The 227333-nt window shown below is 41.5% G+C and carries 228 protein-coding genes, 17 tRNA genes, 3 rRNA genes, 4 pseudogenes and 3 riboswitches (2 of these 255 cut by a window edge); of the genes and pseudogenes, 176 read left to right on the forward strand and 76 right to left on the reverse strand.

Annotation, left to right across the window (positions count from 1 at the left end):
- From ACXAD1_RS03785 to motB, 5 genes are all read left to right on the forward strand, one after another.
- Positions 1–99: the end of a DnaJ family domain-containing protein gene (locus ACXAD1_RS03785; RefSeq protein ID WP_206842238.1), read on the forward strand. Its footprint begins 276 nt before the window's first position; the window shows 99 of its 375 coding nt (coding positions 277–375); its start codon lies off the left edge, out of view; it ends in the stop codon at positions 97–99.
- Positions 100–129: 30 nt separating this feature from the next.
- Positions 130–591 (forward strand): STAS domain-containing protein, encoded by a 462-nt coding sequence (locus tag ACXAD1_RS03790; protein ID WP_474909509.1) that lies wholly within the window; start codon positions 130–132, stop codon positions 589–591.
- Between the two features lie 140 nt (positions 592–731).
- Entirely contained in the window at positions 732–1127 is a 396-nt protein-coding gene (locus tag ACXAD1_RS03795) for a hypothetical protein (protein ID WP_474909510.1), read from the forward strand.
- 136 nt (positions 1128–1263) lie between these two features.
- Entirely contained in the window at positions 1264–2058 is a 795-nt protein-coding gene (gene motA, locus ACXAD1_RS03800) for a flagellar motor stator protein MotA (RefSeq protein ID WP_474909511.1), read from the forward strand.
- A complete protein-coding gene (gene motB / locus ACXAD1_RS03805; protein ID WP_474909512.1) occupies positions 2051–2848 on the forward strand; it encodes a flagellar motor protein MotB in 798 nt (265 codons plus the stop codon). The genes motA and motB overlap by 8 nt, the downstream gene beginning before the upstream one ends.
- 307 nt (positions 2849–3155) lie before the next feature.
- On the opposite strand, the gene ACXAD1_RS03810 is transcribed toward motB, so the two are convergent.
- Entirely contained in the window at positions 3156–4352 is a 1197-nt protein-coding gene (locus ACXAD1_RS03810; RefSeq protein WP_474909513.1) for an MFS transporter, read from the reverse strand.
- A gap of 54 nt (positions 4353–4406) precedes the next feature.
- Entirely contained in the window at positions 4407–4835 is a 429-nt protein-coding gene (locus ACXAD1_RS03815; protein ID WP_206842282.1) for a MarR family winged helix-turn-helix transcriptional regulator, read from the reverse strand.
- Positions 4836–4995: 160 nt separating this feature from the next.
- Between ACXAD1_RS03815 and ACXAD1_RS03820 the strand changes: the two genes are divergently transcribed.
- The 3 genes from ACXAD1_RS03820 (at position 4996) to ACXAD1_RS03830 (ending at position 8536) form a co-directional block, all read left to right on the forward strand.
- The gene (locus ACXAD1_RS03820; protein WP_370222915.1) at positions 4996–6381 is read left to right on the forward strand and encodes an alanine/glycine:cation symporter family protein; all 1386 of its coding nucleotides are present in this window, start codon (positions 4996–4998) and stop codon (positions 6379–6381) included.
- 131 nt (positions 6382–6512) lie between these two features.
- Positions 6513–7610: a carbohydrate kinase gene (locus ACXAD1_RS03825; protein WP_206842287.1), complete on the forward strand. Its 1098-nt coding sequence runs from the start codon at positions 6513–6515 to the stop codon at positions 7608–7610.
- Between the two features lie 14 nt (positions 7611–7624).
- Positions 7625–8536, forward strand: coding sequence for a pseudouridine-5'-phosphate glycosidase (locus ACXAD1_RS03830; protein ID WP_474909514.1), 912 nt, complete (start codon positions 7625–7627; stop codon positions 8534–8536).
- 141 nt (positions 8537–8677) lie between these two features.
- Here the strand turns inward: ACXAD1_RS03830 and ACXAD1_RS03835 are convergent, their stop codons facing one another.
- The 4 genes from ACXAD1_RS03835 to ACXAD1_RS03850 form a co-directional block, all read right to left on the reverse strand.
- Positions 8678–10036: an IS1182 family transposase gene (locus ACXAD1_RS03835; RefSeq protein ID WP_474911283.1), complete on the reverse strand. Its 1359-nt coding sequence runs from the start codon at positions 10034–10036 to the stop codon at positions 8678–8680.
- Between the two features lie 349 nt (positions 10037–10385).
- Complete coding sequence (locus ACXAD1_RS03840; protein WP_474909515.1) at positions 10386–11579, reverse strand: hypothetical protein; 1194 nt, start codon at positions 11577–11579, stop codon at positions 10386–10388.
- Positions 11580–11771: 192 nt separating this feature from the next.
- Entirely contained in the window at positions 11772–12383 is a 612-nt protein-coding gene (locus tag ACXAD1_RS03845) for a class D sortase (protein ID WP_474909516.1), read from the reverse strand.
- Positions 12384–12725: a helix-turn-helix domain-containing protein gene (locus ACXAD1_RS03850; RefSeq protein WP_474909517.1), complete on the reverse strand. Its 342-nt coding sequence runs from the start codon at positions 12723–12725 to the stop codon at positions 12384–12386. It lies immediately after the preceding gene.
- Between the two features lie 266 nt (positions 12726–12991).
- Between ACXAD1_RS03850 and sipW the strand changes: the two genes are divergently transcribed.
- The 6 genes from sipW (at position 12992) to ACXAD1_RS03880 (ending at position 16257) form a co-directional block, all read left to right on the forward strand.
- Positions 12992–13582: a signal peptidase I SipW gene (gene sipW / locus ACXAD1_RS03855; protein ID WP_474909518.1), complete on the forward strand. Its 591-nt coding sequence runs from the start codon at positions 12992–12994 to the stop codon at positions 13580–13582.
- Positions 13583–13664: 82 nt separating this feature from the next.
- Positions 13665–14282, forward strand: a complete 618-nt coding sequence (locus ACXAD1_RS03860; RefSeq protein ID WP_474909519.1) for a TasA family protein — start codon at positions 13665–13667, stop codon at positions 14280–14282.
- 67 nt (positions 14283–14349) lie between these two features.
- A complete protein-coding gene (locus tag ACXAD1_RS03865; protein WP_474909520.1) occupies positions 14350–15153 on the forward strand; it encodes an LPXTG cell wall anchor domain-containing protein in 804 nt (267 codons plus the stop codon).
- A gap of 86 nt (positions 15154–15239) precedes the next feature.
- Positions 15240–15545: a DUF5658 family protein gene (locus ACXAD1_RS03870; protein ID WP_474909521.1), complete on the forward strand. Its 306-nt coding sequence runs from the start codon at positions 15240–15242 to the stop codon at positions 15543–15545.
- A 51-nt stretch (positions 15546–15596) separates the two neighbouring features.
- Positions 15597–15848 carry a hypothetical protein gene (locus tag ACXAD1_RS03875; RefSeq protein WP_474909522.1) on the forward strand — a complete coding sequence of 84 codons (252 nt, stop codon included), beginning with the start codon at positions 15597–15599 and terminating at the stop codon, positions 15846–15848.
- Between the two features lie 142 nt (positions 15849–15990).
- Positions 15991–16080: riboswitch (cyclic di-GMP riboswitch) on the forward strand.
- Between the two features lie 27 nt (positions 16081–16107).
- Positions 16108–16257 carry an anti-repressor SinI family protein gene (locus ACXAD1_RS03880; protein ID WP_179289014.1) on the forward strand — a complete coding sequence of 50 codons (150 nt, stop codon included), beginning with the start codon at positions 16108–16110 and terminating at the stop codon, positions 16255–16257.
- Positions 16258–16356: 99 nt separating this feature from the next.
- On the opposite strand, the gene ACXAD1_RS03885 is transcribed toward ACXAD1_RS03880, so the two are convergent.
- Both ACXAD1_RS03885 and mnmH read right to left on the reverse strand, forming a co-directional pair.
- Entirely contained in the window at positions 16357–16680 is a 324-nt protein-coding gene (locus ACXAD1_RS03885; RefSeq protein ID WP_048010430.1) for a helix-turn-helix domain-containing protein, read from the reverse strand.
- 180 nt (positions 16681–16860) lie between these two features.
- On the reverse strand, positions 16861–17865 hold the full coding sequence (gene mnmH / locus ACXAD1_RS03890) for a tRNA 2-selenouridine(34) synthase MnmH (protein ID WP_474909523.1): 1005 nt from the start codon (positions 17863–17865) through the stop codon (positions 16861–16863).
- Between the two features lie 281 nt (positions 17866–18146).
- Here mnmH and ACXAD1_RS03895 point away from each other — a divergent pair, with 281 nt between their 5' ends.
- The 5 genes from ACXAD1_RS03895 (at position 18147) to ACXAD1_RS03915 (ending at position 21823) form a co-directional block, all read left to right on the forward strand.
- Complete coding sequence (locus tag ACXAD1_RS03895) at positions 18147–19031, forward strand: FAD-dependent monooxygenase (RefSeq protein ID WP_474909524.1); 885 nt, start codon at positions 18147–18149, stop codon at positions 19029–19031.
- Positions 18997–19449: an FAD-dependent oxidoreductase gene (locus ACXAD1_RS03900; protein ID WP_474909525.1), complete on the forward strand. Its 453-nt coding sequence runs from the start codon at positions 18997–18999 to the stop codon at positions 19447–19449. Before ACXAD1_RS03895 ends, ACXAD1_RS03900 begins: the two co-directional genes overlap by 35 nt.
- Positions 19446–20435: a class I SAM-dependent methyltransferase gene (locus tag ACXAD1_RS03905; protein WP_474909526.1), complete on the forward strand. Its 990-nt coding sequence runs from the start codon at positions 19446–19448 to the stop codon at positions 20433–20435. Before ACXAD1_RS03900 ends, ACXAD1_RS03905 begins: the two co-directional genes overlap by 4 nt.
- 60 nt (positions 20436–20495) lie before the next feature.
- Positions 20496–21224 (forward strand): trehalose operon repressor, encoded by a 729-nt coding sequence (gene treR, locus ACXAD1_RS03910; protein WP_206842364.1) that lies wholly within the window; start codon positions 20496–20498, stop codon positions 21222–21224.
- Between the two features lie 83 nt (positions 21225–21307).
- Positions 21308–21823 (forward strand): type 1 glutamine amidotransferase domain-containing protein, encoded by a 516-nt coding sequence (locus tag ACXAD1_RS03915; RefSeq protein WP_206842366.1) that lies wholly within the window; start codon positions 21308–21310, stop codon positions 21821–21823.
- A 301-nt stretch (positions 21824–22124) separates the two neighbouring features.
- On the opposite strand, the gene ACXAD1_RS03920 is transcribed toward ACXAD1_RS03915, so the two are convergent.
- Entirely contained in the window at positions 22125–22355 is a 231-nt protein-coding gene (locus ACXAD1_RS03920; RefSeq protein ID WP_009334896.1) for a DUF1128 domain-containing protein, read from the reverse strand.
- Between the two features lie 250 nt (positions 22356–22605).
- Between ACXAD1_RS03920 and ACXAD1_RS03925 the strand changes: the two genes are divergently transcribed.
- Together ACXAD1_RS03925 and ACXAD1_RS03930 are read left to right on the forward strand one after the other, a co-directional pair.
- Positions 22606–22986, forward strand: coding sequence for a YtxH domain-containing protein (locus ACXAD1_RS03925; RefSeq protein WP_206842367.1), 381 nt, complete (start codon positions 22606–22608; stop codon positions 22984–22986).
- Between the two features lie 19 nt (positions 22987–23005).
- Positions 23006–23830, forward strand: a complete 825-nt coding sequence (locus tag ACXAD1_RS03930; RefSeq protein WP_370222892.1) for a YihY/virulence factor BrkB family protein — start codon at positions 23006–23008, stop codon at positions 23828–23830.
- A gap of 223 nt (positions 23831–24053) precedes the next feature.
- Here the strand turns inward: ACXAD1_RS03930 and ACXAD1_RS03935 are convergent, their stop codons facing one another.
- Both ACXAD1_RS03935 and ACXAD1_RS03940 read right to left on the reverse strand, forming a co-directional pair.
- Positions 24054–25976: a heavy metal translocating P-type ATPase gene (locus ACXAD1_RS03935; RefSeq protein WP_474909527.1), complete on the reverse strand. Its 1923-nt coding sequence runs from the start codon at positions 25974–25976 to the stop codon at positions 24054–24056.
- Between the two features lie 460 nt (positions 25977–26436).
- On the reverse strand, positions 26437–27615 hold the full coding sequence (locus ACXAD1_RS03940) for an MFS transporter (protein ID WP_474909528.1): 1179 nt from the start codon (positions 27613–27615) through the stop codon (positions 26437–26439).
- 160 nt (positions 27616–27775) lie between these two features.
- Between ACXAD1_RS03940 and ACXAD1_RS03945 the strand changes: the two genes are divergently transcribed.
- From ACXAD1_RS03945 to ACXAD1_RS03960, 4 genes are all read left to right on the forward strand, one after another.
- Entirely contained in the window at positions 27776–28159 is a 384-nt protein-coding gene (locus ACXAD1_RS03945; RefSeq protein ID WP_474909529.1) for an OsmC family protein, read from the forward strand.
- Between the two features lie 145 nt (positions 28160–28304).
- Positions 28305–29447: an acyl-CoA dehydrogenase family protein gene (locus tag ACXAD1_RS03950; protein ID WP_474909530.1), complete on the forward strand. Its 1143-nt coding sequence runs from the start codon at positions 28305–28307 to the stop codon at positions 29445–29447.
- Positions 29448–29793: 346 nt separating this feature from the next.
- A complete protein-coding gene (gene cax, locus ACXAD1_RS03955; RefSeq protein WP_206842386.1) occupies positions 29794–30855 on the forward strand; it encodes a calcium/proton exchanger in 1062 nt (353 codons plus the stop codon).
- A 439-nt stretch (positions 30856–31294) separates the two neighbouring features.
- On the forward strand, positions 31295–32116 hold the full coding sequence (locus ACXAD1_RS03960; protein WP_206842388.1) for a YfkD famly protein: 822 nt from the start codon (positions 31295–31297) through the stop codon (positions 32114–32116).
- Positions 32117–32154: 38 nt separating this feature from the next.
- On the opposite strand, the gene yfkAB is transcribed toward ACXAD1_RS03960, so the two are convergent.
- Complete coding sequence (gene yfkAB, locus ACXAD1_RS03965; RefSeq protein ID WP_474909531.1) at positions 32155–33270, reverse strand: radical SAM/CxCxxxxC motif protein YfkAB; 1116 nt, start codon at positions 33268–33270, stop codon at positions 32155–32157.
- 169 nt (positions 33271–33439) lie between these two features.
- Here yfkAB and ACXAD1_RS03970 point away from each other — a divergent pair, with 169 nt between their 5' ends.
- Both ACXAD1_RS03970 and ggt read left to right on the forward strand, forming a co-directional pair.
- A complete protein-coding gene (locus tag ACXAD1_RS03970) occupies positions 33440–34069 on the forward strand; it encodes a YtxH domain-containing protein (protein WP_206842390.1) in 630 nt (209 codons plus the stop codon).
- Positions 34070–34209: 140 nt separating this feature from the next.
- Positions 34210–35916 carry a gamma-glutamyltransferase gene (gene ggt / locus ACXAD1_RS03975; protein ID WP_474909532.1) on the forward strand — a complete coding sequence of 569 codons (1707 nt, stop codon included), beginning with the start codon at positions 34210–34212 and terminating at the stop codon, positions 35914–35916.
- Positions 35917–35928: 12 nt separating this feature from the next.
- Here the strand turns inward: ggt and ACXAD1_RS03980 are convergent, their stop codons facing one another.
- Complete coding sequence (locus tag ACXAD1_RS03980; RefSeq protein ID WP_474909533.1) at positions 35929–36447, reverse strand: DUF421 domain-containing protein; 519 nt, start codon at positions 36445–36447, stop codon at positions 35929–35931.
- Between the two features lie 173 nt (positions 36448–36620).
- Between ACXAD1_RS03980 and ACXAD1_RS03985 the strand changes: the two genes are divergently transcribed.
- From ACXAD1_RS03985 to rlmD, 5 genes are all read left to right on the forward strand, one after another.
- Complete coding sequence (locus ACXAD1_RS03985) at positions 36621–36803, forward strand: SE1561 family protein (RefSeq protein ID WP_009335760.1); 183 nt, start codon at positions 36621–36623, stop codon at positions 36801–36803.
- Between the two features lie 187 nt (positions 36804–36990).
- Complete coding sequence (locus ACXAD1_RS03990) at positions 36991–38544, forward strand: fumarate hydratase (protein WP_474909534.1); 1554 nt, start codon at positions 36991–36993, stop codon at positions 38542–38544.
- A 119-nt stretch (positions 38545–38663) separates the two neighbouring features.
- A complete protein-coding gene (gene pdaA, locus ACXAD1_RS03995) occupies positions 38664–39455 on the forward strand; it encodes a delta-lactam-biosynthetic de-N-acetylase (RefSeq protein WP_474909535.1) in 792 nt (263 codons plus the stop codon).
- 272 nt (positions 39456–39727) lie between these two features.
- Positions 39728–40588, forward strand: a complete 861-nt coding sequence (locus tag ACXAD1_RS04000) for a DNA-3-methyladenine glycosylase family protein (RefSeq protein ID WP_474909536.1) — start codon at positions 39728–39730, stop codon at positions 40586–40588.
- Positions 40589–40609: 21 nt separating this feature from the next.
- Complete coding sequence (gene rlmD, locus ACXAD1_RS04005; protein WP_474909537.1) at positions 40610–41998, forward strand: 23S rRNA (uracil(1939)-C(5))-methyltransferase RlmD; 1389 nt, start codon at positions 40610–40612, stop codon at positions 41996–41998.
- Between the two features lie 130 nt (positions 41999–42128).
- Here the strand turns inward: rlmD and ACXAD1_RS04010 are convergent, their stop codons facing one another.
- Entirely contained in the window at positions 42129–43871 is a 1743-nt protein-coding gene (locus ACXAD1_RS04010) for an ABC transporter ATP-binding protein (RefSeq protein WP_474909538.1), read from the reverse strand.
- A 201-nt stretch (positions 43872–44072) separates the two neighbouring features.
- On the opposite strand from ACXAD1_RS04010, the pseudogene ACXAD1_RS04015 reads away from it, so the two are divergent.
- The 8 genes and pseudogenes from ACXAD1_RS04015 to ACXAD1_RS04050 form a co-directional block, all read left to right on the forward strand.
- Positions 44073–44210: pseudogene (locus ACXAD1_RS04015) on the forward strand (conserved phage C-terminal domain-containing protein); the annotation flags it as partial.
- 183 nt (positions 44211–44393) lie between these two features.
- On the forward strand, positions 44394–45371 hold the full coding sequence (locus tag ACXAD1_RS04020) for a tRNA dihydrouridine synthase (protein WP_474909539.1): 978 nt from the start codon (positions 44394–44396) through the stop codon (positions 45369–45371).
- A gap of 358 nt (positions 45372–45729) precedes the next feature.
- A complete protein-coding gene (locus tag ACXAD1_RS04025) occupies positions 45730–46149 on the forward strand; it encodes a YhfM domain-containing protein (protein WP_474909540.1) in 420 nt (139 codons plus the stop codon).
- 103 nt (positions 46150–46252) lie between these two features.
- Positions 46253–46408 (forward strand): DUF1540 domain-containing protein, encoded by a 156-nt coding sequence (locus ACXAD1_RS04030; protein ID WP_064503396.1) that lies wholly within the window; start codon positions 46253–46255, stop codon positions 46406–46408.
- A gap of 145 nt (positions 46409–46553) precedes the next feature.
- Positions 46554–48020, forward strand: a complete 1467-nt coding sequence (locus ACXAD1_RS04035) for a protein adenylyltransferase SelO (protein WP_474911284.1) — start codon at positions 46554–46556, stop codon at positions 48018–48020.
- Between the two features lie 108 nt (positions 48021–48128).
- Positions 48129–48479 carry a VOC family protein gene (locus ACXAD1_RS04040; protein ID WP_474909541.1) on the forward strand — a complete coding sequence of 117 codons (351 nt, stop codon included), beginning with the start codon at positions 48129–48131 and terminating at the stop codon, positions 48477–48479.
- 93 nt (positions 48480–48572) lie between these two features.
- Entirely contained in the window at positions 48573–49415 is an 843-nt protein-coding gene (locus tag ACXAD1_RS04045) for an SPL family radical SAM protein (RefSeq protein WP_474911285.1), read from the forward strand.
- A 28-nt stretch (positions 49416–49443) separates the two neighbouring features.
- Positions 49444–50196 carry an AAA family ATPase gene (locus ACXAD1_RS04050; RefSeq protein ID WP_474909542.1) on the forward strand — a complete coding sequence of 251 codons (753 nt, stop codon included), beginning with the start codon at positions 49444–49446 and terminating at the stop codon, positions 50194–50196.
- A 38-nt stretch (positions 50197–50234) separates the two neighbouring features.
- Here ACXAD1_RS04050 and ACXAD1_RS04055 read toward each other — a convergent pair whose 3' ends face one another.
- The 4 genes from ACXAD1_RS04055 to ACXAD1_RS04070 all read right to left on the reverse strand — a co-directional run bounded on the left by ACXAD1_RS04055 (position 50235) and on the right by ACXAD1_RS04070 (position 52064).
- Positions 50235–50651 carry a VOC family protein gene (locus tag ACXAD1_RS04055; RefSeq protein WP_370221461.1) on the reverse strand — a complete coding sequence of 139 codons (417 nt, stop codon included), beginning with the start codon at positions 50649–50651 and terminating at the stop codon, positions 50235–50237.
- 85 nt (positions 50652–50736) lie between these two features.
- Positions 50737–51039, reverse strand: coding sequence for a DUF5634 family protein (locus ACXAD1_RS04060; protein ID WP_206842449.1), 303 nt, complete (start codon positions 51037–51039; stop codon positions 50737–50739).
- Between the two features lie 87 nt (positions 51040–51126).
- Complete coding sequence (locus ACXAD1_RS04065) at positions 51127–51567, reverse strand: MarR family winged helix-turn-helix transcriptional regulator (RefSeq protein ID WP_474909543.1); 441 nt, start codon at positions 51565–51567, stop codon at positions 51127–51129.
- A 20-nt stretch (positions 51568–51587) separates the two neighbouring features.
- A complete protein-coding gene (locus ACXAD1_RS04070; RefSeq protein WP_474909544.1) occupies positions 51588–52064 on the reverse strand; it encodes a glutathione peroxidase in 477 nt (158 codons plus the stop codon).
- Positions 52065–52211: 147 nt separating this feature from the next.
- Between ACXAD1_RS04070 and ACXAD1_RS04075 the strand changes: the two genes are divergently transcribed.
- The 8 genes from ACXAD1_RS04075 to hemG all read left to right on the forward strand — a co-directional run bounded on the left by ACXAD1_RS04075 (position 52212) and on the right by hemG (position 61931).
- Positions 52212–53261: a DUF1835 domain-containing protein gene (locus tag ACXAD1_RS04075; protein WP_474909545.1), complete on the forward strand. Its 1050-nt coding sequence runs from the start codon at positions 52212–52214 to the stop codon at positions 53259–53261.
- Between the two features lie 165 nt (positions 53262–53426).
- Entirely contained in the window at positions 53427–54146 is a 720-nt protein-coding gene (locus tag ACXAD1_RS04080) for a FadR/GntR family transcriptional regulator (protein ID WP_206842456.1), read from the forward strand.
- A gap of 182 nt (positions 54147–54328) precedes the next feature.
- A complete protein-coding gene (locus tag ACXAD1_RS04085; RefSeq protein ID WP_474909546.1) occupies positions 54329–56113 on the forward strand; it encodes an L-lactate permease in 1785 nt (594 codons plus the stop codon).
- A 139-nt stretch (positions 56114–56252) separates the two neighbouring features.
- A complete protein-coding gene (locus tag ACXAD1_RS04090) occupies positions 56253–56969 on the forward strand; it encodes a (Fe-S)-binding protein (protein ID WP_206842459.1) in 717 nt (238 codons plus the stop codon).
- 18 nt (positions 56970–56987) lie between these two features.
- Positions 56988–58415: a LutB/LldF family L-lactate oxidation iron-sulfur protein gene (locus tag ACXAD1_RS04095; protein ID WP_206842461.1), complete on the forward strand. Its 1428-nt coding sequence runs from the start codon at positions 56988–56990 to the stop codon at positions 58413–58415.
- Positions 58415–59131, forward strand: a complete 717-nt coding sequence (locus ACXAD1_RS04100) for a LutC/YkgG family protein (RefSeq protein WP_206842689.1) — start codon at positions 58415–58417, stop codon at positions 59129–59131. Before ACXAD1_RS04095 ends, ACXAD1_RS04100 begins: the two co-directional genes overlap by 1 nt.
- Positions 59132–59338: 207 nt before the next feature.
- Complete coding sequence (locus ACXAD1_RS04105) at positions 59339–60403, forward strand: C45 family autoproteolytic acyltransferase/hydolase (RefSeq protein WP_474909547.1); 1065 nt, start codon at positions 59339–59341, stop codon at positions 60401–60403.
- A 142-nt stretch (positions 60404–60545) separates the two neighbouring features.
- Complete coding sequence (gene hemG, locus ACXAD1_RS04110; RefSeq protein WP_474909548.1) at positions 60546–61931, forward strand: protoporphyrinogen oxidase; 1386 nt, start codon at positions 60546–60548, stop codon at positions 61929–61931.
- 39 nt (positions 61932–61970) lie between these two features.
- Here hemG and ACXAD1_RS04115 read toward each other — a convergent pair whose 3' ends face one another.
- Positions 61971–62195 (reverse strand): hypothetical protein, encoded by a 225-nt coding sequence (locus ACXAD1_RS04115; protein WP_035326525.1) that lies wholly within the window; start codon positions 62193–62195, stop codon positions 61971–61973.
- Between the two features lie 96 nt (positions 62196–62291).
- Between ACXAD1_RS04115 and ACXAD1_RS04120 the strand changes: the two genes are divergently transcribed.
- The 3 genes from ACXAD1_RS04120 to ACXAD1_RS04130 all read left to right on the forward strand — a co-directional run bounded on the left by ACXAD1_RS04120 (position 62292) and on the right by ACXAD1_RS04130 (position 63803).
- Positions 62292–62657 (forward strand): DUF488 domain-containing protein, encoded by a 366-nt coding sequence (locus ACXAD1_RS04120; RefSeq protein ID WP_474909549.1) that lies wholly within the window; start codon positions 62292–62294, stop codon positions 62655–62657.
- Between the two features lie 67 nt (positions 62658–62724).
- Complete coding sequence (locus ACXAD1_RS04125; protein WP_474909550.1) at positions 62725–63006, forward strand: GNAT family N-acetyltransferase; 282 nt, start codon at positions 62725–62727, stop codon at positions 63004–63006.
- 14 nt (positions 63007–63020) lie between these two features.
- A complete protein-coding gene (locus ACXAD1_RS04130; RefSeq protein WP_474909551.1) occupies positions 63021–63803 on the forward strand; it encodes an alpha/beta fold hydrolase in 783 nt (260 codons plus the stop codon).
- A gap of 192 nt (positions 63804–63995) precedes the next feature.
- On the opposite strand, the gene ACXAD1_RS04135 is transcribed toward ACXAD1_RS04130, so the two are convergent.
- From ACXAD1_RS04135 to ACXAD1_RS04155, 5 genes are all read right to left on the reverse strand, one after another.
- Entirely contained in the window at positions 63996–64499 is a 504-nt protein-coding gene (locus tag ACXAD1_RS04135; RefSeq protein WP_370221457.1) for a hypothetical protein, read from the reverse strand.
- Positions 64496–64873: a hypothetical protein gene (locus ACXAD1_RS04140; protein WP_048010370.1), complete on the reverse strand. Its 378-nt coding sequence runs from the start codon at positions 64871–64873 to the stop codon at positions 64496–64498. The genes ACXAD1_RS04135 and ACXAD1_RS04140 overlap by 4 nt, the downstream gene beginning before the upstream one ends.
- Positions 64874–65096: 223 nt before the next feature.
- Entirely contained in the window at positions 65097–66704 is a 1608-nt protein-coding gene (locus tag ACXAD1_RS04145) for an FMN-binding glutamate synthase family protein (protein WP_474909552.1), read from the reverse strand.
- 14 nt (positions 66705–66718) lie between these two features.
- The gene (locus ACXAD1_RS04150) at positions 66719–67348 is read right to left on the reverse strand and encodes an NAD(P)H-binding protein (RefSeq protein ID WP_206842487.1); all 630 of its coding nucleotides are present in this window, start codon (positions 67346–67348) and stop codon (positions 66719–66721) included.
- Positions 67349–67541: 193 nt separating this feature from the next.
- On the reverse strand, positions 67542–68390 hold the full coding sequence (locus tag ACXAD1_RS04155) for a YitT family protein (protein WP_206842488.1): 849 nt from the start codon (positions 68388–68390) through the stop codon (positions 67542–67544).
- 227 nt (positions 68391–68617) lie between these two features.
- On the opposite strand from ACXAD1_RS04155, the gene ACXAD1_RS04160 reads away from it, so the two are divergent.
- On the forward strand, positions 68618–68803 hold the full coding sequence (locus tag ACXAD1_RS04160; protein WP_474909553.1) for a histidine kinase: 186 nt from the start codon (positions 68618–68620) through the stop codon (positions 68801–68803).
- A 461-nt stretch (positions 68804–69264) separates the two neighbouring features.
- On the opposite strand, the gene ACXAD1_RS04165 is transcribed toward ACXAD1_RS04160, so the two are convergent.
- The 3 genes from ACXAD1_RS04165 to ACXAD1_RS04175 all read right to left on the reverse strand — a co-directional run bounded on the left by ACXAD1_RS04165 (position 69265) and on the right by ACXAD1_RS04175 (position 73154).
- Positions 69265–70494, reverse strand: coding sequence for a PucR family transcriptional regulator (locus tag ACXAD1_RS04165; RefSeq protein ID WP_206842493.1), 1230 nt, complete (start codon positions 70492–70494; stop codon positions 69265–69267).
- 122 nt (positions 70495–70616) lie between these two features.
- The gene (gene putP, locus ACXAD1_RS04170) at positions 70617–72080 is read right to left on the reverse strand and encodes a sodium/proline symporter PutP (protein ID WP_206842495.1); all 1464 of its coding nucleotides are present in this window, start codon (positions 72078–72080) and stop codon (positions 70617–70619) included.
- 156 nt (positions 72081–72236) lie between these two features.
- Positions 72237–73154, reverse strand: coding sequence for a proline dehydrogenase family protein (locus tag ACXAD1_RS04175; RefSeq protein WP_206842497.1), 918 nt, complete (start codon positions 73152–73154; stop codon positions 72237–72239).
- 300 nt (positions 73155–73454) lie between these two features.
- Here ACXAD1_RS04175 and ACXAD1_RS04180 point away from each other — a divergent pair, with 300 nt between their 5' ends.
- The 8 genes from ACXAD1_RS04180 to ACXAD1_RS04215 all read left to right on the forward strand — a co-directional run bounded on the left by ACXAD1_RS04180 (position 73455) and on the right by ACXAD1_RS04215 (position 82819).
- Positions 73455–74609, forward strand: a complete 1155-nt coding sequence (locus tag ACXAD1_RS04180) for an ABC transporter substrate-binding protein (protein WP_206842499.1) — start codon at positions 73455–73457, stop codon at positions 74607–74609.
- 93 nt (positions 74610–74702) lie between these two features.
- On the forward strand, positions 74703–75578 hold the full coding sequence (locus tag ACXAD1_RS04185; RefSeq protein WP_474909554.1) for a branched-chain amino acid ABC transporter permease: 876 nt from the start codon (positions 74703–74705) through the stop codon (positions 75576–75578).
- A gap of 12 nt (positions 75579–75590) precedes the next feature.
- Positions 75591–76568, forward strand: coding sequence for a branched-chain amino acid ABC transporter permease (locus tag ACXAD1_RS04190; RefSeq protein ID WP_206842513.1), 978 nt, complete (start codon positions 75591–75593; stop codon positions 76566–76568).
- Positions 76540–77313 carry an ABC transporter ATP-binding protein gene (locus ACXAD1_RS04195; RefSeq protein WP_206842514.1) on the forward strand — a complete coding sequence of 258 codons (774 nt, stop codon included), beginning with the start codon at positions 76540–76542 and terminating at the stop codon, positions 77311–77313. Before ACXAD1_RS04190 ends, ACXAD1_RS04195 begins: the two co-directional genes overlap by 29 nt.
- Positions 77306–78016, forward strand: coding sequence for an ABC transporter ATP-binding protein (locus ACXAD1_RS04200; protein WP_206842516.1), 711 nt, complete (start codon positions 77306–77308; stop codon positions 78014–78016). The genes ACXAD1_RS04195 and ACXAD1_RS04200 overlap by 8 nt, the downstream gene beginning before the upstream one ends.
- 105 nt (positions 78017–78121) lie before the next feature.
- The gene (locus tag ACXAD1_RS04205; RefSeq protein ID WP_474909555.1) at positions 78122–79096 is read left to right on the forward strand and encodes a glycerophosphodiester phosphodiesterase family protein; all 975 of its coding nucleotides are present in this window, start codon (positions 78122–78124) and stop codon (positions 79094–79096) included.
- A gap of 170 nt (positions 79097–79266) precedes the next feature.
- Entirely contained in the window at positions 79267–80997 is a 1731-nt protein-coding gene (locus tag ACXAD1_RS04210; RefSeq protein WP_474909556.1) for an ABC transporter ATP-binding protein, read from the forward strand.
- On the forward strand, positions 80990–82819 hold the full coding sequence (locus tag ACXAD1_RS04215) for an ABC transporter ATP-binding protein (protein ID WP_474909557.1): 1830 nt from the start codon (positions 80990–80992) through the stop codon (positions 82817–82819). Before ACXAD1_RS04210 ends, ACXAD1_RS04215 begins: the two co-directional genes overlap by 8 nt.
- A 102-nt stretch (positions 82820–82921) precedes the next feature.
- Here ACXAD1_RS04215 and ACXAD1_RS04220 read toward each other — a convergent pair whose 3' ends face one another.
- Positions 82922–83590 (reverse strand): vWA domain-containing protein, encoded by a 669-nt coding sequence (locus tag ACXAD1_RS04220; RefSeq protein WP_474909558.1) that lies wholly within the window; start codon positions 83588–83590, stop codon positions 82922–82924.
- A gap of 71 nt (positions 83591–83661) precedes the next feature.
- Positions 83662–84723, reverse strand: a complete 1062-nt coding sequence (locus tag ACXAD1_RS04225) for a M20 family metallopeptidase (RefSeq protein ID WP_474909559.1) — start codon at positions 84721–84723, stop codon at positions 83662–83664.
- 309 nt (positions 84724–85032) lie between these two features.
- Between ACXAD1_RS04225 and ACXAD1_RS04230 the strand changes: the two genes are divergently transcribed.
- Positions 85033–85536, forward strand: coding sequence for a DoxX family protein (locus ACXAD1_RS04230; protein ID WP_206842543.1), 504 nt, complete (start codon positions 85033–85035; stop codon positions 85534–85536).
- Between the two features lie 54 nt (positions 85537–85590).
- Here ACXAD1_RS04230 and ACXAD1_RS04235 read toward each other — a convergent pair whose 3' ends face one another.
- The 3 genes from ACXAD1_RS04235 to ACXAD1_RS04245 form a co-directional block, all read right to left on the reverse strand.
- Positions 85591–85779, reverse strand: a complete 189-nt coding sequence (locus tag ACXAD1_RS04235) for a YfhD family protein (RefSeq protein ID WP_206842545.1) — start codon at positions 85777–85779, stop codon at positions 85591–85593.
- A gap of 93 nt (positions 85780–85872) precedes the next feature.
- Positions 85873–85998, reverse strand: coding sequence for a YfhE family protein (locus ACXAD1_RS04240; protein WP_081757217.1), 126 nt, complete (start codon positions 85996–85998; stop codon positions 85873–85875).
- A gap of 73 nt (positions 85999–86071) precedes the next feature.
- Positions 86072–86977: a TIGR01777 family oxidoreductase gene (locus ACXAD1_RS04245; protein ID WP_206842557.1), complete on the reverse strand. Its 906-nt coding sequence runs from the start codon at positions 86975–86977 to the stop codon at positions 86072–86074.
- 105 nt (positions 86978–87082) lie between these two features.
- Between ACXAD1_RS04245 and recX the strand changes: the two genes are divergently transcribed.
- Complete coding sequence (gene recX / locus ACXAD1_RS04250; protein WP_474909560.1) at positions 87083–87886, forward strand: recombination regulator RecX; 804 nt, start codon at positions 87083–87085, stop codon at positions 87884–87886.
- 18 nt (positions 87887–87904) lie between these two features.
- On the opposite strand, the gene ACXAD1_RS04255 is transcribed toward recX, so the two are convergent.
- Positions 87905–88576, reverse strand: a complete 672-nt coding sequence (locus ACXAD1_RS04255) for an SDR family NAD(P)-dependent oxidoreductase (protein WP_474909561.1) — start codon at positions 88574–88576, stop codon at positions 87905–87907.
- A gap of 200 nt (positions 88577–88776) precedes the next feature.
- Between ACXAD1_RS04255 and ACXAD1_RS04260 the strand changes: the two genes are divergently transcribed.
- The gene (locus tag ACXAD1_RS04260; protein WP_009335830.1) at positions 88777–89106 is read left to right on the forward strand and encodes a YfhH family protein; all 330 of its coding nucleotides are present in this window, start codon (positions 88777–88779) and stop codon (positions 89104–89106) included.
- A gap of 22 nt (positions 89107–89128) precedes the next feature.
- Here the strand turns inward: ACXAD1_RS04260 and ACXAD1_RS04265 are convergent, their stop codons facing one another.
- Both ACXAD1_RS04265 and ACXAD1_RS04270 read right to left on the reverse strand, forming a co-directional pair.
- The gene (locus tag ACXAD1_RS04265; protein WP_009335831.1) at positions 89129–89287 is read right to left on the reverse strand and encodes a YpzG family protein; all 159 of its coding nucleotides are present in this window, start codon (positions 89285–89287) and stop codon (positions 89129–89131) included.
- A 19-nt stretch (positions 89288–89306) separates the two neighbouring features.
- On the reverse strand, positions 89307–89477 hold the full coding sequence (locus ACXAD1_RS04270; protein WP_009335832.1) for a small, acid-soluble spore protein K: 171 nt from the start codon (positions 89475–89477) through the stop codon (positions 89307–89309).
- Between the two features lie 128 nt (positions 89478–89605).
- Here ACXAD1_RS04270 and ACXAD1_RS04275 point away from each other — a divergent pair, with 128 nt between their 5' ends.
- Positions 89606–89875: a YfhJ family protein gene (locus ACXAD1_RS04275; RefSeq protein ID WP_370221449.1), complete on the forward strand. Its 270-nt coding sequence runs from the start codon at positions 89606–89608 to the stop codon at positions 89873–89875.
- A 33-nt stretch (positions 89876–89908) separates the two neighbouring features.
- Here the strand turns inward: ACXAD1_RS04275 and ACXAD1_RS04280 are convergent, their stop codons facing one another.
- Entirely contained in the window at positions 89909–90889 is a 981-nt protein-coding gene (locus ACXAD1_RS04280) for a metal-dependent hydrolase (protein ID WP_206842574.1), read from the reverse strand.
- Between the two features lie 243 nt (positions 90890–91132).
- On the opposite strand from ACXAD1_RS04280, the pseudogene mutY reads away from it, so the two are divergent.
- Positions 91133–92232 (forward strand): annotated as a pseudogene (gene mutY, locus ACXAD1_RS04285) (A/G-specific adenine glycosylase).
- Positions 92233–92263: 31 nt separating this feature from the next.
- Here the strand turns inward: mutY and ACXAD1_RS04290 are convergent.
- Complete coding sequence (locus tag ACXAD1_RS04290; protein ID WP_019383506.1) at positions 92264–92488, reverse strand: hypothetical protein; 225 nt, start codon at positions 92486–92488, stop codon at positions 92264–92266.
- A 230-nt stretch (positions 92489–92718) separates the two neighbouring features.
- On the opposite strand from ACXAD1_RS04290, the gene fabL reads away from it, so the two are divergent.
- The 10 genes from fabL to nikC all read left to right on the forward strand — a co-directional run bounded on the left by fabL (position 92719) and on the right by nikC (position 102969).
- Positions 92719–93468 carry an enoyl-[acyl-carrier-protein] reductase FabL gene (gene fabL, locus ACXAD1_RS04295; RefSeq protein WP_206842584.1) on the forward strand — a complete coding sequence of 250 codons (750 nt, stop codon included), beginning with the start codon at positions 92719–92721 and terminating at the stop codon, positions 93466–93468.
- Between the two features lie 86 nt (positions 93469–93554).
- Positions 93555–93746 carry a gamma-type small acid-soluble spore protein gene (locus tag ACXAD1_RS04300; protein ID WP_035333109.1) on the forward strand — a complete coding sequence of 64 codons (192 nt, stop codon included), beginning with the start codon at positions 93555–93557 and terminating at the stop codon, positions 93744–93746.
- Positions 93747–93951: 205 nt separating this feature from the next.
- Positions 93952–94203: a YgaB family protein gene (locus tag ACXAD1_RS04305; RefSeq protein ID WP_009335839.1), complete on the forward strand. Its 252-nt coding sequence runs from the start codon at positions 93952–93954 to the stop codon at positions 94201–94203.
- 292 nt (positions 94204–94495) lie between these two features.
- The gene (gene ntdP / locus ACXAD1_RS04310; RefSeq protein ID WP_009335840.1) at positions 94496–95026 is read left to right on the forward strand and encodes a nucleoside tri-diphosphate phosphatase; all 531 of its coding nucleotides are present in this window, start codon (positions 94496–94498) and stop codon (positions 95024–95026) included.
- A 177-nt stretch (positions 95027–95203) separates the two neighbouring features.
- Positions 95204–96952 (forward strand): ABC transporter ATP-binding protein, encoded by a 1749-nt coding sequence (locus tag ACXAD1_RS04315; protein ID WP_280516106.1) that lies wholly within the window; start codon positions 95204–95206, stop codon positions 96950–96952.
- Positions 96953–97282: 330 nt separating this feature from the next.
- Positions 97283–98299: an ABC transporter ATP-binding protein gene (locus ACXAD1_RS04320; RefSeq protein ID WP_206842586.1), complete on the forward strand. Its 1017-nt coding sequence runs from the start codon at positions 97283–97285 to the stop codon at positions 98297–98299.
- Positions 98274–99242 carry an ABC transporter ATP-binding protein gene (locus ACXAD1_RS04325; protein WP_206842588.1) on the forward strand — a complete coding sequence of 323 codons (969 nt, stop codon included), beginning with the start codon at positions 98274–98276 and terminating at the stop codon, positions 99240–99242. Before ACXAD1_RS04320 ends, ACXAD1_RS04325 begins: the two co-directional genes overlap by 26 nt.
- A 78-nt stretch (positions 99243–99320) precedes the next feature.
- Positions 99321–100931: an ABC transporter substrate-binding protein gene (locus tag ACXAD1_RS04330; protein ID WP_206842590.1), complete on the forward strand. Its 1611-nt coding sequence runs from the start codon at positions 99321–99323 to the stop codon at positions 100929–100931.
- 118 nt (positions 100932–101049) lie between these two features.
- A complete protein-coding gene (locus tag ACXAD1_RS04335; protein ID WP_370221527.1) occupies positions 101050–102054 on the forward strand; it encodes an ABC transporter permease in 1005 nt (334 codons plus the stop codon).
- A 54-nt stretch (positions 102055–102108) separates the two neighbouring features.
- Positions 102109–102969 (forward strand): nickel transporter permease, encoded by an 861-nt coding sequence (nikC, locus tag ACXAD1_RS04340; protein ID WP_206842697.1) that lies wholly within the window; start codon positions 102109–102111, stop codon positions 102967–102969.
- 59 nt (positions 102970–103028) lie between these two features.
- On the opposite strand, the gene ACXAD1_RS04345 is transcribed toward nikC, so the two are convergent.
- The 3 genes from ACXAD1_RS04345 to ACXAD1_RS04355 form a co-directional block, all read right to left on the reverse strand.
- Complete coding sequence (locus ACXAD1_RS04345; RefSeq protein ID WP_206842594.1) at positions 103029–104108, reverse strand: FUSC family protein; 1080 nt, start codon at positions 104106–104108, stop codon at positions 103029–103031.
- Positions 104109–104637: 529 nt separating this feature from the next.
- Entirely contained in the window at positions 104638–109110 is a 4473-nt protein-coding gene (locus ACXAD1_RS04350) for a glutamate synthase-related protein (protein WP_474909562.1), read from the reverse strand.
- Positions 109111–109521: 411 nt separating this feature from the next.
- A complete protein-coding gene (locus ACXAD1_RS04355) occupies positions 109522–110817 on the reverse strand; it encodes a glutamate-1-semialdehyde 2,1-aminomutase (protein WP_474909563.1) in 1296 nt (431 codons plus the stop codon).
- A 193-nt stretch (positions 110818–111010) separates the two neighbouring features.
- Between ACXAD1_RS04355 and ACXAD1_RS04360 the strand changes: the two genes are divergently transcribed.
- The 7 genes from ACXAD1_RS04360 (at position 111011) to perR (ending at position 116238) form a co-directional block, all read left to right on the forward strand.
- Positions 111011–112018, forward strand: coding sequence for an ABC transporter ATP-binding protein (locus ACXAD1_RS04360; protein ID WP_474909564.1), 1008 nt, complete (start codon positions 111011–111013; stop codon positions 112016–112018).
- Between the two features lie 34 nt (positions 112019–112052).
- On the forward strand, positions 112053–112844 hold the full coding sequence (locus ACXAD1_RS04365) for an ABC transporter permease (RefSeq protein ID WP_474909565.1): 792 nt from the start codon (positions 112053–112055) through the stop codon (positions 112842–112844).
- Positions 112845–112847: 3 nt separating this feature from the next.
- Entirely contained in the window at positions 112848–113633 is a 786-nt protein-coding gene (locus tag ACXAD1_RS04370; protein WP_206842616.1) for an ABC transporter permease, read from the forward strand.
- Between the two features lie 138 nt (positions 113634–113771).
- The gene (locus ACXAD1_RS04375; protein WP_206842618.1) at positions 113772–114185 is read left to right on the forward strand and encodes a potassium channel family protein; all 414 of its coding nucleotides are present in this window, start codon (positions 113772–113774) and stop codon (positions 114183–114185) included.
- Between the two features lie 74 nt (positions 114186–114259).
- Positions 114260–114730 carry a thioredoxin-dependent thiol peroxidase gene (gene bcp, locus ACXAD1_RS04380; protein ID WP_474909566.1) on the forward strand — a complete coding sequence of 157 codons (471 nt, stop codon included), beginning with the start codon at positions 114260–114262 and terminating at the stop codon, positions 114728–114730.
- Positions 114731–115134: 404 nt separating this feature from the next.
- The gene (locus ACXAD1_RS04385; protein WP_474909567.1) at positions 115135–115692 is read left to right on the forward strand and encodes a cob(I)yrinic acid a,c-diamide adenosyltransferase; all 558 of its coding nucleotides are present in this window, start codon (positions 115135–115137) and stop codon (positions 115690–115692) included.
- Between the two features lie 108 nt (positions 115693–115800).
- Positions 115801–116238 (forward strand): peroxide-responsive transcriptional repressor PerR, encoded by a 438-nt coding sequence (perR, locus tag ACXAD1_RS04390; RefSeq protein ID WP_166672513.1) that lies wholly within the window; start codon positions 115801–115803, stop codon positions 116236–116238.
- Between the two features lie 112 nt (positions 116239–116350).
- Here the strand turns inward: perR and ACXAD1_RS04395 are convergent, their stop codons facing one another.
- Entirely contained in the window at positions 116351–116707 is a 357-nt protein-coding gene (locus tag ACXAD1_RS04395) for a YgzB family protein (RefSeq protein WP_009335859.1), read from the reverse strand.
- Between the two features lie 150 nt (positions 116708–116857).
- Between ACXAD1_RS04395 and ACXAD1_RS04400 the strand changes: the two genes are divergently transcribed.
- From ACXAD1_RS04400 to ACXAD1_RS04500, 21 genes are all read left to right on the forward strand, one after another.
- A complete protein-coding gene (locus ACXAD1_RS04400) occupies positions 116858–117733 on the forward strand; it encodes a nucleotidyltransferase-like protein (protein WP_206842701.1) in 876 nt (291 codons plus the stop codon).
- A gap of 277 nt (positions 117734–118010) precedes the next feature.
- Positions 118011–119560, forward strand: a 16S ribosomal RNA gene (locus tag ACXAD1_RS04405).
- A gap of 180 nt (positions 119561–119740) precedes the next feature.
- Entirely contained in the window at positions 119741–119872 is a 132-nt protein-coding gene (locus tag ACXAD1_RS04410) for a hypothetical protein (protein ID WP_289438779.1), read from the forward strand.
- Positions 119867–122802, forward strand: a 23S ribosomal RNA gene (locus tag ACXAD1_RS04415). The genes ACXAD1_RS04410 and ACXAD1_RS04415 overlap by 6 nt, the downstream gene beginning before the upstream one ends.
- Before the next feature lie 126 nt (positions 122803–122928).
- Positions 122929–123045: ribosomal RNA gene (gene rrf / locus ACXAD1_RS04420) — 5S ribosomal RNA — on the forward strand.
- Together the 16S, 23S and 5S rRNA genes with 16 tRNA genes alongside form the textbook arrangement of a ribosomal RNA operon.
- Before the next feature lie 20 nt (positions 123046–123065).
- A tRNA-Asn gene (locus ACXAD1_RS04425) sits at positions 123066–123140 on the forward strand.
- Between the two features lie 3 nt (positions 123141–123143).
- Positions 123144–123234: transfer RNA gene (locus tag ACXAD1_RS04430), tRNA-Ser, on the forward strand.
- Positions 123235–123249: 15 nt separating this feature from the next.
- Positions 123250–123324: transfer RNA gene (locus ACXAD1_RS04435), tRNA-Glu, on the forward strand.
- A gap of 4 nt (positions 123325–123328) precedes the next feature.
- Positions 123329–123404 (forward strand) — tRNA-Val (locus ACXAD1_RS04440).
- A 9-nt stretch (positions 123405–123413) separates the two neighbouring features.
- A tRNA-Met gene (locus ACXAD1_RS04445) sits at positions 123414–123487 on the forward strand.
- A 3-nt stretch (positions 123488–123490) separates the two neighbouring features.
- Positions 123491–123567 (forward strand) — tRNA-Asp (locus ACXAD1_RS04450).
- A gap of 23 nt (positions 123568–123590) precedes the next feature.
- Positions 123591–123663: transfer RNA gene (locus ACXAD1_RS04455), tRNA-Phe, on the forward strand.
- Between the two features lie 18 nt (positions 123664–123681).
- Positions 123682–123757 (forward strand) — tRNA-Thr (locus ACXAD1_RS04460).
- 16 nt (positions 123758–123773) lie between these two features.
- A tRNA-Tyr gene (locus ACXAD1_RS04465) sits at positions 123774–123857 on the forward strand.
- A gap of 7 nt (positions 123858–123864) precedes the next feature.
- Positions 123865–123938 (forward strand) — tRNA-Trp (locus tag ACXAD1_RS04470).
- Between the two features lie 11 nt (positions 123939–123949).
- Positions 123950–124025 (forward strand) — tRNA-His (locus ACXAD1_RS04475).
- A 58-nt stretch (positions 124026–124083) separates the two neighbouring features.
- A tRNA-Gln gene (locus ACXAD1_RS04480) sits at positions 124084–124158 on the forward strand.
- A 4-nt stretch (positions 124159–124162) separates the two neighbouring features.
- Positions 124163–124237: transfer RNA gene (locus ACXAD1_RS04485), tRNA-Gly, on the forward strand.
- Positions 124238–124255: 18 nt separating this feature from the next.
- A tRNA-Cys gene (locus ACXAD1_RS04490) sits at positions 124256–124329 on the forward strand.
- A gap of 28 nt (positions 124330–124357) precedes the next feature.
- Positions 124358–124446 (forward strand) — tRNA-Leu (locus ACXAD1_RS04495).
- A gap of 23 nt (positions 124447–124469) precedes the next feature.
- A tRNA-Leu gene (locus tag ACXAD1_RS04500) sits at positions 124470–124551 on the forward strand.
- A gap of 823 nt (positions 124552–125374) precedes the next feature.
- Here the strand turns inward: ACXAD1_RS04500 and ACXAD1_RS04505 are convergent.
- Positions 125375–126022: a nuclease-related domain-containing protein gene (locus ACXAD1_RS04505; RefSeq protein ID WP_474909568.1), complete on the reverse strand. Its 648-nt coding sequence runs from the start codon at positions 126020–126022 to the stop codon at positions 125375–125377.
- 181 nt (positions 126023–126203) lie between these two features.
- Between ACXAD1_RS04505 and ACXAD1_RS04510 the strand changes: the two genes are divergently transcribed.
- The 10 genes from ACXAD1_RS04510 to ACXAD1_RS04555 all read left to right on the forward strand — a co-directional run bounded on the left by ACXAD1_RS04510 (position 126204) and on the right by ACXAD1_RS04555 (position 136083).
- Positions 126204–127145, forward strand: coding sequence for a carbohydrate ABC transporter permease (locus tag ACXAD1_RS04510; RefSeq protein WP_474909569.1), 942 nt, complete (start codon positions 126204–126206; stop codon positions 127143–127145).
- Positions 127145–127972, forward strand: coding sequence for a carbohydrate ABC transporter permease (locus ACXAD1_RS04515; protein ID WP_206834740.1), 828 nt, complete (start codon positions 127145–127147; stop codon positions 127970–127972). The genes ACXAD1_RS04510 and ACXAD1_RS04515 overlap by 1 nt, the downstream gene beginning before the upstream one ends.
- Before the next feature lie 69 nt (positions 127973–128041).
- On the forward strand, positions 128042–129328 hold the full coding sequence (locus ACXAD1_RS04520; protein WP_206834742.1) for an ABC transporter substrate-binding protein: 1287 nt from the start codon (positions 128042–128044) through the stop codon (positions 129326–129328).
- 146 nt (positions 129329–129474) lie between these two features.
- The gene (locus ACXAD1_RS04525; protein WP_474909570.1) at positions 129475–131265 is read left to right on the forward strand and encodes a sensor histidine kinase; all 1791 of its coding nucleotides are present in this window, start codon (positions 129475–129477) and stop codon (positions 131263–131265) included.
- Position 131266: 1 nt separating this feature from the next.
- Positions 131267–131995, forward strand: coding sequence for a response regulator transcription factor (locus tag ACXAD1_RS04530; RefSeq protein ID WP_474909571.1), 729 nt, complete (start codon positions 131267–131269; stop codon positions 131993–131995).
- A 16-nt stretch (positions 131996–132011) separates the two neighbouring features.
- Positions 132012–132752, forward strand: coding sequence for a ThuA domain-containing protein (locus ACXAD1_RS04535; RefSeq protein WP_474909572.1), 741 nt, complete (start codon positions 132012–132014; stop codon positions 132750–132752).
- A 1-nt stretch (position 132753) separates the two neighbouring features.
- Positions 132754–133782, forward strand: a complete 1029-nt coding sequence (locus tag ACXAD1_RS04540) for a Gfo/Idh/MocA family protein (protein ID WP_474909573.1) — start codon at positions 132754–132756, stop codon at positions 133780–133782.
- Positions 133783–133791: 9 nt separating this feature from the next.
- The gene (locus ACXAD1_RS04545) at positions 133792–134829 is read left to right on the forward strand and encodes a Gfo/Idh/MocA family protein (RefSeq protein ID WP_206834753.1); all 1038 of its coding nucleotides are present in this window, start codon (positions 133792–133794) and stop codon (positions 134827–134829) included.
- An 18-nt stretch (positions 134830–134847) separates the two neighbouring features.
- A complete protein-coding gene (locus ACXAD1_RS04550) occupies positions 134848–135816 on the forward strand; it encodes a sugar phosphate isomerase/epimerase family protein (RefSeq protein WP_474909574.1) in 969 nt (322 codons plus the stop codon).
- A 193-nt stretch (positions 135817–136009) separates the two neighbouring features.
- Positions 136010–136083, forward strand: a tRNA-Gly gene (locus ACXAD1_RS04555).
- Positions 136084–136207: 124 nt separating this feature from the next.
- On the opposite strand, the gene ACXAD1_RS04560 is transcribed toward ACXAD1_RS04555, so the two are convergent.
- Positions 136208–136876 (reverse strand): B3/B4 domain-containing protein, encoded by a 669-nt coding sequence (locus tag ACXAD1_RS04560; protein ID WP_474909575.1) that lies wholly within the window; start codon positions 136874–136876, stop codon positions 136208–136210.
- A 143-nt stretch (positions 136877–137019) separates the two neighbouring features.
- Between ACXAD1_RS04560 and queG the strand changes: the two genes are divergently transcribed.
- The 5 genes from queG (at position 137020) to ACXAD1_RS04585 (ending at position 142866) form a co-directional block, all read left to right on the forward strand.
- On the forward strand, positions 137020–138153 hold the full coding sequence (queG, locus tag ACXAD1_RS04565; RefSeq protein WP_474909576.1) for a tRNA epoxyqueuosine(34) reductase QueG: 1134 nt from the start codon (positions 137020–137022) through the stop codon (positions 138151–138153).
- Positions 138154–138294: 141 nt separating this feature from the next.
- The gene (locus tag ACXAD1_RS04570) at positions 138295–139173 is read left to right on the forward strand and encodes an amidase domain-containing protein (protein ID WP_206834766.1); all 879 of its coding nucleotides are present in this window, start codon (positions 138295–138297) and stop codon (positions 139171–139173) included.
- 62 nt (positions 139174–139235) lie between these two features.
- Entirely contained in the window at positions 139236–139709 is a 474-nt protein-coding gene (trmL, locus tag ACXAD1_RS04575; RefSeq protein WP_474909577.1) for a tRNA (uridine(34)/cytosine(34)/5-carboxymethylaminomethyluridine(34)-2'-O)-methyltransferase TrmL, read from the forward strand.
- Positions 139710–139806: 97 nt separating this feature from the next.
- Complete coding sequence (gene nfsA / locus ACXAD1_RS04580) at positions 139807–140556, forward strand: oxygen-insensitive NADPH nitroreductase (RefSeq protein WP_474909578.1); 750 nt, start codon at positions 139807–139809, stop codon at positions 140554–140556.
- A gap of 414 nt (positions 140557–140970) precedes the next feature.
- Positions 140971–142866: a PrkA family serine protein kinase gene (locus tag ACXAD1_RS04585; RefSeq protein WP_206834774.1), complete on the forward strand. Its 1896-nt coding sequence runs from the start codon at positions 140971–140973 to the stop codon at positions 142864–142866.
- Positions 142867–142991: 125 nt separating this feature from the next.
- Here ACXAD1_RS04585 and ACXAD1_RS04590 read toward each other — a convergent pair whose 3' ends face one another.
- Positions 142992–143129, reverse strand: coding sequence for a hypothetical protein (locus ACXAD1_RS04590; protein ID WP_206834775.1), 138 nt, complete (start codon positions 143127–143129; stop codon positions 142992–142994).
- 116 nt (positions 143130–143245) lie between these two features.
- Here ACXAD1_RS04590 and ACXAD1_RS04595 point away from each other — a divergent pair, with 116 nt between their 5' ends.
- Both ACXAD1_RS04595 and yhbH read left to right on the forward strand, forming a co-directional pair.
- Entirely contained in the window at positions 143246–143431 is a 186-nt protein-coding gene (locus ACXAD1_RS04595) for a hypothetical protein (protein ID WP_113883540.1), read from the forward strand.
- Between the two features lie 302 nt (positions 143432–143733).
- Positions 143734–144906 (forward strand): sporulation protein YhbH, encoded by a 1173-nt coding sequence (yhbH, locus tag ACXAD1_RS04600; protein ID WP_206834777.1) that lies wholly within the window; start codon positions 143734–143736, stop codon positions 144904–144906.
- A 61-nt stretch (positions 144907–144967) separates the two neighbouring features.
- Here the strand turns inward: yhbH and ACXAD1_RS04605 are convergent, their stop codons facing one another.
- Entirely contained in the window at positions 144968–145579 is a 612-nt protein-coding gene (locus ACXAD1_RS04605) for a general stress protein (protein WP_474909579.1), read from the reverse strand.
- Positions 145580–145792: 213 nt separating this feature from the next.
- Here ACXAD1_RS04605 and ACXAD1_RS04610 point away from each other — a divergent pair, with 213 nt between their 5' ends.
- Positions 145793–146431, forward strand: coding sequence for an NUDIX hydrolase (locus ACXAD1_RS04610; protein ID WP_206834782.1), 639 nt, complete (start codon positions 145793–145795; stop codon positions 146429–146431).
- Between the two features lie 76 nt (positions 146432–146507).
- Positions 146508–146609, forward strand: a riboswitch (SAM riboswitch).
- 111 nt (positions 146610–146720) lie between these two features.
- Positions 146721–147938: a homoserine dehydrogenase gene (locus ACXAD1_RS04615; RefSeq protein WP_370221512.1), complete on the forward strand. Its 1218-nt coding sequence runs from the start codon at positions 146721–146723 to the stop codon at positions 147936–147938.
- A gap of 261 nt (positions 147939–148199) precedes the next feature.
- On the opposite strand, the gene ACXAD1_RS04620 is transcribed toward ACXAD1_RS04615, so the two are convergent.
- On the reverse strand, positions 148200–148394 hold the full coding sequence (locus tag ACXAD1_RS04620; RefSeq protein ID WP_206834788.1) for a hypothetical protein: 195 nt from the start codon (positions 148392–148394) through the stop codon (positions 148200–148202).
- A gap of 328 nt (positions 148395–148722) precedes the next feature.
- On the opposite strand from ACXAD1_RS04620, the gene ACXAD1_RS04625 reads away from it, so the two are divergent.
- Complete coding sequence (locus ACXAD1_RS04625; RefSeq protein WP_474909580.1) at positions 148723–149865, forward strand: cation:proton antiporter; 1143 nt, start codon at positions 148723–148725, stop codon at positions 149863–149865.
- Between the two features lie 75 nt (positions 149866–149940).
- Here ACXAD1_RS04625 and ACXAD1_RS04630 read toward each other — a convergent pair whose 3' ends face one another.
- The gene (locus ACXAD1_RS04630) at positions 149941–150537 is read right to left on the reverse strand and encodes a DNA-3-methyladenine glycosylase (RefSeq protein ID WP_474911286.1); all 597 of its coding nucleotides are present in this window, start codon (positions 150535–150537) and stop codon (positions 149941–149943) included.
- A 140-nt stretch (positions 150538–150677) separates the two neighbouring features.
- Between ACXAD1_RS04630 and proC the strand changes: the two genes are divergently transcribed.
- Entirely contained in the window at positions 150678–151493 is an 816-nt protein-coding gene (proC, locus tag ACXAD1_RS04635; RefSeq protein ID WP_474909581.1) for a pyrroline-5-carboxylate reductase, read from the forward strand.
- A 217-nt stretch (positions 151494–151710) separates the two neighbouring features.
- A complete protein-coding gene (locus ACXAD1_RS04640; protein ID WP_474909582.1) occupies positions 151711–153099 on the forward strand; it encodes an L-cystine transporter in 1389 nt (462 codons plus the stop codon).
- Positions 153100–153141: 42 nt separating this feature from the next.
- Here ACXAD1_RS04640 and ACXAD1_RS04645 read toward each other — a convergent pair whose 3' ends face one another.
- A complete protein-coding gene (locus tag ACXAD1_RS04645; RefSeq protein ID WP_206834799.1) occupies positions 153142–153723 on the reverse strand; it encodes a YitT family protein in 582 nt (193 codons plus the stop codon).
- 134 nt (positions 153724–153857) lie between these two features.
- Positions 153858–155159, reverse strand: coding sequence for an NCS2 family permease (locus tag ACXAD1_RS04650; protein ID WP_206834802.1), 1302 nt, complete (start codon positions 155157–155159; stop codon positions 153858–153860).
- A gap of 280 nt (positions 155160–155439) precedes the next feature.
- On the opposite strand from ACXAD1_RS04650, the gene ACXAD1_RS04655 reads away from it, so the two are divergent.
- Together ACXAD1_RS04655 and ACXAD1_RS04660 are read left to right on the forward strand one after the other, a co-directional pair.
- Positions 155440–157110 carry a M20 family metallopeptidase gene (locus ACXAD1_RS04655; RefSeq protein ID WP_474909583.1) on the forward strand — a complete coding sequence of 557 codons (1671 nt, stop codon included), beginning with the start codon at positions 155440–155442 and terminating at the stop codon, positions 157108–157110.
- A gap of 82 nt (positions 157111–157192) precedes the next feature.
- On the forward strand, positions 157193–157852 hold the full coding sequence (locus tag ACXAD1_RS04660; protein WP_206834808.1) for an HAD family hydrolase: 660 nt from the start codon (positions 157193–157195) through the stop codon (positions 157850–157852).
- 12 nt (positions 157853–157864) lie between these two features.
- Here ACXAD1_RS04660 and ACXAD1_RS04665 read toward each other — a convergent pair.
- Positions 157865–158720, reverse strand: a pseudogene (locus ACXAD1_RS04665) (MurR/RpiR family transcriptional regulator).
- A 195-nt stretch (positions 158721–158915) separates the two neighbouring features.
- On the opposite strand from ACXAD1_RS04665, the gene gnd reads away from it, so the two are divergent.
- From gnd to gntK, 3 genes are all read left to right on the forward strand, one after another.
- Positions 158916–159812, forward strand: a complete 897-nt coding sequence (gnd, locus tag ACXAD1_RS04670) for a phosphogluconate dehydrogenase (NAD(+)-dependent, decarboxylating) (protein ID WP_474909584.1) — start codon at positions 158916–158918, stop codon at positions 159810–159812.
- Between the two features lie 107 nt (positions 159813–159919).
- Positions 159920–161263 (forward strand): GntP family permease, encoded by a 1344-nt coding sequence (locus ACXAD1_RS04675; RefSeq protein ID WP_206834817.1) that lies wholly within the window; start codon positions 159920–159922, stop codon positions 161261–161263.
- Between the two features lie 105 nt (positions 161264–161368).
- Positions 161369–162913: a gluconokinase gene (gene gntK / locus ACXAD1_RS04680; RefSeq protein WP_206834819.1), complete on the forward strand. Its 1545-nt coding sequence runs from the start codon at positions 161369–161371 to the stop codon at positions 162911–162913.
- Positions 162914–162955: 42 nt separating this feature from the next.
- Here gntK and ACXAD1_RS04685 read toward each other — a convergent pair whose 3' ends face one another.
- From ACXAD1_RS04685 to ACXAD1_RS04700, 4 genes are all read right to left on the reverse strand, one after another.
- A complete protein-coding gene (locus tag ACXAD1_RS04685) occupies positions 162956–163954 on the reverse strand; it encodes an inorganic phosphate transporter (protein ID WP_206834821.1) in 999 nt (332 codons plus the stop codon).
- A 12-nt stretch (positions 163955–163966) separates the two neighbouring features.
- Positions 163967–164584, reverse strand: a complete 618-nt coding sequence (locus ACXAD1_RS04690) for a DUF47 domain-containing protein (RefSeq protein ID WP_206834824.1) — start codon at positions 164582–164584, stop codon at positions 163967–163969.
- Between the two features lie 189 nt (positions 164585–164773).
- Positions 164774–165412 carry a FusB/FusC family EF-G-binding protein gene (locus ACXAD1_RS04695; RefSeq protein WP_474909585.1) on the reverse strand — a complete coding sequence of 213 codons (639 nt, stop codon included), beginning with the start codon at positions 165410–165412 and terminating at the stop codon, positions 164774–164776.
- A 140-nt stretch (positions 165413–165552) separates the two neighbouring features.
- The gene (locus tag ACXAD1_RS04700; protein ID WP_206834829.1) at positions 165553–165816 is read right to left on the reverse strand and encodes a CD3324 family protein; all 264 of its coding nucleotides are present in this window, start codon (positions 165814–165816) and stop codon (positions 165553–165555) included.
- Between the two features lie 387 nt (positions 165817–166203).
- Here ACXAD1_RS04700 and helD point away from each other — a divergent pair, with 387 nt between their 5' ends.
- From helD to ACXAD1_RS04715, 3 genes are all read left to right on the forward strand, one after another.
- Positions 166204–168471, forward strand: coding sequence for an RNA polymerase recycling motor HelD (gene helD / locus ACXAD1_RS04705; RefSeq protein WP_206834832.1), 2268 nt, complete (start codon positions 166204–166206; stop codon positions 168469–168471).
- Positions 168472–168760: 289 nt separating this feature from the next.
- A complete protein-coding gene (locus ACXAD1_RS04710; protein ID WP_280516049.1) occupies positions 168761–169588 on the forward strand; it encodes an aldo/keto reductase in 828 nt (275 codons plus the stop codon).
- Between the two features lie 207 nt (positions 169589–169795).
- Positions 169796–170056 carry a GlsB/YeaQ/YmgE family stress response membrane protein gene (locus tag ACXAD1_RS04715; protein WP_206834835.1) on the forward strand — a complete coding sequence of 87 codons (261 nt, stop codon included), beginning with the start codon at positions 169796–169798 and terminating at the stop codon, positions 170054–170056.
- 113 nt (positions 170057–170169) lie between these two features.
- Here ACXAD1_RS04715 and ACXAD1_RS04720 read toward each other — a convergent pair whose 3' ends face one another.
- On the reverse strand, positions 170170–171090 hold the full coding sequence (locus ACXAD1_RS04720; RefSeq protein ID WP_206834839.1) for an RluA family pseudouridine synthase: 921 nt from the start codon (positions 171088–171090) through the stop codon (positions 170170–170172).
- Between the two features lie 342 nt (positions 171091–171432).
- Between ACXAD1_RS04720 and ACXAD1_RS04725 the strand changes: the two genes are divergently transcribed.
- Positions 171433–171831 carry a YhcU family protein gene (locus ACXAD1_RS04725; protein ID WP_206834842.1) on the forward strand — a complete coding sequence of 133 codons (399 nt, stop codon included), beginning with the start codon at positions 171433–171435 and terminating at the stop codon, positions 171829–171831.
- Positions 171832–171870: 39 nt separating this feature from the next.
- Here the strand turns inward: ACXAD1_RS04725 and ACXAD1_RS04730 are convergent, their stop codons facing one another.
- Complete coding sequence (locus ACXAD1_RS04730; protein ID WP_206834845.1) at positions 171871–172341, reverse strand: thioredoxin family protein; 471 nt, start codon at positions 172339–172341, stop codon at positions 171871–171873.
- Positions 172341–172781, reverse strand: coding sequence for a disulfide oxidoreductase (locus tag ACXAD1_RS04735; RefSeq protein ID WP_206834847.1), 441 nt, complete (start codon positions 172779–172781; stop codon positions 172341–172343). The genes ACXAD1_RS04730 and ACXAD1_RS04735 overlap by 1 nt, the downstream gene beginning before the upstream one ends.
- A gap of 371 nt (positions 172782–173152) precedes the next feature.
- Between ACXAD1_RS04735 and ACXAD1_RS04740 the strand changes: the two genes are divergently transcribed.
- From ACXAD1_RS04740 to ACXAD1_RS04765, 6 genes are all read left to right on the forward strand, one after another.
- Positions 173153–174655, forward strand: a complete 1503-nt coding sequence (locus ACXAD1_RS04740) for a bifunctional GNAT family N-acetyltransferase/carbon-nitrogen hydrolase family protein (RefSeq protein ID WP_009331513.1) — start codon at positions 173153–173155, stop codon at positions 174653–174655.
- A gap of 168 nt (positions 174656–174823) precedes the next feature.
- The gene (locus ACXAD1_RS04745) at positions 174824–176569 is read left to right on the forward strand and encodes a phospho-sugar mutase (RefSeq protein ID WP_370221829.1); all 1746 of its coding nucleotides are present in this window, start codon (positions 174824–174826) and stop codon (positions 176567–176569) included.
- Positions 176570–176611: 42 nt separating this feature from the next.
- The gene (locus ACXAD1_RS04750; RefSeq protein WP_370221828.1) at positions 176612–177334 is read left to right on the forward strand and encodes an SDR family oxidoreductase; all 723 of its coding nucleotides are present in this window, start codon (positions 176612–176614) and stop codon (positions 177332–177334) included.
- A 145-nt stretch (positions 177335–177479) separates the two neighbouring features.
- Positions 177480–178613 carry a GAF domain-containing sensor histidine kinase gene (locus tag ACXAD1_RS04755; protein WP_370221826.1) on the forward strand — a complete coding sequence of 378 codons (1134 nt, stop codon included), beginning with the start codon at positions 177480–177482 and terminating at the stop codon, positions 178611–178613.
- Positions 178614–179261 (forward strand): response regulator, encoded by a 648-nt coding sequence (locus ACXAD1_RS04760; RefSeq protein ID WP_370221825.1) that lies wholly within the window; start codon positions 178614–178616, stop codon positions 179259–179261. It begins immediately after the preceding gene.
- A gap of 140 nt (positions 179262–179401) precedes the next feature.
- Positions 179402–179938, forward strand: a complete 537-nt coding sequence (locus ACXAD1_RS04765; RefSeq protein WP_370221824.1) for an NADPH-dependent FMN reductase — start codon at positions 179402–179404, stop codon at positions 179936–179938.
- Between the two features lie 58 nt (positions 179939–179996).
- On the opposite strand, the gene ACXAD1_RS04770 is transcribed toward ACXAD1_RS04765, so the two are convergent.
- On the reverse strand, positions 179997–180251 hold the full coding sequence (locus tag ACXAD1_RS04770; RefSeq protein ID WP_206834859.1) for a YhdB family protein: 255 nt from the start codon (positions 180249–180251) through the stop codon (positions 179997–179999).
- Between the two features lie 204 nt (positions 180252–180455).
- On the opposite strand from ACXAD1_RS04770, the gene ACXAD1_RS04775 reads away from it, so the two are divergent.
- From ACXAD1_RS04775 to ACXAD1_RS04840, 14 genes are all read left to right on the forward strand, one after another.
- Positions 180456–180773, forward strand: a complete 318-nt coding sequence (locus ACXAD1_RS04775) for a DUF3889 domain-containing protein (protein WP_474909586.1) — start codon at positions 180456–180458, stop codon at positions 180771–180773.
- Between the two features lie 126 nt (positions 180774–180899).
- Positions 180900–181595, forward strand: a complete 696-nt coding sequence (locus tag ACXAD1_RS04780; RefSeq protein ID WP_206834862.1) for a response regulator transcription factor — start codon at positions 180900–180902, stop codon at positions 181593–181595.
- Positions 181592–182944: a HAMP domain-containing sensor histidine kinase gene (locus tag ACXAD1_RS04785; protein ID WP_474909587.1), complete on the forward strand. Its 1353-nt coding sequence runs from the start codon at positions 181592–181594 to the stop codon at positions 182942–182944. The genes ACXAD1_RS04780 and ACXAD1_RS04785 overlap by 4 nt, the downstream gene beginning before the upstream one ends.
- Before the next feature lie 70 nt (positions 182945–183014).
- Positions 183015–183707, forward strand: a complete 693-nt coding sequence (locus tag ACXAD1_RS04790; RefSeq protein ID WP_474909588.1) for a PepSY domain-containing protein — start codon at positions 183015–183017, stop codon at positions 183705–183707.
- Between the two features lie 95 nt (positions 183708–183802).
- The gene (locus tag ACXAD1_RS04795) at positions 183803–184354 is read left to right on the forward strand and encodes a PepSY domain-containing protein (RefSeq protein WP_474909589.1); all 552 of its coding nucleotides are present in this window, start codon (positions 183803–183805) and stop codon (positions 184352–184354) included.
- A 128-nt stretch (positions 184355–184482) separates the two neighbouring features.
- A complete protein-coding gene (locus ACXAD1_RS04800) occupies positions 184483–185895 on the forward strand; it encodes a SpoVR family protein (protein ID WP_206834872.1) in 1413 nt (470 codons plus the stop codon).
- Between the two features lie 711 nt (positions 185896–186606).
- A complete protein-coding gene (locus tag ACXAD1_RS04805) occupies positions 186607–186867 on the forward strand; it encodes a metal-sensitive transcriptional regulator (RefSeq protein ID WP_206834874.1) in 261 nt (86 codons plus the stop codon).
- An 81-nt stretch (positions 186868–186948) separates the two neighbouring features.
- Complete coding sequence (locus ACXAD1_RS04810) at positions 186949–187308, forward strand: rhodanese-like domain-containing protein (RefSeq protein ID WP_206834876.1); 360 nt, start codon at positions 186949–186951, stop codon at positions 187306–187308.
- A gap of 15 nt (positions 187309–187323) precedes the next feature.
- Entirely contained in the window at positions 187324–187620 is a 297-nt protein-coding gene (locus ACXAD1_RS04815) for a rhodanese-like domain-containing protein (protein ID WP_206834878.1), read from the forward strand.
- 153 nt (positions 187621–187773) lie between these two features.
- Positions 187774–188250, forward strand: coding sequence for a DsrE/DsrF/DrsH-like family protein (locus ACXAD1_RS04820; RefSeq protein WP_206834881.1), 477 nt, complete (start codon positions 187774–187776; stop codon positions 188248–188250).
- A gap of 30 nt (positions 188251–188280) precedes the next feature.
- Positions 188281–188859, forward strand: coding sequence for a sulfurtransferase TusA family protein (locus ACXAD1_RS04825; RefSeq protein WP_206834884.1), 579 nt, complete (start codon positions 188281–188283; stop codon positions 188857–188859).
- A gap of 40 nt (positions 188860–188899) precedes the next feature.
- Positions 188900–190021: an MBL fold metallo-hydrolase gene (locus ACXAD1_RS04830; RefSeq protein ID WP_206834887.1), complete on the forward strand. Its 1122-nt coding sequence runs from the start codon at positions 188900–188902 to the stop codon at positions 190019–190021.
- A 57-nt stretch (positions 190022–190078) separates the two neighbouring features.
- Positions 190079–190306 (forward strand): sulfurtransferase TusA family protein, encoded by a 228-nt coding sequence (locus ACXAD1_RS04835; protein ID WP_206834891.1) that lies wholly within the window; start codon positions 190079–190081, stop codon positions 190304–190306.
- Positions 190307–190368: 62 nt separating this feature from the next.
- Positions 190369–191148 carry a sulfite exporter TauE/SafE family protein gene (locus tag ACXAD1_RS04840; RefSeq protein WP_206834893.1) on the forward strand — a complete coding sequence of 260 codons (780 nt, stop codon included), beginning with the start codon at positions 190369–190371 and terminating at the stop codon, positions 191146–191148.
- 56 nt (positions 191149–191204) lie between these two features.
- Here the strand turns inward: ACXAD1_RS04840 and ACXAD1_RS04845 are convergent, their stop codons facing one another.
- A complete protein-coding gene (locus ACXAD1_RS04845) occupies positions 191205–192098 on the reverse strand; it encodes a YitT family protein (RefSeq protein WP_206834895.1) in 894 nt (297 codons plus the stop codon).
- A 369-nt stretch (positions 192099–192467) separates the two neighbouring features.
- Here ACXAD1_RS04845 and ACXAD1_RS04850 point away from each other — a divergent pair, with 369 nt between their 5' ends.
- Positions 192468–193370: a YihY/virulence factor BrkB family protein gene (locus ACXAD1_RS04850; RefSeq protein ID WP_474909590.1), complete on the forward strand. Its 903-nt coding sequence runs from the start codon at positions 192468–192470 to the stop codon at positions 193368–193370.
- 31 nt (positions 193371–193401) lie between these two features.
- Here ACXAD1_RS04850 and ACXAD1_RS04855 read toward each other — a convergent pair whose 3' ends face one another.
- Positions 193402–193716, reverse strand: a complete 315-nt coding sequence (locus ACXAD1_RS04855) for a DUF948 domain-containing protein (protein WP_275722860.1) — start codon at positions 193714–193716, stop codon at positions 193402–193404.
- A 290-nt stretch (positions 193717–194006) separates the two neighbouring features.
- Positions 194007–194108: riboswitch (purine riboswitch) on the forward strand.
- 318 nt (positions 194109–194426) lie between these two features.
- On the opposite strand from ACXAD1_RS04855, the gene ACXAD1_RS04860 reads away from it, so the two are divergent.
- Complete coding sequence (locus ACXAD1_RS04860) at positions 194427–195722, forward strand: NCS2 family permease (RefSeq protein WP_009331492.1); 1296 nt, start codon at positions 194427–194429, stop codon at positions 195720–195722.
- A 209-nt stretch (positions 195723–195931) separates the two neighbouring features.
- Positions 195932–196855: a cation diffusion facilitator family transporter gene (locus tag ACXAD1_RS04865; protein WP_206834899.1), complete on the forward strand. Its 924-nt coding sequence runs from the start codon at positions 195932–195934 to the stop codon at positions 196853–196855.
- Positions 196856–197099: 244 nt separating this feature from the next.
- Here the strand turns inward: ACXAD1_RS04865 and ACXAD1_RS04870 are convergent, their stop codons facing one another.
- Entirely contained in the window at positions 197100–197417 is a 318-nt protein-coding gene (locus ACXAD1_RS04870) for an ArsR/SmtB family transcription factor (protein WP_206834900.1), read from the reverse strand.
- Between the two features lie 82 nt (positions 197418–197499).
- Positions 197500–198138 (reverse strand): hypothetical protein, encoded by a 639-nt coding sequence (locus ACXAD1_RS04875; protein ID WP_206834901.1) that lies wholly within the window; start codon positions 198136–198138, stop codon positions 197500–197502.
- A 183-nt stretch (positions 198139–198321) separates the two neighbouring features.
- On the opposite strand from ACXAD1_RS04875, the gene ACXAD1_RS04880 reads away from it, so the two are divergent.
- Entirely contained in the window at positions 198322–199023 is a 702-nt protein-coding gene (locus tag ACXAD1_RS04880) for a response regulator transcription factor (protein ID WP_206834903.1), read from the forward strand.
- Positions 199013–200434 carry a sensor histidine kinase gene (locus tag ACXAD1_RS04885; protein ID WP_206834905.1) on the forward strand — a complete coding sequence of 474 codons (1422 nt, stop codon included), beginning with the start codon at positions 199013–199015 and terminating at the stop codon, positions 200432–200434. The genes ACXAD1_RS04880 and ACXAD1_RS04885 overlap by 11 nt, the downstream gene beginning before the upstream one ends.
- Positions 200435–200479: 45 nt before the next feature.
- Here ACXAD1_RS04885 and ACXAD1_RS04890 read toward each other — a convergent pair whose 3' ends face one another.
- From ACXAD1_RS04890 to ACXAD1_RS04910, 5 genes are all read right to left on the reverse strand, one after another.
- Complete coding sequence (locus tag ACXAD1_RS04890; RefSeq protein ID WP_370221841.1) at positions 200480–201835, reverse strand: hemolysin family protein; 1356 nt, start codon at positions 201833–201835, stop codon at positions 200480–200482.
- Between the two features lie 64 nt (positions 201836–201899).
- The gene (locus tag ACXAD1_RS04895) at positions 201900–202301 is read right to left on the reverse strand and encodes a MerR family transcriptional regulator (RefSeq protein WP_264737409.1); all 402 of its coding nucleotides are present in this window, start codon (positions 202299–202301) and stop codon (positions 201900–201902) included.
- Between the two features lie 355 nt (positions 202302–202656).
- The gene (locus ACXAD1_RS04900; RefSeq protein ID WP_370224430.1) at positions 202657–203949 is read right to left on the reverse strand and encodes a hemolysin family protein; all 1293 of its coding nucleotides are present in this window, start codon (positions 203947–203949) and stop codon (positions 202657–202659) included.
- Between the two features lie 244 nt (positions 203950–204193).
- Positions 204194–204736 (reverse strand): GNAT family N-acetyltransferase, encoded by a 543-nt coding sequence (locus tag ACXAD1_RS04905; RefSeq protein WP_206834913.1) that lies wholly within the window; start codon positions 204734–204736, stop codon positions 204194–204196.
- A gap of 131 nt (positions 204737–204867) precedes the next feature.
- Positions 204868–206007, reverse strand: a complete 1140-nt coding sequence (locus tag ACXAD1_RS04910) for a histidine kinase N-terminal domain-containing protein (RefSeq protein WP_206834917.1) — start codon at positions 206005–206007, stop codon at positions 204868–204870.
- Positions 206008–206277: 270 nt separating this feature from the next.
- On the opposite strand from ACXAD1_RS04910, the gene ACXAD1_RS04915 reads away from it, so the two are divergent.
- Positions 206278–206745, forward strand: coding sequence for a helix-turn-helix transcriptional regulator (locus tag ACXAD1_RS04915; RefSeq protein WP_009331481.1), 468 nt, complete (start codon positions 206278–206280; stop codon positions 206743–206745).
- 52 nt (positions 206746–206797) lie between these two features.
- Here ACXAD1_RS04915 and ACXAD1_RS04920 read toward each other — a convergent pair whose 3' ends face one another.
- Positions 206798–207334, reverse strand: a complete 537-nt coding sequence (locus ACXAD1_RS04920; RefSeq protein WP_206834920.1) for a universal stress protein — start codon at positions 207332–207334, stop codon at positions 206798–206800.
- A gap of 518 nt (positions 207335–207852) precedes the next feature.
- On the opposite strand from ACXAD1_RS04920, the gene ACXAD1_RS04925 reads away from it, so the two are divergent.
- Positions 207853–209949 (forward strand): transglycosylase domain-containing protein, encoded by a 2097-nt coding sequence (locus ACXAD1_RS04925; protein WP_206834924.1) that lies wholly within the window; start codon positions 207853–207855, stop codon positions 209947–209949.
- Positions 209950–210009: 60 nt separating this feature from the next.
- Complete coding sequence (locus ACXAD1_RS04930; RefSeq protein ID WP_474909591.1) at positions 210010–210756, forward strand: class I SAM-dependent methyltransferase; 747 nt, start codon at positions 210010–210012, stop codon at positions 210754–210756.
- Between the two features lie 145 nt (positions 210757–210901).
- Here ACXAD1_RS04930 and ACXAD1_RS04935 read toward each other — a convergent pair whose 3' ends face one another.
- Entirely contained in the window at positions 210902–211225 is a 324-nt protein-coding gene (locus tag ACXAD1_RS04935; RefSeq protein WP_206834930.1) for an HPr family phosphocarrier protein, read from the reverse strand.
- 261 nt (positions 211226–211486) lie between these two features.
- Here ACXAD1_RS04935 and ACXAD1_RS04940 point away from each other — a divergent pair, with 261 nt between their 5' ends.
- The 10 genes from ACXAD1_RS04940 (at position 211487) to fumC (ending at position 221686) form a co-directional block, all read left to right on the forward strand.
- A complete protein-coding gene (locus ACXAD1_RS04940) occupies positions 211487–212773 on the forward strand; it encodes an MFS transporter (protein ID WP_474909592.1) in 1287 nt (428 codons plus the stop codon).
- A 150-nt stretch (positions 212774–212923) separates the two neighbouring features.
- On the forward strand, positions 212924–213487 hold the full coding sequence (gene sigY, locus ACXAD1_RS04945) for an RNA polymerase sigma factor SigY (protein WP_474909593.1): 564 nt from the start codon (positions 212924–212926) through the stop codon (positions 213485–213487).
- Entirely contained in the window at positions 213441–213791 is a 351-nt protein-coding gene (locus ACXAD1_RS04950; RefSeq protein ID WP_370225167.1) for a YxlC family protein, read from the forward strand. The genes sigY and ACXAD1_RS04950 overlap by 47 nt, the downstream gene beginning before the upstream one ends.
- Positions 213788–213988, forward strand: coding sequence for a sigma-Y antisigma factor component (locus ACXAD1_RS04955; RefSeq protein WP_206834940.1), 201 nt, complete (start codon positions 213788–213790; stop codon positions 213986–213988). The genes ACXAD1_RS04950 and ACXAD1_RS04955 overlap by 4 nt, the downstream gene beginning before the upstream one ends.
- Positions 213989–214003: 15 nt before the next feature.
- On the forward strand, positions 214004–214207 hold the full coding sequence (locus ACXAD1_RS04960; protein WP_206834941.1) for a hypothetical protein: 204 nt from the start codon (positions 214004–214006) through the stop codon (positions 214205–214207).
- A complete protein-coding gene (locus tag ACXAD1_RS04965; RefSeq protein WP_206834944.1) occupies positions 214188–214505 on the forward strand; it encodes a YbjQ family protein in 318 nt (105 codons plus the stop codon). Before ACXAD1_RS04960 ends, ACXAD1_RS04965 begins: the two co-directional genes overlap by 20 nt.
- A 244-nt stretch (positions 214506–214749) precedes the next feature.
- On the forward strand, positions 214750–215538 hold the full coding sequence (locus tag ACXAD1_RS04970) for an alpha/beta fold hydrolase (protein WP_206834947.1): 789 nt from the start codon (positions 214750–214752) through the stop codon (positions 215536–215538).
- Between the two features lie 566 nt (positions 215539–216104).
- Complete coding sequence (locus ACXAD1_RS04975) at positions 216105–217862, forward strand: ABC transporter ATP-binding protein (RefSeq protein WP_370225164.1); 1758 nt, start codon at positions 216105–216107, stop codon at positions 217860–217862.
- Positions 217859–219871: an ABC transporter ATP-binding protein gene (locus tag ACXAD1_RS04980; RefSeq protein ID WP_474909594.1), complete on the forward strand. Its 2013-nt coding sequence runs from the start codon at positions 217859–217861 to the stop codon at positions 219869–219871. The genes ACXAD1_RS04975 and ACXAD1_RS04980 overlap by 4 nt, the downstream gene beginning before the upstream one ends.
- Before the next feature lie 432 nt (positions 219872–220303).
- Positions 220304–221686 carry a class II fumarate hydratase gene (gene fumC / locus ACXAD1_RS04985; protein ID WP_206834956.1) on the forward strand — a complete coding sequence of 461 codons (1383 nt, stop codon included), beginning with the start codon at positions 220304–220306 and terminating at the stop codon, positions 221684–221686.
- 65 nt (positions 221687–221751) lie between these two features.
- Here fumC and ACXAD1_RS04990 read toward each other — a convergent pair whose 3' ends face one another.
- Positions 221752–221970, reverse strand: coding sequence for an alpha/beta-type small acid-soluble spore protein (locus ACXAD1_RS04990; protein WP_035326833.1), 219 nt, complete (start codon positions 221968–221970; stop codon positions 221752–221754).
- 297 nt (positions 221971–222267) lie between these two features.
- Between ACXAD1_RS04990 and ACXAD1_RS04995 the strand changes: the two genes are divergently transcribed.
- Positions 222268–222510 (forward strand): hypothetical protein, encoded by a 243-nt coding sequence (locus tag ACXAD1_RS04995; protein WP_206834959.1) that lies wholly within the window; start codon positions 222268–222270, stop codon positions 222508–222510.
- 108 nt (positions 222511–222618) lie between these two features.
- Here ACXAD1_RS04995 and ACXAD1_RS05000 read toward each other — a convergent pair whose 3' ends face one another.
- Both ACXAD1_RS05000 and ACXAD1_RS05005 read right to left on the reverse strand, forming a co-directional pair.
- Positions 222619–223728 carry an ABC transporter ATP-binding protein gene (locus ACXAD1_RS05000; protein WP_206834962.1) on the reverse strand — a complete coding sequence of 370 codons (1110 nt, stop codon included), beginning with the start codon at positions 223726–223728 and terminating at the stop codon, positions 222619–222621.
- Positions 223729–223842: 114 nt separating this feature from the next.
- Complete coding sequence (locus ACXAD1_RS05005) at positions 223843–224409, reverse strand: PucR family transcriptional regulator (protein WP_474909595.1); 567 nt, start codon at positions 224407–224409, stop codon at positions 223843–223845.
- A gap of 86 nt (positions 224410–224495) precedes the next feature.
- Between ACXAD1_RS05005 and ACXAD1_RS05010 the strand changes: the two genes are divergently transcribed.
- Positions 224496–224669, forward strand: coding sequence for a hypothetical protein (locus ACXAD1_RS05010; protein ID WP_474909596.1), 174 nt, complete (start codon positions 224496–224498; stop codon positions 224667–224669).
- A 195-nt stretch (positions 224670–224864) separates the two neighbouring features.
- Entirely contained in the window at positions 224865–225125 is a 261-nt protein-coding gene (locus ACXAD1_RS05015; protein WP_370224961.1) for a metal-sensitive transcriptional regulator, read from the forward strand.
- 48 nt (positions 225126–225173) lie between these two features.
- Here the strand turns inward: ACXAD1_RS05015 and ACXAD1_RS05020 are convergent, their stop codons facing one another.
- A complete protein-coding gene (locus ACXAD1_RS05020) occupies positions 225174–225359 on the reverse strand; it encodes a hypothetical protein (protein ID WP_206834972.1) in 186 nt (61 codons plus the stop codon).
- Between the two features lie 89 nt (positions 225360–225448).
- Entirely contained in the window at positions 225449–225655 is a 207-nt protein-coding gene (locus ACXAD1_RS05025; protein WP_243507899.1) for a YheE family protein, read from the reverse strand.
- A gap of 96 nt (positions 225656–225751) precedes the next feature.
- Here ACXAD1_RS05025 and ACXAD1_RS05030 point away from each other — a divergent pair, with 96 nt between their 5' ends.
- A complete protein-coding gene (locus ACXAD1_RS05030) occupies positions 225752–225925 on the forward strand; it encodes a hypothetical protein (protein ID WP_206834979.1) in 174 nt (57 codons plus the stop codon).
- Positions 225926–226012: 87 nt separating this feature from the next.
- On the opposite strand, the gene ACXAD1_RS05035 is transcribed toward ACXAD1_RS05030, so the two are convergent.
- Both ACXAD1_RS05035 and ACXAD1_RS05040 read right to left on the reverse strand, forming a co-directional pair.
- Positions 226013–227182, reverse strand: a complete 1170-nt coding sequence (locus ACXAD1_RS05035; protein WP_474909597.1) for a YheC/YheD family endospore coat-associated protein — start codon at positions 227180–227182, stop codon at positions 226013–226015.
- A pseudogene (locus ACXAD1_RS05040) lies at positions 227179–227333 on the reverse strand (YheC/YheD family endospore coat-associated protein) (it continues 1211 nt past the right edge of the window). Before ACXAD1_RS05040 ends, ACXAD1_RS05035 begins: the two are co-directional and overlap by 4 nt.

Consider the following 227333-nt stretch of genomic DNA (forward strand, 5'->3'; position numbering starts at 1 on the left):
ATGCTCCGATTTAACAGCATGATGGCGAAACGAAGACAAAACACCAACTCATCCCTTTTCAAGAACTACGGAGAAAAAATTAACAATAAATTATTCTAATGGTTAGATGATCGGAATTGAGGAGAATACATGAACAAAGATGAATATATAGCGGTCCTTGAAAAAAGAGTGGAAGAATATGAGGCAGCCATTGCGGATATGACTGCACCGATTATTCCTTCGATTATTCCCCAGACGATCCTGGTGCCAATTACAGGCCTGCTCATGGCAGAAAGATTCGAAAAAATTACAGCTAAAATCCTGAATCATATTAAAGAACATGACACTGAATTTGCCATCATAGATTTTACAGATATTACGGTCGACCGCATAGAGAAGATGTGCCTTTCCGAACTTGGACTGCAAATCAGCAACCTGACTGATTCCATTAACCTCATGGGAGTAAAGCCTTACTTTGTGGGAATGACCCCGCAGCTGATAAAGGAAATTGTCTTATCCGGCATTCAATTAAATGCTGAAACACATGCTACTTTCCAGGCGGCCTTAAAGCATTTAATGAAAATAAACAGCCTCGTCTTTCAAAAAGTATAAAATTTGCAAACTCCTCTCCTGAAAAGGACAGGGGTTTTTTTCTTTAAACAGGCACATTTTCTTTCCGATTGGGGATTTGTCCATGCGAAAACCTCCTGCGACACATAATCTATAGTATCCATGAGAAGGGAGGTAGACATATGTCGAGAGATTGGAGAAGAAGATTTGAGGTTAATGCAGATGAAGTGGAGATCAGAGCCGATAGAGTTATTGTAAAAGAAGATGATGATCGCCGGGATGATGATGTAAGAGGGGCGGAAGACCGCCGCAGGAAGCACCGCCGGGATGACGATGTAGCTGGAATTGAAGACAGACGCAGAAGAGGATGCGGATGTGGCTGGGGATGCGGCTGTGGTTGCCGGAATAATGTTGGCGGAGCAGAAGATGACCGCAGAAAACACCGCCGTGACAATGTACGCGGTGCAGGTGACTTATGGTACAACAGAGACTTAGCCGGATCTGGCAGAGGCTGCAGATGCCGCCGGGATGACGATGACCGCAGAAGAAGAGGTTTCTGCGGATGCCGCTGGATCTAATATCGATGAAAAAAAGGCAGGGGAAGCACCTCTGCCTTTTATATATGAAAATTTTCCTAAAGAACTGTAAAAATCAACCGAAATTAATAATAGAAGGTATTAGAGATTTTCAGACTACATAGAAGGTGTGGCTTGTATGGATAAGACAACGATAATAGGAGTTATATTAGGGATCATAGCAGTTGGAGTAGGGATGGTTTTTAAAGGGGTTTCCCCTTCTGTTCTGATTAATCCGGCCGCTATTTTGATCATTATCCTGGGAACTGCAGCAGCAGTGGCAATTGCATTTCCAACGAATGAAATCAAACGGGTGCCAAAGCTTTTTGGCATTTTATTTAAAGAAGAAAAGCTGATGAACCCTGCTGAGATGATTAAGATGTTTTCGGATTGGGCTCAGCTGGCAAGAAAAGAAGGATTGCTTGCACTTGAAGTCAAAACGAACGAAATCGAAAACCCTTTTTTAAAAAACGGCTTATCTCTGGCTGTTGATGGGCAAAGTGCCGATTATATACGTGATGTATTAAGCGAAGAAATCGAAGCGATGGAAGAAAGACATCAGGCCGGAGCGCAAATTTTCAGCCAGGCAGGTACCTATGCCCCATCTCTTGGAGTATTGGGCGCAGTTATTGGATTGATCGCAGCACTGGGAAATATGGAGGACACCACCAGCCTGGGACATGCTATCAGTGCGGCATTCGTAGCAACATTACTGGGGATTTTCACGGGTTATGTGTTCTGGCATCCTTTTGCCAATAAGCTAAAGAGAAAATCCAAGCAGGAAGCAAAAATTAAAAGCATGATGATTGAAGGAATTCTTTCTATTTTAGAAGGGGAGGCTCCCCGGGTAATAGAACAAAAGCTTGCTTCCTACCTTCCTGCAGTAGAACGCCGGAAATTCCTTGAAGAAAGCAGCGTGGCGAAGGATGAGTAGGCGGAAAAAGAAGCAGCACCATGAGGAGCATGTAGATGAATCCTGGCTATTGCCGTATGCTGATTTATTAACTCTGCTTCTGGCCCTGTTCATTGTCCTTTTCGCAATGAGTTCTGTAGATGCCCAGAAATTTCAAAAGCTATCAAAAGCATTCAACGATGTCTTTTCAGGCGGGACCGGGGTATTTGAATTCCCAAGCCCAATGCCAGAAGGGCAAATGCAATCCACTGATGCAGTGTCCGAAAAGCCAAGCAAGGATCTCGAGGAAATGGCAGCTCTGGATGAATTGGAAAAAGAAAAGCTGAAGCAGGCTGCCGATCAGGAAGAATTGGCAGAGCTGCAGCAAAGAGTCAATGCCTTTATCGAAAATCAAAACCTGGCAGATAAACTGGAAACCTCTTTAACCACCGAAGGACTGCTTGTGTCAATCAGGGATAATGTCCTGTTCGGCTCAGGGAGTGCAGAAGTCCGTGAACAGGATTTAAACATGGCAGGTGAAATTGCAGAGCTTCTCATCATGGACCCGCCAAGGAACATTATCATCAGCGGCCATACAGACAATGTCCCGATCCGCAATTCAAGCTTCGAGTCCAACTGGGAGCTCAGTGTGATGCGCGCTGTCAACTTTATGAAAATCATCCTGAAAAATGGCCAGCTGGACCCTAAATGGTTCAGTGCCAAAGGCTTTGGAGAATTCCAGCCGGTTGCCGGAAATGATACCAGAGAAGGCAGAGCGAAGAACAGACGGGTAGAGATTTTAATATTGCCAAGAACGGGGAATCAGCCATAGGGGCTGGTTTCTTTTTGCATTGAAAATAAAAAAAGCGCTGTGATCCAGCCGCTTTGAATAAAAAAACATTATTCACTTGCTTCATGTTCCGTGCCATCCGGTTTGCACATGCGGTCGACCATTACACCAAATAGAAATACACAGGCAATTGGAATTGAAAAATTCAATACATGAACAATGGTCATCAGCGAACCTCCCCTATGGTATTAATTACATTATATGCCAATATTCACAGAAAAGACAATTAATATTCAGAAAATATACATAATTTTAGATTGACAAAAAGAAAAGAGCCGCATACGGGCTCTTATAATGGAAGATCTGCTTCTGAATGAATGGTTTTTGGTTCTGTCTTTTTTCCATGAAGCAGGTAGTAAACAAGCAATCCAAACAATGCTACGCCCGCAAGCATAAAATAAAGTGATGCGAAGCCTGTTTTTACAGCAAGTACTCCAAGCACATAGGATCCTAATCCAATTCCGGTATCAAAGAGTGTGAAAAAGGTCGAGGTAGCAAGCCCGCGTTTAGCAGGATCTGCCTGCTTAATTGCCACCGTTTGAAGACTCGGAACAATGGTGCCATATCCTAATCCGATTATCGCACCTGACAGCAGAAACACAAAGGTGCTGTTTGCCTGGCTGAGCAAAAATAACCCTGCGGCAAAAAGAATAATGGCCGGATAGATCACTTTATTTTCTCCGTACGCATCAAACCAGCGGCCAGTAAAGGGGCGGGACATTATAATGAATACCGCATATACCACAAAAAAGAAGCTGGCAGCTTCAAGCAAATCAAGCTCTTTCGCATAAACAGAAATAAAGGAAAGAATTCCAGAGTAAGCGAAAGCAAGGATGCCTGCCGAAATCGCCACAGGAACTGCATTTTTTTCAAATAAGCTTGAAAGTGTAAATTTTGGATGCTTCACAGAGCTCTCTGTTTTTTGCGGTATTTTTACAAAAACACCCAGCACTATAGCAATAAATGATAAGGCTGTACATAAAGCAAAAATCCATGTGAAGCTTGCGTATTGAACAATCGTCAAACCGGCAAACGGTCCAATGACCATGGCCAGATTCATGAACATCGCATAATAGCCAAGCCCTTCGCCTCTGCGTTCATTCGGCACAATATCAGCAACGATAGCCCCAGTTGCAGTGGTAGCCATACCGAATCCAACTCCGTGCAGAAATCTCAGTGCTAAAAGAGCAGGGGTAGAATCAGCCCAGAAGTAAAGCAGGGAAGATACAGCAAACACAATCAAGGAAACAAGCAGGATCTTTCGGCGTCCAACCTCGTCAATCCATTTCCCTGTAAAAGGCCGGCTGATCACTGCAGCAATCAGAAAGACCGAAATAATCAGCCCCACCTGTGTTTCGTCCCCTTTTAAATCATCCAAAATATAAAGAGGAAGCGTAGTCAGCAAAACATAAAACCCCATAAATAAGAAAAAACTTGTAATAGAAATGCTCAAAAAATCCTTCGTCCATAATGGCTGTTTCTTCATGTTGTCCTCCTAACAATGAAGTACCAGGTACCTATACCAATTTGGTGAACTGGTCTAGGTGCCTGGTACCATATTTTCTCTCATTTTTGCCATAAGTCTGATCATCGTGCTGATTTCTTCTTCCGTAATATTCTGCAAAACATTGCTTTCACTTGATCGCACGGCGGCAAGCCAATTGTCGTACTCCTGGATGGCTGCATCAGTCAGTGAAATCAATTTTTCACGTTTGTCCTTTCCTGCCGTTCTGGTGATCCAGCCCGATTTCTCAAGACGGGCCAATGTCCTGGTCATGGTTGGAGCCTCAACTCCCAGATAAGAAGAAATCTCTTTTTGAGTGCTCGGGCCTCCAACTTTCAGACGGTAAATAATTGTCCATTGAGCTGCATATAAACCAAGGGGCACCAAACTTTCATTAAGTACTTTGGAAAAATGGCGGGTAAATTGGTTAATGGAATGAAAAAATTCACTTTGATTAGGGTGCATTGTATTCACCTGCTTAAAATAGTTACCTAGCTAACTATACATGAAATCTATGAAAATGTCTACCTCACTTATTCTTTATGCTAACTAAGTGTTTAACTGGCAAATAAAAGGGAATGGAGTTATAAGGGCAACTGTGCATAACAATAAGGGGGAAATTTTTTTGGATACGTTATTAGAATTCGTAGGAGATATTTCAGGATGGCTGTGGGGATATCCCATCATCCTATTATTAGCCGGAACAGGGCTGTATTTAACCTTTTTGCTTGGTTTCTTCCAGTTCCGTTATCCGGTATATATTTTTAAGCAAACATTCGGAAGTGTTTTTAAAAAGCCGAAGGGAAAAGGAACCGTTACACCATTGCAGGCACTCACATCTGCACTGGCTTCAACCATTGGTGCCGCGAACATTGTAGGTGTACCGGCAGCCATCATGTTTGGAGGTCCGGGTGCTGTCTTCTGGATGTGGGTCATTGCCCTCATTGGAATGGCCATCAAGTTCTCGGAAAGTGTTTTGGCCATTAAGTACAGAGAGAAAAATGAAGATGGAGAATATGTGGGCGGCCCTATGTATTACATGACAAAAGGGCTGAACATGAAGTGGCTTGGAGTGATCTTTGCCTTCGCACTGATGATTGAACTGATCCCAAGCATCATGGTACAGGGAAATGCAGTAGCCGCTGCTGTTGGCGAGACATTTAAAATTGATGGCTTGTATACCGGAATTGCTGTAGCAGTACTTGTTTCTTTAGTTGTTTTTGGCGGGATTCAGAGAATCGGCAAAGTCACCGAAATCTTTGTTCCGTTTATGGCGCTCATCTATGTAGGCGCGGCGTTAGTAGTCTTATTTATGAATCTGGGCAAACTTCCTGAAGTGTTGGAATTAATCTTCACTTATGCGTTTCAGCCAATGTCTGCAATGGGCGGATTTGCCGGAGCGGCAATTGGCGAAATCATTCGCTGGGGATTTGCACGAGGATTATATTCCAATGAGGCAGGACTCGGGACGGCACCGATCGCCCATGCAGCAGCCACAACCGATCACCCGGTGCGACAGGGCTTCTGGGCGATTGTCGGTATTGTTGTTGATACGCTGATTGTTTGTACTGCAACTGCATTTGTTGTCCTATCCTCCGGGGTGTGGACAAGGGAAGGGGCAATGAAAGATCCTTCAGCCCTGACAGCAGCGGCATTTACGGAATACTTTGGGTCATTTGGAGGTATTCTTGTAGCTGTATCACTGGTATTCTTTGTCATTTCAACGATCATTGTCGTAGTCTTTTATGGATCCAAAATGGCAGAATTCCTTTTTGGCTCTTTTGCTGGAAAAGCCATTAAAGTGGTTTACATTGCAGCCATTGTTCTTGGTTCAGTGGGAGCAGCGAAAACGATCTGGCAGTTCCTTGACCTGGCTCTTGCCATGATTTTGATACCAAACATCGTGGCTGTTCTGCTTCTAAGCAAAGAGGTTAAACAGCTGAAAAACGAGTTTTTCACTTCGGAAAAGTATTATTTAAAGGATATTAAAAAAGACGATAATGCTGCGTAAAAAGTGGTCTCCCGTAAGGCGGGAGGCTTTTTTATTAACTTGGCAAATTTTTTGAAAAATAACACTTGTATTACAAATAGACATAAGTTTATAATATAGACAAAAGTTTAATAAGGCAGGGCTGGTCAATTATGAATGATAAAGAAATATTGATTTTGCAGCTGATTAAAGAAGATCCATTTATTGCCCAAAACGAGCTGGCTGAAAAAACGGGACTCTCCAGGTCTGCGGTAGCCGGCTATATCTCTTCACTGACCAAGCAGGGTAAAATTCTTGGCAGAGCTTATGTCCTGCCTCAAAAGAAAGAAGTGCTTTGCGTGGGAGGGGCCAATGTGGACAGAAAAATCCAGACAACTGGCCAGCTCCAATACGGAACTTCGAACCCTGCAGAGAGCTCCCAATCCTGCGGCGGAGTGGCCCGCAACATTGCTGAAAACCTTGGCAGGCTGGGCTGTGATGTGGGTTTGATGACAGTAGTGGGAGATGATCCGGAAGGCGAATGGCTTCTTGAATATACGAAAGCTTTTGCGGATGTCACTCCTTCACAGTCGCTGGCAGGAACCACTACCGGTACCTATACAGCTGTGCTTGATAATGAAGGAGAAATGGCTGTAGCACTAGCTGATATGTCCATTTATGAAAGCGTTAGCAGAGAATTTGTTGAGAAAAAGTGGGGTTACCTGGCATCTTCTGAAATGGTGATTCTGGATACAAACTTCCCGCCCAAGGTTTTAGAACAGATTATTACAAGGTGTTACGAAGAGAACATTCCGCTTTGCATCACTCCTGTTTCTGCACCAAAAATAAAAAATCTGCCGGAAGATTTGAAGGGTGTTACCTGGCTGATTGCCAACAAGAATGAGGCAGAAGCACTTACAGGGATGGAGATCAGCAATGAAGGAGACTTCTTCAAGGCAGCACAGGAAATTATGAAAAAAGGCGTTGGAAAAGTCGTCATCAGCCGGGGAGATAAAGGGCTGATCTACTTTACAAGCACAGGGGAAGCAGGTGTGCAGCTTCCTCCAAAAGTAAAAATTGCTGATGTCACTGGGGCAGGCGACTCCCTTGTATCGGGAATTATATTTGCCCATTTAAAGGGCTTGGGCACAGAGGATGCGTGCAAAATCGGGATGTCCTGCTCCATGCTGGCTCTGCAGTCCCTAGAAACCGTTAATCCGAATTTAAACAACACACGCTTGCAGGAAACATTCAAACAATATTTCGACTAAGGAGAAGTGACATCATGTTAGAAAAATGGCTTGAGTACTCAGAAGAAGTGTTAGAGGCAAAGAAAGCAAATAAACCGGTTGTTGCCCTTGAATCCACAATTATTTCACATGGAATGCCGTATCCCCAAAACGTTCAGACAGCAAAAGAGGTAGAAGAAATTATCCGCAAAAACGGTGCGGTTCCAGCAACCATTGCCATTTTAAACGGGAAAATTAAAATCGGTCTGTCTGATGAGGAGCTGGAGTTCCTGGCCCAAAGCAAGGACGTGGAAAAGGCAAGCCGCCGTGACCTTCCATACTTAGTGGCGAAGAAGAAAAATGGTGCAACAACTGTAGCGGCCACCATGATCTGTGCAGAGCTTGCCGGCATTGAAGTCTTTGTTACAGGCGGAATAGGCGGAGTTCACCGCGAAGCTGAAACCACAATGGACATCTCGGCTGACCTTCAGGAGCTTGCGCAAACTAATGTGGCCGTTATCTGTGCAGGTGCGAAATCCATCCTGGATATCGGTTTGACACTTGAATACCTAGAAACCCACGGCGTTCCGGTTGTTGGCTTTGAAACAGATGTATTGCCTGCATTCTACACTCGCACAAGTCCGTTCAGTGTGAACTACCGGGTCGACAATGCAGAAGAAGCAGCCGAAATGATCCGCACAAAGTGGGAACTGGGCCTAAAAGGCGGCGTAGTTATTGCCAACCCAATCCCTGAAAAAGATGCACTGGAAGAAGCATTTATTACAAATGTTATTGAAACTGCTCTTAAAGAAGCAAAAGAAAACAACATCGCCGGCAAAAAAGTAACACCATTCCTTCTTGGAAAAGTGAAGGAATTAACAGAAGGAAGAAGCTTGACGGCGAACATTGCATTGGTGAAGCATAATGCCGAAGTGGGTTCTAAGATTGCTGTTAGTTTGAATAAGTAAGGGGAAAAGCCAGGCTTAAGAGTCTGGCTTCAGTTTGTAGACAAAAGGGGTTCGGAATAGTCTCATTCCGGACCCTTTTTTTGACTTTTTATTGGATTTAAAGCATTTTCAGATGATTATAGACCTCTCCGAGGTCATCTTCTAGGCCATTTCTGGACCTTGCCAAGTCCAATTGGCCATTTTTTTCAAATTCATGGCAGCGAAAGTAAGCATCGCCTGCATCGACAATTTTTTAAGTCCCCTTAGGGTTGTCCAACGCATGCCATGCTTTTCTTTTGCATCTGCGAATACACGTTCAATTGTTTCTTTGCGCTTCTCATAGATCGGTTTGACGTCTTGATGGTGACGAAGGTGGTCTGCCTCTTCCACATGTTCCTCCCACACATGACGTTGAATTAGTTTTTGGTGCGCTTGACTCTGTGTGCATTGAGACAAGAATGGGCATCCAGCACAAATTTGCGGATCTGATTTATATTGACGATACCCTTCCCTTGTAGTCGTAGTATATTTTAAAATCTCACCAGCTGGGCAAATGTAACAGTCAAAATGCTCATCATAAACATACTCATGTTTCCGGAAGTACCCCTCTTTTGTGCGTGGTCGTGTGTAAGGTAAAGCAGGTGTAATATCGTTTTTCAATAAGTAGCTTGTAATGGCAGGTGTTTTATAAGCTGCGTCTGCCGCAACAACTGCTGGTTTACTAACTTTCTCAATGACTTGTTCTACCAATGGCTCAAAAATATGACTATCATGCGTGTTACCCGGGGTTACAATTGTGCCTAGTATGAAGCCGTTGCGATCTGCGGCTGCGTGGAAAGAATAGGCGAACTGTTTTGTACGCTCATCTTTTACATAGTAGCCACTCTCTGGGTCCGTTGTACTTTCCTTAATTTCTTTGAATTCTTCCTTATCAAACTTATCTGGTGGAAAAGGCTTTTTTCCATGATTCTCACGATCTTGATTAATCTCTTCTTGAAGGCGTTCTTGATAGGCACGGGTTTCTTTTCGAACAACTTTCTTTTCAAATTTGCGCTTATTCGCACTCGCTTTTACATGCGTAGAATCTACAAAAACATGTTCTGCACTAATTAAATTCTTTTCAGCTGCAGCTTTTAAGATTCGATAGAATATCTGTTCAAAGAGATCGGTGTTTTTAAATCGGCGCTCATAGTTTTTACCGAAAGTTGAGAAGTGTGGAACTTTATCGTGGAAGCCATAGCCTAAAAACCACCGATAAGCCATATTCGTTTTCAATTCTTCAATTGTTTGACGCATGGAGCGTATACCGAAGGTATATTGAATGAAGGTGAGTTTAATCAATATTACAGGGTCAATACTTGGGCGCCATACTTCTGAATACATATCTTTTACCAAGTCATAGACGAAGGAGAAATCAATCGCAGCCTCAATTTTGCGAACCAAATGGTCCGCTGGTACTAGTTCGTCTAGTGCAATCATTTCAATTTGATCCCGTTGAATTGGATTATGTTTAGAAAGCATTTTAATCACCTCAAGCATTGTTTTACTTCTATTTTAAAACAAAAAAGACTGCAGACAAGCACGATTTTCATCGAGTTTGTCGACAGTCTGAAGCCAGACTTAAGAGTCTGGCTTTTTATATTGATAGAATGATAGCTGTGATGATGATGGCTAAATATAATAGTAATCTTAAGAAATTGATCATCAGGACCTGTCCCTTCCGGAAACCCATATATTAGATGATATGTACATGTTCTTGTATGGGGGAAGGGTGATTGTCTATATGCAGTAAAAAAGGCACTTTCCATGTGATTTTTTGGGAATAAAAAAAGAAAGCCAGGTGTGATCACACTTAGCCCTCGGGAACTTTTCATTCAGCTTCTTCAGAGTTGATTTCTGCATTTTCGGAAGAAGTTTCATTTTGTTGTGTTGTTTCAACAGCACTGTCAGATGTGTTGTTTTCTTCCTCTTGTGGTGGTTCTGGTTCCGGTTCTTCAACTGATTCGGTTTGTTCCTCACTTGGCTTTTCATTTGCAGGAGTTGTTGCTGGCTTTTCTTCAGGAGGCTTGTTTTCATTCTTTTTCTTTTCAGCAGCTTCCTTTTCAGCCTTTTTCTTTTGTTCTTCTTTTTGCTGTTGTTCAAGTGTTTGAATTTGGGAATTAATATTTGATATACGGTTATTCAGATGTTCAATGCTGCTTTCAAACTTGGAAATCTCGTCCTGAATATTGCTTTCCATAATCTTTAACTGATCTAGTTTGTCTTTATAGCTTTTGGTCTTTTGCAGGGCAATGGTTTGTTCCTCTTTAGCTTGGGTTATAAGAGTGTCAGCATTCGTTGAAAAATTCTCCATTTTGGAAATTTGCTCTTCAAAGTATGTTTCTTCATAAGTACATTCTGTGATAGCTTGATCTTTGAATCCGTTTATTTTATCTAAAAGGGTTGTTAATTCTTCAATATCAGTTAGTGACTTTGTTACTGCTGCTTCGAGAGCAGTATTGTAATTCTCTAGCTGTTGGATGGAAGTAGATAATTGACTGCTTAAGGTGCTAATTGCATTCAAGTCCTGTTTAGCTGTGGATAGGTTATTTTGCAGACTGTTAATATGTGATTCTAACGAAGAACGGGTAGCTGTTAGCCCTTTTATTGAGGCACTGCTATCAGATGCTGGTTCGGATGGATTGGTATGGCCGTTGGAATAAGGCTTTACGTTCTTTAGTTTGGCATCAACATCTATTTTATTAATACTGCTTTTTATAGACAATGCCTGTTTTATTTCCTCATCCAATTTTTTGAAGACATCTTCTGACTTGATTACATAATCTTGTTCTATTGTTCTGGGAAAAATAAAGCATGCCTCAATAGTCGAGTTTGCTTCATCAGTGCTGTTGAATTGAGCATATGTAGGCGATATGAAATGTGCTCCAACAACAATGGAGGATGAAAGTGCAAAACTGGAAGCAGCGGCTTTTGCAATTTGTTTTCTTCTCTTCCTTCTCATTCTTTTTATTCTCACCCCTCTCGGTTCCATAAAAGTAACCTCCTTTAATTGTTCATTATACATATTCCTATTCGTTCTTAATATAGAATACATTATACTACTATGAAATTAGATTTGGGAAACTGAATTATTTCAGTTTTTGGTGGGTAAATATTATCTTTTCTCCCATTATCTAAATTTTACTCAAATTTTCGCACAAATATTCTTTATTAAGAACGTTTTGTTGTGAATATTCTCTTTTCATACAATTGCAATCTAATTTAATAATCTTTTAGCAGATAAAATGTAGCGATATGGTGCATTACCTACATACGAGAAAGGATAGCAAGTGGAGACAGTGAGAATTTCATTTGGAGCAGTGGAATTAATAACAGTAGTATCATCTGCATCAACAATCTCTGTTTCTGTTATCTCATATATATATTCTCCATAGGGCATGTTAATTTGAAAAATATCTCCTATTCCAAGTTCACCAAGCCGGCGGAAAACTGTATCTCGATGTCCTGATAATAAAATCTGATCAGGCTGCCCTGGAAGTACAGTTGTGGAGTAATGCCCAACCCCTTTTTCCAGTTCATCCTCATCTGTTCCTTCTATAATGGGAAGTTCAGCACTCAAGCGGGGAATCTTTAAAATGCCAATGGCTTCACCCTGCTCAAAGGAAACATTTATAGGCTGTTCTGTTTGAAGAACACTTTTGCTTTCTTTGTTCACTTCGTTTTGAATTCTTTCTTGTGCCTGGGCTAAAGAATCCTTGGTTTTCTTCTCCTGAGCATACATTTCCTGCAGCGAGAACAGAACCAATCCGCCCCCGATTAAGATAAGGAAGGAGGCAGCTACAATCAGCAAACGGCCATTGACCTTCAACTAAACTTTACCCCCATTCATCTTCTTAAATTTAATAAACTCCAGATAAAAGGAGAAATCCTCTTTGGTGATTCCCTGTCGAATTGCTTCTTTGACAAGGGAAACCCATTCCTCATCCAGATTAGACAAATCGGTAATTTCATCTTTGTTCCCTTCCAGCAGATCCTCAAGATTAGCATCCAGTGTTCTGGCGATTCTTGATAAAACCTGTAATGAAGGGTTCTCCTGTATGCCTCTCTCAATGTAGCTTAAATACGATTTGGATACCTCGGATTTTTCAGAAAGTTCATTAATTGAGTATCCCTTCTTGATTCTTAAGCTTTTAATCCGGCCACCTATCATAGGCAAAATACTCCCTTATCATAAAATGTGAAGATGTTTTCATTATAACGAACAAAATGTTCAATAAAAAATACAAAAGAATGAGAATTCTTGAGATATTCTTAGAAAAAGAACGAAAAACGTTCTTTAAAACGAAAAAACGGCTGAATTTGGAATTTTTCAAAATAATACGGATGGACTATACTCTACTTAGTGGTTCGATAAAAAGAACAAAACGAACATAAAGAAAGAACAGCATTCTTTCTTTAAAGGAAGGTGACAGTAAATTGAAATTTAGCTGGAAAACAGCAAGAAAGATTATTAGCAATTTGATTACAGCAATCCTGTTTATCAATTTAATTATTATGGCGGTGCTTGTAGTTTCATCTAAGGCATCTGGCGGAGAACCTCAGGCATTCGGTTACCAGCTTAAAGCCGTGCTATCAGGTTCAATGGAGCCAACTTTCATGACTGGATCAGTCATTGCAGTCAAGCCGGTTGATTCATCTCAAAGTAAAGACCTGAAAAAGGGAGACATCATCACTTTCCAGGCTGATGAACAGAAGCTGATCACCCACCGTATTATTGGTGTCACAACAAGCGGCGAACATGTCATGTATGAAACAAAAGGGGATAACAATAACGCAGCAGACATGGACCCTGTACTTTCTGAAAATGTAAGAGCCGTTTACTCCGGTTTCACGATTCCATATGTGGGATATTTCATAGATTTTGCACAATCGAAAGAAGGCGGAGCTATTCTTCTGATTGGTCCGGGAGTTCTTTTGCTAGCATACTCAGCATTTAGCATCATGCAGGGATTAAGAGAACTTGATTCCAAGAATAAGAAAACAGATACAAATGAAAAAACTGCTTAGCTTTGGTTGCACTCCTTGTTAAAAACAAGGGTCAATATAAAAAATCATACATACCCGAATGGGGTAGAGGAGGAAAAGGGAAATGAGTTTAAAAAAGAAATTAGGTATGGGTATTGCATCAGCAGCATTAGGTATTTCTCTAGTTGGCGGAGGGACTTTTGCATTCTTTAATGATACTGCAGACACTAGTGGTAGTTTTACTGCTGGAACACTAAAACTAAGTGCATCACCTACAGAGATTATTAATGTTACTGATATTAAACCTGGTGATACAATGTACAAACCATTTAACCTTCATAACGATGGTTCATTGGATATTTCAAAGGTACTGTTAACAACAAAATATACTGTTATAAATAAGGCCGGAGAAAGTTCTAATGTTGACGACTTTGGAAAACACATAAGAGTTAACTTCTTATTTAACGAAGATAAAGCTTTATTAGGACCTGCTTCTCCAGATCAAATTATTTATCGAACAACTTTATATGATCTGAAAAATATGTCTCCGGATGCCGTTGAGAATAATATTTTTATTCCTTGGTTGGAGGAAATTGGTGGATTAGAGTCTGGTGATACTGATAAGCTTCATGTTCAGTTTGAGTTTGTTGATAACGGCTTAAACCAGAATGAATTTCAAGGGGATTCCTTATCTCTTGAATGGACATTTGAAGGAAAACAAGGCGCTGGCGAAGCAAAATAATACTTTTGTAAAACAAGGGGTGGGGGATTTCCCCACCTCTTGTCAAATATATTTGTGAGGTAATGCCATGAAGTCAAACAGTTTATTGGCAAGACCGTTTAAAGTCTCTATCTTAGCATTTTTACTATTTTTAATTATTTTAGAAGATAAACCTGCACAAGCAGATGAAAGAGAAATAGATATTAACACAAATATAAGTGGATATTTTTTTGAAGTAGGCAACCTCAAGCCAGGTGACTGGATGCCACGAGATATAACCATCCTAAACCAGGGAAAACAGGATTTCAGATACACAGCTCAAATCGGAAAGAATAAATCCGTAAAAGGGCTTTTTGAAGAACTTAATCTTTTGGTTAAGAAGGATTCAACCATTCTATTTGAGGGAAAGTTAAAAAACTTTGAGGGTTTTACCCCAAGGAAGCTGGCAAAGGGCACCTCTGAACAGTTATTCTTTCAAGTTTCAATGCCTTACGAGCTGGGAAATGCCTTTCAGGATTCTTCTGCTGAGGTAGAAATATTATTTCTTGCTGAGGCATTAACTGATCCAACTGATCCAACTGATCCAACTGATCCAACTGATCCAACTGATCCAACTGATCCAGTTGATCCAACTGATCCAACTGATCCAGTTGATCCAGTTGATCCAACTGATCCCCCAGGTGAAGAAGATCCTTCAGATGGAAATTCTGGTGGAGGCGAGAATCCTAGCAATCCTAAAAACGATATTGTTATTAATCCAGAAATGACTGAAAGGCTACTTCCAAACACTGCTACCAATACTTATAACCTTATGTTAATCGGTGGATTATTATTGGGTGCTGGAAGTGTATTGCTCCTTGTTTTTTATAGAAGGATAAGAAGTGAACGTTAGACATGGCCAGGAGAATGATAACTTCTTGGCCTTAATTTTTATTTATACAAATGAATACTCACCTTAGCAAACAAAGTGGTGATCACATGAAAAAGCTGTTTTATTATCTTGCCTTCTTAAATTTACTGGACGGATTTCTTACTGCACTTGGACTTCACTTTAATGTGATAGAAGAAAGCAATCCGCTAATGCGCAATCTTTATGACCTGCATCCTTTTTTATTTCTTTCTCTTAAAATAATTCTTTCTTGTTTACTTATCATTTTATCAATATTTATCTTTGCAGAATCTAGAGTGAAGCTGTTTGCAGCAGGAGCTTTAGTTATGTATTCAATCGTATGCTTGCTGCACTTTGTTTGGATTTTCTCATTAATTGTTAACAGCATTCATTAAAATCTAATAAGGAAATATATTATCAATATAAATCAGTTCAGGCGGTGTCCCATGTACCAAAAAAACTGCACTAAATGCCATAACTCATCTTTCAGCAGCAGTGAAACCGGAGAGTGGCTGTGCCCGATTTGCGGAAGTGACTTAACGAATGAAATATTTCTGGATGCAATGACACGGGAAGTAGTCCATATTGTCTATAAGAAAAAGAAACTTTCACACACATATTCCCTTCAGCAAATTAATAAGAATTATAGAAAAAGAATCGGTCATTCTTACTACTCGAGACAGAGGACAAATAACTGATAATGGGAAACCTCAGAATTTTTGTCGAAAAACAAATTAATTTAATATTAAATTAATTAATTATATTTACAAAATAAGACACCATTAGCAATATGGCCATAGTAGAATACATTTATGGTAAAAATTTCTTTGAGCCGATAGGCGCAGAAAAAGGCAAACTCATTGAAAAATGAGGACGCAAAGTCACGGGTCTAAGGTATTGAGTAAATACTACGATGGCTGGGTTGCCTGGAATACGATACGTATCCTGGGGGGAAGAATGTTGACGGAGCAAAATGTAAAGGTTGAAGGAATTGATTTGGAGTGGCTGCAGTTAATTATGGAAGCAAAGAACTTAGGCCTGCAAAAGGAAGAAATTAGAGAGTTTTTACATAATAACAGAGCCAAAGAGGTTCTGATCGAAGCATAATATCCGGTATGGCTAAGTATTTCTGTTAGAGGCATCTCTATATGGAAATGCTTTTTATTTTGGCAAAAAAATAAGCCTGTACATTCAGGCTCATTGCATCTATGATTTTTGTCCGCTTCTCCACTTATTAAAATCCAAAAACTCCCGAAATTGCTCCTTCGAAACACCAGACTCCATCGCTTCCTTCACAATTTTCATCCATTCTGAATCAAGATCTTCCTTGTTGATTTGCTCATGAATTAAATGATCCACGGGGACATTCAGAACACCAGCAATTTTTTCAAGGAATTGAATCGATGGGTTGGTTTGCAGATTGCGCTCAAGTGAGCTTAAATATGATTTTGCCACACCAGCCTGGTCCGCAAGCTCGGATAAGGACATTTTCTTTTCCTGGCGAAGTTTTTTTACACGATCACCGATCATGGTATACCACACACCTTATTTTGTATGTAATAGGATTATATCATATATTTAGTTCCATATTAAGAACGATTTGTTCAATATTATTATCATCATACCACAGTGTCAACCGATTTAAATAGTTAGTTATCTAAGTTTTATAAAAATATATCTTTTGTCGCTCGCAAAAAGTAATGCTCCGCGTCAGAGGACGGGAGCATTTTGCTTTTCAATAATGTCAATAATTTGCTGTGCAGCTGCTTCCACATCATCTGCATTCACGTGGTGGAATTGGCCTTCATAGTCATGCTGCTTAAAGGCATAGCGTGGATCGTAATAGTGTTCTAATAAAAGCTTGATAAATAGCTCGTAGTTTCCTGTTTCAGCTGATTCATCCAGCTGCTCGCGGATTTCAGTATCTTTCAGACGTTTTTTAACAAACACAAGGCTTTCATCCACTTTCGGTTTGAACCATTCTTCTTTATGATAAGGCTCAACATAGTCACGAATGATGCGCTGGACACGGGATTCCATGCTGGCGAACATATCAATGTGAATTCCGGTTTTTTTGGTATGGAGCAGCTCGTCCGGCTGAACAACCTTGCCTATTCGTTTGCTTTCGGCTTCCATAATAACATAAGGGGAACCTTTAACCTTAGAAAGGGCTTGATACAATAGAGCATCAAACGTTTTCTGTGTGCTGCCGTTTCCCATGCCAAAGGATCCGAAGATCGATCCGCGATGTCCTGCCATTTCTTCAAGGTCAATAACAGGATATCCTTTTTCGCTTAACACCTTCAGCACATCCGTTTTCCCTACGCCGGTCATTCCGTGCAGAACAACTGCTTTTTCAGGAATCAAGTCTGCTGTGTTTTCAAGTATATATTGACGGTACGCTCGATAGCCCCCAATTAAACGGGGGACTGAAACGCCCGCATATGTGATAAATGTAGTAACGGCCTTGCTGCGCATTCCGCCGCGCCAGCAGTAAATGACAGGCTGTAAGCCATCATTTTTAAGTTCTCTGATTTTCTGCATCATGGACGGAATTTTAGGTGAAACGATTTCCATCGCTCTCCACTTAGCCGCATCAGATCCTTCTTTCTTATATAGTGTTCCGATTTCTACACGTTCTTCATTAGTGAAAAGCGGCACATTGACAGCACCGGGAATGCTCGCACTCCTCAAATTCAATTGGAGACCTGACATCGACCGGAACTGCGTTGTCCATTTGGATATATTGTTCGACTGCTATTTCTCTCATTTTTATGCCTCCAAAAATAATGCTATATATCGCCCGTAAAGGAACGGTAATTGATTTTACTCTCTCTATTATACAGGATTTTGAAATTATAGGTGTTCTCCCACAATCATACTCCTTTTTTCAAAGGATTGTGCTTTAAATTTTTTCCAGACATTGTAATATCAGCATATCCATTGGTTTTGCTTTTTAAAAAGGAGGTTAAATAAAAGACAAAGGTGGTGGAAACATGTCCTTGAATACAGAGGTTGCAATTGTGGGCGGAGGGATTGGCGGTTTGACGCTGGGATTGAAGCTGGCTCAAGCCAATATTGATGTCCTCGTTATAGAAAAGCTTGATGCCCCATCTTCCATTTATAAAGGCGAACTTCTGCAGCCGAAGAGCCTGAGAATTTTTAAGCGGCTGGATGCTTTGGATGTAATCCGAGAGAATGGATTTTCATTTTCCCGAATTGCGTTTGAGGAAGGGGAAAAAGAGTTTGCCATGGATTACAGCATTCTGCAGGGAGAATATGATTACTCACTCATGATCGAGCATGAAAAGCTGAAAGGAATCCTTCTCAAACGGGCGCGTCAATATCCAAGCTTTCATTATTTGTCAGGGACCCTGGCAAAAGGCTATGACAATGGCGAATTAATGGTTGAGCGGAAGGATTTAAAGGAGCAGCTGACAGTGAAGGCTGACTTTTTTATAGGTGCTGAGGGAAGGAATTCCATAACAAGAAAAGTAATGAACAGCAAGATTATAAAGATTGAGTACAATCATCAGTTTTTAACTGTCACGTTCCCACGGCCACAATCATTGGAGGAAGGGAAGATCATTTCCAAAGATGAACGGTTCCTCGGATTATTTCCGCTGCCGGATGCGAAGGTACGGTCTGTCTATTTAATTCCGGAGGGCACGTATAAGGAACATCTCAAAAAAGGAATTCACCATTTCCATCAAAACTATTTAGAGCTTTTTCCGGAATTGGAGGGGTATGTGACCAGGCTGAAAAATTGGAAGGATATTCAGCTAATGATTCCGACAGCCTTTTATGCAGATAAATATGTGGATGGAAAACTCGCTATTTTGGGGGATGCAGACCCATACGGTCCACCCGATGGCAGGTGAAGGGATGAATATGGCGATTCAGGATGCGGATGTGCTTGGTGAATTGCTTGCAGAGATGTATGCGAGCGGAAGAATTTCGCCGGACAAGCTTAAATGGTATGAAAAAGTCAGGAAGCCCCGGGCTGAAAACATGATTAGCCTCAGCCATTTATCGGCCTTAGCCTATTCTTATTCCAACCGGGTTTTTACTGGTATACGCCGTAAAGGCCTGAAGCAGATCGAAAGAGATAAAACCCTGCAATATAAGCAAATGCTGAATGTTTCGGGCCTTGGATATTGGTCAGAGAGCCTATGGGACCGAATGATTCAGGCAGGACTGCTGCCGGCAAGAAAAACGGAAATATCAGCTGCCGTTAAAAGCCATTATTTTTATACAGAAAAAGATGACTATCCTTGGAAGAAGGTTGAACATCAATGATAAATGAATATGTGAGATTACTAAAAGCACGAAATTGGATGAAAAAGAACCAGCCTTTTTTGTACAGCTGGCATGCATATGTAGGCTTCGAGCTTGACCTTTTCTCCCAGTTCCGCAGCTGGAGGACAGTAAAAGAGGTGGCATCAAGCAGAAATCTTCAGGAAGAGCTGCTTTTAAGGTGGGTGGAGGTGGGGCTTTCGATCCGCCATTTGAAAAAGAAAGGGAAGGATAAAATTAAGACAGCATCTAAATTCAGTCTTCCATCCACGCCGCAAAACCCCCGATCCACAGGAATCATCCTGAAGGAAATGATGGAATTGCATATCCCGACTTTACTCTCTTATCCAGAACTGCTCCGTTCCAATAAGAAAAACACTTTTGACCATGAAGAGCATGGACCTACCGTAGCAAGAACCTCTTCACTTCTTGAACAGCTTGCACTGCCGCGTCTGATGAAAACCATTAAGAAAAACAAAATGGTAAGAATCATAGACATTGGCTGCGGGGAAGGCGGCTATTTAAGCAGAATCAGCCAAAAGTTCCCGCAGGCAAAACTGGCAGGCATTGAAATTAATGAAGAGGTCGCAGATTCTGCCCGTACAAATTGCAGGGATATTCCCAACATTAAAATTGTTACAGCGGACGTTCATAAGTACTCACCTGAGCAGCAGGCTGATTTAATTATGGTCAATAACCTGCTTCACTACATCCAGCCGGAGGATCGCAAGCAGCTCTTATCCCGCTTGAAAAGCTGGCTTAGCCGGAAAGGATCCATAACTATTATCACGCCCATTCTTCATTCGAAAAAAGGGGAAGAGTTTTCAAGTGTTTTTAACAGCTTCTTTTCTGCATTTGAAAACCTATATCCAACCCCGACTGAGGAGGATATCCATCAAATCGCTAAAGAGCTGAAGCTGAAAGTAAAAACCTTCAAGCCGGTCGTAACCGAAGGAGGGTGGTATTTCATCCAGCTGTCCAACAGGTAAATGAAAGCAGGCCGGATAAATGGTAGAATGGTGTAAAACATGACTGAAATGGTGATTTAAATGAGAAATAATAAATATTTAGTGATTTATGAGGAGCTTGCCCAGCAAATACAGGAAGGCAAATATCCTGCCCGATCCATTCTGCCATCTGAACATGAATTGACAGAGATGTATTCCACTTCAAGGGAAACCATCCGCAAAGCTTTGAATTTGCTTGCACAAAACGGTTTTATCCAGAAAATCCGCGGAAAAGGCTCGATGGTCCTTGATTTAAAAAAGCTGCAGTTCCCCATATCCGGACTGGTCAGCTTTAAAGAGCTGGCCGGGAAAATGGGTCAGCGTGCCGAAACGATTGTGGACGAATTTTCACTTATTCAGCCTGACGCAGAAAAGATGAAGCATCTCCATGTTGATAAAAGTGAAAAGGTATGGAAAGTTTATCGTGTCCGAAAAATTGAAGATGAGCGGATAATTTTGGATAAGGATTTTTTAGTTGAGAAATATGTCCCGGGCTTAACCAAAGAAATATGCCAGAGCTCTATTTTTGCCTATATTGAGGGCGAACTTGGAAAAAAAATCAGCTTTGCCAAAAAGGAATTTACAGTGGAGGAACCAACAGCTGAAGATCGCAGGCTCCTTGATATGGAAGGATTCCATGCCATTGTTGTGGTAAAAAATTATATTTACTTTGACGACGCCACCCTTTTTCAATATACGGAATCCAGGCATAGACCCGACAAATTCAGGTTTGTTGACTTTGCCAGAAGAATGGACAGTGGGGTGTTTTAAAGGTGAACATGCATTTTTACGTTTAAGATTGTCAATTCAGGGAAATCTCCTTATGTGAAGATTTTTCAAAGGAGATGTTATAAATGAGTAAAAAAATCGCATGCTTAATTACCGAAATGTTCGAAGATAGTGAATACACGGAACCTGCTCAAGCATTTAAAGAAGCCGGCCATGAGGTTGTTACAATTGAAAAGGAACAAGGCAAATCCATTAAAGGCAAACAGGGTGAAGCCACTGTTCAAATAGATCAAAGCATTGATAACGTAAACCCGCAGGACTTCGATGCCCTGTTCCTGCCAGGCGGATTCTCACCGGACCAGCTTCGTGCCGATGACCGATTTGTTCAATTTACAAAATCCTTCATGGACGAAAAGAAACCAGTATTCGCGATCTGCCACGGGCCGCAGCTGCTGCTGACAGCCAAGACACTCGAAGGCCGCGACGCAACTGGCTACAAATCCATCCAAGTCGACATGGAATACGCAGGCGCCAAATTCCAGGACTCAGAAGTCGTCGTCTGCCAAAACCAGTTAGTCACAAGCCGCCAGCCAGAAGACATTCCGGCATTTACACGTGAATCGCTTAAGTTGTTAGGTTAATAAAATTGACAGCCCTCTGCCTGATTTGGCAGGGGGTTTTTGTATTGAAATAAATGATACGGGCTTTGATTAAGAATGGTTATTATTAATACGTGCTGATGGAGCGGAAGGCGCGAGACTCCTACGGGAGTGGCGAACCAGGGGAGACCCCGCAGGCGGTCGCGCCGAGGAGGCTCTCGGTAGCCCCGTGGAAAGCGAGTGCCTGCAGCGGAAATCAGCACCAACTCAACAGTTGCATATTATGTTATATAAGTCTACTCAAAGACATTAAAAAGCAGCCATCAAAAGGCTGCTCCAATAATTATTTATTCTTCCTCAAACTCCCCAGCTCTTCCACCAAAGCCTGCATTTCATTAGGACTAAACGAATCCTTTTTCATGACAAGATCATAAATATCCTTCAATTCCTCATACATTTCCTCATCAAAATGAGAAGGCTTAATAGCACCTAAGTTTAACACCTTCAGCTTTTCCTTAATAGCCTCAATCATAAACTCCACATTCTCAACCGATTTCTCCGACAAATTATTCATTCCCAACACCCTCTCATAGCTATGTATTTGAACGCTCACGCTTTTCTTATCATCTTTCCACGATATCAGCAAATTGTCAACATAAATTAGACTTGCATGTACCATGGAAATTAGTAGAAAATAAAGGAGAAGTTTGGACAAATTATATAGGATCCTTCAAAAAAAGAACGAGTCAGGTTTCGTCAACTGGAAAATAGGGAAAAATTGAACCAAATTTTCATATAATAATTTTGCTAAAGGAGAATAAAATATGGGGAAATCATTGTTTTGGAAAGGTGTACTATATGGAGCACTTGCAGGCGGTGCGCTAAGCCTTCTTGACAAATCCACAAGGGAAACCGTTTTTGACAATTGCAGGAAAACGTCAAGCAATGTCGGCTATTACATAAAGCATCCAAGTGAAGCTGTGAATCAGGTAAAGGATGTTTCCAACAAGGTCAAAACAGCTATTGACCAGGTTAGTGAAGACGTTGCTTTTATTACTGGAACAGTGGAAGAAATAAGAGAAATGGCACCGGAAGTAACACAGATTGTTCAGAATACAAAGCAGGCCTTTTCAGATATTAAGCAGAAGGGATCAAGTGAACTGCCGGAAAAATCTTCTGACGATTCAGTTCAGATTCCGCATTAAAAACAAGTGAGGTGTTGGAGTGGGACGAACTTTTTCGGCACTGATTCCAAACTTATGGAAGAGAGTAGAAGAAGATGATGTGTTTGGACTTGCTGCCCAATTGGCGTATTTCTTTCTTCTCTCTCTATTTCCGCTCCTTATTTTCCTGGTCACACTCGTTCCTTATTTGCCGATCACACAGCAGGATATCTTAAATGTTGTCCGTGATTTTGCACCAGGAGAGACCATGAAGCTCATTGAAACCAATATCTATGAAATTACGCAAAGAAATGGAAAGCTGCTTTCCTTTGGAATCATCGCTACGCTCTGGTCAGCTTCAAATGGAATCAATGCTGTGGTGAAGGCGTTTAATAAGGCGTATGACGTAAAGGAAACCCGTCATTTTATTATTGCACGCGGGATGGCGATATTACTGACGTTTGCGATGATTTTTGTGTTTGTGCTGGCGCTGCTCCTTCCTGTTTTTGGGAGACAGATTGGTTTGTTTATATCTTCGGAATTTGGTTTGTCAGGTCAATTTCTGGCGATTTGGAATATGGTTCGCTGGTTAGTGAGTCCATTTATCCTTTTTATGGTGTTTACAGGGCTATACTGGATTGCCCCCAATAAAAAGTTAAAGTGTATTAGTGTTGTACCTGGTGCCATTTTTGCCACAGTCGGCTGGGTGCTGTCATCCCTTGCCTTTTCATACTATGTCAGCAGCTTCGGCAATTTTTCCGCTACCTATGGAAGCATTGGGGCCATTATTGTGCTTATGATCTGGTTTTACATATCCGGGATTATCATCATTCTTGGCGGGGAAATCAATGCCATCAATTCCAGGATCAATAAAGAGGATTGCTGATGAAAAAGTTTCCTTCTTAAAAAAGCACTTTCCGTAACACAATAGTAATGGGGGAAAATGAATTCTTCAGGAGGGCATTGATATGACAAAACACACGAAAAAAGACGGCGGCACAAAGCAAAAAGGCAAAAATAAACCTAAGCAAAAGACATCCGGATCTGCTAACGGGCAGAACGGCTACCATTAAAAGGAAAGCCTGGGAAACTGAGTTCCCAGGCTTTCCTTATGATCTTAATAACCTCAGACTGTTTAAAATAACTAAGATGGTAGACCCTTCATGGCCGATTACTCCATAAGGAAGGTCAAGTATCTGCAGGAAATTAGATGCAATTAAAAACATAATGACCGTTATTGAAAAGATGACATTTTGTTTGATAATGCGATTCATTCGGCTTGAAAGTTCAATGGCTTCGGCAATTTTTGGCAGGTCATTTTTCATTAACACAACATCAGCTGTTTCAAGCGCTACATCCGTTCCTTCGCCCATGGCAATTCCGACATTTGCCGTTGCAAGGGCAGGGGCATCGTTAATTCCGTCACCGACCATGGCGACATTGCTGTATCTTTCCTTTAGCTTTTTCAAATGCTCAACCTTGTTTTCAGGCAGGCACTCGGCAATATGCTCATTGACATGGCTTTCGCTGGCAATGGCTGCTGCTGTTGTCTGGCTGTCTCCAGTAAGCATAATGGTGTAAATTCCTTGCTGCTTCAATAGATCAATAGCCTGTTTGGTTTCTTCACGGACAACATCCTTGAGGGAAATAAGGCCAATGACATCTTCATTTTTCTGTATAAATACAACAGTCTTTCCTTCACTTGCCATGCGATCGGCTGCTCCATTTTCAAATGCCTTGGCCTCAGTTTTACCGACAAAAGAGGCTTTGCCGATTTTCCATTCATCCTGATCAACTTTGGCTTTCACTCCAAATCCGGTAACATCTTCAATGCTTTCCGGACGAATAAGGGATTCTGACAGTGTTTCCTTGGCATATTTGACAATGGCATTTGCGAGCGGGTGGTTTGAATGACTCTCGATAGAAGCTACCTTCAGAAGCAGATCTTCCCCGGAATGACCATCCTTGACTACTACATCAGTTACTTCCGGTTTTCCTTTTGTCAGTGTGCCGGTTTTATCAAAGGCGATCGCTTTAAGATGACTTAAGTTTTCGAGGTGCACGCCGCCTTTAAACAGTATCCCGTGTTTCGCTCCATTCGAAATGGCTGATAAAGTCGCGGGCATGATTGATGCAACCAGGGCACAAGGTGAAGCGACGACGAGCAGAATCATTGCCCGATAAAAGGTTTCTGTCCAGCTCCATCCTAAAAGAAAGTGAGGAGCGAACATCATTAAAACGACAACAGCCAAAACCACTTTGACATAGGTTCCTTCAAACCTTTCAATGAAAAGCTGTGAAGGAGACTTCTCGCTTTGGGCTGATTGCACCAGTTCAATAATTTTTTGGAAAAGAGTTTCATTATTTGGTTTTGTTATTTCAACTGTAATCGATCCGTTTAAATTCACAGTACCGGCAAAGACCTGGTCATATGCTCCTTTGGAAACTGGAAGTGATTCACCCGTGATGGCTGCCTCATCCAATGATGAAATGCCTTTTACGATCATTCCATCCGATGGAACCCGCTCACCTGGTTTTACCAGGATTAAATCCCCGATTTCCAGCTCAGACACATGCACACGTTCCTCAGCCCCATCTATGATCCTCAGGGCTTCTTCTGGCTGCAGTTCCATGAGGGAAGAGATTTCTTTATGGCTTTTGTTCATGGTATATGTTTCTAATGCGCCGCTGACCGCGAAGATGAATATCAGGATGGCGCCTTCTGTCCAATAGCCAATAATCGCTGATCCGATCGCAGCGAATATCATCAGCATTTCAACATTCAGTTCTTTATTCTCTATGGTCTCTTCGATGCCTTCTTTTGCTTTCGCAAAGCCGCCGATAATGAAAGCCAGCAGGTAAGCTGCAATTGATGCAGCTTCCATTTCGCTTCGGTCTAATAACCAGCCTGCCAGAATCAATACACCGCTTAAGAGAGCGGCAATCAGTTCAGCATGTGGCTTGATTTTTTCTAAAAGGTTTTCTTCAGATACTCTGCTGCTTTTAAGCAATGCCTTTGCCTCCATACTCATCGTTTGTCCTCCTAAAAATGAATTTAAAGTTTTGTCAGTTGTCTTATTGAGAAGAATAATCACATTCAATACCCCTAAAAAACGACGAAAGCTGCCACCAATTAGGTGACAGCGTTAAAATCCAGTCATATCAGGTAATGCAGCTAGCATTATGCAAATATTGTATTCTATTACACTTATATTACTATATAGCCTATGAAAAGAAAAGCTAAACAGTTACTTTTCTTTTTATATTTAAACTTGTTAGCTTCTAATGTAGCCCGTTGCTTTCCGCTGCGGGCACTTGCTTTCCGCGGGGAGGCATGAGAGCCTCCTCGGCTTCGCCTGCGGGGTCTCTCACTTCCCTCTCCTCCCGCAGGAGTCAAGTGCCCTCCGCTACAATCAACTCAGCAGGTAAAACTTTATTTGTATTTCAAGGCCAAACTATCATATAACCTTTGTAAATTCTGCTATACCGAAATTAAAACGACTGGCTCTTCTCCAATATCTGCTGTTTATTCCCAAACAATGTGACGGCGACAAAGATAATCAAAAGCATGACACTGATAATATTGAAGAAGCTTATGGATTTGAATAGTTCAATGAACAGGCCGCCGAAATAGGGGCCAATCAGGCTGCCAATGCTAAATGCTACTCCGCATAGCAGGTTGCCGGTTGGAAGCAGGTTTTTTGGCATTAAGTCTGCCATATAGGTGATGCCAAGTGAAAAGGTTGATCCGACGGCCATGCCGGCAATGAATAAGCAAACTGTCAGAGCAAAGACCAATTCTTCGAGCATGCTTGCGGCGACGAAGCTGATAAACCCGATAAAAAGAACACTCATTAACACATTGCGTCTTCCGAATTTATCACTCATGATTCCTAAAGGAAGCTGGAATATGATTCCGCCAATTGCAAAAGAAGTCAGCAGCAGCGAAACGCTTGAAACTTCCAGCCCGATGCGCAGGCCGTAAATAGGGAAGCTGCCGTTCAAGGAGGCTTCAAGGAACCCGTAGCCCAACGCAGGCAAGAAGGCAACCCATCCATATTTCGTAGCTTTCGAAAAACGCTTCATTGTTTCTCTGAATGAGTTGATTTCAATGGACTGTTCAGGGAAGTCATTTTTCAATGTAAATAAAAACAGCCAGGCAATCAGACACAGTATGGAAGAAATGACAAACGGCAGGGTTTCATTAATTTTGACAAGGGGTGCCATTAATGGCCCTACTCCAAATCCTACCCCGAAGAAAAGTCCATATAATGAAATATTCCGGCCGCGCTTGTTTTCAGGTGAAAAGGATGTGATCCATGTTTGTGTGCCGAAGTGCAGGGCATGGTCTCCAATTCCAATTAACAGCCGGAGAATGAACCAAAACCAAAAGGATTTCCAGAGAGGAAAAAGGATGAGAGATACCACCACTAATAAACCTCCAAGGATAATAACCGGTTTGTAGCCGTATTTGCGCAATGGATATTCCATAAAAGGAGAGATGAGCAGGATCCCAATGTATAAACCTGTTGCATTCAAACCATTTAAGCTTGAGGAAATGCCGTCATTTTCAAAAATAATTGCAATTAAAGGAAGCAGCATTCCCTGGCTAAAACCTGAGATGGCCACAATGCTGATGAGAATCCAAAACCGGAACGTTTCTTTATTCATATTAAAACCTCATTTTCTGACGTGAAATATAAATGTCTCCTAAATGATGGTATCGGGATTAGGGGATCTTGGCAAGAGAAAGTTGCTGGTCATAATATTTTTGTTTGTAGGTAAAATAGTGTAATCTCTAATATTAATAAGATAAAAAGGGGCGAATACCATGGAATTTAAAATGAAGGAAGAAGCAGGCTTTTATACCGATTTGCCATTTGGACGCCTGGATGTTGCCGGGGATGAAGAGTATGGCTTCAGACCGTACCAGCTGCTTGTCGCTTCGCTGGCTGTGTGCAGCGGGGGTGTTTTGAGGAAAATCATGAAAAAAATGCGCATGGAATTTGAAGACATCGAAATAAAAACCAATGTGGAAAGAAACCCTGAAGTCGCTGACCGTGTTGAGAAGGTACGTATTCATTTCATCATAAAAGGAACTGACTTAAATAAGGATAAGCTTCACAAAGCATTGGAATTGACTAGAAAGAATTGTTCAATGGTACGCTCAGTTGAGGGAAGCATTGAAATTGAAGAGACATTTGAACTTATTTAAAACGCAAAAAAGGAAGAGGGTGCCTCTTTCTTTTTTTTATAGGCAAGCTTTTCATCAGGTATCTTTGTGAAGGGTGAATGAAAAATAGTATAATAATTCCTATAAAAATAATAAGAATTAAAAATTTGAAGTGAGGTGCCTCTCAATGAAATTCCAAGACTTACATACAGCCGAAGAAAGAATCCAGCTCATGGAAAAACTCTCGGAAGCGTTTTTATCAAGAGCTGGCAAAAATGATGAAGAGGGTCTTTTCCCCTTTGAAAATATAAAAGAACTTAAAGAATCAGGATATACATCATTAACAGTCCCCAGACGATATGGAGGAAAGGAAATCTCCCTTTCTGAATTTCTCCGCCTCCAGGAAAAAATTGCTGAAGGAGATGGCTCCACAGCCTTATCCATTGGCTGGCATATGGGCATTATCAAAAGCCTGGGCGAGAAAAACAACTGGGATGAATCCGTATTTAGGACTTTATGTGAAGAAGTGAAAAAGGGAGCATTAATGAATAACTGTGCAACAGAACCGCAGACGGGCAGCCCTACAAGGGGAGGAAAGCCAGTTACCTCTGCCAGAAAAGAAGGAGATTCTTGGATTATTAATGGCCGGAAGAGCTTTACGACAATGGCTCCTGTGCTTGATTACTTCAATGTGAGCGCCACGATTGAAGAAAGCGGGGAAATAGGGAACTTCTTAATTCCGAGAAGTTCCGAAGGCCTGGAGATAGAGGAAACATGGGACAGCATTGCTATGAGGGGAACGGGGAGCCACGACCTTCTTTTAAAAAATGCAAGGGTTAAGCAGAACGCGCTTGTTGAGCTGTTTCAGCCCGGCAAAAAAGGAGCGGCAGGCTGGCTTCTCCATATACCGGCCTGTTATTTAGGCATTGCACAGGCAGCTCAAGATTATGCCATCACTTTTGCCAAAAATTATTCCCCGAACAGCATTATCGGTGCCATCATTGATTTGCCCAATGTTCAGCAAAAAATTGGCGAGATGGAGCTTGAACTGATGAGAGCACGCCATTTTCTCTATTCCGTTGCAAACAAATGGGATGAAGCAAATGATGAAGCCAGAAGCACGATGCAGCCTGAATTGGGAGCAGTCAAGCTGGCTGTAACAAACGCTGCCATTGCAGTAGTCGATTTAGCCATGCGTGTGGCAGGTGCCCGCAGTTTATCAGCAAAAAATCCTCTGCAGCGTTATTACAGGGATGTGCGTGCCGGCCTCCATAATCCGCCAATGGATGATATGACGATTCAGGCCTTAGCAAAAAAAGCTATAAAGTAACCTGGAAGGCTGCTGTCTTAGCAGCTTTAGTTATTGTTTAAAAAAACTTATATCATTTTAGCCCCAATCGCCTGGTGATTGGGCTATTTTGTTGTCTTCAAATCTGAATTAGCTTTAAGTTCGAACAGCAAAAACCGTGGATTGTGTCCGAAGCCGCCCCGAGTTCGGAAAGCAAAAGCCAAATTTTTTGCCTGTTTTTAAAATGCCTAAATCCTGCTCCAAGTTTGAATTTTTACGAAATCGGCTAAAGAGAAAGAACGTTTTATATAAACTCACTGCATATAATCACATAGGCGGGAATGAGCAGGCAATACTAAAAATATTAAAACGTAAGGAGAAAAGAGATATGACTAATAAAATTTTTATGGTATTGGCATTTGCAGGTGTGCCGCTGTCTGTTATCGGAACATTGATGCATTGGTCCAATATTTTGCTGTTTGTGATTTACTGCATCACCATTATCGCATTGGCCAGCTATATGGGAAGGGCGACAGAAAGCCTTGCCATAGTTGCAGGCCCCCGAATTGGAGGGTTGCTGAATGCCACCTTTGGAAATGCGGTTGAACTGATCATATCGATTTTTGCATTGAAGGCCGGCCTGATTAGTGTGGTTCTTGCATCACTGACAGGATCCGTTTTGGGGAATTTACTGTTAGTGGCAGGCCTTTCATTTTTCGTTGGCGGAGTTAAATACAAGACCCAGTCCTTTAATGTCTATGATGCACGCCATAACTCAGGACTTTTGATGTTTGCCGTCATTGTGGCTTTTGTGATTCCTGAAGTGTTTTCAATGACCATGGATGAAGCAGAAACAATTACTTTCAGCATCGGCATCTCGGTCATTTTAATCGCTCTTTACCTAGCGGCTTTGTTCTTCAAGCTGGTCACTCACCGGGGCGTCTATCAAACAAACGAAGAAGGCGGAAGCTCTCATGAGGAGGAAACTCCGGAGTGGAGCAAAGGGAAAGCCATTGCTGTACTTGCCATTGCGACCATTGCCGTTGCTTATGTATCAGAGAATCTGGTTCACACCTTCGAAGAAGTGGGAGAAGCGTTTGGCTGGACAGAACTGTTTATTGGGGTAGTCATTGTGGCAATCGTGGGAAATGCGGCTGAGCATGCTTCTGCCATCATTATGGCTTATAAAAATAAAATGGATATAGCTGTTGAAATTGCTGTTGGTTCCACGCTGCAGATTGCGATGTTTGTAGCACCTGTCCTTGTACTGCTTTCATTGCTGTTCCCGGCTGCAATGCCTCTTGTCTTTACAATGCCTGAGTTAATTGCCATGGTCACATCGGTGCTGCTGATGATTGTCATTGGCAATGATGGAGAAACCAACTGGTTTGAAGGCGCCACTTTGCTGGCAGCTTACGTTATCATGGGAATAGGGTTTTATCTTTTATAGGGCAGACCAAACAGAAAACCGGCTCTGAATAAATCTCAGGGCCGGTTATTTATATGGGTATTTAAGTACTTTTTTAATGGATTATGTTTTTCAGAGAATGGTTCTGTTCGCTTTCAGTCATTGATCACCAACCTTTACGCTGATATTTGACCATTAACCTGACTTGCAGATGACTTAACAAAAAAACGATTCTCCTCCTTTTACATAGTAGTGGGGTTGATTTCCACTGCCCTCCTTTTGTTTAGTAAGCCTATTATAAAACATTATTAGATATTTGTAAATATTCAGATTTTTACAAAATCATTACAAATGAAATATTTTTACTGTTCATTCCTTCATTAATCACTTTCTAATTTTTCACGGGAGGGATAATATTCACTTTCTCCGAAAAAACTAATATCAACCTAAAAAGATTGTGACTTGAAAGGAGAAAGACATCATGAAAAAATACGTAAGCATTCTTTTTTTAGGTCTTATATTAATGCTGTCATTCCATCCGGCCGCAGAAGCGCAGAAAGGGACTGAGAAATCGGCAAAACAGCCGCCGAAGGCCATTGCTGTCCCTAATTCGGTGCTGAATGTTACAAAGGAAAATACGTATCCGAATCCGGCTCAGGATATGCCGACACTCCAGCCGAGTGAATTAACCCAGCAGCTCATTGATTCTTCCAAGGTTAAAATCGAAAATCCGGATCTCATTCGGATGCTGAATGAAACATCTGTGAGCAGCACTCCGTTCGCACTTGGATACAGAGCCATTGTATATCTCGGTCAGTGGCCGCTTAATTATGAGTCTGCTGAAACCTCCCCTAATTGGGAATATCAGAGGATTAACACGAATTATTTCGACAACCGCGGCGGCAAAGCTCCTTATCAGATTCATTACGTGCAGGAAGCCCAAAAGGTTGTCCGCGGAGGTCTGACTGCCAAGGTTCCCAATGCCGAGGATGTAAAAAAGATGATGCTCCTCAAAGCCATGGAAAAATCGGGTCTGCCTCTTGCTTTTGAGACGATTGTTGGAGCAGGCACTAAAAAGGATCATATCTATAACATTCCGCCCAAAAGATTAGGGTACCTATACGGCTATGCCCCTGCAATCAACGAAAAGGGGAAAGTAACGTATGGAGAAGTATATTTAATGTTAAAAGGCAGCAAGAAAATGATCGTTATTAAAAATGTCACTTCACAGGGAATAGGTGCCTGGATTCCGATTCAGGATCATGTGACGTTTGGGTTTCTTGTTTCCGAAAGGCCTAGATAATAAAAAAGCCAGCCTGACATATAGGCTGGCTTAATCTTTTAGATATTCGAGCGTTTTGTTTTAAAATTTGTTTCTTTATAATAGCTGTTTTTAACAAGAACGTTAGGGCCAAGGCATCTAACCCCCGCACAATGACAGTTCAGAGAATCAGCGAGTTCCGTTCTGCTCCATTTTTGATAAATATCCTCAAGCTGATCGGTTTGGATATTACCGAGCGGCGGTGTATCGCCAAAGTCAGTCACGATGACATCACCGGTAAAAATATTTATATTCAGCCGTGATCTTCCATCAGGGTCATTCCGGACGGTTACATTATTGGATGAGTGCAATCTTCTTAGAAGCTCCAGGTCTTCTTTATTGCTGCTGCAGCCATAAAAGGGCAGAGTGCCAAACAGCATCCATGTATTCTCATCCCGGATATCCAGCAGATGATGGATGGCTGATCTCATTTCTTCAAGAGTTAAAGTTTCTAATGTTGAGGCGAAATCTGATGGATACATCGGATGGACCTCATGGCGCTGACAGTTCATTTCTTCTGTAATCTGTTTATGAATTTTTTCCAGATAAGGCAATGTCCGTTTGTTGAGCATTGTTTCAGCAGAAACCATTACCCCCGCTTTCACGAGCTCCCTGCTGTTTTCAATCATTCTGTAAAAGAGCCGTTGACGCTGCTCTATCGTCGGCTTTCGCTCCATCATAGCAAAGCCGCCCTCGATAAAGTCCTCCTCAGTTCCCCAGTTATGAGAAATATGAAGGACATCCAAGTATGGAATGATTTCTTCATAACGGGCTAACTCCAGTGTAAGATTAGAATTAATCTGTGTTCTGACCCCTCTTTCATGCGCATAGCGAAGCAGCGGCGCAACATAATTTTTAACCGATTTTTTTGAAAGCATCGGCTCCCCGCCTGTAATGCTCAATGAGCTTAAATGAGGAATTTCATCAAGCCTCTTAAGCATCAAATCAATGGGCAGGGCATCGGGGTCCTTAGGCTGAAGTGTATAGCCGACAGCGCAGTGTTCGCAGCGCATATTACATAATACAGTTGTTGTGAATTCAATATTTGAAAGCACCAATTTTCCGTGCTGATCGATATCAGAATAAGCTTCCCATGGATCATTTTCCGGTGTGATAGGTGAAAGTTGTGTTTTCATATGTATCTCCTTTTAAATCTAAGTCCTTTGTCATTATTTAATCTTTCATATCCCTTGTCAATCGATAGTTTGGACTAAAAATGATATAAAAACGTTTAATTTCTCCTCCTGCGGGAATTAACTCAATAACAAACGCGAAACACTTTTTAACTTAAGAGGAGGATTTAACATGGAACAGAATAACACTTATAATACAGCAAACACAACAACTGCTTTGAGATCAGATTATGGACAGGACATGAATTATGACCATGATAACGGACCAAACAGCAAGCTGATGAAAGGGATTGTCATTGGCGGTATTATTGGCGGGGCTTTAGCAATGCTGGATAGTACAACAAGAACAAAAGTAAAAACAAAAGCGATGGATCTAAAGGATTCTTCTGCAAATCTTATATCCGAAGTGAAAGAAAATCCTGGAGATGTAAAGGAAAATATGATTAACCAGTTTAAGAGTGCTTCCAATACTCTTAAAGAAGCCATTAAAGATGCCCAAAGTTTGTACCAGCGTGTCAACGAAGATGTTTTCGGCAACATGGATATGGTAAAAGAAGTTTCTAACGAAGCCATGTCAACAGCAAAGGAAGCGAAAAGCGAGCTGGCTGATATCGGGTCAAAAGTAAAGGAAGCAGGTTCAGAATTAATGGAAAGCCCTGTAGAAAACGGCGGAACTTCCTCTGGCTCAAACTATCAGGCAACAAGCTCAGTGAGCAGTTCAGACACTGCTTTTCCGGTAGAGCGTGGCGAAAGTGCAGTCACTTACAGCCCTGAGACTCAAAAGAACAGCAATAACCTATAATTAATAATATAAAATTTCCTCTGCTCTTATGAGTGGAGGATTTTTTATTGGTTCTGTTTCCTAATGATGGTTGTTTTATATATACACGGAGGGGGTAACCCTTATCTATAGGTATAGGACATTTTTTGGAGGTTACATTTATGGGTTATAGACGAGGGAAATCATTATCAAAGGATATGGAAAAACAATCTTACGAAAGAGAAACAGCTGTTGGAACTGCAGGGATGGTAGTCAGTCCTCATTCAGTTGCCACAGATATAGGTGAAAAAGTACTGCGGGAGGGAGGCAATGCAGTAGATGCTGCAGCAGCCATCCAATTTGCTTTAAATGTAGTAGAACCAATGATGACAGGAATTGGCGGAAGCGGATTTTTAATGGTTTACGACAATAAAAAGAAAGATGTAAAAATATATGATGGCCACACAAGGGCGCCAAAAGGCGTGCATCCTGAGATGTTCCTCGATGACAATGGAAAAGTTATCGACTTTCGCAAACGTTCAACGCATGGTACAGCAGTAGGGATTCCCGGTATCTTAAAAGCTTTTGATACAGCTATTAAGGAACACGGTTCCAAGCCATTAGCCGATCTGATTCAGCCGGCAATAGATGCAGCAGAGAGCGGTGTGGAAGTGAACTGGGTGATGGAGGAAGCACTTCAGAACTTTCATTACAGGCTGGGTGAGGAAGCGAAAGCCTTTTATTTTCCGGAAGGCAAATCTTTAAAGGAAGGTGACAGGCTGGTCAAGGATCATTTAGCGAAGACATTCCGGATCCTGCAAAAGGAAGGAATAGCCTCCTTTTATGAAGGAGAGATAGCTGAAGCCATCGTAGATACGTTAAAAGAGGAAGGAGGCTTTATGACGCTTGAGGACCTAAAGAATTACCGGCTTACCATTGATGAGCCGATATGGGGCGAGTATAAAGGCTATAAGATTGCTTCGTCAGCTCCTCCAAGTGCAGGCGGGGTAACCGTTATCCAAATTCTTAAAATGCTGGAGAAGTTGGATTTAAGCCGATATGACGCAAAGTCCTGGGAAAAGTATTATCTGATTACCGAAGCTATGCGATTGGCTTTTGCGGACAAAGTTGCCTATTCAGGGGATCCGGAATTCTCTGATCTCCCTATAGAAGGACTGCTACATGATGATTATATTGCTGAAAGGGTAAAAGCCATTAATTTTAAAAGAAGAAATGATGCAATAGATTTTGGAAACCCCTGGAAATACCAGGAAGGCGAACCAAAGCAGATTATTCGCCAGCCTGATGACTTAGAGAAAAGTGAAACAACTCATTTCACGGTTGTCGACCAATGGGGCAATATTGCCGCATGTACATCAACCGTTGAGCATCCATTTGGGTCAGGGATTATGGTAAAGGGCTACGGATTTTTATTAAACAATGAGCTTACAGACTTTGATGCCAACCCTGGCGGAATTAATGAACCAAAACCGGACAAAAGGCCAGTCAGCTGTAAAAGCCCGACAATCTTATTTAAGGATGACCAGCCCGTACTAACTCTTGGTTCACCAGGCGGACCGACCATTATTGGCTCAGTTTTTCAAACAATCGTAAATATCATTGATCATAAAATGAATTTGAAGGAAGCCATTGAAGAGCCCCGGATCTTTGCCACAACTGGCCCGCTCATTGAATGGGAGCCGGGAATAAGCATGGAATCCAAAGGCGAAATGGAATCAAGCGGATTTGAATTTGGCGATAAGCCAAGCCGGATCGGGAATGTTCAGGCCATTCAGATCGACCGGGATAAAGGCCGTCTGTATGGCGCGGCTGACTCCAGCCGTGAAGGAAAGGCAGCCGGAATTACAGAGGACCAAATAAAAAGCTGATGCCGCCTGGCGTCAGCTTTTCTTTGTGTCAATATTTGATAGCGTGCTCATATTGCTGCTTGAGCTGCTCCTTTTAATGACTGACATACTTCCGTCAGTCTCGAATACAACTGCCTCAACACCTTCCATTGAGGAATACCCATTGGAACGAATAGCCTGTATAATTTCTGATTTCAAAACCCTGTTTTTATTTAAGGCTGACTCTATGAATTGTCCTTGATAATAAAGCAGTTCAGGACTGGATTTAATGAATTCATTGAATTTGGATGAATGAAGAGAAAGCCAGGCTACTGTATACTGCATGCCAATTAATAGAACATATGCAGTCAGCCCCTCTGCAAGTGACACCTGTTTGTTAAGGAAAATAGTCGCCAGAGTAGACCCAAGGGCCACTGTTACCACTAAATCAAATGCATTCATTTTTGTTAAGGTCCGTTTTCCTGATATTCTCAGGAACAGAATCAGAAAAATATAGCTCATAGCTCCAATAGAAAGAACTCTCCATAAATCCTGCCAGCTGGAAAAAAGCATGAGTGCCTCCCTTCTATATGGTTCTTATTCCTTTTATAGGAAGGCAGTAAACGGAGGTTTAATGATTCTTTTATATTGCATGAAGCCAATAGAGGGTATATTAAGTAAAATACTTATTTGCTGAAATAACTAATTTCATGTAGGATGTAATCGAGACGAAAGGAGAGAACGTTTTGGGCAGTCCGATTCAAGATAAGAATTCACAGGTTACTTTTCTAAAACAGCGCTTAAATATGTTCCTGGATGTACTGGAAGCTATTGAGCCGGAAGACACCGAAATCGAAGACATCGACCGTCTTATTGCGATGATCGATGACCTCGAATCCAAATGCCGTGAATTTAATAACCGCGATTAAAACAGGAGCCTGATGGCTCTTTTTTTATGGAAATTGATTTGGAAATTTCCTCTTTCATCCTGTAAACGATTGCAACCTTTGTCTTTAAATACGCATCAGATAGGAGTATAATGGTAGACGATTAATAATTGTAATTTTCATAAAAGATATAGGCTATATAGGGAGCAAAGGGAAGGGGACTAAAGCAATGAATATCGACAAATTTCAGGAAAGCATGTATCAGCTGATTGTTGAGACATCCACTAATCTTCCGCGTGACGTGCGCCGTGCAATCAAATCAGCGAAAGAAAGAGAAAATGCTGGCACGAGAGCGGCGATGAGCTTAGATACCATTACGAATAATATTAAAATGGCTGATGATAATGTGTCGCCAATTTGCCAGGATACCGGATTGCCGACGTTCAAAATCAAGACGCCAGTCGGTGCTAACCAGCTGGTTATGAAGGAAGCGATCAAAAACGCAATCGCTCAGGCGACTAAGGACGGAAAGCTTCGCCCGAACTCTGTGGATTCCTTAACTGGCGCCAACAGCGGGGACAATCTTGGTTACGGAACACCTGTCATTAAATTTGAACAATGGGAAAAGGATTATATTGACGCCCGCCTGATTCTTAAAGGCGGCGGCTGTGAAAATAAAAATATCCAATATAGCCTTCCCTGCGAACTTGAAGGCCTTGGCAGAGCTGGACGAGACCTTGATGGAATCCGCAAATGCATCATGCACTCTGTATACCAGGCGCAGGGACAGGGATGCAGTGCCGGCTTTATCGGTGTCGGCATCGGGGGAGACCGCTCTTCTGGCTATGACCTGGCGAAAGAGCAGCTGTTCCGTTCTGTAGATGATGTGAATCCTAATGAAGACCTCCGCAAACTCGAGGATTACGTGATGGAGAATGCAAATGAGTTAGGAATCGGAACAATGGGCTTCGGCGGGGAAACCACCCTTTTAGGCTGTAAAGTCGGTGTTATGAACCGTATTCCTGCAAGCTTCTTCGTATCTGTTGCCTATAATTGCTGGGCGTTCCGCCGCCTTGGCGCAGCAATCAGCATGGAAACAGGTGAAATTAATGAATGGATGTACCAGGAAGGCGAGCATATCGATTTTGGTGCTTCTGAAGCCGAACTTGAGACAGCGGCAGCAGCAGAATCAGCAGAGCAAACAAACATCGTGACATTGCAGGCACCGATCACTGAAGAACAGATACGCAATCTTAAGGTCGGTGATGTGGTTCAAATCAACGGCATGATGTACACGGGCCGTGACGCCATTCACCACCACTTGATGGACCATGATGCACCAGTTGATCTTAATGGGCAGGTTATTTACCACTGCGGCCCGGTCATGATGAAGGATGAAGACGGCAAGTGGCATGTAAAAGCTGCTGGACCGACTACAAGTATTCGTGAGGAGCCATATCAGGGCGATATCATGAAAAAGTTTGGCATTCGCGCTGTTATCGGTAAAGGCGGAATGGGTCCGAAAACCCTGGCAGCACTCCAGGAACATGGCGGTGTTTACTTAAATGCAATCGGCGGAGCAGCACAATATTATGCTGACTGCATCAAATCGGTTGAAGGCGTAGACCTCATGGAATTCGGTATTCCGGAAGCAATGTGGCACTTGAAGGTTGAAGGCTTTACTGCGGTTGTGACAATGGATTCCCATGGAAACAGTCTTCATAGGGATGTAGATAAATCTTCACTTGAGAAATTGGCTCAATTTAAAGAGCGTGTATTCTAATAGATGAACGGGAGAGAGGCTGTTTGGCCTCTCTTTTTTGTGCATTTTTTTGCCAATGATCCCTGCGAATGTTTTTATTACATTCACAAACACTAAGAAAAAATATTGGAGGAGCTCAGATGAAAAAATTAAGTATCTTCCTGAGTGTTTTTATTTTGTTTTTTTCCGGGACAGCTTATGCGAATTATGGCAACTCGCCGGTTCACTGGGGATTCAAAAAAGCAAAAAATGAAGTGCCTGCCGAAGCAGGAAAGCCGCTCGACTCACTGCTTGAAAGACATGGTTCCTATTATAAAGGCGATACAAGAAAAAAAGACATTTATCTAACATTTGATAATGGATATGAAAACGGCTATACAGGGCAAATTTTAGATGTTCTGAAAAAGGAAAACGTTCCTGCTGCCTTTTTTGTAACAGGACATTATTTAAAAAGCGCACCCGATCTTGTAAAGAGGATGGCAGCTGAAGGGCATATCATAGGTAATCACTCCTGGCATCATCCTGATATGACAAGAGTGAGCGATGAAAAATTTATCAAAGAGCTTGAAATGGTCCGTGCTGAAAACGAAAAGCTTACAGGTGTTAAGCATATGTCTTACTTGCGTCCGCCTCGCGGCATTTTCAGCGAACGCACTTTGGCTTTGGCTAAGAAGGAAGGCTACACTCATGTCTTCTGGTCACTGGCCTTTGTCGATTGGAACACAGACCGTCAAAAGGGCTGGCAGTATTCTTACGACAATATTATACGCCAGATCCATCCAGGCTGTATCCTTCTTTTGCACACTGTTTCAAAGGACAATGCCGATGCTCTCCAAAAAGCCATACAGGATCTGAAAAAACGCGGATATACCTTTAAGAGCCTTGATGACCTGACATGGGAACAGGCAATTGGGGAGAGGATGCTGTACTGATTTTTCAAAGCCGGTATATCAACAAGTGACCGATAAATCGGATATTTAACCGATAAACTTTCAAAAGTGACCGATATATTTGGAAACAGACCGATAAACAGAAAAACCTGACCGATAAAATGAAATTCTGACCGTTAACTATAGGAAATTTTATTCTGCAAAGACCCGGGGATGCCCATTCTTCGGGTTTCTTCCTATTTTTACAGCCTATTTAGTAAAACTTCCTTAAAAAATGCTATAATCGGGGAAAATGATAAAGGACGGATTCTCTTTTGGAAAAGATTCAGGTAGAAGGACCTTATAATTTTGATCTGGTACTGGACAGGCTTTCGAATGATCCTCTTAATCAGGTGGATATAGAAAATCGGTCTGTGAAAGTGCCAATGCTGCTCAGCAATCAGCCGGTTGTGGCAGAAGTAAAAGCATTCGGAACGACTGATAATCCGGAATTTTTAATAACCGGAACGGATGGCCCTCTTAAAGAAAAAGCAGCTGACCGCTTATCGGAAATTTTTCAATGGCATCTGCCGCTTGAGAGAATTCACAAACATTTTCAAAACACGGAATTACAGCCAATTTTCGATGCTCATTATGGTACTCCGATTGTCCTCGACTTTGATCCATATAACTGTATATTAAAATGCATAATTCACCAGCAGCTTAATCTTGCTTTTGCCCACACATTAACAGAACGGTTTGTAAAAGCATTTGGATTTGAAAAGGACGGTGTGTGGTTTTATCCGCTCCCTGAAAAAGTGGCAGGTCTTAAGGTGGATGACCTCAGGGAATTGCAGTTCAGCGGACGGAAGGCTGAATATGTCATTGGCATCGCAAAAGAAACGGCTGCGGGAAAATTAAACTTTGACGAGCTTAAAAACCTTTCAGATGAAGAAATTTATGATAAACTTATCAAATTGCGCGGTGTCGGTCCCTGGACTGTTCAGAACTTCTTGATGTTCGGGCTTGGCCGGCCAAATCTTTTTCCAGCAGCAGATATAGGCATTCAGAATGCCTTAAAGAAATTATATAAATTAGAAGCGAAACCGACTCGGGAGGAAATGGAGACATTTTCGAAGAACTGGGATCCTTATTTAAGCTATGCTTCTCTTTATTTGTGGAGGGGTATCGAGTAATTTGGAGTGTGATGGAGCACCATGAAACAAGAACAAACAGCTAAATTAAAACTTAAGCAAACTTTTCCGCTGACAATCAAAAGGCTTGGCATCAATGGCGAAGGTGTCGGTTATTTTAAAAGGCAGGTCGTCTTTGTTCCGGGAGCGCTGCCCGGCGAGGAAATCACAGCTGAAGCAACAAAGGTAAATCCGAAGTTTGCTGAGGCGAAAATAAAGAAAATCCGCAAAAAGTCGGAATTTCGTGTTCAGCCGCCATGCCCGGTATATCATGAGTGCGGGGGCTGCCAGCTGCAGCATCTCCGCTATGATCAGCAGCTGAAGGAGAAACGGGATATCATCATTCAGGCTTTAGAGCGCCATACAAAGCTGAATCCTGAGAAGCTGGATATCAAAGAAACCATTGGAATGGAAGATCCGTGGAGCTACAGAAATAAAAGCCAGTTCCAGGTTGGCCAAAAAGACGGGAAGGTGCTTGCCGGATTATATGGCATGAATTCGCACCGCCTGATTAATATTGAGCACTGTGCGGTACAGCATCCGCAAACAACAAAGGCGACTGAAGCAGTGAAACGGATTCTCCAGGATTTGAGAATCCCAATCTATAATGAAAGAAGCCGAAAAGGCATCGTAAGGACAATCGTTGCCAGGGTGGGAATCCAGACAGGAGAGCTTCAGATTGTACTGATCACAACTCAAAAAGAGCTTCCAAAGAAAGAGATCATTATAGAAAAAATCAAAACCGAGCTACCTGAAGTAAAATCAATCATCCAAAATGTGAATGGTGAAAAAACCTCCCTTATTTTTGGACAGGAAACCATGAATCTGGACGGAAGCGACTTTATCCAGGAAACACTTGGAGATCTTCAGTTTGAACTATCAGCCAGGACATTTTTCCAGCTGAACCCTGAACAGACAGTGAAGCTTTATAATGAAGTCAAAAGAGCAGCGGCTTTGACCGGCAAAGAAAAAGTAGCTGACGCATACTGCGGCGTCGGAACGATTGGACTATGGGTAGCCGATCAGGCAGCCGAAATCCGCGGCATGGATATCATCAGAGAATCCATTGAGGACGCTAAGAAAAATGCTGTACGGCATGGAATTAAACATTCCCAATACGTGGTTGGCAAAGCAGAAGAATGGCTTCGGAAATGGACAAAAGAAGGATGGCGTCCGGATGTTATCATCGTCGATCCGCCAAGAACAGGGCTGGACCAGCAGCTGTTAAAAACTATTTTAAAAGTCCAGCCGAAGAAAGTGGTTTATGTCTCATGTAACCCATCTACATTGGCAAAGGATATTTCAGTCTTGAGCTCCAAATATAAAGTAAATGGCATACAGCCTGTGGACATGTTTCCCCAGACGGCGCATGTTGAGTGTGTGGCGCAGCTTATTTTAAAAGAAGGCAACTAACCCTTAAGGGAGTTGCCTTTTTGTTTGTGGAATGGAAATCCGACTAATTCATTCCCGTTTTTAATGTCTGAGGATACCAAGGCACGAACAAAAACTCGGCCCTATTTTAAGAGCCGAGTTAACAAGTAAATTAGAATATCGATTCAAACTGTTTGGAGTAGAGGCTTGAATAGGCTCCATGTTTTGCAAGCAGCGCATCGTGTGTTCCTTCTTCGACAATACCCTCCTCAGTCAAAACGATAATCCGCTGTGCGTTCCGAATTGTTGAAAGGCGGTGGGCTATGACGAGGGTTGTTCGCCCTTTTGCGAGCAATTCTAGTGAATCCTTAATGATGCTTTCGCTTTCGTTATCAAGTGCACTCGTTGCTTCATCCAAAATGAGGATTGGCGGATTCTTAAGGAATACACGGGCAATGCTTATCCGCTGTTTTTGTCCGCCCGAAAGTCTGACCCCTCGCTGACCAATTTCAGAATTGTAACCGTCTGTCAGCTTCATGATAAATTCATGTGCATTGGCGCACTGGGCCGCAGCGATAATTTCCTCATCACTTGCATGGGGATTCCCGTACCGGATATTTTCCATTACCGTTCCTGCAAACAGGTAAACATCCTGCTGAACGATACCGATGTTTTTTCTTAATGAATAAAGATCGATATCACGGATATCAATTCCGTCCAGCATTATCTTGCCGTCAGTTACATCATAAAAGCGGGGGATAAGAGAGCAGAAAGTCGTTTTTCCTGCACCCGATGGGCCAACCAAGGCAATATATTCTCCCGGTTTTATTTTAAGAGACATATTTTCCAAAACATGATCCAAATGGTCTTCATAACGGAATTGAACATGCCTGAATTCAATTTCACCAAGGACTTTCTTGAGACTCACGGCATTAGGTTTGCTTTCAATTGCGGGCTTTAGATTCATAATTTCCATAAAGCGCTGAAAGCCGGTAATTCCTTCCTGGAGTTGCGTGCTCATATGCACCATTTTTTGAATCGGTTCCAGCATAAAATTTATATACAGCAAAAAAGTAATTAAATCTGCTAAATCAAGTGTGTTTTTTACAATACTGGCACTGCCGAAAATAATAACTGCAATTGTAATCAGCTGGATAAATGTTTGTACCCCATTGTAAAAAATCGCTTCTGCTTTATAGAAGGCTATCCTGCTTTCAAGGAAGAGGTTATTTTCACGAGCGAATTTTTTAATTTCCACTTTTTCATTGGTGAACGATTTTACAACGCGGATGCCAGCCAGACTATCCTCTACCTGAGCGTTTACGTCGGCAATCCTTTCTTTGTTCTTTCTTAATGCCCTGTTTTCAATCTTATTGAGCTGAAAAATAAATAAACCCAGGAACGGCAAAAAGCAAAATACAATAATCGTCAGGGGGGCATTGATTAAGAATAAGATGACAAACGCGCCGATTAAACGAACCAGGTATTTTAGATAATCTTCTGGTGCATGATGGTATAGCTCGGAAAGCATCAATAGGTCGTTCGTAATCCTCGACATGAGCTTGCCGATTTTTTCTTTATCGTAAAAACTGAAAGAAAGTTTTTGCATGTGCTCAAACAGTTCGCCGCGCAGGGCGCTTTCCATGCGAGCGCCTAATTCATGTCCTTTAAAGTCAACAAAGTAATTCGCAAGATTTTGGATTGCGGTTAGAACAAGCATCAGCCCGCCAATCCAAAACACTTTTTTTAATGCGATTGACAGGTTCCCTTCCAGGACATCCTTTGTAATATACCTTACGAGAAGTGGAAACAACAGAGACAAGGCGGAGACGATAAAGGCACATGCCAATACGGACAATAACAATTTCCGATAAGGCTTATAATAAGAGAAAAATTTTTTGACAGAAAAATCCATGAGTTACCCCTTTATGTGTTATTTAAATAAACACATATAAGGGAGTACACCGTTACAATTAAAGAAGTGTTTCCCCCTTATATGTTTGTACGGTTTTGTTCACGATGTTTCTCATTGAAATTCCTCCTTAATCATTGATAAGAAAAGTATAATCTAATTGTATTAAATGTGTACAGAATATTCGTAAAATTAACGCGCCTAAAACATGAGTGGAAGATAGACCCGCAATATTTCCGCTACCTGAGACCTGAAACACTGTTTGGCTCAAAATTTGAAGCGTATTTAAATCAAAAGCCGCAGGCAAAACAGCTGCGGGAGGAAGATTTTAACCTTGACTGACTAAACGCTAAAGAGCCGCTGATAAAAACTAGGAAAAAATATCTAATGTGGAACATCTGCAGGCAGTTTGATAAAAAGTGCCCAACCATGGTATAAGTGTAAAAGAAGCAGAGACACGCTGCTTTTTAATTTTGGGATATGGGTTAGTATGGTATCCCATAATGAGAGGATTGGAATAAAAAGATGAAAGAAAATTTTTGGCGTGAGTTACCGCGGCCATTTTTTATACTGGCACCCATGGAAGAGGTGACAGATGTTGTTTTCCGCCATGTGGTGAGTGAAGCAGCAAGACCTGATGTGTTTTTTACTGAGTTTACAAACTCAGATAGTTATTGTCACCCTGAGGGAATCAATAGTGTGCGAGGGCGTTTGACTTTTACAGAGGATGAACAGCCGATTGTCGCCCATATATGGGGGGATAAGCCTGAATATTTCCGGCAAATGAGTATTGGTGTGGCGGAGATGGGCTTTAAGGGATTGGATATTAATATGGGCTGTCCTGTCCCCAATGTGGCACAGCACGGGAAGGGAAGCGGCTTGATCCGCCGTCCGGAAGTTGCAGCTGAATTGATCCAGGCAGCTAAAGCAGGAGGGTTGCCGGTAAGTGTAAAGACAAGGCTTGGCTTCACGGAAGTAGACGAATGGAAGGTCTGGCTGAAACACATTTTGGAGCAGGACATTGCTAACCTATCCATTCATCTGCGGACACGGGACGAAATGAGCAAAGTGCCGGCGCATTGGGAGCTGATTCCGGAGATTAAGGAACTTCGTGACCAGGTTGCACCGGATACACTTTTGACGATCAATGGAGATATTCCTGATCGTCAAAAGGGCTTGGAGCTTGCCGAGAAATACGGGATTGATGGAGTCATGATTGGGCGCGGCATATTCCATAATCCATTTGCCTTTGAAATGGAGAAGAAGGATCATACTAGTGAGGAATTGCTGGACCTCTTAAGATTGCATATGGATCTCCATGATCAATATTCACATTTAGAGCTGCGGCCGTTCACGGCTCTTCACCGCTTCTTCAAGATCTATGTCAAAGGATTCCCAGGGGCAAGTGCACTAAGAAATCATTTGATGAACACAAGGTCAACAAATGAAGTACGTGAATTGCTTAATGCTTTCGCTTTACAGAACCTTGAAAATAATAATTGAATTCTTAAGGGGGATGGGCTAGCGGTCTATCCTCCTTTTATAAAAATAAATTTTGGCTTTCTTCACAAGTTTTTTGCTTTTTGTATTATATTTACTGAGTTGATTGTAGCGGAAGGTACGGGATCTTCGAAAATGCATTCGCATTTTCTTCGTGCGGTGTTTACTCAAGGGAGCTTATTCAATGTCCAGCGGGAGTAGCGGGACAGGTGAGACCCCACAGACGCGCAGCGTCGAGGAGGCTTACCGCCCGCCCCGCGGTTCGCTGAGCAGCCTGGAGCTGAAATCAACGGACAGCATTGCTAAGCGAAAACAACAATATATAGGAAAAGAATTAAAATATTAAACTTGAGGTACGAGGATGAAAGCTTTTTTATTATGCACATTCATGGTATTTTCTTTTGCACTTATAACAGGCTGTCAATCAGCTGAAACAATGGTTCTCTTGGATGAAGAAATACGTGAAATCAAAGTTTCAAAATCAGAGGGTTTAGGCGGAATAAATGAAGAAAGTTTTATTTCTTTCAAGGACAGAAAATCGATCGCTGTATTCGAAAAAGCAATAACAACTGCTGTAAAACAGTCAGGGAAGGCCGATATCAGTAAACCTGAGTATGATATAGCAGTAGAATACAAAGGAGATCTTCCTTCTCACGGCATTCATTTATGGCTCGGTGAGGATAATGAAAAGAGCGCATTCATGTATATTACCAATGAAGATATTTACCAGACTTCACCGCAAATGACAAAGAAACTAAGAAGCCTAATCATCTCAGACTAACTCCCTCCAAGGCTTTCCTGCCTTAATTTGGAATATTATCCCATATGGTTAACTATCCGAAAAAGGGGTATATAATCACTAAACCAAAAGGAGGTGGCCAAAAATGGAAGTAGAAGTTTTGTGTAACGTGGAAAACTGTAAGTACTGGGCTGAAGGTGATAAATGTGTAGCTGACTCTATTTATGTGATTGGCCAGAATGGCCGAGAAGCGGATGAAATAGAGGAAACAGCCTGTAAAACGTTTGAGCCAGATGCATAAGCATGAGAAAGCCTGACCGCCGGAGGATGAAAAATCCCGGCTGTCAGGTTTTTTTACATACAAAAAGATGCCCACTATGTTTTACAAGAAAGGGTATAATAAAGGAAAATGACTATAAAACCATGAAGGCAAGGAAGGAGTTATGATGACAATTAGCAATGAAATCGGATGGAATTTTGATAATAGCTATGCGCGGCTTCCGCAGACATTCTTCTCAAAAATGAAGCCTAACCCTGTACAATCCCCTGAGCTGGTAATCTTTAACGGGGAACTGGCGAAATCTCTGGGGTTAAATATGGATGCATTGACAAGTGAAACAGGCATTGAGGTCCTTTCAGGCTCTCAAGTTCCAGAAGAAGCTGAACCTCTTGCTCAAGCTTATGCAGGACATCAGTTTGGACATTTTAATATGCTTGGGGATGGCCGGGCAATGCTGATTGGCGAGCAGATAACACCAGAGGATAAAAGGGTCGACATTCAGCTGAAGGGCTCCGGCAGAACGCCATTTTCGCGCGGCGGAGATGGGCGGGCGGCTCTGGGCCCTATGCTCCGGGAGTACATTATCAGTGAAGCCATGCATGCCCTTGGAATTCCCACGACCCGTAGTCTGGCGGTTGTAACAACAGGGGAAGCCATTATCCGGGAGACCATGCTTCCGGGTGCGATCCTGATAAGAGTTGCGGATAGCCATATACGGGTGGGGACTTTTCAATATGCGGCGAATTGGCGGCCTGTTGGGGAGCTTAGAACCCTGGCATATTACACAATTGAGCGTCATTATCCTGAAATCAAAGAAGATGACAATCCTTACCTGGCTCTCCTAAAGAAAGTGATCCAGCGTCAGGCTGCGCTCATTGCAAAATGGCAGCACATAGGCTTCATCCATGGAGTCATGAACACCGACAACATGGCAATCAGCGGAGAAACGATTGATTATGGTCCGTGCGCCTTTATGGATAAGTATGATCTGGCAACTGTCTTCAGTTCCATTGACAGGGAAGGCCGTTATGCTTATGGAAATCAGCCTTATATTGGCGGCTGGAATCTGGCGAGATTTGCGGAAACCCTTTTGCCTCTGCTGCATGAAGATGAAGAGGAAGCTGTTAAAATAGCTCAGGGCGCCATTTCAGAATACAATAAAATGTATCAGGACTATTGGCTTGCCGGCATGAGGGCAAAGCTTGGGATCTTTAATGAAGAAGCAGAAGATGAAGCCCTTTTTACCGGACTTCTAAAGATTATGCAAAAGTCTGAAGCCGATTATACGAACACATTCCGTGCCTTAACGCTGGGCGATCTTGAGAACACTGTGTTAGGTAATGATCAGGAATTTGCCGGCTGGCATGGTCAATGGCAGGAAAGGCTGACCAGGCAGAAGGAATCGAAAGAAGAAGTAAATGAATTAATGAGAACCAGCAACCCGGCCGTCATCCCGCGAAACCACCGGGTGGAAGAAGCTCTGGAAGCAGCTGTTAACAATGGAGATTACAGCGTGATGAAAAAGCTTCTTGCAGTGCTGGAGAATCCTTATGCTTATAGGGAAGATCAGGAAGAATACTGCAAACTTCCAGAGCCAACCGGCGCACCCTATCGAACATTTTGCGGAACTTAATAAATGGGCAAAGCCTGACCCATTATCGGGTCAGGCATTTTTTATTATGCAGGAATTTTCATTTTAGAAAAGAATACTATCTATGATTAAAAAAAGGAGGGAATTTCCATGTTAAATCAATTATGTGTTATTACAATCAAAGTAATGGATTTGAAAAGTGCGGTGAATTTTTACACTGAGGTTTTAGACTTCAAAGTATCGAAACATTATGGAGATAAAATTGTCAGTCTTGTACATAATGATGTGCCGGTTGTTCTGGAAGAAAGCGCAGATGAAAAAACGGGATCAAACGTATTGCCTGGAATCCTCTCAAAGAATATCGAAAGTGATTTTAGCAGAATGAGAGAAGCTGGTGTGAAAATGCTTTTTGAAAATCCTCAGCCTTGTCCTCCTGGCCGTTACTTCATTATTGAGGATCCTTCAGGAAATCAAATTGAAATAGTTGAGTTCACTAATTGATAGAAGAGTTCTAATGGCAGAAGAAGCTGGTGCTTATTGTTGACATCATGAGCTCACGATGTTACCTTTGATATAGAACATACATTCGATTTGGTGATTGACTTGAACATACAGCTTAAAGAAATCATATCAAAAAGTATCTTAACACCTGCCAAAGGTGCGATAGACAATTTTACTCATTCATTGAACCCCTATGCGGGCTGTGCTTTTGGCTGTAAATATTGCTACGTAAGGGAGCTCCCTGTTTCCATTTTCCGTGAAGAGGAATGGGGTGCGTGGATTGATATAAAATCAAATGCGGCCGAGCTTTTGGAGAAAGAATTGGCTAAAGCTAAAAAAAGCGGAAAAGTTGCTTTATTTATGTCCTCTTCCACAGATCCTTACCAGCCGATTGAATATACCTCAAAACTGACCAGAAGTTTATTGGAAGTTATGCTTGAAAATCAGCCTGACTTTTTACATGTACAAACCCGTTCGCCATTGGTAAAGAGGGATATCGATTTATTCCAGCAATTCAGAGAAAGAATCAGAATTTCTATGACAATCGAGACAGACAAAGAAGAAGTCAGAAAAGCATTTGCACCAGCGGCACCTCCCATCCCGGCAAGAATGGCTGCACTAAAAGACATAAAAGATGCAGGAATTATAACTCAGGCAACACTGGCCCCGTTACTTCCATGCTCGAGGGAATTTCCTGCAAAACTTAAATCTATTGCAAACCGTGTGACGATTGACGATTTTTGGATGGGGGATGGAAGCGGAGGAAGAAGGACCGAAAGACTGGGAATCCGCAAGATTTTTGATGAGCTTGGTTTGGAGAAATGGTATAATCCGTCTGCATATAAAGTAGTTCTTAAAATGCTGGAGCAGGAATTTCAAGGTACACCCATTCAATTAGGTGTATCCAAGACGGGGTTCAGCCCTGATGGCAAATAGCTGACTAAAGGATATATGGGGTATTATTATGGATCTATTAAGTTCACAGTACGTAAGAGGCATTAGGCTTAAAAGAGAAGATATACCATCCTTCCATCAGTATCCCTTCAGCCTTCCGAGCCTGAAAACGCTGGATGAGATGGCGTTTCACCCGAAAGTCACCTTTCTGATCGGCGAGAATGGAATGGGAAAGTCGACACTGATGGAGGCCGTAGCGGTAGCTTTAGGATTTAATGCTGAAGGGGGATCTTTCAATTTTAATTTTTCAACCTTCGATTCGCATTCTGTGCTGGGAGATTATCTCAAGGTGATAAAAGGCATAGATAGACCGTCTGATGGCTTTTTCCTAAGGGCGGAGAGTTTCTATAATGTCGCTTCCAATATTGAGGAAATGGACAGGGGAGGCAGCGCACCAAAAGTAATCGACTCCTTTGGAGGCCGTTCTTTACATGAGCAATCTCATGGAGAAGCGTTTTTCTCCACATTTCTTCACCGGTTTCGCGGCAATGGAATCTACATCCTTGACGAGCCGGAGGCAGCACTCTCTCCTTTGCGGCAAATGTCCATGCTGACAAGAATTCATGATTTAGTCAGGGAACACTCACAATTTATTATAGCCACACATTCTCCGATCATTATGGCCTATCCGGACGCAGTAATATATGAATTCAGCGAGGAAGGCATTTCAGAAAAGAAGCTGGAGGAAACGAATCATTACCGCATCATGAAACAATTCTTTGATGATAAGAAAAGAATGCTTCACCATTTGCTGGATGAATAAAAAATGGAGGCCGAATGCCTCCATTTTGTCTATGTATCTTATTCACTTTCGTGGCTGAACATCCAGTTTATACCGAATTTATCGGTTAACTGGCCGAAGCTCTTGCTCCAGAATGTTTCCTGCAGCTCCATGGTTACTTTGCCACCCTCCTGCAGATTGTTAAAATACTTTCTCAGGTCATCCAGGTCATTAATGACAACTGCGAGATTAATGTTATTTCCTACTGTAAATGGCATACCTGGAAAAGTATCTGAAAACATTACATTACTGCCGCAAATGTTAAGGCTTGAATGCATGACCAAATTCTTTGCTTCCTCTGGAAGAGGATATTCAGGGTTTTGCGGTGATTCACCAAAAGTTGAAATCTCAGGCATTTCCAGTTCAAAAGCCTTTACATAAAATTCAATTGCTTCACGAGTATTTCCTTCAAAATTAAGATAGGCATTAACAGCCATTCCTTTCACTCCTTCCTAATACAATTCCATTATAGACAAAATATTCTAAAATTAATATAGTTCAAAAGTCAAAATCAGAACATCTTTATAATTCTTGAAGTGCTTGTTCTATATTACTGAAGCCTCTTCGGTCAATGCTATCAGGTTCATCCGATTCAATTGTCCACTCATTTTCTGCAGGAGTTAATCCTCCATTACCATCTTTAATGAATGGACTATGTACGTGATAAGTTTTCCCTGCCTTTTTCACCGTGTATCCTATATAGTAATTATGATCCTGGCCTTCTTCCTCGAAAATACCAATATCATCGATTTCATATTTGTCTAAATATGACTGAAATGGCTCCTGCAATGCACTGATAATTTGCTCTCTTGGTAAAAACTCCATTATGCTTGCTCCCTTCCGATTATCTATCCCTTAATATGGCTTTTTTTGGAGGGATTAAACATTGAACTGTGAAAAGAGTACTCCGCATCAGCGAAGTACTCTGCTCCTTAACTTAAATCTAAGTTTTCCGAGAAGCTCCATAAGTTCTTCATATTCTTCCCGCTCAATGCTGCAAGCCTGAATGGCCTCTCCAACATTTTGGGTGATAACCTCTTTTTCCTTGCGTGCTTTTTCCTCAAGGAAGATATACACCTTGCGTTCATCAGCTTTGGAACGCTCTTTTCGAAGCCATCCATTAGAAATCATTCTGGAAATCATAGGGGTGAGTGTCCCCGTGCCAAGATTTAGTCTTTCTCCAAGCTCCTTTGCTGTCACTCCATCCTTTTCCCAAAGTGCCAGAAGAACCAGATACTGCGGATAGGTTAAGCCAAATGGCTGAAGGGCACTTGTATACAGTTTTGTAAATTCGCCTGCTGTTTCATAAACTGCAAAACACAGCTGTTTATCCAGTGTATAAAAATCTTTCACATCATCACCTGATTCCAGAATTACAATAACTTCGTCAAATCATCCTCTATTTTTCCTGGTTCTGTTGTTGGCGCATAGCGTTCTACAACCTGGCCTTTGCGGTCCACGAGGAATTTTGTAAAGTTCCACTTTATGTTTTTAGACAGAATTCCCTTTTTCTGTTCTTTAAGATAAGCAAATAATGGGTCTGTATTGTCACCATTTACATCAATTTTAGCGAAGATCGGAAAAGATACACCATAATTAAGCTGGCAGAACTCAGTTGTTTCCTCAATATTATCGAATTCCTGGTTATTGAACTGATCACAAGGAAAACCAAGAATTTCAACGCCGCCGTCTTTATACTTTTCATAAAGCTCCTGCAGTCCTTTGAATTGTGACGTTAATCCGCATTTGCTGGCTGTGTTTACAATAATTAGAGGCTTTCCTTCATATTCTTTCAGAGATTTCAATTCACCATTCGTTTTTTTGACTTCAAAATCATAAACTGTTGTCATAAGAATCCCTCCTATTTTAAGTCGTGTACGATTTAATCTTAAGCGATCTAAATTCTTTTTGCAAACAAATCAGCTTTTTATGAAACTACCATTAAAGTTCATTCGTAGAAAGATAGATTTCCAATTCATTTACAAAGGGTGATCAGGATGTTGGACGAACTGCGGGAAGCGATTGAGAAACTCCCTGAGAGGGGAGCGAAGAGCTATTTATTCCACATATTACTTCGGGTCCACTTATTGAAAAACAGCGTTGATTCCCAGGAAGATATCATTGAACTGCTCAATGATATCCAAAAAAAGATAATCTTTTATTCCCAAGAGAGGAAATTGGAACGGGAATATGAAACATACCACATTGTGTGCGGAGAATCACCGGCCGGCGCTTTAAAGGTTGGGCTTAATAAAGAAAATAAGGTCATTGGTTTTCCCGACTTCTTTAGCAATGGACCTCTCTGGAGGCTGCATGAAGAGGAGGGGAGAAAAAAGCGGTTAGAATGGCTGATGGATCATATTAATATGCATGAAGATTATCTGGAAAAGGAATATGAAAGAAAAATAGCCAAAGCACTTGAGGAGATCCATGAGATTCCAGCGGGAAAACCGATCGTGATCTGGACAGCTGACAATGCAGATGAACAAACCGGTTTGCTGTATTTCCTTCACTTATTAAGAAACAAAGAAAATAATGTGCATGTTATTAATACTGCTCGGTCATATAAGGAGCTTTTTCCTGCGAAAAAGAAACAATACATTTTAAGGCACTCAGGTGAAGCAGCTCCAGAAAAACTGAAGATCATATTGGAAAAAAACATGGGAAGCCCTTTATCTGCAGAAGAAAGAAATAGGTTTGTATCTGATTGGCAGTCCCTCTCCAAAACAAAGGAATTATTGCGCATATGGAAAGATAATGAAATACATAGTGTACCAGAGAGTTATTTTGATGAAAATATCATCGAATCCGCCAAAAAGCTCCATAAAAGCAATAAAGGTTTTATAAAATCAGCCAGGTTAATTGGTGAAGTGATTGGGCATCTGGATGAGCCAATTGGTGATGGCTTTGCCGAGTATAGAGTAAGATCCTTAATTTATAACGGAATATTTGCCATAAAAGGAATTCCGAAAAGTATGAGGTTTTATAGCATTAAGCTAAAAGAACTAAAAGCTAAATGCGGAGACCGTCCGTCATCAGTTGATTAGCAGAAACTGTGGTATATGATTTAGCTGAAACCTAATGTTTGCAGGAAGGACCAGAAATAATAGCATTTTCCTTGTTATATGGATTAACCGCTTACAAATTAGCGTTTGTCTCACCGCACATATTACTATAAAATCATATTTAGATACATAATGGGGTGAACATGATTGAATTATAAACGTATTAAACCACGCAAAATATATGAAGAAGTGGCTGAAGCCATTATGGATATGATAAAAGCTGGTGATCTGAAGCCGGGTGATAAGCTCGATTCTGTTCAGCAGCTGGCTGAGAATTTCCAGGTTGGGCGTTCGGCGGTTCGGGAGGCACTGAGTGCACTGCGGGCTATGGGCCTGGTTGAAATGCATCAGGGGGAAGGTACCTATGTCCGTGAATTCAATTCAAATATGCTTAAGCTGCCAGTGCAAATTGCCGTCTTAATGAAAAAGGACGATGTGAAGAATTTGCTTGAAGTTCGCAGGATTCTTGAAGTAGGGGCTGTTGAAGCCGCAGCGTCAAGACGGACGGCAGAGCAACTATCTGAAATTAAAGAAGCACTGGAGAAAATGAAAAATGCTAATGATGAAGAATTAGGAGAAGAAGCTGACTTTCGTTTTCATATGGCCATCGCAAGAGCATCCCAAAATGATTTGCTGATCAGCCTCATGAACAATGTTTCAGAAATGATGTTCACAACTATGCGTGAAACCCGCAGGCTATGGCTTTATTCGGAAAAATCTACACTTGGCCGGCTGACCCTTGAGCATGCCAGCATTTATGAGGCAATTGAACAAAGGGATGGTGCAAGAGCACAAAAACTATTGCTTCAGCATCTTCAAAGTGTGGAAGATGTATTAATGGAATACTTTCAGGAAATTGAAATGTAATAGGACTACCCAATCGTAATTCTTACGATTGGGTTTAATTCTGCAAATTTTTCGAAAAATTCTATTGAGATATGAAAGCGTTTTATTTATACTGTTTAATATACTAAAGTCATCAGATGACCTGTTAATAGGATTAATTCCATCCGGGAAGTATTCCTTCATCATGAAAGGGGAAGAGAAATTTGAGTATTGGTTTATTAGCTTTAATTGCTACATTGCCTATTGTTTCTGTCTTTCTATTTTTGGTTATTTTACGCTGGCCAGCTAAGAGGGCTATGCCGGTTTCTCTGATTCTGACCATCCTTATGGCTATGTTCATATGGAAAGTTCCGGGAAACCAAATAGCTGCAGCAAGTGCGAAAGGGGTTGTCACGGCGCTTGAAGTGGGAGTGATTGTATTTGGTGCCATCCTGCTGCTGAACACACTGAAAGCAAGCGGTGCTATTTTTACCATTCGTAAAGGCTTTATGAGCATCTCCCCTGACCGCCGTGTCCAAACAATTATCGTTTGCTGGCTATTCGGATCTTTCCTGGAAGGGGCAGCTGGCTGGGGGGCTCCAGCCACTATAGTTGGTCCTCTTTTAGTTGCGATTGGCTTTCCAGCAATAGGTGCAGTTATGGTCGCGCTTATTCTGCAATCCACACCCGTTTCCTATGGGGCTGTAGGAACACCGATATTAATCGGGGTCCATTCAGGGTTGAAGGATTCGCCTCTTGTTCAAAGCTATATTGCAGAGCAAGGCACGACATTTGATGCCTACATAAATGCAATCGGAGGACAGGTTGCCCTGATTCATGGTGTCATCGGCATATTTATTCCATTATTTATGGTAACAATGCTGACTTACCTCTTCGGAAAAAATAAATCAATTGCAGAAGGGCTGGCCATATGGAAGTTTGCCGTTTTTGCAGGTTTGGCATTTACAGTCCCATATGCTTTAGTTGCCAATTTACTGGGTCCTGAATTTCCATCTTTGATTGGCGGTTTAATCGGCCTGGCGATTGTGGTGCCAGCCGCTAAAAAAGGATTATTTACCCCTGTAAAAGCATGGGACTTCGAAGAAAAAAGCCATTGGAATCCTTCATGGACGGGCTCCCTTGATGTGGACGCGGCAGACAAACCAAAGAAACAAGTATCATTTCTGGCTGCCTGGCTGCCATACCTGCTGGTGGCTGTTCTATTAGTTTTAACACGTGTGCAATACTTGCCTTTCTCGGCCTGGCTTCAAGCCTTTGTCCTGAAATTTGAGAGCGTTTTCGGGACGGCTATAACAATTGAATCCAAGCCGCTAAATCTTCCTGGTGTCATTTTTATTGTAGTATCCTTGCTTTCAATCTTTATTTTTAAAATGAATGTGAGAGATTACGGACAGGCAGTAAAAGACTCTTTTAAAACGATTGTCAGTGCAATGGCTGCTCTGGTATTTGCGGTACCAATGGTCCAGGTATTTATCAACTCAGGAATCAATGCAGCCGATTTTACTAGCATGCCACTGGCATTGGCAGAGGGGATTTCCAATATATTTGGGAGCTATTGGCCACTTGCGGCGCCAACAATCGGTGCGATTGGAGCATTTGCTGCAGGAAGCAATACAGTAAGCAACATGATGTTCTCTTTGTTTCAATTCGGAGTAGCTGATAATATCCTTGCTTCTCCCGCCACCATTGTTGCCTTGCAGGCTGTCGGCGGAGCAGCAGGTAACATGATTTGTGTCCATAATGTTGTTGCTGCTTCATCTTCTGCCGGTTTAATAGGAAGGGAAGGAAGCTTAATACGAAAAACGCTTATCCCAATGACTTTCTATGTTATTTTTGCAGGCGGAATCGGGTATGTGGCCATCAATGGAATTGGCATGAATATTGGAACGCTTATCCTGGCCGCAGTGGCAGTATTCATTGCAGTTTTTATTGCTAAAGGCCAGGAACAGAACAGAATGGAAGATAAAAGGCTGAAAAAGTCAGCATAATGGTGCAAGCTCCATTGAGGGGCTTGCTATATTACACTAAAGTCATCTGATGACCTGTTGACTGTGCGGGTATCTGGGCTTAAACTTAGTTAAGACCCAGAATGAATATATTTACTTGAAGAAAGTAAAGGTGAGATCTATGAAAGTATCATTATTTGTAACCTGTTTAATAGATATTTTTCAGACGGATGTAGGAATGGATACTTTAGAACTACTGGAAAAGCTGGGCTGCGAAGTAGATTTTCCAGAAAAGCAGACATGCTGCGGGCAGCCTGCCTATAATAGCGGATATGTGGATAAGGCGAAAGAATCCATGAAGCATATGATTTCTGTTTTCGAACATTCAGATTATGTTGTAACTCCTTCGGGATCATGTGGAACTATGTTCAGAGAGTATCCGCACGTTTTTAAAGGAGACCCAGTGTGGGAGCCGCGCGCCAAAAAATTAGCTGAAAAAACGTATGAACTGACACAGTTTATCGTGGCTGTTTTAGGAGTGGAGGACGTAGGGGCAAAGCTGAATGGAATAGCGACCTACCACACTTCTTGTCATATGACGAGATTATTAGGAGTAAAGGAAGCCCCAATGAAGCTGTTAAGCAATGTAGAAGGTCTTGAGATGAAGCCGCTCGCACACAACTATAATTGCTGTGGCTTTGGCGGCACTTTCTCGGTAAAGATGGGGGAAATCTCAGAGCAGATGGTAGATGAAAAGGTTCAGAGTGTTGAAGATTGCGGAGCTGAAATTCTAATAGGAGCCGACTGCGGATGCCTGATGAATATTGGAGGACGGATAGACAGAAAAGGGAAGCCGATTAAGGTGATGCATATTGCTTCTGTATTAAATAGCAGATAGGAAAAGAGGGAAACACATATGGCTATGAAAATAGGGGAAAAACCTTTTAAAGAGCGTGTCAAAGACGGGATAGGCGATGTTTTTATGCGCGGTGCTGTTTCCTCTGCACAGGGGCGTTTTCGCAGCGGAAGGCTGAACGCAGCTGAAGAATTAGGAAATTGGGAGGAATGGCGCAAGCTGGGTGAAGAGATTCGGACCCATACCATTGAGAATCTGGATTATTATCTGGAACTCATGAGCGAAAATGTCTCTAAGCGAGGGGGATATGTTTTTTTCGCTGAAACAGCTGAAGAGGCAAATGAGTATATTACCAATGTAGTTAAAAAGAAAAATGGTAAAAAGGTTGTCAAATCCAAGTCGATGGTGACAGAAGAAATTAATATGAACGAAGCGCTTGAAAATGCTGGCTGTGAAGTCATTGAAAGCGACCTTGGCGAGTGGATTCTGCAAGTGGACGATCATGATCCACCGTCCCATATCGTTACACCTGCCCTTCATAAAAATAAAGAACAGATTCGCGATGTTTTTAGGGATAAATTAGGCTATGACAAAACCGAGAAGCCTGAAGAGCTTGCATTTTTTGCAAGAGAAAAACTGCGGGAAGAGTTTCTTCAGGCGGATATTGGCATTACGGGATGCAATTTTGCCATTGCCGAATCCGGAACGATTTCCCTGGTGACAAATGAAGGAAATGCGCGGATGGTGACAACCATTCCAAAAACGCAAATTACTGTAATGGGAATGGAGCGGATTGTGCCTACCTGGGAAGAGATGGAAGTTCTGGTAAGCCTGCTGACCCGCGCAGCAGTCGGGCAGAAATTAACGAGTTATATAACTGCATTAACTGGTCCAAAGCAAGAGGGAGAAATAGATGGTCCAGAAGAATTCCATCTTGTTATTGTGGATAATGGCCGTTCAAAAATTTTAGGAACAGCATTCCAGTCCATCCTTCACTGCATCCGCTGTGCAGCCTGCATTAATGTCTGTCCAGTCTATCGCCATGTCGGCGGTCACTCCTATGGATCTATCTATCCGGGGCCAGTAGGAGCGGTATTGACTCCTCTTCTTGGCGGCTATGATGAATATAAAGAACTGCCATATGCTTCAACGCTGTGTGCAGCATGTACGGAAGCTTGTCCGGTAAAAATTCCATTACACGAGCATTTGCTCCGCCACCGCCAGGAGATTGTTGAAAAAGAAGGCAGAGCACCGGTGTTTGAAAACTTATCCATGAAAGCCTTCAGTCTCGGCACAGCTTCACCATCCATGTACAATATCGGCTCAAAGCTGGCACCCAAGGCATTGGGAGCATTCACAAAGGATGATAAAATTTCAGCTGGTCCCGGCCCTTTGAAAAATTGGACGGAAATTCGGGACTTCCCCGCACCTAAGAAAGACAGATTCAGAGATTTATATAAAAAGAGAAAGAAAGAGAGGGGAGAATGATGGCAGCTGGACAAGTGTATAATCGCACTTCTTTCCTTGACAATCTGGCAAAAAATCTGGGGAGAAAACGTCTTTCTGAGGTAGAAAAACCTGCATGGGATCATAATCCTCAGTGGGACGTTTTAAAGGGCGCCTCACAGGACGAGCTTGTAGAGGTCCTGAAGAAGCAATGTTTGTTAATTCATACGGATGTATATGAAACACCTTCTGCAGAGCTACCTGAGCAAATCGGCCGCTTGATTAAAGAATACGGAGGCAAATCGGTCGTTACATGGGATGATCCGCGCTTTGAAGAATTTGGATTATCTTCCCTCCCTATTGATTTGAATGGCAATGGAATAGCAGTCCATGTCTGGGATCAAGAAGGAGGAGAAGAGAATCTTGCTTTCTCCGCACATGCAGACATCGGAATTACCTTTAGTGATGCTGCGCTTGCAGAGTCAGGAACTGTTGTTTTGTTCAGTGATAAAGGGAAGGGGCGAGCAGTAAGCCTTCTTCCAGTGATTTACTTTGCCATTATCCCAAAAAGCACAATTGTTCCAAGAATGACCCAGGTTGCAAAGCATATCCACACAATTGTGGAGAATGGCGAACCTGTCCCATCCTGTGTAAATTTCATTTCAGGCCCAAGCAACAGTGCCGATATTGAAATGAATTTAATTGTAGGTGTACATGGTCCTGTGCAGGCTGTATATATCATTGTTAACGATAAATAAAGGAGGCTGATCTGCAGAAAAATGCAGCTCAGTCTTTTATAAGGTAGTAAAATTTTTGAACTTCGATAACTGTCTATCTCCAGTGCTACCCCTCGAGGTGTCGGAGGTGGGCAAGGCGCTTCCGCTTTTCTGATAAGCCATCTGCTGGAATTTCATGCAGGCTTCATTTATTCTTAATAAAAGAAAAGAATAGAAGAGGGATTCATCTTGAAAAAGATTTACAGTGATATTATTCAATTCCGCGGAACCCACTTTGATTTTGGCTTCATGCAGGGAGAACTTATAAAGGATTCTCTTTCTGTGAAAAATCGGGAGGATCAATGGAAGGTAAGAAAGCCGCGATTTTCAATAAATGAAGCCGAAGTGAAAAAAGCGATTACGAGGTTTGCCCCTGGTATTTGGGATGAACTGCTTGGGATACGGGAAGCATTGCAATGGCCGATGGAGCGGGTTTTGAAGGAGTTTGGCGGCTATCGCCTCGATTATGTCCGCTCGGGATGTTCCATCCTTACAGGGGCTGATTACCTGATCCGCAATTATGATTACCATCCGAAAACCTATGAGGGGCGCTATACTTTTTATCAGCCAACAGATCAGGGATATGCGATGATTGGTCCAAGCCAGAGGATGACCGGACGGATGGATGGCATGAACGAAAAAGGACTTGTAATCGGCTATAATTTTATGAACCGGAAAAAGCCTGCTGATGGCTTTATCTGCTGCATGATCGGCCGCCTGATTTTGGAATCATGTGCAAATGTGGAAGAAGCGGTTGAGATGCTGAAGGAAATACCGCACCGCCATTCCTTTACATATGTGGTGTATGACACAAGCGGAGAGGCTTATGCAGTGGAAACATCTCCAAGAGGTGTACAGGTCCGTCAGACAACTGCCTGTACTAACCATTTTGAAATCATGAAGGATGAAAATCGCAATCATCTAGCTGACAGCCTGCGCAGGCTGGATGTCATGAAAAGCCATCAGGGTGAGCGTTTAGATGTACATGATGCTTTCCGCCTCTTGAATGATAGCGATAAAGGCGTTTTCTCGGATCTTTATGGGAGCTGGGCCGGGACAATTCATACATCAGCCTATTTGCCGGGAGAGATGAAAGCCTGGTTTGTGCTCGGTGGTGACAGAGAGCCAGTAATTTTTGATTTCAGGGACTGGCTTGATGGCCAGGATATTAAAATGAATAGAATCACTGGTGAAGTTGATACGGACATTCCCTTTTTGCATATGGATGAACAGGCGAATTGGTTTAGGAAATGATGAAACGGAGAGTTACTTTCTCCGTTTTTTTCCTATTTTGAAAGAATATATTCATCATTTGGACAAACCCTCACATTCTTTCTTATCTTTATGTTGTGGTACACTTTATATATGAATTGGATGTAAACTGAGGTGCATACACGTGAAAACAGTATTGGTCATAGGCGGCGGTGTAACAGGATTGTCCGCTATGTATGAACTGAATAAGTGGAAAAAAGAAAAGGATCAGGATATTAGGCTTGTGCTGGCAGAATCAGCAGAACAGCTCGGCGGAAAAATCCGCACAGTCAGGGAAGGCGGATTTGTAATCGAGGCGGGAGCTGATTCGATTGTTGCCCGCAAAGCGAATGCGATGAATTTTATCCAGGAGCTGAGGCTGGAAGAAGCTGTTGTCTACAATGCTGCGGGGCGGTCTTATATATACAGTGATGGAGAGCTGAAGCTGATACCTGCAGATTCTGTGTTTGGGATACCGGTCAGTGTTGAATCTCTTGCCAAATCTGCTCTTGTTTCAGCAGAAGGAAAGGTTGAAGCCCTAAAAGATTTTTATACAAAAAATGATGGCTTTACAAAGAACGATTCCATCGGCGATTTCCTGGAGCATTTCTTCGGAAAAGAGCTGGTGGAAAAACAAATTGCGCCTGTTCTTTCGGGAGTATATTCCGGGAATCTCAGTGACTTAACTATTGCTTCGACACTTCCGCAGGTGTTTGATTATAAAGAAAAATACGGCAGCATCATTAAAGGTTTTGAAGAAAATAAAAAGGTGTTCCAGATTGGAGGAGGAAAGAAGTTTCTTTCCTTTAAAAAAGGTCTTGATGCGATGATAGATGCTTATGAGGAAAAATTGGATGAAACAGAAATATTTAAAAACACGAAGGCAGTTAAAATAAAGAAAAGTGATCGCAGATATATAGTCGATTTCTCGAATGGGGAAAGCCTGGAGGCCGATCATGTGGTTCTAAGCATTCCGCATAATGCCGCTGCAGCGCTGTTCGATCATGAGGAGCTGAAAGCGGAATTCGGACTTTTGAAGAACAGTTCCTTAATTTCTATCTATCTTGCTTATGATATTCCAGACAGCGAGCTGCCTGAAGACGGGACAGGCTTCATCACTGCAAATATGGAAGAATTGACCTGCAATGCCTGTACATGGACAAGCCGCAAATGGAAGCATACTTCTGAAAGCGGTAATTTACTTGTAAGATTATTTTATAAAAGCAGCCATCCGGCCTTTGCATCACTAAAGGAAATGAACGAAGACGATTTGCTGCAGACGGCTGTGGCCGATATTGAAAAAAGCCTTGGCATTACATCTGTTCCCGCTGCAAGTGAAGTGACGAAGTGGACTGAAAAAATGCCAAACTATCTGATATCCCATCCTCAGACAGTAGAGGCAATTGAAAACAGATTGGCTCAGGAATACCCTGGAATATGGCTTGCCGGCTGCTCGTATTATGGTGTTGGCATTCCTGACTGCATCGAAAATGGGGCAGAAACTGCCGGAAAAATTATTGAGAATATGTAAAACAAAAATCCCCTTCTGTGTAAGCTGGGGATTTTTAGCTTATATGATTTTGGAAAGATCCTTAGGACTTTCAATTCTCATTTGCTCCAGTTCGAGCTTCATTTTTTCTGTTTCAAGCAAAAAGTTTTCCTGCTTCAGCTTTTCCAAGGTGATTTCATCTTTTATCATATTATGTTTGATCTTTGCGAGTTTTTGAGTATGAACAGTCATGATGGCAATGATGGGAATAGAGAAAGTCATAACCACAGCAATAATACCTGTCAAATTTCCTGCACCTCACATTTGATTGAATTAGAAAAAATTGTATATTATGTTTATAATAATAGCAAATCACAAGGGATATACAAGGGGTGTCTTAAATTGACTGGAATTTTTATAAAAAGAATTTATGACCCATACAACGAAGCAGACGGCTATCGGGTGCTTATTGACCGGCTGTGGCCCCGCGGAATTAAAAAAGAAGATGCCCGTTTATCAGCATGGGAAAAAGAGGCTGCGCCAAGCAATGAGATTAGAAAGGCGTTTAACCATAAGCCTGAGCTTTTTGAAGAATTTCGGAAAAAATATCTTGCAGAGCTGCGAACACAGGACGATAAAGTCCGCAAATTAGATGAGCTGGCGAGAATGTCAAAAGAGCAGAAGGTTACTTTATTATATGCTGCCAAAGATCCCATTCATAACCATGCGAGAGTTCTGTGTGAGGAAATCATGAAAAGGTATGTTTAGTCTTTCTAATAAGGAGGGAAAGCAAGATAGAAAGATTAAGTTAATTTTAAATACAGGAGGAAATGATATGAATGCAAATATACAAAAAGAAGAAAACCGGTTTTTTATGAATGATGATGAAGGGAATATGATTGCTGAAATTACCTATATTCCAAGCGGTGATTCTGTCATAACCATAGACCATACATATGTAAGTGAGTCCCTCCGCGGTCAGGGAGTTGCAGGAAAGCTTTTGGAAAGCGTTGTTCAGGAGGCACGCAGCAAGGGATATAAGATTGTGCCTGCCTGCTCATATGCAAAAGCTGTTTTTGACCGAAAGAGCGAATATCAGGATTTGCTTGCAAACTAAAGGAGGTTTTCTGAATGGACGCAAAAATAATAGATGTAAATGGAACAGCCATTTCATACTATGATGAAGGCACAGGGGATCCGCTTGTATTACTGCATGGATTTTGCGGCAGCAAAGATTACTGGGCAAGGGTCATTCCATTATTGGCAGAGGACTTTCGCGTCATTGCGGTGGATCTTCCGGGGCATGGGAGTTCAGGGCTGCCAGAGGGTGAACCCTCTATTGAAAAGATGGCTGAAGCAATCAAAGGGGCTATAGATGAGCTCGGACTTGATAAAGTATCTCTTTTTGGCCACTCATTGGGCGGTTATGTAAGCCTTGCATTTGCTGAAGCGTATGGGAAGAAGCTGAAATCCTTTTCACTTATCCATTCAACAGCCAGCCCGGATTCTGAAGAAGGGAAAAAGGGAAGGGATATCGCTGCCGGTAAAATTGATAAGGAAGGAATGGAATCCTTTATAGATGGGCTGGTGCCGAAGCTTTTTGCACCTGGGGAGAAACATCCGGACGAAATTCAAATGGCAAAAGAAATTGGCTATCGTACAAGAGCTGAAGGTGCAAAGGCTGCACTGAAAGCGATGAAACAGCGTGAGGACCGCAGTCATGTCTTGATAAGTACAAAGTTCCCAGTTTTAATTGTGGCTGGAGAACAAGACCAGATTGTCCCTCCAGAAAAATCATTTGCAGTTAAAGGATCTAACATCAAGCCGGTGACCATTAATGGTGCGGGGCACATGAGCATGTATGAAGCACCGGATGTACTGGCAGAGGTTATCCTCGGGTTTTTGAAAGAGTAAGCAGTCTCTGTTTTGGAGCGCACATAAATTTTTTTATCCGCACATAAATTTGGGTTATCCGCACATAAAAAATCTTATCCGCACATAAATTGGCGTTATGCGCACAGAAAGGTTCCTTTGCCGCCAAATTAATCATTTTTGCGATTGAAATATAGAAAAAAAGCTCCTTTTCACCAGAAAAGGAGCTTTATCTTACTTAAATATAACTGAAATAATCTCATCCGTCGTCATACCGCTTTCAATTTCAAACGTGCCGGGACGTAAATCATTCTCAAGACCGCGTTTTTCTACATCTTTATAGAATTGGACTCCGCTTTCAATAATGTGGGCTTTTTCAAGTGCGTTCCCAACGTCAATGCTGGTCATTCCCATTGATACGGTTAAAATAGTCCGGTAAACAACTTTTTCGCCAGTTTTGCCCTCAGTTTTCTCTTCTGCCTTTTCATCTTTTTTCTCGCTGGACTTTGCTGCGGCAGCGAGCTGTTTGCTCCATTCAGCTTCAGTGTTGATGACGTATCCTTTAGATGCCAGCAGTTCAATCATTTCTTTATCTGACAGCTTTTCTGCTTTCTCAGTTTTATCAGAAGGCTTTTCTGTACTCTTTGCTTCAGAGGGTCCAAAAAGGTAGACACTTCCTGTTAAGATGGCCGCCGCTAAAAGGCCTGCTGCAAAACTGCGCAAGGTATTTGGTGTCATTGGGCAACCATGCTCCTTTCACCTTTGTTCGCTGAATAAGGCAGGAGCATCAGGTCGACCTCGTTCGGTGTAAGCTGTTTCTTTAATGCAATGCTTTCATTAGAATATCCGCGTTTATGCATATCCAATACTTCGCGAAGCAATAGTCTTTCTTCTGATGGCCCGCTCATTGCCCCTGATTGCTTTGCTGTAATCTCAGCATCCAATTCAATATTTCTGATCTGCTGCTGCAGCTCATGAATTTCATTTTTTAATGTAAAAGTAACCTGATCGATTTGCTGCTCAATATTTGATTTGGATTGCGCCGTTTTTAAAAACGATAAAATGAGCAGCACGACTGCTGAACCAAATAATATGGCGATTACCCATCCCATCCTAAAATCCTCCCTTATGTAAACACATTTTTTCTATGTATCTATTTTTTAACCAAAATAAATTATACCTTTAATGCCGGGGGATTTCGAATGATAAACTCAAAATAACACGATAGTCCTGAATTTATGTAAGAAAAAGGTGCGGATGGTAAATCTTATTTCTTATCAAAAGGAAAATAAGAGGACAAAAAGCCCGGTCCATACAGGACCAGGCATCAGGTTGTCAGCTTTCTTTCTGCAGCTGTGCGCGTTTGGCTGCATGCAGTATATCTTCAATAGGAGAGACTCTGCCGAATTTATCTTTATGAACAATATGTTTTCTTTCAAATTGAGTCGGATTATCGATACCTGCAGCTGCCGCAAGATTAAATAGTCCTTCTCTTAGAGAGATGACATAGTTGCAGACACGGTAATGCTTTTCATCAATAATCAATCCGTCCTGCAGCTTCTTGTCGGTTGTTGCAACCCCTGCAGGACAATGATTGGTATGGCAAACTTGGGCCATGATGCAGCCGACGCTGATCATAAAGCCCCTGGCAATATTGACAAGATCCGCTCCCATCGCAAGAGCAATGGCAATTTTATCAGGAGTGATTAACTTACCGGAAGCGATAATTTTTACGCGGTCTCTGACTCCGTACTCTCTCAGCATTTCATCCACAACTGTCAGGGCTGATTGAATGGGGAGCCCCACACTGTCTGCAAGCTCCTGATAAGTAGCGCCTGTTCCGCCTTCACCGCCATCAACTGTAATAAAATCAGGGCCTTTGCCGCTCTTCTTCATATAGGAAATCATGCTCTCCAGGGCATCAAGATCGCCTACCACTATTTTCATTCCGACAGGTTTTCCGCCTACACTTCGGAGCTCCTCAATAAAATTGAACATGGAAGGGGCATCATCAAATTCATAGAAACGGTTTGGACTGTTAATCGTTTTGCCAACCTCTACAAGCCGGATACGGGCAATTTCTTCGGTTACTTTTTCACCTTCAACATGGCCGCCGCGGGTTTTCGCACCTTGCGCAAGCTTTAATTCAAAGGCTTTTACCTCAGGCAGTTCACTTTTCTTTTTAAATTCTTCCCAGGAGAATTCCCCGTTAGCCTTTCGGACACCGAACATATCAGGGCCAATTTGCATTATGATGTCCGGGCTGCCGGCCAGATGATACTGAGACAGACCGCCTTCACCAGTATTCATCCAGGTGCCGCCTGCAAGGCCAAGGCCTTTTGAAAGTGCAGTGATCGCTTTTTCGCCAAGAGAGCCATAGCTCATGGCCGATTGGCCTACAAGTCCCTTGACTTTGAATGGCTGCCGGCAGGTCTTTTCCCCCAGCACAACCGCATCTTCATCACGCAGATAGTAAGGATCGGCCAATTTTTCTTCGCTGTGTTCCTTTCTTGAAAACAGATTGTCTCCATCCACTTTATAAACGCGTGTTTTAACTTTCTGTGTATTATCCATCTTCATCTCATCAACGAGTTTAGGGAACAAGGTATTGCGTATATAGAAGCCTTCTTCATCAAAATCTCTTATAGAGCCGAATCCAATTAACCTTTCTTTGTATTTGCCTGCTTTGACAACATCCTGGTATTCCTTTCTGGAAAAAGGCTTGCCTTCTGTATCATTATTGAATAGGTATTGTCTTAGTTCAGGTCCCACTTTTTCTGTGATGTATCGCACCTTCCCAATTACCGGGAAGTTTCTGAGTATGGAGTGCTGTTTCTGCCTGTCATCTTTTACATACCAATAAATAAATAGAATGACTGGTACTAAAATAACTACTGCAATAAATATAAATAAAGCAATCACAAGGTAATCTGTTAAACTCATTTTGTCCTCCTTCTCTAAAACTGGCTTAGGGCTTCTCGTATAGCGATGTTGCCAGAGGCTGCCTCTATGGTTGAATGAAAGACAGCTTCTTTATCAATAGACTCTACCAGAACTTCGGCTGCGTCCTCACGCGGAATCTCAGCATCCCGGTCATGGATTTTCTTTGACAGGGTAATCTTTCCGCTGCCGGGATTGTCCGTCAATTGGCCAATCCGGATAACCGTGTAGACCAAATCGGCAGCTTTAAGCATATCTTCTGGAAGATCCTTCGCCGCAATCTTGCGGGAAGAGTCCGTTTCACTTTCCTCCGCTTTGACTGCACTCATCATCACAAATCGTCTGACGCCGGATTGTTGAGCCAATTCGATGATATCTGAAATAGATTGGTGATCGACCATGACTGTTTTGCTCGTATGTTTTTTAGGATTGACGCCTGTTAAATAAATCACTGCATCTGATGCCTGAAGATGGGGAATCAGCTTTTGCTCGTCATAAACAGTTGCATGGGCTGCACCCAATTTTACAAGATCTTCAATTTGGTTTTCATTTGCAGCAACGGCAAGAGCTTCATGCTTTCTCTCCGCGAGCTTTCTGATGACATGCTCACCCACATCTCCATTGGCACCGATTACAATTACTTTCATGCTAACGCCTCCTTTTCTACCCTTTTTCCACATAGGGTTTATTTAAAACCAAAATGAGGCAAACAAAAAAGCACACCATTAGGACCGCTTATAGGATTCCATTTTTACTATAAATCACTGCATGGCTCTGCAGCCCAAAGCAAATCTCACTGTAAAAAAATAAGCTCCATCCTTTGCGGATGAAGCTTCGCCATTATGCCAGCCTTTTAAAATTTTGGCCAAGAATTTCATTCATCGTATGAACGGTGATAAATGCCTTATTATCAACCTGGGTAATGTAACTTTTCAACTTTGTGAAATCCTTTCTCCCCAGGATGGTTGTAATGACTTCTTTTTTATCGGATGTGAAAGCACCGGTTGCAGTGTGGATGGTTGCCCCTTTGCCCAGTTCATGAACGATATAGGTTTTAATTTCATCACTGTGGCGGCTGATAATCACAATTTCCTTGTTTGAATTGAATTGCTGGAGTGCATAATCAATGACAAACCCATTAATGATGACCCCAAAAAATGCATACATGCCGACTTGCGGGCCGAACAGAACGGCAGAAGACAGGGCGATCAATAAATCGGCAAGAAGCACTCCTCTGCCAACTTCAATATTTAAGTATTTATTAAAAATCATGGCGATGATGTCTGTCCCGCCAGTAGAAGCCTGCTGGTTGAAGACAATTGCCATTCCGGTCGCGGCGATGCATTGCCCAATGATCAGCTGAATAAGCAGGTCATTGCTTAGCGGTTGGGCCATTGGGGCGAATTTTTCAAGCGCCCACACATAAAAAGACAAGGCGAAGCTCGCATAAATGGTTTTTGCCCCAAAACCTGATCCAAGAAAAATAAAACCAACTGCAAACAAGATCAAATTGACAAAAATCATGAAAGTACCAATTGAGAAAACGGGAAATAAGTCATTCATGATAATCGACAATCCGCTGACCCCTCCAGTTGCTAAATTATTGGGGGACAAGAAAAAGTGGACATTTATAGAAACCAGGAATGCTCCCAGATTGATCATGGTAAAAGAAAACAGTTTTTGCCGCATCGCCGCAACCTCCTTTTTTATAGTTTTTTTCGAGATCCGTATAAAGTGGAACAACGGGATTATAAAGCCCTTAAAGCTCCTTTGTAAAGGGAATAAGGTCAAAAAAATAAGGTTTAATAATTATGAAAATTGGGAGGGTTTGCAAAAGGGGATGTTATTATCTATTTTTGTTTAATTCTTATATAATAAGTTATGATTAGCACGATGCGAAAGGATGTAAAGAAATCTTGAAAAATAGGAAGCTTATTGTCATTCCCATTATGATTCTTGTAGCTGCAGCTGCAATGTGGATGCTTAATAAAGATTATCAGCAAATAGATCTGTTGATTCGATTGATGATAGCAGCTGGTGCAGCACTATTATCAGGAGTTATCTCATACTTTCTATTCAAGCCGGAAAAAGAAGAACAATAAAGATGCCTGCTCCCTCGTAAAGGGACTGGCATTTCTTTTTGTAACCTTTCCCATTTGGGATCGTATATAAGCAGAAGGGGTTGATAGAGGTGAATCATATTGAAGAATGCCCAGGGTGCAAAGGTACTGAATTTGCGGAAGGCACCGACTTCATGCCGGTTAAACCATTAAATAAAAAACTTTCAGCAGGATCCTTAAAAATCTATCGCTTTTGTTTAAGCTGCGGAGAAGTGGTTTCTATTAGAGTTGAGAATCCAGGCAAGTTTAGAAGCCGGTGATAGAAGAGAATTCTTCATGAAGCCGAAAACCAGGAAGCGAAGAGAAAAATGGTCGCCATGAGCGCTTGATGAAGCCGAAAACCAGGAAGCAAAGAGAAAAAGTGTCGCCATGAGCGCTACATGAAACCGAATTTCAGGTAACAAACATGAAAAAGTCATCATGAATCGCTTCCGCCAGCTCTCCTATTTCTTCCGCTTAAGCAGCTGTAAATCAATGTACAGCTGGCATCTTGTGTTAAAGTCATCAAAGTCGATGGATGTTAAATCAGTAATTTGTTTCATTCGGTATTTTAATGTATTTGTATGGATGAAAAGCTGTTCCGCTGTCGGCTTAAGGCGGCAGTTATTCAATAAATATACTTCAAGCGTCTTCAGCAGGCTGGTTTGGCTTTCCAGGTCTTTTTTCTGCAGCTTCATAAGATCTTCATTTACATATTTAGTCATGCTGTTATGCTGTGCGATAGGTTCTAAATACCGGAATACCCACAGCTTTTTATATTCATAAGGCAATTCTTCAGGCGATCCAATGAATTTGGCGGCTTTGATAACCTCCAAAGCCTCTGCATAGCTTTTGCGCAGTTTTAAGATGGAGGAATATTCTCCTCCAATTCCTGCATACACAATCTTCGATCTGAATTGGCTAAGGACGGTATTGGTTAATTCATGTGCGTCTTCTGCCAGGCTGCCAGGTGCAGGGGAACTGCTGCCGATCATGACGATAATTTCATGCTGGTTTGTAAATATATGAGCCGGATGGCTGAGGGCATTCGCAAACAGCCGAACGGTTTCATTCAATTCCGCAAATATCTCTTCATCTGCCTGCACTACCGTAAATACATTGATGATAAAGGCCTCCGGGAGGATGATTTTAACATTCGCCGCTTCCCATTTGATCTGATCTTCCGTCTGATAGGTACGATCAATAATCTTTTGATAAAATTGATGTTTTTCTTCTTCTTTGCGCAGTTTTTTCAGGTTTTTCTGATATAATAGCTTTCCAATATGGAAGGAAACATCATGCAGAAAGCTCATTTCGCTTTCAGATAGAAAGTCTTCTATTTCCTGAACCCAAATAAAACCCAGTATCTGCTCTTTATATTTTGCACTTACAACCACGCGCTGGTTAAGGCCTATTTCTTCCATTTTCTTAATTCTAAAAGGCTCAGGAATTGTCTTTAACTGATCAACAATGCCTTCATCCATAAATTTCTCCAAAATGGGAATGGGCCATCTCTTCGAAAATATGGTCTGCTGGTTCGCCAAATCAAAATGTTCAATATAATACGAGCTATAGGCCAGCAGTGAGAATTGCTCATCCTCGATGACAACAGGCTTCTTTAAAAAAGTACTGACCATTTCTGTAATCTCATCAATATCTGACATATTAAGGATTTTCTCCAGCGGCTGACTCATTAAGGCTCACTCCTAAACATTGCTGTTCTTATTATAGTGAAAAATAATGGGAGACACCACTCGAATTTTGCCATAAGAAAAAGGACCGGGCATTTTCTTCGCCCAGTCCTGAAACATTTAGGTTATTTTAATGACTTTTCAAAGTCACTAAATTGTTTTTCGATTTCTGCAGATGGCTTTGCAGTTAGAAGGCTTACCACTATAATGGCAATTAAGCTGGCAGCAAAACCTGGAATCATTTCATAAAGTACATCAGATAAACCGGCCTGAGACCAAATTATAACAGTGCTGGCCCCAACAACCATTCCGGCTAATGCTCCCCATCTTGTCATGCGCTTCCAATATAAGCTAAGAATGATAAGAGGTCCGAAAGCGGATCCGAAACCAGCCCATGCATAACCCACAAGGTCCAGAATCGTTTCATTTTTCTCCCATGAAATAATCAATGCAATGACAGAAACCAGCAATACAGATAATCTTCCTATTGTAACTAATTCTTTATCTGTAGCTGAGCGGCGGAAAAATGTTTTATATAAGTCTTCAGTTAATGAGCTTGATGTTACAAGCAGCTGTGATGAGATGGTACTCATAATAGCTGCGAGAATTGCCGAGATTAAAAAGCCGGTAATGATCGGGTGAAATAAGACCTCTCCGAGAAGGATGAAAATGGTTTCAGGGTCGTCAATTGAAATGCCTGTATCAGCCACATATGCAATTCCGACGAAACCAGTCAGCATAGCTCCAATACTCGAGAAAATCATCCAGCCCATCCCAATTCGGGTGGCTTTCTTGATTTCTTTTACAGAACTGATAGCCATAAAACGGACGATAATATGAGGCTGGCCAAAATAGCCAAGGCCCCATGCAAATAGGGAAATGATGCCTAATAGACTTGTCCCTTTAAAGACATCAAGGAAAGCTGGATTGATTGTTCTTGCAGTATCAATTGCCGGCCCAAACCCGCCAACATGGAATAGTGTTACTAATGGTACAAGAATAAGGGCGATAAACATAATCAAACCTTGAACAAAGTCTGTCCAGCTAACCGCAAGAAATCCTCCAAATAGTGTATACGCTACTACAACACCTGTAATGATCCATAAACCCGTATGGTAATCCAGTCCGAAAGTGCTTTGGAATAATACTCCACCGGATACCATGCCTGATGATACATAAAAGGTAAAGAAAATTAAGATAACTAATCCTGAAATCAGGCGCAGGATTTTGGAAGCATCCCCGAAGCGGTTTTCTAGATAACCGGGAATCGTAATTGAATCATTGGCTACCTCAGTATATGTGCGAAGCCTTGGCGCAACATAGATCCAGTTCGCCCATGCCCCGAGAGTTAAGCCAAGGACAATCCAGGAAGCGCTTAGGCCAGTGGCATACATGGCTCCCGGGAGTCCCATCAGCAGCCAGCCGCTCATATCGGATGCGCCCGCACTTAAAGCAGTTACTGCAGGACCCAGTGTTCGTCCGCCGAGCATGTAATCTGATAGATTGGAAGTCCGTTTATAGGCATAATAGCCAATCCAAAGCATCCCAATCATATACACGGTAATGGATATCATTAATGCATAATCCATTTGTAAGCCTCCTTTTTGTTAGTTTAACAAAATATTTAGATAAAATAAGCGATGAGAAAGCAGTGGAATAGCTTTCTCATTACTTAGAAATCAAGAATGGTTGTTTATTATTATAGCCATATTTTATTGTTTTGGAAGAAAAATAATTTTAAAGTTTTACTTTTTGAAAATGCCCTTAAATGCAAAAGCAATATTAGACGGGCGTTCAGCGAGCCTTCTCATGAAATATCCATACCAGTCCATTCCATAAGGTACATAGACACGCATCTTATAGCCTTGCTTTGCCAGTTCCAGCTGTGTTTTATTCCTCATGCCATAGAGCATTTGGAATTCAAAGCGATCGTTTGGAATGTTATGCTTCTTTGCTAATTTTTTTGTGTACTCGATGATCTGATCATCGTGAGAAGCTATTGCTGTATAATTTCCATTTAACAGACTTTGCTCAATTAATTTCTTATAGTTTTCATCTACATCTGTCTTTTCAGGAAATGCATGCTCCGGTGATTCTTTATAAGCACCTTTTACCATTCTTAAGAAAGGCTGGTATTTTCCCAGATCCTCTAGGTCCTTTTCAGTCCGGTACAGGTAAGCCTGCAGAACTGTGCTTACACAGCTGTACTTCTCTTTAAACTGTTTAAACAAATCGATAGTGGCCTGGCAGCGAGGAACATCCTCCATATCGATTGTCACCATTATCTTATGCTTCTCGGCAGTATCAAGAATTCTGGTCATGTTTTTCACAACAAGATCATGATCGATATCCAGGCCAAGGGAAGTCATTTTAAGGGATACTTGTGAATCAAGTCCTTCTTTGCTGATCATTTCAATGGTTGAAATACATTCCTCTGTCCGTTCATTGGCCACTTCAACAGAATCAACAAATTCTCCCAAATGGTCCACTGTTACAGAAAGTCCTTGATTATTTAGATCTCTGATAAAGCGGACGCTGCTTTTAAAATCAACTCCGCCAATTAATTTACCTGCGGCAAAACTTCCGCCTCTGTTCTGGGCAATTTTATTCAGTAAGCTATTTTTTGATAAATATAGAAAAAAATCTCTTGTAATCGCTTCCATTTTAACAAGCACCTCCAATGGTTATTTCTTTAGATTAATCTTACAATTCTGTGACAAGTTACGACAATGTTCATTTAAAACAAAGATTCTATATTTCTATTGTTGACTGAAGACAATGAAAGGCTGCATTTTCCAGACGAGAAAACATCTGCTTCAGTTCCAGGCAATTTCCGCTTTCTGTTGTCAATTAATATGTAAGAAAAGTTTCCATAATTATTGTTTACATTGACAAGCATTTGTATTTAAATAGTAATATAGTTTTGAATATTAACTTATTTCTGAAAATGGGGGTTAGAGAAAATGAGAAAGCAGTTAAAGAAATTTGCGCAATTTACAGCATTGTCCAGTTTGCTTGTTCTCGCTGCTTGCGGCGGCAATCAGGCTGCTGGGGATGAGGAAGGGGAGAGCAGCGGAGGAGCTGTTAAAGCGGATATTGGAGTTATTTCTTATATCAGCGGGCCAGGTGCAGCATATGGCGAAGCTATCACGAATGGCTTAAAGCTCGCACAGGAAGAAATCAATGGCAAGGGTGAAGTCGAGATAAACCTTGTAATTGAGGATTCTGCCGGCAAGCAGGATCAGGCATTAACAGCAGCACAAAAGCTTATGAATTCAGAGAATGTGACAGCCATTATCGGGCCTACATTAAGTACAGAAATGAATGTAGTAGGTCCTGAAGCCGATCTGAATGGGGTGCCGATCATGGGTACTTCAACAACTGCAGAAGGGATTCCGCAAATTGGGGATTATGTCTTCCGCAACTCGCTGCCTGAGGCATTGGCAATTCCGGCTTCAATAGATAAAGCCATTGAAAAATATGATGCTAAAAAAGTAGCAATTCTATATGGAAATGATGATGTTTTTACAAAATCGGGCTTTGACACGATGAAAAAAGCAGCAGAAGAGAAGGGCCTTGAAATCTTAACGATTGAGACATTCCAAAAAGGACAATCAGACTATAACGCACAGCTGACGAAAATTAAAGGTTTAAAGCCGGACCTTATTCTGGCGTCGGCTCTATACAATGAAGGTGCAGTCATAATGGATCAGGCAAGGAAAATGGGCATTGATGTCCCGTTTGTCGGAGGAAACGGCTTCAATTCTCCTGAGGTCATCAATATCGCAGGGGATGCAGCAAATGGCCTGATTGTGGCAACTCCTTGGTATGGTGAAAAAGAAGATGATAAGGTCAAGGAATTTGTCGGTAAGTATGAGGAAGAATACGGCAAAAAGCCTGACCAATTTGCAGCCCAGGCTTATGATGCACTATACATTATGGCTGAAGCATTAAAAAATGCAGGTGAAGCTGACCGTGATGCACTTCGTGATGCTTTGGCCGAAATCAGAGGCTTTAACGGAATCCTTGGAGAGTTCTCTTTTGATGAAGAAGGGGATGTCGTAATGGATCCGACCGTTTTGGTTATCGAAGGCGGGGCATTTAAAGAATTTAATTAAGAAAGCTGCAAAAGTAAAGCTCTGGCGCTTTCAGTGCCAGAGCTTACTTTTAAGAAAATGATTCATATAAATAAAGGTTAGTAGGTGAATACCGTGTTAATTGAACAATTAATAAACGGAATTACCCTTGGCAGCATTTATGCCATCGTTGCTCTTGGGTTTACATTGGTTTTCGGAGTGCTTGGCATTATCAATATGGCACACGGAGAAATCTTTATGTTCGGGGCCTTCATTGGTGTAGTTGTCACTTCTACATTTAAAGGGCCGCTTTGGCTGGCCTTTATGGCAGCAATTTTGGTAACTGCCGCAATGGGATATCTGCTTGAGCGATTTGCTTTGAGACCGCTCCGGAATAAACAGGGGGTATCCCATCTCGCGCCATTGATCAGCACAATTGGTGTTTCCATACTGCTGGAAAACCTGTCTCACCACATTTTTGGCCCAGGCAACCATCCTTTCCGTGCTTCATTTGCGGAAATTAGTTTCCAGATTGGTTCGATCACCGTATATCTTGTGCAGATTGTCATCTTTGTCATCTCTGTCCTTCTCATGTACGCCCTTTCTTTTTGGCTAGGCAAAACAAAGGCAGGGAAAGCCTTAAGGGCAACTGCTGAAAACCTGGAAACTGCCAGCCTTCTTGGTGTTGATGTGAAAAGAACGATTACGATGACTGTTATCATCGCATCTGCGATGGGCGGGATTGCCGGGATCCTGGTCGGAATGGCATTTAACTCTGTTACGCCTCAAATGGGATTGTCCATCGGGCTAAAAGGACTTGCCATTATCATTCTTGGCGGCATGGGGAATGTCAAGGGAGCGATGGCCGGGGGCCTTATCCTTGGTCTGACGGAAACCTTTGTCGTTGTTTACGGCAATTCGGGATACAAGGATGCAATAGCTTTTGCGGCTATTATCGTCATCCTTCTCATCAGGCCGCAGGGATTGTTTGGCCAAAAAATTTCAGCGTAAGAAGGTGAACTCATGCTTGCAGAATTAATAAATCCATATTATTTACAAGTTGCTTCTTTTATATTAATCAACATAATTTTAGGGGTTAGTATATATATTACTCTATCAACCGGTCAGCTCTCGCTTGCCAATGCAGGATTTATGGGGATCGGTGCCTATACATCTGCCCTTCTGACGCTGAACTTTGACCTTCCGATTATTGTGGGGATACTGGCGGGCACTTTATTGGCGGGGTTATTTGGAATCCTTATCGGGATACCGACACTAAGGCTTCAGGGGGTTTACCTCGCCATTGTTACCCTCGGGTTTGGAGAGGTTATCCGGGTTATTTTTGTAAACTGGGAGTCTATGACAAAGGGAGCTGTAGGTTTATCAGGCATACCGCATATGGGCCGTGAACTGCTGAATACTTTAAAAGACTTTGGCTTTGATCCGAAAATACTTGGACTTCAAAATAACCAGTTTGTATTTCTTGCTATTTTCCTCATTTTATTAGGGGTTACGATTATCATTATCACTTTTTTCAGAAGGCAGAACCGTTCCAGAGTGGGACGTGCTTTCGCAGCGATTAAGCTGGATGAAAAAGCAGCAGAGTCAATGGGCATCAATATTACTTATTATAAGGTCCTGGCATTTGCACAGGGAGCATTGGTAGCTGGATTTGCAGGGGCATTATTTGCACATGTTCTTGCATACATAAGTCCTGCCGATTTTGCCTATCACCGTGCTGTTGAGATACTGATTTTCGCGGTTTTCGGGGGAAGCGAAGTAATATGGGGACCGGTGTTTGGAGCGCTCTTCTTAACTGTAATGCCTGAAGTGCTCCGGTTTATCAGCGAATACCGCTACATGATTTATGGTCTGATCATTATTATTATGATGGCTGTCCGGCCGCAGGGATTAATTGATGTAAATATTTTAAACTGGCTTAAGCTTAAAACATCAAAGAGGGGGCAAAAGCATGGTACTTCAAGTCAAAAAAGCATGTAAAAACTTTGGCGGGCTAAGTGCCTTGTCTGATGTCTCGTTCTCTATCAATCAGGGTGAAATTTTTGGGCTGATCGGTCCTAACGGAGCCGGGAAGACAACGATGTTCAATCTGATTACATCGATGTTTACTCCTACCTCAGGCGAGATTATCTTTAATGAAGACAACATCAATGGCTTAAAGCCGCACCTGATCACGAAAAAGGGCATTTGCAGAACATTCCAGAATATTCGCCTGTTTCCGCAGATGACAGCAGAAGAAAATGTGATGGTTGGGGAGCACTGCAGAAGTAAGTCCGGCGTATTCAGCAGTGTATTCAGGACAAAATCACAGCGAAAAGAAGAAGAAAGAATCCGCAGCAAAGCGAATGAACTATTAGAGTTTGTTGGGCTGGGAGGTTTTGCGGAGGTCGTTTCTGACAGCCTGGCATACGGCCAGCAAAGAAGGCTGGAAATTGCCAGGGCACTGGCCAGCTCTCCTCAGCTGCTGCTGCTGGATGAACCGGCAGCCGGAATGAATGAAACAGAAACAAGTGAATTATTTCATCTCATCAAAAAAATTCAGGAACAGGGCATCACTGTCCTCCTGATCGAGCATGACATGCCGCTTGTCATGAAATTATGCGACCGTATTGCCGTGCTTAACTTCGGCAAAAAAATTGCTGAAGGCACACCTGCTGAAATCCAAAATAATCCTGATGTCATCGAAGCCTATCTCGGCAGTGAGGAGGAAGATTTGTATGCTTAAGGTAAACGGGATTAACGCTTTTTATGGAAAAATCCAGGTGCTTAAGAACATTAGCCTCGAAGTGGAAGAAGGCAGTATTGTTACGATACTTGGCGCAAACGGAGCCGGGAAGACAACAACCATGAAGACCATTTCCGGGTTGCTTAAGCCTCAAGCCGGAAATATTCAATTTCAGGGGCATAATGTAACGGGACTTCGGCCGGACCAGCTGCTCCGTAAAGGGATTGCCCTTGTTCCGGAAGGCCGCCAGATCCTTTCAGGAATGACAGTGCTCGAAAATCTGGAAATGGGTGCGTATCACCGTAAGGACAATGAAATTGACCAGGATATTAAGGATGTAATGAAGCGTTTTCCAATCCTCGAAGAAAGACAGAAACAGCAAGGTGGAACCTTATCCGGCGGACAGCAGCAGATGCTGGCCATTGCCAGAGCGATCCTGAGTAAACCCAAGCTGCTTCTCCTTGATGAGCCGTCAATGGGGCTGGCACCTCTGATAGTGGCTGATATCTTTAAGATTATTAAAGAAATTAACGAAATGGGCACTACCGTTCTTCTGGTGGAGCAGAATGCCAGGCAGGCACTAAAAATATCCGATTATGGGTATGTCCTGGAAACCGGAAAAATGGTTGCTGAGGGAAGCTCACAGAAGCTGCTGAATGACCCTAGAATCATGGAAGCCTACCTGGGGCGGAAATCAAGCTAACAATAAAAGGCCGAATCTTTAGATTTGGCCTTTTATATTTTTACCTATTGCATTATGGTAAAATCGGATGAGAAAAGAATTATTAGTGCAAAAACCGGAGGATAAATGAAAAAAATAAAGAAGATCTTAAAACGGCTGATTATAATTTTATTAATTCTCGGCGTATTTATGTTTTTAAACAATACCTCCCTGCTTACAAAAGAAAGAAATGCTGAGCCGCTGCTTCTCGCCCATCGAGGAATGGCCCAGACCTTTCATATGGAAGGGATAACGGGGGAGACGTGTACGGCTGAAAGAATCTACGAGCCTGAGCATTCCTTACTTGAAAATACGATTCCTTCCATGGAAGCAGCTTTTGAAGCAGGTGCAGATGCAGTTGAATTGGATATTCAGCTTACAAAAGATGGACAGTTTGCTGTGTTCCATGATTGGACGCTGGAATGCCGGACAAATGCAAAGGGAAATACGAGAGAATATACAATGCAGGAATTAAAAAAGCTGGACATTGGTTACGGCTATACAGCGGATAATGGAAAAACCTTTCCGTTTCGCGGTAAAGGAATCGGGATGATGCCAAGTCTCGATGAGGTCATGAAAGAGTTTCCGGAAGGCGATTTATTACTCCATATTAAAAGCAATGACCCCCAGGAAGGAGAAAAGCTTGCTGAGTACCTGTCCATGTTTTCAGAAGACAGATTGGAGAAAATATCTGTGTATGGAGGAGACGAACCTATTGCTGCACTGAAGGAAGAAATGCCTGCAATGAGGGTGATGTCAAAGGCAACATTGAAAGATTGTCTTCTGCCTTATATAGGGGCGGGATGGACAGGGTATGTTCCAAACTCCTGCAAAAACACACAGCTTCATATTCCTGAATCATATACGAAGCTGATGTGGGGCTGGCCGAATAAATTTTTAAATCGGATGGACGATGCAGGCACAAGAGTTATTGTGGTTGCAGGAGACGGAAGCTGGTCGGAAGGATTTGATAGACCTAAAGACCTGGAACGGCTGCCTGATGATTATTCAGGAGGCATCTGGACAAACAGGATAGACCTGATTGCCCCCATATATAAGTAAGAATAGGCGCTTGGTTTATCCAGGCGTTTTTAATTTTTTTAATGGAATTATTTAAAAATTTTGTAAAAAGGATTATGATATTAATAAGGATTATTTAGTTTGCCGAAGGATTTCAGGTGTCTTATTATACATATATTATAAATTGCAAATTACAGCTTGGGGGACTATAAATGGCGAAAGTTTTAGCATTTCTTAAGCCTTACCGGATAGCGGTGGCAATAGCATTATGCTTAATGCTGACTGAGCTTGCTGTTGAGCTTATTCAGCCATTATTAATGGCAAAGATCATAGATCAAGGCATCCTTCAGAATAATCTTCAGGAGGTCGTGAAGTGGGGAGGGCTTATGCTGGCTGCTTCTTTTGCCGCTTTTGCAGCTGGAGTCATTAATTCCTTTTATGCTGCCCACGTCAGCCAAAGCTTTGGTTTTGATGTAAGGAAAAGCTTATATGACAAAGTGCAGTCCTTCTCTTTTGCCAACTTTAATCTTTTCCCGACATCTTCATTAATTACCCGAATGACTAATGATATTACGCAGCTGCAAAATACCGTCTTTATGAGTCTGCGAATCATGATGAGAGCTCCTTTATTAATAATTGGCGGCCTTATAATGGCTTTTGTGGTAGATGTGAAGCTTGCTCTTATCTTGTCAGCTGTGGCCCCATTCCTTTTTCTATTTCTGTTCTGGGTAATGGGAAAAGGCGGCGCGCTCTTTAAAGCTGTCCAGGAAAAGCTGGACTCTGTGAACAGCGTCATGCAGGAAAATCTGACTGGGATTCGGCTAATTAAAGCGTTTGTCCGCAGACATCATGAAGTAAAACGATTTACGCGCACGAATGAGGATCTTAGAGATGGAACGGTTAAAGCATTGCGTCTGATGGAAGTGACCATGCCTGTTTTGCTTTTAATCATGAATCTGAGTATTCTTGGCGTGCTTTGGTTTGGCAGTATACAGGTAAATGAAGGGGATGTAAAGGTAGGAGAGATTGTTGCCATTGTTAACTATGCAACCAGAATAACGGCCGCTTTTTCCATTTTCTCCTGGATTATCATGGCATTCTCAAGGGCGCGGGCCTCTGCAAATCGTGTTGCAGAGGTACTGGAGACTGATGTGGATTTGACAGACAGCTCAGAATCCAAGAATGTCCTAACAGTAAATCAGGGAAAAATTCATTTTGAAAATGTATCTTTTATATACCCAGGTACTTCAGAGAAGGTGCTGGACTGCATCAGCTTTACAATAAATCCCGGGGAAACAGTAGCGATATTAGGTGCAACAGGCTCAGGGAAAACCTCTTTATTCCAGCTCATCCCCCGGCTTTATGATGTGACCGGAGGAAAGGTTGAAATTGACGGGCATGATGTTCGGGAAATGAAAATGGAGAATCTTCGCAGGAAAATTGGCTTTGTGCCTCAGGAAGCCCTGCTTTTTACAGGAAGTGTGAAAGAGAACATTAAATGGGGCAAGGAAGATGCCGTGAAGATGGAAATAACTGAAGCTGCTGTCAATGCGCAAATACATGAAACGATTATGAAGCTGCCTCAAGGTTATGAAACAAAAGTAGGACAAAAGGGTGTTAATTTATCGGGCGGGCAAAAACAGCGTCTATCCATTGCCCGGGCGCTGGTAAGAATGCCGAAAATCCTTCTGCTTGATGACAGCACAAGTGCACTGGATATGAAAACAGAGGCAAAACTTTTGAGTTCTTTAAAAAAATATACTTGTACAACACTGATTATCACACAGAAAATCAGTACAGCAATGGAAGCAGACAGAACCTTATTGCTTGAAGATGGAAGGCTTCTGGCTGAGGGTGACCACGATACTCTTCTTCAAACATCGGGATTGTATAAGCGGATTTTTCAATCTCAATCTGGAGAGGAGAACAGAAATTATGCTTAAACAGCTCAAAGAACCTTTCCAATATAAAAAGATTCCTCTCGACTTAAATGTTGAATTTACTAAAGGGAAAAAGCCGAAATCTGAGAACATTAACTTCACATTAAAAAGAGTCTGGACATACTTAGCCTACAATCAAGGATTGTTATCTCTTGTTCTATTAATGGTGGTTATCAGCTCAGCAATGGGGCTGCTTGGTCCATATTTAGTCGGGATGGCGATCGACGAGTATATTGTCACAAAAAACAGCAATGGATTTACAGCCTTACTGATCTGGCTAGGGGTCATTTATGTGCTGAACTCGCTTGCACTTTGGTTTCAGAATTATTGGATGATCGGCATCGCACAGGAAACTGTATTTACAATGAGAACGAAGCTTTTCAAACATTTGCATAAGCTCCCCATTCCGTTCTTTGACAAGCGGCAGCAGGGGGAACTGATGAGCAGGGTAACAAACGATATTGAAAATGTCAGCTCGACTCTGAACAGTTCAGTGATCCAGGTCTTTTCCAGCCTGCTGACTTTAATTGGTACTGTTTCAGTTATGCTTTGGCTCAGCCCTTTGCTGACGCTAATTACACTGATCATTGTGCCGCTGATGTTTTTTGGAATGAAATGGATTACAGCTCGGACAGGAAGGTTATTTAAAGAGCAGCAAAAGAATCTTGGAGAGCTGAACGGTTTTATTGAAGAGACCATATCAGGACAGAGGATCATCAAGACCTTTTCACAGGAAAAGAAAGTTATGGCCGAGTTCAGGGAAAAAGGAGAAAAACTTAGGGGGGCAGGGTTCTGGGCTCAGACATATTCCGGATTTATCCCGAAGCTCATGAATGTTCTAAACAACTTGAGCTTTGCCATTATTGCGGGGGTTGGAGGCATTTTTGCCCTGAATGGAATGATTTCAATCGGTGTCATTGTCATATTCACGGAGTATTCCCGACAATTTACACGCCCGCTTAATGACCTTGCAAACCAATTTAACACACTTTTATCAGCGATTGCAGGAGCAGAGCGGGTATTTGACATTATGGATGAAGATGAAGAATTCAGGAATGAGGAGCAGCTAAAAGAACTTACCGAAGTGAAAGGTGAGGTTGAATTCCATAAAGTATCTTTTTCATATGAAGAAGATGGAAATACGGTCAGGGATGTAAGCCTTCATGTAAAAGCAGGACAGACTGCTGCTTTAGTTGGTCCAACAGGTGCAGGAAAGACAACAATGATCAATTTGCTCTCCCGATTTTATGAACGGGAGTCAGGCCGTATTTTAATTGACGGCGAAGATATAGCCAATGTGAAAAAAGAAAGCCTGAGGAAGCATATGGGATTTGTCCTGCAGGATTCATTTCTATTCCGCGGCACTGTGCGTGAAAATATCCGCTACGGCAGGCTGGAAGCCTCAGATGAAGAAGTGGTGGAAGCGGCTGAGCTTGCCAATGCCCATTCTTTTATCATGAAACTTCCCCAACAGTATGACACACTGCTGAGTCAGGATGGAAATGGCATTAGTCAGGGGCAGAAGCAGCTTCTTTCCATTGCACGTGCATTTCTTGCCAACCCGTGCATTTTAATTCTGGATGAAGCGACAAGCAGCATTGATACGGTGACAGAGCTTAAAATTCAGGATGCCCTTCAGGAACTGATGAAAGGCAGGACCAGTTTTGTCATTGCCCACCGTTTGAATACGATTCAAAAAGCGGATAAAATTTTTGTTCTTGAAGAGGGCAGGATTATTGAGGAAGGTACACATGAATCTCTGCTTGAACAGGAAGGCTTTTATTATCGGCTTCATGGTAAAGCGTCTGTGGGTGCGAATGCATGATATGGCAGTTGGATATAAAAAAGATTTTTGCCCTTTAGCGAAACATTGAATTTTACAAACAAAAGGCGGACTTGACTAAATCAAATCCGCCTTTTTGCTTACCTATAAAATGATATTCTTTTCTTTTGCTTCTTTTAGCCAGTCCGGGAATTCATTCAGCAAGAGGTCATATAGTTCATTATCAGAAATGGTCTCGACATCTTTAATGTGGAAAAAGTTTGCGTTATCGATATAGCGGCCATCCATTTCATCCAGCTTTTCCAGTACTTCAAAGTTAGAATCGCCTATCCCGACAAACTGCCAAAATAATGGTTTATCGGATGAAGCAACAACGGGTTTTTTGATCGTTCTTTTACAGCCTCCATCATTAATGAAAACAATGAAGGCAGGGTCTTTACTTATATCTTCTGAGGTATATTTCTGAATAACATCCTCCATTACGGGCGGTTCATCATTTCTTCCGAATTTGTGAATCAGATCATTATTTAAGATATATTGATCCACATATCCTTCAAAGTCATGTTCTGTTACAGGCTTTAACCTGGAAAATTCATTATCATAGACCCAAATATCAAGTGCGCCGTCATCATCAAATTGGCTGGCAACTGCTAAGATTCTCTCCACAACCCTTTGGACAGTCCCGTTTTTATATAACTTGCGCATGGAGCCTGAAATGTCCAGCACAAGTCCTACTCTGGCAGTAACATTTGTCAGTTCCTTTTTCTCCAGTACAATTCCCGCTGATTTTTTTAATAAACTAATAGAGCTCATTCTGTGAATCCCCCTTTAATTATCTATCCAAAAATTTACCATATCGGGAGACTATTAGCATTAATAAAGCTTTAATTTGAAAATTTCATGGCAAAGTCGATAAGCATTTTTTCATATAAATGGATGGAATGCGGCAGGACATATTCATGATCACCATGCCAGTTCATGCCGGTTGGACCAAACTCGACAGCTGGAATCCCGTAATTGGCAAAGAACACAGTATCAGCAGAGCCATGCTGTCCAAAGAAAACAGCTTTATCTTCTGTATGTTTTTCAACAATAGGTTCAAGCATCAGGATGAAAGGATTGTCTCTGTCTGTCACAAGCGGCTTTGAGAACATATTCATGATAATTTCCCCATCTGTGATATTTTCGATTTGTTTGATAATCTCTTCATGATCCTGTTCAGGCAAGTACCGGATATCATACGACATTATACATTTTTCAGGCACCTTATTATAAACATCTCCTCCAGTAATTTTTGCCAGATTAATCGAAGGCTGTGGAAAGAATTCAGATGCTTCTTTTGCAAAGGGCAATTTTAATAGTTTTTGATGTACTTCAAAAGCCTTTTCAATGGCATTGACTCCTTCCCATGGACGGCTGCCGTGTGCCGGATCTCCGTCTATCTGGATGTCCAGCCGGATTACTCCTTTTGCTTCCAGCGCAATTCCGAGCTGCGTCGGTTCAGAACAAATGACAAAATCCCCGCGATACCCCTGTTCTGCTAAATAACCGGAGCAATTAAAACCGCCAATTTCTTCATCTGATACAATTTGAAGCTGTATTTTTACACCAATTGGCTTATTGCGAAGTTCTTTCACTGCACACATCATGGCAGCCACCCCGGCTTTCATATCTGCTGCCCCGCGTCCATATATCTTATCGAGGAGTTCTACAGGAATGAACTGTTCATCCTTTCCCGAGACAACATCCACATGTCCATTAAAAATAACGGTCTGATCACCGCTTCCAATTTCACATACTGCCATTTTATAGCCATTATTTTCGATTATTCTAGAAGGAAGGTCCTGGCCCGACAGCCATTGATGGCAATATTCGATAGCCTGGTTTGCTCCTTCCTTAGAAGAGCTTTTAATAGAAATGAGATCTTTCAGTAAGCTTTCAAGCATGTGTCAAAGGTCCTCCTTTAATGCAGCAATGATTTTACACAGTACTAATCCTATTCCCGCTTTGGCAGGATGAAAACAGCCTGATCAATGATAGCCCAATATTTGTGAAGAATTAGTGAAGTATATTGCGAAAAGGGAAGGGAAGGAGTATATTAAAAGTGAGGAAAGTTAGTGAAGTACTTCACAAATAACTTCACTTCAGCAATCTTTCTTCTCAAGAGCTGGCCGGCTTATTAAGTCCCCTGATAGGGAAAAATTTTTAAGAGATTATGTGAAATTATTCACAATAATAACATGGAGATGATTATTATGAAATGGTGGAAAACTCCTAAGGCAGCAGTCGTGTGGACGATTTTAAGGGTTTGGCTTGGTATACAATGGCTGGAAGCAGGATGGCATAAGGTAGCAGACGGATTTAATGCAGGAGGGTTCATGCAGGGGGCAATAGCCCAAGCCGCTGGCGACCATCCGGCCGTGCAGGGGTGGTATGCGGGCTTCCTGGAAAATGTAGCATTGCCAAACGCAGATTTATTCAGCACTTTAGTTGCATGGGGTGAAGTTCTTGTTGGAATTGGACTAATACTCGGAGCAGCAACCATTCCGGCATTAATAGCAGGCGCATTCATGAATCTAAACTTCTTATTAGCAGGAACAACAAGCACTAACCCAATACTATATACAGCAGCAATCATCCTTCTATTTACAGGTGCAGGTGCTTACTACTGGGGAGTTGACAAAGTCGCCATCCCATATATTAAGACAATGATGAAAGGCGGACACGGAATAGGCAAAAAAGAAGCACACAATCACTGAATTGAAAGAAGCAGGGGCTGAATGTCCCTGCTCCTTTTTTGTGTAAATTGCACCTTAGCGTTTTTGACTGTTCTTAACCCGCTGATTGGCTGCATTGGAACGTGCCATTGCCTCGAGATCTTCTTGATCGGCAAGCTCGCGGTTGAACTCTACGTCGATGCCGTCAGATTTCATATTCTTTGGTACTTGTGGAAGTGATGCTTTGTTTTTATCACGAGTTTTATGTCCATGTGCACGGCCCATTGTAAATAACCCCTTTCAGCAATAAAGGTGCGGAAACCTGAATGTTTCCGTACCTTTATCATGTGCCATTAATAGGGCTGGTATGGGTGGAAATTAATGTTTTGACTGTCTGCCTGCAAATCCGCCTGCTTTGTCAGCTCTTTTGAATTCTCTTGAATAAGTTACTTCCTGCATGCTTGATAAAGTGCTTTTGGATTTGTCTTTCTTTTTTTTATCCACTTCGCAACATCCTTTCAGAATAAGGTTCACACTTCCCTTATTTTTCCCTTATTTGAAAAAAATGATACAAATTTCATTGATAAATATCGTCAAGAGCTGCCTTTAAATCTGGATATAAAAAATCAAAACCTAATGACTGCAATTTTTCAGGAAGCACTTTTTGCCCCTCTAATACCAGTGTACTCATCTCCCCAAGAGCTATCTTTAAAGCAAAACCCGGAGCAGGCATCCAGTGAGGGCGATTAAGGACTTTTCCAAGTATTTGTCCAAATTCCTTCATTGTCACAGGATATGGTGATGTAAAATTTAGGGGACCTTGAAGCTGTCCTTGATCAATGCAAAAAAGGATTCCGTTTACGGCATCATCTAAATGAATCCATGAAACCCATTGGCTGCCTGTTCCGACAGTCCCACCGGCAAATAATTTATAAGGAAAGGCCATTCGCGGAAGAGCTCCATCGTTTTTTTCAAGAATGATTCCAAACCTGCAGAAAACTGTCCTGACTTCAAATTCTTCTGCTTTGGATGCCTCTTCCTCCCAGCGTCGTACTGTTTCAGCCAAAAAATCAGTACCGCTTTTCCTGGAAGCTTCGGTGAAGGTTTCAGTCTGGGAAGTGCCATAGTAACCGACAGCACTGGCATTGATTAGTGTATACGGCTTTTCTTCCAGGCGGCTAATAATACGGAGAACTTCCTTCGTGGCTGTAATGCGGCTGTTTAATATCCGTTTTTTGCGTTCTTCTGTCCATCTTCCGCTGTTAATGGACTCACCTGCCAGGTTAATAAACACGTCAATGCCTTCCAGAGCATCCTCCGGTGAATCATCATCGTTCAGCCATTGTACATAATTCAAATTTTTAGAATGCTGCTTATCAGATATATTTCTCGTTAGAATAAATATTTCATGTTTTTTCTCCAGGAATTTTTTCACCAATGCGTTTCCAACAAACCCAGTTCCGCCTGTGATGGCTATTCTCATGGGAGATTCCCCTTTCAAGTGGCAAATACTTTGTTACAATTTACGACGTTTTCTTTCAAATTCCTTTTTTGGATATGTTACATTTAAGAAAAGAGGTGGAGAAAAATGCCGATCATTACGAAAATCACATTTCAGAAAAAAAACACAGACCGCTACAATATATATATGGATTATGGGAAAGGTGAAGAATATGCATTTAGTGTGGATGAAGATGTGTTAATAAAACATCAGCTCAAAAAAGGAATGCAGCTGGATGAATTTTCACTAAATGAAATTGGCTTCCAGGATGATATCCGAAAATCATATAATATGGCTATTCATTATTTATCCAGAAGGATGCGCTCAGAAACCGAAGTCCGCAAACATTTAGCAGAAAAAGAAGTTGAAGAACCGGTTATTCAGGAAGTTGTCCACAAATTGTACGACTACAAATTTTTAAATGATGAAGAATATGCACTAGCATTTGTGCGTACACAAATGAACACATCTGATAAAGGGAAAGGATTAATCCGCACTGAACTAAAAGAGAAAGGGATTTCCCCTGAATTAATCGAAGAAGCGCTGAAGGAGTATCCATGGGAAGCTGAATTAAGTACAGCAAAAAGGCTGTGTGAAAAGCATTCACAGAAATATGCCCGTGATTCATCAAAGATCCTCAAACAAAAACTGGAACAGATGTTAATGCGCAAAGGTTTTAATTTTGACATCATTCAAGAAGCAGTATCTGAAACGGAGATTGAAAAAGAAGAGGATGAATTGGCAGCCCTAAAGTACCAGGCGGAAAAAGCCAAGAGGAAATATGAGAACCTTCCCGAATTCGAATACAGGCAAAAAATGAAACAAGCCTTATTCAGAAAGGGCTTTTCTTTCAATTTAATTGAGCAATATTTAAGTGATGGAGAAGAATAACACATGGAAACCCATGTGTTATTTTTTAGATTCGATTACAATTGATTCTTCATCCATATTATCCAGAATTATTGCTGCCACTTCTTCAGGAGAACGAAGCCTGGATTTATCCTTGATATGGTCGCTTTCATCCCAGAATGGGGTATCCATTCCGCCCATATAAACGGCCATAACTTTAATATCAGTGCTTTCAAGTTCTTTCTGAAGGCTCTCTGTAAATCCTCTTACAGCAAACTTGCTTGCAGCATACACTGATTCATTTACTTTTCCTTTTAAGCCAGCTGTCGAAATGATATTCATCAGCAAGCCGCAGTTTTTATCTTTAAAATGAGGCAAAACAGCCTGAGTCATATAAATAGTGCCCAGCACGTTTGTTTGAAGCATATCCTGTATTTCCTGCTCTCCAAGATGGTCTAATGGCCCAAAATATCCAACTCCGGCATTATTAATTAAGCCGTAAAGTTCATGGCTTTGGATTTGCGACAACAAGCTGCTGATCTCCTGGGGCTTAGTAATATCTAATGTAAAGACCTGAGTACTTCCGCCAGCTTCATGAATCTCCTTTTCTACACTTTGCAGTTTATCCAATGTCCTTCCTGTTAAAATAGTATGGTAGCCCTGTTTGGCAAATAATAAGGCAAGCTCTTTACCTAATCCGGACCCCGCGCCGGTAATGATGACAGACTTCATATGTTTCGCTCCTTTGAAGGTCTTATAAACCCCATCTTAACAAAAAAGTTCAATACTTGCGAAATGGTATGAAAAACAAAAAGCTGGAGCCTTTTCTAAACAGGCATTTTCTCATATACTTAGCAATGTGGAGTGGAAATGAAGTAAAAGTGAATATAAATTAGCTTGGCCAACTATCTGAAGAAAGTAAGGGATTAAGTATGCAGGAGAAAAGGTACAGTACAATGACTACGTATGAGCTTCAGCAAGAAATTGCCAGCTTAAATGAAAAAGCAAGGAAAGCGGAACAGATGGGCATGGTAAATGAGTTTGCCGTGCTTGAGCGCAAAGTAATAATGGCAAAATCCTACCTGCTCAATCCGGATGATTTTTCCCCTGGTGAAATTTATGAAATCGACGGGGATCCAGGAGTTTACTTTAAAATTGAATATATGAATGGCGTGTTTGCCTGGGGATTCCGGCTAAATGGCAGTAAAGGTGAAGAAGCTTTGCCGATCTCCATGTTAAAAAAACTGGAAGAAAGAGGATGATGTAAACCATCCTCTTTCTGCTTTATGAATTTTTGCGAATCTGCCGTTTTAAAATAATGAGGTCTTGAGTTTGCTGGGTCTCACCATTTACTTGTGAATGTGCACGCTTAGGCCTAAAGTGCGGTGAAGTAAATGGACTGGAATAAGGATTATCCCCAAAAAAGTTTTTGCTGTTTCCCATAACCAAGCCCTCCTTGTATTTAAAATTCTGGTGTGTCACTTTCGCGGTTTGATGAAGCTCTCATTCGTTCCTGAGGGTGCGTATTAATCGTGCCATCAGCCCGGCGTGAAGCATATTCTGCTTTAGCCCGCGGCTCCCCCTCCAGTTTTATGTTGTTTTGATTTGGGAAATTTCTCGCTTTATTGCGCATATGCAGCCTCCTAAACCAGAATACGGGCGCGACCGGCAAATTTGCCAATCACGTAATACTATTATTTGTTTTTTTCGGGAGGCTATGAAGGATACAGGTTATTAATTAATGGTAATGAGGTGACTTTTATGAATGAGTACCAGAAAAAGCTTTATGAGCTTTTATTGAAAAAAAACCACATGCTTTCAGCAAGCCAGGCCCAGACATGGATTGAGCTTTTATGGGAAGATTTTGAAGCAACATATGCCAAGGCTGGCAGAGAATATAAAGGTGCCGAAATGACAGAAAGAATCGTAAGGCAATGGGTAGAAAACCATGGAAGCAGGCTCCATGTATTTGTTGCTGATAACCCTAAATACAAGCATTTGCTTGAACAGGACGAAAATAAGCTAAATTAAAAACAGGCTGCGTATATTAGCAGCCTGTTTTCGTTAGCCGGGAATAATATCCAGTTTTTTTCGAAGTTTTTCCTCACTGAAAATCCAGCCTGTATAGGATGATTGAATGTTAAACTCCCGATCGAGCTGGACCACGGCTACAAATGGATAATGTCCATTGCTCCGGTAGCGGAGGTCAATGAATCGAACTTCATAATAATCATCATATTCATCCACTTCCCAGCGGTAAACTGGTGAGAAGGATAGGAATGCAGATAAATTTTTATCTTTCTTCGCCGCTTCAATTACTGGTGTCTCAGGGACAGGAACGCGATTAAATTGATCGAGAATCCTCACATGGTTTTTTACAGCACGCCCAACGAAAAATTGCTGCCTGCTCATCACCGCAACACGCCATTGATTGAACCTCATGGTTGGGGCAATGATGATTTCTGTGGCATCCGGAATAATTACTTTTACAGCCCTCAGTACACTTCTCTGAGCTGCAAAACGAAGAAGGTAGTACACGACAATAATGCCATAAATAATTAAAAATGTATAACCAGGATGAGCCCCGAAGGCCCATATAAATAATCCAGCAACATGAATCCCGAAAATGAATGGGTCGAATGTGTTGATGATTCCCAATGCTACCCATTTCGATGAAAAGGGGCGAAGTGCCTGTGTTCCATAAGCATTAAAAATGTCGACAAAAACATGCAGGAAAACAGCCAAAAATGTCCACAGCCATAAGTGAAGCAAATTTGCCGCTGGAAAAAATGGGTAAACAACTGCAAGTATGACAAGTGGCCAAAGCAGAACTGCAGGTATGGAGTGGGTAATTCCCCTGTGATTGCGAATATAAACGGCATTATTTCTTAGTTTTAAGACAGTATCTATATCTGGTATTTGTGAACCGACTATGGCTCCAATCATGACACTTGTTGCTGTAGCAGAACTCTCCGCAACAACGGGGTCAAGAGTGGCAATCCCGCCAATCGCCAGCCCCATAACTACATGTGTGCCGGTATCCAAGAGGAAAATACCTCCTTCCTTGGGACATGATCTATTGTTTGTTTTTATATATAGCGGACTCAATGGCCGCTTTCTAAAGTGTACCAGCAAATTTCTTGTATTAACAGCTGAATATGGGTACCTTTAAAGGAGTTGCTGAAATTGAAACAAAATATTCAATCATCAAGAACTAACGATTAAATAAGCAACTGTACTAATATATTCCCATATTTCCCGATTGTTTAACATCAGGAGGATTAAAAATTGAAAGAAATTAGTCAAAATAATATTGAATCAGTTGATATAAAAGGTTTTCAAAATGATTTGCTCAGGTGGTTTGAAGCTGAGCAAAGGGATTTGCCCTGGAGAAAGGACCAGGATCCTTACAAAGTTTGGGTTTCTGAGATTATGCTTCAGCAGACGCGTGTGGATACCGTTATTCCTTACTTTCATCGCTTTATTGAAAAGTTTCCAACCATAAAAGATCTTTCTGAAGCAGACGAAGAAAAGGTATTAAAAGCCTGGGAGGGTTTGGGCTATTATTCAAGAGCAAGAAACCTTCAGGCGGCCGTCCGGGAAGTCCATGAAAAATATGGCGGAATTGTTCCAGATACACCAAAAGAAATTTCTTCATTAAAAGGAGTAGGGCCTTATACAGCAGGAGCAATTCTCAGTATTGCTTACGGGATACCGGAACCGGCTGTGGATGGCAATGTCATGCGGGTCCTTTCGCGTATCCTCTCTATCTGGGATGATATCGCCAAGCCTTCTTCCAGGAAAATCTTTGAGGCTTCCGTCCGGAAATTAATTTCACATGAAAATCCGTCCCATTTCAATCAGGCCCTGATGGAGCTTGGAGCATTAATTTGCACACCAACGTCACCTTCATGCTTATTATGCCCGGTGAGAGAACATTGTACTGCTTTTTATGAGGGGACGCAGCATGAGCTCCCTGTAAAAACCAAAACAAAGAAGCAAAGAAATGTCCAATTAGCAGCGCTGTCCTCATAGATGATCACAAAAGAGTTTTGATACACAAAAGACCTGGAAAAGGCCTTCTTGCTAATCTTTGGGAATTTCCGATGGCAGAAATCAATATTTCTTATGTAAGCGACAAAGAGCAGATGAAAGATGTGTTCAGCACACAATTTGGTGCCATGGTGGAAATACAAGAAATGACTGGTCAGATTGAGCACGTTTTTTCCCACCTAACATGGAACATAAATGTGTATAAAGGAGAAATATTAAAACTCGAAAAGGAAAAAAGCGATTTGAGATTAGTCAGCCTTGAAGAAATTAAGGAATTTCCTTTTCCGGTTTCCCATCAGAAGATATGGAAGCAATATTTGGAAAGCAAAGCATAGAAAAAGGGGGCGTGCCCCCTTTTTCTTTAAGTTAATCGTAGCTTACCCGGGTTCCATGCGTATAATCAGCTTCCTGTCTTTTCAAGCCGCCGCGGTTTTCTATTTCTTCAATGATCTCCCTATGGATGGTTTGGCCCTCAGCATTTAGATAAGGCATGATCTGCTGAAACGAATGATGGTAAAAAGCAAGCTCACTGTCCTTCCAGTCTGATTTTGACATCATGGAAAGCTCTGTCATATCACGTCCGACAAACATTTGCCATCTTCCTTTCCTCATTTGGATTACAGATAGTGTTTTAATTCGAATTGCCATATATACATGGAAAAAGCTAAAATGAAATCGGTAAGGTATTTTTGTTTAGGCCAATTCTTTAAAGTTAGGCTAAATCAACAAACTAGAGAAAAAAGCTTAATTTTTAATTTCCCGGAAAAACAAATCGCTAAACAGTTACGAACAGGAATACATAACAGAAAGGAAACTGAGTCATGACACAAAAAGTAGCATTGATAACAGGAAGCAGCAGAGGAATTGGAAAAGCCACGGCCATCAGGCTTGCCAAAGAAGGCTATGACATTGTCATCAATTACGTACGGAGCAAATCAGCTGCAAATGAAACAGCATCCGAAATTGAGGCACTGGGAAGAAAGGTTCTGGTTGTAAAAGCAAACGTGGGTGATGTAGAAAAAATTAAAGTGCTTTTCCAGGAGATTGACCGTGAATTTGGAAGATTGGATGTGTTTGTAAACAATGCAGCATCCGGCGTTCTGCGTCCGGCAATGGAACTGGAAGAATCTCATTGGGACTGGACGATGAATATTAACAGCAAAGCCCTCCTATTCTGCGGCCAGGAAGCTGCAAAGCTAATGGAGAAAAATGGAGGCGGAAAAATTGTAAGCATCAGCTCGCTGGGTTCGATCCGCTATCTGGAAAACTATACAACTGTAGGGGTTTCAAAAGCGGCATTAGAAGCACTGACACGTTACTTGGCTATTGAGCTGGCTCCTAAAAATATCGTCGTAAACGCTGTTTCAGGCGGTGCAGTTGATACTGAAGCTTTAAAGCATTTCCCTAACCGTGCAGAGCTTCTCGAAGAAGCAAAGACCAAAACTCCTGCAGGGCGTATGGTGGAAATTGAAGATATGGTTGATACCGTTATGTTTTTGATAAGTGAGGAATCCAGCATGATCCGCGGCCAAACGATTATTGTGGATGGTGGTATTTCTTTGCTTGTTTAATAAAAAAATGGATATCTTTGGTTATTAAAAAAGTTGGATAGTTTCCTCCACTCCCGGTTAAATTAATGAGCGTGGAGGTGATTATAATGGCTAAACAACCAAACCAATCTCAAGCTGGAACTAACGTTCAAGAAGTAAGACAACAAAACGCACAATCTGCTGGCCAAGGACAATTCGGTACTGAATTTGCCAGCGAAACAAACGCTGCTGAAGTAAGACAGCAGAATCAGCAAGCTGAAGCCCGCAAAGGTCAAAATGCCGGCAAACAAAGCCGCTAATAGCATTTAAAGAAAGAAGCCGCCTTTAATTGGAAAGGGCGGCTTCTTTTTTTGCTTCGGTTTAGATATAAAGTCCTCTGTTAATTTTATCTCTGGCCATCTCTTCGACAAAACTTCCATAAAGTCAACATAACTAGTCAAAGGGTTAAAAAAAGGTGCAGCGAAATATAGAAATAGGAAAAATAATGGGGACGGTGAAACAAACATGGAGAACTTTAACAGTTTAGTTTCAGAACAGATGAAAACGATGGAAAAGCTTCTTTATCTCCAAAGTGAATTGGAGCGCTGCCAAGAGATAGAAGAAGAATTGAAGGCTATTCAGCAGGAAACGGAGCTGGAAAGTGTACAGTATGAGATTGCAAGGATGAAAGAAGAACTAAAAGAAATTCATCGTATATTTGAGGAACAGACCGAAGAGGTCATCCGCTCCTATCAGGAAGTAAATGTAACTGTTTAAAAAATGACATTCCTTCCCTAAATCTATCTGTTTTTTAATACCTATAAAATCAGCTATTATATCCTTTTTTTTAAGCCGTTGATACATTTCAATGGCTCTTTGTTTTAAAAATTTCCTTTTACCGTTATAATAGTAGAAAACAGGAATCGTACTTTGTTGCCTTTTTCTTTTGGATATTATTGAGTCATGCTGTGCAGTAAACACAGGCATGAAGGGGAGGACGCCTATTCATGGCGCCAAAAAAAGTATTTTCAGGTTGCAAAGCTTCCGGAATGGAAAGTAGGGGAAAAAAATGGCGGTACCCATCGAAGGCGAACCAATGCAAATACACAGCTATAAACATAATGGGCATATCCACCGCGTCTGGGAGGAAACAACCGTATTAAAAGGGACACAAAATTTAGTGATTGGCGGAAATGACCGGACAATCGTAACAGAATCTGACGGAAGAACATGGGTAACAAGAGAGCCGGCCATTTGTTATTTCCATTCACAGCACTGGTTTAATGTGATTGGAATGATTCGGGAAGATGGTGTTTATTATTACTGCAATATCAGTTCACCATTTATTTTTGACGGAGAAGCGTTAAAGTATATTGATTATGATCTGGATATTAAAGTGTATCCTGACATGACATTCAATCTGCTTGACGAAGATGAGTATGAACGGCACCGTCAGGAGATGAATTATCCCGATGTAATTGACAGCATCCTTAAATCGAATGTTGACAATCTCATCCATTGGATCCGTCAGAGAAAAGGTCCTTTTGCACCCGACTTTATTGATATATGGTATGAACGTTATCTTACTTACAGACGCTAAAAAATGGCTGAATGCCGAAAAAAAACGCCTGTTGGACCTTGAGTCAGCAGGTTTTTATTTTTGTCCAGATCTGCATGATTACCAAGTTTAGGGGTAAGTTTAAGAAAATAACTGGAAATATCGGCTGATAGTCAAATATAAGAAAGCTGCATGATGCAGAGAGGGGGAGCGATCCGGTTGGATAGTATAAAGAGATATTTGAAATTCGTAAAGCCGTATCGGCTTCAGATTATCGGAACCATAATAATAGGCATCATTAAATTTGCCATTCCGCTTTTGATTCCGCTTCTGATTAAGTATGTAATAGATGATATTATTGGCAATGAGGCATTGAGCCAGAGCGATAAGACCAGCACACTTTTAATGGTTATGGCTGTGATGATTGCTTTATTTGTCATTGCCCGTCCGCCAATTGAGTATTACCGCCAATACTTTGCCCAATGGGTGGCAAGCAAAATTCTATACGATATCCGGGATAAGCTTTTTACCCACATTCAAAAGTTAAGCTTCAGATTCTATGCAAATACAAGAACAGGGGAAGTCATCTCCAGGGTCATAAATGATGTTGAGCAAACCAAAACTTTCGTAGTAACAGGCTTAATGAATTTATGGCTTGATGTGGCAACCATATTAATTGCAGTTGTCATTATGCTGAATATGGATGTTACATTGACAATTGTGTCACTGCTTCTATTTCCGTTTTATGCTTTTTCAGTTAAATACTTTTTTGGGAACCTCAGAAAGCTGACAAGGGCCCGTTCACAGGCTCTTGCAGAAGTACAGGGCTATCTGCATGAACGGGTTCAGGGGATGGCAGTTGTTAAAAGCTTTGCAATTGAAGATTATGAGCAAACCCAATTTGATGCGCAAAATAAAAACTTCCTGACAAAAGCGATCGACCATACGAAGTGGAACGCAAAGGCATTTGCAGTTGTTAACACCATTACAGATATATCACCGCTTTTAGTTATTGGCTATTCAGGATATCAGGTGATCCAGGGGGAAATTTCTCTGGGTGTCATGATGGCGTTTGTCGCTTATATAGATAGATTGTACGGCCCGCTGAGAAGGCTTGTTAACTCATCAACAACCTTAACTCAATCGATAGCATCCATGGATCGTGTATTTGAGTTAATTGATGAGAAATATGATATTGACGATTCCACTGATGCAATCCAATGCCGGAATGTTAAAGGGCATATTCAATTTGAAGAAGTGAGCTTTTCCTACAATGAGAATGAGCCTCCAGTGTTAAAGGAGATTAATCTTGATGTATCAGCAGGGGAGACTATTGCCCTTGTTGGAATGAGCGGAGGAGGGAAGTCCTCATTAGTAGGGTTGATTCCGCGTTTTTATGATGTCAGCAAAGGCAGAATCCTGCTTGATGGCACTGATATCCGTTCGTTTAAAGTAAGGAGTCTTCGCGATAAAATCGGCATGGTGCTTCAGGATAATATTCTGTTCAGTGAATCGGTTAAAACAAACATACTTCTCGGCAAGCCCGATGCCACGGAGGAGGAAGTAATAGGAGCTGCCAAGGCTGCCAATGCCCACGAATTTATTATGAATTTGCCTGAAGGATATGATACCAGGGTTGGCGAGCGAGGTGTGAAACTATCGGGGGGGCAAAAGCAGCGGATCGCCATTGCGAGAATTTTTTTGAAAAACCCTCCGATCCTTGTGCTGGATGAAGCCACTTCAGCCCTTGATTTAGAGAGTGAGCATCTGATACAGGAAGCGTTGGAAAAATTGGCTAAAGACCGCACGACTTTCATCGTGGCTCATCGCCTTTCCACCATCACTCATGCGGATAGAATTATCCTCATAGAGCATGGTGAAATTTCGGAAGCGGGAAGCCATGAAGAATTAATGAATAAACAGGGTAATTATTATAAGCTTTTTCAGGTTCAGCAGCTTGAAAATTAGGTCTAAAAGCCGGCTCTATTACAGGGCCGGCTTTATTATGTGCTTTTTTATTGCAATGCGTTAAATTACTATAGTGTTAAAACAGCTGCAGGCACATTACAGTCAATAATCTCCATCTTTTTCATAAATATTAGCAGGATATTGTTATTATATTTACCTATTCATGTCGAAAAATATATATAATGTTTACTATATTTAAATAATTTAGAAAAATAAGTAGACTTCATCATTCTTTTTTTATAGAATGAAAAAAAGATAGTGACCTTAGATTCAAATTTGTTAAAAATGTCCTAATTCATAGAAACGGACGATCAAGAAAGGAGTATCCGTGTGACTCAAGCTCCAGTTTTAGAGGTAAAGCAGCTGAGGACTTCCTTTTTCTCTTCCGATGGAGAAGTTCCCGCCGTGGATGATATCAGTTTCTCGGTTAACAAGGGCGAAATTCTTGGAATTGTAGGTGAATCAGGCTGCGGAAAGAGTGTTACATCTCTCTCCATTATGAAGCTGATTCCACAGCCACCGGGAAAAATTACGGGCGGCGAAATCCTTTTGGATGGAGAAGATCTTGTTAATGCATCAGAAAAAAGAATGCGTGAACTAAGAGGCAATGAAGTGGCTATGATTTTCCAGGAGCCGATGACTTCATTAAATCCGTTATTTACAATTGGAGATCAGCTGGTAGAAGGAATCAAATTACATAAAAAATTAAAAAAGAAGGAAGCGAGCCAGCAGGCAATTGAAATGCTGAAGCTTGTTGGACTGCCAAGGGCAGAGCAGATTATGAAGGAATACCCCCATCAGCTGTCAGGGGGAATGAGGCAAAGGGTAATGATTGCCATGGCTTTGTCCTGCCATCCGCGCCTTTTGATTGCGGATGAGCCGACGACCGCTTTGGACGTGACAATCCAGGCCCAGATTCTATCTCTAATGAAGGATCTTAATGAAAAACTGGATACAGCCATTATTATGATCACTCATGATTTAGGGGTCGTTGCCGAAGTCTGTGAAAGAGTAATTGTTATGTATGCCGGGAAGATAGTGGAAGAAGCTCCGGTAGAAGAGATATTCAAAAACCCGAAGCACCCTTATACCCAAGGACTTCTTCAATCTGTGCCTGATGTAAGAGAAAAGAAGGAGCGTCTATATTCCATACCTGGAAATGTCCCAAAACCGGGCTCCATCAAGACTGGATGCCGTTTTGCAGCACGCTGTGAATTTGTTCATGACCGATGCATGACGGAAAGTCCTCCGCTTTACAATGTCGAAAAAGCAGAACAGCATACTGTGCGCTGTTTCCTGCATGAGTCTGGGGGTGTCATTAATGACCGAAGTGCTGTTGGAAGTTAATCAGTTAAAAAAGTATTTTCCAGTAACCGGGGGTCTGTTTGGAAGAAAACAAGGTGATGTGAAAGCGGTTGACGATATCAGCTTCTTCGTTAATAAAGGGGAAACGCTCGGATTGGTTGGTGAATCAGGATGCGGCAAATCAACCACAGGCAGAATGCTGATGCGCCTGATAGAGCCAACAGAGGGTAAAGTAGTTTTTGAAGGCAAGGATTTGACTGCTCTAAACTCAGCGGAGATGCGAAAAATGAGAAAGGAAATGCAGATGGTATTCCAGGATCCTTTTGCTTCCTTAAATCCGCGCCATACAGTTGAGCAGATTTTGGAGGAGCCTCTCATTGTCCACGGCATCGGTAATAAAGAAGAGCGGAAACAGCGGGTTAGGGAGATGCTTGAGGTTGTCGGCCTCAGTAGCTACCATGCAAAACGCTATCCGCATCAATTCAGCGGTGGCCAAAGGCAGAGGATTGGAATTGCAAGAGCATTAATGACCAAGCCTAAGCTGATCATTGCAGATGAGCCTGTTTCAGCTCTTGATGTATCCATTCAGTCGCAGGTCCTCAACCTGCTGGAAGATCTGCAAAAGGAATTCCAGCTGACGTATATATTCATTGCCCACGATCTCGGGGTAGTTAAACATATTAGTGATAGAGTTGGTGTTATGTATCTTGGGAGACTAGTTGAGATCACAACATCTGACCAGCTCTACGATAAACCGCTCCATCCGTATACAAAGGCTTTGCTTGGTGCAGTTCCAATCCCTGACCCGACTTTAAAGAAAGACAGGGAGCTATTAACAGGGGACATTCCAAGTCCGCAGAATCCGCCAGCTGGATGTGCATTCCATACTAGATGCAAAGAATGCATGGAGATCTGCCAAACAGAGAGGCCGCAGCTGAAGGAAATTGAACCAGGTCACTTTGCAGCCTGTCATCTTTATAGCTGAGCTATAAAAAGGGCAGGGCTGCATGGATGATAAATATGTAAATTGCCGATACCGGCAAAAGAAAAAAGGGGGAAAACAATGAAGAAGCGCAATGGCATTTGGTTCCTTGTTGCAGCTTTGCTTCTGTCACTGGCTCTTGCCGGCTGCAGCAGCAACTCAAGCAGCGGAACGAAAGACGAAAAGGATAATGAGAAAGGTACAGATACAGAAGAAACGTCTTCAGGCGGCACATTAGTATTTGGCCGCGGCGGTGACTCAACTTCGCTTGATCCCGCTATCACAACAGAAGGTGAATCTTTTAAAGTAACAAAAAACATCTATGAAACTTTGATTGAATTTGGTGAGCAGGATACAGAAATTCAGCCTGGCCTTGCTACTGAATGGGAAACAAGTGAAGACGGGCTAAAGCATACATTAAAGCTTCGTGAAGGTGTAAAGTTCCACGATGGAACTGATTTTAATGCCGAAGCGGTTGTCTTCAACTTTGAAAGATGGAAAGCTGGAAACGCTGAGCAGTTCTATTACTATAACTCTCAGTTTGGAGACAAGATCTCTGAAGTAAAAGCTGTAGATGATTACACAGTTGAATTTACTTTAAACAAGCCAATTGCACCATTCTTAAAGAACCTTGCAATGTCTCCATTTGGAATTGCAAGCCCGGCTGCTGTTGAAAAGCACGGTGAAAAATTCCTTCACAACCCGGTTGGGACAGGACCATTTGTATTTAAGGAATACAAAGCAAATGACCGCATCACTCTTGTGAAAAATGAAGAATACTGGCAGGAAGGTCTTCCAAAGCTTGATGAGGTTATCTTCCGTGTCATTCCAGAAAACTCTGCGCGTCTAAATGCATTGGCTACAGGCGAAGTAGACTTAATCGATGGTGTTAACTTCAGTGATATTGGCCAAATTGAAGGAAATCCGGATCTTCAAACTTTTGAACGTCCATCCTTAAACGTAGCTTATCTCGGGTTAACAAGTACTCGCGGACCATTAAAAGATAAAAAAGTCCGCCAGGCATTAAACTATGCAGTCGATAAGCAAGCTCTAATTGATGCCTTCTATGCTGGTGCAGCTGAGCCCGCGAAAAACCCTATGCCTTCAGTAGTAGCGGGTTACAACGATGATGTTGTAGATTATGAATTCGATCCTGAAAAGGCTAAAGAACTTTTAAAAGAAGCAGGATATGAAAATGGATTTGAAATGGAACTTTGGGCAATGCCGGTTCCTAGACCATATATGCCGGACGGACAAAAAGTGGCTGAAGCACTTCAAGCCAACTTTGATGCAATTGGCGTAAAGGCAAAAATCGTTACTTATGAGTGGGGTACTTACCTGGATAAAGCAAAGAATGGTGAAGCTGATACATTCCTATTAGGATGGACTGGCGACAATGGGGATGCTGATAACTTCCTATATGTGCTTCTAGACCAGGACAGCATCGGCTCCAACAACTACACTTACTATGAAAATCCTGAGGTACATGAATTGCTTGTAAAAGCTCAGGCTAGTGCAGACCAGGCAGAGCGTGAAGAGCTTTACAAACAGGCTCAGGTTCTGATCAAAGAAGATGCTCCGTGGATTCCGCTTGTCCACTCAAGACCTATCCTTGCGGGCAAGGCTGATATCACAGGCTTCAAGCCGCATCCAACAGGTTCGGATTTACTGGCAACTGTAGAATTTAAATAAGATGCTTTTCAAGTGAGATAAGTATACTTCTTATATTCAAGGAAAAGGGAGTACAGTTCTGTAGCTCCCTTTTCTATTCCAACAATTTTAGATAACCTTCAAGAGAGGTGAAATGGCAATGCTGTCCTATACACTAAAGCGTTTGTTTTCCCTTATTCCAGTTCTGCTGGGGCTTTCCCTTATCGTCTTTTTTATGATTCGGGCAATTCCTGGTAATCCGGCACAGATTATCTTGGGACAATTGGCAACAAAAGAAGCAGTAGAGGAATTAACGAAGCAGCTGGGGCTTGATCAGCCTTGGTACCTTCAATATTTTACATATCTTGGCGGGCTTTTTACGGGGGACCTTGGAGAATCACTCCGTACAAAAACAGAAATAAGCCAGGAAATTTGGCCGTATCTGGCTGCAACAATTGAACTTACATTCGTTGCCATGTTAATTGCTGTTTTTATCGGTGTGAATGCCGGAATCATCAGTGCATGGTATCAGAATTCATGGTTTGATTATGTGGCAATGGTGCTTGCACTTATTGGTGTTTCCATGCCAATCTTCTGGCTTGGCTTAATGGAACAATGGGCGTTTGCCATAAAGCTGGACTGGCTTCCTACATCGGGAAGGGAAGAAGTAAGAAATCCGATTGAGGCCATAACGAACATATATATGATCGATACTCTCTTGCAGGGAAGAATCGATCAATTCTGGGATGTCATCAGACACCTGATTCTGCCGGCATTTGCCTTGGCGACCATCCCAATGGCGATCATTGCGAGGATTACCCGTTCTACGATGCTTGAAGTAATGAGATCCGATTTTGTCAGAACAGCAAGGGCCAAAGGCTTGAGAATGTTCTGGGTTGTTTATAAGCACTCATTAAAGAATGCCATCATTCCTGTTCTTACGATTATCGGTCTTCAAATGGGATTATTGCTGGGAGGCGCCATTTTAACTGAAACAATTTTCAGCTGGCCGGGAATCGGACGATATATTTATGAGGCTATCAACTATCGGGACTATCCTGTTATCCAGTCAGGCATACTTATCATTGCATTTATCTTTGTCATGATCAATCTAGTGGTGGACTTGCTGTATGCAGCAATTGATCCGCGGATTAAATATAATTAAGGAGGGGGAACGTACTTGGAACTTTCAACACAAAAAGACCTTCAGCCGCCTATTATGCCAGCTGAAGAAAAAGCAGTTTCCCCCTGGGTGGAAGCATGGAGGAGCTTTAGAAAAAATAAACTGGCTTTAATCGGCACCATTATTGTATTATTTTTCGTTCTTCTTGCTGTATTTGCACCGCTTATTGCGCCGCAGGGAATTAATGAACAAATGCTGTCAAAAAGGCTTCAGGCGCCATCAGGCGAGCATTGGTTTGGAACGGATGACTTCGGCAGGGATATCTTCTCAAGGGTTGTTTATGGTGCAAGGATCTCCTTATGGGTAGGGTTTCTGGCCGTAATCGGATCTATTGTAGTTGGCTGCCTTTTAGGTGTGGTGGCGGGATATTATGGCAAATGGGTTGATACAATTATCTCACGCATTTTTGATATCATGCTTGCTTTCCCAAGCATCTTGCTGGCCATTGCGATTGTGGCAGTGCTTGGCCCATCATTGAGAAATGCCCTGATTGCCATTGCGGTAATCAATATTCCTAACTTTGGCAGACTTATCCGTTCAAGGGTGCTGAGTGTCAAACAGGAGGAATATATAATGGCCGCAAAAGCGATCGGAATGAGCAACAGCCGGATTCTCTTCAGGCATGTGCTGCCTAATAGCATGGCTCCGATTATTGTACAGGGAACACTTGCCATCGCCACTGCAATCATTGAATGTGCGGCCCTTGGATTCCTTGGTCTCGGTGCTGAGGCTCCAAATCCTGAGTGGGGAAAAATGCTTTCTGATGCTAAGGCATATCTAATACAAGCTCCATGGACGATGATTTTCCCTGGGCTTGCGATTATGCTTACGGTTCTAGGTTTTAACTTAATGGGTGACGGATTAAGGGATGCACTTGATCCAAGAATGAAGAACTAACAAAAAAGCAGCTGAAATCAGCTGCTTTTTCCTATGAATCGTATATCATATACCCCGGTCTATTCGGCGTTCTCCGGTATTGAAACCTCATTTTCCTCTTTATGATATGCCTGAAAACTGGATATCAGTTTATCAAGGTGCTCCACATGTTCATCGTAATCAACAATAGCTGATACAACTTGCATGATATGCGGGAGAATGGACTCTTCATCATGTTCATACTCTTTTTGCTGAGCCAGGAAAAGGTTCACCAGTTCCTTTCTGCTAAGGCTGAAATCGCCTTCCTCAAACACTACATTGGGCCGAACTTTCCCAATAAATTTAAGCATGACGTGTTCATGATAATGGATAAGAATATCAAGCTGCTGCTGAACTGCATGCTGAAATTCTTCTGGCATTTGCTGCAGATCATTTTCATAGCGGTGAAGCTTTTTTAACGTTTCCAGAGAGCGTTTAACAGTCGAGATCATTTGCCTATATATAACGAGTTTTCTGGATTTAACCAGATCATTTCGTTTAAAATAATTTCTTTCCTCTTTATACATTAAATACAGCTGATCAAGCTTCACATTGCTTTCTTTCATTTTATCAATATCGTTTTTCAGCAGCTTGTGCTCAGATGCATGCCGTATATTTAACCTGATCCATTTAGTAATTTCCTCTGTGTTATTGGATATTTTAAAGTAAAGCTTATTCTCATATTTAGGAGGCAGGAAGACAAGGTTAACAATAAAAGCTGATAATACACCAAGCATTATGGTTGAAAAACGAATAAGTGCAAACTGCAAAAAAGTATCGCCTGGTGTTTCCATTATGGCAATCAGGGTTACTAGTGACAGGCCAATCGTATTTTCGATTTTAAGCTTTAGATTGATCGTAATAACAATGATAGCTGCCAGACCTATGATGAAGACATCGTTGCCGAATAAAAGCACGAATATCACGGCAATTAATGCACCGATCGCATTCCCCTGGATCTGTTCAACAATAGAAAGATAAGATCTGTAAATAGTCGGCTGAACGGCAAAAATAGCTGCAATTCCAGCAAAGATAGGGGCAGGCAGATGAAAAAGTTCCGATAATAAAAGAGATAGAATGATTGCGATTCCCGTCTTAAGTATGCGGGCGCCAAGTTTCATACAATAAATGTCCTTTCTTTCTTTAAGATTTTTTTATCTTATGGCTCATTAAAAAGCAACTTGAATTAAACCGTAATTACAGTAATTATACATACTTTAAACGGTTTTGCTCATTATTAAACAATATTGTACTATACAGGGATATGGAAAGAAGTTCAAGGGGCATTTTCATGAAATTTTTATTAAAAGTTATTAAAAAAGGTAAGGGTGCCTAAATGATGTGAAAAGTTCAAGAGAACGGATAATAGTGCCGCTGAGGCAGCATGGAAACAGCGAATGGAACACAAGGAGCGGAATAGTGCCGCTGGGCGAATTGTGGAAACAGTGAAGGAACTAAAGCAACGGAATAGTGACGCTGGACGAGGCACAGAAGCAACGAAAGGAACTAAAGAAACGGAATAGTGCCGCTGGACGAGGCACAGAAGCAGTAAAGGGAACTAAAGAGTTGTGCCAAAACAGAATAAAGAAGCCAAACTAAAACTTAAAGCCCCATCCGCATAAACGGATGGGGCTTGATTGGTGCAGATCATCACTCTGTGGAAACAGAAGGATCTGCCTGTTCTTTAACCGGAATGACTTGAACGAAGTGGTCTTCCGGATGATTAAGAAGGGAATCAAGCTTTGAAGCTTCTTCTTCCTGGCCTTGATCTTTAAGCAATGCAACGTATTGGCCAAGCAGGTCTTTTACATCTTCCTTTCCTTTATCGGATAGAGAAGTAACAGAGACTTTTGCTCCCTTGGCAATTCTGAGCTGGATGGCTTCTTTTGTTAAGCCCATTTCCGGCTGATGTCTTAAGTAAACAACACCGCCTGTCATTCCTGCGCAGATCCATGGACCAGCATCGCCCAGGACCAGGCCTCGGCCATTAGTCATATACTCAAAGGCAAACCCTTTAATATTGGCATGTGAACCGATATTGCCGTATTCTTTTTCAGGCAGCGGCTTTTGCAGCTGGCCGCCGATAATCATATCTGCTCCAGATAATCTGATTCCGGCACGGGCGTCAGCGTTTCCTTGAGCCACAAGCAAACCTTGCTGAGCACCATAACCAAAGCCTTTACCAACAGAGCCATTGTAAAACTTGCCATTCTTGCCTTTTGCTTTAAAGATTTTAATTTGTCCGCCGAAAGAAGTTTTTCCGATGCCATCCTGGGCTCCTCCAGCAACTTCGATGTTGATGCCGAAGCTGTTGTAAGCTCCAAGGCCATTGCCCGGGATGGATCCGCCCTTGTATTTCAAATCAACTTGCGGAAGAGTTTTATAAGAACCGTCCAGTCTGTCTCTTACACGGTGGCAGGAAACCCGGCTTCCCAGTACACGCTGCTCGGAAGTGATGCTATGGAACTCACGTGACTGATGTAATTCTTCCACACTTGCGTCCAGATACTCTGCTCCAACAGCTACCTGCAGCTGGGCTTCCTGCAGGGCTTCAGGTGTTTCCTGAATAGAGAATTGGCCGATTTCAAGTGTTTTCAGAAGGTGAGTAAGATCGAGCTGATCCTGCCCCTTAATCTGTACAAGCAGGTCAGAACGCCCTACTGCATCCTGCAGGTTTTTTACACCAATTGAAGCTGCCAATGCTTTCAGTTCGTTGCCAAAAGCAGTAAACAGGTTCATGATGCCTTGGACAGCAAGGTCGAATTGGCGTGGAACAAACCTTCTTAAGCCATGTTCCTTCGCCTGTGCTTCTGAATCAATTTGTGTTGCAATACCGACATGACAAGTATCAAGATGGCAGCCGCGGCATGTCGTACAGCCGATAGCAAGCATGGAAAGTGTACCGAAGCCTACACGGTTAGCTCCTAGCAGCATAACCTTCAATACGTCTGCTGCACTCTTGATTCCGCCATCAGCCCAAAGCTCCACACTATCGCGGATTCCTGCTTCCAGCAGGGCATTGTGGGCTGCCTTAACACCAATTTCAACCGGAAGGCCTACGTGCTGCAAGGCATGAATTCTGGCTGCACCTGTACCTCCGTCAAAACCGCTCAATGTGATAATATCGGCGCCAGCTTTTGCAATCCCGACTGCGATGGTTCCAATATTTGGTACAACCGGCACCTTTACAGCAACTTTAGCTTTGTCATTGGCTGTTTTAAGTTCGTGAATCATCTGTGCCAAATCTTCAATCGAGTATATATCATGATTGTTCGAAGGTGAAATCAAATCCGATCCAATTGTTGCATTACGTGCCTCTGCAATTTTTGCAGTTACCTTGGATCCAGGAAGGTGACCTCCTTCACCCGGCTTTGCACCCTGCCCAATTTTTATCTCCAGCAGGTTGGATGAATTAAGGAGCTCTGCATTAACACCGAAGCGCCCTGATGCTACTTGCTGTCCGCGGGTTCTCGGATATTTTCCAAGCATATCCTTAATTTCTCCGCCTTCTCCATTGAGGCTGACCATGTTCAAGCGGTCAGCACCTTCAGCATAGGCTCTGAAGGCTGTTTCATTCTGAGACCCAAAGGACATGGAGGAGATGACAAATGGCAGGTCATGCTCGCCCACATGCAAGCTGATATCCTCAGGATTTAGGTGAGAATCAGTTTCCTTAAATCCGGTTAAATGACGGATTGTTGTTGGATTCTGGTCTTCCTGTTCTGTGATTTTTTCCTTATATGCATTGTAGTCACCAGTTGAGGCAACTTCGCCGATCGCTTTCCAGATACGTGGGAAAAGGCTGAATGTTTTTCCGATCCGTTCTTTTTCATTCTGGTAATCTTCTGCTCTTGCAAAAGCATCTTCCTTTAAAGCGCTAAAGCTAAAAGAAAGCTCCTTAGATCCGAAGAAATTTACTATATTCAGATATTCGGCTAATTCTTCGTGAAGACCAATGGCAGAGAATAAACGTCCATAGCCTCTTAATTCATGAATGCCGATTGTTGAAATGACTTTTTCAAGTCCTTTAGTCAGAGCTGAGTAAAGATTCTTCAGCGGTGTTTCAGATTCGCCTAGAACTGTCATAAACATATAGTAAGGACTTATAATATCAGCGCCTAAACCGAATGCTGTGATGATATCATGAAGCGATCTGATTGAAGCTGAGCGCAGCAATAGGGAACATTCACGGCGTATAGCTTCTTTTACCAGAGCTTGATCGATTGCAGAGACGGCAAGGTGCGGATCAATCCAGTAAGCATCCTCCTGATGAGCATTGGCGTCATCGAGTACAAGCAGGGTTTTGCCATTTTTGACAGCATCAACTGCTTCTGCTGATAAGCGGTCCAATGCTTCTTTTACCGTTTCATCTTTATTAAATGTGGTAGACAGATAAGATATCAGCTTTTGTTCCTGATAGAAGCAGGTTACCTGATCGTAGGTCGGCTGATTAAGTTCATCGGAACATTCAAAGCCTGCCTTGCCTTCTATTAAAATAGGAGTCTGCAATTCAATTACTGCCCCTGGCTCCTGTTTTTCAAATAATGAAGGACGCTGGCCGATAATCGTGCGGGTTGAGAAATGCTCAGTTTCCCGGTCACGGTCAATGGCAGGGTTTGTAACGACAGCAACACTTTCCTTAATAAAATCAGCGATGTTTTTCCGCTGAGGATTTAGTGCTGCTAAAGGGGAGTCGTGTCCAAGAGAACGAATTGGCTCCGCTCCTTTTTCTGCCATTTGCTCGACAAGCTGGACATGGTCTCTCTCCCAGCCGAAGGCTTTATACTGCCCGTTATGAATCTTATCCGGATAGTTTACTGAGATGGTTTTCTCCAGTTTAGGAGATTGCAGGCGAATCCGGAAGTTTTCAGCGTCCACTCTCTTTGAAAATCTGTCAAAAACTTCAGCCTGGTAATGGCTGTGTTCGTAAACGGCAAGTGTATCGCCGTCCCATTTTAAACCAACCTTTTCACCCGGTGAAAGCGGCTTAGGTTCATTTACATATTCACTGGATGGGATGATGCCAGGCTCAGAAGAGAACAGATAGGAACTTTCAGTTTCCAGCATCCAAAGCGGGCGGAGACCCAGCGCATCGACACTGAAAACAGCCTCATCGGCAAATCGGGAAATAATTCCTGCTGGACCTTGAGCAAAATGTCCCCATGCTTCACGGATATAGGCGTACATATCCTGAAGGTGATCAGGGTATGACTTGATTTCATTCACGATAGGCGGGAACATGACATCCATTGCTTCAAAGAGGGTATAGCCATCCCTGCAGATAAACGTTTCAAGTGTCCTGCTCAGATCCTGAGAGTCACTGCCGTCTTTTACAAGCGGAACGCCAACCATTTTGGCTTCATCCCTGAGTTTGGCAATCGTGTTGATTTCTCCGTTATGTCCTAACACACTAAAAGGCTGTACGCGGAAAAAGCTTGATAATGTGTTAGTGGAGTAGCGATTGTGCCCAAGAGTCATTGTTGAAGCAACAAGAGGGCTTGCTAAATCATGGTAGTATTTAGGCAGAATGTCTCCCGCTCCCATTACTTTGTATACAGCATGATACTGGCTTAGGGAAGCGACATGAACATGTTCGTCTTCTTCAAAGTCAACAATCAATTCAAACAGCTTTTTTGAAAGCTCCCCTCCAGTTTCCTCTGCTAAACAGGCAAACTGCCAGAATACAGGATTCTCCTGAATGGCAATGGGACCTAAAGCTGACGACTCAGTTACTTCGTCAGATGCATAAATAACCATTAGTTTTGCGTCAGCAAGCTTTTGCAGCAAAATGGCTTTAAGTGATTCAGTATCCTGCTTTCTGGACATGAACACATGTCCAACGACAAATCCTTCCTTTTCTGCTGCTTTAGGATCTGCTCCTGCTTCCTTTAACTTTTCTTTCCACAGCTCTCTTGGGATATCAATATGAATCCCTACGCCGTCACCTTCTCCATTTATAAAACCGGCACGGTGATTCATCGTAACAAGTGCGTTGATGCAGCTGAAAATATTTTCGCGGGTTGGGACTTTCTTTTTCTCCATTGCAGAAACAATGCCGCACGCATCGTGCTCCTGGCGGTGAAACTCTGTAAAAAGTGAAGGACTCCATTGCTGTAATGTCATAAAATTCGGCTGAAAATAAGGCTGTGCCTTAAAGCCGTTCACCTCCTGAAAAATAGTAATCTATAAAAATTTAATGTTTACGGGTTTTAAATGAGGCTGCTGCAAAGTTAATCTTGTTTTGAAAGGATAAATGCATAGGCATTTATTAAATGAATAGTTAGATTATTCGGGACAGGCTAATAAAATTATTAACTCTTTATGTCAGCGTAATCCGCTCTTACACAAAAGATTTCTCCTATCATATCATATGAATTTTCAGAAATCAATTATTTATACAAAAAGTTGGATATGATTTAAAGGAGGACATTGGTTTATGAATAAAAAATCGCCTTGTTTGTAAACGTTTTCATTATTGGAGTTAAAGAAAACGGAAGCATTTCTGCTCCCGTTAATGTATAAAAATATGAATATTTATTCGCCTTTTAATTGCTGAAATGCATTTTGTACTGCGAGAATCGTTGCTTGGATATCTTCCTCGGTATGCGCGATTGTCATAAACCATGCTTCATATTTTGATGGAGCCAGGTTTATTCCCTGATTGAGCATCAGTTTGAAGAATTTTGCAAACATTTCTCCATCTGTATTTTCCGCCTGCTCATAATTCACAACTTTTTCTTCTGTAAAGTAAATTGTCAGGGCACCCTTTAAGCGGTTAATTGTTATTGGAATGTTATGTTCTTCAGCAGCTGAGCTAATGCCTTTTTCAAGCATTTCGCCAAGTTGGTCCAGATATTCATAGACACCCGGCTGTTTCAATACTTCGAGACATGCAATTCCTGACAGAATCGAAGCTGGATTACCAGCCATTGTACCGGCTTGATATGCAGGACCTAACGGAGCTACTGTTTCCATGATTTCCTTTTTTCCGCCATACGCACCGATTGGAAGGCCGCCTCCAATGATTTTTCCCATAGCTGTCAAGTCCGGTTTTACACCCAGCAGGTCCTGTGCGCCGCCATACATAAACCGGAAAGCTGTGATGACTTCATCATAAATGACTAGTGCACCGGCTGCATGTGTTAATTCGTTAACCTGTTCCAAAAACCCTGGTTTAGGTTCAACAATTCCAAAGTTGCCGACAATCGGTTCAACCAGGACGGCAGCGATTTGGTCGCCCCATTTTTCCAGCGCTTCCTTATATGGTTCGATTTCATTGAAAGGAACTGTGATCACTTCCTGGGCAATGCTCTTTGGAACCCCGGCAGAGTCAGGGGTTCCAAGTGTTGACGGCCCTGAACCTGCAGCAACCAGTACAAGATCGGAATGGCCGTGATAGCAGCCTGCAAATTTAATGATTTTGTCCCTGCCTGTATAGGCTCTTGCAACACGGATCGTGGTCATGACCGCTTCAGTTCCTGAGTTCACAAAGCGGACTTTATCCAAATTAGGCATTGCTTCCTTTAGCATTTCCGCGAATTTCACTTCATGAGGTGTAGGAGTTCCATATAATACTCCGCGCTCAGCTGCTGTTTTTATTGCTTCTGTAATATGGGGGTGGGCATGTCCGGTAATGATGGGACCGTACGCAGCAAGATAATCGATATATTGATTGCCGTCCACATCCCAGAAATAAGCGCCCTGTGCACGTTCCATTGCAACCGGCGAGCCGCCGCCAACAGCTTTATAGGAGCGGGAAGGACTGTTCACTCCTCCGACAATATGTTCTAAAGCCTGTTTATGCAGCCGTTCAGAATTAGTAAATTGCATGTTAATCCTCCTGATAGAATCCAATTATAAGTTCATCATTATTTTAACATGTTTGGAAGGGGCTTCGTCCAATCTAATGGGAAGGCGGACTATTCTGTATTTTAGAAAGCTCGAATGGAGCAATCTAGTTGTGAAGAATGCGCTGTTTGTCTAAACTATTTCATTAGGGCATTAATTGGCAGGAGGAGTAATGATGAACGATGCAATTACAGTACGGAACTTAAAGAAGGAGTTTAAAGCTTATTCAAGCCGCTCAGGATTAAAAGGTGCTTTCCGTGATTTGCTTACAAGAAATTATAAGATTGTACCAGCGGTGAACAATATCAGTTTTAATGTAAAGCAAGGGGAGATGGTTGGGTATATAGGTGAAAATGGAGCGGGGAAATCAACCACCATAAAAATGCTGACGGGAATTCTAACCCCAACCAGCGGCGAAGTGACTGTGAATGGAATGAACCCCCATAAAGACCGTGAAAAATTCGTCAGCACGATTGGAGTGGTCTTCGGCCAGAGATCTCAGCTTTGGTGGGATATTGCTGTACAGGAATCCTTCAGGCTGCTCAAAAAGGTGTACAAAGTTTCCGATGAGCAATACGACAGCCATATGGCGCATGTTATTAAAACCTTAGATATTGAACCTCTGCTGGATAAGCCGGTCCGGAAGCTTTCACTCGGGCAAAGAATGAGGTGTGAACTGGCAGCAGCACTCATCCATAATCCGCCTCTGCTGTTCTTGGATGAGCCGACAATAGGGCTTGATGTACTTGTTAAATTAAAAATCAGGGAGTTTTTAAAAGAAATTAATGAAAAATATAATACAACCATTCTGCTGACTACTCATGATCTGTCTGATATTGAGGCGTTATGCGAACGCGTGGTTATGCTAGATGACGGGAAAATTATTTATGATGGTGCGTTAAAGAGCCTGAAGGAAAAATGGGGAGAGGGGAAGGAAATAGAGTTTCAATTTCTTGAAGAAGTGGATCTTAGTGACTTAAACAAAATAACGGCATCATCGGAAGTGAAATGGGAGAAGGATGAGAAAGAAGCGATCTTTACAGCCTTTGCAGAGGATAATGATGAACTGATTTCCCTGCTGATAGCTAAAGTCGTGGCGGATTTGAAAGTGAAAGACATCAATATTAAAGAAACTTCAACAGAGGAAATAATTAGAAATATTTATGACCGGGGGATCTCTTAATGAAAGGATTTATTTATATCGGGGGGGTGTTCCTGTGGATAAATATATAGAAATGATTCGGATCCGCTTTTTGATGATGCTTGCCTACCGAACGAATTACTATACAGGCATTCTGATATACAGCATTAATATTGGCGCTTACTATTTCTTGTGGAGCGCCATTTATGGAGAAAAAGATGCGATTGAGGGAATGTCTGTGATCCAGATGTCGACATATGTGGCTGTAGCCTGGATGGCAAGGGCATTTTACTTTAATAATATAGATCGGGAAATGGCTGCTGAAATTAAAGAAGGTAAAGTAGCGGTGGAACTGATCCGCCCATATAATTATTTGGGCATGAAAACGATGCAGGGATTGGGAGAAGGGATATTCCGCCTCTTCTTTTTCTCGGTTCCGGGAATGGTCATTGTCTCGTTTATTTTTCCGCTCCAATTTTCTGCGGATTGGACTACCTGGATTTTCTTTGCTGCATCGATTTTATTAAGTTTTCTTATAAATACCCAAATTAATTTGCTGACAGGTATTACCACTTTCTTCTTATTTAATAATACTGGGCTTATCCGGGCGAAAAGAGTTGTAATTGATCTCTTTTCCGGCCTTCTGATTCCTATCAGCTTTTTTCCGTTATGGGCACAGGATGTGTTAAGATTTCTCCCCTTTCAGGGGATCAGCTATGTGCCGAGTATGATTTTTACTAATAGTTTTTCGAATACTGAAGCCGTTCAGGCGATCGTGATGCAGGGTGTATGGGTGATTGTTCTAATCATACCAATTCAGGTTTTGTGGATCATAGCGAAAAAACAGCTCATTATTCAAGGAGGGTGACAGATGTTTTATATAACTATTTTCTTTCAATATGTCGCCCAATATATGAAAACAAGAATGCAGTACCGTGCAGATTTATTTGTTGAGATCTTTTCAGATCTATTATTTCAGGCAGTTAATTTAATTTTTATCTTAGTCGTCTTTGGCCATACAAATCTCCTTGGGGGCTGGACAAGGGATGAAATTATCTTTATTTACGGATTTTTCCTTGTTCCCTATGCACTGTTTTCATCTTTCTTTAATATCTGGGATTTTAATGAGAGGTATATTGTAAAAGGAGAACTCGATAGGATTTTGACCCGCCCGATCCATAGTCTATTCCAAATCGTTTTAGAACGGATGGAACTTGAATCTCTTTTTGGGGCTGTTACTGGAATTGCGGTTATGATTTACGCCGGTAACAGTCTTGGGTTAGAGATAAGCTGGACAGATCCATTCTTATTCTTCATATTTGTGATAGGTGGAATGCTTGTGTACGGAGGCATCTTTGTCATGATTGCCTGCATCAGCTTTTGGGCGGATGCCAGAACATCAATCATGCCGATGATGTACAACATCGGGAATTATGGAAGGTATCCGGTTGATATTTATAACAGTGTCATACGCTTCGTCTTAACCTGGGTGCTTCCGTTTGCCTTTGTTGGTGTATATCCTGCTTCATACTTTTTGGGGAAAGAGGAATGGTTTTTGTATTCCTTTTTAACGCCTGTAATCGGTATAGTATTTTTCGGCATTTCAATCCTGACTTGGAATTCGGGTGTTAAGCGTTATCGCGGTGCGGGCAATTAAAGCCGGGTTATAAACCTGGCTTTTTTATGGGAAGAAATTCTGGCTATAAGCAGAAAGACGTTTCAGAGACAGGCTGTCATACAGGACTGGCCATAAGCGTATAAATGAATTGAAAAGCATTTCGAAATGAGGTGCAGTATGGCATTTTATTTATCGCTGATTTTAATTGTGCTGTGCATGATCATGAGTCTGCAGACTCTTTTTTCATCCGCCAAGATAAAAGGAAGATGGGTTTCTGTTGAGAACTTTCTTTATCTAATAAGTTTGTATGCAACGATTATGATTGGGTTTGGCCTGATATATATTTGGCTTGATTTACATGGGCTGGTGGTTTTAATGGATGGCACTGACTATATGGAAACTGGTTTCCTCGAAAGACTGGAGACGGGCTTTTATTTTAGTGCGGTAACCCTTTTTTCGGTTGGGTATGGAGATATCAGTCCTATTGGAATAGGCAGGCTGATCGCGGTACTTGAGGCTTTGATTGGCTATGTGATCCCTGCAGCATTTGTAGCCAGGGTGGTATTTGATGCAGGTGACCGGGCTCCATAATGCCAGGAGTTGTTTTTGAACAAAAAGTTGGATAGGCTTAGAGTAAGAAACTTATCCAACAGGAGGAATAAAAGATGACAATTTCAATTGGAGAATTGGCACCGGATTTTGAACTGGCGGCCAGCAATGGTGAAAAAATAAAGCTATCAGATTACCGCGGGAAAAATATTGTTCTTTATTTTTACCCAAAAGACATGACGCCTGGCTGCACAACTCAGGCATGTGATTTCAAGGACCGGCATGAGAACTTTGCAGAAGTGAACGCAGTCGTTTTAGGAGTTAGCCCCGATCCCCTCAGCAGGCATGAGAAGTTTATTGAAAAGCATGGATTGCCTTTCCTGCTGCTTGCGGATGAGGACCATAAAGCCGCAGAGGCGTACGGTGTCTGGAAACTGAAAAAGAACTTCGGAAAAGAATATATGGGCATTGAGCGTTCCACTTTTATTATTGACCAGGAAGGCAAACTGGTTAAAGAGTGGCGCAAGGTGAAGGTAAAAGGGCATGTCGAGGAGGCACTGGAATATATTAAGGAGAATCTGGCCTAGCTGTAAATGGGTTGCCTATTTTTTAAAGGAACAAGGCTTTTGTCCATTCCTAAGAACAAGTTTTGCATATCATTTTATTAGGGCATACCTCCTCAGATACTTTTTCGAAACGGACCTGAACAGGTTCGTTTTTTTTATATTTATTATTTATGCCGAGGAAAAAGTGCACTTGAAAAAATAACCGAATTTCACATGCCTGCCTGGATGTTTTTTAAAAAGAGAGCCTCTGCCTAAAGGGCATCCATTATGGAGTATTGAAGGAAGTACAGTCACTCCTCATTTACCAAGCAGAACAAAAAGCTATTTGCCCAGATCTTTTGAAATTTTTAAGCATAACCTTCATACATATATAAAAAATAACAAAGATTATATTAACGTGATCGATTTTGAAAGAGGGTATTAAGATGAGGATTTATACAAAAACGGGAGATAAGGGAACAACGTCATTAATATACGGGCAGAGAGTCGGTAAAAATGACATTCGCGTTGAGGCTTACGGCTCATGTGATGAGGCAAATTCAATGATTGGAATGGCCTTAAGCCATCTAAAAAGTGAGTATTTCAGCGGCAAAGAAAAAGTGGAACAGGTATTTCATAAAGTGCAGACAGACCTGTTTCATGCAGGAGCAGAGCTAGCAACGCCTGCTGGAAAAGAAGTTAAATGGACGATAAAAGAAGAGGATATCACCTTCATGGAAAAGCAAATTGATGAGTGGGAAGCTGACCTTGCAGAGCTTAATAACTTTATATTACCCGGCGGTCATCCTTCGGGAGCTGCATTCCATGTGGCTAGAACGGTGGCTAGGAGAGCGGAACGATGTGCGGTCTCACTCGGCGAAGAATTGAATCCGCTCGTTTTAGTATACCTGAACCGATTGTCAGATCTGCTGTTTGTTGCTGCCCGATTTGTCAATCATCATTTAGGTTCTGGTGAGCAATCGCTTCACTCTGAAAAGAGTTGATTCCCTTTATTAAGGAGTTTGTAATATTGACAAATGTGGTAAAAAATTAGTACACTATTTATAAAGATTATAAAGTAAGAATATTTGTTGGAAAAGAGGTGCATGGCGGTGGCGCATATGGAATTAAAAGAGGCGCTGGATACTTTAAAAGACACTGGAGTCCGTATCACTCCGCAGCGTCATGCGATACTTGAATATTTAATAAACTCCATGTCACACCCTACTGCTGACGATATATACAAAGCATTAGAGGGTAAATTTCCAAATATGAGTGTGGCAACAGTTTACAATAATTTACGAGTATTCCGTGAGGTTGGCCTGGTAAAGGAACTGACATATGGTGACGCATCTAGCCGCTTCGATTTTGTAACCACTCATCATTATCATGTCATATGTGAAAGCTGCGGCAAGATTGTAGACTTTCACTATCCTGGTCTTGATGAAGTAGAGCACCTTGCTTCACATGTTACAGGTTTTAAAATTAGCCATCATAGAATGGAGATTTACGGAACGTGTCCGGAATGTGCAAGTAAAGAAGCTCACTAATAAATTATTTAAAGCTGCCGGCTGTGTGCTGTCAGCTTTTTATTTTTCCATTAAAAAACCGGCTGTCATTTAGCCGGTCATTCTTGAACTTGAGTATGAAGCAGGAGATAAATCAGCTCTGCTTCGTATTTTTTTTGTTGTATTTTTCATCAAATTCAACGCCCTCAAGTTTTGGATCGAGCGTTAAAGGTTCATTACAGTACATGCACATATCAACGCGGCCAAGCATCTTTGTATGTTTTCCGCAATTAGGGCAAACCACCTGCACGGTTTTTGTTGAAAGCATGCCGATCCAAAAATATACACCGGTGCTAGCAAGAATGCAGAGCATTCCAAGAAGCATAAATATTGTCATGAGAAGAGCGGAATTCCTAAAGAATATTCCGAGATACATAACGATAAATCCGATAAAAATTAAACTAAGGGCAAATGTACGAATCTTATTGATTTTATTTGAGTACTTAGCCATTCTGCTCCCTCCTAAAAACTAACTATACCATACTCCTTTTGCTTAAATAAATATTAATATAGAATGGTGTCGAAAAATGTCTCACATTTAGGAAGGATTTCATTTATAATTGTCGAAGATATACGCTATCAATAAAATGGAGGAATTATGATGGAAGATATTCTCCGTCCTATATATCAAGAACGGGCAAGCCAGACAAACACTCTTGGCGTGATTATGACCGAAAAACTGCATAAAGCGATTCCTGCTACTGATACATTTGATGCTGTACTGCTGATCCTTGTAGAGGAAGCAGATGAACCTGTGTTTGTTAAACATTACACATATAAAGATAAAAAGGCTGCTCTTCATATCGTGACAGACAAGCAGCTTCGTGAATGGATCCTGCTGGGGACGAACCGAAAGATCTTTGACTGGCTCTATAATGGGAAAGTTTTATTTGATCGAAATGAATATATTCATAACCTGAAGGTGGAATTAAGAGAGTTTCCGTTCTATGGGCGAAAATTAAAAATGGGTCTTGAGTTTGCCAAGCTGATTAGAAGATATATGGATGGCAAAGCCTTTTTTGAAAATCGCCATTATTTCGATGCCTATAACCATATTGTTCATTCCCTTCATCACCTGGCCAGGCTGGCTGTTATCGAAAATGGATTCCATCCAGAGGTAACTGTCTGGAATCAGGTAAAGCAAATTGAACCTGAAATAATGAAGCTATATGAAGAATTGGTGAATAGCCAGGAGCCTCTCGAAAAGAGACTGGAGCTTCTATTCCTTGCAAGTGAATTTTTAATTCATTCAAGAACTAAGCAAGGAATCAGCCATCTTGCAGATGTGCTTGCTGAGAAAGATGAATGGTCCATCCACGATATTATGAACCATGAGGAGCTTTATCTATATGCAGTTGACTTAAGCATGCTTCTTGAGTATTTGATTGATAAGCATTTTATCGAAGTAGTAAATGTGGAAACAAAAGGTCAAGGGATTTATCACAGGTATTACAAACTCAAAAAAAAATTATCGTAAAAAAACTTTAAAAGTTATTGACCTTTATTTAAATCCTTGTTATATTTATATCCGTCGCTGCGATATGAACGAAAAACATTTTCACAGACGACGGATAACTTATAAAAAAAGTGTTGACAACTAAAATCAGCACATGTTATATTTATAAAGTCGCTTCTGAGCGATCAGGTAAAATATAACAAAGAGAAATTGATCTTTGAAAACTGAACGAACATAAACGTCAACGTTAAATCTTTAGTCTTTTTTGAAAAGACAACTTATGAGCTTAATCAACTCTTATATGGAGAGTTTGATCCTGGCTCAGGACGAACGCTGGCGGCGTGCCTAATACATGCAAGTCGAGCGGACAGATGGGAGCTTGCTCCCTGAAGTCAGCGGCGGACGGGTGAGTAACACGTGGGCAACCTGCCTGTAAGGCTGGGATAACTCCGGGAAACCGGGGCTAATACCGGATGATTCTTTCTCTCACATGAGGGAAAGCTGAAAGATGGTTTCGGCTATCACTTACAGATGGGCCCGCGGCGCATTAGCTAGTTGGTGAGGTAACGGCTCACCAAGGCGACGATGCGTAGCCGACCTGAGAGGGTGATCGGCCACACTGGGACTGAGACACGGCCCAGACTCCTACGGGAGGCAGCAGTAGGGAATCTTCCGCAATGGACGAAAGTCTGACGGAGCAACGCCGCGTGAGTGATGAAGGTTTTCGGATCGTAAAACTCTGTTGTTAGGGAAGAACAAGTACCGGAGTAACTGCCGGTACCTTGACGGTACCTAACCAGAAAGCCACGGCTAACTACGTGCCAGCAGCCGCGGTAATACGTAGGTGGCAAGCGTTGTCCGGAATTATTGGGCGTAAAGCGCGCGCAGGCGGTTCCTTAAGTCTGATGTGAAAGCCCCCGGCTCAACCGGGGAGGGTCATTGGAAACTGGGGAACTTGAGTGCAGAAGAGAAGAGTGGAATTCCACGTGTAGCGGTGAAATGCGTAGAGATGTGGAGGAACACCAGTGGCGAAGGCGACTCTTTGGTCTGTAACTGACGCTGAGGCGCGAAAGCGTGGGGAGCAAACAGGATTAGATACCCTGGTAGTCCACGCCGTAAACGATGAGTGCTAAGTGTTAGAGGGTTTCCGCCCTTTAGTGCTGCAGCAAACGCATTAAGCACTCCGCCTGGGGAGTACGGCCGCAAGGCTGAAACTCAAAGGAATTGACGGGGGCCCGCACAAGCGGTGGAGCATGTGGTTTAATTCGAAGCAACGCGAAGAACCTTACCAGGTCTTGACATCTCCTGACAACCCTAGAGATAGGGCGTTCCCCTTCGGGGGACAGGATGACAGGTGGTGCATGGTTGTCGTCAGCTCGTGTCGTGAGATGTTGGGTTAAGTCCCGCAACGAGCGCAACCCTTGATCTTAGTTGCCAGCATTCAGTTGGGCACTCTAAGGTGACTGCCGGTGACAAACCGGAGGAAGGTGGGGATGACGTCAAATCATCATGCCCCTTATGACCTGGGCTACACACGTGCTACAATGGATAGTACAAAGGGCTGCGAGACCGCGAGGTTAAGCGAATCCCATAAAACCATTCTCAGTTCGGATTGCAGGCTGCAACTCGCCTGCATGAAGCCGGAATCGCTAGTAATCGCGGATCAGCATGCCGCGGTGAATACGTTCCCGGGCCTTGTACACACCGCCCGTCACACCACGAGAGTTTGTAACACCCGAAGTCGGTGGGGTAACCTTTTGGAGCCAGCCGCCTAAGGTGGGACAGATGATTGGGGTGAAGTCGTAACAAGGTAGCCGTATCGGAAGGTGCGGCTGGATCACCTCCTTTCTAAGGATATTTACATGAAACGTGACGTGTTTTGTTCGTTCAGTTTTGAGAGTTCAATCTCTCAATGAAAGAGTCGTTCTTTGAAAACTAGATAATGTTAATGAAGAAGCAATAACCGAGTAATCGCCATCTTAGTTTTTTCTCTTATTTTTGTTTTAAAACGAAGTAAGAGCACAAACCATGAGGGCAATGAGAAGCAAGAAGATCAAGGAAGCGACTGAACGAGCACCGGAGCGTACGAGAGTACGTGAGGAGCACAGTGACGGAGCTGACGCAGAGATTCGCCGCTTATCATTGGCCGAAGCAGGTTAAGTTAGAAAGGGCGCACGGTGAATGCCTTGGCACTAGGAGCCGATGAAGGACGGTACTAACACCGATATGCTTCGGGGAGCTGTAAGTAAGCTTTGATCCGGAGATTTCCGAATGGGGAAACCCCCTATCCGTAATGGGATAGGATCTTTACCTGAATACATAGGGTATTGAAGGCAGACCCGGGGAACTGAAACATCTAAGTACCCGGAGGAAGAGAAAGCAAACGCGATTCCCTGAGTAGCGGCGAGCGAAACGGGATTAGCCCAAACCAGGAGGCTTGCCTCCTGGGGTTGTAGGACACTCTACACGGAGTTACAAAGGAACGAGGTAAATGAACAGGTCTGGAAAGGCCGGCCAGAGAAGGTAAAAGCCCTGTAGTTGAAACTTCGTTCCCTCCAGAGTGGATCCTGAGTACGGCGGGACACGAGAAATCCCGTCGGAAGCAGGGAGGACCATCTCCCAAGGCTAAATACTCCCTAGTGACCGATAGTGAACCAGTACCGTGAGGGAAAGGTGAAAAGCACCCCGGAAGGGGAGTGAAAGAGATCCTGAAACCGTGTGCCTACAAGTAGTTAGAGCCCGTTAATGGGTGATAGCGTGCCTTTTGTAGAATGAACCGGCGAGTTACGATTACATGCGAGGTTAAGTTGAAGAGACGGAGCCGCAGCGAAAGCGAGTCTGAATAGGGCGAATGAGTATGTGGTGGTAGACCCGAAACCAGGTGATCTACCCATGTCCAGGGTGAAGTCCAGGTAACACTGGATGGAGGCCCGAACCCACGCACGTTGAAAAGTGCGGGGATGAGGTGTGGGTAGCGGAGAAATTCCAATCGAACTTGGAGATAGCTGGTTCTCTCCGAAATAGCTTTAGGGCTAGCCTCATGTAGTAAGAGTCTTGGAGGTAGAGCACTGTTTGGACTAGGGGCCCCCATCGGGTTACCGAATTCAGACAAACTCCGAATGCCAAAGACTTATCCATGGGAGTCAGACTGCGAGTGATAAGATCCGTAGTCAAGAGGGAAACAGCCCAGACCACCAGCTAAGGTCCCAAAGTATACGTTAAGTGGAAAAGGATGTGGAGTTGCTTAGACAACCAGGATGTTGGCTTAGAAGCAGCCACCATTTAAAGAGTGCGTAATAGCTCACTGGTCGAGTGACTCCGCGCCGAAAATGTACCGGGGCTAAACGTATCACCGAAGCTGTGGATTGACATCTTTCGATGTCAGTGGTAGGAGAGCGTTCTAAGGGCGTTGAAGCCAGACCGCAAGGACTGGTGGAGCGCTTAGAAGTGAGAATGCCGGTATGAGTAGCGAAAGATGGGTGAGAATCCCATCCACCGAATGCCTAAGGTTTCCTGAGGAAGGCTCGTCCGCTCAGGGTTAGTCGGGACCTAAGCCGAGGCTGAAAAGCGTAGGCGATGGACAACAGGTTGATATTCCTGTACCACCTCTTTACCGTTTGAGCAATGGGGGGACGCAGGAGGATAGGGTAAGCGCGCTGCTGGATTAGCGCGTCCAAGCAGTTAGGCCGGTAACGAGGCAAATCCCGTTACCACACAGGCTGAGCTGTGACGGCGAGGGAAATTTAGTACCGAAGTTCCTGATTCCACACTGCCAAGAAAAGCCTCTAGCGAGGGAAAAGGTGCCCGTACCGCAAACCGACACAGGTAGGCGAGGAGAGAATCCTAAGGTGAGCGAGAGAACTCTCGTTAAGGAACTCGGCAAAATGACCCCGTAACTTCGGGAGAAGGGGTGCTCATTAGGGTGCATAGCCCTGATGAGCCGCAGTGAATAGGCCCAGGCGACTGTTTAGCAAAAACACAGGTCTCTGCGAAGCCGCAAGGCGAAGTATAGGGGCTGACGCCTGCCCGGTGCTGGAAGGTTAAGAGGAGAGGTTAGCGCAAGCGAAGCTTTGAATCGAAGCCCCAGTAAACGGCGGCCGTAACTATAACGGTCCTAAGGTAGCGAAATTCCTTGTCGGGTAAGTTCCGACCCGCACGAAAGGCGTAACGATCTGGGCACTGTCTCAACGAGAGACTCGGTGAAATTATAGTACCTGTGAAGATGCAGGTTACCCGCGACAGGACGGAAAGACCCCGTGGAGCTTTACTGTAGCCTGATATTGAATTTTGGTACAGCTTGTACAGGATAGGTAGGAGCCTGAGAAGCCGGAGCGCCAGCTTCGGTGGAGGCGTCGGTGGGATACTACCCTGGCTGTATTGAAATTCTAACCCGCGCCCCTGATCGGGGCGGGAGACAGTGTCAGGTGGGCAGTTTGACTGGGGCGGTCGCCTCCTAAAAAGTAACGGAGGCGCCCAAAGGTTCCCTCAGAATGGTTGGAAATCATTCGCAGAGTGTAAAGGCACAAGGGAGCTTGACTGCGAGACCTACAAGTCGAGCAGGGACGAAAGTCGGGCTTAGTGATCCGGTGGTTCCGCATGGAAGGGCCATCGCTCAACGGATAAAAGCTACCCCGGGGATAACAGGCTTATCTCCCCCAAGAGTCCACATCGACGGGGAGGTTTGGCACCTCGATGTCGGCTCATCGCATCCTGGGGCTGTAGTCGGTCCCAAGGGTTGGGCTGTTCGCCCATTAAAGCGGTACGCGAGCTGGGTTCAGAACGTCGTGAGACAGTTCGGTCCCTATCCGTCGTGGGCGCAGGAAATTTGAGAGGAGCTGTCCTTAGTACGAGAGGACCGGGATGGACGCACCGCTGGTGTACCAGTTGTCTTGCCAAAGGCATCGCTGGGTAGCTATGTGCGGAAGGGATAAGTGCTGAAAGCATCTAAGCATGAAGCCCCCCTCGAGATGAGATTTCCCATAGCGTCAAGCTAGTAAGATCCCTGAAAGATGATCAGGTTGATAGGTCAGAGGTGGAAGCGTGGCGACATGTGGAGCTGACTGATACTAATCGATCGAGGACTTAACCAAGTCATTGGTGAATACTCGGCAATACTTCTTCATGCATTATCTAGTTTTGAGGGAACGAAAAAAAGTAAATTTCCTCTTGAAAAATGATAGAAAGACGGTATAATAATACTTGTCTTTGAAAAATAGTCTGGTGGCGATGGCGAGAAGGTCACACCCGTTCCCATACCGAACACGGAAGTTAAGCTTCTCAGCGCCGATGGTAGTTAGGGGCTGTCCCCTTGTGAGAGTAGGACGCTGCCGGGCTGTTTTACAAATATCATTATTCCGCAGTAGCTCAGTGGTAGAGCATTCGGCTGTTAACCGAACGGTCGTAGGTTCGAATCCTACCTGCGGAGCCAAATGGAGAGCTGTCCGAGTGGCCGAAGGAGCACGATTGGAAATCGTGTATACGCTAACCGCGTATCAAGGGTTCAAATCCCTTGCTCTCCGCCATTATAATTTCATATTGGCCCCTTGGTCAAGCGGTTAAGACACCGCCCTTTCACGGCGGTAACACGGGTTCGAATCCCGTAGGGGTCACCATTTTGGAGGATTAGCTCAGCTGGGAGAGCATCTGCCTTACAAGCAGAGGGTCGGCGGTTCGATCCCGTCATCCTCCACCATATTATTGTCGCGGGGTGGAGCAGTCCGGTAGCTCGTCGGGCTCATAACCCGAAGGTCGCAGGTTCAAATCCTGCCCCCGCAATCTGGTCCGGTAGTTCAGTTGGTTAGAATGCCTGCCTGTCACGCAGGAGGTCGCGGGTTCGAGTCCCGTCCGGACCGCCATTTTTACAATATTAATAATATGTGGCTCAGTAGCTCAGTCGGTAGAGCAAAGGACTGAAAATCCTTGTGTCGGCGGTTCGATTCCGTCCTGAGCCACCTTTACTGAATTGATTAGCCGGTGTAGCTCAATTGGTAGAGCAACTGACTTGTAATCAGTAGGTTGGGGGTTCAAGTCCTCTCGCCGGCACCATTTTTTATGTTAATATGGAGGGGTAGCGAAGTGGCTAAACGCGGCGGACTGTAAATCCGCTCCTTCGGGTTCGGCAGTTCGAATCTGCCCCCCTCCACCATTTAAATAGGGGTATAGTTTAATGGTAAAACGAAGGTCTCCAAAACCTTTGATGTGGGTTCGATTCCTACTACCCCTGCCAATATTATTATGGCGGCTGTGGCGAAGTGGTTAACGCATCGGATTGTGGCTCCGACACTCGTGGGTTCGATTCCCATCAGTCGCCCCATAATTTTAAAGTAACAGTACGAGTATAACTCACATATAAATGTAATACGAATGATCAATGGGCTATAGCCAAGCGGTAAGGCACCGGACTTTGACTCCGTCACTCGCAGGTTCGAATCCTGCTAGCCCAGCCATTTTGCGGAAGTAGTTCAGTGGTAGAACATCACCTTGCCAAGGTGGGGGTCGCGGGTTCGAATCCCGTCTTCCGCTCCAGAATAATATTTAATTTATGGCGGCATAGCCAAGTGGTAAGGCAGAGGTCTGCAAAACCTTTACCACCGGTTCGAATCCGGTTGCCGCCTCCATAATCTAAATCTTGACTCGCTGATATACGCCGGGGTGGCGGAACTGGCAGACGCACAGGACTTAAAATCCTGCGGTAGGTGACTACCGTACCGGTTCGATTCCGGTCCTCGGCACCACAAGATTTACTACATTTTAATATGCCGGTGTGGCGGAATTGGCAGACGCGCACGACTCAAAATCGTGTTCCTTCTGGAGTGTCGGTTCGACCCCGACCACCGGTATCTGAAAAGAGGCTTCCTTTATTGGGAAACCTTTTTTTGTTGTTGACTAATATATTTACGTGGAAATTTTAATGCGGATAGCAATTATGAGTGCAACGATTCGGCTGATTAAAATGAAAGTTGTATCAATACAGGGTCCGAACGATTCAGAAGGTAGTTTCGAAAAAGGGTTCTGAACTGTTCGGAAGTAATTCAAAAGGGCATTATTCTTGTCTTGGCAGGAGGAATAAATGACGTTGTGTCTTAATAATGAAAATTGACTAGACTAATAGCTAAAGCGGCAGAATAGTGCCATTCAGTTTCAAAGATGTCATGTGAACGGAACTAATGCAGCAGAATAGAGCACTTAAGGTTCGATGACATCATGTAAACGGAACTAATGCGGCAGAATAATGTCGTTAAGGTTCGAAGATATAATGTGAATGGAACTAAAAGTACTGAATAGAGCCATTCAGTGTTGATAGATTGAATTAAAAGATTCTAATTCATGATTAGTGCGAGGAAAGCCGAAGGGGACATGCCTTACAGTTGAAAGTAAGCTATCACAACAACAAAATTATGGTTTATTCAAAGTAAGAAGTCTTGACATGAATGATATGATTAAAGTTGTTTGATAGTATTTTCCGGATTTTTTTCTTTGAAATAATATCTGAACACCATTCATGCACAATATTGGTTGTTAACAGCATTTCGGGAAACATTACTCTAAATTCTTTAATATTTCTAAGGATTGCCAATTCGACATCTTCTTTGCATCCACAATTGTTACATACTAATGCAGCTCTATGCAATCGCTCCATAAAGTGCTGGCAAGAAGCACACCTTACCCCTTCTCCAATTTCTCAAAGGTATACTCAAATCTCCTGCCATAAGGATTATCCTTCAAATGCATGGACATTAGCTTGTCCGCCAGCATTAAATGTTTTTTATTCGGCTGCTGAGATTTCAATTTTAGCCTGTCTATTAATCGTTTAGTTTGTGCTGGAAGTATAGCAGGAAGATTCATTGTGGCTTGATAAAGATGAAACTCGGGGTTAATAAAAATTAGAAGAGCCTTAAGAGGGGTTTTTACTCCCAATTCCTGCAGAAGTCTTCTCAGGAGAGATTCACTTCGCTGCAGCTGCAGAAGAGGGTTTTTAACTTCAGTATTTGATGGTGCGGTGTACCATCTGTCTTGTTCGATATAAAAGTCTCCCGCATAATTCTTAACTTCAAAAATATAGATGCAGTCCCCAGTGATTAATAGTGAATCTATTTGGAAAAAGGTGTTACTGTAATCGAACAATAAATCATGAAGAATAATCCATTCCTCAGGTAATTCTTCGAGGAGCTGATCAAATATTTTCTCACTTGAAAAACCTTTTTCTAAATTATGAAAGTGGCTGTAATCTTTAGGGGACAGCCGCAATCTTCCATTTAAAAACCGAAGCATCTTTAATTCTACTGGTTCATACCGAAATTTTAATATCATATCTCACATCCCAATATTCAAGATAGCTTCATTCTATGCAATATCTTCCATTAAAAAAAGTTACAATTTAAGAAGTCAAAATATTGCACCATTTTAGTCAATCCAGTCACCTATATATGCAAGCGGTTTCAAATATAATGTAGGAAAGCGTTTGCAAGAAATGAGGGGGCGGTGAAGACAATTGGAGACAAAGGCTGAGATACGGAAACCAGCAGTTAATTCAGAGATAAAAACAGTATCCAGGAAAAAAGCAAATCTGAAAAAAATTCTAACATATAGTGCTTTTGTAGGGCCGGCATTAATTTTTTTCCTGGTGATTCAGATCATTCCTTTCTTGATGGGGATTTATTATTCTTTTACGTCATGGAATGGTGTCAGTTCTGTGGTTGAATGGGTCGGACTTGAAAATTATATAAAGATCTTTAAGAATGATCCTAAGTTTTTTGATTCTTTTATTTTTACTACCAAGTTTATGTTAGCTTCGGTTATTATTAGTAATTTACTAGGTTTTGGGCTTGCATTACTATTGAACGCAGCCTTGAAGTCCAGGAATTTATTGCGGACTGTATTTTTCATTCCTAACGTTATCGGGGGATTATTACTTGGATTCATCTGGCAGTTTATTTTTGTAAAAGGGTTTGCTGCAATTGGAAATCTGACAGATCTGTCCGTTTTTAAGCTTCCGTGGCTTGGGGATGAGACAACAGCATTCTGGGGAATTGTGATTGTGTTTGCCTGGCAGATCAGCGGATATATGATGGTTATTTATATTGCAGCGCTGCAGGGGGTTGATCAGACACTGCTGGAGGCTGCAAGGATCGATGGAGCATCGAGCTGGACACTTTTGACGAAAATTATCATTCCTCTAATTTTGCCGGCGTTTACAATTTGTTTCTTTTTAACTATTTCAATGGCATTTAAGATTTTCGATCTGAATATTTCACTGACAGGCGGCGGGCCATTTAATTCAACTCAATCTGTTGCGATTAATATCTATCAGGAAGCTTTCCAGAATAACAGGTATGGTCTGGGTACCGCGAAATCCATTTTGTTCTTCCTTGTTGTAGCAATTTTTACAACGGTTCAGGTGATGATGACCAAGAAAAGGGAGGTTGAGGCATAATGAATCCCAGATATACGAAGGTTACGTTTCTGCTGGAGATTATCGGAATCGTATTAGGAGTCATATTCCTCATACCTTTTTATTTCGTGATCATCAATTCTGTAAAAGGCTTTGCAGATATTTTGATTGATGCTGCAGCTTGGCCGCAGGAATTTTTATTCTCCAATTACTTGAAGGTATGGGATATCATTAATTTCCCGAGGGCCTTCTGGAATTCGCTTATAATTACGGTAGTCAGCAATATTGGACTTGTTGTCATTAGTTCCATGGCTGCCTGGAAGATGGTTCGAACCCCAGGGAAATTCAGCAAAATTCTGTTTGCATTATTTGTATCTGCCATGGTTATTCCATTCCAGACAGTCATGATACCGCTGATGAAGCTGGGAGGCACGCTGAATCTGACAAACAGCATACCTGGCCTTATCATTATGTATTTTGGCTTTGGTGTACCGTTATCGCTTTTTCTGTATCACGGCTTTATTAAAACAGTTCCAATCGAGATAGAAGAATCGGCCCGAATTGATGGGTGCAGCCAGTTTGGGGTCTTTTGGAGAATTGTTTTTCCGCTTCTAAAGCCAATCACTGTCACGGTTGTTATTTTAAATACGTTATGGATCTGGAATGATTATCTGCTGCCGCTTCTTGTTCTTCAGGATGCAGAGCTTAGGACGATTCCTTTAGCCACAAGCTCATTTTTTGCCCAATATACAAAGCAATGGGACATGGGACTGGCCGCCCTTGTGATGGGCATTACCCCGGTCGTTATTTTCTTCCTGTTTCTGCAGAGGCATATTATTAAAGGCATTGCACAAGGCTCCATCAAGTAGTTATAGAGACTTTTGCGGCCAAATGGGCCGTTAAAGTTTATATAAAAAATTATTCAGGGGGGAAACAAAATGAAACGCTTTGCTTTCTTACTGCTGTCATTGGTTCTGATGGCGGGCATTATGGCAGGCTGTTCTTCTTCCAGCTCTTCAGGGGATGAAAAGCCTAAGGATGATTCAAAGAATGAGGATGAAGTGGTAACATTGAATTTGTTCCAGTTTAAAGTGGAGATTGCCGATCAGCTTCAGGAAATGATCGGTGAATTCGAAAAGGAACATCCGAATATTAAAGTAAAGCTTGAATCAGTCGGCGGCGGTGCTGATTATGGTGCCGCATTAAAAGCAAAGTTTGCATCCGGCGAACAGCCTGATATTTTTAACAATGGCGGATTTAAAGAATTGGAGCTTTGGAAAGAGCATCTTGCAGATCTTTCAAATGAGCCTTGGGCGGAGCATGTGCTTCCAATTGGAAAAGTTCCAATGACTGATACAGACGGCAAACTTTATGGAATGCCTGTAAACCTTGAAGGATATGGTTTCATTTATAATAAAGATTTATTTGAAGAAGCAGGCATTACTGAGCCGCCTAATACGATTTCTGAACTGAAGGATGCTGCTGAAAAACTAAAAGATAAAGGAATTACTCCTTTCTCTGCCGGCTACGGAGAGTGGTGGGTCATTGGTCAGCATTTATTAAATATTCCATTTGCACAGCAGGAAGATCCGGTGGCATTTATTGAGGGCCTATACAGCGGATCTGAAAAGATTACTGGCAATGATAAATTTAAAGAGTTCAAAGAAGTGCTTGATACTGAAATAAACTTTGGAAATGAAAATCCATTAACAACAGATTACAATACGCAAGTGACGCTATTTGCTTCCGGCAAAACGGCTATGCTTCAGCAGGGGAACTGGACAGAAAACATGATTCTTGAAATTAACCCTGAAATTAATATGGGATTCCTTCCAATTCCGCTGACTGATGATGAAGCTGAAGCAGACCGTTTACCGGTAGGTGTTCCGAACAACTGGGTTCTTAATAAAAATTCAGAGCATCTTGAAGAAGCAAAATTATTCCTTGACTGGATGGTTTCTTCTGAAACAGGAAAGCGTTATATCACAGAAGAGTTTGCGTTCATTCCTGCCTTCGACAATATCGAGCCAACCGGTTTAGGGCCACTTGGCCAGCATATTCTTGAGTATTCTAAGGAAGACAAAACCGTTCCTTGGACATGGTTCAGATGGCCGGATGGTGCAAATAAAGAGTTTGCTGCAACAATCCAGGAATACGCTGCAGGAAAGATTGACTATGATACGCTCGTTGAACGCTTCCAGGCATCCTGGGATAATTTGAAATAAATTTGGTTAAACAGGAAGCATGTCTGCGGAAGATATGCTTTCTGTTTTATATTTTTAAATATGCTAAACCCCATAGCAAAAAGGCATCCCCAAAAAGGGAAGTTCGCTTTATACTATTGTAAAAGACAAAGCAGCGGGGGATGTACATGTTCAAAAAGAGCATTAGGAATAAACTGATTGTTCTATTGATGGTAGCCACGATCGTTCCATTTGGGGCGTCAATAATCATCACTTATTATCATACAGCGGAATCATTGAAAGACCAGGCCATAAAGGAAAATAGCAACCTATTATATCAAGGAAAAGTAAACCTGGAGGGTTACATAAATGAGCTGGACGGATTAACACTATCCCTATACAATAATCCTGGTTTAATAAACTTTTTAAAAGATCCCCAAAAGGAAAATAATTATCAGGCAGTGGAAGCTGTAAGAAATGTAATTTCTACCATACTGTATGCAGAAGAAAATATCAAAAGAGTCAACATTGCTGTTGCCAAGGAAAATCGGCTTATAACAGCATCAAGGCGCTCTACAGTTATTTTTTCAAAGAAGCTGTCAAATGCCAATCAGGAATTTTACGTAAAAGCAAAAGAAAGTCCAAGCAATATGTATCTTGAGCCTATTCATAAGATAAAGGAGCCTGAGGACAAAAAGGCTAAAAATGTAATAACGCTTCACAGATCTTTAATCAATATTCCATCAGACGATGTATTGGCATATATCTCACTGGAATTTTCACCGGATCAAATAACCAATATCAGCCGTAATCTTTATTCGGGCGATAATGAAGAATTCTATATAATATCTCCTGAAGGTGATTTGATCTACCGTTCAACTGATGAAACTGATGAAGATACTAAAACGCCTGATTGGATTAATTGGGTGATCAGTACAGATAAAGAAAATGGCACGGTTGAATGGAAGGAAGGTTCATTCAACGGCGTCATGATATACGATCAATTATCGCAAAATTCTGGCGGATGGTATCTTGTTAAGCGTGTCCCATACACCACTCTATATGAAAGTGCATTCAGCGTGGCGAAAATCAATATCATGTTTGGCGTAATCGGACTCATTCTGGTTATACTCGCCACTTTATTTATCTCTGTCAGAATCACTTCTCCAATCAGAATCCTGCTGAAATATATTGATCAGGTTGAAAAGGGAAACCTAAATGTCCGTTTTCAATCTTTTGGCAATGATGAAATTGGTTATCTCGGTGATCGATTTAAACAAATGATCGATAAAATTAATGATTTGATCAATCGGGAGTATAAGCTCCAGCTTGAGAACAAGACCAATCAGCTAAAGGTTCTGCAGTCCCAGGTCAATCCGCATTTTTTATATAACGCATTGCAGTCTATCGGAACCGCTGCCTTAAAAAATCAAGGGCCGCAGATTTATTCGTCTGTAACCCGCCTCTCTAAAATCATGCGGTACAGCATGAATATGGAGGAGGATATGGTTTCTCTTCAGAAAGAGATTGAACATACGAGGGCCTATCTCCTGCTGCAAAAAGAGCGGTTTGGTGACCAGCTTCAGTTCCGTTTTCAGCTTGATGAAGAGGCATTGGAGTTTCCGGTGCCGAAAATGATTTTACAGCCCATAGTGGAGAATTACTTTAAGCATGGTTTTGATGCGCGTGAAAAAACTGGAGAGGTTAGTATTACCTGCAGACAGGATGAATTTTATCTGGATATTCTGATCGGGGATAATGGCACAGGCGTCTCTGAGAACAGGATGGAGGAAATCCGATTGCATTTGATGAATGACCGGATTGGGCAAAAGGGTGAGTTAACGAATATCGGACTTAAGAATGTTTACACCCGGTTAAAACTCTACTATGGCAATCGGGCATACCTGCAGCTTAAGAATCTTGAGCGAGGCGGGCTGCTTGTTTCTATTAAACTTCCAAAAAGGATGGAAGGTGGATAAGATGAAAGCAATTATTGTGGATGATGAAAAACATGTGAGGGAAGGCTTAATGCTTCTTGCGGATTGGAGTCGCTTTGGAATTGACACAATCATGGAGGCGGCAGATGGAAATGAGGCCATAAAGCTGATTAAAGAGCATCGCCCGGAAATCATATTCACTGATATGAGCATGCCAAAGAGAGATGGCATAAGCCTTTTAAAATGGATTCATTCTTCGGATCTATCCAGCAAGACGATTGTTGTCAGCGGATATGATGATTTTGACTATATGAGGAATGCCATCTGTTATAAAAGCTTTGATTATATCTTGAAGCCTATTGATCCTGAAATATTGAATGAAACCCTGGAGAAAGCCATAAATGAATGGAAACAGCAAAGTCATCCAGGGGAATGCGAGCAGGGGCATGACGGGGAGATGAATGTGATTCAGCAAATAGAACAGTTTTTGCTGGAAAGCTATAGCAAGGATATTAACCTGCAGGAAATTGCAGACAGGTTTTATTTAAGCAGGGAATACATTTCCAGAAAGTTTAAACAGGAATATCAGGCTACCATTACGGATTTTATTACGAATGCCCGGATGAACAAGGCAAAAGAGCTTCTGCAGAACCCTAAACTGAAAATCTATGAAATTGCTTTCCAGGTCGGTTATCAGGATGAAAAGTATTTTAGTAAAGTCTTTAAAAAGACAGAGGGGATTTCCCCAAATGAATATCGAAGTATGAATTAACAGAAGGAGGAAGATAATGATCAACGTGCTTGTCTGGAATGAGAATCGTCATGAACAAAAGGATGAAAAGGTAAGGTCTGTCTATCCGGATGGTATTCACGGTGCCATTGCAGACTTTTTCAATGAAGAAGATTATAACGTAAAGACAGCTACATTGGATGAGCCCCAGCATGGACTTAGTGATGCTGTTTTACAGGAAACAGACGTTTTGGTCTGGTGGGGACATCTCGCGCATGAGGAAGTTGAGGATGCAATCGTTGAAAAAATAAAGCAAAGAGTGCTGGAGGGAATGGGGCTGATTGTCCTGCATTCCGGTCATTTCTCTAAGATTTTTAAAGTATTAATGGGAACATCCTGTGATTTAAAGTGGAGAGAAGCCGATGAAAAGGAACGGATTTGGATTGTAGATCCAGGCCATCCCATTGCAGAAGGACTTGGAGAATATATTGAACTTGAAAAAGAAGAAATGTATGGGGAACATTTTGATATCCCTGCGCCGGATGAGCTTGTAATGGTGAGCTGGTTTGAAGGAGGGGAAGTTTTCCGGAGCGGCTGTACATACAGGCGTGGAAAAGGGAAAATTTTTTATTTTCGCCCAGGACATGAAACGTATCCAACTTATTATCATAAGGATGTTCAGCAGGTTATTAAAAATGCAGTTAAGTGGGCTAAGCCAGCTGATTTTCCCGTACCGGTCTATGGAAATGCAAAGCCATTGGAGAGAATCAGAGTGAATCAAGAAGGAGTGGAAAATTAAGATGAAAAAACTCAAAATTGGGATTATTGGATGCGGAAGTATAGCCAAGCACCGGCATATGCCTGAATATCATGCAAACAGCGGGGCTGTCATTGCAGCGGTATGTGATATTAATGAAGAGCGTGCACATGTGTTTGCCGATCTTTATGGGGTGAAGGTGTACACCGATTATAGAGAATTACTGGCTAATCCGGATATAGATGCTGTGAGTGTCTGCACCCCGAATTATCTGCATGCACCCATTTCTGTTGCCGCATTAAACGCCGGCAAGCATGTTTTATGTGAAAAGCCAATGGCAACTTCTATGGAAGAGGCACAGGACATGATTGAAGCAGCCCGTAAGAATGGAAAGAAATTAATGATTGCTCATAATCAGCGCTTTGTACCATCTCATAAAAAAGCAAAGGAATTGATCGCAGAAGGTGAAGCAGGAAAAATCTATAGTTTCCGGTCGGCTTTTGGCCACGGCGGGCCGGAGGGATGGAGTGCAGATGGCAAAGAAAGCTGGTTCTTCAAAAAAGATCAGGCTTTTATTGGCGCCATGGGCGACCTTGGTGTACATAAGACCGACTTGCTGCGTTATCTGCTGGGAGAAGAGTTCTCTGAGGCAGGAGCATTTGTAGAAACAAGTGCCAAGCTTGGTGCAGATGTCGATGATACAGCGGTATGCGTCTTGAAAACGGAAAGCGGTGTAATCGGTACATTGGCTGCAAGCTGGTCTTATGTCTCTAACGAAGACAATTCCACCATTATATATGGAGAAAAAGCAATTTTGAGATTAGAGGATGATCCGGTGCATTCTCTCGTTGTTCAGTATGCAAACGGTGATACAGTAAAGTACGAACTCGGCGGGATTCAGACAAATGAAGAAGGAGGACAAAAGAATTCAGGCGTCATTGATCATTTTGTTGAAAGTATCTTAAATGAACAGGAGCCTGCGATTCCTGGTACCGAGGGAATGAAGTCGCTCCAAGTGATACTTGCTGCGCTGCAGTCAAGCGAAACAAAGCAGATTGTCAAAATTAATTGAGGTGCATTCATGAAGAAACTTCGGATTGGAATTATCGGTGCTGGCGGAATAGCCCAGTCCAGGCATATCCCAGTTATATTAAAATTATCGGATCGTGCTTCCATTACGGCTATTTGCGATGTGAATAAGGATACTGCACAGCTGGCTGCAAAGAAGTTTGGTATTAGAAGCGTTTTTACAGATTATAAAGAAGTATTCAATGAAGCTGATGCTGTAGTTATTTGTACACCGAACAAGTTTCATGCAGAGCTTACGGTTGCTGCGATGGAGGCTGGGCTGCATGTATTGTGTGAAAAGCCGATGGCCATGACAGCAGATGAATGCAGGAAAATGATAGAGGCCAGAGACAGGTCGGGAAAGGTTTTGGCCATTGCCTACCACTACCGGTTTATGAAAGAGGCTCAGGCTGCCAAAAAACTCATTTCAGAAGATGAAATTGGCCTTCCATTTGCAGCCAGGGCACGAGCGATGAGAAGAAGAAAGGTACCGGGATGGGGTGTTTTCACTAATAAGGAACTTCAGGGCGGAGGAAGTTTGATTGATTATGGGTGCCACTTGCTTGACCTCTCGCTTTGGCTTCTGGGAAACCCCGAGGAAACCGAGGTTTCCGGTACAGCTTATAATACTTTGAGCAGAATGCCTGGGCAGGTCAATCTATGGGGAAGTTTTGACCATCAATCCTTTCATGTCGATGATCATGTGACTGCTTACATAAAATTTGCAAATGGCGCATCCTTGCTTTTTGAAACCTCATGGTCGGCCAATATCGAAGGGGATGATGAAGGCCTCAGCCTTTCGGGGCAGAATGGAGGAATTGATTTATTCCCATTCAGTTTGAACCAATCAAAACATGGAATGCTCCTTAATACACGCCCAGAATGGCTGCCGGGTGAGGATGACTATGCTTTGGCGCAGGCACAGAACTTTATTGACAGCTGTTTGGGGAGAGAAGAGTTCATAGTTAAAGCAGAAGAAGCACTGCAGACAACCAGAATTATTGATGCGATTTATAAAAGCAGTGAAATGGGCAGAAGAGAAATATTTTAGAAGCAAGGAGGAGATTTTATGAAGCTCGGCGTATTTACCGTTTTATTTGCTGAGAAGAATTTTGAAGAAATGCTTGATCATGTGAAAGCTGCTGGGCTTAAGGCTGTTGAAATCGGAACGGGAGCATATCCCGGAAATGCTCACTGCAGCCTGAACGAGCTATTAGAAAGCAAAGAACTCCGGGATGATTATCTGAACAAGATTTTATCAAGAGGGCTTGAAATCAGCGCATTCAGCTGCCATGGCAATCCGATTTCCCCTGATAGAGCATTTGCGGAGGAATCGGACCGTGTTTTATATGACACGATTAAGTTAGCCAGCTTAATGAATGTTCCGGTTGTTAACTGTTTTTCCGGTACTGCAGGTGATGGGGAAGGGGCCAAGCATCCGAATTGGCCGGTCGCTCCATGGCCGAATGAGTATGGAGAAGTGCTGAAATGGCAATGGGAGGAGAAACTCATTCCTTACTGGAAGAAAGCCGGGCAATTTGCAAAAGACCATAATGTGAAAATTGGTCTTGAACTTCATGGCGGGTTCCTTGTGCATACTCCTTATACACTTCTAAAATTAAGGGGAGAAACCTGTGATGCCATTGGAGCCAATCTGGACCCAAGCCATTTATGGTGGCAGGGAATCGACCCTGTGGCGGCAATAAAAATATTGGGAAAAGAAAATGCCATTCATCATTTTCATGCAAAAGATACTTATATTGATCAGGAAAATGTTAATATGTACGGTTTAACAGATATGCAGCCATATGGAAATGTTCAGACCAGAGCGTGGACATTCAGGTCAGTCGGGTGCGGACACGGGCTGCAGGAATGGTCGGATATGATAAGCGCTTTGCGAACATTTGGGTATGATTATGTTGTCAGCATTGAGCATGAAGATCCGCTTATGTCCATAGAAGAAGGATTTACAAGGGCAGTCAGAAACCTTAAATCGATCTTAATCGAAGAGCAGCCTTCAGAAATGTGGTGGGTGTAACAATTTTAGCAGGGGAGGATTTTAAAATCCTTCCCTGTATTTTCGACAAATTTCTCAAATGGGGTTGACCATTCTGACTGAATTTAGTACTATTAAGTAGTTGATTCGACACAATGTTTATTTTTTCTGTTGATAAAAATCGACATAGGGTTTAGTCATAATTTCATTGCTGATTAAATATAAATACACAAATGCGGGTGTAGTTTAGTGGTAAAACCTCAGCCTTCCAAGCTGATGATGAGGGTTCGATTCCCTTCACCCGCTCCATACATAGCCAACGCAGTGTTTCGTTCAAAAAGAACGAGGTATTGCGTTTTTTCATTTTCCTTGGCTATTAAGCAAAAAGAATCGGGTGGCATCCGAGGATACCACTCGATTTTTTGAAACTTGTTTAACATCCAATTACCTTAGAGGCTCCTTCTCCGCCATGTACTTGAGTGTACATGTTCATTAAAGAATCAACCATTTTTTCAGCCTTTTCCATTTCCAGAGAAGGGCGCAAATAAACGATTTGAACGGCATTATTAGTCTGCTCTGTCACCGCTGACCTTTCTGAGTCGACAAACGGACTGCCAAATGGCCCTGCCGCATCTTCACTAATAATTAAATTGGCAAGTGAGTTGGGTCTTCCGTTTAAACCGTTATATTCTTCGCCTTCTTTGCCTAACCTGATAGTCAGATTACCTGAAAGCTTATCGGCGTCATACACGCCAATCGGTATTTGATATTCGAGGGAAAAGAAGTTGTTAATATCTATGGAGCTGTTGACCGGCTGCAGATAATTTTGTTTTTTAATTCTTCTGTACAGTGCTTCTGCAGAGTGACGGTACCGATTTGGATCCTTGCCTGCTGTTTTGAAAATCTGTCTCCATTCCTTGATCCCCTCAAGTTCTGTAACACTCTTGTCCTCTAAGTCAAAATAAATTGATTCCTGAAATAATTGGAGTCTGCCCTTTACCATTTGAGGAGATTGTCCGACTTCTATATTTTTATATGTAATGAATCCAATTTTAAATTGGGGAAATAACCTGCACAACTCGGGAGCAATCGTAATTTCCAAGCTTTCCACCTCCAAAATTACTTTAAAATAGTTTATCATAATAAGCGGTGATTCAATAAATTAAAGACTTTCCGGTATCTATCACCGGCATTGATACAGCTTGTTTTCATATAAATTAAATTTTCACGAAAGGAGGTTATACAATGGATTTTTCCCAATTCAAGCAGGAAGTTATTGAATACAGCAAAACAATTGGCATAGATAAAATCGGTTTTACAGCAGCCAGCACTTTTGATGAGATGAAAAATAGACTGATTCGCCAGCAGGAACTTCAATATCAATCAGGATTTGAAGAGCCTGATATTGAGAAGAGGGTGAATCCGGGCCTGCTAATGGACAAACCCAGATCCATTATCTCAATTGCTGTTGCTTACCCTTCCAAAATGAAGGTCAGAGTTGTCAGCAAAAGAGGTGAGCGAAGAGGAATTTTCTGCCGCGCTTCATGGGGTAAAGATTATCATCATATCCTGAGGGAACGTCTTCAAAAGCTTGAGCGCTTCATCCAATCAAAAATCCCTGAGGCGTTATGCAAATCCATGGTGGATACAGGTGAACTGGTTGACCGGGCTGTAGCGCAGCGTGCCGGAATTGGCTGGAGCGGCAAAAACTGTTCCATTATTACACCCGAATTCGGATCCTATGTTTATCTCGGAGAAATGATAACGAACCTGCCTTTTGAACCGGATAAACCAATGGAAGACAGATGCGGAAGCTGCAAAAAATGTGTTGACGTCTGTCCGACTGGAGCTTTAATCCAGGGAGGTCAGCTTGATGCACAGAAGTGCATCGCGTTTTTGACACAGACAAAAGGCTTTCTTGCAGAGCCGTATAGGGAAAAACTAGGAAATAGACTGTACGGGTGTGATACCTGTCAAACTGTATGCCCTGAAAATAAAGGCAAGGATTTTCATTTGCACGAAGAAATGGAGCCGGATCCCGAAGTGGCAAAGCCGCTTTTAAGGCCGCTCCTATTTATCAGCAACCGGGAATTTAAAGAAAAATATGGCCCGGTTTCAGGCTCCTGGAGAGGGAAAAAGCCGATCCAGCGAAATGCCATTATCGCCTTGGCTCACTACAAAGACGAAACAGCTGTAGAAGATCTGATTAAAGTCATGACAGAAGATCCTCGGCCGGTGATCCGTGGAACGGCTGCATGGGCACTCGGGAAAATTGGCGGTGAGAAATCACTGGCTGCCCTGGAACAGGCGTCGCAGCAGGAAAAAGACGGAGAGGTCGTTTCTGAGATTGAAAAAGGTTTAAGTTTTATAGAACAATGATGAGGGAGGAATCTCCCTCTTTTTTTATGGACAAATAGAGAAACTGGTCAGCCCGGCTGACTTACTAATATATTGCACGAAAAATTAAGCAAAGTCCTCAGCTTCGTCTCATATGTATGGAATAGGAGAGGAGTGAGATGCGTGAGGGACCAGCTTCAGGAGCTGTTAATAAAAAGAGTGCAGCAGTGCGTTTCCCATTCAAGAGGTTCAATTCATACCTGCCCTAAGATTGAAAAGAAGAAAGAATCACTTTCCGGCAGGTCCGGTGAGATTGTTAAAGCCCAGGCAACCGGAAAAGTGATCACGGTCGGCAGGGAGAAGGATGATATGAAGCAGGTTGAATACAGAGTTCACTTTAAATATTTAATTAAGCAAAAAGGCATATTCTTTATGGAAGAAGAAATTGAAGAGCGCACAGCCGACTTTTATAAAGGAGTGTTTGTCGAGGATCGGGAGAAAAACCCTTTTAAGGATATTCAAAAAGCTGAAGCGTCTCCTGACCGTGAATATGGAGAGGAAGAAAGGATAGAGTATGAGTATGACCGCATGAAGGCAGTGCAGTATGCAGAAAAATGGTGGAACAGCTATAATCCGGCTTATAAAAAATTTGAAGTGGATTGCACGAATTATATTTCCCAGTGTCTTCATGTAGGCGGCGGACCGATGAGAGGGTTTCCTAACCGCGGAAAAGGATGGTGGATGAGAAGCGGGAATTGGAGCTACAGCTGGACGGTTGCAAATTCTTTGCGGTGGTATCTGCCGAGTTCGAATTCGGGGTTAAGAGCGGAGGAAGTCTCGAGTCCGGATCAGCTCTTAATTGGAGATGTCATTTGCTATGATTTTCAGGGAGACGGGCGATTTGACCATACAACGATCGTGACGGGGAAAGATGCCTCAGGAATGCCGCTGGTCAATGCCCATACTTATAACAGCCGAATGCGTTATTGGGCTTATGAAGATTCAACAGCCTATACACCGAATATTAAATATAAATTTTTGTCTATAACTGATGATCAGTAATTTGTATGGTGATATCAAAGTGATATAATAACACATGCAGAATTAATTTAGAGGTGAAAAAAGTGGGATTGCATGTAGTATTATATCAGCCGGAAATTCCGGCAAACACCGGTAATATAGCCCGTACTTGTGCGGCTACTGATACGACATTGCATCTGATCCGGCCGCTTGGCTTTTCGACAGAAGATAAAATGCTGAAGCGTGCAGGTCTGGATTATTGGCAATTTGTAAAGATCGTCTATCATGAATCATTGGACGATTTCTTTAATAGCAGCAAAGGCGGTGAATACTTCTACTTAACGAAGTATGGCACCATGCCGCATTCCACTTTCGATTACAGCAATGTAGGAAAGGATTATTATTTTATTTTTGGCAAAGAAACGACGGGTCTTCCGAAGAATATCATTGAAACCAACAAAGAGCGTGCATTAAGGGTACCAATAAACGATAAAGTCCGTTCCCTTAATTTATCAAACGCTGCAGCCATTCTGGTTTATGAAGCACTGCGGCAGCAGGATTACTTGCATTTAAAATAGGAAACAGCTGGCCTGAAATTTTTCGGGCCTTTTCCTTTGGAGAAAACTTTCCTATCTGGGTAAAATGAAAAAGTACATATGGAAAGGATGAGATGTGATGAATGAAGTGACCAATTTGCTGATGGACCATCGCTCCGTGCGCCACTTTGAGGACAAGCCGCTTTCCAGGGAGCAGATAGAAACGATTATACTTTCTGCTCAAGCCGCGTCCACCTCAAGTTTTGTTCAAGCCTATTCAATAATCGGTCTTACCGATAATGTGAAGAAAGCGAAACTTGCTGAATTTGCAGGCAATCAGAATTATGTAGCAGAAAATGGCCATTTTTTTGTTTTTTGTGCTGATTTGCATCGTCATGAAGTCATGGGACAAATGGAAAATATCAATGTAATTCCTTCCATTGAAAGCACAGAGAAATTTATGGTGGCTGTCATTGATGCAGCATTGGCTGCTCAGAATGCTGCCGTTGCTGCTGAATCGCTGGGATTGGGAATCTGCTATATTGGCGGAATAAGAAACAATCTTGAGGGAGTAGCTGAACTTTTAAAGACACCGGATCGCGTGATTCCTTTGTTTGGACTGGCTGTTGGCTATCCTTCCAAAAAGAACGATAAAAAGCCGAGGCTTCCTCTTCAGCACATATACCATGAAAATGAATATAAGCAGGATGAAACTGCCTACCGAGAAGAGCTGGAAGTGTATAATCAAATCATTTCCGAGTACTATGGTGAGCGTACGGGCGGCAAGCGGAAGGACACATGGACTGGCCAAATCGCCGGCATGCTTGAAAAGCAGACACGAATGTATATGAAGGATTTTGTACAGAAGAAAAAGATGGATATAAGGTAGGGGTATATTGGACACCAAGAGTCTGTCCTACAAATAAGAAAAAAGCTGCTGAATTGATCAGCAGCTTATTTTTTGCTCACGCCTGGCTTGTCATCATAACCAGCAGTGAAAATAGCAGCAAGGAAAGCAACCATTACACCGATAATAATAATTGTACCCATGTATATGTAATCCTCCTTTAGCGGTATCTCAATAGGCAAGCATGTAAATATAAGCTTATTATAGCCCAAAAATGAATAACTGTGAATGAAAAGTAAGGAGTTTTTTTTACAGTCAGAGACCGCAGCAAAGTATTTCTAATAAATATCCCCGTAAAAAGTACAAACCAAACTCTCAATAGTTTACGCATGTTCGATTGCCGGGGCGCATAGAGTATATTAATCGTCTCTGATAATGCGACAGGGGGAGGTCCTTATGGATATTCTAAAAAAAATTGAGATGTACAGACACGAAGAGGAAAAGCTTAAATGGGAAGGGACTTTTGGAGAGTATTTAGAAATTATTAAAGAGAAGCCATGGGTTGCCCAGTCAGCACATTCACGGGTATATAGCATGATTAAAGATGCCGGTGTGGAAGAAGTGAAGGGGCAAAAAAGATATCAGTTTTTCAGCAATCAGCTCTTTGGATTAGAAGAAGCTTTGGAAAGGTTAGTGGAAGAGTATTTCCATCCGGCAGCCAAACGCCTTGATGTCCGCAAAAGGATCCTTTTATTAATGGGTCCGGTCAGCGGCGGTAAATCAACATTAGTGACGATGCTAAAAAGAGGTTTGGAACTATATTCTCATTCTGATAGGGGAGCGGTCTATGCTATTAAGGGTTGCCCGATGCATGAAGATCCGCTTCATTTAATCCCGCACCATCTCCGAAAGGATTTCTATGACGAATATGGAATTAGAATTGAAGGAAATTTATCGCCACTGAATAGCATGCGTCTTGAGCAGGAATATGGCGGCCGCATTGAGGATGTTTTGATTGAAAGGATCATTTTCTCGGAAGACCGAAGGGTAGGGATCGGAACTTTCAGCCCTTCAGATCCAAAATCACAGGATATTGCCGATCTGACTGGAAGCATTGACTTTTCAACCATTGCTGAATATGGTTCAGAATCAGATCCTCGTGCCTATCGTTTTGATGGAGAACTAAATAAGGCAAACCGCGGTATGATGGAATTCCAGGAAATGCTGAAGTGCGACGAGAAGTTTTTATGGCATTTATTGTCCCTGACTCAGGAAGGCAACTTTAAAGCTGGACGCTTCGCTCTGATTTCGGCAGATGAGCTAATTGTCGCTCACACGAATGAAACAGAGTATCGTTCATTCATTTCCAATAAAAAGAATGAAGCACTGCATTCCAGGATAATTGTTATGCCAATCCCATATAATTTAAAGGTTTCAGAGGAAGAGAAGATTTACGATAAAATGATTCGTGAAAGCGATGTTTCCAATGTGCACATTGCACCGCATACCTTGAGGGTTGCAGCGATGTTTACGATTTTAACCCGTATGAAAGATCCGAAAAAAGGCGATATAGATTTAGTTAAAAAAATGCGTTTGTATGATGGAGAGAGCGTTGAAGGCTATAACAGGGCTGATGTGGAAGAATTGAAAAAAGAGCATGCAGATGAAGGCATGAGCGGTATTGATCCGCGCTATGTCATCAACAGGATCTCTTCTACAATCATCCGCAAAAATATCACAAGCATCAATGCGCTGGATGTATTGCGGTCGCTTAAAGAAGGATTGGATCAGCATCCATCCATTACTCCAGAGCTGAAGGAAAGATACCTGAACTTTATTTCTCTGGCCCGCAAAGAGTATGATGATATTGCGAAGAAAGAAGTACAAAAGGCATTTGTTTATTCTTATGAAGAATCTGCGAAAACGCTTATGGAAAACTATCTTGATAATGTTGAAGCATACTGCAATAAAGCGAAGCTGCGCGACCCATTAACCGGTGAGGAAATCAGTCCGGATGAAAAGCTGATGCGCTCAATCGAAGAACAGATCGGCATCTCCGAGAATGCGAAGAAAGCATTCAGGGAGGAAATCCTCATCCGCATCTCAGCTTACGCAAGAAAAGGCAAGCGCTTTGACTATAATTCGCATGACCGTCTGCGTGAAGCAATCCAGAAGAAGCTTTTCGCTGACCTGAAAGATGTGGTGAAGATCACCACATCTTCAAAAACGCCGGATGAGCAGCAGCTGAAGAAGGTGAATGAAGTTGTAGCAAGATTAATTGACGAACATGGCTATAACTCAACATCAGCAAACGAACTGCTCCGCTATGTGGGAAGCTTGCTGAATCGTTAAAAAGAAGAGCCTGGCAGAGTTGCTGCCAGGCTTATTTTTGCGGTTGATGGAGAAAAGACTGTGGTGTAATTGATAGATTTAATGAAAAATACCCATATAAAAAAGAGGCTCCGAAAGCCTCTTCATCAATTTTTCTCTATTTTAAGTGCAGCTTTTTTCTTTTTTTTCTGGCATTCCGGACAAATCGGCTTGTTCTCAAGATAAACGGTCCGATCATACAGTGATAATTCACCGCACCAGCTGCAGCAAAGGATTTCGCTCATAAAGATCCCCCCTTTAGTATAATCCTATTTTCGCCTGGCCATCTTTATGCAGCAGAACCTGCCTAAAAGTTTAGATAAGCCCAACACAGGGTATAAATAAAGCAGAGGTGATATTCATGAAAAAGAAAGAATTAGATAAGGATTATACACCGAGAAACAGCTCAATGGCAGAGAATATTGAAGAAATGGAAAATCTGGGAAAGCAAATGGAGAATTTGCGGACCAATAAAGAATTAAAAGAGGATTATGATAAATATCCCGATCCCATTCAGCATAAAAACAAGGACAAGAACCTTCGCTAAACGCGGAGGTTTATTTTGTTTATTTAGGCAAATCCCCATATTAAAAAATGGGCTTGTCCAAAAGATGATGCGAATGTCTTATTGTCAAAATTATTTGTAAATTATTTTGTCTTCTCGCATATGATAGAGTAATAAACATTTCTTTGTATTGGTGCATTAATAACAAATTTGCTGCCGGGAAATGAGTCTATGAAAGTAAGGCAGACTGCTGAATTGGGGATGTTTCATCTTTTTTGACACTCGCGATATTGTATGTTGGAAAGCTGTAATGTGTGAAATTGAATTTAAAAGGAGGGGTTAACATGACGAATGTCAATAACCATCAGTTTGTAATTTCCCAAGAAGATTGGTCCCTCCATCGCAAAGGCTATGATGACCAGCAGCGTCATCAGGATAAAGTCCAGGAAGCAATCCGCAACAATTTGCCTGATTTGATAACGGAAGAAAACATTGTAATGTCGAATGGGCGGGAAGTAGTGAAAATTCCGATTCGCTCATTGGATGAATACAAAATCCGTTATAACTATGATAAAAACAAACATGTCGGCCAAGGCGATGGAGATAGCCAGATTGGAGATGTAGTGGCACGTGATGGATCCGGCAGCCAGAAAGGACCCGGAAAGGGGCAAGGAGCAGGCGACCAGGCAGGCGAGGATTATTTTGAAGCAGAAGTATCACTGATGGAAATTGAAGAAGCTTTATTTAAACAATTGGAATTGCCTAATTTAAAAAGAAAAGAGCAGGATGAAAACCTGGTAGAGGACATCGAATTTAATGATATCAGAAAGACTGGATTAATGGGCAATATTGATAAGAAACGCACCATGATGTCGGCATTTAAGCGTAATGCAATGAGTGGAAAAGCAGCGTTCCACCCTATTTATAAGGAAGATTTGAAGTTTAAGACCTGGAATGAAATTGTAAAGCCTGATTCAAAGGCTGTTGTGCTTGCTATGATGGATACGAGCGGCTCGATGGGGATCTGGGAAAAGTATATGGCCAGAAGCTTTTTCTTCTGGATGACACGCTTCCTGAGAACTAAATATGAGACAGTCGAGATTGAATTTATTGCCCACCATACTGAAGCAAAGGTTGTTTCAGAAGAGGACTTTTTCTCAAAAGGAGAAAGCGGGGGAACCATCTGTTCATCTGCCTATCGTAAAGCGCTTGAACTGATTGAGGTCAAATACGACCCGCGCAAATATAATATTTACCCTTTCCACTTCTCAGACGGTGATAACCTGACCTCTGACAACGCCCGCTGTGTAAAGCTGGTGGAAGACCTGATGAAGGTGTCCAATATGTTCGGATATGGTGAAGTTAACCAGTATAACCGCCATTCGACCCTGATGTCAGCCTATAAAAATATTAAAAATGAGGATTTCCGCTATTATATCCTTAAGCAAAAAGCAGATGTATTCCATGCGATGAAGAGTTTCTTCAAACAGGAGGAAGATAAGAAGAAGTATGCTTAAGAGAGGGGAACCTCTCTTTTTTATTCCAAAAAAAAAGACCCCAAACGGGGGTCTTCTGCTATTAGAGCCTTTCCTTCGTATATCGTTCATCCCTGTTAAATTCAGCACTGGTTTTCACATCGGCAGACTTGGGTGAAATGTGAACAGGATCATTATCCTGATTATTGAGAGCACATGTGTAACCAGTTTTATCTGCCAGTGTCTTGATATCTGATTCATGGACAGCTTCCCGGGCTGAAGCGCTTTCGAGATACCCTTCTGGGTCTTCAGCATTGATCCTTTGATTGTCCTCCTGGGAATTGGGATAGTTCCCATAGTAGTCCGCGATTAAGACATACTTTCCATCAAATACCATGCTTGCGTATTTATCCAAGTCATGTTCATCAAACCGTGTACCATCTTTTTTATTAGGATCCATTCCTGAACTTGTGGCTGGATCTTCTCCCATAAAAAGGGCTTTCACTGAATCAAGAAAGCGCTGATTGCCGAGCTCCTGGGATCCGACTATTCGCAAGTTCACTCCATGATTGTCTGCAAAGCTTTCGAGGTTCGCTCCATCTTTTGAGACAATCACAAGGTTGTCTTTCTGATACCCGTTTGACAAGGCCCCTTCAATAGCAACTTTAAGATCTTCCTGAGTATCATACCCGCCTACTAATATATTTTTCTTCATATTTTCACTCCTAAGGTCATATTATATTTTCTAATTTCCCTGAATTGCAGGAGGAGAAACTTTCTTTTTCTTTTGAAGGGCAGACAGTCAACAAAGGAATAAACTATCCTGAATCATTACATGGTACAAGCCATATGAATTAATAAAACAAAGTAAATACAGTATGATAAAGATAATAGCCAATAAATTGGAATTGCTGCTGGAGGTGGGTAGATGGAGATTGAGAAACTGGCTAAAAGGTTAAGTAACAGGACCCCAGTCATTTTAGGGAGTGAGCGATTTTCGAAATTCGCTATTTTGCTTCCGTTGGTTGAGATAAATAATGAGGTACATGTCCTTTTTGAAGTGCGTTCACTTACAATGAGAAGGCAGCCTGGGGAGGTCTGTTTCCCGGGCGGGAGAATAGATCCGGAAGATAGGGATGAGGAGCATACGGCTATCCGTGAAACCTCAGAGGAACTCGGCGTGAATGAAGACAGCATCACAGATGTGTCCCCGCTGGATTACATGATTTCCTTCGGTCAAATTATTTACCCTTATGCAGGCATTATCCATAATCCGGACCAGATTAAGCCAAACCCTGATGAAGTGGAAGAAGTTTTTACAGTCCCTCTTTCATTTCTAAAAAAAGTAAAGCCGGAAATGTATCACGTGAATTTTAAAGTAGAGCCCGAAGAGAATTTTCCATTTGACTTGATTGCCGGAGGTGAAAATTACAATTGGCAGGCAAGGAAAGTAGAAGAAGTATTTTACTATTTTAAAGATAAGGTTATTTGGGGGCTGACTGCCCGAATTCTTAAGCATTTTCTTGAAATCATTACTGAAGATTTCGAGGAAAGTAAGAGCGTTTGAAGAAAATAATTTTCAAAAAAGGTTGACGCAGTCCTTATAAATGTTTATGATTCATATAAATTGAATACTTTGAAACTTCTTATCAAGAGAGGCGGAGGGACTGACCCTATGAAGCCTCGGCAACCAGCATTTATGCACGGTGCCAAATTCAGAGGAATACATTTTCCGAAGATAAGAAGGCGGAATGAACGGAACGTAAATTCAAACCCCTTCTTGTCTGTATAGACGGAAGGGGTTTTTTGTTTTTATAGTTTTCTGCACTTTAAATATTAACCAGGGGGAATGTGAAATGTCAGCGATAACGATTGGGCTATTGGGGTTTGGAACAGTTGGAAAAGGAGTGTATGAAACGATCAGCAAACATCAGGGAAGGCTCCAGGCGATATTCGGGAAAGAAGTGAAGGTCTCGGCCATCCTTGTCAAAAATGTGAGTAAGCATTCTTTGCCTGATGATGAGGTGCTTTTAACTGATGACTTTCAGGATATTATTGAGCTTCCTAAGCTTGATGTCGTAATTGATGCCATTGTTGGCAGGGAACCAGGCTATACGTATTTGCGCCAGGCCATATCGAGAGGATGCCATGTCATTACAGCAAATAAGGAGATGTTTGCATTCCATGGAAGTGAGCTTGCGAGGCTCGCAAAAGAAAATAATGTATCATTAGGATTTGAAGCAACAGTCGGAGGCGGGATCCCTATAATTCAGACTATCAAGCAGCTGCTGAATGCCAACAAGATTGAACGGATCGAAGGAATTTTAAATGGCACATCCAATTTCATTTTGACAAGTATGCGCGAGGAGAACTTATCATTTGAAGAAGCACTGAAAATAGCGCAGGAAAAAGGATATGCAGAAGCCGATCCGAAAAATGATATAGAAGGATATGACGCTTTTTACAAAGCGGTTGTTCTGAGCGAGCTGGTATTCGGGAAAGCACCGGCGCAGGAAACATCTGTTAGAGAAGGCATTACTGATATTACAATTGAGCAAATCCGTTTGGCTGATTCCCTGGGCCTGAAATTTAAACATGTAGCATCGATTCAGAGAGAAAAAGATACTATCCGCTGTACTGTAAAACCGGTCCTGACAGTGGAGGCACATCCCTTGTACAGAGTAGAAGGAGTGCAAAATGCAGTTTCGATTGATGCGGATATTGTCGGGAATATCAGCCTGCAGGGTCCTGGTGCCGGCATGTTCCCGACAGCCAGCGCAATTATTGAAGATCTGATTCATGTTGGCAGAGCCGATATTCCTTCAGTCTTTGAGGAAGGCGACTCGGAAGGGACTGTTCTTGAACAGGCAGTTTGGATTATATTTGGTGATGCTGATAAAGGGGGATTGCCTGAAGGATTTGAAACAATCAGCAAAGTTTCAAAAGATGCCTTCATCGTTAAGGCATCATTGAAAGCTGTATCATTATTAGATACATCATATTTGAAGGCTTATCAGGTGCTTGGAGATTACGCTCCTGCTGCAAAGGAAAATAAGCAGGTACAGCCGGTATAATATGATGATGCTAAAAAACAGGAGGGGCAAGCTTATGAGCTGCCCCTCCTGAGGTATGTTTAGAGATGGTGGATGTTATCGCAGTCTAACGGGCAGTAAGCCTCCCTTTTCCAGACTCAGAGGAATCGAAAAAGGATAAGTAGGAGTCCAACTGCCCGTAAAGGCCCGCCAGCAGAACAAAGACTAAAAACGCCACGTCCTGTGGGCCACAACTTATAATCAGTGGGAGTATAAAGCCCCCTCACTGATTGAAGTTTCACTTTAAGCCTGCTGGTTCTTTAACAAAGGGTTATTTAATCCAGAATAAAGGTCTTTTACATGAACTGTTACAATCTTAGCACCAATCTGGACATGGACCATATTATCAAAAACAGCTGTTACCAGGCCGTTTAATGAAACATTCGCACCAATATTGAGATCTTTGCCGGGAGTTTTAACATTTTTCTTGTCTGCCATCGTAACACCATCCCATTCCGTTTTATTGAAACTTATACATAGAATATTGCCTTTTTATAGTAAAATAAACGCTTTAATAAAAAAAGTCCAGTAAAATAGCCTGTTTTTTTATCGACAAATTTTATTGGTGCCAGGTACCTGTCGAATTTTCTCTTTATAAATAATTAAGCATTCTTCCGAAATCAAATATAACCGAAAGAAATGCTTGAAGGGAATACGCAATGAATGCTATCTAATTTTGGATCTAACTGGCAGGAGTGAAATTCAAACAAAGAGGGTATTTATAGTCCGTAAAAATACAATTTCAGAAAAGGATGAAAAACGGAATATGAATATGCCTCTTGCAATTGGGCTCATTTTTATTGCCCTTTATATAACTGCAATAATCGGGATTAAAATCCTAAGGATTCCTGATATTGTTATTTATATTATTTTAGGAACCTGCATCGGTTTTTTTGGATTTTACAAAGAGGCGAAAGTAATTGAAACTGCAGGTGAAATTGGCTTAATTCTGTTATTCTTTCTGCTTGGCACAAAATTCTCTGTGGGTGAATTAAGGAATAATGGAAGGAAAGTCTGGAAATCCGGGCTATTGGATGTTTTTCTGGGAGTGGGAGTGACTGCGGGAATTGCCTATGCTGCAGGTCAAAACATGTTTGTCTCTTTATTGATTGCTGGAATTGTATATGCAACCAGTTCTTCAATTACTGTTAAGCTGCTGGAATCAAAAAATCGCCTTGAAGATAAAGACTCTGAATATATGCTCTCTCTTCTGATTTTTGAAGACCTCACTGCCCCGATACTAGTGACCGTGTTGATTGGGCTGAGCGGCGGAAATAGTTTCTCCGCTGCAGATTTTCTGTTTATTTTTCTAAAGGTTTCTCTTCTTGCTGGCGCTGCAGTTTGGATGAGCAGAATAGTTCTTCATAAAGCCCAGCATTGGATGAAGAAAGTTGCTCATGAAGATTCCTTTTTGATTCTTGTTCTCGGAGTAGCGATTACCTATGGCGGATTTGCAGTATTTCTGGGGCTATCAGAGGTTATTGGCGCATTTCTTGCCGGCATCATTCTTGCCGGAACGGAGGTAAAAGAAAAAACAGAGGAAGTTGTACTTCCCGTAAGGAATTTGTTTCTTCCGTTTTTTTTCTTGAATTTCGGGCTTTCGCTTGAGTTTAATGAAGAAATTCCTTCTTTCGGTCTTCTGGTTATTATTGTTATCTGGTCCATCATTCACAAGCTTGCTGCAGGGTATTTTGGAGGGCAATGGTATGGCCTGTCGAAACAGGAAGCTCTAAAGGCGGGATTATCATTATCATCAAGGGGAGAATTCTCTGTAATTATTGCCGGATTGGCCACAGGGGGCCTTAAAGTATTTGCCGGGGCTTATATCCTGATTGCAGCTTTGGCCGGCATGCTGCTGTTTCAGTTATCAACCTGGATCCATTCACGGGTGCAGAGGAATTCCAGGTAATATCAATAGAAAATTACCGGAAAACCCTTTGTTCTGAAGAGTTTTTCCGGTTTGCTGTTTATTAATTTCTTCTTCTTACTTCCTGCTGCGTGAAACAAAAGGGTTTTCAGCAATCCAAAATCTCCAGGGATAATTCCTTGCATCACCGGAATTATCAATTCCGATTCGTTTTCCGCGTGTGACTTTCCCGGGAGGAATTCCTTTAGCAATCATAAGAGGGGGGCTTGTAAAATGCCGTCCATAATCATCTATTGTAATATCGAGAGCTTTGGTTAATTTACCTGGCCCATTTGTGAGGTTCTTCAGATCCTCCATTTTTCGTCTTTTTTTCATTAAATCAAGCCCATCTACAGGTTCAATTCCCCTGATCAATACAGCTTCCGGCTTTTCCTTTGGGCCGCTAACAACATTAACCAGACAATGGGTATGCATCACATACGTGTAGACAAATCCAGGTTCATTGAACATGATTTCGGTCCGCTTTGTTCTCCTGTTCCCAAAGCTGTGAGCTGCCCTGTCTTCCGGGCCCATATATGCTTCTGTCTCAACGATATAGCCTGAGGCGATTCCCTCTTCCGTTTCTTTGATCAATAAGCAGCCCAGCAGTGCTTCCGCCAATAGTAGTGTCGGCTGCTGAAAAAAGCTTTCTGGCAGAGGAGCATATGGATTTATAACTTTCAAGATCAATCTCTCCAAACAGAATTTTATTGTGTTGCAGTATCGTGTCTTATGTTTTTACCCTTTGCTATTTTTTCATAACCATACCTGCAGTATAATAGTAAAAGGAAATACTATACAGGATGTGGGCATTGATGAATAAAAATATCGGTTTTATCGGATGCGGAAAAATGGCTCAGGCCATAATTGGAGGAATACTCAAATCCAATCTGGTAAATCCAATCCAGATTATTGCTTCTGCCAGAACTGAAAAGACGCTTGAGGATGTAAAAAGCAGGTGGAATATACAAACACGCCTTTCCAATATTGGAGCAGCGGAAGAAGCGGATATACTGTTTTTGGCTATTAAGCCTGATGCACATGGGGAAGTTATTGATGAGATTAAAGATAGCCTTCGCTCCCATGTCATCATCATAACCATTGCGGCCGGCATCAGCCTATCATTTCTGGAACAGTCATTTGGCCGGAAAGTCAGAGCAGTACGGACCATGCCAAATACGCCATCATTAGTAGGAGAAGGAATGACCGTCCTTTCTGTTAATGAATCAGTATCTCCAGATGATATGGAGGAAGTGGAAAAAATATTTTCATGCATTGGAAGAGCAGCTTTTATGGAAGAAAAGCTGATGGACGCTATTCCTGCTATAAGCGGTTCTTCTCCAGCGTATGCCTATATGTTCATTGAAGCATTGGCAGATGGCGGTGTAAAAGCAGGATTGCCCCGTGAACAGTCTTATCAGCTCGCCGCACAGGCTGTTTTGGGGGCAGCCAAGATGGTGCTGGAAACGGGTCTGCATCCAGCGGAATTAAAGGATGAGGTCTGTACTCCAGGTGGAGCAACGATTGAAGCAGTTGCCGAACTGGAGAGAACTGGGTTCCGTGCAGCGGTAATGAGTGCAATGGATCAATGTTTTGAAAAAACAAAGGCTCTTTCAGAGAAAAACAATTAAACAGATATATTTACCTAATCCCGGCAGATATACAACTGCCGGGTGATCTAATTGTCGCTGAAATTTAGGCACAGATCAAAGGGAAAACACTGAACCTTTCAAGGCAGAATGGAATATATAATAAGAAAATTTAAATTTTAATCCCGACTTGACTCATAGGAATACATGTATTATAGTAAGTCATTATGAAAACATCTATTGGGGAGGATTCAGTCCGATGAGTACAGGACTTTTAGTTTTAAATATTGCCATTATGCTTCTGCTTATAGGCGTATTATTCTTTATGCAACAAAAGCATATTTCATTCTCAAAGCGTGTGTTTACAGCGCTTGGATTAGGGATTTTGTTTGGCTTCGCCCTTCAGCTGATTTACGGACCTGGTGCTGAGATCATTGCTAAATCTGCAGACTGGTTCAATTTAGTAGGCGGGGGTTATGTCAAATTCCTGCAAATGATTGTAATGCCGCTTGTCTTCATTTCTATATTAGGTGCATTTACTAAGCTAAAATTAACTAATAATATTGGAAGAATCAGTGTGCTTATCCTTGGGCTGCTTGTAGGCACAACTGCAGTTGCTGCCGCTGTAGGGATTGCAACTGCTGTCGGCTTTGACTTGGAGGCAGTCCAAATCAGCGGAGGCGATGCAGAGACAGCCCGCGGCCAGCAGCTGGAAGAAACCTATCAGGGCATTGAAGGAAGGACATTCCCACAGCAGATGCTGGATCTTCTTCCGGCCAATCCATTCCTTGATTTTACAGGAGCAAGGCCTACATCCACCATTTCAGTTGTTATCTTTGCAGCCTTTTTAGGAATTGCTTACCTGGGTGTCAGACGGAAATCACCCGAGCAGGCTGACCTTTTTGCGAAAATTGTTGATGCCTTCTATGCAATTATCATGCGTGTTGTCACATTAATTCTGCGCTTGACTCCGTACGGAGTATTGGCCATTATGACGAAAACAGTGGCCATGAGTGATTTCGACTCGATTCTAAATTTAGGGAAATTTGTTATTGCTTCTTATGTGGCACTTGCCATCATGTTCCTGATTCACCTGCTGCTTTTAACAATGAGCGGTTTAAATCCAATCACATATATGAAAAAAGCATTTCCTGTATTAACATTTGCCTTTACATCCAGAACAAGTGCCGGTGCATTGCCATTGAACATTAAAACACAAAAGTCACTGGGGGTTCCTGAAGGAATTGCAAACTTTGCCGGGTCATTTGGCCTTTCCATTGGCCAAAATGGATGTGCTGGAATCTATCCGGCAATGCTGGCGGTAATGATTGCTCCGACTGTAGGCATTAACCCGCTGTCACCAGGATTTATTTTTACCGTCATTCTTATTGTAGCGATCAGCTCCTTTGGTGTGGCAGGGGTCGGCGGCGGTGCGACGTTCGCAGCGATCCTGGTATTATCTGCCCTTGACCTGCCAGTTGCACTGGCCGGCTTGCTGATCTCAATTGAACCGCTGATAGACATGGGACGCACAGCTGTTAACGTCAGCGGATCCATGACCTCAGGTATTTTGACGAGCCGTATCACCGGTGAAATTGATGGAAATCTGTATAGCGACATGAATGAAAAAATAGAAGCAGAAGCATAAGCATAAGAAAAGCGACAGGTGCGGGGGCATCTGTCGCTTTTTTCATTCAACGATATTCTGCTCTTTTCTTATAACTGTTAGCGATGTCATAGCGCCAACAAAAATGATGGTGATAAATGAGTACAGGAACTTTTCAATACCGACAATTTTTAAACCGCTTAAAATGACCAATCCATCAATTGCAAATATTAAAGCGCCGATATTAATAGGGAGGAGCTTTGTCATCAGCTGTGCCAGCAGGTCAGTCCCCCCTGTACTGGTTTCATAACGGAGCATAAGGCCGATCCCAAAACCGACCAGGCAGCCGCCTAAAATCGAGCTGGGCAATATGGAAAGATCGAAATGACCTCGGATAGCAGAAAGCAAATCAATTATGAAGGATGAAATCAGGAGTCCGTGCAGACTATAGAAAAAATATTTCTTCTCATAAAACCAGGCAAGTACATATAATGGAATGCTTAAGACAATCATGCTCAATCCAGTGGGAAGCTCGTAATAATAATGGAGGATCAGCCCAATGCCAATAATGCCCCCATCTAGCAAATGGTGAGGGACAAGGAAACCGTTAATGCCTATCCCTAATAATAAACTCCCAATTAAAGTTGCAAACAGCTTTTCATACATAAGCTATCACCCTAACTTGTCCAATTCTATACTTATAGAATATGAATGGTCAGGTATTAAATAGAAGCGTTAAAAAACAAAAAAGCTTGTCCGATTTGGACAAGCTTTTGTTATAAGGGATTCCGCTTTTCTTTTTAGTGCGGCAGGAATGCGAGCTGATAAAAGAATAGCACGGCAAATAAATAAACCAGCGGATGAACTTCTCTCCATTTGCCTTTTACCACTTTCATAAGAGGATAAGCGATGAATCCAAGCGCAATTCCTGTTGCAATGCTGGATGTCAGCGGCATGCTTAAGATAATCAGAAATGCAGGGAATGCTTCATCAAGTTCATTCCACTTAATATGTGAAATGCTGCCCATCATCAGGCTTCCAACGATGATCAGGGCTGGTGCAGTAATGGCAGCAAGTCCTGATACCGCACTGACAAGCGGTCCGAAGAAAGCTGCAGCCAGGAACAAACCTGCAACAGTCAAGGTTGTTAATCCTGTTCTTCCGCCCGCTGACACACCTGTAGAAGATTCAATATAAGCTGAAGTCGGGCTTGTACCAAACATGGCACCGATAGAAGTAGCGATGGAGTCTGACAAAAGCGCCTCACGAGCTCTAGGCATCGTATTGCCCTTCATTAATCCCGCCTGCTGGGCCACGCCGATCATCGTTCCAGTCGTATCAAAAATCGTTACAAGCAGGAAGGAGAAAACTACTGCGTATAAACTATGCTGGATAACATCTCCGATTGCTTCGAATGGATTTAAAATGATGATTCCATCCGGAAGCGTAGGCAGCGAAACAAATCCTTGTTCAAAAGAGAGCTGGCCGGTAAAGAAGGCAATTAAGGCTGTGAGAATCATTCCGAAAAATAAAGCCCCATTAATCCCAAGTGTCATAAGAATTAAAGTCACAGCAAGACCGACCAGAGCAAGAATGGATTGTGGAGAATGCAAGTCCCCGAGTGCAACAAGATTTGTTGGGTGGCTTGTAATCAGCCCGGTTAACCGTAAGCCGATAAATGCAATAAATAAGCCGATTCCAGCAGTAATTCCGTGCTTTAAATTATCCGGTATTGCAATGATCAGTTTTTCCCGGAAAGGGGTAAGCGACAATATAATGAAGATAATACCTGCAATAAATACTGCTGAGAATGCAGTCATGTAATCAATATTTCCATGTGTGCCGACAACGGAATAGGCAAAATAGGCGTTCAGGCCCATTCCCGGTGCGATGGCAATCGGATAATTGGCGAACAGTGCCATCCAAAGGGTACCTGCAACGGTTGCGATAATGGTTGCGGAAAAAACTTGCTCAAAAGGTACACCTGCATCAGATAATATGACAGGGTTAACAACCACTATATAAACCATAGTTAAGAAAGTAGTGATGCCTGCCAGAACTTCGGTCTTTACGTTTGTTTGATTTTCTTTTAATTTGAACATATAAAGTCCCCCATAAACTAAAACTTCTTTCAGCTTGTATGTGTTATCAATAAATACGAACGTTAAGAAAGCACAAATTATATAATATTCGTTTTTGATATAGATTTCAAGACCTTAATGTTATTATTCTATATATTGGCGGTTTCATCCTTATATAAAGAAAAAAGCTTGGATACGGAAACTTGCTTTCCGTGAAACAGCCATTATATAAAAATGTGTTGATTATCAATGGAGTATGCTTATACACTATTGTCAAACAGTAACGAAATGGGGTTGGCCTATGTTTGCAAATCTTAAAACAATGAACTTGAGTCAGCAGGCCGAATATTTAACAAAGGCCCTTGTGCAGATGAAGAGCTACAATCATTCGGATGGAGAAAAGCATAAAGCTGACTTATTAAAAGAAATAATACACTCGTACCCATCTTTTTATAATAATGATAATTTAGTATGGACTCAGGAAATACCTGGTGATGAATTGGGCCGCAAGAATGTGTTTGCCTTCCTCAAGGGGCGTTCCAGAGGCAAAAAAACTATTATATATCTGGCGCATTTAGACACGGTCGGTACAGAGGATTTTGGCCCGATTCAGGGCATGGCCCATGATCCCGATAAGCTGCAGGAGTTCTTTGTACAATATGGCTCTGATCCGGAAGTGCAGGAAGATGCCCGGTCTGAGGAGTGGCTTTTTGGCAGAGGAGCCTTGGATATGCAGAGCGGAATTGCTGTCCATCTGGCCAATCTCTTGTTTTTCTCGGAAAATCCCGACGAATTGGACGGCAATTTGCTTGTCATGTTTAATGCTGATGAAGAGGGCGAGCATAAAGGAAGCAGAGCCGCCCTGTCCGAATTGCTAAGGCTGAAAGAAAAAATGGGCCTGGAATATCTGGCTGCAATTAATAATGATTTTATCTCGCCATTGTATGATGGGGACACCACAAAGTATATATACACCGGTACAGCGGGAAAAATCCTGCCGTGTTTTTCTATTTTCGGAAGGGAGACCCATGCAGGTGAAAGTCTTGCGGGGATTGATCCAACTTTGATTGCTGCAGAGCTGACCGCCCGTATAAGCCAGAATTTTCAGCTGACTGAGAAGCTTGAAGGGGAGCTGGTGCTTCCTCCAAGCTGTTTATATATGAGAGATGATAAAAAACGCTATGATGTTCAGACGGCAGTCGGCTGCAGGGTTTACTTCAATTACTTTTTCTATGAAAAACCCCTGAAGCAGCTCTCGAAAGAACTGGGGATGATTGCCGAAGATGCAGCTATTGCAGTAGAGCACCGGCTGAAAGGTGCCTATAAAGATTTTCGGACTGTCAATAAGCTGCCGGAAAGACAGCTGGATTGGGGAACAGAGGTGACGCCTTTAGAGGATTTTCTTGTTTACCTTGAAGAGAAGGGCATAGATACAGTGAGTGTTATGGAAGAAGCAAGGAAGCAAAGCTCGCTTAAAGAAACCGATGCCAGAATGATTGCTTTTGATATTGTAGAAGCTTTACACCAATCAGATCCTGAGAAGAAACCTAGAGTGGTTTTATTTTATGGAACACCTTTTCTTCCTGCCAACACGGTTGATGTGAATGCAGAAAGAGGAATCTTTTTGAAAAATTGCCTGGAGGAAGTGCTTGCTGAAGAGGCTGAGAAAACAGGTGAAGCATTCAAGATCCGCAAATATTTTCCCTACTTATCTGACGGAAGCTTCCTATCTTTTGACGGCTCGGATGAGGATATACAATCTCTTAAAAAGAACTTTCCTGCTATAAAAAGCCTTTTTCCCATTCCATTAAAGGCAATGAGAGATTTAAGTATTCCTGTCATTAACCTTGGAGTTTATGGGAAGGCTGGCCATAAGTGGACTGAACGGGTCTATAAACCATATACGTTTAAAGTTTTGCCTGAGATCATCCGAAAGCTTACAAGCAAAATACTTCAAAAGCCGGGAAAATAGTTCCCGGGTTTCTTCAACCTAGTAACTTTAATATAGCAGTAACGTCTAATGTAAGGGGAAAGAATCAGGAGGCGGTGGCAGAATGATAAGAGCTGTAATTTTTGATTTTGATGGAACCATTGTAGACACAGAGTCTTTATGGTATGAGGTCTTTAAACAAACCCTGTCAGAAGATTATGGATTTGAGCTTGGGCTGGAGGATTTTGCGAAGGGCATTGGCACCACAGATGATATTCTATTTAATTATATTGACAGTAAATTAGGTATTCAAATTAATCGAGAATCTGTTCAGGAAAAAACAGAAAAAGCATTCAATAGTCAAAGGGATATTTTAATTCTGAGGGAAGGGATTAAGGACCTAATAGAAAAGTGCATTGAAAAAGGCCTTAAGCTTGGAGTTGCATCCAGCTCCGGCAGGGATTGGGTTAAGCATTATCTGAACCATTTTGGAATTGAGGGTCAATTTCAAACGATTAAAACAAAAGAAGATGTTGAAAAAGTAAAGCCTGATCCGGCTCTTTACATAAAAGCACTAGAAGAAATGGGCGTCGAGCCGGGAGAAAGTCTGGCCATTGAAGATTCCGTAAATGGATCAATCGCAGCTGTTCAGGCAGGAATGCACTGTGCGGCTGTTCCGAATGATGTGACGCATTTCCTCTCTTTTCACGAAAAGGTTATGCGGTATAAAGCTTTCTCTGAAATTCCCATTGATGAATTGATAACTGAAAAAGACAAGGGATAAGCCCTTGCCTTTTTATATCCTTTTAACTGAAATAGCATTCCGCATCTTGTGGAGTGCTTTTTTGCCATCTTCTTTTCTTGCCATCATGACGTTCACGTATAGCGCGTCAATAATACTTCAGCTGCGCAATCCGGGAAGATAGGGCCTCAGAGCGGTAATCGGTTTCTTCTGCTACTGTGAAAAGTGAGATATCAACATTCTGGCTGAGCGGTGATTTTGCAAAATTTGTAATGGCAATGGTTTTCACCTTATTTTGTTTTGCCACATTAAGAACCTGAATGACATCTTTTGTTGTGCCGGAGTGAGAAATAAAAACTGCCACATCATTCTCGGTCAGCTGCGAAGCCGACATTAGCTGCAAATGCGAATCGCTGTTTGCCAGCACAGTAATGCCGGTGCGGATGAATTTGTGGTAAGCATCCATCGCGATAATACTGGATCCGCCGCTCCCGACAAATTCGACTTTATTTGCATTCAATATTAGGTCGACTGCTTTTTCAAAAGCCCCCCCGCCAATGATTCCAAGGGTATCTTCAAGGGTCTTGATATTGGAGCGGAACACCTTTTCCGAAACAGTCAGGATTCCATCATCTTCATTAATGGTTTCATGAATATCCTTAATAGGTGTAACGATTTCCGACGCCAATGCTATTTTAAGAGCCTGATAGCCTTTAAAGCCAATCCGTTTGCAAAAACGGAATACAGTTGAATCAGCTATGCCAAGGTCATCAGCAAGCTGGTTAATGGAGCTGTGGACGATTTTTTCAGGGTGTTCAAGAATATAGTCTGCAATCTTTTTTTCTTTATCGCTGAATTTTGCATAATGTGTTTTAATTCGGGCAAAACAATATAAGTTATCATGAACCATTTATGGGCAACTCCCTAAAATAAATTTCAAAAAATTTTTTCATTAGGTATAGAAGATAGAAGGGAATAAAGCGCTTTCTAAATTCAATTTCTATTATAATCGAAAAATATTTTTTTGAAAACGATTGCAAACAGAAAAATATTTTGTATAATAAAGTCACATACGAAAAAAATTTTCTTCATCCAGGAGGCAATTATGCAAGTAGGAATGATCGGTCTAGGAAAGATGGGATACAACTTATCCCTGAATTTGAAAGACCATGGACATGAAGTGACAGCATTTGATAAAGACAATAATATAATCGAAAAAATTTCTGCTGAAGGGATTAAAGGAGTCCCATCTATTGCGGAAATGGTCAACAATCTTACAAAGCCGCGTGTGGTATGGATGATGGTGCCTGCAGGTGATATTACAGAGGCAGTTATTGAGGAGACATCAGCACTTCTCGAAGAAGGCGATATATTAATCGATGGAGGCAACTCCAATTATAAGGAAACGCTGCGCAGAGCTGAAATGCTGCAGGAAAAAGGAATTTATTTCTTCGATTGCGGTACAAGCGGCGGTATGGAAGGTGCACGCAATGGGGCATGCACAATGATTGGCGGGGATGCGGAAGCTTTTAAAACAATTGAGCCAATTTTTAAGGATATTACTGTGGAAAACGGCTATATGTATGCCGGAAGAACAGGAAGCGGCCATTTTCTGAAAATGGTACATAACGGAATTGAGTACGGCATGATGCAGGCAATTGCGGAGGGATTTGAAATCCTTGAAAAGAGCCCGTTTGACTATGATTATGAAAAAGTCGCTAAAGTTTGGAATAACGGTTCTGTAATTCGTTCATGGCTAATGGAACTAACTGAAAATGCATTCTCGAAGGATGCTAAGCTTGATGGCTTAAAAGGTGTCATGCATTCATCCGGTGAAGGGAAGTGGACGGTTGAAACAGCCCTTGATCTACAGACAGCTGCTCCAGTCATTACCATGTCATTAATGATGCGCTACCGCTCACTGGAAGAAGATACATTCTCGGGTAAAGTGGTCGCTGCACTAAGAAATGAATTTGGCGGACATGCAGTAGAAAAGAAATAAACTTTTTTGGGAACTGGACTAGCTGCCAATGGCAGCTTTCCAAATCCCGCAGATATATATTTTTATCAATAAATGAAAACGCTTCAAATACAAAGGGGGAAAATGAAATGTCAGGCTCAATGTTAATATTAGTAGCGATGGCTGGTATCTTCTTGTTATTATTCTTAGTTATGAAAACGAAGCTTCATGCTTTTGTAGCTTTATTGCTTGTGAGTTTGCTAGTTGGGATTGCAGCAGGGATGCCGCTTGATGGTGTAATTCAATCAGTCCAGAATGGGATGGGCGGAACACTTGGTTTCGTAGCTGTTGTTGTGGGTCTTGGTGCAATGTTTGGCCGTATGCTCGAGGTTTCTGGAGGTGCTGAACGTCTTGCACAGACAATGATCAAGAAATTCGGTGAAGATAAAGCTCAATGGGCGCTAGGTATTACAGGTTTTATTGTCGCAATTCCAGTATTTTTTGATGTTGGTTTTATCATTCTTGTGCCGATTGTTTATGGTCTGGCAAAGAAAACAGGAAAGTCATTGCTTTACTACGGGATTCCGCTTTTAGCCGGTTTGGCAGTTACACATAGCTTTATTCCGCCGACTCCGGGACCGATAGCTGTAGCAGATTTAATTGGTGCTGATCTTGGCTGGGTAATTTTATTTGGTGTTATTGCCGGTATTCCTTCTATGATTATCGCGGGTCCTTTGTTTGGTAAGTATATCGCGAAAAAAATACATGTATCGGTTCCAGATTATATGCAAATAGAGGAAAAAGAATATGACAAAGAGCTTCCGAGCTTTGCGCTAATTGCAAGCATCATTTTCATTCCGCTGGTTTTAATCCTTCTAAATACTGTATCAGGTGTTATTTTGGAAGAAGGAAATGGATTAAGAGCATTCTTCACCTTTATGGGTCACCCTTTTGTTGCCTTGACTTTGGCTACTTTACTGGCATTCTACAGTCTTGGAACAAAACGCGGTTACTCCCGTCAGGAAGTCCAGGATATTGCTACAAAGTCTTTAGAGCCGGCAGGGATTATCATCCTTGTTACTGGTGCCGGAGGTGTTTTCAAACAGGTCCTGATTGATTCAGGTGTTGGACAGGTATTGGGAGATATGATGGCTGCTTCCGCCCTGCCTCCAATCCTCCTGGCCTTTCTGATTTCTACTTTTGTACGTGTTGCCCAAGGTTCAGCCACTGTAGCCATGGTTACAGCTGCAGGATTGATGGCTCCGCTTATTGAAACAATGGGACTTGAAGGTCCGGTACTTGGATTGATTGTTATCTCCATTGCGGCCGGCGCAACGATATTCTCACATGTTAACGACTCTGGCTTCTGGCTTGTGAACCGCTATTTCGGCCTTGACGTTAAGGATACACTGAAATCATGGACAGTGATGGAAACATTAATTGCTTTAGTCGGGTTTGCGACAGTATTTATACTTGGCTTCTTTATTGCCTAAAATTAATATGAAGAAGAAGGGAAGTGGCGACTTGTTAGAGCCGCTTCCTTCTTCAGTTTTTAAGTGACGCTTTTTCAGAATTGTTTTTGAAAGGAGATTATCACAATGTCTGCAACAAAATATGTAATCGGTACGGATATTGGAACAACAAGTACAAAATCAGTATTATTTGACCATAACGGTAAAGTTCTTGGGAAATACACAATTGAGTATCCTCTTCATACTCCTAATCCTTCGACTGCAGAACAGGACCCGGAAGAAATTTTTCAAGCTGTTCTAGGAACCCTTAGAGGCTGCATAAAGGAATCAAATGTTAGAGCTGAGGATATTACATGCGTGTCCTTCAGTTCAGCCATGCATAGTGTCATAGCTGTCGACGCAGATGGGGTGCCATTGACAAACAGCATTACCTGGGCTGATAACCGCAGTGCAAAATGGGCTGAAAAGATAAAAAAGGAAATGAATGGCCATGAAATATACTTACGGACTGGAACGCCTATTCATCCGATGTCACCTCTGTCGAAAATCCTTTGGCTGAAAAATGAGCAGGAGGAAATATTCAAGCGCACCAGCAAATTTATCTCCATTAAAGAGTATGTTTTTCACAAATTATTTAGTGAGTACATCGTTGATTATTCAATAGCATCAGCTACTGGAATGTTTAATTTGAAGAAGCTGGACTGGGATAAAGAAGCGGTAGAGTCTGCTGGAATTACAGCCGAAAAACTGTCGAAGCCTGTTCCAACTACTTATTCTGTAAGAGGGATGAAAGAGGAATTCAGAAAACTGACTGGTTTAAGCTTGGATACCCCATTTGTTGTAGGTGCCAGTGACGGAGTCCTTTCCAACCTTGGAGTTAATGCGATTGATCCAGGAGTGGTGGCTGTAACGATCGGAACCAGCGGAGCGATCCGTGCTGTAACCGATAAGCCCGTAACCGATCCAAAAGGAAGGATCTTCTGCTACGCTCTAACAGAAAAACACTGGGTTATTGGAGGACCGGTAAATAATGGAGGCATGCTTTTCCGCTGGGTGCGCGATGAATTCGCTGCATCAGAAGTTGAAACGGCCAAGCGTCTGGGAATTGATCCTTATGATGTATTAACAAAGATTGCATCAGGAGTTGCACCTGGATCAGATGGCCTGATTTTCCATCCTTATATGACAGGAGAACGCGCACCTTTATGGAATGCCAACGCAAGGGGGTCATTCTTTGGTCTGAGCCTTCACCATAAAAAAGAGCATATGATCCGTTCTGTGCTTGAAGGGGTTATCTATAATTTATATACTGTATTGCTTGCTTTAGAGGAGCTGACAGGGGAGCCGAAGAGGATTCAGGCAACGGGAGGATTTGCCAGATCAGATCTTTGGCGCCAAATGATGGCCGATATTTTCAATCAGGAAGTTGTTGTGCCTGAAAGCTATGAAAGTTCTTGCCTGGGAGCGGCTATTCTTGGATTATATGCTTTAGGGGTGGTTGAGGACTTAAATGTTGTCTCCGATATGGTAGGTGCAACGTTTAGCCATCAGCCGAAGGAAGAGGATGCAAAAGTATACAGGGAGTTAATGCCGATTTATATACGCTTATCGCGTTTGTTTGAAAATGAATATGAAAGTCTTTCAGATTTTCAAAGAAAATATTTAGGATGAAAAAAAGGAGCGGGCTCAGCCTGCTCCTTTTTAAAATTATTATTAAAAAATGGCATTCAATATTAAATAGACAATGCCAGCTAAAGTAGCTGATATTGGCAAGGTGATTACCCATGTAATAAGCATTCTCTGCGCTGTACCCCATTTTACTCCCTTAAGTCTGTGGGCAGAACCTACACCCAGGATAGAAGAGGAGATAACATGAGTAGTACTGACTGGCAAATGGATATATGTAGCGCCAAAAATGATCATTGCACCTGTTAAGTCTGCTGCCACTCCATTTATTGGCCGGATCTTCATAATTTTTCCGCCCACCGTTTTGATAATTTTCCAGCCGCCGATGGAAGTCCCAAGCCCCATGGCTAAAGCACAGGAAAACTGTACCCAGAAAGGAATATCTGTTGAAGTGACATAATTGTTTGCAATAAGTGCCATTGTAATAATACCCATAGCTTTCTGTGCATCATTTGTTCCATGTGTATATGATTGCAGTGCGGCAGTGAAAATTTGGAACAGCCTGAAATTCCTGTTTGTTTTAGTGAGGTTGTTGTGTTTAAAAACGATCTTGAAAATGCTGTAAACAATAAAACCGGCTGCAAATGCAATTAACGGCGAAAAGATAAGTGCTTGAAGAATTTTTAAAAATCCCTGATAATTTAAAGCTGAAAATCCTGCTGCCGCAATCGCAGCACCGGCTATCGAGCCTATGATCGCATGGGAAGAGCTGCTTGGGATGCCATAATACCAAGTCAGCAGATTCCAGAATATCGCAGCGATTAAAGCGGCTAGAATGACAAGAGATCCATTCTGCAAGGTAAAAGGGTCCACAATATCTTTGGTAATGGTTTTTGCAACTCCAGTAAATGTCATGGCACCAACAAAGTTCATGACTGCTGCCAAAACGATGGCATGTCTTGGTTTAAGAGCCTTGGTGGAGACCGAGGTAGCTATTGCGTTTGCTGTATCATGAAAACCATTGATAAAGTCAAATGCCAGGGCCCCAATGACAATTAAGATCGTTATAATAAATATTGCATCCATTGTGATCGCCCCTTAAGCATTTTTCATAATGATGGTTTCAAGCGTATTGGCGACATTTTGGCAGCTGTCAGCAATTTCTTCCAAAGTTTCATAAATTTCTTTATATTGAATGATTCGAATAGGATCTTTTTCTGTAGCAAAAAGATGCTTGATTGACTGACGGCGGACTCCATCACATTTGGATTCGTAATCTTTTATTTTGATTGCATGCTCTCTGATCTGCAGTAATTTCTTAGTTGAAAGAAGTACCACACATTTTTCAATTTCAATTGCACAGTTTTTAATCGCATCAACGAACTTCAGCATAAATTCATCTGCCTGTGTCATTGAATACATTTCAAATAAATCTGCACATTCTTCAAAACCATCCAGCACATCATCCATGCTCATAGCGAGGTGGAGGATATCTTCCCTTTCAATAGGCGTAATAAAAGCGTTATTTAATTCTTTAATGACTTCATGAACATAGGAATCTCCTTTTGTTTCATAATCCTTCATTGTTTTTGAAAAGGTTTTTAAATCACTGACATTGTTAATCTTATAGTCGGCAAAGTAAATTGCACTATCTTTTAAATTCACGGAAATATTGCTTAACAATGTGTTAAACTTGTCCTTCTTCTTAAAAACCATTTTTTTACCCCCAATTATTTTAGGAAAAATTCAATCAAACGTAACTATTTTATACGAAATCGACAAAATATGATAGTTTTTTTTATTACAATAATATTCCCTAGATTATGGAGAATAAACGAAAAGCCCATTTATAACTGAAAGAGACACCGCCAAACTCGGCGGTGTCTTAATTATGGGGATAACTATCTATCCTTTCAGCCTTCCAATAAAATCCTGGAGCTTTTCCTGTGAATTCAAATTTTCATTGCATTTCTGGCTGTCCCGGCAAATGTAATTCCCTTTCTTTGTATAGGTGCCAAGCGAAGCCCCTTTGATTTCAGTTAAGAACAAGCCTGTTTCTTCGAATTTGCTGCAGATGGAACAGATTCCTTTTTTGCTCAGCGGTTTAAATGTTCCAACTAAACCAGTCAGTTTGCCATTCAGCAGGCTAATCATATACTTCCTGTTTGTGCCTTTTTCATCCCATCCCAAGTAGCTTATTTCCCTGAAATCAATATCTTCAAGTGCTGGTATCTTTAATTTTTTTGCTTTAGGGAACAGCTTTTTGATGGATTGTTCTGTCAAAGATGGAAACGGTATCACATAATCTTTTATTTGTGCCAAGAAGGCATCAGCCTGATCTCTTTCTTTTATATCAACAACTGGGGAAAGAAGCTGTTTTTGTTCCTCGCTAATTTCTTCAAAAAGGCTTAATACCTTCTCAGCCGAAAGTGATTTCAGTGCATTCAGCACTCCTGTATCATTGACAGAGGCATGGCCATTGATTAACACTTGCGTCTGAGATTTTATAAAATTATATTGATCATTTCTGATGAAAGGTTCCATTATTCCCACTCCTATACCTTCAGCACCTTTATATATCACCTTCACTTTAAAAGAATTACATAAAAATGTAAATGTATAGAACGATTAGGAAATGAACTTGGCATATGAAAAAGCACTGAACAAGGTTCAGTGCGAATAATTCACTTTTTATAAACTATTTTCTTGATTGTTTCTACTGAAAGAAAATGTTCTTCCGCCAATTGGCTGATTGTTTTGCCGTTTTGGAAGGCACCTTTAATAGAATGGTTCCTTTCCTCCAGTGCCTTTCTTGCTCCAGAGCGGGTGCCCCATTTTTGGTAGGCTTTTTCAGGCTTGGGGATATAAATGGCCTCACCCTGAACATATTTTTGAATTTCTGCTATCAAATTCTCCGGTAAAACGGCATTCGCTTTTACATAACTCATTTCTGCCAGCTCCTTATTATTTTTGACAATAAAAAATGAATAAGGTGCAAAGCCGATATCAGAAATGGTTTCATCTGAATGGGCGATAATATTTAGTCCATTACCGCCTCATGCAAAGTATCGCCACCAATATCAGGCTTTGCATGAGACGCTGCATTATCAGGCATTGCAATTGCAATGTCCACTTTCATCACCTCCTAAAAAGGGTTTTTCTATATTATAAATTAACATGATTCCCAATGCATTTAACACCCCAATTCGACAAAGCCAAATCAGTTCCTGACCCTTGCTTCTTGCAGATTTTTCTGATAATATATTTTTCTGCCCACGCGTACGCTCATATGTATTTCTCCATTGCGGCTGAAAAACAATTGAAAGGAGAAACATATGCCATCTGAATTCGAACACCCCGATTTTCAGCAGGAAATTCAGCGGCTGGAATTTACGAAACGTTATATTGATGTCGTAATTAAAACATCAGAATCCAGCAAAGATAAATTTCAGGAGAATATGAAAGAAGCTTTCGAAGACGTTGATTGGCTTGAATCAAGTTTAAGTTACTCTTCTTTACTGACAAATGCCCGTTTTTTTGAGATGTCCAAAGATGAATTAAAACAATTGAAAAAAGCACGGAAAAAGCCTTATTTCGCCAGAATAGATTTCCTAAGGGAAGATTTAAATGAAAAAGAGATTTTATACATAGGCAAAACTTCATTGTATTCAAGGGAGAACCAGGAGCAGATTATTGTTGACTGGCGATCTCCGATAGCCAATTTATACTATGAAGGCAGGCTGGGTAAGGTTCAATACCATTCCTATGAAGAAAGCTTTACAGGCCATCTCTCATTGAAACGGCAATATATGATTGAAGACGGGGTTCTGGATGAGATCCGGGATATAGACCTCACGACTACAGATGAATTACTTCAGGAATCACTGTCTAAAAGCTCAAGCAACCGCCTCACAGACATTATTTCAACCATACAGGAAGAACAGAACAAAATAATACGTGCTGATTTGAATAAGCCCATTATTGTTCAGGGGGCAGCAGGCAGCGGCAAGACAACAATTGCCCTGCACAGGATAAGTTATTTCATTTACCAGTACAAAGAAAATTTTGCGCCTGAACAGCTTATGATTCTGGCACCGAGCAGGCTATTCATTGATTATATTTCAGAAGCTCTTCCAGAGCTTGGGGTAGAAAGAGTCCGCCAGACTACCTACCAGGAATTTGTGCTGGCATGTCTTGGTGAAAAACTTAAAATGGATGATGACAGTAAATTGGTGAATTTGCTCGAAGGCCATGGCAGTGAAGAAGCAAACCTTGCAGCCTGGGCATCTTCCATTAAAGGATCGCCTGTTTTTCAGGTAATCCTCGCCAATTACCTAAAAGAAATTTATAATAGCTTTTGCCCAAGTGATGATTTTATGGTAGATAAATTCAGGCTGTTCAGCCATAAGAAGTTCTTCCAGCTTTTTTTGGTGGATTACAATTATCTCCCTCTTTATCGAAGGCTGGAAAAATTAAAGGCTGTGCTTCAAAACGATCTTGCTAAGAAAAAGAAAAATATCATAAAGAAAATGGAAGCGTATTATGACGTGAGGATCGAAAGGGCACTTTACAGAGGGAAAGACCCTGAAAAAAGAAGGCAATATGTTTCAGATGCGCTTGATAAAAAAGCAGCCAGACTGGAAGAATTAAAGAAAAGCTTCAGAACTGCTGTGCCAAAATACATGAAACAATTTCCGAAAAAAAGCCTGGTTCGTTACTATAAAGACCTGTTTGAAGACTCCATCCGTCTTTCAAGATTATCAGGCGGGAAATTGCCTGTAAGAGATGCAGAACTGCTATGTGAATATTGCCGGAAGTTGTTCAGAAAAAAAGTTTATGAGAGAGAAGACTTAGCTTTAATGCTTTACCTGCAGGAAAGCCTTTTTGGCATTCCTAAAGAGCTGAAGGCAAAAAATATCGTCATTGATGAAGCACAGGATTACAGCTTTATGGAGCTCCTCTCTTTAAAGAAGTCACTTGATACGGATATGTTCACATTAGTGGGTGATCTTGCACAGGGAATTCATTCTTACAGGGGATTAACAAGCTGGCAGGAGGTTCTAGACTTTATTTTTCCGCGTGCAACATATACAGAGCTTCAAAAAAGCTATCGTACTACAGTGGAAATCATGGAAAAGGCAAATGAATTGCTCAAGCTTCTTCCCTATTCATTCCCCGAAGTGGAGCCGGTTGTCCGCCATGGGAAAAGTCCTGAATTTATCAAGAGAGAGAATGGCCATGGGCTTGTACAGCAGCTTGAGGAACAGGTAATTTCATTAAAAAAAGAAAATTATAAAACGTTTGCAGTGATCGGGAAAACGATGAAAGACTGCCTGCTCATTCATGGCCTTTTTGAAGAGCATGCCAAACTCCCTTTTAAACTGCTGCAGGAGCAGGAAAGTATACCAAAGGATGAGATCGTCATCGTACCTTCCTACTTGGCAAAGGGCCTCGAATTTGATGCGGTCATGATTCTGTCACTTGAAGAAGAATTTTCCAAAGAATATGAATTGGATATTAAGCTTCTTTATGTTGCCATGACAAGGCCTCTGCATCGATTATATTTCTATGGACTGGAAAAAAACAATTTTATTATAGGATAGTACTTTTAGCAGCTGATTTTTCAGGCTGCTTTTTTTTGCTTAGATTGCTTCGTAATTCAAAAAAAAAATTTATAGTCCATTGTTTAGGACATTTTTTCTCCGGGAAAATCAATCTTACATATGAAGGGATGGCGAAAAACCGCGATATAACAATCCCGGCATTTGCCGTTTATATAGATCGGCGATTGCATCCCAGGGCAATCGCTTTTGTTTTGGCAGTGTAAAGAGTAGGTCTCCTTTTCATGCAAATGGTAAAATGAAGTAAAAACATAAAGGAGATGATTTCATCTTGAAGGATATCAGGAGCACTTTAACATTGCATAATGGAGTTGAAATGCCCCAATTCGGGCTGGGAGTATATAAAGTAGAAGAGGGCCAGCAGGTTGAAGACACGGTGAAAAATGCAATAAACATAGGCTACAGACTAATTGATACCGCTGCCTTTTATGACAATGAAGAGGGTGTTGGAAGGGCAATAAAAGAAAGCGGTGTTCCCAGGGAAGATCTTTTCATAACGACAAAGGTGTGGAATACGGAACAGGGATATGAGCAAACTTTAGGTGCCTTTGATAAGAGTTTAATGAAATTGGGTTTAGAGTACATCGATTTATATCTAATCCATTGGCCAGTTAAGGAGAAATACCTGGAAACCTGGCGAGCGCTTGAAAAGCTTTATAGGGATGGAAAGGTAAGAGCCATCGGCGTGAGCAATTTTCAAATTCATCATTTAAAGGACATAATGGAAAACTCAGGTGAAAAGCCTGCAGTCAATCAGGTTGAGCTTCATCCTCTGCTATCTCAGGAAGAAATAAGGGTATTTTGTGATGAGCACAATATAAAAGTGGAGGCCTGGTCTCCAATTGCAAGGGGCAGAGTGCTGGAGGACCCTGCAATAAAAGAAATTGCCGAACATCACAGCAAATCATCAGCCCAAGTTATATTAAGGTGGCATCTCCAAAATGGTATTATCGTAATACCCAAATCAGTTAAAGAAGAACGATTAAGGGAAAATGCAAATATTTTTGATTTTGAATTAACGGAAGAAGATATGAGACAAATGAATACATTAAATAAAAATCAGCGATTTGGGGCCGACCCGGACAAATTTGATTTTTAATTAAGCTATTTAAAAGCATCCTAAGGGGTGCTTTTTTTATATAAAATTTTTCCAGAAGAATAGTTTTTTATTTTTTGGTTTTAGATAGTGAATCCTGGGTAATTTAATTGTACAAGCAGATAAGATCACCAAAAGCTGCGCAGCTGCTGAATGAAATTCTTAATCTGAACAGAAACTAAATTAAATCAAAACGAGGAGTGATTTTCAATGTTAAGCTTTTTATGGGCATTAATTATAGGTGGTATCATTGGTTGGTTAGCAGGTATGATTGTGGGAAGAGATATTCCAGGAGGCGTAATTGGTAACATCATCGCTGGTTTCATTGGTGCATGGTTAGGTTCATTAATTCTTGGTGATTGGGGTCCAGTAGTAGCTGACTTTGCTATTATTCCTGCTTTAATTGGTGCTATCGTGCTTGTATTCATTGTAGGCTTCATTATGAAGGCTATGCGCAAATCTCATGACTAATAGAATCATCTGAAAGAAGTCCTATATGGGGCTTCTTTTTTTGAGCTGATAGCCACAACTTCTTTGTTTTAGTGAATTAAAAGCTGCCCCTGAAAGGGCAGCTTAAATCGTTATTAAAAGGCATACGGATCAATTCCCTTAAAAACCTCATGATCATCTAAAAAAGGTGCATGACAGACTATAGTTTCCTCTAAGAAAGGGTGTGGAATCTCAAGTTTTACGGCGTGCAGTGCCTGCCGGGGAAAAGCCGGTTTCCCGCCATATAAAATATCCCCTGCTAGAGGATGTCCGATATAGCTGAGATGAACACGGATCTGATGTGTTCTGCCTGTATCCAGCTGGCACTTAATAAGTGAAAGATTTAGCTTAGGAAAGTACTCGATCAGTTCATAGTTTGTGACAGCAGGCTGGCCGCTGGGAGATACTCTTCTTCTGGTTGGATGATGCCTGTCCCGCCCAATTGGCTCGCTGATGGTTCCTTTGATCTTTGAAACCCTGCCATGAACCAATGCTAAATATGTACGTTTTATTTTTCTGTCTTCCAGTTCTTTATCCAGGATTGCTCCTGCCAAGGCATGTTTGGCAAACAAAATGGCACCGGTCGTATCTCGATCCAGGCGATGAATATGTTTTATGCTTCTGCATTCGCCCTGCATCTGTATATGAAAGGCAGCAGCGTTTGCTAATGTATTATTTTGCTCTGGAGAATTAGGATGCGTGTCCATGCCTGCAGGCTTATTCAAAACAAGTAAATGATCATCTTCAAAGAGTACTTCGATGTCATAATAATAGGGTAGAATGCCTATATTTTCCTCTTCAAAGAAGTGGAATTTTAATTTAGTCCCTGCATTTAGCGGCTTTGTCCAATTGGCAGGTTCATCATTGATTAATACCTGCTTGTTCATCCTCATATTGTGTGTCTGTTTTTTGGGTGCTCCCCATAATGTCCGGACTATATATTGGACGGTATATCCTTGCCATTTAACAGGCACCTCTATTTCACACCATTCGCCAAACCTTTGTATTTTTACCATAAATTACTCCTATCCTGATTGAATAATCGTGACTTTCATACATATAAATTAATTACAATAATATATTAGCCTTTAAAAACAGCTGATAAAAGGAATAGGTGTTTACAAAATATTATTGTAATATTTAATAACACCTTTTATTTTGCTGAAAATGGAGTTAATATAGAACTTTAGAACCAATTATAAAGCATTAAACCTGTGCCATCTATTTCCTCAGGAGGAATAAATGTCAACAAATCCCTTCTCCATGGGTATAATTACCACCCTAAAGGGCTTTCAGAATATGATATTCTAAATTATATATTACGAACTGATTACAAGGATTACAAAGGTGGGTTATCAGTGAAAGTTGTATTTGCATCAACTCCTGATCAGGAACAAAAAATTCAAGAGTTAATTAGAAAATTCTATTCAAATGTGTTTCCTCTTTATTTCACAGATGATGACATAAGAGAATTTGAACAGCAGAAGATTTTACATACTTCTACACGGCACTTTGAATACTTCGGAACATTAAAGGAGGCTTACCAGGTTATAGCAGGGCTGCAGACGCTAATGGCTATTCTGGAATCCCGGCAAATGAATGACAAATATGAGATGATTTTCGTCAAAAATGTTCAAATACTTCAAGAATTCGGTTTGTCATTCCCATTTGACTACAGTCATTTTTGCGGAGAAAGGATGCCGCGGAATAGTTTGTTCAGTGTCTATGCCAAAGCCGCAAATGAAATGCTTGTATAAAAAAACGCCTGCAGCTGACTGAGCCGCAGGCGTTTTTGGTTATTTCGAATTCTCATTAAACCATTGTTCAAAGACTTCTTTTTCCTGGTAACCAGTAATTCTGTTAACCTCCTTGCCGTCTTTGAATTGAACAATTGTTGGAGTCTCCTTAATTCCATAATTATCCCAGCCGTCTTCAAATTCAAGCAGGTTGAATTGAACCAGGTCGATGCCCATATCTTCTGTGAGAGGAGACACAATAGGAGTTGTCCTCTGGCAATGAGGGCATGTCGGGCTATAAAAATACACAGTTACATCTTCATTTTCATTTAACTTTTTGTCCAATTCCTCAGGAAGAATCAAATTTTGATAATTTGGGTCTTCAAGCTGTTTGACTGTTTCAGGATGAAGTGAATCCTTTTCATATGGATTATCCCCTGACACTTTTTCTTCATTTTGCATTTTAGTTAAGATTCCAACAGCTGCGAATAACACAACGATAATGGCAAGGAAAATGATGACCTTTTTCATTAAACTGCTACCTCCTTGGTTTTCTTCCAGACAAGATAACTGCATGTAAGAATAATAATAAAAGCTGTCAATGCTAAAAACGGAATTGTGATAAATCCAAGCCAATTTATATATTGCCCTGTACAGGGAACTCTCCCGCATGCTGCAGCATGGTCTGCCATAAATGAAATTTTCTGGATGGAATAGTGGTATATCGATATTCCTGCTCCAACTGCAGATAGCACCATTGTATAAAGGCTGATGCGATAATCTTTCTTAATAACAGCCAAGCCTAATATAACAGCAAATGGGTACATGACAATTCTTTGATACCAGCAAAGCTCGCAAGGCTCGTATTGCCTGATTTCCGAAAAATAAAGGCTGCCGAACAGGGCCAGAATTGATGCTGCCCAGGCAATAAACAGCAAATTCTCCCGTCGGTCTGTTTGTGTTTTCTCCATAATAATCTCCTTATTAATATGTACTCTAAAATTATAAAGCTATTGGACATGCCTTGTAAATTAACATGTTCAAACGACCATCAGAAATAGGGCAATTGTAATATTGAAATGGTATTAGCATCATTACGGAAATTAAAAGAAGACATTCAGCCCCTTTATAGAAATATATATAAAGGAAAAGACGCAAGATAAGCATAAGGGGGAAATTGGCTGAGAAAATTCAGAGGGTGTTATGAATACAGTAAAAAAGGGAAAAGACCTGTATATCACTGGAGAGGATGAACTTTTTATCAGCCCCCAGGATAATTATTATTTCCAAAAGGAGTGCACCACCATTGACAAAGCTTGATTTAAAGAAGTTTGAGAAAAAAATGATTATCAGAAATACACGGCATTCAGATATAGATCATATCATTGCACTTCAGGAGCTCTGTTTCCCCGGCATGATACCCTGGAAGAAGGATCAGCTTGAAAGCCATCTGGATATTTTCCCAGAAGGCCAGTTTGTTGCAGAATATGATGGGGAAATCATTGGTTCGTGTTCGAGCCTTATAATCAATTTTGATGAGTATGATGATCGTCATTCCTGGGATGATGTAACAGATAAAGGATACATAACGAACCATAATCCGGAAGGCTATAACCTTTACGGGATAGAAGTCATGGTTCATCCGGATTACCGCAGAATGAAAATTGGCCATCGCCTGTATGAGGAGAGAAAAGAGCTTGTCAGATCTTTAAATTTAAAAAGTATCATCATAGGGGGGCGCATTCCGAATTATCATAAATACGCGAAAGAAATGAACCCCCGTGAGTATGTGAACGAGGTCTCTCTTCATAAAATCTATGACCCGGTATTATCCTTTCAGCTCCTGAATGGATTTACTCTGATGAGGATTAACCCGAACTATTTGCCTGATGATGTTCAGTCAAATAAATATGCAACGCTGATGGAATGGAATAATGTTGATTACAGGCCAATGACTAAGCGTTTTTATAAAACAAGCTACCCGGTCCGTATATGTGTGGTGCAATATTTAATGCGGCAGATTAAATCCTTCGATGAATTTGCCCATCAGGTGGAATACTTTACAGATGTTGCTTCTGATTCCGGTTCTGACTTTGCTGTATTTCCCGAGCTATTTACCACCCAGTTAATGTCATTTCTGGACGAACGGTCACCAAGCCTTGCGGTCAGGAAGCTGACGGAATACACTGAGCAATATATCGAGTTATTTACGGATTTGGCAGTCAGGTATAATATCAATATAATTGGCGGTTCTCATTTTGTTAAAGAAGATGATGATGAGATTTATAATATTGCTTATCTTTTCCGCCGCGATGGGACGATTGAAAAGCAGTATAAGCTCCATATTACGCCAAATGAGCGCAAATGGTGGGGAATCAGCCGCGGGGACGAAGTGAAAGTATTTGATACGGATTGCGGAAAAATAGCCATCCAAATTTGCTATGATATCGAATTCCCTGAGCTGGCGAGAATTGCCACTGATAAAGGTGCAAAAATTATATTTACACCTTTTTGTACTGAAGATCGCCAAGGATATTTGCGGGTGCGCTATTGTGCTCAGGCCCGCGCTGTTGAAAATCAGATATACACGGTAATTTCAGGAACGGTGGGCAATCTTCCGCAAACTGAGAATATGGATATTCAGTATGCACAGTCTGCAATATTTGCACCATCTGATTTTGAGTTTGCAAGGGATGGCATTGTGGGAGAGACCAATCCAAATATTGAAATGGTCCTGATTGGTGATGTTGATCTGGAAATTCTCCGGCGGCAAAGACAGGATGGCACAGTGCGCCAGCTAAAAGACCGCAGGCATGATATTTACAGCATTAAATATAAGAAGTAATATATAGTTGCAGATTGAGCGCCTTTCACCTGGCGCTCAATGCTTTTCAGCGGAAGCATACATAATTTTAGGGTGAATTTTGTCAAAAAAACTCGGATGTTTTTAAGAGGGAAAATCGCCTGGGACTCGAAAAGGAATATGAAGAAGCTTTTTTTAGGAGGTCATACGATGGAATGGAAGACAGCGGCAGAACGATGGATAAAACATGAGAATTTGGACAGTGAATTACTGGAACAGCTGAAAGGTCTGCAGGGAAATGAAAAGCTCCTTGAAGAAGCGTTTTATAAGGGACTGGAATTTGGAACAGGCGGTATGCGCGGGGAGATAGGACCTGGAACAAACCGCATGAATATATATACAGTCCGTAAGGCATCTGCGGGACTTGCCGCATACATAGAAGAAAAAGGATTGGAAGCAAAGAACAGAGGGGTGGCAATTGCATATGATTCACGCCGTATGTCCCCTGAATTTGCAATGGAAGCGGCTAAAACGCTTGCCAGCAGGGGCATTCAGACATATGTATTTGACGAACTCCGCCCAACACCTGAACTTTCATTCGCAGTCAGGTACCTTCATGCGTATGCTGGGATAGTCGTGACAGCAAGCCATAATCCTCCGGAATACAATGGCTATAAGGTGTATGGATCGGACGGTGCTCAGCTGACTCCTGCCGAAGCTGACATTGTTATCGGCAAAGTAAATGAAATAGAAAACGAACTGCTTATTGAAGTGATGGACGAGAACAATTTAAAGGAAAAAGGGCTTATCACAATGATTGGAACTACAGTTGATCAGGCCTATCAGAAGCAGCTCCTTACCATTTCCGAAAACCCTGATGCTGCAAATGAAACAGATGTTCATGTGGTTTTCACACCTCTGCACGGTACAGCCAATAAGCCAATTAGAGAGGCTTTGGCTGCTTTGGGTTATGAACATGTGCATGTAGTAAAGGAACAGGAGCTCCCGGATCCTGAGTTTTCAACAGTAAAGAGTCCTAATCCAGAGGAGAAAATTGCATTTGAGCTGGCCATGAGAGATGGAAAAGAGACAAATGCAGATATTTTAATTGCTACAGATCCAGATGCTGATCGTCTTGGCATTGCTGCAAAAAACAAAGATGGTGAGTATGTCCTTTTGACAGGAAATCAGACAGGTGCATTGCTGCTTCACTATATACTTTCTCAGAAGAAAGAGAAGAATACACTGCCCGACAATGGCATTATGCTAAAAACGATCGTTACATCTGAATTTGGGCGCAAGGTTGCTTCATCTTTTGGTGTAGAAACCATCGATGTTTTAACAGGCTTTAAGTTTATTGCAGAAAAAATCAAGGAATACGAGGAGACTGGAGAATACAGCTTCCTGTTTGGATATGAGGAAAGCTATGGCTATCTTATCGGCGACTTTGCAAGAGATAAAGATGCTATCCAGGCAGCTTTGCTTTCTGCGGAAATGGCTGCTTTTTATAAAAAGAAAGACATGTCCCTTTATGATGCATTGCTCAGCTTATTTGACGAGTATGGCTATTTTCTTGAAGGGTTAAAATCAATGACTCTAAAGGGAATTGAAGGAGCAGAAAAAATCCAGCAGACCCTGGCATCCTTCCGTGCCAATCCGATAAAAGACCTTCAAGGAATGAAGGTCCAGGCAGTTGAAGATTACTTAACAGGAATAAGAACAGAAGAAGATGGAATGGAGAAAGTAATAGACCTGCCGAAGTCCAATGTTATTAAGTATTTCTTCGAAGATGGGACCTGGATCTGCCTAAGGCCATCAGGTACAGAACCGAAAATTAAATTCTACTTTGGAATCAGTGCCTCCTCATTAGTCAGCAGCAAGGAAAAACTGGAATCTGTTCAAAAAGACTTTATGCAAATCGTAGAAGAAAGAATGGGCAGTTCAGTATTAAAATAGCTTTTAATATCCAGAAAGTTATTATCCGGAAAGGAAGATTCGATGTTAAAGGGACAAGCGGCAATCGTAACAGGTGCATCAAGAGGGATCGGCAAGGAAATTGCTGTTAAACTGGCCAAGCAGGGCATGAAGCTTACCCTGATTGGAAGCTCAGGGGAAGTTCATAAATCTGCTGAAGATCTCAAGAAAATGGGATTTGCAGATGTACTGCCCATTCAAGCAGATATTTCAGATGAAGCCCAAGTAAAGGATGCAGTTGAAAAAACTCTTCAGAAGTACAAACAGCTTGATCTTCTGGTGAACAATGCAGGGGTGGGCTTTTTTAAGCAGGTTGATGAAACAACACTGGACGAGTGGAAAAAGGTCTTTGAAGTAAATGTGCAGGGAGTCTTCCTCGGATGCAAGGCAGTACTGCCGTACATGAAAGAGCGTAAATCCGGTACAATCATTACCATTTCTTCAGACGTAGCCAGATACACCATCCCCAATGGATCAGCCTATACAGCTACAAAATATGCAGTGCAGGGCTTTTCGGGATCTTTAGCTCAGGAAGTCAGAGAATACGGTATCCGCGTCGGAACCATTAATCCCGGCATGGTAGATACGTTTTTTGCGGAATCTAAGCAGGGGCTTGAAGAGAAAAGAGATTGGCTAAAGGTCGAAGATATCGCCAATGCTGTTGTTTACATGGCGTCTGCGCCGAAACACATGCTGATAGACGAAATCGTCCTTCATCCATTTGTTCAAAACTATCCAATTGCATAATATATGCACCGGAGAGGCCTCCTCTTCGGTGTTTTTCTGTCTACAACTTTAGTCGCAGGCCGCTTCCTCCAAAATGCCAAGGAAGAAAGGGAATAAAAGTTATATAATAAAAGTACATAATATGAAAGTTCCAAGGGGGATAAGGGTGTTAGGGGAAAAAAGGCAATCTGAAATCAGAATTTTAAAAGAAATAGCAGAACTGTTGAATGAAGGAACAGAAATTGATTCCCTTTTAAAAGAGGTTCTGCAGAAATTGCTTCATATTACCAGTCTTGAAACGGGATGGGTATTTCTAATCGATAGCCAAGGGGAGTTTCGCCTGGCAGCAGAAGAGAAACTGCCGCCTGCTCTTTCAGCGGATAACTGCAGACCGATGTGCAAGGGAGACTGCTGGTGTATTGACCGCTATAATGACGGCAGATTAAACAAAGCTTCGAACATTATTGAATGCAAAAGAATAGAAGATGCCATTGCCGAGCAAAGAAAGGATACCAACGGGCTTACCCATCATGCCTCCGTACCGCTGAGAGCAGGGGAAGAAAAGTTTGGGATCCTTAATATCGGCTCACCTGATAAAACCCATTTTTCACCTGAAGAATTGGCATTGCTGGAATCGGTAGCTTTTCAAATTGGAACGGCTATAAAACGAATCAAACTGACGCAGCTGGAACAGGAGACGGCTCTTGCTGCGGAAAGAAATAGGCTGGCAAGGGACCTGCATGATTCAGTTAACCAGCTATTATTCTCCTTAAGCTTAACGGCAAGAGGAGGGGCTGAAATGACTGATAGCCCTGAAATTAAAGAGACCTTTTCTTACATGCAGGATCTCGCACAGGAAGCTTTAAGCGAGATGAGGGCACTTATCTGGCAGCTGAAACCCCGCGGCCTGGAAAATGGGATTGTATGTGCTATGCAGACCTACAGCCAAATGCTTGGCCTGAAGCTCAATTCAAAAGTAAATGGTGTGATCTGTCTGCCCGGAAAAGTGGAAGAGACACTATGGAGAATTGGCCAGGAAGCACTGGCCAATTGCAAAAAACACTCTGGTGGATCAACAGCAGATTTAGAACTGACAGTGGATGAAAAAACAGTTGAAATGGTGATTTCCGATTGCGGCAGAGGGTTTCATTATCGTGAAAATGATATCCCTTCTCTCGGGCTCAAAAGCATGAAGAAAAGGACGGAAGCACTGAATGGTTTATTTAAAATAAAAACAGAGCCAAACAAAGGAACGAAAATTGAAATTATCATTCCTTTGAAAAAGGGAGGGATGAAATAGATGGCCATCAAGGTTTTAATAGCGGACGATCATCATGTTGTAAGAAGGGGTCTTGTATTCTTTCTGAAAACACAGCCGGAAATAGAAATTATCGGAGAAGCAAAAAACGGCCGTGAAGCTGTAGAGATGATGCAAACAAACCAGCCTGATGTTGTATTAATGGACTTGGATATGCCTGTTATGAATGGTATTGAAGCCACAAAGCAAATTAAAGCAAGCTGCCCTGAAGTGAAGATCATGATACTCACAAGCTTTTCAGACCAGGATCATGTGATTCCGGCAATTGAGGCGGGGGCCTCAGGGTATCAGCTCAAGGACATTGAGCCGGATATTCTTGTTCAGGCAATTATCCAGCTGATGAAAGGGGAGAACCAGCTGCATCCAAAAGCCACCTCCCATCTGCTCACACATTTAACGAATAAAAACAGTATAGAAAGGCAGCCGCTGGAAGAACTGACAAAAAGAGAACTGGAGGTTCTGCGGGAAATTGCAAAAGGGAAAAGCAATAAAGAAATTGCTTCATCCCTTTATATAACAGAAAAGACAGTCAAAACACATGTTTCCAACTTATTGTCCAAATTGGAACTTGCTGACAGAACACAGGCAGCACTATATGCAGTGCGTCATGGTATTGCAGATTCAAATTGAAAAAATCATCCTAAAGTTGCAGAAGATATTTACTGAATTAGTCCTAAGATAAGCTTTATAAAACTCAGCCATACTGACGATGTTTAAAAGCGCATATTTCTATATACTAAAGAATATAGGAACTAAAAGGAGAGTTTAGAATGAAGCTTACGATTATTAATGGAAGCCCGCGAGCTAAGGGAAGAACGGGAATAGCCTCTCGTTATATTGCAAGGAAATATAATGCTGAACTGATCGATTTAAGTCTTGGAGAAATTCCTTTATATAATGGAACAGAAGATCAATATCAGCTGTCTGCCGTTAAAAAGCTGCGCCAGCAGATTGCAGATTCTGATGGGGTTATTCTTGCTTCCCCTGAGTATCACAGTGCTATGAGCGGAGCTCTAAAAAATGCGCTGGATTTTCTCGGAAGCGAGCAATTTGCCCATAAGCCAGTCGGCTTGCTGGTTGTGGCAGGAGGCGGAAAAGGCGGCATCAATGCCCTTAATAATTTGAGAATTGCGGGCAGGGGTGTATACGCCAATGTCATTCCTAAGCAGCTGGTCCTGGACCCGCATTGTTTCGATTATGAAAATGATGGCCTTTTTGAGGAACCTGCCCAGCTTGTTGAGGGATTAATGAAAGAACTTCAGCTTTATATGAAGGCGTATGGTCAAATTAAGCAGGAATTAAAATAAAACAAATACAAAAACACGGACCCAAAAATCCGTGTTTTATTATTGGTGGAATTCTTTTTTAAGTTAGTTCATAAAATACTGTGTTTGGCAGCAGTTTTTCCGATAATTCATTGGCATGGTCAATATATCTCAAGAGTGAATATAAATGTTTCTCAATAACAGAATAGTCTTTTTCGAAGTTGTAGGCATGAAGGAAATGTTCGATCTTCTTCGAAAGAAATTGATCATCTGTTCTGACCATCAGGATCAGCAGGTTATCCCATTCTGACCGGTGCGTGTAATATAGCGCACGGTCATAATCCACTTTATTCATTTATCCTCTCCTCCTCTTTCAGGAGTTGATTATAGTTTATGATGATGCAGAATTTTATTTCGAAGTAAATCTTGGACTTGTTGATTTCAAAGGGTTATCATCATTTACCTGTATATTGGCCACATGCATTTATAACACAATCCCATACATAAAATTGAAAACTGAGCCAAAAATATAATTAACGACACATGCTTTGGAGGATATATGAAAAAGTATTTAACGATGTTTATGCTGGTTTGTTTATTAGCCGGGGGAGGCTCCTTAGCAGGAGCTGTCCAAAAACCGGATTATGAAAAGTATGGAAGAATTGCCATCGCAGTTGTAAAGGAAGATTATCCTGGGGAAGAGGTAGTGGATTATCAGTACGGAGGAAGGAAAAAAGTTACCGAAACAGATGTGACAGACACCTTCACATTTACAGTAAAAGAAGATGGGAAGCCTGTAACTGTGATGGTTTTGGTCACACATAATCTCAAGGATAACAAAGCGGTTAGCCTATCTGTAGAGAGAAAGACTCAGTAAGCTCCTTCGGGGGCTTTTTTCATTGAATTTGGCCAGCAAACCCCTTATTTAAAATAATGATAAAAACAAATCTTTCTGATAATCTTGGATTATGAATATAAGCGTCAAATATGGGGAGTGAGTTTTTTGAAGGAATCAATTCTTGTTGCGGAAGATGAAGCTAAGATCGCCAGGCTTCTGGAAATTGAACTTGAATTCGAGGGCTATCAAGTGACAAAGGCAATGGATGGTTTTCAGGCAATGGAGTTTTATCGAACTGGCAGCTGGGACTTAATTATTCTGGATATCATGCTGCCGGGATTTAGCGGAATTGAAATTCTGCGAAGAATTCGCAGCAAGGATAAACAGACCCCCATTTTGCTGCTGACGGCTAAAAGCTCAGTGGAAGATAAAGTATCTGGTTTAGATTTGGGTGCGAATGATTACATAACAAAACCTTTCCAGATTGAGGAACTGCTTGCGAGGATTCGGGCGGCATTAAGGGTTAAGTCAGCGGCTGCCAAAGAAACGGCAGCTAATGATTGTCTGGAAGTGTCAAATTTAAAGCTCAATGAAAAAACAAGAGAAGTCAGCAGGGGAGATCAGTTCATAGAACTGACGCCCAGAGAATTTGATTTACTTGTGTATTTAATGACAAATAAAAAACAGGTCCTGAACAGGGAACAGATTTTGGAGGCCGTCTGGGGATATGACTTTTTGGGGGACACAAATGTCGTGGATGTCTATATCAGATATTTGCGCAAGAAAATAGACTTGCCTGAGATGCCTTCTCTTATCCATACAATCCGCGGAGTAGGGTATGTATTAAAGGAGACGAAATGAATCTTAGGAAGAAAATTTATTTGTATACAACCGTTCTCTTTGCCGTATTGCTGCTTGTCATGAATATCGCTGTTTATGCTGTTTTCAGCAAATTAATATATGAAAATGAGCAGGCGGCCATTTCAAATGAAATGGCTAATATAACAAAAATTGCACAAAGTTCAATCGGGAATGTTCCGGAAGCTGAACTGCTTAGGGCACTTGTTCCTTCAAGTGGGATGGTAAGACTGGTTCAGCCGGATAAAAAGGCAGTAACCTCAACATCTGCGGATGAAAAGGCGCTCAGTGAAATTCCTGCAGAGTATATCAGCAATGAATTGATAAAAACAATGGAAAGTGATAAGAAGGCCTATATGTTTGCGTCTGCACCAGTGATCCTTCCAGATGGTGAAATAGGGAGCTTTCAGCTGACCAGAAGCATGGAAAGTGCAGAAAAAATATTAAGGACTCTACGCTTCGTTCTAGGGATTGTCACAGTCCTGGCAATGATTCCCGTTCTAATCTCCAGCGCTATCCTTAGTAAGTTTATTACAAGGCCTGTTGCAACAATGACAGCCACCATGAAAGAAATTAGAAAAAGCGGCCAATTCAAACGTCTTGAACTGGAGGAAAAATCTCAGGATGAGCTGCATCAAATGGGTGAAACCTTCAACCATATGATAGATCTTCTTGAATCCAATTATGAAAAGCAAAAACTTTTTATATCAAATGCTTCCCATGAGTTAAAAACCCCATTAACTGTTATTGAGAGTTATTCAAGCCTGCTTAAGAGAAGAGGATTGAAAGAACCTGAATTATTTAATGAATCAATAGAAGCCATTCATTCAGAGGCATTAAGAATGAAGGAAATGACAGAACAGCTTCTTTTGCTTGCACGGCATGATGACCAGTGGATGCTCGATTTGAAATTGATAGATCTTAACAGTTTTTTAACCCAAGTTATTCGGACTTACGGAGATGCTTTTAAAAGGACTATACAGTTGGAATTCAGATTGGCTGATAATACCTTTATTCAAACGGATGAAAATAAGTTAAGGCAGCTCCTGTTTATTTTTCTGGATAATGCCAGGAAATACAGTGATGATGTCATAAGGGTTAATGCTGGGATAGAGAAAAGTGAAGTTTATATCCGGATTGAAGATCGCGGTATGGGTATTCCCCAGAAGGATCTGCCAAGGGTGTTTGACCGTTTTTACCGGGTAGATGAGGCAAGAAACAGAAAAACAGGAGGATCGGGACTGGGACTGGCTCTTGCCAAAGAAATCGCTGATGCTCTAGGGGTTGAGATCAGACTCGAAAGTACTGAAGGATTAGGAACTGCAGCATCCATAAGCATCAAAATAACTTAACCATTCTCATCATTTTCTCATTTTATTATCAGATAATGGAGAAATAAGATAAGTAAAGAGGTGTAAGGAAATGAAGCATAAACTTATAATAATTTCAGCTTCGGGGCTTCTGCTTGCTGCGCTCCTTGTATTTGCTGTAATACAATTCATTAATGTCTCTGCTTCTGAATCCATCACTGAAAGTGAAGCCAGGGAATTAATAAAAGACCGATATCAGGGAGAAATTCTGAATTTGAAAAAAGTGAATAGCACTTATTTGATTGAAATGAAAAGAGGAGAAGGGTTCTATGAAATAATGCTGAGTGAAAACAGGGGAGAAATTCTTTCATTTGAAAAAAAGGATCAGACTTCTAATGGTGAACAGAAACAGCTTGATGAAGAAAAAATAAAGGGAATTATTCAGGCAGAAGAATCTGGTGAATTACTCTTCCTGAAAAAAGTGACTCAGAAAGAAAAGCCAGCCTTTGAGGCAATCGTTCAGAAAGATGAAGAGAAGATTAAGATTATTGTTGATGCTCTGAATGGTGAAATTTTATCTCGTGCTACTGAGAAAACTAAGGTCCCTGTCAAAAATCTAACCGAAGAGGAAGCCGTCCAGATTGCTCTAAAAAATGAACCTGGGGAAGTGGATGATATCAGCTTTGGAGAAACAGACAAGGGATCTTATTATCTTATTGAGATAGAAAAGGATGATGGCAGGGAAGCAGCTGTCCAGATCCATGCTATTACAGGAAAAGTGTTGTCGGTTACCTGGGATGATTAATCCCTTTCTCATCAAATTTTAATTTTCTTATCCTTTTTCTCTCATTTTCACCGGTTATATTGAACATGTAGAAAAGAAAAAGGAGGAAGAATAAAATGAACAAAAAATTTGCAGTTATTTCTTTGGCAGGAGCTGTATTGCTGGGTGGTGCTGTTGCAGCAGGTGCAGCAGATACGAATGGAAAAGGAAGCACCGGGAGTAAAATAGAAGCAGTACAGGATTTGATTACTGTAGAAGAAGCGAAGAAGATTGCTCTTTCTGAAGCAGAGGGAAGAGTAGAAAGCATTGAATTGGAAAGAGCAAATGGCAATCAGTATTATGAAATTGATATTGAGAACGGGACAGAAGATTTCGATATTAAGATTAATGCCTTAGATGGAAAAGTTATATCATTTAATAAAGAGCGTGACGACGATGATGACAATGATCAGTCCGAAAAAGAGGTAAATGGGGAAAATATAATCTCCGAACAAAAGGCTATTGAAATAGCTGAAAAAGAGGTTAATGGAACGTTGAAAGAAATTGAAATAGATGAAGACGATGGTCAAATCCTATATGAAGTTGAACTGCAAACAAAAAAAGGCGAAGCAGATGTTGATATTGATGCTGAAACAGGAAAAGTATTAAAAGTCGAATTGGGTGACTAATTCTAAGTGGAAAGCGGGGCGGAATGCTCCGCTTTTTGCTGTAATTTGTAACAAGCTTATGAAGAGACTACTCATCAATCCTCTTGTTGGTTCATAGATTATGGTAAGGACTAAAAGGGGGAGTGGCAATGCGAGAAGAAGAAAATAAGTCATTGGAATATGCCATTCAGGAAATTACTGAAATTGCAAATGGGTTTGGCTTGGACTATTACCCGATGAGGTATGAAATCTGTCCTGCAGAAATCATTTATACATTCGGGGCTTATGGCATGCCGACCAGGTTTTCGCATTGGAGCTTTGGAAAACAGTTTCATAAGATGAAGCTGCATTATGATTTAGGATTATCAAAAATTTATGAGCTTGTAATCAATTCGGATCCTTGCTACGCGTTTTTGCTCGATTCCAATGCCCTTATTCAGAACAAATTAATTGTTGCACATGTTTTAGCACACTGCGATTTCTTTAAAAATAATGTCCGTTTTCAAAACACAAAGAGGGACATGGTAGAGAGCATGGCTGCAACTGCCGAAAGAATCAGGCAATATGAAATTGAGTTTGGGAAGAAGGAAGTGGAAACTTTCCTTGATGCAGTTCTGGCAATTGAAGAACATATTGATCCGTCTCTTATGAGGCCGAAGCTCTCATGGAGTACGGAAGATGAATATGAAAGCAGCGGTGATACGGCAGCGTCTAGCCCTTATGATGATTTATGGGGGTTGGATGAAAGGAACAAAAAGCATGAGCCAAAGAAGAAGAAAAAGAAATTCCCTCCAAAACCCGAAAAGGATTTACTGTTATTCATTGAAAGCTACAGCAGGGAGCTCACCGACTGGCAGCGGGATATATTAACTATGATGCGGGAAGAAATGCTCTATTTTTGGCCGCAGCTCGAAACAAAAATCATGAATGAGGGATGGGCTTCCTATTGGCATCAGCGTATTTTAAGGGAAATGGATTTGACATCTGCAGAAGCGCTTGAATTTGCCAAATTGAATGCAGGAGTGGTTCAGCCGTCCAGAACAGGAATCAATCCATATTATCTGGGACTGAAAATTTTTGAGGATATTGAAGAGAGGTATAACAATCCGTCGGAGGAAATGAAGAGACGCGGTGTAGTGCCAGGTTCAGGCAGGGAAAAAATGTTTGAGGTACGTGAAATCGAATCAGACATTTCATTTTTGAGAAATTATTTAACAAAAGACCTTGTCATGAGAGAAGATATGTACCTTTTCCAAAAGCAGGGGAAGGATTATAAAATTGTTGATAAACAGTGGGAGCATGTTCGCGATCAGCTTGTCAGCATGCGTGTAAATGGAGGATTCCCATATTTAACGGTTAATGACGGCGACTATATGAAGAATGGAGAGCTTTACCTTAAGCACTGGTTTGAAGGAGTTGAGCTGGATCTTAAATATCTTGAAAAAGTACTCCCATACGTATACCAGCTTTGGGGAAGAGGAGTCCATATGGAAACCATTGTTGAAGGCAAGAATATGCTTTTCACTTACGATGGGAAGAGCATTCATAGAAAATACTTATAATAATGGAGGACGAACCACATCTGAAGTGGTTCGTTTTTTTGGGTATTTAAAATAAACATGTTTATAAAGAAATGGGAACGATATAAACTAAATACTTTCTTCCTGGGGAGTATTGCAGTAATATTAACGAGTACAAGCGGGGGTATTGGGAATAGGCTATTTGTTGAATTCCCAGTTACTGATATTTAGCTTGGATCCATTCAGAAACTGCAGGAAGGGTGATAATCTTGAAAATTACAGATTCAGCTCGGGACCTATTGAAGCAAGTGTTTCAAGAGAAAGATGCGGCCGGCATTAGAGTATACTTCGCGGGCTTTGGCTGAGGAGGCCCACAAATTGGACTGGCTCTGGATGAGCCGGAAGCAGACGATATAATCGAAACAATCAGTGAAATCCAGGTTGCATTTGACCCGGAAATCAAGCCGCATACAGTAAGTATGATTCTGGACCATGATAAGGAAAATGAAAGACTGGTTTTGTTAGGCAATGAAAGCGATTGCTGCTAAGGCAAAAACAAAAGACACCCGTTTGGGTGTTTTTCTTTTGAAAAAATTCAAATATTGACTATATACCTTTTGGGGTATATAGTGTGAGTTGTAATGAATTAATATTGCAGATGATATTACGAGGTTGCTGCGCAAAAAGGGTTTTGAATAAGTAGTCATTCTCAATCCCTGATTGTCATTCCACCAAATAAATGGGGTGAAAAATATGGTATACGATGAAGGATCAAAAAACCGAATCAAAAGAGCTGAGGGGCAGCTTAGGGGTATTTTGAAAATGATGGAAGATGAGAAGGATTGCAAATCTGTTACTACTCAACTAACTGCTTCCCGTTCTGCTATTGATAAAGCAATCGCTGTTATTGTCAGTCAAAATCTTGAACAGTGCATTATAGAAAATGCTGAAAAGGGTACAGCAAACTCAAGTATTATTGAAGAGGCCGTCAATTTACTTGTTAAAAGCAGATAAAAGACTGTTGACTTCCTCATTTTTTTTAGTTACTATATACCCTATAGGGTATTAATGAGATCTATAATTGGAGGTTAACAAATGACCATTGTAAATGGAGTTATTATTGCTCTTCTTATTATCTTTTTAGTTCGAAAAATGATTCCAGTTAAAGGAGTCAGGCAGATGACACCTGCTCAGCTGCAAAACGAACAAAAGGATAATAACAAGCAATATATTGATGTGAGAACACCTGCAGAGTATAAACGATTCCATGTTCCGGGATTTGTCAATATGCCTCTTCATCAGCTTCACCAGAAAAAGAGCCAGCTATCAAAGGATCAGGAAGTAGTTGTCATGTGCCAAAGTGGAATGAGAAGCAGCAAAGCGAGCAAAATCCTGAAGAAAGAAGGCTTTAAAAATATAACAAATATCAGAGGCGGACTGAGCGCCTGGAGATAAGGGAGGATATTTCATATGAAAACTATGACTGCAAAGGATGCTGAGCAGAAAATAGCTGCCGGGAAACCTTTGAATTTAATCGATGTGCGTGAGGTGGATGAAATTAAGGAAGGGAAGATTCCATCAGCCATTCATATTCCGCTTGGATTAATTGAATTCCGCATGCATGAACTGGATAATAATAAAGAATATGTAATGGTTTGCAGATCAGGCAGCCGCAGTGGACTAGCTGCCCGTTTTCTTGAAAGCCAGGGTTTTAGCGTGATCAATATGAGCGGCGGTATGATGAACTGGGAAGGTCCCATAGAATAACTTGATGTTCGAAAAGAAAAGGGGTATTGACAGAAAGTAAAGCATACTTTAATATATACCCCGCAAGGTATGTAGACATGGTTACCAATAACAATATAAACTTTATTTTTTTTGATTATATGAATACCCATTAGGGTAAAAGGAGGAAGAAGAATGGATAAGAAGAAGACAACGATTGTTCTATTCAGCGGAGATTATGACAAGGTGATGGCAGCTTATATCATTGCGAACGGAGCAGCTGCTTATGACCATGAGGTAACAATTTTTCACACTTTTTGGGGACTGAATGCTCTAAGGAAAGATGAGCCTATTCAAGTGAAAAAATCATTTTTGGAAAAAATGTTTGGAAAAATGATGCCTAGGGGCCCTGAAAAAATGGGTCTTTCAAAAATGAATATGGGAGGCATGGGTCCAAAAATGATTAAAGATATAATGAAAAAGCACAACACGATGCCAGTAAAAGATTTGATTGATATGGCAAAAGAACAGGATATTAAGCTGGTAGCCTGTCAGATGACAGTGGATCTTCTGGGCTTTAAACCAGATGAAATTATTGATGGCGTTGAATATGCTGGTGTAGCAGCGTACCTGGCAGATGCAGAAGATGGAAATGTAAATTTATTCATCTAAACCAAATTTTTAAAATAGGGGGATATCTAAATGAAAACATTAAAAGCAAACTTTACGGTAGATGCAAAAGGCCTTGCTTGCCCAATGCCAATTGTAAGAACAAAAAAGGCAATTAATAATCTAAACCCTGGTGAAGTACTTGAGGTACTTGCAACGGATAAAGGTTCAAAGGCAGATATTCTGGCCTGGTCAAAAAGTTCGGGACATCAATATCTTGGGACAATCGAAGAAGGTGATGTACTTATGCACTATATCCGCAAAGCAAGTGAAAATGAAGAGCGAGAAGCAGCAAATTTTGAGACTATTGCTTCTAACGAAGATCTTAAAAAAGAACTTGAATCAAATTCAGAGATTGTTGTACTTGATGTAAGGGAACCCGCTGAATATGCATTTGGACATATTCCAAACGCTGTTTCCATTCCTTTTGGCGAACTTGAAGAACGAATAGGCGAGCTGGATAAAGATAAAAAGATATATGTAGTATGCCGTACAGGCAGCCGCAGTGATATGGCTTCACAGGCATTAACCAAAAAAGGCTTCTCGAACATAATTAATGTAGTGCCGGGAATGTCTGGCTGGAATGGACCGACAGAAACTAAAGTGAATTAAAAAATTTTATAATAAAATATACATCAGGGGGTATAAGTTTATGAAAGCAATGACTGCTAAAGAAGTAACAAGGAAGGTTATTCAAAATGAAGAGCTATTTATACTAGATGTGCGCAATGAAAGTGACTTTAATGATTGGAAAATCGAAGGTAAACATTTCGAACATCTTAACATTCCTTACTTCGATCTTCTTGATGGAGTAGAGCCTATTCTTGATAAAATTCCAGCTGATAAAGAGATTTTAGTAGTGTGTGCAAAAGAAGGTTCTTCCGTAATGGTCGCAGAAATGCTTGAAGAAGCAGGACGCGATGCTTCCTATCTGACAGGCGGGATGAAATCATGGAGTGAACACCTTGAGCCAGTTAAAGTGGGCGATTTGAAGGGTGGCGGAGAAATCTATCAATTCGTCCGCATCGGAAAAGGCTGCCTATCTTACATGGTGATTTCAAACGGTGAAGCTGCAATCGTGGATGCAACAAGAATGACAGACGTATTTACTGATTTTGCTGCCGAAAAGAATGCGGAGATCAAGCATGTCTTTGATACACACCTGCATGCAGATCATATTTCAGGCGGACGCAAAATTGCTGAAAAAACGGGTGCTTCTTACTGGCTTCCTCCTAAGGATGCAGAAGAAGTAACATTTGAATTCAGCCGTCTTGAAGATGAAAATGAGGTAATGATTGGTTCTGCTAAGATCAGCATTCAAGCTGTTTATTCACCAGGCCATACAATTGGATCAACATCATTTGTGGTAGATGATCAGTACCTTCTATCAGGCGATATTTTATTCATCGATTCAATTGGCCGACCGGACCTTGCAGGAAAAGCCGGTGACTGGGCTGGCGATTTAAGGGAGACACTTTATAAGCGCTATAAGGAGCTATCAAGTGAATTAGTTGTTATGCCTGCACACTTCATGATCATTGATGAGTTGAATGAAGATGGCAGTGTTTCTGGGAAACTTGGCACATTATTTGCTGAAAATCATGGTTTAAATATTGATGACGAAGGAGAGTTCAGAAAATTAGTTTCTGAAAATCTTCCACCTCAGCCAAATGCTTATCAGGAAATCCGCGAAACAAATATGGGGAAAATCAGCCCCGATGAAGAAAAACAGAGAGAGATGGAAATCGGTCCTAACCGCTGTGCTGTAAGATAATTACCTGAATTCAAAAACTTTAGCATAGATAATTTAAAAAACTGGAGGAATGAAAACATGAACACGGCAAAAGTACTGGATGCAAAAGGTTTAGCTTGTCCAATGCCAATCGTAAAAACAAAGAAAGCGATAGGGGAAATCGAATCAGGCCAGGTGCTTGAAGTTCATACAACCGACAAAGGCGCAGTCAAAGACTTGGCTGCCTGGACAGAGTCAACAGGACATGAACTTTTAAAACATGAGGATGACAACGGAATTTTAAAGTTCTGGATAAAAAAGGGCTAATCTATTGAAAGGTAAAAGGGGGTTTCTACTCCCTTTTATCGCTAAAAGGAGGAGATAGCCACATGGATTTAACTTTTTTTATCGTTATATTTTTAATTGGTTTTATCGGGTCTTACATTTCCGGCATGGTAGGAATTGGCGGCTCAATCATTAAATACCCTATGCTTTTATACATTCCGCCATTATTTGGATTAGCTGCTTTTTCTGCTCACGAAGTATCCGGAATCAGTGCAGTACAGGTGTTTTTTGCAACAATAGGGGGGGTCTGGGCTTACAGAAAAGGCGGATACCTGAATAAAACACTTATTATTTATATGGGTTCAGCAATACTAATCGGAAGTTTAATCGGAAGCTATGGTTCAAGGTTTATGACTGAAGGCGGCATCAACCTTGTATATGGTGTATTGGCTTTAATTGCCGCAGTCATGATGTTCGTGCCGAAAAAAGGCTTGGATGATATACCTTTGGATCAAGTAAAGTTCAACAAATGGCTTGCAGCCTTCTATGCTTTGATTGTCGGCATCGGAGCTGGAATAGTAGGTGCAGCAGGTGCATTTTTACTGGTTCCTATTATGCTGGTTGTATTGAGGATCCCTACCAGGATGACGATTGCGACATCACTGGCCATCACGTTTATTTCATCAATTGGATCTACAGCTGGAAAATTGGCAACTGGCCAGGTGGACTATATTCCTGCTGCCATAATGATAATTGCCAGCTTAATGGCTTCTCCATTAGGAGCTGCTGCAGGAAAAAGAGTAAACACAAAAATTCTTCAAGTCATTTTGGCAGTTTTAATTCTGGCAACATCAATCAAAATCTGGATGGATATTTTTAATTAATAGGGAGGGGGCAGCGGACGCTGTTCCCTTTTAGTTTAATCACTTTGATATTTATCTTAGTGAATGGCTTTCTTTTTGAATCTGCCTCCTCTCACTTCAGCAATATCTGCAACTGCTAAAAAAGCACTCGGATCTATTTCTTCGACAATGGATTTTAACTTTGCTTCCTCAAGTCTGGTAATGACACAAAAAATTACTTTTTTGTCATCCCCAGTGTATGCGCCTTCCCCATTTAAGTAGGTAACGCCTCGTCCCAGCCGTGCCATAATCGCTTCGCCGATTACCTTATGCTGGTCGCTGATGATCCATGCAGATTTAGATTCATCCAGCCCGCTGATGACAACATCAATTGTCTTGAAAGCAATGAAATATGCAAGGATTGAGTACATGGCCCGGTTCCAGCCGAAAACAAAGCCTGCAGTAGCAAAAATGAAGATATTGAAAAACATGATGATTTCCCCGACAGAGAACGGGAGTTTTTTATTTACGAGAATGGCCAGTATCTCAGTTCCATCTAAAGATCCCCCATATCTGATTACCATACCGACACCAACGCCAAGAACAATGCCGCCAAATACTGTTGCTAACAGCAAGTCCTCTGTAAACACGGGAACGTCATGCAAGAGGAGGGTGGTGGCTGATAATACCGCTATGCCCAGCAATGTAGACAAAGCAAAGGTTTTCCCTATCTGTTTATATCCGATGTAAAAAAATGGAATATTCAAGATAAAAATAAACCAGCCGAGTTTCCAGCCGGACAAGTGAGAGAGGATAATGGAGATTCCTACTATTCCGCCATCCAGAATTTTATTGGGGACCAGAAACTCTTCGATTCCGACACCCATAAGTATGGCACCAAGTATGATGAAGAAAATCCTTTTTGCAAGCTTGCCTTTAGTCAACCCTTTATGTACATTTGCTTCAACAGCAGTTTCAAGTGAAACGTTCATAAATGACCCCCATTTTAAGTGATGAAAAATTAATATATGTATTAAACACTGTCAGACTGAACGAGCATCTTTAATGAGCTAATAACATAATATGATAGCTTGTGCCATTATAGCTCAAATTAATTATTCGATAAGACTGATTAAGACTATATCTAATTATAACATTTCTTATATTAAATGAGGGATATCGAGTTTTATTCTGATAAGTTGTTTGCCCTTATAAGGATAAATCCCGTTCTGGCGGAAAGGGATCTTTTTTATTTATCTATCAAAAATGGAATGAATATTTTATTAAAATACGATTAGCTCAAAGGTCTTCGGGGAAATAAACACATACAAGCTTAAGCTGATTAAGGGAGGAGTAGTAAAATGCATAAGGTTATTCAATTTGGCAAGAAGCTCGGAAAGGAATTTAAGAATGATCGGGCAACCGGGCTTGCAGCCGAACAAGCCTATTATTATATGCTCTCCGTTTTTCCTTTGTTAATTCTGCTCATCTCCATTGTTCCATATCTTTCACTGGATCCTCAAAAAGCATTATCTTACTTGCAGAGTGTAATGCCGTCAGATTCATTTAATGTTATTGAAGATAATGTAGTGGATATCATTACGAAGCCGAATGGCGGACTGCTGACGTTCGGTATCATAGGTACTTTATGGTCCGCTTCTAATGGAATGCAGGCTTTCATAAGAGCCATGAATGACGCCTTTGATGTAGAGGAAACGAGGTCATTTATTAAATCAAGACTGATATCCATAGGTTTGACTCTGGGTTTGCTGGCAGCATTCATCATTGCTATGGTTCTTCCCGTGTTCGGAAAAATTATCATGAACTTTGTAGAGAATTTTATTAATATACCTGATGGGATGCAGATACTTATCAATGTATTGAGATGGGCTATTGCTTTTGTGATCATGGTTACAGTCCTGGCCATTCTTTATAAGGTGGCACCGAATAAACATTTTCCTTTCAAACAGGTCTTGCCGGGCGCAATAGCCGCAACTGTTATGTGGCAGCTTATATCTTTTGGGTTGTCCTTTTATGTAAGCAATTTTGGGAATTATTCCGCCACATACGGAAGCCTTGGCGGAGTAATTGTATTAATGCTATGGTTCTTTTTAACCGGACTTGCACTTGTGATTGGCGGGGAAATCAGTGCCCTCTATCACAGGAATAATACATTCAAGCCGGGCAGCGGAAAGAAAGATGACAAAGAAAGTTCCAAGGTACAAACAGATGCAGAAGCATATCGTACACTTTCAATAAAATAGGAAAAAATAAAACGAGGGCTCAGCCCTCGTTTTATTTGATCTGGTGGATAAAAGGTATCTTAATGTTCCACCATTTTTTAATTTTCTTCGGTGTTTCCTTTACAGCGGATACCGTATTATTAAAGGTTTGTTTTTTGTAATTGATATCTCTTTGAATTTCTTTCTGAGTTGCAGTCAGTTCGTCAACCCCATTTTTCAATTGATCAGCTTTTAGCTGCATAACAGTGCTTATAGCTGTCAGTTTCTTAATTGCCGGTTTGGCATCCTTGTAAGCTTTAAAAGCATATATGCCCAGAAAGATCAGAGATGCTGCAATAAGAATCAAGCTTGCATATACAATAAACATTGTGGCCTGCCTCCTTTTGCTGGTTTTTAAGAAAATTTTCGAACTGCAATTACTGCTAGTCCCGCCGCCTCTCCCCTCGAGGTGTCGGGGTAACCAAGGCGCCTATGTCTTCCTTATTGTTTACCCATTACAACAAAAAATTAACATTAAACCCCTTTAACCAACTCCAGGATAAAGGGGAATTCTCAGAATAAATTAAAGAATTGACCTTCATATTTGAGTTTGCTAGAATTGTTTTCATTATATCAATATATAATTTTGTTGGCACAGGACATTGATCGACTGGTTTTCTGAGGCCATACATTTTAACCTGTATATGTTCAGAGATAGGGTCTGAGCGTTTCTACCGGGCTGCCGTAAATAGCTTGACTACAGGGGATATAGCTTGTTCGAATCGGCATGCTATTTTCTTCTGTTAACTTATGGCAGCTTCGCACATTGCGGAGCTTTTTTTATTGTTTACTAATGGCTCTTTTCGTATAAATTGTTTTTTTTCGCCTATCAATGTTGTCCGTTGATTTCCGCTCCAGACTGCTCGCTTTCCGCGGGGCGGGCGGTGAGCCTCCTCGACGCTCCGCGTCTGCGGGGTCTCACCTGTCCCACTACTCCCGCAGGAGTCTCGCACCTTCCGCTGCAATCAACTCAGCAAATAATACACAAATAGCAACAAACCTTGCGAAAACAGTCTTATTAATTAAGGAGGGAATGGCATGTCATCTTTTTTCCGGTTTCGTGAAAGAGAAACATCGTACAAACAGGAAACAATCGCAGGTTTAACGACATTTTTATCAATGGCATATATATTAATTGTAAATCCAATTATACTTAGCCAGGCTGGAATGGATAAAGGAGCTGTCTTTACGGCTACGGCGCTGTCGGCAATTATTGGCTCTTTATTAATTGGCTTGCTGTCCAATTATCCAATTGGGATTGCACCAAGCATGGGACTCAATTCTTTCTTCACTTTTTCTGTCTGCATCGGGATGGGCATTCCATGGCAAACGGCTTTAACTGGTGTATTTGTTTCAGGGATTTTATTTGTGATTTTAAGCTTATTAAAAATACGGGAAAAAATTATTAACGTTATACCCAAGGATTTAAAGCATGCAATAGCAGGTGGGATTGGCTTTTTTATTGCTTTTATCGGATTGAAAAATGCCGGTTTGATTGTAGGAAATGAGGCGACATTTGTTGCAATTGGCGATTTTAAATCCCCAGTCACGCTGCTGGCAGTTTTCTGTTTTATCCTAACAATCGTGTTAATGGTAAGGGGAGTTAAAGGTGCCATTTTTTATGGTATGGTCATTTCAGCTGTTGCTGGAATGTTAATTGGCCTTATTGATAAACCGGAAAAAATTGTGGGGGCCATTCCGAGCCTTGAACCGACATTTGGTGAAGTTTTTCAGAATATTGATCAAATCTTTACCCCGGAAATGCTGGCAGTCATATTCACTTTTTTATTTGTTGCCTTTTTTGATACGGCTGGAGCCTTAATCGCCATTGCAAGCCAGGCGGGGTTGATGAAGAATAATGAAATCCCTAATGCGGGAAAAGCGCTTCTGGCAGATTCGAGTGCTACTGTAGTCGGTTCTGTGCTTGGAACTTCTACAACTGCCTCCATGATTGAGTCCAGTTCAGGGATTGCGGCCGGAGGAAGGACAGGCTTTACTTCTGTTATCATCTCTGCATGCTTCGCTATTGCATTATTCTTTTCTCCATTGCTCGGTGTCATTACGGCCGAAGTTACCTCTCCGGCACTTATCATTGTCGGAGCACTGATGGCTATGGAAGTGAAACACATAGATTGGGGGAAACTGGAGATTGCTATTCCGGCATTTGTAACCATCTTAATGATGCCGCTGACTTTCAGTGTAGCAACTGGGATTGCTCTTGGCTTCATCTTATACCCAATCACAATGCTGGCATTGAAAAGGCCAAAAGAAATTCATCCGATCATGTATGGATTATGTATTGCATTTATGGGTTATTTTGTTTATCTTGCATAAGGAAAAGGGCTGCCTGTATACTCAGGCAGCCTTTTTGTGAATCCTAAAGTTGCTTTGAAGAAAATGCATTTCTGCTGGAGATCATCAAAAAATGTTTGACTCCACTCTTTTAGTCTAAATAAAAAGAATACAATAAAAAATCATTGAACAATAAGCCAAATTCATACATAATATATATGAGCATATATTCATATAAAGGGGTTGAATGAATGGGACACAGTCATGGCCATGGGCAAGGGCATTCACATGATCACCATCACACAGGCAATAAAAAGGCTTTAATGTGGGCATTTATTTTGATTGCTTCATTTATGATTGTAGAAGTAATTGGAGGCATATGGACTAACAGCCTTGCGCTCCTATCGGATGCCGGACACATGCTGAGTGATGCAGCTGCGCTTGGTTTAAGTTTTCTGGCCATCAAAATAGGGGAAAAAAAAGCGACAAATTCAAAAACATTTGGCTATAAACGATTTGAAATTATTGCTGCTTCAATTAATGGAATCACACTGCTCTTGATTTCTCTCTATATTTTCTATGAAGCTTACCACCGCATTCTTGAACCACCGGCTGTTCAAAGTATGGGTATGCTGGTAATCTCATCAATCGGACTTCTCGTAAATATCGCAGCAGCATTTATATTAATGAGTGGGGATAAGGATCACAATTTAAATGTTAGGAGCGCTTTTCTTCATGTGCTTGGTGACTTGCTTGGTTCTGTTGGAGCTATTACAGCTGCGCTTCTAATTTATTTCTTCGGCTGGGGCATTGCGGACCCGATAGCCAGTGTAATGGTAGCAGTTCTCATCCTAATAAGCGGATGGAGGGTGGTAAAAGAGTCTTTTCATATTTTAATGGAAGGGACGCCTTCCCACCTGAACCCTGAGGATATAAAAAAGAAACTCCTTGGCCTTGCACATGTAAAAGATGTTCATGATCTTCATATTTGGACGATTACTTCTGGGTTCCCTTCCCTTAGCTGCCATCTTGTGATTGAACATGAAGGCGGCCACGATGCAGTCCTTCATGCGGCGCAATCGGTACTTCATGATGAATATGGCATTGAGCATAGCACAATTCAAGTGGAAGGAGAAAGAAAGGGCTGCCCCGGCCATAATGAAAGCTGCAATTAATAGGGGCTAAAGGACAGCTTATTCATGAAATAAGAAAGTATTAATCTTTAACAACGATAACTGTCTAGCTCTAGCGCCTACCCCCTCGAGGTCATAAGCCAATCCTCCCAGCAAGGCAAAGGACGCCTTACCGTGAGGCTCGTCTTATGCTTGAGGCCCGCAGGATGCGGGTCATGCAGACGTTGCCACAGGACGTGGCGATCTTAGTCTGCGTTCCTTCGTGGGCAAGGCGCTTCCGCTTTTATTATGAATGCTGGCTATGTTCGATTGCCTGGTTCAATAAACTAATGACGTGTTCATCATCATGGCTGTAGTAAAGAGTGGTTCCTTCACGGCGGAATTTTACAAGCCGCAGGTTTTTCAAAAAGCGCAGCTGGTGAGAAACCGTAGACTGAAGCAGTGATAGGTTTTCGGCAATCTCATTTACCGAATACTCTCCGTGAAATAATAAATGAAGAATTCTAAGCCTGGTTGGATCTGATAATGCTTTGAATGTCTGGGAAACCATGAATAAGGTTTCTTCATCCAGATCGGCTGGGTACGACGGGTTTTCTTCTGTCATTTTGTTCACCTCTGCCCTTCATTATAGTTCTGTTTTAAATAAAACGAAACCGCAGAGGTGTGGCCTCTGCGGTTTTAACATTTTATTTTGTCTTTCTGACTTCCTTGTGAATCTCATCAACCAGTTTTTTCATTTCTGCATGGATTTGTTCTTTTTCCAGGTTCAGTTCCTTTTTTATTTCAGGCATTGATTTTCCTTGTTCCTTCATTTGAATTATTTCGTTTAAATCCTTATTTGCCGCCTTTGCCATGGCTGCACCGGAAATAAGGAAACGAAGAGGGACTCCCTTGTCAAGATACCCCTGCAGTACTTGAGGGGACTTGCCGGAATACTCGGAGACCTTTTGCATAACAACTTGCTTATTAGTTTCAAGGAACTTATCCATGTGATGAGGATGCTTTTTTATTTTGTCTAAATCCACTCCATACTGCTGTGCTGTTTTTTCCCAGGAAGAGTTATTTTTTTTATAAAATGCCAATACGTCTGCAACCTGTTTATTTGAAAACTTTGCAATGTGGGCAGCTATGAAGATTTCCTTTTTGGTGAATCCTTGCTCCAGAAGGGATTTCATTTGGGATTCATCAATCATTCTGTGATGGTGTTCATGCTTCTGCTCTTGTGCCGGTGATTGTTCCTTTGGTGCGGTTTCGGCGTTAACGGATATAGCGGCCCCCATTAAAATAATGCAAAAAGACAATACTAATAGTAATTTTTTATTCATGATGCACTGCACTCCTTTCAAAATTATAATTCGTATATAGCATTTCCCAAGATATAACGAAAGCATGAATAAAATTGGCTATCTTTTTCACGAAAACATTAAGGACAGAGATATTCATTGAAAAAAAACACTCATTTCGATTACATTAAGAAAAGAAGACTGTTCGGGGACGGTGATGGGAAAATGAAAATACTTGTTGTGGAAGATAATGAAAGTGTCTGTTCAATGCTTGGGATGTTCTTTATGAAAGAAGGATACCAGGGAGTCTTTGTCCATGATGGACAGCAGGGGTTTGAGCATTTTAATAAAGAAAGATGGGACTTAATTATCGTCGACTGGATGCTTCCTGTCATGGATGGAGTGACTCTCTGCCGTAAAATAAGGGAATTGAGCAAGGTCCCGATCATTATGCTGACGGCTAAAGATAGCGAGTCCGATCAGGTTCTGGGACTTGAAATGGGTGCTGATGATTATGTGACCAAGCCATTCAGTCCCCTGACGCTAATGGCCAGGATCAAAGCGGTAACACGCAGGTTTCAGGCTGAAGCTGGATCAGTGGATGACCCACACTATGTTGCCAGTGAATACTTCAAAATCAGCAAAGATGCCAGAGAGGCCTATTGCAATGGGCAGCTTCTCAAGAATTTGACCCCAAAGGAATTTGACTTGCTGTATTATCTTGTAAAACATCCAAAACAGGTTTTTACAAGAGAGCAGCTGCTTGATAGTGTATGGGGTTATCAGTTTTATGGAGATGAAAGAACGGTCGATGTACATATAAAAAGGCTCAGGAAAAAAATAGGTACGGATGAGCAGCCTTTTATCCATACGGTATGGGGCGTGGGCTATAAATTTGATGAAACGGCAGCTGAAAATGAAAGTTAAATATTTTTATCAGCTGCTGATTAGCCATGTCAGCATCCTCATTCTGGCATTCCTGCTATTAAGCCTTCTTTTCTCCCAGTTTGTTGAGAATTATATTTTTGAAAATAAAGTGGAAGAGCTCGATTCCTATGGGGAACAGATCCTGACTGATTTAACAGTCAGGATAGAGGGGGATGAACAATTTTTAACAGAATACAGCCAGCTGCTCGATGCAAGGAATATAAAATATATTCTCTTTGATCATAAAGGGAGGGTCTTGTATCCGGAGCTTAAATCAGATCCGATGATTCAGCTGACCAAATCTGAGTGGGCAGAAATTTCGAAAGGAAGTAAAGTAACTGTAAAACATGATATAGAACGCTTTGGCCAAGAGGTGACTCTGGTTGCAATGCCTTATATGCAGGGGAGCACTCTGGTTGGCGGAGTTTTGCTTCTGTCTCCTATAACTGGAGCTATGGAGGTTGTCAGCCAATTAAATCGATTTTTATTATATACTATTTTTATTTCGCTCTCTGCGACCATCCTGTTAAGCCTGGTTCTCTCTAAAAATCTGATCAAGAGGATAACGGACCTCAGGAATGCTGCTTCTATGATTTCATCCGGGAATTATGATGTAAATGTTCCATACACCTATATGGATGAAATCGGCGAACTGGCTAAAGACTTTAACGATATGGCAGCCAGATTGAGGGAATCTAATGAAGAAATTAAAAGACTGGAGAATAGAAGGAGGAAATTCATTGCTGATGTCTCGCACGAGCTGCGGACTCCTTTGACCACCATCAGCGGTTTGGCTGAAGGCATTAAAGGGGGGCTGATCCCGGAGGCGGAAAAAGAAAAAGGGATGGTCCTGATTGACAGGGAAGCAAAGAGACTTATTCGTCTGGTAAACGAAAATCTGGATTATGAAAAGATCCGGTCCAATCAGCTGCAGCTGAATAAAATGGATATTGATCTCATGGAAGCCTTTGAAATTGTTAAGGACCAGCTGGAAATTCAGGCAGGAGAAAAAGGCAACAGGATTTATCTTGAGGCTGAAGAAGGGGTTTCAGTTCATGCAGATTATGACCGGCTTATTCAAATCTTAGTTAATATTGTAAAGAATAGCATACAATTCACCGATCAAGGCTCCATCTTTTTAAGGGGAAGGGAAGATCCTGACCAAACAGTGATCGAAATAGAAGACACGGGAATTGGCATCGATCCTCAAGAAATCGAGTCAATCTGGCTGCGTTTTTATAAAGCTGATCTATCCAGGACCAATCATTCATTTGGTGAATTTGGCATTGGGCTTTCCATTGTTAAACAGCTTGTTCAGCTGCACAGCGGAGAGATTGCTGTCAGCAGTGATAGAGGGGAAGGGACTAAATTTACGATTAGGTTTCCCCGGAAAAAACAATCTTTGCAATAAGGCAAAAAAGGAACAGCACTCTGATAGGCTGTTCCTTTTAATCATTTATGACAATACCTCTGTTTCAGTAAAAGGCACTTCTTTTGCGGGTGCCGGCTCTTCTGTTTCTGGTACTGCTGTTACTTCAATATACTTAATATGGTGTTCTTCCATATCCAGAATTTTGAACCGGTATTTTTCGTGTTCAATCATGTCGCCTTGTTTGGCTTCGTAGTTTTCAGTCAATATCCATCCGCCGATGGTATCGACATCTTCATCATTGATATCGGTACCCAGCAAGTCGTTAACTTCGCTGACAAGAACTTTGGAATCGATGATATATTGGCCTTCTTCCGTCTTTCTGACCATGGGCACTTCATCCATATCGAACTCATCACGGATTTCACCAACAATCTCTTCAATGATATCCTCAACAGTGACTAAGCCTGAGGTTCCGCCGTATTCATCCATTAAGATGGCCATGTGAATGCGTTCTTTCTGCATTTTAAGCAGCAGCTCATGGATAGGTATGCTGTCAATGACCCTGATGATGGGACGAATGTAAGATTCAAGGGTGCTTGATGATAATTCCCTGTTCATAATGAGATCTGTCATGACTTCTTTAATATTGACCATGCCAATGATATGATCTTTATCTCCATCTATAATGGGATATCGTGTGAATTTCTCTTCCTGAACGATTTGCAGGAAGTCTTCAAGTGTATCATCTTTTGAGAGAGAGACAATTTCTGTACGCGGAACCATTATTTCTTTCGCGATGCGATTATCAAACTCAAAGATTTTATTTACATACTTAAACTCAGATTGGTTGATTTCGCCGCTTTCATAGCTTTCTGATAAAATAATGCGAAGTTCTTCTTCAGAATGTGCCAGTTCGTGTTCAGAAGCAGGCTTTAATCCAAACATGCTGGTCAATAGGCGGGCAGAACCATTCAGCGCCCAGATAATCGGATACATAACCCGGTAAAACCAGATTAAAGGACGTGTTGTTAAGAGTGTAACCGCTTCTGCCTTTTGTATCGCCAGGGTTTTTGGAGCCAATTCCCCCACAACTACGTGCAGGAATGTGATAAAAGCAAAAGCAATGCTGAATGAGATAATATGCGAAATGGAAGAGGGCAATCCGATACTGTTGATCACTGGCCGCAGCAGGTGTTCAATTGTCGGTTCACCCAGCCAGCCAAGGCCGAGGGCTGTAATGGTAATCCCCAGCTGGCAGGCTGAAAGGTATTCATCCAAATTCGAAATGACTTTCTTCGCAGCAATTGCATTTTTATTGCCTTCTTCAATTAGCTGATCAATCCTGGAACTTCGTATTTTAACAATGGCAAATTCCGATGTAACGAAAAAAGCCGTTAAAGCAATTAAAATGGCTATAAAAACCAAGTTTAATATGTCCAAATAAGTTCCCCTTATCCCGCCTAAACGGGCAGGGTGTCACCTCCTGATTTTGTGAAAAATGGGATCAGCTGGTTAAGTCGGAAAGAGAACGGAGCAACGCAGTGCTTTCAATAGTCAGCTTCTTGGAAAATCCATCTTTCTGTTCATCATCCAGTGTATTAATAAGCGGCATGAGAACTGCTATTTCCTGATGAAGCTGTTTAATCTGCAATGTGACTGCGTTAATATGCTTTTCAACTTCCCCTGTCTGAATCTCCCTTTTCGTTTTCATTTCTAGTTTTCTCTTAATCTCTTCAAGCGGAAAATGCAGCAGTTTGCATTCCTCAATGAATCTTAAATCAGACAATACTTCTTCTGAGTATATGCGATAATTTGATTTTGAGCGTTTCGCTTTTATTAGGCCAATGCTAGTGTAGTAATCTATAGTTCTTTTAGAAACATTAGCAATATTGGCTAATTCGCCGATACGATAGTAAGCCCCATCATATCACCTCTGTTTTGAATACTTATATCTCATGAAAATGTGCTTTTCCATCAAGAGATATAGTTAGAATCAATTATACGTTAGCACAAACCATACAGTCAAACGTTGTAGTTTTGAAAAAGGGTTACATTTATTTTATGAAATTATGCATAAAATATGAAGTAAAAAGATTCGGAAAAATTAATTTTTTTAAGGTGCCCGGTTTGCATCATTTTGACTTACACAATCAGAAGGTAAGGCAGATTCTGACAGGCAGATGACTGCTTCAGCATAAGAAGCTCGAAGGCGAACAAAAACCAGGAGCAAGAAAATCGCTCCCGGTCATTAAAAATGCAGGTTATATTTTCACAACTTCAATATAGGAAATATGGTGCCCTTCCTTGTCCTTAATAATAAATCTGAATCCTTCTTCTTCAATAAAGTCTCCTTGAATCACATCATACTTCTGCGTCATTATCCAGCCTCCGATTGTGTCTACATCATCATCAGATAATGAAGTTCCCAGGAGGTCATTTGCTTCTGAAATCAGCAGCTTTGCATCCAGGATATAATGATTTTCTCCGGACTTTTGAACAAGCGGAAGTTCATCGGCATCAAATTCGTCTCGAATTTCGCCTACAATTTCTTCGAGGATATCTTCAGCTGTGACCACTCCAGCTGTTCCGCCGTACTCATCAAGGAGAATTGCCATATGGGACCGCTCTTTTTGCATTCTTAGGAGCAAGTCGTGAATGGGAATGGTTTCAATCACCCTGATGACAGGTTTAATATATTGCCGTAAAGGGTGTTTGCCTTCACACTTTTTTCTAACGCAGTCTGTTAAGATTTCCTTTACATTAATAATCCCCAGAATATTATCTTTATCACCCGCCGTAACAGGATATCTGGTGTATCGCTCATTCAATATGAGATCCAGGGTTTCTGCCAATGATGAATCTTCCGGAAGGGTAACGATCTCGGTTCGAGGAACCATTATCTCTTTAGCAATTCTATTGTCAAACTCAAAAATTCGATCTACATACTGGTATTCTGATGGATTGATTTCTCCGCTCTTTAAGCTTTCAGATAGGATAATCCGCAGCTCTTCCTCTGAATGGGCCATTTCACTTTCTGAAATAGGCTTCAGTCCAAATAACCCTGTGATAATTCTTGCTGAACCATTTAAAATCCAAATAAATGGATACATAATCCTGTAAAATACTATTAATGGTTTTGAAAAAGATAACGTTATTGCCTCTGCTTTTTGTATGGCAAAGGTTTTTGGCGCCAGTTCTCCAATAACCACATGAAGAAATGTCACAACAGAAAAAGCAATAACAAAAGAGAGGATATGAGTTATGGAAGCCTGTAAGTTAATGCTTTCAAATAGGGGATGGAGCAGCCTCTCAATAGTCGGTTCACCAAGCCAGCCGAGGCCCAGTGCTGTAATCGTAATCCCAAGCTGACAGGCAGATAAGTATTCATCCAGACTGCTTATAACTTGTTTTGCTGAACGGGCTTTAGCATTTCCCTCCATAATAAGCTGGTCAATACGTGAAGTCCGGACTTTAACAATGGCAAATTCAGATGCAACAAAAAAAGCAGTTAATGCAATTAAGAGAAATAATAAAAATAGGTTAAGGGTGATCATATAAAATCCTTACACGATATGTAAGGAGCCGGCACCTCCTTTATTATAAGTACTTTTCCCTTATTCATGAATTTTACAAATAAACCTGGAATAAAGGATTTCTTTAATAAGAAAGTACCCTTAATTAGGAGGAAGGTAACCAGTAAATAATAAAAAAGCCTGAAGGCAGGCTTTTTCGAAAGTGAAACGTATAAATTCTGAAGGTAGATAACTGTCTAGCTCCAGGCGCCATCGGCTTTTCTTTTCAATAATTCCATTCTCTTGCCAGAAGTCCATATACGGCAAGGTCGTGATATCGATTATAAAGGTACTCTCCATCCCGGATGATTCCTTCCTGACGAAAGCCGAGTCTCTCCGGTATCGCGCGGCTTTTTCCATTTCTGATCCCGCACCGTATTTCGATTCTGTTCAGTCTTAAATCAAAGAAAGCATGATTAATCATGGCTTGCACACTTCGTGTCATAATTCCGCTTCCCTCAAAATCCTTTGCAAGGTAATACCCAATGCTGGTTTGTCTGTTATTCCAGTCGATCTGGTGAAAACCAATAGAGCCTGCAAGTTTTCCCTGATAACGGATACCTGCATTAAAGCCGTTGTTATCTGCAAACTGTTTCAGCCATATTGGAATAATAGAGTGATATTGTACAGGTGAAGCCATATTATCTACCCATGGAAGCCATTCTCTTAAATGACTGCGGTTTGTGTCCACCAGGTTGAAAAGCTCTTCTGAATGATGCAGCTGGAACAATTGCAATTCTATATCTTCATCTGCTTTTAAGGAAAACATGGGGCAATCTCCTCCAATAATCAGTAAATATATTAATAATAATCTGAAATAAAATAAAAATATATATTTTTGGTTAAAATCATGAAAGCTTTTCAGCCAGTAATATAAAAAAGCTGCTCCTCAATTTGGAGTCAGCCTTTGCCTTTTGTCTGTTTTTCAGTTGGCAGGATTATGCTGAAAACGGTCCAATCCGACTCTGTATCACAGGTCAGTGTCCCTTGATGTTTTTCAATTATCTCTCTGCATACAAATAAACCCAGCCCTGTTCCAAGTGTTTTTGTTGTAACAAACGGTTCGAAAATGGAACTGACGAGATGCTCTGGAATTCTAGGCCCATTGTTAGCAATATCAAGCTTTATGTGTCCTTCTGGAGTCCATTTGCTTTTAATATGAATGACAGGGTCACTGCGGTACTGAGTAAGCACATCAATGGCATTGAAGATAATATTGATAAATACTTGACGGATTTCATCAGCATAGCCATTCAAATATATATCTTCGTTCATATCCTGTAGAATCTTAACCTTTCCATCCAGAATACTGGGGTATAAAAATATCAGGACTTCATCTATTAATTCATTTAGAGAGAAAGTGATTTTCTCTTTTCCAATCAGTTCCTTTTTTGAGAGAAGCAAAAATTGTGAAATTCTAAAATTCAGCTGCTCCAGTTCATTTGATATGATGTCCAAATATTTCATGGTGGGATTTTCGGACTTTAACAGCTGGATAAACCCCTGTACAGATGTAAGCGGATTTCTGAATTCATGAATAAAGCTGGAAGTCATCTGGCCGAGTAGCGTCAATCTATCTTTATGGGTCGAATCGATAAATTGTGTCTTTTCCTTTATGATCTGATCTTTTGCATCCGTGTATCTGGAAACAGCGTGGTATAAGAATTTATCGAAGCAATAACCGATTCGTTCGTACTGTCTTTGCAGTTCATGAAAATGTATTTCGGAACGATTCAATATATCGAGAACGATTGTTCTCCCCAAGTTGACATTATAAACAAAGTCTCCAATATTAATTTCTGCTTTCACTCGCTGCTCAGCCACAGAGTAGGCAAGTTTCTGAATATATTCTTCAAGTTCATCGCCGTCTTTTATCAAAAATTGAATAATTAATTGGAACATGGCGTTGCCATTATCTTTGATTTTATCTTTAAAAGGATCATCCTTATTAATGAGGATTTTTTCATTCCATTCACTTAAAAGGTCTTCTTTTTCCGTTAGCAGAAGTTCCAATATGGCATTATTTGTTTCAATCGTCATTTTACCCTCCACTTTTTCACATTAAAACAGTTATCCCATAGATTTCGATAGATTACGGCAAAATCCTCTGTTAATTTAATGGAAAATAACAGTAATTTTACCCTATGGATTATGGCCATACTTGTGACAAAAAGCACAGTCATTTTTTTGTGACAATTGGTATATTTAAATAACAAGGCAGTTTTTTATTTGTAAAATTGTCACTATTTCTTTTATAATATAGTAACAGGTGTAAATTTACACCAACAATGAAAAGGGAATGAAGCTGCATTGACTAGAGATGAAATTATACTGAAAGTTTCAGATAAGATCCGTCTTATCCGTACAGAAGCAGGATACACACAGGATAAGATGGCGGAAATTATTGGTGTTTCAAAGAAGACACTGGTTCAAATTGAGAAAGGGCGGGCAGAAGCAGGATGGTCGACTGTGGTGGCTGTATGTGCCTTATTCAGGGAAACGGAAACAGTCCGATTTCTGTTTGGAAACGAACCCCTTGAAGTTCTGGAGACTATTGCAAGAGAGGGAATCGATTATAGGAAGGAAAAGACTCTTGGCGGAAAGCTCTGGTGGCGGGAATTGAAGAGAAGCAACGGTTTGATCCTTCAGCAGAATATCATCAGCCAGCATTACAGGATTATTGATCAGGACCATTTTAGAATTTACAGCAGTTTTGATGAAGCATCTTCTAAAGAACGGTTTGAGGAGCTGGCTGCAGAGAATAAAGGCCTTCAGTAATAGGTGTATTCTATTAATTATAAGAAAGCAGCCGGCGGGCTGCTTTCCTGTTTTAGGGGATTTGCGGATTTTCCTTATCTTTAGCTATAAGCACTGGGCAAGGAGCATTTTTGGCAATTTTTGAACTGGTGCTCCCAAGGAACATCTTTTTAATTCCGCCTTTGCCTGAGCTCCCCACTATAATTAAATCGGCATTTTCGGCAGCTGCATATTCAGATATGCTGTCAGCGAGACTTCCTTCTATAACATCGAACTTTACATTAATGTTATACGGTTCAAGAATTTCCCTTGCATTAAAAAAAGTATTGTCAACACTATGTTTCACTCTTGCGTGAGTCGTTGCTGAGGATTCATCATGATATACCGGCAGGGGCGGTATTTGAATTCCTTCCAGCAGATAGCCATTTGTCCTTACAGGCTCTATTGCTTTCTCATTGCTTATGGGAACATTTTCAATTGTCTCCTCAAAGACTTGTGTAATCAGAAGCTGGGTTTCAGGATGCTGCTTAACCAATTCGATTGCCATATTTAATGCCTGTCTGCTTCCATCTGTATCATCATAGCCAACTACAATTTTTTCAAAGAACATAATAGTTCACCCCTTCTTAAGGTAAGGAAACTTATTCGTCATATACCCTTTATTGCAAGAAGTCAATCATTGTAAATCAAAGGGTTCCTGAAAAATTTGTGCATACCCCCACAAAAAACGATATTGCTTCGTAGATTCTAGTATTAATAAAAATGAGGCAAGCTCATATGGAATGCAATGAAGCACCCGAGTTCCAAGCGTCTGCAAAAATTCCATCTTATCAAAAAGCATTCGGTCAACGATTGCTTTTTTTCATTGATGCCGCATTGGGAGTTTTGTCATCTTTTAATCTGGAAAGTAAATTCCGGGTAATAAAGACTAAAAATTAAATGTACAAAAGATGATAAATAATTTGAGTTTTTGGGTACATGTATATGTCTGGGAGAATTATAGTTTTTAGCTGGGAACAAAATACTATATGAAAACATATTCTTTGCAGGTATGCTGATATCGGTATAGTCTAGAGGCTGCCGTTAAACCAGCAAAATGATATTTCAGCAAGAGGTATTGGAGGAAATATGAGAAAGAGAACTTCAGTTATTAAAAAGTTTCAGTCAACTTGGAAAAAGCTGCACCTGACACAGGTATCCATATTGCTTGCATCTACATTAGTCTTGGCTTTCTTAAGCTTCGTTTATTTTTCATACAAGGATGCGGATATAAGTGCACTTGAAGCAGGGCTGGCACAATCTACAGTCATTTATGACGCTGATGGGGAAGTAGCCAGCAAGATCTCGGCAAATAAAAATGAAGGCATTTCAATTGATCAAATTCCTGATCATATGAAGAATGCGGTTATTGCCATTGAAGACCACCGTTTTTATGATCATGGAGGAATTGATTTAAAAGGTATAGGCAGAGCCTTTTATACAAATCTGAAGGCAGGCGGAATTGTTGAGGGGGGCAGTACGCTTACCCAGCAGCTGACTAAAAACGCCTTATTGTCTGCAGAGAAAACATATAAAAGGAAGCTGGAAGAATTTTTCCTTGCGCTTGAGATAGAAAAAGAATACAGCAAAGACGAAATTCTTCAGATGTATTTAAACCAGGTTTATTTTGGAGAAGGTGCCTGGGGCATAAAGCGTGCAGCGATGAAATACTATGCAAAGGATGTGGAGGATCTTTCAATTAGCGAAGCAGCACTGCTTGCTGGGCTGGTTAAAGCCCCTTCAGCGATCAATCCTTACCAAAATAAAGAGAAAGCAATTGAAAGAAGAAACCTCGTGCTTGATCGCATGAAGGAATACAGCTTTATTTCAGAAAAAGAATGGGAAAAAGCTAAAAATGAAAAGCTTGTTTTTGAAGACGGCGGGGGAGATCCTCTTAAAGGGAAATACCCTTACTATGTTGATGTTGTTCTTGAAGAAGCTATAAATAAGTATAATATTTCCCTTGATGATCTTCTTAGTAACGGTTATCAAATTTACACAGAGCTTGATCAGGATATGCAGGGCAGTGTAGAAGAAACGTATAAAAATGATCAATTATTCCCTAAAGGTACGGGAGATCAGCCAGTGCAAAGCGGAGCCATACTTCTGGATCCCCAGAATGGCGGAATCCGTGCCCTTGCAGGGGGAAGAGGCGAACATACCCTTCTGGGCCATAACCGTGCTGTTCACAAAGTTGGCCAGCCTGGATCAACAATGAAGCCGATTGTACCGTACACAGCGGCACTGGAATCGGGTTGGGAAATTACGGATGAACTTAAGGATGAGAGAATGACATTTGGCAAAGATTATGAGCCAAATAACTATAATGGCCAGTTCCGGGGAAATGTGCCGATGTATGAAGCAGTCAAGGATTCTTTGAATGTTCCTGCTGTATGGCTTTTGGATGAGATTGGCGTGGAAAAAGGAGTGGATGCCGCGAAGAGATTTGGCATACCTGAAGCTGCCATCAATCAAAATCTGGCACTCGCCCTTGGGGGTACAAATGAAGGTGTTTCTCCTCTAACTATGGCTCAAGCATATGCTGTGTTTGCAAATGGCGGTGAAAGGCCGGAAGCCCACTCCATTACAAAAATAGTTGATAAAGATGGGGAGACAGTTGCAGAATGGAAAGGTGAAAACACAAGAGTCATATCAAAGGATGTTGCAGATAAAGTGACAACCATGCTTCTTGGGGTAGTTCAGCATGGTACAGGGAAGGCTGCCCAAATACCCGGCAGAGAAGTTGCCGGGAAGACAGGAAGTACACAAATGACCATTGAAGGCATAGATGGCGTTAAAGACCAATGGTTTGTCGGCTATACACCACAGCTGGTAGGTGCTGTGTGGGTTGGCCACGATAAGACAGATGCAAAAAACTATCTTACAACCTCCAGCAGTGAAGGCACGGCTCCAATATTCCGCGAAATCATGGGAGAAGCCCTAAAAAACCAGGAAGCAGAATCATTTAATGTCCCTCAAATTGCTGGCCTGATGGAACAGAGGCAAAGGGAGCAGCAAAGAAAAGCATGGGAGGAAAACATTAGAAAAGAAACAGCGAAGATAAAAGAAAAAATTGAAAAAGAAAAGGAAAAATGGAAAGATAAATGGAATAAAGGGAAGGAAAAAGGCAAAGAGAAAGAGAAGGAAAAAGATAAAAAGAAAGATAAAGAAAAAGAGGATGATTAACAATATACACGTAAGGAGTACAGTGAAAATCTGTACTCTTTTTTTAGGAGGTGGGCCGTCATGGCAGAAAAATTTTATGATGAATTAGCAGGAGATTATCACTTGATTTTTGAGGACTGGGATTGTTCCATTGCCAGACAGGGAGAGGTGCTGGATAATTTATTAACGGCAGAGGGCATAAAAAAATCCTCATCTATTTTGGATTGTTCCTGCGGCATTGGAACCCAGGCTTTAGGACTAGCTAAAAAAGGATATAAAATAACAGCGTCTGACATTAGCGGAAAGTCTATCGAAAGGGCAATAAGGGAAGCGGAACTGAGACACCTGAACATCCAATTTTTTCAGGCAGATATGAGGGCATTGTCATCTGTAAGCAGCGATTCTTTTCAAGCAATCATCTCTATGGATAACGCCTTGCCGCACCTCATTACCGATAAGGATTGCCTAGAGGCACTTAAGGAGGTATACTGTTCCCTCAGCCAGGAAGGCATTTTTCTTTTTTCTACCAGAAATTACGATGAAATACATAAAGAAAGGCCTTCGTCTACCTTGCCTGCAAGAAGGAAAAATACCATAACCTTTCAGCTGTGGGATTGGCATCAAAATTCTGACGTATATGATTTGCGGCATTTCACAATGGCGGAAAAAGACGGAACCTGGGATGTGTCGGAAAGAAATTCCCAGTATAGGGCCTATAAAAGGGAGGACCTAAAGCAGCTGCTGCTGGAAGCTGGTTTCCGGCAGGTAAAATGGCTTCACCCTGAAGAATCTGGTTTTTATCAGCCAATTGCCATTGCATATAAATAAAAAAAGGCCATTCGGCCTTTTTTTATAGAAATTATTTAGAATAACCAGCTGATTATCGCGCCAATTACCACAATCGCTCCAACTACCATAAAAATTGTACGTATCATCTATCTTCACTCCAATCACTTTGCAATAAAATGGTCATTTATAGCTGAAATGTTTCAGCGGAATTGATTAAGCGTTTTTCTGACATGCGCAGCACTGAAACATGGTTGCTGCACATTTCTTTGATGTCTTCCAGATGCTTCTGAACTTCATTTCCTTCAACAATGATCTTTAGGGTCGTCTGCGGCTTCACTGTTAATAGGAAAGACACTAATTTAGACAGGTTTGAGGCATCCACAGCTTTGTGTTTGCTGTAGAGGTATGTAGTGCCTTCAAATTGTTTTGCTCCTTGATAAATTTCAAGCATTTTCTTCATTGTGAACCTATTTTGGACTAAAACATTGGTAGAAATAATTTCTTTCATTTTATAAATCTCCCTTTCAAAAAGTATTTTATATATTGATCGATTAATGATGTGGTTGTACTAGAGATTTACCCATGTAATCTGAACCGTAAACCATCGTGAATCAAAGTGTGAATAATTACCTTTTTTAAGTCGTTAAATATATCGGGATTGAGGCACTTTCAGTCTCGAGAAGGAGATAAAAACCATCAGGAGCCGCTTAATCAATCGTTTGTCACTATTTAAACTGGTGATATAAACCGGGAAACTGAGGTAAAAGGGATGAAAAAATTCAAAGAAATCTTTCAAAATGCCAACTATGTTAAATTGTTTTTCGCTAACTTTACTTCTCAGATGGGCAGCACGATTGGTTTAACTGCATTCATGTTTTATTTGCTTGACCGTTTCTCGGATCAGCCTTTTTATGCTACATTAACTGAATTGATGTTCTCTGTTCCGACTCTGGCGGTGTTTTTTTTAGTTGGAGTGTTTGCCGATAGGATGGATCGCCAGAAAATTGCTTATTATTGTGACTGGATCAGCTCATTATTATCAATTGTACTTTTGCTGACTGTTATCATAGGCTGGATGCCGCTGGTATTTACAGTATTGTTCCTGAGGAGTGCAATCCAGAAATTCTTCTTTCCCGCTGAGCATGCAATGATTCAAGGAATATTGCAAAGCGAAGATTATACCACTGCAGCGGGTCTAAACCAGGTTGTGATGAGTCTTTTTATGCTGTTCGGAAATGGCCTTGGCATTTTTGTATACTGGACAGTGGGAGTATACGGCGCCATTATGACTGATGCTCTTACCTTTATCATTAGTGCATTATTAATAAGATCCTGCCGTATACCCGAAGAAGTCCGCCTGCCGAATGGCGGCCATAATCTTAAAGACTTAAATATCGCGATTGTCCTCAGGGACTTTAATCTTGGAATGAAATATATTCTAAAGCACAAGTTATTATCTTCCTTGCTTGTTGGTTTCTTCGTTTTCGGAGTGGTAAACGGCGGGTTTTCCATAATGCCAATTTTTATGCTGAAATATAAGCTGGAGCCGCACGCCTATGAGGAATATTCAGTCCTGCTTGGAATAACCTTTGGGATTGGCGTTCTGATTGGCAGCTTTGCTGCCTCTTTGCTTACTCAAAAATTCAAACTTTATCAGCTGATCATTGCCGGATTATTGTTATCCGGAAGTTTCATCATTGCTGCCTCTTTTGCAGAAAACACGTTCATTTTCCTTTCTTTATTATTTGCTGCAGCATTTGGACTTCCTTTAGTGAACATTGCCATTGGCGGCTGGATGCCTAGCATTGTTGATCCGAAGATGATGGGAAGGGTACAGGGATGGATAAGCCCGCTGATGATGCTTTCCCAATCCTTAACACTCGGATTTATTGCTGTCAGCTTTCCTGGACTCCTCAAAGTAGAAATGCTTTATTGGATGGTAGGCGGCTGTTTAGCACTTGTTGGTGTTTTTTACAGCCTTGTCCTTCCAAGATTGACGAAAAAGTCAGAAAAAAGCAGTGAAGCACATTCTTTGGAACAAACTGGTGCAGTATAATGTAATAAAAGACTAAAAGTCCCTAATATAGGGGCTTTTTATGTATGAAAAAAATTTAAAAATAAATATGAACGTTTTCATCTCTTGAGCGTCTTATGAGTGAAATAAATAGTTAACAATGGGATGATAGTGAAGAGAGGAAAGAAGCTGATGGAGGAGAAAGACCTTTTAATAAGCGCTAAACGAGGAGATCAGCTCGCTTTTGCCATGCTTTTTAAAAATAACTATCCCTTTCTGGTTAAATACTTAATTAAAATTACTATGAATCCTGATGCAGCTGAAGAGCTTGCCCAGGAAACAATGGCCAAATGTGTTGAAAAAATCGGCCTGTTCAATGGCAAATCGAAATTTTCTTCCTGGTTGATTTCCATTGCCACGAATTTGTATATTGATCAGAAGCGAAAATCGAAAAGAGAGAGGAACTGGAAAGCAGAGGAAGAAGTATCCAGACGAATGAAATGGCATCTTGAAAGCCGAAATGAAGAATGGAATGATGCCTTATCGGCTTTGGGGAAATTAAAAGACGGGATAAGGATACCTATCGTTCTTAAACATTATTATGGCTACTCATATGAGGAAATAGGAGAAATGATGAAGATATCTTCAGGCACTGTCAAGTCAAGAGTGCACAATGGAATCATGTCTGTAAGAGAGGAGTTGAAGCTTCATGGCAAACAGGAAAGTACTGCAGCTCGAACAAGATCATCAAGATGAGAATTTTCTGGCTGCTGTAAAGAAGATAGAAGACGGATTGGAATCGCTGGAAGAAAATGTCCCGGTTTATACACCTGATCTGCAATTTTTTGAACACTTAGTTGCAGAGCAAAAACAGTCGATGAAAAGGGAATTGATCAAGGACTTAGCTATCTTCACTGTTGCAGCACTCTTCATTGTAACTTCTGTATTATTCATGCTGTATCAGGTTCCAGCTGCTTTTTTTATTCTGCAGGGAATTGTTACTGTTTTTATTATGGCTTATAGTACAGTCAGCATTGTTAAGCAGGTGAATGGCACATGAGCAGCGAAGAAATTTCCCTCCCTTTGCTGATTGCTGTGGGGATCATCTTAATTGCACAGAGTACCTTCCTATTCCTGGATGCTAGAAAGCACGGCCACAATTATTGGCTATGGGGAATTATTGGTTTAATTCAGGCACCAATGCCGACGCTGTTTTACTTGATTTTCGTCAGAAAAATTTGGCAGAAAAAAGAATAATTGAGGGATGGAAGGATGAAAAAGTTAAAACAGATGCTGCTGCTTACAGCCACAGGAGGCCAGCTGCTTGGAATCGCCATGCTATTCATCAATATTAAGGCAGCGATTATGTTTTATATCTTATATGCTTTAATGATTTTTGCGATATTTATTGTGCTGTTAGCTGAGAGAAAAAAAGAAAAAGAGGAGGAAGAAAAAAATGATTATCGTGACTACTGATGTGGTACCTGGGAAAGAGATTAAAGAAATTAAAGGTTTTGTAAGAGGAAGTACAGTACAGACAAAACATATAGGAAAAGATATTCTAGCAGGGTTGAAAACAATTGTAGGCGGAGAAATTGGCGAATATACTGAAATGATGGATGAAGCAAGACAGAAGGCCATAGGCAGAATGGTTGAAGATGCAAAGGCAAAAGGGGCCAATGCAATTATTGGAATGCGGCTGCAGACTTCAGCTGTTATGCAGAATGCCGCAGAGATTATTGCATACGGAACCGCAGCTATTATTGAAGAATAACAGGAAAGAAACCAGCTGATGAATAGCTGGTTTTTTTTGTGTTTTGATAGATATGACAGGTTTTTCAATGTGATTAATAGGGAAAGTTTTGCAGGAGGATATTTGGCAGAAAATACTTGAAAAGAAACTAGTGAATTTTTTGTGATATTAAAAGCAATTTACGCTAAAATCCTTTACAATAGAGTGAAACTTCTTTATAAAACAACACAATGAAAATGACACATGAATGTGGATTGGAGTTTATATGCTATATTACCGTACGTATGTGAAAGATGAATCATTGCCATGGGTTACTTTTGTTCATGGTGCAGGAGGCAGCTCTGCAATTTGGTATAAACAAATGAAAGAGTACAAGAAGCATTTCAATGTTTTGCTGGTAGATTTGCGCGGACATGGTCAATCTGGAAGAGGCACCTGGGAAGAAGGGGATCATTTTTCAGAAGTATCTCATGAAATCGTTGAGGTGCTCGATCATCTCCATATCACCGAGTCCCACTTTGTAGGAATCTCACTGGGGACAATAGTGATTCAGACAATTGCACAGGATCACCCGGAAAGAGTGGCTTCCATGATTTTGGGCGGAGCCATTACAGAATTGAACTGTCGTACAAGATTTTTGATAGCCATTGCCAATTTGACTAAGTATATGCTGCCATATATGCTTCTTTATCAGCTTTTTGCCTGGATCATCATGCCAAAAAGAAATCATCTTGAATCAAGACATGCCTTTGTAAGACAGGCGGCAAAAATGTGCCAAAAAGAATTCATCAACTGGCTGTCCTTAACAAAGTCAGTCAATCCATACCTTGGAAAGATCCAGTCAACCATTTCCCACATTCCTACCCTTTTTATCATGGGGCAGGAAGACCATCTGTTTATTAAGTCTGTAAAGATCATTGCCCAGAAGGCAAAAACAGCTACAGTTAAAGTCATTACAGGTGCAGGACATGTATGCAACATTGATAAACCTGATGCCTTTAACCAGATAACCATCGATTTCATCAGGAGGCAAAAAAGAAGATTGGCTTCATAAAGGATCCCAGAGGATCCTTTTTTAGATGAGTTGATGACAGAAAATTTTTAAGAATAGGAAAAAAGCGGATTGACTTTTGTTGTAAGCGGTGATAATCTTACCAATATGGAAAAAAATGAAAAGGAGGGTTACAAAATGATCTTAGTTCATTATCATCAAAAAACAACTCAAAAAAGGAAATCTGTAACCTCTCCTTTAAAGCATATAAAAATGTAAACAGGATCTGCCTGTACATTTTATTTTGAAGGAGCCCGGGTTACATATTGTGACGTGGGCTCTTTTGTCTATTTAGACATATCGCATGCCGCGGTATGTCTTTTTTTGTCCGATTAAAGCTGAAATAGGAATTGCAGGCATAGCCTGTTTCCATATATTTACGCTTTTATAAGCGGCTGTTTCGGCAGCAATTACGAAAAAAGGAGGATAATTTTATGAATGCACTAAGAGTGAAAAGAAAGACAATACTGCCTGAGGATCTGGATGGAGGCTAGTTATGGATTGCTGATGTTTATGTATGAAGGCTCGTGATTAAAACTTGAGCTTCATGCGGGAAAGGAGAGAGAGCGTTGTTCTCGATTTTAGGAAAATTAAGCTGGTTTTTTAAAGAAAACTGGAAAAGGTACACACTTGCCATTACTCTGCTGATCATTGTCGGAATCTTTGATGTAATGCCTCCAAGGCTTGTAGGAATGGCAATTGATGATATCCATCTGGGTAAAATGAGCAGTGCTAAAATAATGGAATACCTTGGCTTATTGGCAATCATTACAATCGTGTCCTATGCAATAACTTATATCTGGATGTATCAGCTCTTCGGAGGGGCATTTTTGGTAGAAAGGAAACTGCGTTCACAGTTTATGGGACACCTGTTGAAAATGACCCCAACATTTTTTGAGAAAAACCGCACCGGTGATTTAATGGCCAGGGCTACAAACGATTTAAAGGCTATTTCGGTTACTGCCGGATTCGGAATATTGACACTGGTGGATTCCAGCGTATTTATGCTGACGATATTATTTACAATGGGATTTCTGGTTAGCTGGAAACTAACTTTTGCAGCAATATTGCCACTGCCTATCATGGCTTATCTGATAAAAATTTACGGGAAGAAAATTCATACACGATTTATGAGCGCACAGGATGCCTTCGGAGAACTCAATGACCGGGTTCTTGAATCCGTTTCAGGAGTTCGGGTGGTGCGGGCTTATGTGCAGGAAAGAGCAGATCAGCAGCGGTTCCATGAACTCACTGAAGATGTTTATAACAAAAACATTGAAGTGGCCAAAATTGATTCACTTTTTGAGCCAACCATAAAAGTGATTGTGGGTTTAAGCTATCTTATAGGACTGGGATACGGTGCTTATCTTGTTTTCCATCAAGCGATCACTCTGGGCCAGCTCGTGTCATTTAATGTGTATTTGGGCATGCTGATTTGGCCGATGTTTGCTATCGGAGAATTAATTAATGTTATGCAAAGGGGAAATGCGTCCCTCGATCGGGTACAGGAAACATTGTCCGCTAAGCAGGATATTAAGAATCCTGAAAACCCGTCTATCGTTGAAACCCCTGCAAGTGTTACCTTTAATGATGTTCATTTCCAATATCCTTCCTCAAAAACAGCCAACCTCCAAGGGATTAAGCTGCATATCGAACGCGGGGAAACGCTGGGGATTGTAGGAAAAACAGGAAGCGGGAAGACCACTTTTATAAAGCAGCTATTAAGAGAATATCCATCAGGCACCGGGAAGCTTGCAATTGCAGATGTTCCGATTGAAGAACAGGAGCTTGAAAGAACGAGGGGATGGATCGGTTATGTTCCACAGGATCATGTTCTTTTCTCCAGAACTGTCCGGGAAAACATCCTTTTTGGAAAAGAGGAAGCGACTGAAGAAGATATGCAAAAAGCAATTGATTTGGCAGCTTTTCGCAAAGACCTTGAACTGCTGCCTGAAGGGCTTGAAACTCTTGTCGGTGAAAAGGGTGTGGCCTTATCAGGAGGTCAAAAACAGCGGATTTCCATTGCACGTGCACTAGTGAAGGATCCGGAAATTCTGATACTTGATGACTCACTTTCAGCCGTTGATGCAAAAACGGAAAAAAAGATCATTGATAATATTCGGACTGAGCGCAAGGGTAAAACGACAATTATTACAACACACAGGATGTCGGCTGTCCAACACGCCGAGCATATTATTGTCCTTGATGAAGGCAGAATCGCTGAAGAAGGCACTCATGAAGACTTAATGGCTGCAGATGGGTGGTACAAGGAACAGTTTTTGAGGCAGCAAACTCAAGTCTCTGAGGAAGAGGAGGTGCTTTCATGACCACGGGGAAACGTTTAATCCGGTATGCACTTCATTATAAAAAAACAATTATTGCCGCACTGCTGATGCTTACGATAGCTGTAGCAGCAGATCTGGCGGGTCCATTCATAGCTAAGAAAATGATCGATGACCATATCCTTGGGATTGAATCTGTTTGGTATCAGACAGAAGGCGGAGAAAATGCTGTTAAATATGATGGACATTTCTACCAAAAAGAGCAAAACCTTGATCAGGATGAGCAGAAAATAGATCATGCCCGCATCCTGCAGGCTGGAAGCCAATTCATTTTTATCAGCGGTGACATTGCTTTTGATGGAGAGCGAACCTTTAAAGATGGCAAACTGATTATTGAAAAAAGCGGCAAGACTGAAACATATGCTGGTAAGGAATTGACTGGTGAAGAATTGATGCTTTTTTATTCACCTGAGATTCCTAAGATCGTAAAGCTTTTGGCCTTTTACTTTGGATTGCTGGTTATCGCTGCATTTTTTCAGTACGGCCAGCGGTTTTATCTGCAGAAGTCGGCAAATAGGATCATTCAGCATATGAGAGAGGATGTCTTCGGGCAGATTCAAAGACTGCCAATCAGTTACTTTGACAATCTGCCGGCAGGCAAAGTGGTTGCCCGTATAACTAATGATACAGAAGCCATACGTGAGCTTTATGTGACAGTACTGGCAACCTTTTTTACAAGTGCCATATATATTTCAGGTATTTATATCGCTTTATTTATTTTAGATGCCAAGCTTGCTGCAATCTGTTTAATCCTCCTCCCGATTTTATATGTATGGGCGATTGTGTACCGTAAGTATGCATCGAAATACAATCATGTAATCCGTTCCAGGGTGAGTGATATCAATGGCATGGTGAACGAATCGATTCAGGGAATGAACATCATCCAGGCGTTTGGCCGCGAAAAAGATACACAAAAGGATTTTGAAAAGCTGAATACAGAGCATTTTACCTTCCAGAATAAACTTTTGAGCCTGAATTCACTGACCTCACATAATTTAGTGGGGGTACTGAGAAACGTGGTCTTTGTTTCCTTTATCTGGTATTTCGGTGGAGAATCGCTAAATGCATCATCTGTCATTTCACTCGGGATGCTTTATGCATTTGTAGACTACATTAACCGCCTGTTTCAGCCGGTGCAGGGTATTGTTAATCAGTTGGCCAATCTGGAGCAGGCTCTTGTTGCAGGTGAAAGAGTCTTCAAATTGCTTGATGAAAAGGGCATTGATATTAGTGATAATAAAATATCCCGCTATAAAGGGGATGTGACATTCGATCATGTACACTTTGGCTATAAAGAGAAGGAATATGTCCTGAAGGATTTAAATTTTGAAGCAAAGCACGGAGAGACAGTTGCGCTGGTTGGCCATACCGGATCAGGGAAAAGCTCAATCATGAATCTTCTCTTCCGTTTTTATGATTGCCAGGAAGGCAAAATTATGGTCGACGGAAGGGATATAAAACAAATTCCAAGGCAGGAACTTCGCAAACATATGGGCATCGTCCTGCAGGATCCTTTTTTGTTCACAGGGACCATTGCTTCCAATGTCAGTCTTGATGACCCCGAAATAACGCGTGATAAAGTGGAGAAAGCTCTGAAGGATGTAGGAGCTGATAAGATTTTTCAGCATCTTGAAAAAGGCTTCGATGAGCCGGTTATCGAGAAGGGAAGCACGCTCTCCAGCGGGCAGAGGCAGCTTATTTCCTTTGCGCGCGCACTAGCTTTTGACCCGGCCATCCTGATCCTCGATGAAGCAACATCAAGTATCGATACGGAGACAGAATTGATTATCCAGGAAGCCATGGATGTGCTGAAAAAAGGGAGAACCACTTTTATTATCGCCCATCGGCTGTCGACGATCCGAAATGCTGATCAAATCCTCGTTCTGGATAGAGGTAAAATAGTTGAAAAAGGAAACCATGATGAATTAATGGATCAAAAAGGTAAATATTGTAAAATGTATCAGCTCCAGCAAGGATCAACACTTGCAGGATAGCAGGGAAGCGCCGGATGGCGCTTTCTTTTTTCGGTTTTTTTTAAATTGATATATGATGAGTATATCCACGAAAATATTAAATTTATCCTCGGATTCTTCATTTTATCCCGCAATTGATATAAACATTTTGTTCAATTAATTTTCACTTTTCGGACACAAAATAGTACCCGGCAAAGAATTTCTGTTCAATCATTTCATGGTATTTTGATATTATCAAACATTTGGAGGAGATCAAATGGAGGAATTTTCTATTACTTTGGTGATTGCAAGTATTATGGTGCTTGGATACTTCATAGGATATACAATTGTAAAAGCATAGCTGCCGGCTTTAGCGCCCGGCAGTTTTTTTATTCCATTTTTTATCATTAAATTTTAAAAATAAGGGAAAAGAATAAATATGGATCATAGTGATTATTTAAGGAGGTATGAAATTTGGCTGATTTTAGAATTGAAAAGGATACACTTGGCGAAGTGAAGGTGCCTGCGGATAAATATTGGGGAGCCCAGACGCAGCGGAGCAAGGATAATTTCAAAATAGGCATTGAAAAAATGCCGATGGAAGTGATTTATGCTTTTGCTAAGGTAAAACGTTCAGCTGCAGTAGTCAACAATAAACTCGGGAAACTGTCTGATGATAAAAAGGATGCCATCACAAGGGCTTGTGATGAAGTTCTTGATCATAAGTTTGACAGTCATTTTCCTCTGGCTGTCTGGCAGACAGGGAGTGGCACACAAACAAATATGAATGTAAATGAGGTTGTCGCTAAAAAGGCAAATGACTTGCTGACCGAGAAGGGACTGCAAGAGATTAAAGTTCATCCGAATGATGATGTCAATATGTCTCAAAGCTCGAATGATACATTTCCGACTGCAATGCATATCGCAGCCTATACAGAGGTGGAGAAGAAACTGCTTCCATCATTGAAGGAATTAATAAAGACGGTCAAATTGAAAGAGGAGGCTTTTAAAACAATCGTGAAAATAGGCAGGACCCATTTACAGGATGCAACTCCCCTTACATTGGGCCAGGAGATCAGCGGCTGGCGTGCCATGCTTGAAAAGAATGTAAAAATGCTGACGGATGCAAAGCAATATCTGCTTGAATTAGCAATTGGCGGTACTGCAGTCGGTACTGGCATTAATGCAGATAAGTCATTTGGATCTGAAATGGCAAACGAAATATCCAGACTTACTGGCTATTCATTCCGATCATCTGAAAATAAATTTCAAGCCCTGACCAGCCATAATGAAATTGTTCATGTTCATGGCACATTGAAGGGTCTTGCGGCAGATTTAATGAAAATTGCCAATGATGTCCGCTGGCTCGCAAGCGGGCCACGCAGCGGAATTGGGGAATTATCGATACCTGCAAATGAACCTGGCAGTTCAATCATGCCAGGCAAAGTAAATCCGACACAGAGTGAAGCCCTTACGATGGTGGTTTGCCAGGTTTTTGGAAATGATGCCTCAATTGGATTCGCTGCCAGTCAGGGAAATTTCGAATTGAATGTGTTCAAGCCTGTTATTATCTATAATCTTCTTCAAAGCATCAGAATCCTTGCAGATGGCATGGCCTCTTTCAATGAAAATTGCATGATGGGACTGGAAGCTAATAAAGAAGTGATTAATGGCCATGTTGAGAGGTCACTAATGCTTGTAACCGCACTTAATCCGCATATAGGCTATGAAAAAGCAGCGGAAATAGCCAAACTCGCTTTCAGGGAGAATACAACCTTGAAAGAAGCAGCATTAAAAACAGGGTATATTACTGAAGAACAATATGAGAATTGGGTTGTTCCCGAAAAAATGATTTAATATAAATGGCCCTCCTTTCAAGTAGGAGGGCCAAGCCATATTTATTCAATTGTTATATTGCTTTATTAAAAAGAACCGCCGCCAAGCTGTTGTTCAGCCATTTGTACAAGGCGTTTTGTGATTTCTCCGCCAACAGATCCGTTAGCGCGGGAAGTTGTTTCTGCTCCAAGGTTTACACCAAATTCAGTAGCGATTTCGTACTTCATTTGATCAAGTGCCTGTGCTACTCCTGGTACTAGTAATTGGTTTGAGGAATTGCTTCTGCTAGATGATTGGTTGTTCATGTGATTTCCTCCTCGTAATATAAGTGTTGGTTTTTTGGTTGGGTTAGCTGGAATTGCACCAGCTCAAGGATTTTATCCTGCTCCACTGCCTGGCGTAACCCATCGTTTTTTTAGTGCGGGTGCTTGATGCCGCTGTGTTTACTCTCTATTATGTTTGATTTATAAGAGTTTATTCTTTTGAGAAAACGGGAATTTTTTCCTGAAGGGACTTACTGATTAGGAGTTTTACATAACACTGCTTAAACAAACAAACCATATGAAATATCACCTAAGTTAACGAAAGGGAGAGGATTGAAAATGGCCATATGCCCTGTCTGCAACGGGTTTGAGAAACTGGAAGCAACATGCAGCTCCTGTGGAAGCAGTATGGAGGACAGTGGAAGATTAATGGATTTTTACGATGATTACAGTGCCTATATGCCGATCGATCAGATGAAAATGGAAGATGGCTATCCCTGGGATTTTCAAAAGGAAGAATGTCCGCATTTGCTAAAGTGTCCATCATGCGGTCAGGATTCAGTAAAGTTTATCAAAGAGTAGAATGGAAATAGAAAATAGGAAGAGCCTTGCCCGCCCCCGAAATTTCAAGGGGGGAAACGCTGAAGCTGGACAGTATTAAAAAACCCCGTCATCGACGGGGCATCAATATTATTCTTTTTCAGAACGGATTCTTCTTTCATTGTCTGCATCAAAGAAATGGGCTTTGTTCATATCGAAAGCCAGCTCAAGGTTTTGGCCAGGCTTAATATCTGTGCGGGAATCCACTCGTGCAACAAAATCCTGGCTCTCGATGCTTGAGTAAATCATTGTTTCAGCACCAGTCAGTTCGGAAACGTCAATGCGGGCATTAATTTTTGAACCCGCAGAAGCATCAATAAATACTGGCTCATCGTGAATGTCTTCTGGGCGAATGCCAAGGACGATGTCTTTGCCTGTATACCCTTGTTCACGAAGAACTTTCATTTTACCCTCTGGGACAGCAATCTGAGTTTTGCCAATTACAAATTTGCCGTCTTCAAGCTTTCCGTTGAAGAAGTTCATGGCAGGTGAACCAATAAATCCGCCTACAAATACGTTTTCAGGCTTCTCATAAACTTCTTTCGGTGCGCCTACCTGCTGAATCACTCCATCTTTCATAACAACCAGGCGGGTAGCCATAGTCATGGCCTCTGTCTGGTCATGGGTTACATAGATGGTTGTAGTTTGAAGACGCTGATGAAGTTTGGCAATTTCTGCACGCATTTGAACACGAAGCTTTGCATCAAGATTTGATAAAGGTTCGTCCATCAGGAATACTTTTGCATCACGGACAATCGCACGGCCCAAGGCTACACGCTGTCGCTGACCGCCTGACAATGCTTTCGGTTTACGGTCAAGATAAGGCTCCAGACCAAGAATTTTAGCTGCTTCCTTTACACGGCGGTCGATTTCGTCTTTTGGAAATTTGCGAAGCTTAAGGCCGAAAGCCATGTTATCGTACACAGACATATGCGGATAAAGTGCATAGTTCTGGAAAACCATTGCAATATCACGATCTTTTGGAGGGACATCGTTGACACGCTTTTCATCGATATAGAAGTCGCCTTTTGAAATTTCCTCAAGACCTGCAATCATACGGAGAGTTGTGGATTTTCCGCAGCCGGAAGGACCAACAAATACGATAAATTCTTTATCCTTTATATGAAGGTTAAAGTCTTCTACTGCTGTTACTTTATTGTCATAAATTTTATAAATATTATCGAGTTTTAATTCTGCCATCAGGGTAACCTCCCAGTATTCTTTATTTAATAACAGTTTAATGGATATGCTGGTTTTCCCATATGGCCAAACTGCACAAAAAAGCTGAAAGCGTTTTTATGCAATGTGCTCAAATCATTTTTGTTCAACCAGCAAACAAGCTAAATAAACAGTCAGCGCACTGTTGAAATCTTTTAATTGAATGCCGGTTTTCTCTGTGAACCTATCCAGCCTGTATTGCAAAGTATTGCGGTGGACATACAATTTTTTTGCTGTAAATGAAACATTGGAGCTGTTCTGTAAAAAAATCTTTATGGTGTGCAGGAGTTCTGGGTCTTCTTCCAGTAGAGCAAGGCGTGAAAGCAGGCTCATTTTTAAATTCTCATCCAGACTCCCGGTGACAAGGGAGGGAAATAGCGTTTCAAATTTTAGCACCCTTTCGGCGGGAAGAAGAGAAGAGGCTTGCTCAAAAAAACGCTGTTCTTCTTTAAAATAATTGCGCAAATGTGCCTTTAGCCTATTAGGGATGCCGATGTAAAAGGATATTTTTACAAAAAAATCACTTTCAAAAGCGTTGGAGATCGCAAGGAATTCTTCATCGGCAAGTGGGTCGTTAGCTTCCTCAATGATGACCCCACTAGCTGGCCCGTTCCATAAGATCATTATTTCCCTTTCAAAAAAACCTTTAAAAGCAGCCTCCATATCCTCGCGGATCCATTCGCCCTCAGACATTTTAAATTGGACAAGCCTATACGGAACATCTTTTGCTAATGGTGGAAATTCCCCATTTGAAAATAGGTATTGAAACCAGGCTTGGGCAGCGGGGGAATGGTGAATGGAACAGTCATGGAATTCAAATAAAGTTTTTAAGACCATCAGACTGTCCGCAGATACCTCTTGAGATGGGATGCCAAGCCATTGGCCAGAATCCTCATGATGAAGCCAGTACATATCAGCATTAAAGCTAAAATCAGGTGTTTTATTTTCAAGCAGAGAACCCTTATATTGGTCATGTAATTTTTTTAACATATCATTACCCTTTAGTTTGATAAATTTTTGTGTTTCTTATATTATAGCAGTTATAATTTAATTGAAAAAATGAACTTAATCTGTGAATGTTTCTATAAAGTGAATTGAAAGTGTAAGGGGGGAGACTCATGGAATATACACCGGAGATGAAAAACCGCTTGAAGAGGCTGGAAGGGCAGGTACGGGGTGTTATCCGAATGATGGAAGAAGAAAAACACTGCAAGGATGTTGTAACGCAATTATCTGCTGTCCGTTCTGCTGTTGACCGTGCAATGGGATATATTGTTGCTAAAAATCTGGAGACATGCATTCGGGAAGCTAATGACGAAGGCAAAAATACGGAGAGTGCAATCCAGGAAGCAGTGAATATGATTGTGAAAAGCAGATAAATAGAAAAGCGGAAGGCGCCTGGATTCAGATGCCTTCCGCTTTTCTTATTACTCTGCTTCATATGGAGGTTCTTCCTTATGCAGTTCCCTGGCCTGTTCGATATTAACATCATCACCGCGTCCATGAACGGAGCCTCCAGAAAGACCTTCGTTTATAATTCTGTCTATATCCATATAAGCTTTGTCCCTGCCTTCATAGGTCATGTCCTCTGAAACCTGGCGTTTCTTATCCATGTTTGAATCGCTCCTTTATATGAAATATCCTGGCGGGATTATTTTTCCAAAAGAGCTGTAGGGTCATGCATGAATCCTCCAACTTTTTCTCATTCATACACATGAAATAACATTAACTCATGTATCTGGGATTTTAAGTCTTCCTCCTGGGCAGCAGGGTCTCCGGATGTCCATTCAATTTTTCCGTCAGGATGATAGATGCCAGTCATTTTTTGCTTTTTAAAATAAAAAGAAAATGTCCATCCCGGCAATTGTTTATTTTCATATAAAGGTTTGAACTGAAAGTGTGTCAGCATTAGGATTCCTCCAGATGTTGTAATATCCCGTTTAATGTTCATGATAAGGGGAATGGAATAGATGTAGAAACATTTTAACATTAAAAGGAGGCAAAGATGATGAAAAGAAACAATAAATTTATGATGTCAGCCATGGCACTTGGAGCAGCTTATTTAATGAGAAACCCTGAGGCACGCCAAAAGATTAAAGACCAGTTTAAATCATTCTCCGGAAGTGCCTCAAAAAAAGAGAAAGTGAAGACAGCGAAAAGCCCTGTAACGACTTATTAATCCTTTTGCGGTTTTGGAGTGGCACTTGTGAAAAATCGCATAAAAATAGCCGCACGCTATGGGTGTACGGCTATTTTTATTTGTCTGTTAGAAACCCGCCAGCGAGAAAAATAAGCGGGTCAGCTCATCAATTCTTTTTTCTTCTATCCAAACTTCATCAAAACTCATTGGTTTGGAATTTATTTCATAAATCACATAAGTGCCCTGGTCAGTTAACCCTGCATCAATAGAGTATTCTCCATAAAAACCTTTCGTCTTTTCAAGGAGCTTTCCTGCCTCCGCTGCTGCAGTATGAATAAACTCATCATGTTCTTTCGTACGGACATTTTCATAAGGAATAATTACCCCGCCATTTGGAATGTGTGTTGTAATATCCTGTTCCTTAGACTGCCTGATGCCAATTCCTGTTACAGAATAATTGCCTTCGCTGAAGTGAGCCAGAATTCTAAAATCAAATCGCTTGCCATCAATTCTGGCTGGGCTGATCGCTTTCTGTGCCAAATAAGGTTTATTTGCCAGGAGAATATCCCATTGGTTCCAAAAAATATCATAATCTGCGTAGCTGAATGAATCGCGCAGACCTTTCATTTGTATTCCTTTTCCCAGCTGGCTTAAATGGTATATCCCTTTGCCTTTGGAACCGTTTGCTGGCTTTAAGTATACATTATTATATTTGCGGATAAAGTCCTTAAGTTCTTTTGGACAAGACACAAGAATGGTTTCAGGAATATACTCCTGCAAGGGAGGATAGTCCATTAATAGCTGGAAAACTTCGAATTTGTCCAGAAATCCCGGGTTGAAAAATGGAATATTATGCTCCTTAAAAAAACGGCTCGCTTTATGAAAGGCTTCTGTTTTTTCAATTTTCCGGAAAGGTACCCTGTTATAGACAAGATGCGGAAGAGGGCATCTTGCCTCAATCCACTTATCCTGCCGGACAGAATAAATATAGCCGTTCACAGAATTCTCCTTCAGGTCTTCTGCCGTAAATACAAAGGAAACGCCATTTTGCTGAAGTATGTTTTTCTGCAGTGCCTTAAATAAGGGGCCATTGCCGGCGATAGACTGGTCCTTTCCTTTTCCGGTCAGAATGCCTATCACCGGTCCTGCATTATCGTTTTGCATTGTCAATGAAAAGGGAATCGAATTTAGTTCCGCATGCGGACTTATGGTGCTTAAAGGTTGCGGATCTCTTCCCAGGGTACAGCTGGTGCTGCTGAACCACTTCCTGCTGGCCCAGTCATAATAAATCTTCATCTGTACATTTCCTGAGGTTTCATAATGGATGCTTCGGCAAGGAAGACTGCAAATGAAAGCGAAAGCTTACGGGTAAGAAAATCGAACTCACGGAGCTGAGGGTGTTTAAATATAGATCTGCCAGGCTTGGAGTTTGCTTCGAAAAGCCACA

The sequence above is a fragment of the Cytobacillus sp. ABV4_503 genome (assembly GCF_056158445.1).

What these genes read in the sequence shown, in the direction of transcription:
- ACXAD1_RS03790 (WP_474909509.1), top strand. Translation starts at nt 130, where the DNA reads ATGAACAAAGATGAATATATAGCGGTCCTTGAAAAAAGAGTGGAAGAA.
- ACXAD1_RS03795 (WP_474909510.1), top strand. Translation starts at nt 732, where the DNA reads ATGTCGAGAGATTGGAGAAGAAGATTTGAGGTTAATGCAGATGAAGTG.
- motA (WP_474909511.1), top strand. Translation starts at nt 1,264, where the DNA reads ATGGATAAGACAACGATAATAGGAGTTATATTAGGGATCATAGCAGTT.
- motB (WP_474909512.1), top strand. Translation starts at nt 2,051, where the DNA reads ATGAGTAGGCGGAAAAAGAAGCAGCACCATGAGGAGCATGTAGATGAA.
- ACXAD1_RS03810 (WP_474909513.1), bottom strand. Translation starts at nt 4,352, where the DNA reads ATGAAGAAACAGCCATTATGGACGAAGGATTTTTTGAGCATTTCTATT.
- ACXAD1_RS03815 (WP_206842282.1), bottom strand. Translation starts at nt 4,835, where the DNA reads ATGCACCCTAATCAAAGTGAATTTTTTCATTCCATTAACCAATTTACC.
- ACXAD1_RS03825 (WP_206842287.1), top strand. Translation starts at nt 6,513, where the DNA reads ATGAATGATAAAGAAATATTGATTTTGCAGCTGATTAAAGAAGATCCA.
- ACXAD1_RS03830 (WP_474909514.1), top strand. Translation starts at nt 7,625, where the DNA reads ATGTTAGAAAAATGGCTTGAGTACTCAGAAGAAGTGTTAGAGGCAAAG.
- ACXAD1_RS03835 (WP_474911283.1), bottom strand. Translation starts at nt 10,036, where the DNA reads ATGCTTTCTAAACATAATCCAATTCAACGGGATCAAATTGAAATGATT.
- ACXAD1_RS03840 (WP_474909515.1), bottom strand. Translation starts at nt 11,579, where the DNA reads ATGTATAATGAACAATTAAAGGAGGTTACTTTTATGGAACCGAGAGGG.
- ACXAD1_RS03850 (WP_474909517.1), bottom strand. Translation starts at nt 12,725, where the DNA reads ATGATAGGTGGCCGGATTAAAAGCTTAAGAATCAAGAAGGGATACTCA.
- ACXAD1_RS03860 (WP_474909519.1), top strand. Translation starts at nt 13,665, where the DNA reads ATGAGTTTAAAAAAGAAATTAGGTATGGGTATTGCATCAGCAGCATTA.
- ACXAD1_RS03865 (WP_474909520.1), top strand. Translation starts at nt 14,350, where the DNA reads ATGAAGTCAAACAGTTTATTGGCAAGACCGTTTAAAGTCTCTATCTTA.
- ACXAD1_RS03870 (WP_474909521.1), top strand. Translation starts at nt 15,240, where the DNA reads ATGAAAAAGCTGTTTTATTATCTTGCCTTCTTAAATTTACTGGACGGA.
- ACXAD1_RS03875 (WP_474909522.1), top strand. Translation starts at nt 15,597, where the DNA reads ATGTACCAAAAAAACTGCACTAAATGCCATAACTCATCTTTCAGCAGC.
- ACXAD1_RS03880 (WP_179289014.1), top strand. Translation starts at nt 16,108, where the DNA reads ATGTTGACGGAGCAAAATGTAAAGGTTGAAGGAATTGATTTGGAGTGG.
- ACXAD1_RS03885 (WP_048010430.1), bottom strand. Translation starts at nt 16,680, where the DNA reads ATGATCGGTGATCGTGTAAAAAAACTTCGCCAGGAAAAGAAAATGTCC.
- mnmH (WP_474909523.1), bottom strand. Translation starts at nt 17,865, where the DNA reads ATGTCAGGTCTCCAATTGAATTTGAGGAGTGCGAGCATTCCCGGTGCT.
- ACXAD1_RS03895 (WP_474909524.1), top strand. Translation starts at nt 18,147, where the DNA reads ATGTCCTTGAATACAGAGGTTGCAATTGTGGGCGGAGGGATTGGCGGT.
- ACXAD1_RS03900 (WP_474909525.1), top strand. Translation starts at nt 18,997, where the DNA reads ATGCAGACCCATACGGTCCACCCGATGGCAGGTGAAGGGATGAATATG.
- ACXAD1_RS03905 (WP_474909526.1), top strand. Translation starts at nt 19,446, where the DNA reads ATGATAAATGAATATGTGAGATTACTAAAAGCACGAAATTGGATGAAA.
- treR (WP_206842364.1), top strand. Translation starts at nt 20,496, where the DNA reads ATGAGAAATAATAAATATTTAGTGATTTATGAGGAGCTTGCCCAGCAA.
- ACXAD1_RS03915 (WP_206842366.1), top strand. Translation starts at nt 21,308, where the DNA reads ATGAGTAAAAAAATCGCATGCTTAATTACCGAAATGTTCGAAGATAGT.
- ACXAD1_RS03920 (WP_009334896.1), bottom strand. Translation starts at nt 22,355, where the DNA reads ATGAATAATTTGTCGGAGAAATCGGTTGAGAATGTGGAGTTTATGATT.
- ACXAD1_RS03925 (WP_206842367.1), top strand. Translation starts at nt 22,606, where the DNA reads ATGGGGAAATCATTGTTTTGGAAAGGTGTACTATATGGAGCACTTGCA.
- ACXAD1_RS03935 (WP_474909527.1), bottom strand. Translation starts at nt 25,976, where the DNA reads ATGAGTATGGAGGCAAAGGCATTGCTTAAAAGCAGCAGAGTATCTGAA.
- ACXAD1_RS03940 (WP_474909528.1), bottom strand. Translation starts at nt 27,615, where the DNA reads ATGAATAAAGAAACGTTCCGGTTTTGGATTCTCATCAGCATTGTGGCC.
- ACXAD1_RS03945 (WP_474909529.1), top strand. Translation starts at nt 27,776, where the DNA reads ATGGAATTTAAAATGAAGGAAGAAGCAGGCTTTTATACCGATTTGCCA.
- ACXAD1_RS03950 (WP_474909530.1), top strand. Translation starts at nt 28,305, where the DNA reads ATGAAATTCCAAGACTTACATACAGCCGAAGAAAGAATCCAGCTCATG.
- cax (WP_206842386.1), top strand. Translation starts at nt 29,794, where the DNA reads ATGACTAATAAAATTTTTATGGTATTGGCATTTGCAGGTGTGCCGCTG.
- ACXAD1_RS03960 (WP_206842388.1), top strand. Translation starts at nt 31,295, where the DNA reads ATGAAAAAATACGTAAGCATTCTTTTTTTAGGTCTTATATTAATGCTG.
- yfkAB (WP_474909531.1), bottom strand. Translation starts at nt 33,270, where the DNA reads ATGAAAACACAACTTTCACCTATCACACCGGAAAATGATCCATGGGAA.
- ACXAD1_RS03970 (WP_206842390.1), top strand. Translation starts at nt 33,440, where the DNA reads ATGGAACAGAATAACACTTATAATACAGCAAACACAACAACTGCTTTG.
- ggt (WP_474909532.1), top strand. Translation starts at nt 34,210, where the DNA reads ATGGGTTATAGACGAGGGAAATCATTATCAAAGGATATGGAAAAACAA.
- ACXAD1_RS03980 (WP_474909533.1), bottom strand. Translation starts at nt 36,447, where the DNA reads ATGCTTTTTTCCAGCTGGCAGGATTTATGGAGAGTTCTTTCTATTGGA.
- ACXAD1_RS03990 (WP_474909534.1), top strand. Translation starts at nt 36,991, where the DNA reads ATGAATATCGACAAATTTCAGGAAAGCATGTATCAGCTGATTGTTGAG.
- pdaA (WP_474909535.1), top strand. Translation starts at nt 38,664, where the DNA reads ATGAAAAAATTAAGTATCTTCCTGAGTGTTTTTATTTTGTTTTTTTCC.
- rlmD (WP_474909537.1), top strand. Translation starts at nt 40,610, where the DNA reads ATGAAACAAGAACAAACAGCTAAATTAAAACTTAAGCAAACTTTTCCG.
- ACXAD1_RS04010 (WP_474909538.1), bottom strand. Translation starts at nt 43,871, where the DNA reads ATGGATTTTTCTGTCAAAAAATTTTTCTCTTATTATAAGCCTTATCGG.
- ACXAD1_RS04020 (WP_474909539.1), top strand. Translation starts at nt 44,394, where the DNA reads ATGAAAGAAAATTTTTGGCGTGAGTTACCGCGGCCATTTTTTATACTG.
- ACXAD1_RS04025 (WP_474909540.1), top strand. Translation starts at nt 45,730, where the DNA reads ATGAAAGCTTTTTTATTATGCACATTCATGGTATTTTCTTTTGCACTT.
- ACXAD1_RS04030 (WP_064503396.1), top strand. Translation starts at nt 46,253, where the DNA reads ATGGAAGTAGAAGTTTTGTGTAACGTGGAAAACTGTAAGTACTGGGCT.
- ACXAD1_RS04035 (WP_474911284.1), top strand. Translation starts at nt 46,554, where the DNA reads ATGACAATTAGCAATGAAATCGGATGGAATTTTGATAATAGCTATGCG.
- ACXAD1_RS04040 (WP_474909541.1), top strand. Translation starts at nt 48,129, where the DNA reads ATGTTAAATCAATTATGTGTTATTACAATCAAAGTAATGGATTTGAAA.
- ACXAD1_RS04050 (WP_474909542.1), top strand. Translation starts at nt 49,444, where the DNA reads ATGGATCTATTAAGTTCACAGTACGTAAGAGGCATTAGGCTTAAAAGA.
- ACXAD1_RS04055 (WP_370221461.1), bottom strand. Translation starts at nt 50,651, where the DNA reads ATGGCTGTTAATGCCTATCTTAATTTTGAAGGAAATACTCGTGAAGCA.
- ACXAD1_RS04060 (WP_206842449.1), bottom strand. Translation starts at nt 51,039, where the DNA reads ATGGAGTTTTTACCAAGAGAGCAAATTATCAGTGCATTGCAGGAGCCA.
- ACXAD1_RS04070 (WP_474909544.1), bottom strand. Translation starts at nt 52,064, where the DNA reads ATGACAACAGTTTATGATTTTGAAGTCAAAAAAACGAATGGTGAATTG.
- ACXAD1_RS04075 (WP_474909545.1), top strand. Translation starts at nt 52,212, where the DNA reads ATGTTGGACGAACTGCGGGAAGCGATTGAGAAACTCCCTGAGAGGGGA.
- ACXAD1_RS04090 (WP_206842459.1), top strand. Translation starts at nt 56,253, where the DNA reads ATGAAAGTATCATTATTTGTAACCTGTTTAATAGATATTTTTCAGACG.
- ACXAD1_RS04095 (WP_206842461.1), top strand. Translation starts at nt 56,988, where the DNA reads ATGGCTATGAAAATAGGGGAAAAACCTTTTAAAGAGCGTGTCAAAGAC.
- ACXAD1_RS04100 (WP_206842689.1), top strand. Translation starts at nt 58,415, where the DNA reads ATGGCAGCTGGACAAGTGTATAATCGCACTTCTTTCCTTGACAATCTG.
- ACXAD1_RS04125 (WP_474909550.1), top strand. Translation starts at nt 62,725, where the DNA reads ATGAATGCAAATATACAAAAAGAAGAAAACCGGTTTTTTATGAATGAT.
- ACXAD1_RS04130 (WP_474909551.1), top strand. Translation starts at nt 63,021, where the DNA reads ATGGACGCAAAAATAATAGATGTAAATGGAACAGCCATTTCATACTAT.
- ACXAD1_RS04135 (WP_370221457.1), bottom strand. Translation starts at nt 64,499, where the DNA reads ATGACACCAAATACCTTGCGCAGTTTTGCAGCAGGCCTTTTAGCGGCG.
- ACXAD1_RS04140 (WP_048010370.1), bottom strand. Translation starts at nt 64,873, where the DNA reads ATGGGATGGGTAATCGCCATATTATTTGGTTCAGCAGTCGTGCTGCTC.
- ACXAD1_RS04145 (WP_474909552.1), bottom strand. Translation starts at nt 66,704, where the DNA reads ATGAGTTTAACAGATTACCTTGTGATTGCTTTATTTATATTTATTGCA.
- ACXAD1_RS04150 (WP_206842487.1), bottom strand. Translation starts at nt 67,348, where the DNA reads ATGAAAGTAATTGTAATCGGTGCCAATGGAGATGTGGGTGAGCATGTC.
- ACXAD1_RS04155 (WP_206842488.1), bottom strand. Translation starts at nt 68,390, where the DNA reads ATGCGGCAAAAACTGTTTTCTTTTACCATGATCAATCTGGGAGCATTC.
- ACXAD1_RS04165 (WP_206842493.1), bottom strand. Translation starts at nt 70,494, where the DNA reads ATGAGTCAGCCGCTGGAGAAAATCCTTAATATGTCAGATATTGATGAG.
- putP (WP_206842495.1), bottom strand. Translation starts at nt 72,080, where the DNA reads ATGGATTATGCATTAATGATATCCATTACCGTGTATATGATTGGGATG.
- ACXAD1_RS04175 (WP_206842497.1), bottom strand. Translation starts at nt 73,154, where the DNA reads ATGGAAGCGATTACAAGAGATTTTTTTCTATATTTATCAAAAAATAGC.
- ACXAD1_RS04180 (WP_206842499.1), top strand. Translation starts at nt 73,455, where the DNA reads ATGAGAAAGCAGTTAAAGAAATTTGCGCAATTTACAGCATTGTCCAGT.
- ACXAD1_RS04190 (WP_206842513.1), top strand. Translation starts at nt 75,591, where the DNA reads ATGCTTGCAGAATTAATAAATCCATATTATTTACAAGTTGCTTCTTTT.
- ACXAD1_RS04195 (WP_206842514.1), top strand. Translation starts at nt 76,540, where the DNA reads ATGGTACTTCAAGTCAAAAAAGCATGTAAAAACTTTGGCGGGCTAAGT.
- ACXAD1_RS04200 (WP_206842516.1), top strand. Translation starts at nt 77,306, where the DNA reads ATGCTTAAGGTAAACGGGATTAACGCTTTTTATGGAAAAATCCAGGTG.
- ACXAD1_RS04205 (WP_474909555.1), top strand. Translation starts at nt 78,122, where the DNA reads ATGAAAAAAATAAAGAAGATCTTAAAACGGCTGATTATAATTTTATTA.
- ACXAD1_RS04210 (WP_474909556.1), top strand. Translation starts at nt 79,267, where the DNA reads ATGGCGAAAGTTTTAGCATTTCTTAAGCCTTACCGGATAGCGGTGGCA.
- ACXAD1_RS04215 (WP_474909557.1), top strand. Translation starts at nt 80,990, where the DNA reads ATGCTTAAACAGCTCAAAGAACCTTTCCAATATAAAAAGATTCCTCTC.
- ACXAD1_RS04220 (WP_474909558.1), bottom strand. Translation starts at nt 83,590, where the DNA reads ATGAGCTCTATTAGTTTATTAAAAAAATCAGCGGGAATTGTACTGGAG.
- ACXAD1_RS04225 (WP_474909559.1), bottom strand. Translation starts at nt 84,723, where the DNA reads ATGCTTGAAAGCTTACTGAAAGATCTCATTTCTATTAAAAGCTCTTCT.
- ACXAD1_RS04230 (WP_206842543.1), top strand. Translation starts at nt 85,033, where the DNA reads ATGAAATGGTGGAAAACTCCTAAGGCAGCAGTCGTGTGGACGATTTTA.
- ACXAD1_RS04235 (WP_206842545.1), bottom strand. Translation starts at nt 85,779, where the DNA reads ATGGGCCGTGCACATGGACATAAAACTCGTGATAAAAACAAAGCATCA.
- ACXAD1_RS04245 (WP_206842557.1), bottom strand. Translation starts at nt 86,977, where the DNA reads ATGAGAATAGCCATCACAGGCGGAACTGGGTTTGTTGGAAACGCATTG.
- recX (WP_474909560.1), top strand. Translation starts at nt 87,083, where the DNA reads ATGCCGATCATTACGAAAATCACATTTCAGAAAAAAAACACAGACCGC.
- ACXAD1_RS04255 (WP_474909561.1), bottom strand. Translation starts at nt 88,576, where the DNA reads ATGAAGTCTGTCATCATTACCGGCGCGGGGTCCGGATTAGGTAAAGAG.
- ACXAD1_RS04260 (WP_009335830.1), top strand. Translation starts at nt 88,777, where the DNA reads ATGCAGGAGAAAAGGTACAGTACAATGACTACGTATGAGCTTCAGCAA.
- ACXAD1_RS04265 (WP_009335831.1), bottom strand. Translation starts at nt 89,287, where the DNA reads ATGGGAAACAGCAAAAACTTTTTTGGGGATAATCCTTATTCCAGTCCA.
- ACXAD1_RS04270 (WP_009335832.1), bottom strand. Translation starts at nt 89,477, where the DNA reads ATGCGCAATAAAGCGAGAAATTTCCCAAATCAAAACAACATAAAACTG.
- ACXAD1_RS04275 (WP_370221449.1), top strand. Translation starts at nt 89,606, where the DNA reads ATGAATGAGTACCAGAAAAAGCTTTATGAGCTTTTATTGAAAAAAAAC.
- ACXAD1_RS04290 (WP_019383506.1), bottom strand. Translation starts at nt 92,488, where the DNA reads ATGTTTGTCGGACGTGATATGACAGAGCTTTCCATGATGTCAAAATCA.
- fabL (WP_206842584.1), top strand. Translation starts at nt 92,719, where the DNA reads ATGACACAAAAAGTAGCATTGATAACAGGAAGCAGCAGAGGAATTGGA.
- ACXAD1_RS04300 (WP_035333109.1), top strand. Translation starts at nt 93,555, where the DNA reads ATGGCTAAACAACCAAACCAATCTCAAGCTGGAACTAACGTTCAAGAA.
- ACXAD1_RS04305 (WP_009335839.1), top strand. Translation starts at nt 93,952, where the DNA reads ATGGAGAACTTTAACAGTTTAGTTTCAGAACAGATGAAAACGATGGAA.
- ntdP (WP_009335840.1), top strand. Translation starts at nt 94,496, where the DNA reads ATGGCGGTACCCATCGAAGGCGAACCAATGCAAATACACAGCTATAAA.
- ACXAD1_RS04325 (WP_206842588.1), top strand. Translation starts at nt 98,274, where the DNA reads ATGACCGAAGTGCTGTTGGAAGTTAATCAGTTAAAAAAGTATTTTCCA.
- ACXAD1_RS04330 (WP_206842590.1), top strand. Translation starts at nt 99,321, where the DNA reads ATGAAGAAGCGCAATGGCATTTGGTTCCTTGTTGCAGCTTTGCTTCTG.
- ACXAD1_RS04335 (WP_370221527.1), top strand. Translation starts at nt 101,050, where the DNA reads ATGCTGTCCTATACACTAAAGCGTTTGTTTTCCCTTATTCCAGTTCTG.
- nikC (WP_206842697.1), top strand. Translation starts at nt 102,109, where the DNA reads ATGCCAGCTGAAGAAAAAGCAGTTTCCCCCTGGGTGGAAGCATGGAGG.
- ACXAD1_RS04345 (WP_206842594.1), bottom strand. Translation starts at nt 104,108, where the DNA reads ATGAAACTTGGCGCCCGCATACTTAAGACGGGAATCGCAATCATTCTA.
- ACXAD1_RS04350 (WP_474909562.1), bottom strand. Translation starts at nt 109,110, where the DNA reads ATGACATTACAGCAATGGAGTCCTTCACTTTTTACAGAGTTTCACCGC.
- ACXAD1_RS04355 (WP_474909563.1), bottom strand. Translation starts at nt 110,817, where the DNA reads ATGCAATTTACTAATTCTGAACGGCTGCATAAACAGGCTTTAGAACAT.
- ACXAD1_RS04360 (WP_474909564.1), top strand. Translation starts at nt 111,011, where the DNA reads ATGAACGATGCAATTACAGTACGGAACTTAAAGAAGGAGTTTAAAGCT.
- ACXAD1_RS04370 (WP_206842616.1), top strand. Translation starts at nt 112,848, where the DNA reads ATGTTTTATATAACTATTTTCTTTCAATATGTCGCCCAATATATGAAA.
- ACXAD1_RS04375 (WP_206842618.1), top strand. Translation starts at nt 113,772, where the DNA reads ATGGCATTTTATTTATCGCTGATTTTAATTGTGCTGTGCATGATCATG.
- bcp (WP_474909566.1), top strand. Translation starts at nt 114,260, where the DNA reads ATGACAATTTCAATTGGAGAATTGGCACCGGATTTTGAACTGGCGGCC.
- ACXAD1_RS04385 (WP_474909567.1), top strand. Translation starts at nt 115,135, where the DNA reads ATGAGGATTTATACAAAAACGGGAGATAAGGGAACAACGTCATTAATA.
- ACXAD1_RS04395 (WP_009335859.1), bottom strand. Translation starts at nt 116,707, where the DNA reads ATGGCTAAGTACTCAAATAAAATCAATAAGATTCGTACATTTGCCCTT.
- ACXAD1_RS04400 (WP_206842701.1), top strand. Translation starts at nt 116,858, where the DNA reads ATGGAAGATATTCTCCGTCCTATATATCAAGAACGGGCAAGCCAGACA.
- ACXAD1_RS04410 (WP_289438779.1), top strand. Translation starts at nt 119,741, where the DNA reads ATGAGGGCAATGAGAAGCAAGAAGATCAAGGAAGCGACTGAACGAGCA.
- ACXAD1_RS04505 (WP_474909568.1), bottom strand. Translation starts at nt 126,022, where the DNA reads ATGATATTAAAATTTCGGTATGAACCAGTAGAATTAAAGATGCTTCGG.
- ACXAD1_RS04515 (WP_206834740.1), top strand. Translation starts at nt 127,145, where the DNA reads ATGAATCCCAGATATACGAAGGTTACGTTTCTGCTGGAGATTATCGGA.
- ACXAD1_RS04520 (WP_206834742.1), top strand. Translation starts at nt 128,042, where the DNA reads ATGAAACGCTTTGCTTTCTTACTGCTGTCATTGGTTCTGATGGCGGGC.
- ACXAD1_RS04525 (WP_474909570.1), top strand. Translation starts at nt 129,475, where the DNA reads ATGTTCAAAAAGAGCATTAGGAATAAACTGATTGTTCTATTGATGGTA.
- ACXAD1_RS04530 (WP_474909571.1), top strand. Translation starts at nt 131,267, where the DNA reads ATGAAAGCAATTATTGTGGATGATGAAAAACATGTGAGGGAAGGCTTA.
- ACXAD1_RS04535 (WP_474909572.1), top strand. Translation starts at nt 132,012, where the DNA reads ATGATCAACGTGCTTGTCTGGAATGAGAATCGTCATGAACAAAAGGAT.
- ACXAD1_RS04540 (WP_474909573.1), top strand. Translation starts at nt 132,754, where the DNA reads ATGAAAAAACTCAAAATTGGGATTATTGGATGCGGAAGTATAGCCAAG.
- ACXAD1_RS04545 (WP_206834753.1), top strand. Translation starts at nt 133,792, where the DNA reads ATGAAGAAACTTCGGATTGGAATTATCGGTGCTGGCGGAATAGCCCAG.
- ACXAD1_RS04550 (WP_474909574.1), top strand. Translation starts at nt 134,848, where the DNA reads ATGAAGCTCGGCGTATTTACCGTTTTATTTGCTGAGAAGAATTTTGAA.
- queG (WP_474909576.1), top strand. Translation starts at nt 137,020, where the DNA reads ATGGATTTTTCCCAATTCAAGCAGGAAGTTATTGAATACAGCAAAACA.
- nfsA (WP_474909578.1), top strand. Translation starts at nt 139,807, where the DNA reads ATGAATGAAGTGACCAATTTGCTGATGGACCATCGCTCCGTGCGCCAC.
- ACXAD1_RS04585 (WP_206834774.1), top strand. Translation starts at nt 140,971, where the DNA reads ATGGATATTCTAAAAAAAATTGAGATGTACAGACACGAAGAGGAAAAG.
- ACXAD1_RS04590 (WP_206834775.1), bottom strand. Translation starts at nt 143,129, where the DNA reads ATGAGCGAAATCCTTTGCTGCAGCTGGTGCGGTGAATTATCACTGTAT.
- ACXAD1_RS04595 (WP_113883540.1), top strand. Translation starts at nt 143,246, where the DNA reads ATGAAAAAGAAAGAATTAGATAAGGATTATACACCGAGAAACAGCTCA.
- yhbH (WP_206834777.1), top strand. Translation starts at nt 143,734, where the DNA reads ATGACGAATGTCAATAACCATCAGTTTGTAATTTCCCAAGAAGATTGG.
- ACXAD1_RS04605 (WP_474909579.1), bottom strand. Translation starts at nt 145,579, where the DNA reads ATGAAGAAAAATATATTAGTAGGCGGGTATGATACTCAGGAAGATCTT.
- ACXAD1_RS04610 (WP_206834782.1), top strand. Translation starts at nt 145,793, where the DNA reads ATGGAGATTGAGAAACTGGCTAAAAGGTTAAGTAACAGGACCCCAGTC.
- ACXAD1_RS04615 (WP_370221512.1), top strand. Translation starts at nt 146,721, where the DNA reads ATGTCAGCGATAACGATTGGGCTATTGGGGTTTGGAACAGTTGGAAAA.
- ACXAD1_RS04620 (WP_206834788.1), bottom strand. Translation starts at nt 148,394, where the DNA reads ATGGCAGACAAGAAAAATGTTAAAACTCCCGGCAAAGATCTCAATATT.
- ACXAD1_RS04625 (WP_474909580.1), top strand. Translation starts at nt 148,723, where the DNA reads ATGAATATGCCTCTTGCAATTGGGCTCATTTTTATTGCCCTTTATATA.
- proC (WP_474909581.1), top strand. Translation starts at nt 150,678, where the DNA reads ATGAATAAAAATATCGGTTTTATCGGATGCGGAAAAATGGCTCAGGCC.
- ACXAD1_RS04640 (WP_474909582.1), top strand. Translation starts at nt 151,711, where the DNA reads ATGAGTACAGGACTTTTAGTTTTAAATATTGCCATTATGCTTCTGCTT.
- ACXAD1_RS04645 (WP_206834799.1), bottom strand. Translation starts at nt 153,723, where the DNA reads ATGTATGAAAAGCTGTTTGCAACTTTAATTGGGAGTTTATTATTAGGG.
- ACXAD1_RS04650 (WP_206834802.1), bottom strand. Translation starts at nt 155,159, where the DNA reads ATGTTCAAATTAAAAGAAAATCAAACAAACGTAAAGACCGAAGTTCTG.
- ACXAD1_RS04655 (WP_474909583.1), top strand. Translation starts at nt 155,440, where the DNA reads ATGTTTGCAAATCTTAAAACAATGAACTTGAGTCAGCAGGCCGAATAT.
- ACXAD1_RS04660 (WP_206834808.1), top strand. Translation starts at nt 157,193, where the DNA reads ATGATAAGAGCTGTAATTTTTGATTTTGATGGAACCATTGTAGACACA.
- gnd (WP_474909584.1), top strand. Translation starts at nt 158,916, where the DNA reads ATGCAAGTAGGAATGATCGGTCTAGGAAAGATGGGATACAACTTATCC.
- ACXAD1_RS04675 (WP_206834817.1), top strand. Translation starts at nt 159,920, where the DNA reads ATGTCAGGCTCAATGTTAATATTAGTAGCGATGGCTGGTATCTTCTTG.
- gntK (WP_206834819.1), top strand. Translation starts at nt 161,369, where the DNA reads ATGTCTGCAACAAAATATGTAATCGGTACGGATATTGGAACAACAAGT.
- ACXAD1_RS04685 (WP_206834821.1), bottom strand. Translation starts at nt 163,954, where the DNA reads ATGGATGCAATATTTATTATAACGATCTTAATTGTCATTGGGGCCCTG.
- ACXAD1_RS04690 (WP_206834824.1), bottom strand. Translation starts at nt 164,584, where the DNA reads ATGGTTTTTAAGAAGAAGGACAAGTTTAACACATTGTTAAGCAATATT.
- ACXAD1_RS04695 (WP_474909585.1), bottom strand. Translation starts at nt 165,412, where the DNA reads ATGGAACCTTTCATCAGAAATGATCAATATAATTTTATAAAATCTCAG.
- ACXAD1_RS04700 (WP_206834829.1), bottom strand. Translation starts at nt 165,816, where the DNA reads ATGAGTTATGTAAAAGCGAATGCCGTTTTACCGGAGAATTTGATAGCA.
- helD (WP_206834832.1), top strand. Translation starts at nt 166,204, where the DNA reads ATGCCATCTGAATTCGAACACCCCGATTTTCAGCAGGAAATTCAGCGG.
- ACXAD1_RS04715 (WP_206834835.1), top strand. Translation starts at nt 169,796, where the DNA reads ATGTTAAGCTTTTTATGGGCATTAATTATAGGTGGTATCATTGGTTGG.
- ACXAD1_RS04720 (WP_206834839.1), bottom strand. Translation starts at nt 171,090, where the DNA reads ATGGTAAAAATACAAAGGTTTGGCGAATGGTGTGAAATAGAGGTGCCT.
- ACXAD1_RS04730 (WP_206834845.1), bottom strand. Translation starts at nt 172,341, where the DNA reads ATGAAAAAGGTCATCATTTTCCTTGCCATTATCGTTGTGTTATTCGCA.
- ACXAD1_RS04735 (WP_206834847.1), bottom strand. Translation starts at nt 172,781, where the DNA reads ATGGAGAAAACACAAACAGACCGACGGGAGAATTTGCTGTTTATTGCC.
- ACXAD1_RS04740 (WP_009331513.1), top strand. Translation starts at nt 173,153, where the DNA reads ATGATTATCAGAAATACACGGCATTCAGATATAGATCATATCATTGCA.
- ACXAD1_RS04745 (WP_370221829.1), top strand. Translation starts at nt 174,824, where the DNA reads ATGGAATGGAAGACAGCGGCAGAACGATGGATAAAACATGAGAATTTG.
- ACXAD1_RS04750 (WP_370221828.1), top strand. Translation starts at nt 176,612, where the DNA reads ATGTTAAAGGGACAAGCGGCAATCGTAACAGGTGCATCAAGAGGGATC.
- ACXAD1_RS04760 (WP_370221825.1), top strand. Translation starts at nt 178,614, where the DNA reads ATGGCCATCAAGGTTTTAATAGCGGACGATCATCATGTTGTAAGAAGG.
- ACXAD1_RS04765 (WP_370221824.1), top strand. Translation starts at nt 179,402, where the DNA reads ATGAAGCTTACGATTATTAATGGAAGCCCGCGAGCTAAGGGAAGAACG.
- ACXAD1_RS04770 (WP_206834859.1), bottom strand. Translation starts at nt 180,251, where the DNA reads ATGAATAAAGTGGATTATGACCGTGCGCTATATTACACGCACCGGTCA.
- ACXAD1_RS04775 (WP_474909586.1), top strand. Translation starts at nt 180,456, where the DNA reads ATGAAAAAGTATTTAACGATGTTTATGCTGGTTTGTTTATTAGCCGGG.
- ACXAD1_RS04785 (WP_474909587.1), top strand. Translation starts at nt 181,592, where the DNA reads ATGAATCTTAGGAAGAAAATTTATTTGTATACAACCGTTCTCTTTGCC.
- ACXAD1_RS04790 (WP_474909588.1), top strand. Translation starts at nt 183,015, where the DNA reads ATGAAGCATAAACTTATAATAATTTCAGCTTCGGGGCTTCTGCTTGCT.
- ACXAD1_RS04795 (WP_474909589.1), top strand. Translation starts at nt 183,803, where the DNA reads ATGAACAAAAAATTTGCAGTTATTTCTTTGGCAGGAGCTGTATTGCTG.
- ACXAD1_RS04800 (WP_206834872.1), top strand. Translation starts at nt 184,483, where the DNA reads ATGCGAGAAGAAGAAAATAAGTCATTGGAATATGCCATTCAGGAAATT.
- ACXAD1_RS04805 (WP_206834874.1), top strand. Translation starts at nt 186,607, where the DNA reads ATGGTATACGATGAAGGATCAAAAAACCGAATCAAAAGAGCTGAGGGG.
- ACXAD1_RS04810 (WP_206834876.1), top strand. Translation starts at nt 186,949, where the DNA reads ATGACCATTGTAAATGGAGTTATTATTGCTCTTCTTATTATCTTTTTA.
- ACXAD1_RS04815 (WP_206834878.1), top strand. Translation starts at nt 187,324, where the DNA reads ATGAAAACTATGACTGCAAAGGATGCTGAGCAGAAAATAGCTGCCGGG.
- ACXAD1_RS04820 (WP_206834881.1), top strand. Translation starts at nt 187,774, where the DNA reads ATGGATAAGAAGAAGACAACGATTGTTCTATTCAGCGGAGATTATGAC.
- ACXAD1_RS04825 (WP_206834884.1), top strand. Translation starts at nt 188,281, where the DNA reads ATGAAAACATTAAAAGCAAACTTTACGGTAGATGCAAAAGGCCTTGCT.
- ACXAD1_RS04830 (WP_206834887.1), top strand. Translation starts at nt 188,900, where the DNA reads ATGAAAGCAATGACTGCTAAAGAAGTAACAAGGAAGGTTATTCAAAAT.
- ACXAD1_RS04835 (WP_206834891.1), top strand. Translation starts at nt 190,079, where the DNA reads ATGAACACGGCAAAAGTACTGGATGCAAAAGGTTTAGCTTGTCCAATG.
- ACXAD1_RS04840 (WP_206834893.1), top strand. Translation starts at nt 190,369, where the DNA reads ATGGATTTAACTTTTTTTATCGTTATATTTTTAATTGGTTTTATCGGG.
- ACXAD1_RS04845 (WP_206834895.1), bottom strand. Translation starts at nt 192,098, where the DNA reads ATGAACGTTTCACTTGAAACTGCTGTTGAAGCAAATGTACATAAAGGG.
- ACXAD1_RS04850 (WP_474909590.1), top strand. Translation starts at nt 192,468, where the DNA reads ATGCATAAGGTTATTCAATTTGGCAAGAAGCTCGGAAAGGAATTTAAG.
- ACXAD1_RS04855 (WP_275722860.1), bottom strand. Translation starts at nt 193,716, where the DNA reads ATGTTTATTGTATATGCAAGCTTGATTCTTATTGCAGCATCTCTGATC.
- ACXAD1_RS04860 (WP_009331492.1), top strand. Translation starts at nt 194,427, where the DNA reads ATGTCATCTTTTTTCCGGTTTCGTGAAAGAGAAACATCGTACAAACAG.
- ACXAD1_RS04865 (WP_206834899.1), top strand. Translation starts at nt 195,932, where the DNA reads ATGGGACACAGTCATGGCCATGGGCAAGGGCATTCACATGATCACCAT.
- ACXAD1_RS04870 (WP_206834900.1), bottom strand. Translation starts at nt 197,417, where the DNA reads ATGACAGAAGAAAACCCGTCGTACCCAGCCGATCTGGATGAAGAAACC.
- ACXAD1_RS04875 (WP_206834901.1), bottom strand. Translation starts at nt 198,138, where the DNA reads ATGAATAAAAAATTACTATTAGTATTGTCTTTTTGCATTATTTTAATG.
- ACXAD1_RS04880 (WP_206834903.1), top strand. Translation starts at nt 198,322, where the DNA reads ATGAAAATACTTGTTGTGGAAGATAATGAAAGTGTCTGTTCAATGCTT.
- ACXAD1_RS04885 (WP_206834905.1), top strand. Translation starts at nt 199,013, where the DNA reads ATGAAAGTTAAATATTTTTATCAGCTGCTGATTAGCCATGTCAGCATC.
- ACXAD1_RS04900 (WP_370224430.1), bottom strand. Translation starts at nt 203,949, where the DNA reads ATGATCACCCTTAACCTATTTTTATTATTTCTCTTAATTGCATTAACT.
- ACXAD1_RS04905 (WP_206834913.1), bottom strand. Translation starts at nt 204,736, where the DNA reads ATGTTTTCCTTAAAAGCAGATGAAGATATAGAATTGCAATTGTTCCAG.
- ACXAD1_RS04910 (WP_206834917.1), bottom strand. Translation starts at nt 206,007, where the DNA reads ATGACGATTGAAACAAATAATGCCATATTGGAACTTCTGCTAACGGAA.
- ACXAD1_RS04920 (WP_206834920.1), bottom strand. Translation starts at nt 207,334, where the DNA reads ATGTTCTTTGAAAAAATTGTAGTTGGCTATGATGATACAGATGGAAGC.
- ACXAD1_RS04925 (WP_206834924.1), top strand. Translation starts at nt 207,853, where the DNA reads ATGAGAAAGAGAACTTCAGTTATTAAAAAGTTTCAGTCAACTTGGAAA.
- ACXAD1_RS04930 (WP_474909591.1), top strand. Translation starts at nt 210,010, where the DNA reads ATGGCAGAAAAATTTTATGATGAATTAGCAGGAGATTATCACTTGATT.
- ACXAD1_RS04935 (WP_206834930.1), bottom strand. Translation starts at nt 211,225, where the DNA reads ATGAAAGAAATTATTTCTACCAATGTTTTAGTCCAAAATAGGTTCACA.
- ACXAD1_RS04940 (WP_474909592.1), top strand. Translation starts at nt 211,487, where the DNA reads ATGAAAAAATTCAAAGAAATCTTTCAAAATGCCAACTATGTTAAATTG.
- sigY (WP_474909593.1), top strand. Translation starts at nt 212,924, where the DNA reads ATGGAGGAGAAAGACCTTTTAATAAGCGCTAAACGAGGAGATCAGCTC.
- ACXAD1_RS04950 (WP_370225167.1), top strand. Translation starts at nt 213,441, where the DNA reads ATGGCAAACAGGAAAGTACTGCAGCTCGAACAAGATCATCAAGATGAG.
- ACXAD1_RS04955 (WP_206834940.1), top strand. Translation starts at nt 213,788, where the DNA reads ATGAGCAGCGAAGAAATTTCCCTCCCTTTGCTGATTGCTGTGGGGATC.
- ACXAD1_RS04960 (WP_206834941.1), top strand. Translation starts at nt 214,004, where the DNA reads ATGAAAAAGTTAAAACAGATGCTGCTGCTTACAGCCACAGGAGGCCAG.
- ACXAD1_RS04965 (WP_206834944.1), top strand. Translation starts at nt 214,188, where the DNA reads ATGATTATCGTGACTACTGATGTGGTACCTGGGAAAGAGATTAAAGAA.
- ACXAD1_RS04970 (WP_206834947.1), top strand. Translation starts at nt 214,750, where the DNA reads ATGCTATATTACCGTACGTATGTGAAAGATGAATCATTGCCATGGGTT.
- ACXAD1_RS04980 (WP_474909594.1), top strand. Translation starts at nt 217,859, where the DNA reads ATGACCACGGGGAAACGTTTAATCCGGTATGCACTTCATTATAAAAAA.
- ACXAD1_RS04990 (WP_035326833.1), bottom strand. Translation starts at nt 221,970, where the DNA reads ATGAACAACCAATCATCTAGCAGAAGCAATTCCTCAAACCAATTACTA.
- ACXAD1_RS04995 (WP_206834959.1), top strand. Translation starts at nt 222,268, where the DNA reads ATGGCCATATGCCCTGTCTGCAACGGGTTTGAGAAACTGGAAGCAACA.
- ACXAD1_RS05000 (WP_206834962.1), bottom strand. Translation starts at nt 223,728, where the DNA reads ATGGCAGAATTAAAACTCGATAATATTTATAAAATTTATGACAATAAA.
- ACXAD1_RS05005 (WP_474909595.1), bottom strand. Translation starts at nt 224,409, where the DNA reads ATGGAGGCTGCTTTTAAAGGTTTTTTTGAAAGGGAAATAATGATCTTA.
- ACXAD1_RS05015 (WP_370224961.1), top strand. Translation starts at nt 224,865, where the DNA reads ATGGAATATACACCGGAGATGAAAAACCGCTTGAAGAGGCTGGAAGGG.
- ACXAD1_RS05020 (WP_206834972.1), bottom strand. Translation starts at nt 225,359, where the DNA reads ATGGATAAGAAACGCCAGGTTTCAGAGGACATGACCTATGAAGGCAGG.
- ACXAD1_RS05025 (WP_243507899.1), bottom strand. Translation starts at nt 225,655, where the DNA reads ATGCTGACACACTTTCAGTTCAAACCTTTATATGAAAATAAACAATTG.
- ACXAD1_RS05030 (WP_206834979.1), top strand. Translation starts at nt 225,752, where the DNA reads ATGATGAAAAGAAACAATAAATTTATGATGTCAGCCATGGCACTTGGA.
- ACXAD1_RS05035 (WP_474909597.1), bottom strand. Translation starts at nt 227,182, where the DNA reads ATGAAGATTTATTATGACTGGGCCAGCAGGAAGTGGTTCAGCAGCACC.